Genomic DNA, 223227 nt, shown 5'->3' on the forward strand with positions numbered 1-223227 from the left:
GTTCAGATTTTCCACGAAGAGCTTTCCTTGCTGGCCGGGAAGCTGCGAAGGTAATGCTCTGCGCCTCGCGCGGCTCCGAGATAGCCGCCTCGGCGTGGCTGCTTTCGGGCTATCCTGGCGCCACACCCGGATGCCGTCATCCGTCATGGTGAGCGCTGCCGCCCCGGTCTCGTCGGTGCGGACGATCTCGTGACCGAGCGACCGCAGGAGGGCGAGGGTTTCTTCGCGTGGATGGCCGTAGGAGTTCTCCCCCACCCCGATCAGCGCAACGCGCGCGCCGAGTCGGCGGTACAGCGACGCGGCTTGGTCGGCGCTGCCGTGGTGCGACACCTTCACGACGTCGTATGTCGACCGCAGCGAGGCGCCGAGGGCCAGCTGGGGCGTCTCCGAGAGATCGCCGAGGAGCAGCACGGCGGGAATCCCGCCTCCGCGGACATCGATCACTACGCTTGAATCGTTGCCGGGCGCGAACCCGCTCGCGCGACTGCGCGGCCACAGGACCTCCCACTCGGCGGCGCCCAGCACCCCCGCCAGCCCGGCGGAAGCTGTGCGAACCTCTGCCCCGGCAGCGGCGAGCCGCGCGAGCAGCTGCTCCTCCTGCGGCTCCGCGACCGGACCGTGAAGAACCGCACCGACGCGCCCCATGACCGCATCGCTGCCGCCGACATGGTCGAGGTCGAAGTGGGTGAGTACGAGGAGATCGATACGGCTGACCTCGAACCGGTCCAGGCACGCCGCGAGGGCCTCGGGATCGGGACCGGTGTCGACGAGAGCGACGGCGTCATTCGAGCGCACGAGGACCGCGTCGCCCTGGCCCACGTCACACAGCGCGATCGCCCAGTCCTCGGGTGTTCGCGCCCGGTCGAGCGGCCCCGTTACGAGGCCCGCGCCGACCGCCCCGCCCACTGCGAGGGCGACGAGCCCCGTCGAAATGCGACGAACCCGGCGAGGGGTGCCGGGCAGCATAGCCAGCAGCAGCGCGGTGCAGAGGACCGTCGCCAGCATGACGCCCGGCGCACCCGGGATCCATGCGATCGAGTTACCCGGGACGGCGTCGACCGCTTCCGCCGTGGCGGCGATCCAGGCACAGGGCACCCAGGCGATCGCGGCGAGACCGCTCGCCAACAGCGGCACCCCGGCGCTCAGGCATGCCGCGAGGCCGGCGATGGTCGCCAGCGGTGCCGCGGGCGCGGTCAGCGCGTTGGCGAGCACGGCGTACACGGGCAGTCGCGGATCGATCATCACCAGGATCGGGGTGCACGCGAGCTGGGCAGCGGCCGGTACTGCGATAGCGAGCGCGAGCGGGCGCGGCATGAAGCGCCGAAGCGAGTCGCTCACAGGTCCGGCGAACAGGATCAGGGCTCCGGTCGCCGCCGACGACAGAGCGAACCCGATACTGCCGGCGAGCCAGGGGTCGGCGATCAGACACGCGACGATTGCCAGGCACAGAACGGATGTTCCCGCACCCGCGCGCCCGAGCAGCGCTGCGAGCATCGCGATCCCGGCCATGGCAGCCGCGCGCACGACGCTCGGCTCGGGTGAGACGAGGATCACGAAGCCCGAGAGCGCCGCGAGCCCGATCGTGACGCGCCACGGGCGGCGCAGCCCCAGCATCCCGGCGCCGACGAACGCGATGCCGACGACGAGCGCGCAGTTCGCCCCGGAGACCGCGGTGAGATGCGAGAGCGAAGCGGTCTTCATCTGCGCATCGAGCTCGACAGTGACCGCGGATGTGTCGCCGACTGCGAGCCCTGCGACCAGGCCTGCGCCCGGCTGCGGCAGCGAAGCGGCCTGCGCGAGCAGCGTCGTGCGGAGGCTTGAAGCCAGGGCGAGGGGACCCCGCGGCCGGGACACCACCTCGGGCGGGCCGGCCGCCGTGATGACGAGGACCGGCCGCTCCCCCGGCCGGGCGGGCGCGGCGGAGCCGGTGAGCGAGACGGTGGCACCGAGGTCGAGCCCGACGGGACGCTCGGCCGTACGGACGACGACAGGCACCCGGGTCGCGGTGACGTCGCCGCCGATCCGCACACGGGTGGCGACAGCGTCGAAACGCCAGCCCGTCGCAGAGCTCAGGATCTTTCCCGTGACATCGGCTTCGATCGCCACCACTCGCCCGCCGGAGAGGGGCAATGCGAGGACCCGATCGCGGTCCGGCGCGCTCATCGCGATGTGTGAGACGGCCGCGGCGGCGAAAGCGAGAGTGACGGCGAAGATCGTGATCGGCGAACGTCGCGGGCGTGCGGCGCCGCGCGACCTGCGAAGGGAGATCGCCACGGCCACCAGCAATGCCGTCGCGACCGTCCACAGGACCGCCGCCACGATGACCGCGACCTCGGGATGGTGCGTCGCCACGAGTGCGACGACCCAGACACCGATCGCGACGGGGAGCAAGCGGAGGTCGCGACGGCGGATGCGGGCGCTCACACGCGGACCCGTTCCCGCAGTGCCTCCAGCATCTTCTCGCCGATCCCGGACACCGCCAGCAGGTCTTCGACGCTCGTGAAACGCCCGTTCTCCTCGCGCCAGGCGATGATCCGCTCGGCCAGCGCAGGACCGACGCGCGGAAGCGTGTCGAGCGCAGCGGCATCCGCGGTGTTCAGATCGACGAGGCCGTCCGTACCCGCCCCGCCGGACGCTCCACCGCCTGCCGATTCGGGCGGCGCTTGACCGGGCTCGGGGACGAAGAGCTGCTCGCCGTCGGTGACGGTGCGCGCGAGGTTCACTCCCGCCGGATCGGCCGTGTCGCTGAACCCGCCGGCCGCGGCCACAGCGTCGACCACGCGCGCGTCGGCGTCGAGGCGATACAGGCCGGGACTCACGACGGCGCCGTGGACGTGGACGTACACGGCGGCGGCGCCGGTGTCGCTGTGGGCCGGGGCCGCCGGCGTCACGACGGGGGTCACCACCGCCACGGGCGCCGCGAGAGAGCGGATCATGCCGATCGCGACAGTCACCGCCGCTGCGGCGAGAACGAGGACGACCAGTGCCCCGACACCCAGGCGGCGCCGGGCCGGAGCGGGGTCGGGAGCAGTCACGCCGTCAGGCTAGGCGGGACGCTCCCGACCGTTCGGCCGCGGGTCGTCGCTTCGGGAGATCATGGGCACCACCCTGTCTGGGGAGGGCCCGACGCGGTATCCGGCCGTCGTCGAGTAGCCGGCGCTGATCCCGGATCCGCACCTGCGGGTGGATCCGCCTCATGGGTGACCGGGACGCTCTTGTCCTCTGCGGTGCGCATGTCCCACGACCGCTTGCGCACGGCGTAGAAGATCAGCGGCGGTGCACCGAGGACGATGATCACCAGCCCGACGATCCAGGGATACAAGGCGGGTGAGAACGCGGTGAACCCCGACCGCGGGATGAACGAGAACACGAACGCGGCAAGGCTCGCGAGGAACCCGACACCCGCGACCAGCCCCATGGCCGGGACGCGGTAGGTCCGGAAGAGCACACCCCAGGGCGCGCTCCGCGGTCAGACCTCCCGCAGCAGACGGCTGATCTCGGTCGCGAGCGCGGACCGATCCGGAAGACCACCGGTGCGCTGACGAACCCTCCCGGTACCGTCGAGCACGAGAACCGTGGGTGTCTGCATCACTTCGAACCGACGAGTCATGTCCGGGCGATGCGTGAGGTCCACGTCGACGTGGCGGACGCCGTCATGCTCCGCGGCGAGCGACGAGAGAACGCGTCGCGCCGCGGGGCACCGAGAGCACAGCTCGGTACTGAACTGCAGCAGGGTCGCGGACCGGCCGAATGCGGGCGTGCCGACCATCGCGGGAGTCAGTACGTCGCCGTCCGCGACGTCGCGCGTACGACCGCGGAAGTGCCGGGAGATCACGCCGATCGCCGCGACGAACGCGACGAGCACGACGGTGAGGATGACGGCGGGAAGCGGCTGCACGATCGCCACCGTAGACCGCCGGCGACAGCGGCGGGGAAGTGTGTCATCGCGTGACGACTCCCCCGCCGTCATCAGCGAGCGGTGGTGAAGCTGACCACCTTCGGCGCCCGCACCACGGCGCGGGCGATCTCACGACCGTTGAGCGCGCGGACGATCTTGTCGTCGCTGCGGGCGAGCGATTCGAGCTCGTCGGAGGAGATCTTCGCCGACACGCTGAGCGTGCCGCGGACCTTCCCGTCGATCTGGACGACCGCGGTGACGGACTCCTCGACGAGAAGGGTCGGGTCGGGCTGACGCCAGACGGTAAGGCCCACGAACGGCCGGTGGCCCAGCGTCTCCCACATCTCCTCGGCGGTGTGCGGGGCGAACAGGTCGAGGATGACGGCGATCGCTTCCGCTGCCTCGCGAACCGCCGGGTCGCCGGCGCCGGCGCCGCTGTCGATGACCTTGCGGGTGGCGTTCACGAGCTCCATGAGTCGAGCGACGACGACGTTGAACTTCGTCTGCTCGACGAGCCCCGGAGCGTCGGCCCAGAGGCGGTGGGTGACGCGACGGAGCGCGGCATCCCCCTCGGCCCAGACGACGTCGATCTCGCTGTCGACGTCCGCAGCCACGCGCAGCGCACGGGCGAGGAACTTCGCCGCTCCCGTCGTCGAGACGTCTGCCCAGTCCTTGTCGTCTTCGACGGGTCCGGCGAAGGCCAGTGCCACACGCAGGACGTCGGCGCCGTGCTGCTCGAGCTCCTCCTGGAAGAGCACGAGGTTGCCCTTGCTCTTCGACATCTTCGCGCCGTCGAGGATGACCATGCCCTGGTTGATGAGGCTCGAGAACGGCTCGGTGAACTCCACCTGCCCCATGTCGAAGAGAGCCTTGGTGATGAACCGTGCGTAGAGCAGGTGCAGGATCGCGTGCTCGACCCCGCCGATGTAGAAGTCGACCGGGCCCCACTTGTCGGCCTCGCGAGGCGCGAAGGGCTGGCCTGCGTCGTTCGGCGACAGGAAGCGCAGGAAGTACCACGAGCTGTCGACGAAGGTGTCCATCGTGTCGGGGTCGCGAAGGGCCGGCTCCCCCGTCTCGGGATCGGTCGTGGTGACCCAATCGGTCGCCGCCCCGAGCGGCGAGGAGCCCTTCGGCGTGAGGTCGAGCCCCTCCACGGACGGGAGGCGGACCGGAAGCTCCTCGGAGGGCACCGGGACGATACGGCCGTCGTCGGTGTGGATCATCGGGATCGGCGTTCCCCAGAAGCGCTGACGCGAGATCAGCCAGTCCCGCAAGCGGTAGGTCTTGGCTGCGCGCCCGTTTCCGCTCGCGGTCAGCTGCTCGATGGCACGGGCGATGGCGTTGCGCTTGCTGAGCCCGTCCAGCGCACCCGAGTTGATCATCCGGCCGTCGCCCGTGAGTGCAACACCCGTGCGGGCGGGGTCGATGTCGTCGATCGCGGGCGTCGGGTCGATCGGCACGCCCTCGTCGTCGAGCTCGATGACCGGCATCGCCCCGGTCACCGGCGCGGTGGTGTCGACGACGACGCGCACCGGCAGGTCGAATGCGCGTGCGAAGTCGAGGTCGCGCTGGTCATGCGCCGGAACAGCCATCACCGCACCGTGGCCGTAGTCGGCCAGGACGTAGTCCGCCGCCCAGATCGGCAGTCGCTCGCCATTGATGGGGTTGATCGCGAAACGGTCGAGGAAGACGCCGGTCTTCGGTCGATCGGCGGTCTGACGGTCGATCTCGCTCGTCTTCTGGACCGTCTGCAGGTACTCACGGAAACGCTGCTGCACCTCCTCGGACGACCCCGCCGCCAGCTCGGCGGCAAGGTCGGAGTCGGGCGCGACGACCATGAAAGTCGCACCGTGCAGCGTGTCCGGTCGGGTCGAGAAGACCGTGATCTTCTCGTCACGGCCCTCGATCTCGAAGTCGATGTCGGCGCCGACCGACCGGCCGATCCAGTTGCGCTGCATCTGGATGACCTTCTGCGGCCAGAAGCCCTCGAGCTGATTCAGATCGTCGAGCAGGCGGTCGGCGTACTCGGTGATCTTGAAGTACCACTGCGTGAGCTTCTTCTTGACCACCTCGGCGCCGCAGCGCTCGCAATGCCCGTCGACGACCTGCTCGTTGGCGAGCACCGTCTGGTCGTTCGGGCACCAGTTGACCGGACTCTCCTTGCGGTAAGCCAGCCCCTTCTCGTACAGCTTCTGGAACAGCCACTGGTTCCAGGTGTAGTACTCGGGGTCGCTCGTATGGAGCACGCGGCTCCAGTCGAACGAGACGCCGTACTCGTGCAGGCTCTGCTTCTGCTGGGCGATGTTGTCGTACGTCCATGCGCGGGGGTCGGCACCGCGCTTGATGGCGGCGTTCTCAGCGGGCAGGCCGAAGCTGTCCCAGCCGATCGGGTGCAGCACGTTGTAACCGCGGTGCCGCCAGAAGCGGGCCACGATGTCGGAGTAGAGGTAGTTCTCGGCGTGCCCCATGTGAAGGTCGCCCGAGGGGTACGGGAACATCGCGAGGACGTACTTGCGGGGACGCTTGTCGTCATCGCCGCCGGCCCGGAAGGGATCGGCGTCTGCCCAGGCGCGCTGCCACTTCGCCTGCACGGCGTGGGCGTCGTAAGCGGCGGAATCGGGCGTGTTGGCGCGATCAGTGGAGCTGTCGGTCACGGGTGAACCAATCTGGGAATGCGAAAAGGGCGCGAGAGCACCGCTCCCAGGCTACCGGACCCGTTCCCGCCACCGGGGCGGCAGGTCCGCTCCGAGCGCGGCCAGCGGCGCCCGCGCCTTCAACGCGACCTCGTCGACCTCGGCTTCCGGCTCGGATCCCCACGTGATGCCCCCGCCCGCGCCGACGTAGGCCTGCTCGCCGTTCACGACGATTGATCGGATGATCATCGCGAGATCGGCGTCGCCGTCGCGGCCGACCCAGCCGAAACAGCCCGCGTACGTCCCCCGCGGAGCGCCCTCGAGGTCGTGCAGGATCGTCATCGCCGAGAGCTTCGGTGCACCCGTCATGCTGCCGGCCGGAAACGCGGCGGCGAGCACTTCCGACAGCCGCGTACCGGGCCGGATCGATCCCGACACGCTGCTGACGAGCTGGTGCACCGCGGGGTAGGTCTCGACCTCCAGCAGACGCTCGACCACGACGGAACCCGGCGCACTGACGCGCTGGAGGTCGTTGCGCATGAGATCGACGATCATGACGTTCTCCGCGCGTTCCTTCGGGCTCGTCACGAGGTCCCGCACCAACTGATCATCGGATGCCGCGTCATCGCCGCGCCGCCGCGTGCCCTTGATCGGACTGGTCAGCACGGTTCCGCCGGTGAGCCCGAGGAAGCGCTCGGGGCTCGCGCTGATCAGCGCCCGCTCCCCCGATCGGATCAGCCCGCCGTGATGCGACGACGACGCGGCACGAAGCCTCCGAAACACCGCGAGCGCGTCGAACGGGTGATCATCGCGAACGGTGAAACGCGTCGTGAGGCACAGCTGGTACGCGTCACCCCGGCGGATCGCGTTCCGGCAGTCCCCGACGAGCGCGGCGTACTGGTCAGGGTCGACGCGGGCCTGAGCGACGAGATCACCGGTCGACGCGTCCACCCGCGCGCGGGCGGACGCGTCTGTGCGCCAGGTGTCGACCTGCGCCGCGAAGTCGTCGACGGCGTCGGCCGGCGCCGCCGCCCATACCCGCCGCGCGGCGTGGTCGAACGCGACGAACCTCTCCACTCGGAGCCAAAGAGCCTCGGGTTCCGCGGCATCCCGCTTCGCCGGCGCGCCTGCTCGGGATGCCGCCGCGTCGTACCCCGCCCAGCCGACCCAGCCGCCGACGAAGGGGCCCGTGCGTGCCTCGCGGCCGATCCTCTGCCGGGAGGATCCGTCGACGACCGGGTCCGGCGGATCGGTGGGCTCGCCCGAGCCGATCCAGCTCCAGCCCGAGGCGGCGTCGACGCCGGCGTCGAGCCAGAAGACATGCCCGCCGGGCACCTCGCCGATGAGGTTCGCGGGATCGGTCCAGCCGTCGAGGCAGCGGAAGCTCGTCGTCTCGGGCACGATCACAGGTTATGTCTTAGGTCACGCCCCTAGGCTCGGAGCGTGAACGAGATCCTCGACTGGATTCTGAACACCGTGCAGAGCATCGACCCGGTGTTGCGCACGGTCGTGGCGGGTATCGCGATCATGCTCGAGACCAGTGTGCTCATCGGGCTCGTGGTGCCGGGGGACACCGTGGTGATCGTGGCCGCGACCGCGGTCGGGAGCGTCGGCGAAGGCTTCATCCTGGGTGCTGCGGTCGTCGCCGGCTCGCTCGCGGGAGAGTCGATCGGGTTCGCGCTCGGGCGCTGGCTCGGCCCTCGCATCCGCTTCTCTCGTCTCGGGCGCCGCATCGGCGAGGACAACTGGGTGCGTTCGGAGCTCTATCTGAGACGCCGCGGCGGCCCCGCGATCTTCCTCTCGCGATTCCTGCCCGTCCTGCATTCGCTCGTGCCTTTGACGGTCGGCATGAGCGGCTTCTCGTATCGGCGCTTCATCGCGTGGACGGCGCCGGCCTGCGTGATCTGGACCTCTCTCTACGTCGGAGTGGTCGCGGCCGCGGCGAAGACCTATCGCGAGGTCTCCGACAACATCCAGTACGCGGGATACCTCTTCGTCGGCGTCATCGTGGTCTTCCTGCTCCTCGCCTACCTCGTGAAGCGACTGATCAGCCGCCGCGAGGCACGTCATCTGCGGCTCGAAGAGGAGAAGATCCGACGCGCGGACGGGGACGTGAAAGACTGAGGTGATGGCTTCCTCACCCGCACCACGGAAGAAGATCCTGTGGTTGGCGCGCCTCGAGCGCCGCTTCCACTCGTGGCGCGAACGACGCGCCCGCGCGCGCGGTCAACGACCGACCGTCGCCGCGTACCCCGGCTATGGCGGCGACGGCTGGGTCCGTGTCCTCGGACGCGTGCTGATCGCACCGAAGAAGCGCCCCGCGAAGGGTGGCGAGTACGCCTCGGTCCGTGGGTGGCGCAGCTTCGCGTCGGTCCCGGTGGCGTTCGCGCAGGTGAGGGTCACCGTCGCGGGCACGACGCATGAGATCGTGGCCGATCGCGGTGGCGTCATCGACGTCGAGCTGCCCGGAGCCCTCGAGCCGGGCTGGCAGACGATTTCGATGACCGTCGAAGGCAGCGAGGTCATCGAGACCCGCGTCTTCGTGATCTCCGGCGACACCGACTTCGGAATCATCTCCGACATCGACGACACGGTCATGGTGACCGCTCTGCCGCGTCCCTTCGTGGCGGCATGGAACTCGTTCGTCCTCGACGAGCACGCGCGCCAACCGGTGCCCGGGATGGCCGTCATGCTCGAGCGGCTGACGCGCGACCGTCCGGGCAGCCCGGTGATCTATCTGTCGACCGGCGCGTGGAACGTCGCGCCGACCGTCATCCGATTCCTGCGACGCCATGTCTTCCCCTCGGGACCGATGCTGCTCACCGACTGGGGGCCGACCCACGACCGCTGGTTCCGCAGCGGACGCGATCACAAGGCCGAGAACCTGCGCCGCCTCGCGAAGGAGTTCCCGAATGTCCGCTGGCTCCTGGTCGGCGACGACGGCCAGCACGACGACGCCCTCTACACGGCGTTCGCCAGTGAGTACCCCGATCGGGTGCGTGCTGTTGCGATCCGTCGACTGTCACCGGCGGAGGCGGTTCTCGCCGGTGGCCGCACCGCGGTGAACGATCACTCCGCGGCGCAGGTGCCGTGGGTCTCCGGCTCGGACGGAGCGGCGCTGCTCGATCGGCTCGCCGATGTCGGCGTGATCGCGCGCGACTGAGGTCGGCATCGCCCGGATGTCGCACGGGCGCCCTACGCTGAAGACATGTGCGGTCGTTTCGTCGTAGCCCGCGTCGGTTCCGAGCTCGCGAGCGTTCTGCACGCCGAAGTCGTCCCCGACGATCTGCCCTCTCCGTCGTTCAACATCGCGCCGACAGCGCAGGCGACGATCGTGCTCGACTCGGTCAAGACCGAGCCTCCGACGCGTCGCCTCGCCTCCGCCCGCTGGGGCCTCGTGCCCGGCTGGGCCAAAGATCCGTCGGTCGGATCGCGGGCGTTCAACGCCCGGTCCGAAGAAGCGGCGGAGAAGCCGACGTTCCGCGATGCGCTGGTCTCGCGCCGGGCCGTCATCCCGGCATCGGGCTATTACGAGTGGCGAGATCACGGCGGTGCGAAGACGCCTTACTTCGTCCGGCCCGAGAACGGTGAGCCGCTCTTCCTCGCTGGGCTCTACGAATGGTGGAAAGACCCGTCGCGCCCCGTCGACGACCCGGGCCGGTGGCTGCTGAGCTTCACCATCCTGACGCGCTCAGCGGTCGGCGGTCTGGCCGAGATTCACGACCGCATGCCGCTGATGATCGACGCCGAGTACGCCGATGTCTGGCTCGATCCCACCACCGAGTACCCAGCCGACCTGCTCGACGCGGTGTCCGAGGCGGCTCCGGCCGTCGTCGACACGCTCACCTGGTTCGCCGTCGGCTCCGCTGTGGGAAACGTGCGCAATGACGATCCATCGCTCATCGAGCCGGCGTGACGCGGTTTCCCAGCGCACCGGTGTCTATCCTCGAGAGGTGACGCTCCGCCTCTCCGCCCCCGTGCAGTTGGCGCCTGAGACATGGCATCAGCTCGCCGACGAGCACGCGGAGCGCGCTGATGCGCTCACGGAGGCGCACCGGCGGCGCGCTTCGCGCGCTGAGAAGCACCCGGTCGAGGACTTCCTGTTCACGTATTACTCCTACAAGCCGGCCATTCTCCGGCGCTGGCATCCAGGCCCCGGTGTCGTCCTGAACGGCGGCGCGGACCAGCGCGGCGGCTGGCGCTGGTATGAGATCGTCGGCGGCCGCAACGTGCGTGTCGCAGACGAGCAGTTCCGCCAGGAGCGCGCATCACTGTACCGCGGTGTGACGGGACTCCTCCGCGCAACGCGCGACCGCGCGGGGGTCTTCGGCTGCTTCGGCCTCCATGAGTGGGCGATGGTCTACCGGACCGATGCCACGCGCCACGAGATCCCGCTCCGGCTGGGCGCGGCGGGAACGGATGCCGTCGTCGAGGCCCACGACCTGCGCTGCACGCACTTCGACGCGTTCCGGTTCTTCACGCCCGAGGCCGTGCCGCTCAATCGCGAACCGCTCGACCGAGAAGGGGCCGTCGCACGCGAGCAGCCGGGTTGCCTGCACGCCGGCATGGACGTCTACAAATGGATGCTGAAGCTCGGGCCCCTCGTTCCCGGACATCTGCTCCTGGACGCCTTCGTTCTGGCTCGCGACATCCGCGAACTCGATATGCGCGCCTCGCCCTACGATCTGCGTGACTGGGGCTACTCCCCCGTTGCGATCGAGACCGCCGAGGGCAAGGCCGAATATGTGCGCCAGCAGCGGCTGCTGAGCGCCCGCGGTCAAGCGTTGCGCGCCGCGGTGCTCGACGTGGTCGACGCCGCAGCGGCCGTCTGAGCATTCGAGTCACGCCGGGCGTGTCACCCGAGCCGCAGCACTCCGCGACTCGGGCGACACCACCGCCGTAAAAACACGAAATCCCCGCCGAAGCGGGGACTTGGTGGACCTGAGGGGACTCGAACCCCTGACCCCCTGCATGCCATGCAGGTGCGCTACCAGCTGCGCCACAGGCCCGTGGTTTCCGCTCTCGCGGCAACTCATTTAGCTTACAACATCTCCAGGGGTGCTCGTGACCACGGCGGCCTCGATCGGGATGACCGGGCAGTCCTTCCACAGGCGCTCGAGCCCGTAGTAGACGCGCTCCTGCTCGTGGAACACGTGAACGACGAGGTCGCCGAAGTCGAGCAGCACCCAGCGCGACTCGGTGCGGCCCTCCCGGCGCAGACGCTTGTGGCCGGCCTCGAGCATGCTCTCCTCGACCGCATCGGCGATCGCGGCGACATTGCGCTCACTGTTCCCACTGACGAGCAGGAACGCATCGACGAGCGGGAGGGGCTGCGACACGTCGAGGGCGACGAGGTCTTCGCCGCCCTTCGACTCTGCGGCCGTCGCGGCGACGGCGACCATGTCGATGACTGCTTGTGAACTCATCCGAAGACTCCTGTGAAAAGCGAGACGAGCAGAACGCCCGCCAGGGCGAGGGCGAGGGCCCCCGCGGTGATGGCGAGGGCGACCGTCCAGCGGCTGCCCTTCTCCGGCGCCGGCGGACGAATGACGTCCTCGGCGCTCTTGATGGTCGAGATGGCCGCGCTCGCGGCGATGGGTGTTGGCGAGGACGACGCCGGCAGCTCGCCATCCACGAGAACCGCATCGACCTCCTTGCCGTCCGCAACGCCCGGGACGACACCGGTCGAACCGAAGTTCTCGGGCAGAGTGAACGTCCCGGTGATCAGAACCTCGCCGGTCGCGGTCACGGGTGCGACCAGCGGGCCGCCGTCGGGGTTCTCGGCGAGGATCAGTGCGTTCGGCGTCGTGAACGCGCCCGTCGCCGCGGCACTGCGCGACAGCAGCTGATCGAACGATGCGGGCACGTCGCTGGCGGCGGACTCCCCCGCGAGCAGATCGGCGCCGAGGTCGTTCGAGACGACGTGGCGCTCGGGCTCCGCTTCGCCCGCGGTCTCGTCGATCGCGCGCTCGTCGTCAGCGACAACATCTTCCTCGGCGATTTCGTGCGCGGCGATGTCGTGCTCGGCGCCGGTCTCTTCGGGGACGGCCTCCTCCGCCTCGACAGCCTCGGAACCCGCTGCCTCAGACTCAGACTCGGTCTCGACCACAGCGTCAGTGACGTCCGGGGAGGCGGCTTCCGTTTCGGCATCCGCACCATCGGCCGCCTCGGCCTCACCGTCAGCGCGGGGGGCGTCGAGCTCGGCGCCGTCCTGGGCATCCTCGTCGGCGGCATCCGATTCGACTGTCCGAGCCGCGTCATCGGCCGCGCGTGGACCGGACACGTCGGAGTCATCGGATTCGGCCGCCACGGTCGGGTGCTCGCCGGTCGCTGTCACGACAGGGATGGATGCCGTGCGGATCTTCTCCTGCAGGCGAGCCTGGCGGCGGGTCAGCGCGGGCGAGCCGAGATCGACAGACGTCTGCGGGACGGGTGCCGGGGGAACCTCGACCGGCTCCGCAGCACGCGGCAGCGGCGCTGGGGCGGGCGTCGGCTCCGCTCCGGTCGCCGACGCGTCGTCGGTGGCGTCAGGGTCGACGATGATCGGATTGGAAGCCGTGTTGCGCAGCTCACGCAGTTGTCGGCGCGTCAGCTGCGGAGTCGGTGGCTGTTGCTCGTTGTCGCTCATGCCTTGCTCCGATAGAGATGATGCTTCGCAATGTATTGGACGACCCCGTCTGGAACGAGGTACCACACCGGATGTCCGCGTCCGACTCGTGCCCGGCAGTCGGTCGACGAAATGGCCAGCGCGGGGATCTCGAGCAGGCTCACGTCATCGCTGGGCAGTCCGGCACTGGAAAGCGTGTGGCCGGGACGCGAGACGGCGACGAAATGCGCGAGCTCCCACAGTTCATCATGGTTCCTCCAGCTGAGAATCTGCGCGATGGCGTCAGCTCCGGTGATGAAGAAGAAGTCGGCGTCGGGACGTTGTGCCTTCAGATCGCGCAGTGTGTCGATCGTGTACGTCGGACCGTCGCGGTCGATGTCGACGCGACTCACCGTGAACATCGGGTTCGAGGCCGTCGCGATGACCGTCATGAGGTACCGATGCTCCCCCGGCGACACGAACGACTTCTGCCACGGCGTTCCCGTCGGCACGAAGATGACTTCGTCCAGATCGAACGACTGCGCGACCTCGCTCGCGGCCACCAGGTGCCCATGATGAATCGGGTCGAACGTGCCGCCCATCACGCCGATACGCGGCGCACGCGTTCCCGTCATCGGTGCGGCCTCAGTGGTGGCCGTTCTCCGACTGCGTCAGTTGCTTGCCGTGAGCGGCGGCGTAGGCCTCGGCCTTGCCGTCGTGGCGGTTGGCGACGTTGCGGTACGACAGCGTCACGAGACCGAGAGCGAGGAAGATGACCAGGGCGATGACGCCGAAGATCATCGTCTCCGCCTGCACATTGCCGTGGTGCTCGGTCTGCTCGGCGGCGAATGCGGTGATCGTGGCGAGGGTCATCGTGGCTCCGTTCGTTTCGCGCGGCGGCGCGTATCAAGTTTAGGTGGTCAGGCGCGCGTCTGCCCGGCGCCGCGCGCGAGCCACTTCGTGCTGGTCAGCTCAGGAAGTCCCATCGGGCCGCGGGCATGCAGCTTCTGAGTCGAGATGCCGACCTCGGCACCGAAGCCGAACTCGCCCCCGTCGGTGAACCGCGTCGACGCGTTCGCCATGACGACAGCGGCGTCCACTTCAGCGAGGAAGCGCTCGGCATTCGCATCGTCGGCGGTCACGATGGCCTCGGTGTGCATCGTCGAGTAGCGACGGATATGGTCGAGAGCCTCGTCGAGATCGTCGACCACGCGCATGGCGAGGTCGAGGCTCATGTGCTCGGTCGCCCAGTCGTCGTCCGTTGCGGGAACGGCGGCGGGCACGAGGCGGCGCACGTCATCGTCGCCGTGGATCGTGACTCCTGCGCCGATGAGCGCCGCGGACACGGGCGGAACCAGGCGGTCGGCCGCCGACCGCACGACGAGCACGGTCTCGACCGCATTGCAGACGCTCGGCCGCTGCGCTTTCGCGTTCACGACGATCTCGCGCGCCCACTCGAGCGGAGCGGACTCGTCGAGGACGATGTGGACGACCCCGGCTCCGGTCTCGATGACCGGCACCGTCGACTCGGTAACGACGGTCTCGATGAGCTGGGCACTGCCGCGAGGAACCAGGACGTCGACGAGGCCCCGGGCCCGCATGAGCGCCCGCGCGCCGTCGCGGCCGAAGTCATCGACGGTCTGGATGCTGTCGAGGTCGACCCCGGCTCGCTGCAGCGCACCCCGCATCGCCTCGATCAGCGCGGCGTTGGTCGACTGCGCTGCGGAGCCGCCGCGCAGGACGACGGCGTTTCCTGAGCGCAGCGCGAGCGCCGTGATGTCCACCGTGACGTTCGGCCGGGCTTCGTAGATCGAGGCGACGACGCCGAAGGGCACGGACACCTTCTGGAGTCGCACGCCGCCCGGCAGCTCGCGCTCATCGAGCACACGCCCGACAGGATCCGGGAGGCGTGCCACATCGCGCACAGCACGCGCGAGGGACGCGACGCGTGCCTCGTCGAGCATGAGGCGGTCGCGCAGACCGGCAGAGATCCCGTCCGCCTCGCCGCGCTCCAGGTCATCGCGGTTCGCCGTGACGATGCGGGCGGTGTCGGCGATCAACGCGTCGGCGATGCCGTCGAGGAGCAGGGTCTTGGCGGCATCGTCCAGAAGGCCGATCGAGCGGCTCGCCCGTTTCGCGGCGCCCAGGCGCCCGGCGACGTCGGATGCGACGGCTGTGGTCATCACGCCAGTCTAGCGACGGCGGCCTCAGCCCTGACCGACGCCGATCGCCCCGGTACCGGTGATCAGCGCGGGCGCGGGATTCGCCTCGAACCACGTGCCGACATCCGCACCCGCGAGGGCTTCGCTGGCGAGGTCGATGCTCGTCACGAGCGCCGCGACCCCGCCCTCGGCGGCCAGCCGCGCGGCCGAAGCCTTCGTTGCGGCACCGCCGGTGCCGACGCTGTTGACCACCGTCGCGCCGAATTCGTACCCGCTGAGGTCGTCATCGAAGGAGACGGTCTCGATGGGGCGCGCGCCCGGCTCGCTCGGCGGCCGGGTGTAGAGGCAGGCGATATCGCTGAGCAGCACGAGGGCGTCCGCCCCGACGAGGCGCGAGACGAGAGCCGCGAGCCGGTCGTTGTCACCGAAACGGATCTCGTGTGTCGCGACGGTGTCGTTCTCGTTGACGATGGGAAGGATGCGGAGCCCCAGCAACCGCTCCATCGCGCGGCGTGCGTTCGATCGGTGCGTCGGGTCGTCGAAGTCCCCCGCGGTCAGCAGCACCTGGCCCGCGACGATGCCGTACTGTCGCAGGGCGTCCAGGTAGCGATAGACCAGGACGTTCTGCCCGACGGCCGCTGCTGCCTGCTGGGTGGCGAGGTCGGTGGGGCGCTCGTCGAGACGAAGGTACGGCATGCCGGTCGCGATCGCGCCCGACGAGACGAGCACGACCTCGGTGCCGCGGGCGTGCGCCTCTGCCAGCGCGTCGACGAGGGAGTCGATCTTGCCCGCGTTGTCCCCGCTGATCGAGGAGGAGCCGACCTTCACGACCACGCGTCGGGCACCGTTGAGCTCCCGGCGCGCGAGCAGGCTCACGCGTCGTCCTCTGCGACACCTCGCGACTTCTCAGCGCGGCGCTCTGCCTCGAGTTCCGCCCGAGCCTCAGCCTTGGCATCCATCCGCTCGCGGTACCGCTCGCGACGCTCATTCGACGTCCGGCGCGGATTGAGGTCGAGACGCGGATCGGTGCCGCGCGGAGCGGTCATGAGCTCAGCGGCCGACGACAGCGACGGATGCCAGTCGAAGACGATGCCGTCGCCCTCGCCGATCACGACCGTCGAGCCCGGGGTCGCACCGAGCCGGAACAGCTCGTCCTCGATGCCGAGCTTGTCGAGACGATCGGCGAGGAAGCCCACCGCTTCCTCGTTCTGGAAGTCGGTCTGCTGCACCCAGCGCACCGGCTTGGCGCCGAGGATGCGGTAGACGTTGCCGTAGGTGCCGCCTTCGACGCGGATAGTGAAGTCGCGTTCGGCGCCCTTGGGGCGGATGACGATCCGTTCTGCGGGAACCTCGGCAGCGGCGGCGACACGGTGCTCGGCGACGAGCTCGGCCATGGCGAACGAGAGCTCGCGCAGACCCTGACGGCTCACGGTCGAGATCTCGAACACGCGGTAGCCGCGGGCTTCGAGGTCGGGACGCACGAGGTCAGCGAGATCGCGAGCCTCGGGGACGTCGGTCTTGTTGAGAGCGATGAGCTGCGGGCGCTCCAGCAGCGGCACCTGACCCTCGGGAACCGGATACGCGCCGAGCTCGGCGAGGATGACGTCGAGGTCGGTGAGGGGATCGCGTCCCGGCTCCAGCGTCGCGCAATCGAGCACGTGCACCAGGGCCGAGCAGCGCTCCACATGGCGCAGGAACTCGAGACCGAGTCCGCGTCCCTCGCTCGCGCCCTCGATGAGGCCCGGCACGTCTGCGATCGTGTAGCGGATGTCGCCGGCCTGGACGACGCCGAGGTTGGGATGCAGCGTCGTGAACGGGTAATCTGCGATTTTCGGGCGGGCGGCGGACATCGCCGCAATGAGGCTCGACTTGCCCGCGGAGGGGAACCCGACCAGTGCGATGTCGGCGACCGTCTTCAGCTCGAGCTGGACATCGCCTTCCCAGCCCGGGGTTCCCAGCAGCGCGAAGCCGGGAGCCTTTCGCTTGGGAGACGCCAGTGCCGCGTTGCCGAGGCCGCCCTGTCCACCCGGAGCCACGACGAAACGCATGCCCGGGGTCACCATGTCGACGAGTGTCTCGCCCTCGGGAGACTTGACGACCGTGCCGACAGGGACGGGGAGCTCGAGGTGCTCCCCCGCCGCGCCCGAGCGGTTGTCGCCCATGCCGAAGCCGCCGTTGCCGCCCGACCGGTGGGGCGAGTGGTGATACGACAGAAGCGTCGTCACCTGGGGATCAGCGACGAGGACGACGTCGCCGCCGTCACCGCCGTTGCCTCCATCGGGGCCGGCGAGCGGCTTGAACTTCTCGCGGCGCACCGACACGCAGCCGTTGCCGCCCTTGCCGGCACGCAGATGCAGCGTGACCCGGTCGACGAACGTCACCATGCGGTGCCTCCTGGAAAACAGGGCGAGGGGCGAGCCGAAGCCCGCCCCTCGCCGCGAAGTGGTCTGGTCCGAATTACTCGGCAGCCGCCACGATGTTGACGACCTTGCGGCCACCCTTCGTGCCGAACTCGACGGCACCGGCCGCGAGTGCGAACAGGGTGTCGTCGCCGCCACGGCCGACGTTGGCGCCGGGGTGGAAGTGGGTACCGCGCTGGCGAACGAGGATCTCGCCGGCGTTGACGGCCTGGCCGCCGAAGCGCTTCACGCCGAGGCGCTGTGCGTTGGAGTCACGACCGTTACGGGTGGAGCTTGCGCCCTTTTTGTGTGCCATCTCTGCGTCTCCCTGGCTTACTTGATGCCGGTGATCTTGACGCGCGTGAGGTCCTGACGGTGGCCCTGGCGCTTCTTGTAGCCGGTCTTGTTCTTGAACTTCTGGATCACGATCTTCGGGCCGCGCTCCTCACCGAGAACCTCGGCGGTGACCGTGACCTTCGCGAGCTTGTCAGCGTCGGTGGTCACGGCGTCGCCGTCGACGAGGAGAACGGCGGGAAGCTCGAGCTTGTCACCGATCTGAGCCGCCTGACGATCGAGGACGACGATCGTGCCGACCTCGACCTTCTCCTGACGGCCGCCGGCGCGCACAACTGCGTAAACCACTTCACACCTGTTTCTTCTGTGGAGCGCACGGCTCCGATTGTCTTTGCGAGACTGGAAAGTCTTGGTGCGCGTGCCCCAGAGGATCCTGTGGCTGAGCCGCAATCGTGACGGGACGTCGACGGACTCGCTGCACCAAGGGTCCACTTTACCGGATGCCGGGAGATCCGGCAAAAGGACGGCCGGGTGTGTCGCTTCGGAGCCGCCGAGCGAGGCGCTCCCTAGGATCGGAGGATGGTGATCCTCATCGACGATCCGCGCTGGCCGGCCCACGGCCGCCTGTGGTCGCACCTGGTCAGCGACACGGACCTCGATGAGCTCCATGCCTTCGCGCGACGCCATGATCTGCCCGCGCGGGCATTCGACCTCGACCACTACGACGTCCCCGATTCGGCATTCGAGCGCCTCATCGCCGGCGGCGCCCAGCACGTCTCTGGCCACGAGCTCGTACGCCGGCTCATCGCCTCCGGGCTGAGGGTCACAGCGCGCGAACGCCGCGGGATCTGAAGCGATCCCGCGGCGTTCGTCTCGACGATGGGCGTCAGTCGTCCGAAGCCGGCGCAGCCGACACCGGGGTGCCGCTGAGAGCGGCCGTGGTCACGCGACGACGTCCTCGTCCCTGACCGGGCGCCTTGGGCTCGGGAAGCGCGTTGAGGACCGAGTCGAGGAGAAGATCCTTCTCGGTCCGCGGCGCCTTGGGCTCGGCCTTCTTGCGACGGGGCTTCTTCGGGCGCTCGACGGGCGCAGGCTCGGCCTCGACGGGAGCCGCGATGATCTCGGCATCCTCATCGGCCGCGGTCGCCTGGATCGTCGAGGCAGCGATCTGCGCCAGGGCCGACTTCGCGCCCTCGGTGATGACGTGGGTGCCACCGTTCGCGGGAGCCGGTGCCGCGTTGCCGGAGCCGCGACCGCGCCGCGCCGAGCCGTTGCCGTTGCCGCCCTGAGCTCCGCCACCGCGGTGCTTGACGACCGGGTCGTGGTGAACGATGACCCCGCGGCCAGCACATACGTCGCACGCCTCGCTGAATGTCTCCAGCAACCCGAGGCCCAGCTTCTTGCGCGTCATCTGGACGAGACCGAGAGAGGTGACCTCCGCGACCTGATGCTTGGTGCGGTCGCGGCTCAGGCATTCGATGAGGCGCCGCAGGACGAGATCGCGGTTCGATTCGAGCACCATGTCGATGAAGTCGACGACGATGATGCCGCCGATGTCGCGCAGACGAAGCTGGCGGACGATCTCTTCCGCAGCCTCGAGGTTGTTCTTGGTGACGGTCTCTTCGAGGTTGCCCCCGGAACCGACGAACTTGCCGGTGTTGACATCGACCACGGTCATCGCTTCGGTGCGGTCGATCACGAGCGAACCTCCGGAAGGCAGCCACACCTTGCGGTCGAGGGCCTTCTCGATCTGTTCGGTCACGCGGAACGCGTCGAACGGGTCCTGCTCGTCCTCGTACTTCTCGACGCGCTCCAGGAGATCGGGAGCGACGCCGGTGAGGTAGGAGGTGATCGTCGAGTACGCCTCGTCACCCTGGATGAGCATTCGCGAGAAGTCCTCGTTGAAGACGTCGCGCACGATCTTCACCAGCAGATCGGGCTCGGAGTGCAGGAGGGCCGGCGCCTGGATCTTCTCGAGCTGCGAGCTGATGTGCTCCCACTGCGAGGTGAGGCGCTGAACGTCGCGCGTCAGCTGATCCTCGGTCGCGCCCTCGGCGGCGGTGCGCACGATCACACCCGAGGACTCCGGGAGCACCTCTTTGAGGATGCGCTTGAGACGCGCCCGCTCGGTGTCGGGCAGCTTGCGAGAGATGCCGTTCATCGCACCGCCGGGGACGTACACGAGGTAGCGGCCGGGCAACGAGATCTGGCTGGTGAGGCGCGCGCCCTTGTGGCCGACGGGGTCCTTCGTGACCTGCACGAGGACGCGGTCGCCCGACTTCAAGGCGAGCTCGATGCGACGGGGCTGGTTGCCCGTCTCGACGGCATCCCAGTCGACCTCGCCCGAGTACAGCACGGCGTTGCGGCCACGCCCGATGTCGACGAACGCGGCTTCCATGCTCGGCAGGACGTTCTGCACGCGGCCGAGGTAGACGTTGCCGATGAGGGAAGCGTCCTGGTTGCGCGCGACGTAGTGCTCGACGAGCACGTTGTCCTCGAGCACGGCGATCTGGATGCGGCCGCTCTTCGAGCGCACGACCATGACGCGGTCGACCGCTTCGCGTCGCGCGAGGAACTCCGCCTCGGTGACGACGGTGCGTCGACGACCGGCTTCCCGCCCGTCGCGGCGACGCTGCTTCTTCGCCTCCAGGCGAGTGGAGCCCTTGATGCGCTGGGGCTCGGTGATCAGCTCGACGGCGCGCTGGCGCGGAGCGGGCTCATTGCCCTCGTCGCCGTTCGACCCGCCGCGGCGACGGCCACGGCGGCGCGAGCTGCTCGAGCTCGACGAGGATCCGTTGTCGTCGTCATCGGTGTCGTCCGGCAGCGCGGGAAGAGGCGCGATCTCGGGCGCGTAGAAGTGCAGCGCGGTGGACACCGCCGATACGAACTCCGCCGGCAACAGGCCGAGCGAGACCGCGGTGGGCGGGCCGGAAGCGGCCGGCTCGTTCGTGGGCGCCGATTCCTCAGCGGTGGCCGGCTCCTCAGCTTCTTCGGCGGGCGCCGGCTCGCCGGTGGGGACGACGGGTTCCTCCGAGGGCGCGGCCTCCTCGACGGGCGGGGACTCGGGCGCGGGTGCGGCAGACGTCCCCTCGGTGCCGGTCTCCGCGGTCATTCCGGAACCGGGTTCCGGCACGGCATCCTCGGCGGCGCGCCCGCTGTCGATGTGCTCCTCGGTGGCGTCGATCGACGTCACCGCGTCAGCGAGCTCGGCTGCGGCGGGGTCTACCGCGTTCGCGGGCTCATCGGGGGTCGGGCTGTCGTTGCGATCATCGGCCATCACTGGCGTACTCCTCTTCGGGCGGCACCGCGCGCCACCCGGTACATCTCTGGCGGCGTCGCTCCCGGAAGGACGAGCCGCGAACTCACTCGGTGTGCAGCCGGCTCTCGGCGCGGCCTGCGTGGGCAGCCATTGCCCGAAGTCTCTCGTGATGTCCTGTCGCAGCGCGGCTGCAGACGAGCATCGGCATCCATTATCGCACTACGCGCGTCGCTTCGTGGGACACGGGGCCGATGCTCGCGGCGGGGTCATCGATGCCGATGGGATAATCGCGGTCATGTCCGCACCCCGTAGCCACGCCCGCCCTGTCGCACTCGCCGTCTGGCTGATGATCGCGGGCGTCATCGGGTGGATCGCAGCGTTCGCGCTGACGACAGAGCGGCTCCACCTGCTCGAGGACGCCACGGCCACGGCATCATGCGACTTCAACCTCGTCGTGCAGTGCGGGGCGAACCTGACCTCTGCCCAGGGTTCGGTCTTCGGCTTCCCCAACCCGCTGCTGGGGCTCACCGGCTGGGTCGCGCCGATCGTCGTGGGCGCCGCGATCCTCGCGGGCGCACGCTTCGCCCGGTGGTTCTGGCTGCTGTTCTGGGCGGGCATGGCGTTCGCGTTCGGCTTCGTGGTGTGGCTGATCTCGCAGAGCATCTTCGTTCTCGGAACGCTCTGCCCCTGGTGCATGGTCACCTGGTTCGTGACCATCCCGAGCTTCTACGCCGTCACCCTGCACCTGCTCAGGTCGGGTGTCGTGCCGCTGCCGCGTCGAGGCCGAGCGATCGCCGCCACCCTGACCGGCTGGGTGCCGCTCCTCGCCGTGCTCAGCTACGTCGCCATCGCCGTGATCGCACAGGTCCGGCTCGACTGGATCGGCTTCCTCTGAGACGACGACGCCCGCCGCTCGACGTCGTGACGTCGAGCGGCGGGCGTGATGTCGCGGATGCGGTCAGCCGAACCAGATCTCGAGCTCGCGCGCGGCGGACTCGGGGCTGTCGGAGCCGTGGACGAGGTTCTGCTGAACGGCCAGGCCCCAGTCGCGTCCGAAGTCGCCCCGGATCGTACCGGGTGCGGCCGTCGTGGGGTCGGTGGTTCCGGCGAGCGAGCGGAAGCCCTCGATGACGCGATTGCCGGCCAAGCGGATGGCGACCGAGGGGCCGCTCTGCATGAACTCGAGCAGCGGTTCGTAGAACGGCTTGCCGGCGTGCTCCTCGTAATGCTTCTCGAGCACCTCCCGGTCGGGTTCGACGAGCCGGATGTCGACGAGCGCGTAGCCCTTCGCCTCGATGCGGGCGAGGATCGCGCCGGTGAGGCCGCGGGCCACACCGTCGGGCTTGACGAGGACGAGGGTCTCTTCGGTGGGCATGTCAGTCTCCGTTCGATTCGTCGGCTGCGAGGGCGGCGTTCCGCCGGTCGAGAGCAGCCCCCTTGATGGTCGCATACGCGTACATGCCGCCGAAAACCAGCGCGACGATCCCGAGCGCCGGCACGAGGAACACCCCGAGCGCCAGGACCACCTGCAGCAGCCAGCCCAGGAGGATGCCCCATCGGTGCCGCAGCAGCCCTGAGGTGACGATCATCGTCACGGCGAGGACCGCCCCGGCGACCACTCCCCACCAGTCGGCGACGCCCTCCGGCAGCGCACCGAGTCCGTAGACGGTCAGTCCGCCGAGGAAGACCACGATGGATTCGAAACCGAGGACGACCGATCCGAGCGACTCCGCGGCACCGCGACGTCGGCGCTCGCGAGGCCGTCTCACGCCTGCCATCCCGACTTCCAGTCCTCTGCGGCGGCGAGGGCGATCGCTTCGCCCGCGAGTACGACCGAACCGGCGATGATCACCGCGCGCCGTTCCGCAGCCGCGGCCCACTCGCGCGCAGCCTCGGCCGCTTCGACGAGGTCGCGGTGCTCGGTGACCCCGAGTCCGCGCTCCTCGGCAAGATCGGCGACGAGGGTCGGCTCCGACGCGCGCTCCGAGTCCGGTGAGGTCGCGAACACGTGCGCGGCGACCGGTGCCAGGGCCTCGACGATCCCCGCGGCGTCCTTGTCTCCCAGAACACCGAGCACGACGCCCCACTCGTCGAAGTCGAACGACTCGCGCAGCGCCGCCGCGAGTGCCGCTGCCCCGTGGGGATTATGTGCACTGTCGACGAGCACGGTCGGGCTGATCCCGAGCAGCTGCAGACGACCCGGGGAGGTGACAGCGCCCAGTCCGTCCGCGACGACCTCCGCGTGGAGTGCCTGGTCCTCGGCGCCGATGAGAGCTTCGACCGCGGCGACCGCGAGGGCGGCGTTCTCGGCTTGGTGAGAGCCGTAAAGCGGCAGGTAGAGCTCGGGGTACTCCCCCGCGCGCCCCCGAACACTGATCTGCTGTCCGCCGACGGCGAGGCTGTGCGCGGTCAGACCGAACTCCTCGCCGGCGAACCCGACGGTGGCGGCCGCCTCCGCGGCGCGCGCTCGGATCTGCTCGGCCGCCTCGGGTGTTTGCACGGCCGAGACGACCGCCGCGCCGGGCTTGATGATGCCCGCTTTGACCGCGGCGATCTCGGCGATGGTCTCGCCGAGGCGGTCGGCGTGGTCGAGCGCGACGGGGCCGATGACGGCGACGTCCCCGTCGGCGGTGTTGGTCGAGTCCCACGATCCGCCCATGCCCACCTCGATGACCGCAACATCGACGGGCGCGTCGGAGAACGCGACGAAGGCGAGGACGGTGAGCAGCTCGAAGAACGTCAGAGGAGCGTCACCCGCCGCATCCAGCTCAGCGTCCACGAGGTCGACGAAGGGAGCGATCTCGTCCCATGCGTCGGCGACCGCGGCGTCGGCGATCGGCTCGCCGTCGATCAGGATGCGCTCGGTGAAGCGCTCGAGGTGCGGGCTGGTGAAGAGCCCGGTGCGCAGCCCGTGCGCGCGGACGAGGCTCTCGATCATCCGGCTCGTCGACGTCTTGCCGTTCGTTCCCGTCACGTGCACGACGCGGTAGGTGCGCTGCGGGTCGTCCAGCAGTTCGAGAACGCGTCGTGTCCGCTCGACGCGGGGCTGCACCCACTGCTCCCCCTGACGCTGCAGCAGCGCCGTGTATACGGCGTCGGCGCGGGCCTGATCGGTCATGCGGTCTCTCCTGTCAGCCGGGTGACGCTCACGGCGAGGTCTCCCCTGTTGGCGTAGGTCTTGGCGGCGACCACGGCCTCGAAGTCGGGCTCGGTCGCGGCGACGGACTCCGCAGACTCGGCAACGGTCGAGGTGCGTGAGCGCACCACCCATTCGCGCGCCAGCGTCTCGCCCGCCACATCGGCGGCGTCGAACGCCGATGCGACAGCAGCGGCGTCCTCGTCGGAATCGAACGTCAGCATCAGCCGGATGCGGTCGCTGACTTCGAACCCGGCAGCCTTCCGGGTGTCCTGCACCGCGCGGATCACGTCGCGCGCCAGGCCCTCGGCCTCGAGCTCCGGGGTCGTGGTGGTGTCGAGCAGGACGAACCCGCCGCCCGACAGCAGTGCGATCGCGGTGCCTTCCGCCACCCCTCCCGCTTCGAGGGTCAGGTCGTACTCGCCGGGCTCGAGCACGACACCGTCGACGGTCACGACACCGTCCTGCTCGCTCCACAGGCCCGCCCGGGCACCCGCGATGACGTGCTGCACCTGCTTGCCCAGTCGTGGACCGGCCGCGCGCGCATTGACCGAGAGACGCTGGCTGATGCCATACGAGGCCGCGAGGTCGTCCGAAAGCTCGGCCACAGCGACATCCTTCACGTTGAGCTCGTCGCGGAGGATGTCGGCGAACTGCTCCAGCGACGCCGCGTCACTCATCGCAACCGTGAGCTGAGGCAGCGGCAGGCGCACGCGCTTGCCCTCCTTCTTGCGCAGAGCGTTGGCCACCGATGAGACCTCGCGGACGGCGTCCATAGCCGAACGGATGTCGGCTGCGGGCGCGAACTCGTCCGCGTCCGGCCAGTCCTCCAGGTGAACGCTCCGTCCGCCGGTGAGGCCCTGCCAGACGCGCTCGCTCACGAGGGGCAGAAGCGGCGCCGCGACCCGGGTCAGCGTCTCGAGCACCGTGTAGAGGGTGTCGAACGCCTCCGTCGAGGAATCGTCGCCGGGCACGACGCCCACCCAGAAGCGATCACGGGAGCGGCGGATGTACCAGTTCGTGAGCGCTTCGGCGAAGTCGCGCAGCTTGGCGGCGGCCATCGTGGAGTCGAGGGCCTCCAGGTCGGCTGCGACATCGCGCACCAGGTCGCCGGTCAGCGCCAGGATGTAGCGGTCGAGCACGTTCGTGGAGTCGGTCCGCCGCCGCGCCTCGTACCCGGCCCCGCCCTCACCGCCGGCCGCGTTGGCATAGGTGGCGAAGAAGTACCAGGTGTTCCACAGCGGAAGCAGGAACTCCCGGACGCCCGCCCGGATGCCCTCTTCGGTGACGACGAGGTTGCCGCCGCGGAGCACCGACGAGCCCATCAGGAACCACCGCATCGCGTCGGAACCGTCGCGATCGAATACCTCGGACACGTCCGGGTAGTTCCGCAGCGACTTCGACATCTTCTGACCGTCGCTGCCCAGCACGATGCCGTGGCAGGCGACGCCCGAGAACGCCGGCCGGTCGAACAGCGCACCCGAGAGCACGTGCATGACGTAGAACCAGCCGCGGGTCTGTCCGATGTACTCCACGATGAAGTCGGCCGGCGCGTGCTCGTCGAACCACTCCCGGTTCTCGAAGGGGTAGTGCACCTGCGCGTACGGCATCGACCCGGAGTCGAACCATACGTCGAAGACGTCCTCGATGCGGCGCATCGTCGAGCGGCCCGTGGGGTCGTCGGGGTTCGGACGCGTGAGGTCATCGATGAACGGCCGGTGCAGGTCGACCTCGCCCGCCTCGTTGCGCGGTAGGCGACCGAAGTCGCGTTCGATGTCGGCGAGCGAGCCGTACACGTCGGTTCGCGGGTACTCGGGGTCGTCGCTCTTCCAGACCGGGATCGGCGAGCCCCAGAAGCGGTTGCGGCTGATGGACCAGTCGCGCGCGCCCTCGAGCCACTTGCCGAACTGCCCGTGCTTGACGTTCTCGGGTGCCCACGTGATCTGCTCGTTCAGTTCGAGCAGGCGGTCCTTGATCGCCGTGACCCGCACGAACCAGCTCGACACCGCCTTGTAGATGAGCGGATTGCGGCAGCGCCAGCAGTGCGGGTAGGAGTGCTCGTAGCTCGCCTCGCGAAGGAGACGGCCCTCGGCCTTCAGGAGGCGGATGAGCGGGCGGTTGGCGTCCATCCACAACTCCCCCGCGACGTCGCTGACCTGCGGGAGGAAGCGCCCGCCGTCGTCGAGGCTCATGATGAGCGGGATGCCGGCTGCGCCGGTCACGCGCTGGTCGTCCTCACCGTAGGCCGGGGCCTGGTGGACGATGCCGGTGCCGTCGGTGGTGGTGACGTAGTCGTCGACGAGCACCCGCCACGCGGAACTCGTTCCCCAGGTGTCGGTGTCCGCGTAGTAGTCGAAGAGCCGGTCGTACTGCACGTCCGAGAGCTCGCTGCCGAGAACGGTCCGCTCGATCGCGGCGCGCGCCTCGTCGACGTCGCCGTACCCGAGGTCCTTCGCGTAGCCCGCGAGGAGGTCTTCGGCGAGGAGGTAGCGGTGGGCGTCGGCCTCGACACGGTCCTCATGAACGTCGGCGGCGCCGGCCGGCCCGCCGGGCAGCACGACATAGCGGATGTCGGGGCCGACGGCGAGAGCGAGGTTCGTGGGCAGCGTCCACGGGGTCGTCGTCCACGCGAGAGCGCGCACACCGGTGAGGCCGAGGGACTCGGCCTTCGCCCCGACGAGCGGGAAGGTGACGGTCACCGACGGATCCTGACGCATCTTGTAGACGTCGTCGTCCATGCGCAGCTCGTGGTTCGACAGGGGCGTCTCGTCGCGCCAGCAGTAGGGCAGCACGCGATGCCCCTCGTAGGCGAGGTCCTTGTCCCACAGCTCCTTGAACGCCCAGAGCACCGACTCCATGAAGCCCGTGTCGAGCGTCTTGTACCCGCGTTCGAAGTCGACCCACCGCGCCTGCCGGGTGACGTAGTCCTCCCACTCGCGCGTGTACTCGAGGACGGATGAGCGCGCCTTGTCGTTGAAGGCGGCGATGCCCATCGCCTCGATCTCGCTCTTCTCGGTGATCCCGAGCTGCTTCATCGCTTCGAGCTCAGCCGGGAGGCCGTGGGTGTCCCAGCCGAAGACGCGGTCGACCTTCTTACCGCGCATGGTCTGGAAGCGAGGGAAGACATCCTTCGCGTACCCGGTGAGCAGATGGCCGTAATGCGGGAGCCCGTTCGCGAACGGAGGGCCGTCGTAGAAGACCCACTCGGGCGCCCCCTCGCGCCGCGCGATGGAGCTGCGGAAGGTGTCGTCGCGCTCCCAGAACGCCAGCACGTCGCGCTCGACGTCGGGGAAGCGGGGGCTCGGAACGACGCTGTCGGCGGCGGGGCCGAAAGCAGAGGACTTCGGATAGGTCATGGCTTCTCTCGCAGGGTCGGACTTCCTGCGAGGACGATCGTGCGACCGCGGTACCACCCCGCTTGCCCCGGAGGGCCACTCTCCCAGCGGCTGTGACGGGCCTGCCCCGCTCGGTTCTACTGGGCGGGTGACCGCCGTTCTTCCGAGAGCTCCCCGGTGATGGCCGGATCGGTGCTGATGAGCCCATCATACCGTCGGCATACGCTGAACGTATGGCCCGCCCTCGTACCCGTCCCACGCCCCCTCGGGTGAGCGAACCCGACCTGCCGCGTCACCTCGAGCCCGGTGTCCTCACTAGACACGGCGATCTCGTCGAGACGTCGATCGCACTCAACGGCGGCGCGGTCGACGGCGCCCACGCACGGCTGAGCGAGAGCGTCGTCGAGGCCGGGTCCCCCGACCGGCTCGATCTCACGGGCGCGGTGCTCGCCGACGTGGCCATCCGCGACCTCGCGACGGCCGAGTTCCGCTCGGGCGACGGCAGCTGGCGCACCGTGACCCTCAGCGGTGGGCGGATCGGCACCCTCGACGCCCAGCGTGCCCGCTGGGACGGCGTCATCCTCCGCGGCATCCGGATCGACTACCTCTCGGTGCCCGCCGCGACGTTGCGCGATGTGCTCATCGTCGACTGCCGCATCGGAACGCTCGATGCCCCGGGCGCGATGCTCGAGCGGGTCCGTTTCGTCGACACGACGGTCGACGAGTTCGACTCCCGTGCGCTCTCGAGCACGGATCTCGACCTCCGCGGCCTGGAAGCACTCGCCTTCACGGACATCCGGGCGCTGACCGGCGCCACTGCATCGCGTCGGCAGATCGAAGCGCATGCCCCCGCGTTCGCCGCTGCGCTCGGATGGGACGTGCGCGATGAGGCGTCCGCCGAGGAGCCGAGCCGATGATCGCCCGCACCGAACGTCTGGTCCTCCGGCTGATGACCGAGGACGATCTGGACCCGCTCCGCGAGATACTGACCGACCCCATCGCGATGACCGCCTACGAGGGGGCGTTCGACGACGACGAGAGCGCGCGGTGGCTCGCGCGCAATCTTCGTCGCTACGAGGAGGACGGGTTCGGCCTCTGGGCCGTCGACCTCCCTGGGGCCGGCATGATCGGGCAGTGCGGCATCACGCGGCAGTTCGTCGGCGACGAAGAGGTGCTCGAGGTCGGCTACCTCTTCCAGCGGGCGCACTGGCACCGCGGTTACGCGACCGAGGCCGCCGCCGCCGCGCGAGACTGGGGATTCCGCGAGCTCGGTGCTCCGGCCATCTGGGCCAAGGTCCGCGACACCAACATCGCATCCATGAACGTCGCCATCCGCCTCGGCATGACCGTTCGCCGCCGGTTCATGGTGCACTACCGAGGCGTGGACATGCCCCACCTCGGATTCGCCGTCGATCGCTGACGGCGCCTCGTCAGGACGCCGACCAGGCCTCGCCGCGTACCTCGGCGAGCGGCGATTCCCGCAACAGGCGCGAGATCGGGCAGCGATCGTGCGCTGCAGCGGCGAGTTCCGCCGCCTCGGAGGCATCCAGCCCCTCGCCGGAGATGAAAGCCGTAACGAGGAACTCGTACCCCGTGCGCCCCTCGGCGTCGCGCAGCTCGACCTCGACCCGCGCCTTCGTGCGGTGGCGGCCCGCCACGATCGCCTGCGCCGTCGCGTTCAGGCACGTCGACCAGGCCAGCGCGAGGAGCTGCTCGGGATTGCTCGCGGCGGTGTCATGGCCCGGCTGCAATGGATTCGACACGGCGACCTCCAGGCCGTCCGGAACGCGGCTGACCCCCGTGCCGCCGTCGTCGTTGAAAGCAGAGGTGCGGTACCGGGTGACCATGGTTCGACTATAGTTGAACGTCGTCCAACTATTAGGGGATGCCCTGTGCCACCGACCGACGCGCCGATCGCCCTCAGCGGCGTGAGCGTCACTTACCCCGGCGGAACCCGCGCTCTCACCGACGTCGATCTCGCTGTATCTCCGCGCGAGATCTTCGGAGTCATCGGCGAGAGCGGTGCCGGCAAGAGCACTCTCCTGGCTCTGCTCACCGGCGAGATCAGCGCGACCGCAGGAACCGTGAGGGTGCTCGATCAGGACCCGACCGGTCTCAGCCGGACAGCGCTGCGGGATCTGCGCCGGCGGATCGGCGTGGTCTTCCAGGGTGTGCACCTGCTGGCGAATCGCACCGTCCGTCAAAACGTCCTGCTCGCCCTCGAACTGCGCGACCGCCGGGACCGCCTGAGTGTGAATGAGCGACGCGCCGCGGCCGACGAGACGCTGCGTTTCGTCGGTCTCGGTGGTCGCGAGGATGCGTACCCGTCTGAGCTCAGCGGCGGTCAGCGTCAGCGCGTGGGGATCGCCCGCGCGCTCGTGGGCCGGCCCGAGGTCCTGCTCTGCGACGAGCCGACCTCCTCGCTCGACGCCACCACGACCGACGGCGTCCTCGCGCTCCTCCGCGAGGCCCGGGACCGGTTCGGAACGACAGTGGTCGTCGTGACGCACGATCTCGCCGTCGTGCGGCGCGTCTGCGACCGCGTCGCGCTGTTCGAGGACGGGCGTCTGCGCGACATCCTGCACGTCGAACCCGGATCGGATCTGGGCCCGGAGAGCTACCTCGACCGCGCCCGGCGGGAGCTGGGCGCATGACCGGCCTGGTCGAATCACTCGAGCGCCGCGGCGGAGACCTGCTCGAGGCGCTTGGCGAGACCGGATACATGCTCCTCGTCTCGCTGGCCGCAGCGGTGGTCCTCGGACTCCCCCTCGGGATGCTCGTGTACCTGACGCGGCGGGGCGGCGCTGCGCCGAACCGGTTCGTGTGGTGGATCGGAAACCTCTTCATCAACGTCGTGCGCTCCTTCCCGTTTCTCCTCCTGGTCGTGTTCCTCGTGCCGGTGACACGTCTCGTCTACGGGACGACATTCGGCACTCCTGCGGCGACGTTCTCGCTCTGCTTCGTCGCGGTCGCGATCTACGCACGACTCGTCGAGCAGATTCTGCGCGAGATCAGCCCGGGCATCCCCCGGGTCGCGCGCATGATGGGAGCGACCCTGCCTCAGACGATCCGGCGCTTCCTGCTTCCCGAGGCCGTTCCCGGCCTCGTCTACGCGCTGACCTCGGCGACGATCAGTCTGCTGTCGTATTCCACCGTGCTCGGTGTGGTCGGCGGTGGCGGCATCGGCGACTTCGCGCTGCGCTACGGCTACCAGGAGTACGACTATCCGCTGATGTACTTCACGATCGCCGTCATCCTCGTCGTCGTGCTGGTCATCCAGTCGGCCGGTCACCGCCTGTCGATCCGACTCGATCACCGTTGACCCTCGTCCACCCGCTCTCACAAGGAGAACCCATGCCCGTTCGCACCCTTCGCACCCGCATCGCCTCGGCGGCCGTCGCCACCTTCGCGGTCGCCGGACTCCTCGCCGGCTGCGCCGGCTCGCCCGGAGACACGGATTCCGGGGTCACGACGCTCCGCGTGGGCGCGATGACCGCCCCCGCGACGGACATCGTCGAGGCTGCCGGAGCCGCGATCGCCGACGGGTACGAGATCGAGCTCGTTCCGGTGTCGGACTACGTCACGATCAACAACATGCTCGCTGCCGGCGACATCGACGCGAACTTCTCGCAGCACGAGCCCTACATGACGGAGTTCAACGAGAAGAACGGGGCATCGCTCGAGGCGGTCCAACCCGTCTACAACTTCGTCATCGCCTTCTACTCGAAGACGCTGACCGACATCGGCCAGCTCCCCGACGGTGCCACGGTCGCCATCCCGAACGACTCGTCGAACACCGCGCGTGCGCTCAAGCTGCTGGCCGACGCCGACATCATCGACCTCGCCCCCGGCATCGACCCGTACACAGCGACCCTCGACGACGTCGCGGAGAACCCGAAGAACCTTCAGTTCCTGTCGCTGGAGATCAACCAGTTGAACACGGCGTACGACGAGGCCGACCTGGTCTTCCAGTGGCCGTCGCACATCGCCGCGCTCGGCCTCACGCCGCAGGACGACGGCCTGCTCACCGAACTCGACGACCGCTTCGCGCTTCAACTCGTGGTCCCCTCGGCTGAGGCGGATTCCCCTGCCACGAAGGCACTCATCGACGCGTTCACGAGCGACGAGGTGCGAAAGGTCATCGACGGCAACGAGACCATCGAAGCCGCCTTCTGACCCCCGGTAGACTCGGACGACGCACACTCAGGCACGCTCACACAGTGCCGCACATATCGTCGAGGAGTTCCCATGACAGCGCACATTCCCGAGAAGCCCGCTCTGGAAGGCCTCGAGCAGAAGTGGGGCGCCGCGTGGGCCGAGCAGGGCACCTACCTGTTCGACCGCGCGCGTGCCGCGAAGACCGGCCGCGGCGGCGTCTTCTCCGTCGACACGCCTCCCCCGACGGCATCCGGGTCGCTGCACATCGGCCACGTCTTCTCGTTCACCCACACCGACCTCAAGGTGCGATTCGAGCGCATGCGCGGGAAGAGCGTCTTCTACCCGATGGGCTGGGACGACAACGGCCTGCCCACCGAGCGCCGCGTCCAGAACTACTACGGCGTGCGCTGCGACCCGACTCTCCCCTACGACGAGTCGTTCGTCCCGCCGTTCGAGGGCGGCGACAACAAGTCGAGCCGTGCCGCCGACCAGGTGCCCATCAGCCGTCGCAACTTCATCGAGCTGTGCGAGAAGCTGACGATCGAGGACGAGAAGCAGTTCGAGTCGCTCTTCCGCCAGCTCGGGCTCTCCGTCGACTGGACCCAGACGTACCGGACGATCTCGGACGAGACCATCCGCACCAGCCAGCTCGCGTTCCTGCGCAACCTCGAGCGCGGCGAGGCCTACCAGGCGCTGGCCCCCACGCTGTGGGACATCGACTTCCGCTCCGCCATCGCGCAGGCCGAGCTCGAGGATCGCGAGCAGCAGGCGTCGTATCACCGCATCGCGTTCCACAAGACCGACGGCAGCGGCGACATCCACATCGAGACGACGCGGCCCGAACTGCTTCCGGCGTGTGTCGCCCTCGTGGCGAACCCCGATGACGAGCGCTACCAGCCCTACTTCGGCAAGACCGTCCGCACGCCGCTCTTCGACGTCGAGGTGCCGGTCCTCGCCCATCACCTCGCTCAGCCCGACAAGGGCTCGGGAATCGCGATGATCTGCACGTTCGGCGACGTCACCGACATCATCTGGTGGCGCGAGCTCGACCTGCCCAACCGCACGATCCTCGGCCACGACGGTCGCATCGTGGCCGAGGCGCCTGACGTCATCGTCACGGATGGCGCACGCGCGGCCTACGCCGAGCTGGCGGGCAAGACCGTCTTCAGCGCCAAGAAGCGCGTGGTGGAGTTGCTGCAGGAATCGGGCGAGCTGCTCGAGGTGTCGAAGCCCTTCAGCCACCCGGTGAAGTTCTTCGAGAAGGGCGATCGCCCGCTCGAGATCGTCTCGACCCGTCAGTGGTACCTGCGCAACGGTGCCCGCGACGAAGAGTTCCGGGCGCGCCTCATCTCGCTCGGTCAGGAGATGTCGTGGCACCCCGACTTCATGCGGGTGCGCTACGAGAACTGGACCAACGGTCTCACCGGCGACTGGCTCGTCTCCCGTCAGCGCTTCTTCGGCGTACCGATCCCGATCTGGTACGGCCTCGATAAGAACGGCGAACGCGATTACGAGCGCGTCATCACCCCCGATGCCGCCCAGCTCCCGATCGACCCGACCACCGATGTCCCTCCGGGATACACCGCCGAGCAGCGCGGCGTGCCCGGCGGATTCGACGCCGAGCGCGACATCTTCGACACTTGGGCGACGTCGTCGCTGACCCCGCAGCTCGCGGGCGGGTGGCAGCGCGACGAGGAGCTGTGGCAGCTCGTCGCGCCGTTCGATCTGCGGCCGCAGGGGCAGGACATCATCCGCACCTGGCTGTTCTCCACGATGCTCCGCAGCGCTCTCGAAGACGGCCGCGCACCGTGGTCGGATGCCGCGATCTCCGGCTTCATCGTCGACCCCGACCGCAAGAAGATGTCGAAGTCGAAGGGAAACGTCGTCACCCCCGCCGACATCCTCGCCCAGCACGGCACGGATGCGGTCCGCTACTGGGCCGCGTCGAGTCGCCTCGGTTCCGACGCCGCGTTCGATCCGCAGAACCCCACGCAGGTGAAGATCGGCCGCCGTCTCGCCATCAAGGTGCTGAACGCCGCGAAGTTCGTGCTGTCGTTCCCCGTGCCCGAGGGCGCGGCGGTGACCCACGACCTCGACGCCGCCATGCTCGCAACGCTCGACCGTGTGATCGTCGATGCCACGCGGGCGTTCGAGGCCTACGACCACGCTCGCGCGCTCGAGATCACGGAAGCGTTCTTCTGGACCTTCTGCGACGACTACCTCGAGCTCGTCAAGGAGCGCGCGTACGACCGCTCCGACGCGGGTCAGGCGTCGGCGGCGCTGGCACTGCGACTCGCGCTGTCGTCGCTGCTGCGTCTGCTCGCCCCGGTGCTCGCCTTCGCCGCAGAGGAGGCATGGTCGTGGTTCGAGGAGGGCTCCGTGCACACCGCGCCGTGGCCGGAAGCGAGCGGCATCGACGGCGACCCGGCCGTTCTCACCGCGGCCAGCGCCGCGCTCATCGGCATCCGCCGGGCGAAGACGGAAGCCAAGGCCTCGCAGAAGACCCCCGTCTCGGTACTGACGCTGCGCGCGGATGCCGCGACGATCGAGCGACTGCGCCGCGCGGAGGGCGACCTGAAGGCGGTCGGACGCATCGCCAAGCTCGAGCTCCTCGACGGTGACGGCGACCTGGTCGTGGAGCGCGTCGAGCTCGCGCCTCAGGAGGCGTGAGATGCGTTTGGGAACGCGGTGGACCAGTGGCGATGAGCCGCCCGTCTCGCTGCCGGCCGCTTTCCGCGACCGGGTTCGCGCGGTCGACGGCGGGCTCGACGCAGATCCGCGTCCGAAGTGGACTCTGACCTGGCTCGAGGGACGCCCCGTGGCCGAGCTCGAGACCGGTGTCGTGGTCTCGCTCGACGCCGCCGGTGAACCGGTCGTCGGTCAGATCGACGACGACGAGTTCTGACGCCCCGCTCTCCCGCCGCTCACTCCGACGCGGCGGGAGAGCTTTGCGCGGACGCGGAGCGGATGAGGCGCGTGCACGCGGCCGTCGCGGTGAGGCAGACAGCGCCCGCAGCGATGAACGGCAGCCGCAGGTCGATCGACGCGACCAGGCCGCCCAGGATCGTCGCCACGGGGAAGAGTCCCCAGGTGAGCGTCCGGATGATGCCCAGAGTGCGCCCGAACAGCGCCGGCGGGATGATCTGCTGCCGCAGCGCACCCCACGGGACATTCCACACCGACACCGCGAACGCCATGCCCGCGTAGGCGACGACCGCGACGACGATTCCGGGGGCGAACCCGACGGCGACCATGCACGCTGCGGCGGCGAGGTTCGCGCCCCACATGACGTTGCCTCGGCCCCAGCGGGCGACCATGCGCGCAGCGAGGAGTGAGCCCGCGAGCGCACCGACCCCGACACCCGCCGTGACGAACCCGATGGCGAACTCGGGTACCCCGTGGACATCGAGGAAGTAGAGCAGCGTCGGAGCCTGCGCGAAAGCGAAGGCGCAGCCGACGACCGACGTGAACACGACCAGGGCACGCAGGAACCGATGGCGCCAGAGGTAGCGCAACGCTTCCCCGGCGGGAACGGCGACGTCCGGTGCTGCCGGCAGGGGCTCGGGGACGGCGCCGGCGACGACGTCGCCCTGATCCGCGCCGATGACGTCCGAAGCCCGTGAACGCGCCGCGGCCAGCGGGAGAAGGAGCGCCAGCGCGATCGGCACCAGGTAACCCGCGGCGCCGAGCCACAGCGGTAGTGCGAGCGAGACGGCGAAGAGAACGCCGGCGACGGGCTGCGCTACGAAGCTGTCGATGGTGATCTGCGCGGCCTGGATGCGCCCGTTGGCCCGATCGAGCTGATCCCGCTCGACGACGCTCGGAATGATCGCGTTGGTCGCGTTGTCGAACAGGGTCTCGCCGAAGCCGAAGACGAGCGTGCCCACGAGCAGCCACACGATGTCGAGACTGCCCGTGACCGTGAGCACGGCCAGACCGACCGCGGCCGCGCCGCGCACGCTGTTCGCCAACGCCATGACACGGCGCCGGTCGAACCGATCGACGATGACGCCGGCAGGCACCCCGAAAACGAGCCACGGGAGGAAGGCGGCCGCGCCGAGCAACGAGATCAGCAGCGGGTCGCGCGTGAGTGTCGTGGCGATCAGGGGCACCGCCGTGCGGCCCAGGCCGTCCGCGAGGTTGCTGAACGCGGCGGCGGTCCACAGTCGCGAGAAATCGCGCCCGAGCGGACGGGGGCGCCCGGACTCGGGTGGGCGGATCCGGGAGACGGTCACGCTGGTCATCGTCAGTCGCTCTCTGTCGTGATCGGAAACGCCTCGGCGCGCAGCGAGACGATGCGGTGTTCGGAGGACGAATTCGGGCCGGGGTCCGGGTCAACGCGGTACTCGTCGACGACGTCGTCGATGACTCTTTGGATACGCGCGTTGACCTCGCGGAGCTGCTCGACCGTCAGCGAGACGGTGGCCGAGGTGATGAGCGCGTTCTCGGCCCATGGGTCGAGTTCCTCGCGCAACGTGCTCTCCACGAAGCGCATGAGCTGCTCGTGTCGACGATCGAGGAACTCGCCCATGACGACCTGGGTCGCGGCGCGGCCCGCCGGCGTCCGCATCGTGTCCGCACCCGGGAACGAGACGCCGCCGGTGGGCCGTTCCCACCATCGCTCGCGCGCCGTGCCCCGATCGGGGATCTCGCGAATGAGGTCGTGCTTCGCGAGAGCGCGCAGGTGATAGCTCGTCGAACCGGACGACTCCCCCGTCATCGCCGCGAGCGAGCTGGCCGTCTGAGGGCCTTGCTGACTCAGGATGTCGTAGAGACGCACGCGCACGGGGTGAGCGAGGGCACGGAGCGCGCCCGAGTCGAGCGTGCGGATGTCGCGAGGCGTCCGCTTCTCGGCGTTGTCTTCGGTCATGGGTCCAAAGATAGCTTTGCAAGCATCTCTTTGCAACATAGTCTTTGGAACACATCGTAGGCTTGTGCCATGTCGGCATCTTCGAATTCCCTTCTCACCGCCTCGTCACTCGCGTGGGGCCTCCCCGACTACCGCGAGATCGACGTCAATGACTACCTGCCCGCCTTGCGCGAGGCCTTCGCTCAGCAGCGGCGCGAGATCGACGCGATCGCCGGCAGCACCGAGCCTCCGACGTTCGAGAACACGGTCGTGGCATGGGAAGAGAGCGGCCGGCTTCTGGGCGACGTAGCGCGCGTCTTCTACACGGTCAGCTCTGCGGACGCCACTCCCGCGGTGCAGGCCGTCGACGAAGAGCTCGCCCCGCTGATGTCTGCGCACTCCGACGCGATCCTCCTCGATCCCCGCCTGTACGACCGGATCGAGCGCCTGCACGCGAGCCGCGATGATCTCGGACTCACGGCCGAGCAGCGCTACCTGCTGGAGCGGCGGTTCGTCCAGATGACCCACGCCGGCGCCGGGCTCGACAGCAGCGCTAAGGAGCGACTGACCGAGCTCAACAGCCGACTGTCCGTTCTCACGACGACCTTCGAGAAGAACCTCCTCGCGGATACGAACGATCTGGCCGTGGTGTTCGAGTCGCGGGAGGAGCTCGACGGGCTGAGCGAGGGTGAGATCTCCGCCGCCGCGCGCGCGGCTGCCGATCGCGGGCGACCGGAGGCCTACGTCATAACCCTGACACTGTTCACGGGCCACCCGGCGCTCGCCTCCCTCACGAACCCGCGGTCCCGCCGCCGCATCCTTGAGGCCTCGCGCGCTCGCGGCTCCCGGCCCGGCCGCCACGACAACCGCCCCGTGCTGCTCGAAATCGTCCGCCTCCGCGCCGAGCGCGCGGAACTGCTCGGCTTTCCCTCGCACGCGGCCTACGTCACCTCCGATCAGACGGCGGGCAACCCGGAAGCGGTGTCCGCGCTGCTGCGCCGGCTCGCCGGTCCTGCTGCACGCAACGCACAGCGTGAGAAGCTGGCCCTGCAGGAGGTCGTGGACGGCGCCGAGGTCGGGCCGGAGGATTGGGCATTCGCAACCGAGCGCGTGCGCGCGAGCACGCTCGACATCGACACGGCCGCGCTGCGCCCATGGTTCGAGGCCGAACGAGTGCTGCGCGACGGCGTCTTCTTCGCCGCGACACGTCTCTACGGGATCACGTTCCGTGAGCGCGATGACCTGCCTGCCTACCACGAGGACGCGCGTGTGTTCGAGGTCTCGAACGAGGACGGCTCCCACCTCGGACTGTTCGTGCTCGACCTCTACACGCGCGACACCAAGCGCGGTGGTGCATGGATGAACTCCATCGCCTCCCAGTCGGCGCTACGAGGGACGACTCCGATCGTCGTCAACAACCTGAATGTCCCGAAGCCCTCCCCCGGCACCCCGACGTTGCTGACGCTCGACGAGGTGACGACGCTCTTCCACGAGTTCGGGCACGCGCTGCACGGCTTGTTCGCCACGGTCACCTACCCGACCTTCGCCGGAACCAGCGTTTTCCGCGACTTCGTCGAGTTTCCCAGCCAGGTCAACGAGATGTGGATCTACCGACCCGAGGTGCTGGCGAACTACGCCCGACACGTCGACACCGGTGAGCCGCTCGCCTCGGACGTCGTCGAGCGCCTCGAAGCCTCGGGGACCTTCAACCAGGGATTCGCCACGAGCGAGTATCTCGCCGCCGCATGGCTGGACCTCGCATGGCACTCGCTCAGCGCGGAGGATGCAGCAGCTGTCACCGACGTGGCAGCCTTCGAAGCCGCGGCCCTCGCCGACATCGGACTCGATGACTCCGCTGTGCCGACACGCTACTCGTCCGCTTACTTCGCGCACATCTTCTCAGGTGGCTACAGCGCCGGGTACTACTCCTACATCTGGAGCGAGGTTCTCGACGCCGACACCGTTGAATGGTTCGAGGAGAACGGTGGGCTGACCCGCTCGAACGGGGATCGCTTCCGTCAGCGCCTCCTCGGCGTCGGCGGTTCGAAGGATCCGCTCGAGGCATACCGTGACTTCCGGGGCCGTGACGCCCGCATCGAGCCGTTGCTCGCACGCCGCGGGCTGAGCGCCTAGGTCGCGTCTGCGGCGAGGAGTCCGTCGGTGGGAGCGCTTCGCGCGTCGCGCCCACCGACGGGGATCACGTCGTAGACCAGGCGTGCGAACGCTCCCACCCGTTCTGCTGAGCGCAACGCGAGCCGGTCCGACTCGATGCGACGCGGAAGCAGGGGCGCTCCCCCACCCAACGTCACGGGCGCAATGGAGACCGCGATCTGGTCGAGCGCACCGGCGTCGAGGAACTGACCGGCCAGGTCGCCACCGCCGACGACCCACACATCGTGCCCCGCAGCGGCCTCTCGGATATGCGCAAGCGCATCGGACACGGGCCCGGACACGAATCTGACGTCTGCGCCCGCCGGACGCGGAAGCTCGCGTGTCGTAAACACGAAGGTCGGCCGATCGCCGTGGAACTCCTGCCATCGCTCAGGATGGGCGAGGAGGTCGGACTCGGCGAGTACCCACTCGTAGGTCGTGGACCCCTCGACGAGCACGCCCGCGTTCTCCGGGAGCAGACTCGCGTCGGGCTCGACGCCACCGTCGACCGCGAACAGCCAGGAGAGCGAGTCCGCGCCGTCGGCGATGAAGCCATCGAGCGAGCTCGCCGTGTCGAAGATGATGCGTCCCATACCGGCAGGTTAACCGGGACCTCGGACACCTCCGCAGGCGTCGCGGCTCGGTCGTCAGGCGCTCTTGCGCTTCTGCCGCAGGACGAGCGTGGGCGGAGCGCCGTCATCGACGGCGGCCCGCGTCACGATCACCTTGTCGACATCGTCGGCCGACGGGATCTCGAACATGATGGGGCCGAGAACGTCTTCGAGGATGGCGCGCAGGCCGCGGGCACCGGTCTTGCGCGCCACGGCAAGATCGGCGATCGCGCGCAGCGCCTCGTCTTCGAACTCGAGCTCTACGCCGTCGAGTTCGAACATGCGCTGGTACTGCTTGACGAAGGCGTTCTTCGGACCGGTGAGGATCTCGATGAGCGCCTTCTGGTCGAGCGGCGCGACAGACGTGACGACGGGGAGACGGCCGATGAACTCGGGGATGAGACCGAACTTGTGCAGGTCTTCCGGCTCGACCTCGCGGAAGAGGTCGAGTTCCTTGTCCTTCTCCTGCAACGGGGCGCCGAAGCCCACGCCGTGCTTGCCGACACGGGACGAGATGATCTCCTCGAGGCCGGCGAACGCGCCCGCGACGATGAACAGCACGTTGGTCGTGTCGATCTGGATAAACTCCTGGTGCGGGTGCTTGCGTCCACCCTGCGGCGGAACCGACGCCACCGTCCCCTCCAGGATCTTCAGCAGAGCCTGCTGCACGCCCTCGCCCGACACGTCGCGCGTGATCGAGGGGTTCTCCGCCTTGCGTGCGATCTTGTCGACCTCGTCGATGTAGATGATGCCGGTCTCCGCACGCTTGACGTCGAAGTCCGCCGCCTGCAGAAGCTTGAGCAGGATGTTCTCGACATCCTCACCGACGTAGCCCGCCTCGGTGAGCGCGGTCGCATCGGCGACGGCGAAAGGCACGTTGAGGCGTTTGGCGAGCGTCTGCGCCAGATACGTCTTGCCACAGCCGGTGGGACCGAGCAGCAGGATGTTGCTCTTGGCGATCTCGACGTCGTCGGCGCGCTGTTCGGCGGGCTGGAGGGTCGAGTGTGCCCGCACGCGCTTGTAGTGGTTGTAGACCGCGACCGAGAGCGCACGCTTCGCCGGGTCCTGCCCGACGACGTACTCCTCGAGGAAGGAGAAGATCTCGCGCGGCTTGGGGAGGTCGAACTCGGCGACCGACTCGTCGCCCGACTCGGCCATGCGCTCTTCGATGATCTCGTTGCACAGCTCGACGCACTCGTCGCAGATGTAGACGCCGGGTCCTGCGATCAGCTGCTGGACCTGCTTCTGACTCTTTCCGCAGAACGAGCACTTGAACAGGTCGGCACTCTCACCGATGCGAGCCATGTACCCCTCCTGGATGCCGGAAACCATCGCTCACCTGAGAACGTGGTGCTCCGAGCCTAACCTCTCCCGCAGACATCCCCGCGGATTTGCGAGCCCTTCGAGTCGAACCGCCCCCATGACGCGTATGGCCCCGGCTCGTCGCCGGGGCCATACGCTGCGAACTCGCCTCGCTCAGGACGTGATCGCGGCGGGGGTCCGCTTGCGCGACGTCAGCACCTGGTCGACGATGCCGTACTCCATCGCCTCGTGTGCCGAGAGGATCTTGTCGCGGTCGATGTCCTTATTGACCTGCTCCTGCGTGCGGTTGGTGTGGCGCGCCATGGTCTCCTCGAGCCACGTGCGCATGCGCAGGATCTCGGCCGCCTGGATCTCGATGTCCGACGCCTGACCGTGACCGGCCTCGCCGACGGCGGGCTGGTGGATGAGGATGCGGGCGTTCGGAAGCGCGAGCCGCTTGCCCGGGGCGCCGGCGGCGAGCAGGACGGACGCCGCCGAAGCCGCCTGACCGAGCACCACCGTCTGAATCTGGGGCGACACGTACTGCATGGTGTCGTAGATCGCGGTCATGGCGGTGAACGATCCACCGGGCGAGTTGATGTACATGATGATGTCGCGGTCCGGGTCCTGCGACTCGAGCACGAGCAGCTGGGCCATCACGTCATCAGCCGATGCGTCGTCGACCTGGACGCCGAGGAAGATGACGCGGTCCTCGAACAGCTTGTTGTACGGGTCCTGGCGCTTGTAGCCGTAGGCGGTACGCTCCTCGAACTGCGGCAGGATGTACCGGCTCGAGGGCATCGCCGCACCGTGGGGAAGGCCGAAGGCGGGTGTGTTCATCGTTGTCTTTCTCCTTCGGTCGATCAGTTCTCGGTGCCGCCGCCGCCGACGACGTCGGTGGCCGACTCGCGGATGTGGTCCACGAAGCCGTACTCGAGCGCCTCCTGAGCGGTGAACCACCGGTCGCGGTCGCCATCGGCGTTGATCTGCTCGACGGACTTGCCGGTCTGGGCCGCGGTGATCTCGGCGAGACGACGCTTCATGTCGAGGATCAGCTGGGCCTGCGTCTGGATGTCGCTGGCCGTGCCGCCGAACCCGCCGTGCGGCTGGTGCAGCAGAACCCGGGCGTTGGGCGTGATGTAACGCTTGCCCTTCGTGCCGGCGGTCAGGAGCAGCTGCCCCATGGACGCGGCCATGCCGATGCCGACGGTTACGATGTCGTTCGGAACGAACTGCATCGTGTCGTAGATCGCCATTCCGGCCGTGATCGAGCCGCCCGGCGAGTTGATGTAGAGGTAGATGTCCTTCTCGGAGTCCTCGGCGGCGAGCAGGAGGATCTTCGCGCAGATCTCGTTCGCGTTTTCGTCGCGCACCTCCGACCCGAGCCAGATGATGCGGTCCTTGAGCAGTCTGTCGAAGACGCTTGTTGCGATGAGGGGGTCAGCCATGTGTGCTCCTGATCCGAAGTTTCGTGACGTGTCGAATCTACCGACGCCGCCGCATGCGCCTGACCGTGTTCGCCGTGGGCATAGCCCGTGTCACCGCCGTCCCTGATACGGAGCATCTGTCGGGCAGAGCAGAAGGGGCGGATGCCGCAGCATCCGCCCCTTCTGCCGGTCGGGCGACCGTCGCGATCAGGAGATCACTCGGCGGCAGCCTCGTCGGCGGCCTTCGTCTTGGCGGGGGCCTTCTTGGCCGGCGCCTTCTTGGCAGGAGCCTTCTCGTCGGCGGCGGGAGCGTCGTCGGCGGCATCCGCCTTCTTCTTAGCGGGCGCCTTCTTGGCAGGCGTCTTCTTAGCGGGCTTCTCCTCCGCCTCGGCGGCGTCGGCATCGGCGTCGGCGGCCTCGTCGGCGATCTCCTGCGCCTCCTCGACGACCTCGTCGGCGGCGGACTCCTCGCCCTCGACGGTGATGAAGCCGGTCAGGTCGACCGACTTCCCGTCGGTGTCGACGACCGTGACCTTGCCCAGGGCGATCGCGAGGGCCTTGTTACGGGCGACCTCGCCGACCATCACCGGAAGCTGGCCGTTCTGCTGGAGCGCGTTGACGAAGTCCTGCGGGGCCATGCCGTACTGCGCAGAGGCCTGGATCAGGTACTGGGTCAGCTCGTCCTGCGAGACCTGGACCTCGTGCGTCTCGGCGATCTTGTCGAGCACCATCTGCGTGCGGAACTGCTTCTCGCTCGCCTCGGTGACCTCGGCACGGTGCGCGTCGTCCTCCAGACGACCCTCGCCCTCGAGGTGCGCGTGAACCTCGTCCTCGACCAGTCCGGCCGGAACCGGGATCTCGACCTTCTCGAGGAGCGCGTCGACGAGCTTCTCGCGCGCGGCAGCGCCCTGCGTGAACAGGCTCTGCTGCGAGACGCGCTCGACAAGGCTCTCGCGCAGCTCGGCGATGGTGTCGAACTCGCTCGCCATCTGCGCGAAGTCGTCGTCGGCCTCGGGGAGCTCGCGCTCCTTGACAGCCTTGACCGTGACGGCGACCTCGGCCTCTTCGCCGGCGTGGTCGCCGCCGACGAGCTTGGAACGGAACGTGGTGTCCTCACCAGCCGTGAGCGACTCGATGGCCTCGTCGATGCCCTCGAGGAGCTCGCCCGAGCCCACCTCGTACGACACGCCCTCGGCGCGGTCGATCTCGTTGCCGTCGATCGTCGCGACGAGGTCCAGCTCGACGAAGTCGCCCTTCGCGGCAGGACGGTCGACGGTGACGAGCGTGCCGAAACGGCCGCGCAGGCGGTCGAGCTCCTCGTCGATGGCGGCGTCGTCGGTGGCGACGGGCTCGACCTCGATGGTGATGTCCGCGTAGGCGGGAAGCTCGAACTCGGGACGCACGTCGACCTCGACCTCGACCTTCAGGTCGCCCGAGAAGTCCTTGTCGCTGGGCCAATCGACGACCTCGGCCGACGGACGCCCGAGGACGCGCAGCTCGTTCGCGGTGACGGCTTCGCGGTAGAAGCCGTCGAGGCCCTCGCTGACCGCGTGCTCGATGACCGCACCGCGGCCGACACGCTGGTCGATGATGGGAGCGGGCACCTTGCCCTTGCGGAAGCCGGGAATCTGCACGTCCTGAGCGATGTGCTCGTACGCGTGGGTGATGCTCGGCTTCAGCTCGTCCGGGCTGACCGTGATGTGGAGCTTCACCCGCGTGGGGCTGAGCGTCTCGACGGTGCTGGTGACCATGCCTGTCGTTCTCCTTTATCCGGCCGCGCACATGCGCGTCCGTTCGGTGGTCTGGGTTCGTGGGGCCGTTGTCGGGGCGACAGGATTTGAACCTGCGGCCTCCCGCTCCCAAAGCGGGCGCTCTACCAAGCTGAGCTACGCCCCGGGCGCGCAGCACACGTGCGTCGGAAAACGGCCGTGGTCAGTCTAGCCGACGGAGTCCGCTAGACTGTTCGAGTTGCCAGCGCTGGACATGGTTCTCAGCGTGAGGGCGATCCACATCCGATCCAGGTCGGATGCGGGGCTGTAGCTTAGTGGTAAAGCCTCTGTCTTCCAAACAGATGATGCGAGTTCGATTCTCGTCAGCCCCTCCGATGCTCCTCCTCGTCTTCGTATGCGGAGGAGCTTTTCATTCAGCGCAACGGGCGCCGTGATCGGTGGCCAGCTGCAGGTATGTCGCGGCGTTCCCGTGGAGCCCGCCCCGTTCGTCCTCCGTGAGCGCCCGGCGGACCTTCGCCGGCACCCCGGCGACGAGGGAACCGGCGGGGATCACGGTTCCCTCGAGCACGACCGCTCCCCCGGCGACGAGAGATCCGGCTCCGATCACCGCACCGCTGAGGATCGTGCTGTTCATCCCGATGAGGCAGCCGTCCTCCACCGTGCACCCGTGGACGACGGCGTTGTGGCCGATCGAGACGTCGTCGCCGATCTTCGCGGGCGACCCCGCGTCGACGTGGATCACGACGCCGTCCTGGACGTTGCTGCGATCTCCGATCACGATGCGCGACCGATCACCGCGGATCACCGCGTTGTACCAGACGCTCGACATCTCGCCGATGACCACGTCACCGACCAGTCGCGCCCCGTCCGCGACGAACACCGTCGGATGCAGGCGGGGCCGAGACTCTCCGAGAGACACGAGGGATGCGGACGAGGCGACGGGCATGGCCTCACGTTACCCCTGGTGAGCCCAGCCTTCTCTTGCTTGCGGAATGTTCCGGCGTGAGTAGCGTTTGGACAGATGCAGGCCACGACCTGCCAGAAGGAGCGCAGACATGACCGACACCAACATCACCACTCCCGCCCTCACCGCCGACCCCGAGGTCGCCGCCGCTGCCGCGCAGTTCCTCACCCCGGTCGTGCACAAGATGCAGGCGCTCGTCGTCAACGGCAAGCAGGCGCACTGGAACGTCCGCGGCTCGAATTTCATCGCGATCCACGAGTTGCTCGACACGGTGGTCGCCCACGCCCAGGACTACGCCGACACCGCCGCTGAGCGCATCGTCGCCCTCGGCCTGCCCGTCGACTCGCGCGTCTCGACCATGGCCGAGAAGACCAGCACCGCCGTGCCCGCCGGGTTCGCGCAGTGGCAGGACGAGATCAAGGCCATCGTCTCCGACATCGACGGGGTGCTCGTCGACCTTCAGAACGCCATCGACGGTCTCGACGAGGTCGACCTCACGAGCCAGGACGTCGCGATCGAGATCAAGCGCGGCGTCGACAAGGATCGCTGGTTCCTCCTCGCACACCTCGCCGAGTAATCCTCAGCGCCGAACGGGGCGGTGATCGGGACGAGGGCAGCTGGACGCTTCCCCACCGATCACCGTCCCGTTTCGCCTTCCCGGGACGCGTGCCCCGAAGAACGCGACTCAACCGATGTGCGTGATCCGGCCGCCGAGGAGGGTCGCCGTCACGCCGGTTCCGCGCAGAGCTCCGGGCGTGTCGGCGGCGAGAGGGTCACGGTCGACGATGGCCAGATCCGCGATGTCCCCCGGCGCGATCGCCGAGCCGGTCTGCGACCCACCCGCCGTTGAGGCTGCGAGGGCGACTGCAGCCGCGATTCGCTGATGCGGACGCCAGGGATCGCGCTCGTCACGCGTACGGAACACCGCGTCCGACATCGTGGTCCAGGGATCGAGACGGGCCACCGGCGCGTCCGAACCGAGCAGCAGGTTGGCTCCGGCCTCGACGAGCTCCCGCATCGGGTAGCCGACGGCCGTCTGCCCCGCCCAGAACTCCTCCGCCATGTCGCGATCATCGACGGCATGCGAGGGCTGCACACTCGCGCCGATGCCGAGTCGGGCGAACCGCGGGATGTCGGCGTGAGCGACGAGCTGAGCGTGCTCGATGGTCCCGGTGGCTCCCGTCATCGCGAAGGCGTCGAGGGCGTGCGAGTTCGCGACGTCGCCGATCGCGTGCACCGCGCAGGAGATGCCGGCCCCCGTTGCGCGCCGCATCAGCTCGACGAGCTCGGCAGGCGGCACGGTCATGACTCCGAAGTCGTGCTCGGCGTTCGGATAGTGGTGCGAGCACGCCGCCGTCCGGGTGCCGAGTGAGCCGTCGGTGATGACCTTGAATGGCCCCATCCGCACGAGCCCCGCCGGATCTATCGCGTCGCCGGTCTGCAGTCCCGCTGAAATCGCTCGATCCAGCATGCTGGCGTAGACGCCGAACGACACGCGCACCGCGTCGTATCCGCGAGCCAGCCTGCGATCCCAGGCCTCCGCGTTCCATGCCATGTCCAGGTCGACGATGCCGACCACGCCGCGGGCGGATGCCGCGGACATCGCCTCGATCACCGCGGCATCCGCGACCGCCGTGTCGAGGGCGTTCAGGCGGCGGGAGATCTCGAACGCGGGCTCCTCGCGCAGCACCCCGTCGGCCGCCGACATCCCCTCACGCCGGAGCGCGGCGCTGTTGAGCCAGACGCTGTGGACATCGGAGTTGATCAGATAGGTGGGCGCGTCGCCCGTGGTCGCGTCGAGCAGTGCGAGCGAGGGCCGATCAGGCCAGAGCGCGTCGCGGAAACCCGAGCCGACGCGGCGACCGTCGAGCTCCAGTCCCGCTCGACCCATGACCGCCGCCGCCTCGGCAGCGCTCACGATGCCCTCGAGGTCGACGCGGCGCGCCGCCAGGGCCCACTGCACGGTGTGAACGTGGTGGTCCCAGAGTCCGGGGATCAGCCAGCCCCCACCACCGTCGAGAACGACCCCGCGTCGCGGGAGGGCGCCCGCAGGCGCGATGTCGACCACGACATCACCCGCGACGTGCACGTCGACCAGATCGGCACCGAACGGATCCGTGCGCCCCGGGCCGGTCAGTCGGACGTCCGCGATGATGTCCACTGTCTCGCCCGGCGCTGCGAGGTTCACGACCGATCCTCGCGGGCGGCGCGCATCGCCTCGTGAGCCCGGCGCATCTCCGTCGCCAGCCGGGGGTCGGCATACGGTGTGGCGGCCTGCTCGAGCTCGGCGATGATGGTGTCGACCACGGCATCCGGCCGATTCTGGCTGAGCTTGCGTTTAGCCTCGACTCGGGCCGGTGAGAGACGGAATCCGACGGTCCCCCGCTCGAGACGCCGGACGAAGTCCTCATCGTTCGGCGCGGCCCACATGCCCCGTGGCGCACCCAGGCCCGACTCGAACCGGTCGACGAGGCGCTCGAGCACACGCAGGTTCTCTTCCGGCGCGAGGATCTCGGGCACGCCGGAGAGATGAACCGAGACGTAGTTCCAGGTGGGGACGGCAGGCACGTCGCCGTACCACTGAGGCGACACGTACCCGTGCGGCCCCTGCACCACGACGAGCAGCTCGCCGCCACCGAGGCCGTGGATCACGTCATCCGGGCGCCCGACGTGCCCCACGATCGTGAGGTCGTCGCGTTCGTCGTCGAGGAGCACGGCGTAGTGCGACGCGACGAGTCCGTCGGTGCCCGCACTGACGATCGTGACCCACGGGTTCTCGTCGATCACACGGCGCAGCTCGACGACATCCGTCATCGCGAAGCTGGGATTCTGTCTCATGCGCTCACCTCTGGCAGTTCGGGCACCAGTACAACTTGCGTGACGCCATCTCCTCGAGGACGATCGACGTTCCGCACACGCGGCAGGGCAGGCCCGCCCGGTGATACACCCAGTGCCGGTCGTCACGATGGGCCATCGCCCGGCGCCATGCCTCGGGATCGAGATCGTCCATCGTCATCATCTGCCCCGTCTCGACGCCGATCGCGAGGAGCCGTACCCAGTCGCGCCAGAGCTCTCGGACGGTCTCCGCCGGCACGTCGCGGCCCGGCGTGTGCGGGTTCAGGCGTGCGCGGAACAGCATCTCCGCGCGATAGACGTTGCCGATTCCGCTGACCACGCTCTGGTCCATGAGAAGCAGACCGATCGCCGTCGGCTTGCGGCGGACGGTCGCGGCGAATCGCTCCTCGCCCTCCGTCACGTCATCCACGAGCGGATCGGGCCCGAGCTTCGCGATCGTCGCCTGAACCTCTTCCGGTGTCTGCAGCTGACAGGCGGTCGGTCCGCGAAGGTCGGCACAGGTCACGTCGGTGAGCAGGCGCAGGCGCACCTGACCGACGACGGGCGGCGGCCATCCCCCGTCTTCGGCAGCACCGTCGTCACCGAGCCCCGTGGTCTGTTCGCTCATGCGGACTCGTCCGCGGGCTCGTCGCGGCGCACCGATCGAGCTGAGGGAGTTCTCTCCGGCGGCGTCGTAGATCGGCGCGATCTCTGTGCCGCGCTGATTCGTATGTCCCATCCGTCCGTTCGCGGACGCGATCGTGGGGTCGACGACGATCTCGCCGGCGAAATCCCACGCGCCATACATCCCCAGGTGGACGCGCAACCAGACGTCGTCCTCGAACGCGAGGAACATCTGCTTGCCGACCGCCCGCGCCTCGATCGCCTCGCGACCGTCGAGCACCGCCGCGCCCTCGACGAACCGCCCTTGCGGGCTCGACGCGGCGACGACGCGGCCGACGACGTTGCGCTCGAACTGGCGGGCGATCCGGTGGACGGAATGGCCCTCGGGCATCAGCCCGCTTCCGGATCGAACGAGTCGGTGGCGGGCAGCGGCGACGTGGTGCCGCCGTCGACCGCGCGCGGGTCGGGCAGCAGGCTGCCGTCGGCTTCGTAGGCGGCGAGCTGGGCGATACGTCGCGCGTGGCGCTCCTCCCCGCTGAAGGGCGTCGCGATGAAGCGGTCGATGAAGGTGACCGCCTCGTCGAACGTGTGCTGGCGCGCGCCGATGGCGATGACATTGGCGTCGTTGTGCTCCCGCGCGAGCTCGGCCGTCGGGATGTTCCAGACGAGTGCTGCGCGTGCACCATGCACCTTGTTCGCCGCCATCTGCTCGCCGTTGCCGGACCCGCCGAAGACGACGCCGAGCGCCTCGACGCCCGCCTGCTGATCCCGGACGACGGCCTCCGCCGCACGGATGCAGAAGGCGGGGTAGTCGTCTACCGGGTCGTACTCGATCGGGCCGTGGTCGACGACATCGTGACCCGCTTCGGCGAGGTGGTGCTGGAGCTGAGTGGAGAACTCGAGACCGGCGTGGTCGGTCGCGATATGGATGCGCATGGCACCATCCTATGAACGTGCGAGCCCCGAAAGCGTAGGCTGGCACGGTTGCCGTCGGCGCCAGCAGCGCGCGGCCCCGAATCCTCACCCCGACCCTGGGAGCAGAACGCACGTGCCTGGAGAGAACCTCACCCGCATCGAGGCGCAGGAGCGCCGCGCGATCGTCGACACGCAGAGCTACGACATCGCCCTCGATCTGACCGTCGGCGCGGAGATCTTCCGCTCGCGCACGGTCATCCGTTTCGCCGCCGCCGAGGGCGCCTCGACCTTCGTCGATCTGATCGCCCGCGATGTCCGGGAGATCACCCTCAACGGCCGGGCGATCGACCCCTCGGCATTCAGCGATTCCCGCATCGCACTCGACGGTCTCGCGGCGCAGAACGAGCTCATCGTCGATGCGGACTGCCTCTACACGAACACCGGCGAGGGCCTGCACCGCTTCGTCGACCCCGTCGACGGCGAGGTCTACCTGTACTCGCAGTTCGAGGTTCCCGATTCGCGTCGTGTCTTCGCGGTGTTCGAGCAGCCCGACCTCAAGGCAGAGTTCCGCTTCACGATCACGGCCCCCGCCGAGTGGAAGGTCGTCTCCAACTCCCCCACACCCGAGCCCGTGCCCGGCGACGGCGGGACGGCCACGTGGGCCTTCGAGCCGACTCCCCGGATCTCCTCGTACATCACCGCTCTCGTCGCGGGCCCGTATGAGCAGGTCTTCTCCGAGCTCACGAGCGCCGACGGGCGCGTGATCCCCCTCGGCGTCTACGCGCGCAAGAGCCTGTGGCAGTACCTCGACGCCGACTACGTCTTCGAGAAGACACGTCAGGGCTTCGCCTACTTCGAGGAGAAGTTCGGCGTCCCCTACCCCTTCGCGAAGTACGACCAGCTCTTCGTGCCGGAGTTCAACGCCGGCGCCATGGAGAACGCGGGCGCCGTGACCTTCACCGAGACCTACGTCTTCCGTTCCAAGGTCACCGATGCGGTGAAGGAACGCCGTGTCGTGACCATTCTTCACGAGCTCGCCCACATGTGGTTCGGCGACCTCGTCACGATGAAGTGGTGGAACGACCTCTGGCTCAACGAGTCGTTCGCCGAATGGGCGTCGACGATCGCGACGGCCGAGGCGACCGAGTGGACCGAGGCCTGGACGACCTTCAACGCAATGGAGAAGACCTGGGCCTACCGCCAGGATCAGCTTCCGTCGACGCACCCGGTCGTCGCCCGCATCAACGACCTCGAGGATGTCCAGGTCAACTTCGACGGCATCACGTACGCCAAGGGCGGCTCGGTTCTCAAGCAGCTCGCCGCGTGGGTCGGCGTCGAAGCCTTCTTCGCCGGTGTCTCGGCGTACTTCCAGAAGCACGCGTGGGGCAACACGGAGCTCTCCGATCTTCTCGTCGAACTCGAGGCCACGAGCGGTCGCGAGCTCGAGACCTGGTCGAAGAAGTGGCTCGAGACGGCCGGCGTGAACACGCTCGAACCGGAGATCGTCACGGATGCCGACGGGATCATCACCCGTTTCGCCATCGTGCAGACGGCACCCGCCGACTACCCGACGATCCGTCCGCACCGCCTCGGCGTCGGCTTCTACTCCCTCCAGGGCGGCACGCTCGTGCGCACGCACCACGTCGAGCTCGACGTGGACGGCGATCTGACCGAGGTGCCGGAGCTGAAGGGTCGCGCGCAGCCCGACCTGGTCCTCCTGAACGACGAGGACCTCGCGTACGCCAAGATTCGCCTCGACGAGCGCTCGCTCCGTACGGCGGTCGAGCACCTCGCGAAGATCAGCGACCCGCTCGCGCGCTCCCTCGTCTGGGGCGCCGCGTGGGACCAGACCCGCGACGCCGAGGCATCAGCGACCGATTACATCGACCTGGTGCTCCGCAACATCGGCACCGAGACCGAGTCCACCACGGTGCGCACGACGCTCGGACAGCTCCAGCTCGCAGCGAACTCGTACGTCGATCCGCAGACCCGGGATGCCGCGCGTGCCCGCGTCGCCGACGGGCTGTGGGAACTCGCTCAGCAGGCCGAGGCGGGCAGCGACAGCCAGCTGCAGTTCGTGACCGCCTTCGCGTCGGCCGCATCGACCGACGCCCACGCCGACGTCGTCCGCGCCCTGCGATCGGGCGACACCGTTCTCCCGGGGCTGGAGATCGACGCCGACCTCTCCTGGGCGCTCCTCGTCTCTCTCGCTGCGTCGGGCGCCGTCCCGGCGGCGGACATCGACGCCGCGCTTGCGGCCGACAACACCGCGAAGGGCGGTGAATTCGCGGCGCAGGCCCGGGCGGCGCTTCCGACGGCCGACGCGAAGAAGGACGCGTGGGCATCGCTCATCGAGAACGACGATCTGCCCAACACCGTTGTACGTTCGGCGGCTGCCGGCTTCACCCACCCGGCGGGCGTGGCGCACCTCGGCGCCTTCGTCGACGAGTACTTCCGGATGCTGCTGCCGATCTGGGAGTCGCGCACCTACCAGATCGCCCAGTACCTCATCGTCGGCCTGTACCCGGCTGCTCTCGCCAACGCCGAGCTGCGCGATGCGACCCGCGCGTGGCTCTCGGAGAACACAGAGGCTCCGGCTGCGCTCCGCCGACTTGTCGCCGAGAACCTCGCGGGCGTCGAGCGGGCGCTCGCTGTGCAGGAGCGCGACGCGCAGGACTGACGTCATCCGCAATGCTGATGGGCGTCGTACTCCGGTACGACGCCCATCAGCATTCTCGGCACTCCCGGCGGACGACAGCGGGATGCGCCCGTCGATAGCGTGGGGCGCATGATCGTTGCAGAAGGCCTCACGAAGAGGTACGGAGACAAGACGGCCGTCGACGGGGTGAGCTTCACCGTGCAGTCGGGCAAGGTGACCGGCTTCCTGGGGCCCAACGGCGCCGGCAAATCCACCACGATGCGGATGATCGTCGGCCTCGACCGGCCGTCGTCCGGGCGCGTCACCATCGACGGCCGCGACTACCGCTCGCTGCGGTCACCGCTCACCGAGGTCGGCATCCTCCTCGACGCGAAGGCCGTCCACACCGGCCGCAGCGCGCGCAACCACCTGCGCGCGATGGCGGCGACCCACGGCATCCCCCGCTCCCGCGTCGATGAGGTGATCGAGATCACCGGCCTCGGCTCGGTAGCGGGCAAGCGCGCCGGCAAGTTCTCGCTCGGCATGGGGCAGCGCCTGGGCATCGCAGCCGCGCTCCTCGGCGATCCGCAGACCCTGATCCTCGATGAGCCGGTGAACGGTCTCGACCCCGAGGGCGTTCGCTGGGTCCGGCAGTTCGTCCGCGGTCAGGCGGCGCAAGGGCGGACGGTACTGCTCTCGAGCCACCTCATGAGCGAGATGGCCCTCACCGCCGACCACGTGATCGTGCTCGGCCGAGGCCGCGTGCTGGCTGATGCCGGCATCGACGATCTGGTTCGCTCGTGGACGAGCAACACTGTCGTCGTCCGCACCCCGCGGGCCGACGAACTCACCCGCCTCATCGCCGGCCCCGACGTCGCGGTGACCACGGGCGAGCCGGGACTCCTGCAGGTCGCCGGCCTGAGCGCGGCCGCGATCGGCGACACCGCAGCCGCGCACGGCATCCCGCTTCACGAGCTCACACCGCGCGTGGGATCGCTCGAAGACGCCTACCTCGCCCTCACCGAGGGGTCGGTCGAATACCAGACGAAGGGAGCGGCGCGATGACCGCCACCACCACCGTGCAGACCCCCGCGCCGGCGCGCGCCACGCCGCCGAACGCGCGACTGTCGTTCGGTCGCCTTGTCCGCAGCGAGACCATCAAGCTGCTCTCGTTGCGCTCCACCTGGTGGTCGCTGGGAGTCACGGCCGTCCTCGCGATCGGCATCTCGCTGCTCATGGCGTGGGCTTCGCAGGATTTCGGTGGCGACTTCAACCCGGTCAGCGCGATCGTCGCTCCGATGCAGTTCACGATGCTGGTGGCGGGCATCCTCGGTGCCATGGCGATCACCGGCGAATACTCGACCGGCATGATCCGATCGACCCTGACCGCCGAGCCACGACGCGGTGCCGTGCTCGTCGCGAAGGCGGTCGTGGTCGCACTGCTGCTCGCCGCCACGACGGTCGTCACCACGATCGTGTCGGTCGTCGCCTCCGCGCCGATCTTCGGCGACCGTGCCATCGACTGGGCGGACGCGGAATCGTCGGTGCTCCCCCTCGTACTCGGTGTTCTGGCGATGGCCACGTTCGCCCTGCTCGGACTCGGATGGGGCTTCATCATTCGCAACGGCGCCGGCGCGATCGCCGCCACGGTCGGCATCCTGTTCGTCATGCCGATCGTCCTGAGCCTGTTCGCCTTCGGCGGGGAATCGTGGGCGTGGATCGTCGACCTGGGCAAGTACCTGCCCGCGAGCGCAGCGCAGACGGTGACCTCGCCCGGTTCCGACGACTTCGTCACGGGCCTCATCACACTGCTCGCGTGGCCGACCGCGACGCTGCTCGGCGGCTGGGCTATCCTCCGCTCGACCGACGCGTAGGGTACGAGGAGTGTCTCCCGGAAGCCGTGGCTCATCGTCGCCCGACGATGAGCTGCGGCTTCCGCGTCCGCCCGGATTACTCCGGCGGTTCTGGGGGCGGCACCCGGTCTTCGCCGACATCCTCACCGCGCTCATCTGCCTGGCCTTCTCGCTCGTCCCGGCGACGAGCTTCACGGATCGCATCGACGACGCGATCGGTGTCGGCCGGCTCTGGGCCACCACGGCTCCTATCGTCATGGTCGTGGTCGTGCTCGGGTGCGCCTCGCTCCTCGTGCGCAGGCGCTACCCGACGCTCGTGTTCGTCGGAGCCGTGGCGGTCGCGCTGGCTTACCTTCTTGCCCCTGCGCCGACCGGTGGGCCGATGCTCGGCATCGCGGCGTACACCCTCGCCGTCCATCGGAGTGCTCGGGCCTGCCTGATCGGTGTGGCCGTCGCGTTCGGCACCATCGCCGCGTTGGTGGCCGGCCTCGCGTTCACGGGAATGATCGGCCCGATGATCGCCTGGAACGCGCTGGTCGGCGAGGGCCTGAGCGCGCTCATCGGGGCCCTCATCGGCACGAATGTCGGCAACCGGCACCGTTACGTCGCCGCTCTCATCGACCGGTCGCGCCAGCTCGTCGTCGAACGCGATCAGCAGGCGCGCCTCGCCGCGGCATCGGAACGCGACCGGATCGCCCGGGAGCTGCACGACATCGTCGCTCACTCGCTGACGGTGATGGTGGCCCTGGCCGAGGGCGTCGCCGCATCGAGCGACATCGACCGCGCCCGTCCCGGCGCCACCGCCATCGCATCGACGGGGCGCGAAGCCCTCAGCGACATGCGCGCGACCCTCGGCATCCTCCGCGAGGACGACGCCGCTCCGCTCGCCCCGCTGGCACGCGACACGACCGCGGACACGGTCGATTCCGCGCGCGCCGCCGGGTTCGACGCGACTCTGACCATCTCGGGCGACAGACCGGACCTCAGCAGCGCGGTGCAACTCGCGATCTCGCGCATCGTGCAGGAAGGCGTCACGAACGCGATGCGCCACGCACGCGGTGCCGAACGGATCGACGTGCGGGTGGGTTACCGTCCTCACGCAGTCCAGGTCGATATCGTCGACGACGGCGAGCCGGTCGCTTCCTCGACGACGTCGTCATCGGGGTACGGCCTGCGTGGCCTCCGAGAGCGCGTGGTCCTGGCGGGCGGAGCGGTGACCGCGGGACCGGGATCGGGCCGTGGGTGGCGCGTGCACGCCGTCATCCCCCTCGAACAGGAGAATAATGACCGCTGATCCAGCTTCGCCGATCCGCGTGCTGATCGTCGACGACCAGCAGCTCATCCGCCTCGGCTTCCGGATGGTGCTCGACGCCGCTGACGGCATCGAAGTCGTCGGCGAGGCAGCCGATGGCGCGGCCGCCCTCCGCGCCGTCTCCGAGTCGTCGCCCGACGTCGTATTGATGGATGTGCGCATGCCGGTGGTCGACGGCATCGAAGCCACCGCTCGCATTCGGGGCGAGCATCCGACCGTCGCCGTGCTGGTGCTCACGACGTTCGACCTCGACGAGTATGCGTTCGGGGCGCTCCGCGCCGGCGCCGGCGGCTTTCTCCTGAAGGATGCGCGACGCGATGAGCTCGTCGCTGCCGTCCGCGCTGTCGCCGCAGGCGAGGCGACGCTCGCTCCGCGGATCACCCGTCGCATGATCGAGCTCGTGACCGCGACCGGGCTGCCCGCTCCGCAGCCCGTCACCCCGGCCGTTCTGACGGCGCGGGAGGCGGATGTGCTGGCTGCCATGGCGCGAGGACTGACGAATCTGGAGATCGCCGGTGAGCTCTTCCTCAGCGAGTCCACGGTCAAGACGCACGTCGGCCGCATCCTGACGAAGCTGCCCGCGCGAGATCGCGTGCACGCCGTGCTGATCGCGCACGGGCTCGCCGAGCCCGGCCTCGATGCCTGATGGCTCTCTCGGAAATGTCGTGGTGCCGCTCGGTAAAATCGGATCGATGACCACCGTGACCACTGCCGTCCCGCTCGCCTGGGAGTTCCCCGCCGAGGAGTTCTGGAAGTTCCTCACCGACGCGGGATGGAACATCGTCGCGGTCGCGGGCATCATCCTCGGCGCCTTCGCGCTCTCCTGGTTGATGCGCCGCCTGATCGCCCGCATCGTCGACCGCATCGTGCGCGGTGCGAAGACGCGGGCCGAGGCCGAGGACACGCGAGCGATCGACATGTCGCCGCTCGCACAGGTGCGTATCGTCCAGCGGACCCGCACACTCGGGTCGATCCTGACCAACATCGTCAACGTGACGATCGTCATCGTTGCCCTGCTGATGATCGTGGGCGTTCTCAGCCCCGACATCCTCGGGTCGTTCACCCTGCTGTCGGCCGCGATCGGCGCCGGTCTCGGTTTCGGTGCTCAGAACATCGTCAAAGACGTCCTGAACGGGATGTTCATCGTGGCCGAGGACCAGATCGGCATCGGCGACGTCGTCGACCTCGGACTCGCCACGGGCATCGTCGAGTACGTCAGCGTCCGTGTCACGCATGTCCGAGACGTCAACGGGACGCTGTGGTTCGTTCGCAACGGTGAGATCACTCGCATCGGGAACATGTCGCAGGGCTGGTCGCGCGTGATCATCGATCTCGGCGTGCCGACCGACGCCGACGTCGATGTCGTCGAGAAGACCGTGATCGACGCCGCGAAGGATCTCGCGCGCGAACCGAAGTGGCGCAGCCGCATCATCGAGAAGCCCGAACTGTGGGGGCTCGAATCGATCAGCGGCGACGCGTTGGTGATCCGTCTCGTCGTCAAGACGCGGCCCAACGCCAAGGACGATGTCGCGCGAGCCCTCCGCGCGCGACTCAAGGATGCCGTGGACGAGCTCGGCGTCGCGCTCCCCCAGCTCAACTCCACCGTCCTCACCGGTTTCGAGGGTGCCCAGAGCATCCGAGGCGCGAACCCGCCGCGGACCAAGCCCCAGCCGGTGGCACCGCCGCAGGTGAAGGCGCGCCCCCAGTGGCGGCCGAAGCGCAGCAAGGGGGCCTCGGCGTCGACGCAATCGCCCGACGCCCAGGAGGCGCCCGCCGGTGACGGCGACGCAACGGATCAGCAGAAAGACACCCCGTGAGCGACCAGGTCAGCTTCTACGACGAGGTCGGCGGTCACGAGACCTTCGTCCGCCTCGTCGATGTCTTCTACCGAGAGGTCGCCGCCGACGAGGTGCTGCGGCCGATGTATCCCGAGGCCGACCTGGGGCCGGCGGCGCACCGGCTCACGATGTTCCTCGAGCAGTACTGGGGTGGCCCGACCACCTACGGTGAGGAGCGCGGTCATCCTCGGCTGCGAATGCGCCACCGCCCGTTCCACGTGGATCCCGACGCTCGCGACCGGTGGCTGCGCCACATGCGCACGGCACTCGACGAGCTCGCGCTGCCCCCGCTCCATGACGCGACCTTGTGGGACTACCTCGAGCGCGCTGCGTACGCCATGGTCAACACGTTCGAGCCGGCCGGCATCGGTCCACAGGGCTCGGCACGGCGGCCGATGCTGGGCGTGCACCCCGCATCCGCCGCCGACGCCCCGGCGTCGGACTGAATCAGCGCGGCGTTCCCGTGGCGCGAACGGGAGTGAGACCCATCGCGACCGGCCCCCGTGTCAGGACGTGGCCCCGTGCGAACGACACCCGCGTCCAGACGTCGGTACGGCGGATGGTCGGGTGCTCGGCGCCCGCGATGAACCCCAGGCCGACCGCGGCGAACGCGACTCCCAGAGGAAGGCCGCCCAGATCCTCGTCGGGTGCTCCCCAGATCGACGAGCGGACGAGATGGACGACGTCATCGCCGGCGCCGGCGGGGAGTTGACGAGCGACCGCCGCGATCCCCCACTGCGCCCGGAGCGACACCTGAGCGGAGTCGAGGCTGCCGGCCTCGCGCCATCCCGAGCGCGGAGGCGACACGCCGGCCCAGGAAGCAGCGACCCCGCTGTCGGGAAGTCGCACGGCACGGTCGTCATCGCCATCGGGTGCGAGCGCAGCCGCGTCGATCGTCAGGTCGCATTCGAGCTCGGGATCGACGCGAGCCGTCCGGAGCGCAAGCACGAACGGAGTCGCGTCGGTCAGTGAACGCGGTGCCAGGGGCGCGCACGAGAGCGCTAGGACGCCGGCACGAGCGCGGAGCCGAAGGATGCCGTCGCCGTGGCGGGCTGCACGGCCCGCGAATGTCAGGACGTCACGGGCCACCTCGGGCTGCGGGAACAGGAGGCGCTCGGACATCCGTCCTAGACTACCGACCGATGCCCGCACACAGCTCAGAGCCCATGCCCGACAGCCTCACGGAAGAGACGGATCCCGTCGCCGCGATGCTCAGCGTGCTCGATCTCTCCTCCAGCGAGGCGCGGACCACGGAGGACATCTTCACCGGCAGGTCGCAGGTGATGCCCCAGGGTCGGGTCTTCGGCGGCCAGGTGCTCGCACAGGCGACGATGGCGGCGATGCGGACGGTGCCGCGCGAACGCGTGCCGCACTCGATGCACGGCTACTTCCTGCGCCCCGGCGACTCGTCGAGGAACATCACTTTCTCCGTCGATCGCATCCACGACGGGCGGTCGTTCTCGACACGGCGGACCCAGGCTTTCCAGAACGGGCTGCCGATCTTCTCGATGATCGCTTCGTTCGAGGATGAGGATCCCGGCGTCGAGCACGCGGAGCCCATGCCCGACGGTCTGCCGCAGCCCGAAGACCTCCCCGCTCTGGAGGAACAGCTGAGCGGTATGCACCCGCTCAGCCGGCGGATCTTCTCCGCCAGCCCCATCGAGCTGCGCCACGTCACGGCGCCGATCTACCTGCAGCCCGACGACGACGCGACGCCTCGGCAGGCGGTGTGGGCTCGCACCCGCTCAGCCCTGCCCGACGACCCCGCGGTGCACCGGGCAGCCCTCGCGTTCCTCAGCGACCTCACGATCCAGGAGCCTGTGCTGCGAGCGCATGGGCTGGCGTGGGCGACGCCCGGCCTCAAGGTGGCGAGCCTCGACCACGCCATGTGGTGGCACCGCTTCGCGCGGGTCGATGACTGGCTGCTTTACGTGCAGGAATCGCCCAGCGCACGCGGCGGGCGCGGGCTGTCGACCGGGCGGATCTACGATCGGGCGGGCACACTCGTCGCCAGCGTCGCCCAGGAGATCATGGTCCGCGTTCCCGCGACCACGGATGCTGGTGACCCTAACGCCGATGAGCGTAGGTGATCGGCTCCCCGAGGATGGGCGCCCATGCGCGGTGCATCTCATCCGTCAGGCGGACGGGCCGACCGGTCTCGGTCGACACCATCACCACGACGGCAGTCGAGCGGGCGTAACAGGTCTGCGGGTCGTCCTCATGGGGACTGTAGACCTCGTAGCAGACGTCGATGCTCGAACCGCCGATACGGCCGATCCAGAGCTGGACGTCGAGCGGGCGCTGGCCGTACGGCACCGGAGCGAGGTACTCGATCTCCTGCCGCGCGATCAGCGTCATCGTCTCCGCCGACAGGCTCAGCGCGTCGAGGATGGCCGTGGTCGGGCCCGACATCCCTGCCTCGGGCTTCCAGAAGGCGCGCAGGCGCGCTTCTTCCAGCAGCTTGAGCATCGAGGTGTTGTTGACGTGCCCCAGAGCGTCGAGGTCGCCCCAGCGGAGATGGATGGGGATACGGACACGGGTGGCCCCGGCAGTTGTCACCACCGAGGCCACCGTGTGCGGCGTGTGCTCAGTCACGCGTCAGCTTGCGGTAGGTCGACTTGGCGGGGTTCGCGGCATCCGCGCCCAACCGCTCGATCTTGTTCGCCTCGTACGCCTCGAAGTTGCCCTCGAACCAGTACCACTGCGACGGGTTCTCCTCGGTGCCCTCGTACGCGAGGATGTGCGTCGCGATGCGGTCGAGGAACCACCGGTCGTGGGTGATGACGACCGCGCAGCCGGGGAACTCCAGCAGCGCGTTCTCGAGCGAACTGAGGGTCTCGACGTCGAGGTCGTTGGTCGGCTCGTCGAGGAGGAGGAGGTTGCCGCCCTCCTTCAGGGTGAGGGCGAGGTTCAGACGGTTCCGCTCACCACCGGAGAGCACGCCCGCCTTCTTCTGCTGGTCGGGTCCCTTGAATCCGAACTTCGACACGTAGGCCCGCGAGGGGATCTCGGTCTTGCCCACCGTGATGATGTCCAGTCCGTCGGAGACGACCTCCCAGAGGGTCTTCTCCGGATCGATGTTGCCGCGTGACTGGTCGACGTAGCTGATCTTGACGGTCTCGCCGATCTTCAGCTCTCCGCCGTCGAGCGGCTCGAGACCCACGATGGTCTTGAACAGCGTGGTCTTTCCGACGCCGTTGGGGCCGATGACACCGACGATGCCGTTGGGCGGGAGGTTGAAGCTCAGGCCGTCGATCAGCACGCGATCGCCGAACGCCTTGTGAAGCTTCTTCGCGTCGATGACGACGCTGCCCAGACGCGGGCCCGCGGGGATCTGGATCTCTTCGAAGTCGAGCTTGCGCGTGCGCTCGGCCTCTGCCGCCATCTCCTCGTAGCGGGCCAGACGGGCCTTCGACTTGGTCTGACGCCCCTTGGCAGAGCTCCGCACCCACTCGAGCTCGTCCTTCAGACGCTTCGCGAGCTTCGCGTCCTTCTTGCCCTGGATGTCGAGGCGCTCGGCCTTCTTCTGGAGGTACGTCGAATAGTTGCCCTCATAGCCGATGAGGCGACCGCGGTCGACCTCAGCGATCCACTCGGCGACGTTGTCGAGGAAGTATCGATCGTGGGTGATGGCGATGACAGCACCCTTGTAAGCCTGAAGGTGCTGCTCGAGCCAGAGCACGCTCTCGGCGTCCAGGTGGTTCGTGGGCTCGTCGAGGAGGAGCAGGTCGGGCTTCTGCAGGAGCAGACGCGCGAGGGCCACGCGGCGGCGCTCCCCACCCGACAGCGGCGCCACCGAGGCGTCGGCCGGCGGCGTGCGAAGTGCTTCCATCGCCTGGTGGAGCTGAGAGTCGAGGTCCCACCCGTCGGCCGCGTCGATCTCTTCCTGCAGCGTGCCCATCTCGGCCAGGAGCGAGTCGAAGTCGGCGTCGGGGTCGGCCATGAGCGCGGAGATCTCATTGAAGCGGTCGAGCTTCGGCTTGATCGCGACCCCGGCCTCGATGTTCTCGAGCACGGTCTTCGTGTCGTCGAGCTCCGGTTCCTGCATCAGGATGCCCACCGAGAAGCCCGGCGCGAGCCTCGCCTCACCGTTGGACGGCTGATCGAGCCCCGCCATGATCTTCAGGATCGTCGACTTACCGGCACCGTTGGGGCCGACCATTCCGATCTTGGCACCGGGAAGGAATGCCATCGTGACGTCGTCGAGGATGAGCTTCTCGCCGACGGCCTTGCGGGCGCGGACCATGGAGTAGATGTATTCGGCCATAACGTCTCGAGTCTAGTCCGGGAGGGCGCCGCGTTCGCCCGCCCGGACCCCGCGATTCACCAGTCGATGGGGCGCGTCTGGCCGATCAGGCAGCCACCGCTCGGCAGTTCGGGCAACACCGTCGCCGTGGGGGCGGGAGTCGATGGACCCACCTGTCCGACCAGGCACTCCCCCGCCCACAGGACCGAGAACTGCAAGCTGTCGACCGGGTCGTCGACGGAGGTGCGGTCGGCCGTCACCTGCATCGTCGACTTGTCGAAACCGGCTGCCACGAGCGCATCGATGTACGCCCGCCCCGCGACGCTGTCGGGCGACGCCGCCACCTGGTTCATCACCTCGGAGAACAGCGGCAGGTTGTCAGTCGCGGTGCTCTCGGGCGACAGGGGCGCCGGACCTTCCGTGGTGGTCGGTGCCGGCGTGGGCGCTGTGGATGTCGCCGGGGGCTCCTCGGGGAAGAGCATCGAGCACCCGGCGAGGGATGCGGCGAGGACGAGAGCGCCGGCCGTTCCCACGAGCGAGCGAGTGAACCGGGGACGAGGCGAGCGCATGTCTGAATTCTAGGCGGCCCCGGTCCCCGACTCGCGGCGTCAGAACGGCGTCGGCTCGACGGGGTCCCTCTCGGGCACCGGAGCGACGGCCCACTCGCCGTCGGTGGTCACGGGGTGGGCCGCGTTCTCGCCGGCGGCCTCGGTGCCATCGGCCGCCCCGCCGGGACGTGCGGGACCGGCCGCATCCGTGCGGGGGGTCCGTTGGAACGACGCGGTCCCCCACTTGAGGTCGGGACCGATCGCGTCGGCGTCGATCTCGATCTCGATGCCGCGCTTCTCGCCGGCTTCCCACTCCTTCAGCCGCAGCCGCCCGTCGACGATGACCCGCTGCCCCTTCCGCAGGGACGCGAACGCATTCTCTCCGAGCCCACGGAACACGCTGATCCGGTACCAGTTGGTGGTGCCGTCGATCCACTCGCCGGACTGGGCGTCCCGGTAGCGCTGGCTGCTCGCGAGACGGAAGCTCGTGACCGGGATGCCGGTACCCGTCCGTCGCTGCTCGGGCTCGGTGGCGATGTTGCCGATGACGGTGATGCGATCTGACATGTCTGCTCCTCAGCAGGGCACGGAAGGTGGGACGCTCCGACACCCGAGTGCCCGTCGGGTGCCGGAGCGCTTCCAGCCTCGGCCCCGGCGCCGGAACACCGAGGGCGGTTCCGCACATCGGTGCAGAACCGCCCTCGAATCGCGCTGGGGAGGAGTCAGCTGCGGGCGTACTCCGCGAAGCGCGCGCGCACCTTGTTCACCTTGGGAACGGCCACCGCGAGGCAGTATCCCTGCCCCGGGTTCTTCGCGAAGAAGTCCTGGTGGTAGTCCTCGGCCGGGTAGAACGTGTCGGCGGGTTCCATCGTCGTCACGACCCCGCCACCCCACATCTCGTCGGCGCGGTCGCGGGCCGCCGCGAAGAGCTCGCGCTGGTCTTCGTCGAGCGGGAACATGGCCGAGCGGTACTGAGTGCCGACATCGGCACCCTGGCGATTGAGCTGACGCGGGTCGTGCATCGTGAAGAACGCATCGAGGATGACGTCGGCCGGGATGACATCGGGGTCGAACGTCACCGACACCGCCTCGGCATGACCGGTCGTGCCGGTGCACACCGCCTCGTAGCTCGGGTGCGGAACGTGCCCGCCGATGTAGCCCGACACGACCTCGGACACACCGTCGAGCGCACGATAAGCGGCATCGAGGCACCAGAAGCAGCCGCCGGCGAGGATGAAGGTGGTGGTCATGGAAAGCTCCGTTCTCCCGCTTGCGCGAGGTCTCACCCTAGCCAACCACGGGCGCCGTCCGCGTGTTCCCGCGGATGTCCGAGGCCCGTTCTAGCCTCGTTCGCGAGGAGGAGATCATGACGTTGGTGCAGGCCCACACCCCACAGGCCCGGGAACAGCGGCCGGGCGGCGAGCTCATCGCTATCGGGACCGACCGCTGGCGAGTCGTCGAGGGCGATGGACACGTCAGGGGCCTCGTCGCGCGCGTCCAGACGCCCACCGGAGACCGCTTCCGCGCGCTCCGGTTCCACCCGCCGTCACGTTCCTTCCGGGCGATCGGCGAATTCTGGCGCATCAATGAGGCGTCCGACACCCTCCGACTCTCTCGCTGACCTTCGCCCGCTCTGCCCGGCTCGCACAGCTCAGACCAGGGCGTCGAGAGGCGTGGGGCCGGCCGTCCGAGCTCCGCTCGCCAGGCGCGGCCACACCGAGGCCAGCACTTCGACGGCGCGCTCCAGTTCTGCAGGCGACGCGGTGAACGGAATCCGCAGACGGTTCTCGTGCCCGCCGTCGACCGCGAAGCGCTGTCCGCCGCTGAGATACACGTGCTCGGCACGGGCACCCAGAACGAGCGGTCCGCTGAGCGGCGCCGGAAGACCGACCCAGAGCGCCACGCCACCGCAGACCTCGGGGACGTCCCAGTCCGGCAGCCTGTCGCGCAGCGCGGCTCGGACCGCGCGGTATCCCGTGGCGAGCAACTCGGCGCGTTGCGGCAGGATCTCCGGCATCCGCGGAATCAGCCTCGCCGCCACCTCCTGCTCGAACTCGGGCGTGCCGAGGTCGCGCGCCGGCCGCGCCGCATGCAGTCGCCGGATGACCTCCGGCTGGGCGCGAACCCATCCGACGCGCAGGCCGCCCCACACCGTCTTGCCGAGCGAACCGATCCGCACGACGTCGTCGTCCGGAAGGGCTGCGGGTGCCGGTGCGTCGAACGACAGTTCGGCCGTCGTCTCGTCGACGACGAGCGTGCACCCCCGCTGAGCCACCTCGCGCAGTGCATTCTGCTCCGTCGCCGTCATGGAGCGACCGGTCGGGTTCTGCAGCGTGGGCATCAGGTAGGCGAGCGTCGGTCGCGTCCGTCGCGGGGCTTCGTCCAGGCGGTCGAGGTCCCAGCCGTGCGCGGTCGTCACGGGTACGGCTACGAGCCGCGCTCCCGCGGCCCGGAGAGCCTCCGCCGCATGCGGATAGGTCGGCGTCTCGACGAGCACGCGATCGCCCCGCGCCACGAGCACCTCGGCGATGAGGTGGATGGCGCTCTGCGCGCCCGCGGTCACGAGGATCTGATCGCGCGACGTGGGAATGCCACGCGCGGTGTAGCGTTCGGCGATGGCGTCGCGCAGGCCGGTCGACCCGAGGGTGTCGTATCCGGTCCGCGAGACGAGTCGGGCCGCATCCGACGCCATCTCCGCCATCACGCCGGCCAAGCCCGGCCAGGCGCTCGGGCTCGCCTGCTGCAGGTCGATCGACCCCGGTTCGGCGAACACCGTCCCACCCCCGCGCAACGGCTGAGCAGTGGTGACGCTGCCCGAGCCCCGCACGCTCTCGATGTGCCCGCTCGCGCGCAGGCTCGCATAGGCGCTCGCCACCGTCGTGCGGCTCAGCCCCAGCGTCTGCGCCAGGGCGCGCTCGGCAGGGAGTAGGGTGCGCGCCGCGATGCGGTTGTCCAGACACAGCAGTCGGATGCCGTCCGCGAGCGCTTCATAGGCCGGCTCGCGGGTACGCCATCCTCCGAGCGACGCTTCCAGCGACCTGGCGGAGATCCGGGAGTGCATACGGCCACCATACGGTAATTGGCATCTTTTGCTACGGCCAATCCTGCAGTGCAATAGACGAGTGATACTCCGCTTCTCGCAGCTCATCGTCGGCCTCATCCTGTTCGGAGCGGGGTGCGCGGTGATGGTCGACGCGGGAATCGGTCTCGACCCCTGGACCGTCCTGGCCGAAGGAATCAGCAAGAACACCGGCATCGGGATCGGCTGGGTCGTCAGCATCACCGGGTTCCTGGTCCTGCTCCTGTGGATCCCACTCCGTCAGAAGCCCGGTGTCGGCACCGTCGCGAACATCCTCGTGGTCGGCGCCGCGATGCAGTTCACCCTCCCGCTCGTGAGCACGCCCGATCACTGGATCGCGCGGGTGGCGATGTTCATCGCGGGCACGGCGCTCGTCGGTGTCGCCTCGGGCATCTACATCGGGGCGCGATTGGGTCCGGGCCCCCGCGACGGCTTGATGACCGGAATCCATCAGCGGTGGGGCTGGCCCATCTGGGCGGGGCGGCTCGGGGTCGAGGCGACGGTGCTCGTCACGGGCTGGCTCCTGGGCGGCACGGTGGGCCTGGGCACAGTGCTCTTCGCCGTGCTCATCGGGCCCATGGTGCACGTGAGCCTGCCGGTCTTCGACGGCCGGGCACGCCGCCGACGTCACACAACACCAGCCGCGACGGTGGGCGGCCTCAGTGCTCCCGGAACGTAGGCCAGTCCGCTCCCGGCGCCATGTGCGCGTGCAGCGCGTTCTTGGCGATCTCCATCGTGGGGTACGCGCCGAGTTCGGCGTCCGCACCCGCCATCGTCACGATGTACTCGTCGCCGCGGTGGCGGATCATTCCCGCGACTCCCCCGGCGCCGTACGCCACCCACAGTGCGGTCGATCCTGTCTGCGCGTTCATCATCGAACCCCTTCCGACACCCGCAGGGTACGCCCCCGACCGCCCCGGAACCAGTGTTCCGCGGCATCCGGCCCGAAACCGGCGTCTCCGCGCGATAGCGTAGAAGCATCCGCCTCCGTAGCTCAGTGGATAGAGCAGCGGCCTTCTAATCCGTTGGTCACAGGTTCGAATCCTGTCGGGGGCACTCCAGGCGCCGCTCAGGCCTGCGGCGTGAATCTCCGCGCGGTGTCCGCCAGCAGCGGTCGAGCCATGAGCGCGAGCAGACCCGCGAACGCCCACAGGAGGAGCAGCACGACGGTCTCGCTCACCACGATCACGAGAAACACCGTCACGATCAGCAGGGACAGCACCCCCAGCGAGAACCGCCACTGGGAAGCGAGCTGCGCCGCCGCGACACGCGCTGCATCGCGCGCGCGACAGTGGAACCCGGCCGTCAGGACCACCATGTGCCCGGCCCAGACGAGGATCAGCAGCCCGAGGACGCTGTAGAGCGGGCGCAGCGTCGCCCCGCCGTCGACGCCGTCGAGGTGGACGAGATTGAAGGCGAGCAGAGCGAGAGCCACCGCCGCCGGGGCCGCCCAGCGGAGGGTCGGCACGAGCTCGCGGCCATACGCACGGAAGAAGTGCCGACCCGGCGACAGGTCGGTGCGCGGAACCATCGCCGCCGCCACCCCCGCCACGAGGGCGGGGGCGACGGGCAGCAGCGCGAGGACGAAGAGGGGGACGTTCGACGGGTCCCGGTCCAGCAGCAGCACCGCTACGACGGAGGGCAGCGACGCGAGCAGCAGCTGCGCCTCCAGGACCATCTGCCGGTAGATGAAGGCGGCACCGCGTGAGAGGGGGCCGCGGCCGACCTCATCTGCCGGGTCGCCGCGACGAATCGTGGTGGTTTCCGCATCCATTTCCTCGGCTCCTTCACTCGACGAGACGAGGCGGCCCGCCCCGGTCAGAAAGCCGGCCGCTCTCGGTCATCCCTGATTCTGCGTGCGCTCGAGCGCCGTGTTGAACGTGTCGATGAGCTGGCGCGACCCCAAGCCCTCGAGCTCGGCCACGTAAGCGTCCCAGTCGTCCTCGATGGAGCGCTGGCCCGTGATGAACGACGCGGTCGCCGCGTGGACGGCATCCGTCAGCTGCGTCTGCAGCAGAGAGGTCTGCTCGAGCTCGATCTCGTTGAGCAACGGAGCCGGGGCGGTGGGCAGCTGTTCCTTCTTCTCGAGCTGCTCAGCGGTCCACTCGGCGATCTCGTCGGTCATCATCGAGAGCACCAGCTCCTGGGACGAGCCGTTCGCGAGAAGGAAGACCCCGTTGCTGTAGCCGTAGTCGGCGTTGAGAAGCTGTGGGGCGCCGGCGTTGATCGAACTCCACGCGATATCGTCCATCAGCTTGCGAGTACCGTCGGCCTCGCGGGTGAACGTCTCGCCCTCGACACCCCACTGAGCGAACTCGAGGCCCTCGTCTGAGTAGTACAGCCAGTCGACGAATTGCAGCAGTGCCTTGAAGTACGGCTTCTCGGCCGCATCGCTCGAGATGAGGATGCCCGAGGTGAAGCGGCCACTCGGAAGCTTGTCGCCCGCCGGCCCGCCCGGGAGCGAGATCAGGCGGATCGGGACGTCGCCCTGCCCCGAGTCGGCGAACTTCTGCCGGTATTCCGCGATCGTCTGGGTGTTCCCGGAGATCGCGGCCGACTTGCCCGAGATGAACTTCTGCACAGCCTGGTCATCGCTCTGGGTGATCTCCGGGTCCAGGACGCCTGCCTCGACGAGAGCAGCAGCATCGGACACGACCTGCTTGTATCCGTCCGATGCTCCCGTGAACACGTACTCGCCGGCATCCTGGTCGTACCACGTGTTCGCGTAGCCCCAGCCCGCGGCCGTGGGGTAGTTCGGCGCCATGATGCTGAGCAGGGAGCCGAGCGGTGTCGCATCCGTCCAGCGATCCGACATCGCGTAGTCCAGCTCGGGATTCACCTGCTTCACCCTCTCGAGCTGCTCGAGGTACTCGTCCCAGGTCGCCGGATCCTCGGTGATGCCGGCCTTCTTCCACAGATCCTCGCGGATGGCCACCGAGTACTGGACATCGGGCACCTCGCGCAAGCCGGGAAGGTGGTAGATCTTCCCGTCCTCCTGGCGACGATTCCGGAGATCGTCCTCGAGGTCCCAATCAGCGATCTTCTGCTGGAAGTTCGGCATGTAGTCGAAGTAGTCCGAGACCGGCAGAATCGCACCGCCCGAGACGAACTGCGTCTCGGATCCCGCGTACGTCGACGAGATGATGTCGGTGGCCTCGCCGCTGCCGATGAGAAGAGACTTCTTCTGATCGAAATCGGCCATCGGGATGTCCGTACGGGAGAACGTGACGTTGTGGTCCTTCTCGAGATGCTCGAAGAACGACCAGTCGTCCTTCACCGGATAGTTGGGGTGGTCCCGATACATGATCGAGAACTGGACCGGCTCGGTCGCGGCGAAGGAGACCCCGGCCTCGAAGTCCTCCATTGCGCCGACGGACTGGGCCTCTCCGATCGTGGCACCGCCGTCGCGGGCGGCATCCTCGGTCGCGGGCCCGGAGCAGGCGGACAGCGCGACCGCGACCGCAGCCAGGCCCGCGGCACCGGCGAGGGTGTGGCGAGTGATTCTCATGGTGTTTCTCCTCTGTGTGAACGTCGTCGTTCGACGTAGGGGATTCAGCCCTTCACCGACCCGAGCATCACGCCCGAGACGAAGTAGCGCTGGATGAAGGGGTACAGGCAGATGATGGGGAGCACGGTGAGCAGCATCGTGACGGCCTGGATGTTCGAAGCGACCTGAGCGGACTCGCCGCCGATCGCTTCCTGGACCCCCGTCGCCGCCGCGATGAGGTTCCGTAGGTAGACGGTCACCGGGAACAGTGACTTGTCGTCCAGGAACAGGAAGGCGTTGAACCACGAGTTCCAGATGCTCACGGCGTAGAACAGCGTCATCGTCGCGAGCACGGCCTTCGACAGCGGCAGCACGATCCGGAAGAAGATGCCGTAGGTCGTGAGCCCGTCGATCGCTGCGGCTTCTTCGAGTTCCTCCGGGAAGTTCTCGAAGAAGGACTTCATGACGAGCAGGTTGAAGACGCTCAGCGCTCCGGGTACCACGACGGCCCAGATGCTGTTGCGCCAGCCGAGGTAGTTGGCGATGAGGATGTAGTTGGGGATGAGCCCGCCGCCGAAGAACATCGTGAACACCGCGATGCCGACGAAGAAAGTCCGTCCCTTCAGATACGGCTTGCTGAGCGCGTAGGCGTACGTCGTGGTGATCGCCATCGCGATGACGGTTCCGACGATCGTGTACAGGAACGTGTTCCCGTAGTTCGTCCAGAACGTGCCGTCGTTCATGACAACGCGGAACGTGTCGATGTTGAAGCCGCGCGGGATCAGGTTCACTTCGCCGGCGGCGATGTACCCCTCCGACGAGAACGCCTTGGCGACGAGGTTGATGAACGGATAGAGCGTCACGACGCAGACGAGCACGAGCGCGACGGCGTTCACCACACGGAAGGTGCGGTAACCCGCTGACTCCTTGATGATGCCGGTCTCCCGGCGCACGCGGGCACTGTCTGGCTTCGGGGGAAGGGCTTCGGTCACCACAGCGAGGTACCAACCAATCGACGGGAGAGGGCGTTCGCGCCGAGGACGAGCACGAGGCCGATGACGGCCTCGAACAGACCGATGGCCGTTCCGTACGAGAACTGGGCCGACTGGATGCCGACGCGGTAGAGATACGTAGAGATGACGTCCGCCGTCGAGTAGATGAGTGGATTCTGCAACAGCAGGACCTTCTCGAACCCGACGGCCATGAAGGAGCCGATGTTCAGGATGAGGAGGACCATCATCGTCGGGCGGATCCCCGGCAGTGTGATGTGCCAGGTCTGCTGCCAGCGATTGGCCCCGTCGATGCGGGCGGCCTCGTAGAGCTGATCGTCGATGGTGGTGAGCGCGGCGAGGTACAGAATCGTTCCCCAGCCGACCGTCTGCCACACCTCGGACGACACGTAGATGGAGCGGAACCACTCGGGGCGCTGCATGAACGGCACGGGGTCGCCCCCCATCGCCTCGACGACCTGGTTGACCGTCCCGTTCAGAGCGGTCAGCTGCAGCACCAGGCCGGCGACGATGACGACCGACATGAAGTGCGGAAGATACGAGATCGTCTGCACGATGCGCTTGAAGCGACGCGAGCGCAGCTCGTTGAGCATCAGCGCCAGGATGATCGGCAGCGGGAACGTGATCAGCAGGGTGAGGCCTCCGAGCACCACCGTGTTCCAGAACACCGTCCAGAACTGCTGGTTCGAGATGAACGCCTGGAAGTAGTAGAAGCCCACCCACTCGTCGCCGAAGATCGATCCCCCGGGGCGAAACCGCCGGAAGGCGATGACGTTTCCGAGCATCGGGATGTACCGGAACACGAGCAGGAAGACGACCGGCACGAGAAGGAAGGTGTACAGCCGCCAGTCGCGGACGAGGGCACGACGCCAGGTCTGCTTGGCTCGCGGGGTGCGATCACGGCGGAACAGTCGCCGCTTCGCGGGCGCCGTGGTGATCGCGCGCGTGGCGGTGCCCGGCCTCGGGCCCTCCCCGAGCCGAACCGGCGCGTGAACGGATTGCGTCATTCGGAACTCCACATCCTCGTGGTCTTCGTGACCGGGTCCCCGTCAGGGTGTCAGGACGGGCGCCGGCGACGGAGAGCCGATCACCGTCGCGCCCATCTGCGCGTGCAGGCTGAGCTCCGCCGCCATCAAGGCGTGGTCCTGGCTCATCGCGGTTTCGGTGCCATCGATGCAGTCGCGGATGAGCTGCCCGAAATACGGGAACCCCGTCATGCCGTTCGCGTTGAACCGGTGCTGCGCCTCCTGATTCACGAGGAGCACCTGGCCACCACCGTTGTCGGTCGTGATGTCGATGTACTTGCGCAGCTCGATGTACCCGTCGGTGCCCAGCAGAAGCGTGCGCCCGTCACCGAACACTCCCAAGCCGTCGGGGGTGAACCAGTCGACGCGGACGTATCCCGTCGCGCCGTTGTCGAGGACCACGTGCGCGTCGCCGAAGTCCTGCAGGCCGGGAGTCTCCGGATGCGCGTAGTTCGCGATGGTCGAGGTCGACACCCGACCGGTCGTCGCACCCGTGTAATGGAGGATCTGGTCGAAGTTGTGGCTGCCGATGTCACAGAGGATGCCGCCGTACTGCGCCGGGTCGTAGAACCAATCGGGGCGTCCCCCGCCGATGCGATGCGGACCGAAGCACACGACCTGCACGACCCTGCCGATCGCGCCCCGCTGGACGAGCTGATCTGCGAGGATCGCCGCCTCCGAGTGCACGCGCTCGCCGTAGTACACCGCATAGAGCAGACCCGTCCGTGCGGTCGCCTCCCGGACGGCATCCAGTTGCGCGAAGGTCGTCAGGGGCGCCTTGTCGACGAAAGCGTGCTTCCCTGCGTCGATCGCCCGCAGTCCGATGGGCGCACGCTGCGACGGAATCGCGGCGGTCGCGACCAGCCGAACCGCGGGGTCGTTCAGGACCTCCTGCTCGCTCGAGGCGATGCGTGCCGTCGGATACTGCTTCGCGAACGCGGCGGCGCGTGCGTGATCCTCGTCGAACACCCAGGTCACCGTCGCCCCGGCGCCGATCAGTCCATCGGTCATGCCGAAGATGTGGCCGTGGTCGAGACCGACCGCCGCGAAAGCGAACTCGCCCGGAGCGACGACGGGGCGCGGGAGGGGGTCGAAAGTGTATGAATCGGTCATCGGGTGTTCTCCTGGTCTGTCAGGTCGTAGGCACGGATCCGTCCGCACATGCCGAAGGCGCGTTCCCCGGGGGGCGCGGGAGCGACACGGGCTCGGGCATCGCGCAGATGGGCGACGTCGCCGCGCGCGGTGGCCTCGGTGAGCGTCAGCGAGGTCTGCGCCTGAGCGAGCGCACCGGCGCGGACGAGCTCGCTCCAGGCGGCCGCCCGGTCGCGGACGAGCGCGCCGGCGCTTGCGTAGAAGTCGTCGAGCGGAGCCCGATCGCCGGCGGCGACCGCATCGCGCAAGGCCTGGAACCCCGTCACGGCCAGGTCCCGACGGCGAGCGGCGCGCGCGGCCCGCTCCTCCCCCTCGCCCAGTGCTGCCGCCTCGGCGTACGCCGCCGGGTCGCCGACGATATGCGGGGGGAAGGTCATGACGGCATCGCCGGCCTCCGGCAGTCCCGCGTTGCTCATCAGCACCAGCACCTTCAGCCCGCCGCGGTTGACCGCACGGTGGATCGTGCCCGGCGTGAACCAGACGACCGATCCGGCATTCAGCTCGGTCTCCCGGACCCCCTCGCCGTCGATCGTCTGAAGGGCGCCACGACCCTCGACGACGAGGTAAGCCTCCGTCGAGACGAGGTGGATGTGCGGACTGCCGCCGCAGATGCCATCGGGGGCGGCGTCGTGGTAGATGTCGAGGTGCGACAGCGAGGTGCCGCCGGGGAACGAGAGGCCGGTCACGATGCCGCCTCGATGAGTGAGTGCTGCTTCTCGTAGAAGCGGGGTGCGCGCTCGACGAGCTGGCCGGCGCGGTAGTAGGGGTCGTCGGCGGGGATCGGGAGGTCGACGAAGGTGCGCTCGATGCCCGCCTTGTAGATGGCCGAGACGACCTCGATCGCGTTGCGGCCGTCCCGCCCGTCCGCGACCGGAGCGCGCCCCTCCCGGATGGCGGCGAGCAGGTCTCCGATCTGCCCCGCGTGCCCGGTGTGCGCGAGAGGTTCCCGGGCAGTGACGACAGCCTCGATCGCTGCCACCAGCTCGGGATCACCGCCCTGCGCGGGGAATCCGCCACCATCGGCGCGCTCGGCGATCACCCGCCACGGCTGCGACACCCGGGCGTTCGCCCCCTGGATGACGATCTCCTGCTCTTCCCCGTGATGGACCACGGAGCTGGTGAGCTGGGCGAGCCCGCGTTCGTAGCGGAGGACCGCGACGGAGAGATCCTCGACCTCGCTGTTGTCGTGCTGCGCGTTGGCGAGCATCGCGGTCACCTCCATCGGGCGGCCGAGGAGCCACAGCAGCAGGTCGATGTGGTGAATCGCGTGGTTGAGGGTGCAACCGCCGCCCTCCTTCTCCCAGGTGCCACGCCACCAGAGGTCGTAGTAGGGCAGCCCGCGCCACCACGCCGAATCCACCCGCACGGAGGAGATCGGACCGAGAAGCCCCGAGTCGACGACGGTTTTGAGCGTCGCCAGGTCGTCGCGGAACCGGTTCTGTGCGACGACCGAGAGCACCTTGCCTGAGCGCTCCTGGGCGGCCAGCATCGCGTCGCACTCTTCGAGGGACGGCGCCATCGGCTTCTCGACCAGCACATTCACACCGCCGTCCAACGCCGCGATCGAGAGGGCCGCGTGCGTCGACGGCGGAGTCGCGATGCTGACGAGGTCCAGATCGGCCTCCGCGATCATCCGGAGCGGGTCGTCGTAGCCGGCGGCATCCCTCAGGCCGAACTCCTCGGCCTTCTGCGCCGCCTTTCCCGGCATGACGTCGGCAAGGGCGACGATCTCGCACTCCCCAGGGAACGCGAGGTACCCGCCGATGTGGGCACTCGCTATGCCGCCCGTGCCGATGATGCCGATTCTGAACATGCTTCCTCGCACTTCTACTACGTATTACTACGACGTAGTAGTCATGATGGTCGCATCTGCCGCGCGCGGTCAACAGTTTTCTAAAACGACCGTGTCGCGACCGGTCACTAGGATGGGCGACATGGTGGGAGCAGCCGAGAACGACCGTCTCGTATGGATCGATTGCGAGATGACGGGGCTGGATCTCAGCGTCGACGAGCTCGTCGAGGTGGCGGTCATCGTCACCGACTACGAGCTGCGGCAGCTCGACCCGGGCTTCCAGCTCGTCATCCGTCCGAGCGAGGCGGCGCGAGCGAACATGGGCGACTTCGTGACCGCGATGCACGAGACGTCGGGCCTGCTTTCCGAGCTCGACTCGGGCGTCCCCCTCGTCGACGCTGAAGCGGCGGTGCTCGAGTACATCCAGCGCTTCGTGCCCGAAGGCAAGGCAGCCCTCGCCGGCAACACGATCGGCACCGACCGGATGTTCCTCGCGAAGTACATGCCCCGGGTCGACTCCTGGCTGCATTACCGCAACGTCGACGTCTCGAGCATCAAGGAGCTCTCGCGGCGCTGGTTCCCCCGCGCCTACTTCCAGGCACCGGCCAAGGACGGCGGACACAGGGCGCTGGCCGACATCCGAGAGTCGATCCGCGAGCTCGCCTACTACCGTTCCGCCGTGTTCGTGCCGGCGCCCGGACCCACGAGCGACGAGGCTCGGGCAGCCGCTGAGGCCGCCGTGTCGTCGTATGCCCCATCCGTGTAATACAATCGTCTGGTTGCCCGGTTTCACCGGGAGACATGGTGGCTATAGCTCAGTTGGTAGAGCACCGCGTTGTGGTCGCGGGGGTCGCGGGTTCAAGTCCCGTTAGCCACCCCACGTAAACACCCCGGTCCGGGAGTGCAGATGATCGAGATGGATGTCGAGGAGTTCGAGCTCCTCGTCACCGACGAGCTGGATCGCCTCCCCGACGACATGGTCGACGGACTCGACAACGTCATCTTGGTCGTCGAAGACCGCCCGGAAGACGGCAGCCTCGACCTGCTCGGCCTCTACGACGGCTACGCCCTCACAGAGCGCGAGCGCTACGGGCAGGGTGAGCTCCCCGACCGCATCATCGTCTACCGCGAACCGCATCTTCACGCGTGCGCCGACGTCGCCGGCCTTCGCGACGAGGTCCACACCACGCTGGTCCACGAGATCGCCCACTTCTACGGCATCGACGACGACCGCTTGCACGAGCTCGGATGGGCCTGATGAGCACCGCTCTCCCCGACCTCGACATCGAGACCGACCTCCGTGCTGCGCCCGACGAACCATGGCAGACCGTCGTGTGGAACGACCCGGTGAACCTCATGTCGTATGTGGTCCACGTCTTCCGGACCTACTTCGGGTACTCGCGCGACCGCGCGACGCAGCTCATGCTCTCCGTCCATCACGAGGGGCACGCGATCGTCGCCGAGGGTCCGCGCGAAGCGATGGAGGCGCACACGCGCGCGATGCACGAATTCGGCCTCTGGGCGACGGTCAGACGGGCGAACGAATGACCACGACCATCGTTTTCGCGCTGCCCGCGGCCGAGGCGGACTATCTCCGCGAACTCGTCGATCAGTACCTCGAGCTCGTCGAAACCCCCGACGATCCTCGGGATCCGGCAGCCCGCCGGCTCTCCCCCGACGCATACCCGGACGACCCGGCTGCCGCGACGGAGTTCCGCGCCCTCACACGAGACGATGTCGCTGCGACACGCGCCGCGGATGCGCGCCTGGTGCTGGCCACCCTCGCGAGAGGCTCCCGCGATCGCTCCACCCATACGGCATCCGGCGAGGGACTCACGCTCGATCCGCACGAGCAGACGGCGTGGCTGAGGACGCTCGCTGGGCTCCGTCTGGTGCTTGCGGAGCGCATCGGCATCACCGACGAGAGCATCATGCCGGTGGGGGATCCCCGCTTCGACGTCTACGAGTGGCTCGGGTACCGGCAGGAGATGCTGCTGCAAGCACTCGACGGATGATCAGACCAGTTCGACGACGTGCGTCGCGAGGCGGCGGGGATCGTTCCGAGCGATGTGGTCCTGCTCCTGCGCCGCCCAGCGCTCCCAGTGCGGCCGATAGGTCTCACCGTCGCGGTCCAGGGCACGCCGCTTGCGCACATCACTCGGCGCGTCCAACCAGATCCGTACGGTCGCGAAGGCTGCGGCCGCAGCAGTCAGCGCACCGCTGCCCTCCAGGATGACCGACTCGTCGCCCTTCAGCGCGCGATCCTGGCCATAGCGGTCCGCCGCCCAATCCCACTGCTGCCAGCGCGCGGGCGCGCCTGTGCGACGCGGGGCGAGCACGCGCGCGACGGCGTACTCGGCACCCGCAGCGAGGCCGTCCCATCCGGGATACAGCTCATCGAGCGCGACCAACTGCGGCGGCTGCGCGCCGTCCCACTGTCGCTCGAGCTCGCGCGCCAGCGTGGACTTTCCCGCGCCGCTGCGCCCATCGATGATCACGACGTCGCCCGGCGAGACCTCGTCGAGGACGGTGCGGACGAGCGCCGCCGAGGTCAGGCGCGCGACGGCCCTACTTCTTGAGGGCGCGGATGACACGGCTGAGAGCGCGGCCCACGACCCAGACGAAGGGAATGCCGACGGCGACCAGCGACACGAGGTTCGGCTCGAAACGCAGATCATCGCCCTTGCGCACGTACGCCCCGACGGGGATGGCGTAGCCGCCGCCCCCGCCGCCGCTGTTTCCCTCATTGTCCTCGCCGGCCCCGAAGCCGCTCCACGTCAGCGCGACCGGAATGAGCGTGATGCCGTCGACATCCTGCTGTTCGCCGTAGACGCTGGTGACGCCGAGATTCGCGGTCTGCTTGCCGAGTTCGAGTGCGAGGTTGGGCATGGACCCACCGTACCCTCCCCCGGGTGCCGCGGTACAGGTGTCAATGTTCGTGGTCGGGGCGCGGGTTGGTCGGCATGGCGCCGACGTCGCGACGAGGTCCGAGCACGCTCGCCCGCGTGACCGCACCCCGGCCGAAGCGGGCGCGGGCCCCGTCGAGGGCGTCGTCGACGCGGCGCCATTCCTCATCGTCGTCCCAGAGCGTGAGGCCTCCCGTGCCGTCCGGACGCAGCTTCTCGGCTCGGACGCCGATGAGTCGCACCGGTTGCGAGAGCTCCACCGACGAAAGCAACTCGATCGCCGCTGACCCGATGCGCTGCCCGACGTTCGTCGCCAGGGGCAGAGTCTGCGAGCGGGAGTACGTCGAGAAGTCGCTCAGTCGCACCTTGATCGACACCGTCCCAGCCTCCCAGCCGCCAGCGCGCAGTCGCGCGCCCACCCGGTCGGCCAGACGCCTGAGCTCGGAACGGAGCACCGTGAGGTCGGTGACGTCGTGGGAGAACGTCTCCTCGTGCGAGATGCTCTTCTCGGCCCGTTCGGTCTGCACCTGACGAGCGTCGTGACCGCGCGAGAGATGCCACACGCGCTCGCCCATCGCCGGACCGAGCGCACGGTCGAGGACGGAGCGCGGGGTGTCCCACACGTCGGCCACCGTCCGGATGCCGCGCGCGAGGAGGGCCTCGGCGGCTTTGGGGCCCACGCCCCACAGGGCACCGACCGGGCGACCTGCGAGGAAGCGGAGCGTCTGGTGCTCGGCGACGACGAGGAGCCCGTCAGGCTTGGAGATCGTCGACGCCATCTTGGCGACGTGCTTCGTCGCCGCGACCCCCACGCTGCAGGTGAGGCCGGTCTCGCTCAGCACGCGCCGTCGAATGAGCTGCGCGATCTCGCGTGGGCTCCCCCAGAGCCGACGGGCCCCGCTCACGTCGAGGAACGCCTCGTCGATCGAGAGCGGCTCGACCAGTGGCGTGATCGACCGGAAGATCTCCATCACGCGTCGAGAGAGCTCCGTGTAGCGCTCGAACGTCGTCGGGACCACGATGGCCTGCGGGCACAGCTGCAGGGCGCGCGCGACCGGCATCGCCGACCGGACGCCGAAGCGCCGCGCTTCGTACGAGGCGCTCGAGACGACGCCGCGGCGCTCCACGCCGCCGACGATGATGGGCTTGCCCGCGAGGGACGGGTCGTCCAGCACCGCGACGGCCGCGTAGAAGGCGTCCATGTCGACGTGGAGGATGCGGGTGCCGGTGTCGTCCGCATCCGGCGGCGACACGATGCGTCCCGTGCCGTCGCCGCGTCCCATGCTTCTATTGTCGCGGGTACCGCCGACAACGGCCGCGCCGTCGGACGACGCGGCCGTGCGACGAAGCTGCGCCTACTGGGCCGCGCGCTCGAGGATCAGCTCGCGCACGCGCGCGGCGTCGGCCTGACCCTTCATAGCCTTCATGACCGCGCCGATCACCGCTCCCGCAGCCTGCACCTTGCCGTCCTTGATCTTCGCCAGGACGTCCGGCTGAGCGGCGAGGGCGTCGTCGATCGCGGCGATCAGAGCGCCGTCGTCCGACACCACAGCCAAGCCGCGCGAATCCACGACCTCCTGGGGCGAGCCTTCGCCGTCGATCACGCCCTCGAGCACCTGGCGCGCCAGCTTGTCGGTCAGGGTTCCGGCATCCACCAGCTTCTGCAGCGCCGCCACGTCAGCCGGCGAGACGAGCGCCTGCGGCTCGGCCCCACGCGCGTTCGCGACGCGCGTGATCTCGCCGGTCCACCACTTGCGGGCCGAAGCGGGCGACGCCCCCGCCGCGACCGTCGCGTCGACCTCGGCGAGCAGGCCGCCGTTGACGACGTCCTGGAACTCGAGGTCGGTGAAGCCCCATTCGCCCTGCAGCCGGCGGCGTCGGGCAGCCGGCGGCTCGGGAAGGGCCGCGCGGAGCTCGTCGATCAGCTGCGGCGACGGTGCGACCGGCAGCAGATCGGGCTCCGGGAAGTACCGGTAGTCGTCGGCATCCGACTTCGGGCGCCCCGGCGAGGTCGTGCCGGTGTCCTCATGCCAGTGCCGAGTCTCCTGCGTGATGGTGCCGCCCTCGGCGAGGATGGCGGCCTGACGCTGGATCTCGTAGCGCACCGCACGCTCGACGGAGCGCATCGAGTTGACGTTCTTCGTCTCGGTACGCGTGCCGAGCTTCTCCTGGCCCCGGGGACGCAGCGACACGTTCGCGTCGCACCGCAGGTTCCCCCGCTCGAGGCGCGCCTCCGAGATACCCAGGCCGATGACGATGTCGCGGATCGTGCGGACATAGGCCTTCGCGATCTCCGGCGCGCGGTGCTCGGCACCGAAGATCGGCTTGGTCACGATCTCGACGAGCGGCACTCCGGCTCGGTTGTAGTCGACGAGCGAGAACTCGGCGCCCTGGATACGACCCGCGGCGCCGCCCATGTGCGTGAGCTTGCCCGCATCCTCCTCCATGTGGGCCCGCTCGATGTCGACGGTGACGGTGGTGCCGTCGGACAGCTCCACCTCGACCGCGCCCTCGAACGCGATCGGCTCGTCGTACTGCGAGATCTGGTAGTTCTTGCCGAGGTCCGGGTAGAAGTAGTTCTTCCGCGCGAAGCGGCTCGAGGGTGCGATCGAGCAGCCGAGCGCGAGACCCAGGCTGATCGACGACCGGATCGCCGTCTCGTTCACGACAGGGAGCGCCCCGGGCAGACCCATGTCGACGGGCGCGACGAGGGTGTTCGGAGCTGCGCCGTGGTTGTCGGGGTGAGCCGGGTTCGCAGCCGGCGAGAACATCTTCGTGCGCGTGTTCAGCTCGACGTGCACCTCGAAGCCGAGCACGGGCTCGAACAGCTCCAGCGCCTTGTCGAAGTCCATCAGTGCGACCTTGGCAGCCATCAGCGTGCCCCTCCCAGGATCGGTGCGCGGTCGAGCAGCGGGCCGCCCCAGCTGTCGACGAGCAGAGACTCGAGCGCGGCGCCCACCCGATACAGCTGTGCGTCCTGGCGCGCCGGAGCGATGAACTGGATACCGACCGGCAGACCATCGTCATCCGACAGCCCCGACGGAATGGAGATCCCCGGAACGCCGGCGAGATTGACCGGGATGGTCGTCACGTCGTTCAGGTACATCTGCAGCGGATCGTCGATCTGCTCGCCGAGACGGAACGCGGTCGTGGGTGCGGACGGAGTCGCGATGACATCGACCTGCGCGAAAGCTTCGTCGAAATCGCGCTGGATGAGCGTCCGCACCTTCTGAGCGCTGCCGTAGTAGGCGTCGTAGTAGCCGGCCGACAGGGCGTAGGTGCCCAGGATGATGCGGCGCTTGACCTCGTCGCCGAAGCCGGCTTCGCGGGTCGCCGACATGACGTCCTCGACGGTGCCGCCGGGCACGTCGACGCGAAGTCCGAACCGCACCGAGTCGAACTTCGCGAGGTTGCTCGACGCCTCGGCCGGGAGGATCAGGTAGTACGCGGCGACCCCGTACTCGAAGTGGGGTGCACTGATTTCGACGATCTCCGCGCCCTGCGCCTCCACCGCCGCCAAAGATGCGCGGAACGACGCGCTGACGCCGGGCTGGAAGCCGACATCGGCGAGCTCGCGGATGACGCCGACCTTGAGTCCGCGCAGCACATCGCCCCGGGCACCCTCGCGCGCTGCCGCGGCGAAGGACGGCCACTGGTCCGCCAGCGACGTCGAGTCGTGCGGGTCGTGGCCGCCGATGACGTCGTGCAGCAGAGCCGAGTCGAGAACGGTGCGCGAGACGGGACCGACCTGGTCGAGACTCGAGGCGAGCGCGATGGAGCCGTAGCGGCTGACGCCACCGTACGTCGGCTTCACTCCGACCGTGCCCGTGACGTGCGCGGGCTGACGGATCGAGCCGCCGGTGTCGGATCCGAGGGCGAGCGGCGCCTCGAACGCGGCGACGGCGGCGGCGGAACCGCCCCCGGAGCCGCCGGGGATGCGGTCGAGGTCCCACGGATTGCGGGTCGGCCCGTACGCGGAGTGCTCCGTCGAGGAGCCCATCGCGAACTCGTCCATGTTCGTCTTGCCGAGCGGGACGAGTCCCGCAGCACGAGCGCGCGCCACGACCGTCGCGTCGTAGGGCGACATGAAGCCCTCGAGGATCTTCGACCCACTCGTCGACGGCATGTCCGTGGTGACGAGCACGTCCTTGATCGCGAGGGGCACACCCGCCAGCTCGCCGAGCTCCTCACCCGCGGCGCGGCGCGCGTCGATCTCGCCCGCCACCTCGAGGGCGTGCTCGGAGACGTGCAGGAACGCGTGCACGTCACCATCGACGGCGGCGATGCGGTCGAGGTGAGCCTGAGTCACCTCGACGCTGCTGATGCTGCGGTCGGCCAGACGGGCGGCGAGCTCGGCGGCGCTCGACCGGATGAAGTCGCTCACTGCTCCTCCCCCAGGATCGCGGTCACGCGGAAACGGTCGTCCGCTCGTTCGGGTGCGTTCTGGAGAACCTGGTCGAGCGTGAGCATGTCGCCGGGGACGTCCTCGCGGAAGACGTTCTCGAGGGCGATCGGGTGGCTCGTCGCCGGAACATCCGGCGTCGCCACCTCCGACACCTTCGCGATGTTGTCGACGATCGCGTCGAGCTGTCCCGTGAGACGCTCGACCTCCTCGTCGTTCAGCTGGATCCGGGCGAGCACGCCGAGGTGGCGCACGAGATCGGGGGTGATTTCAGACACCCGACGATTCTAGTTGGGGCCCGATCGCCCGCGAGACCCGTAGGGTGTCAGCGTGACGACCTACGACCCGCCACGTCCCTGGATCGCCAGCTACGCCGACGGGGTGCCGGAGGACCTCCCGCCCATGGAGGGCTCGCTCGTCGACATCGTGGCGACGTCCGCACGGGAGCATCCCGACGCCCCCGCCCTGGAGTTCTTCGGCCGCACCGTCTCGTACCAGCAGCTGCAGGACCGGATCGAACGAGCCGCCGCGTACCTGCGGGATGCCGGTGTGCGCCGCGGCGACCGGGTGGCTATCGTGCTGCCCAACTGCCCGCAGCACATCGTGGCCTTCTACGCCGTTCTGCGCCTGGGGGCCGTCGTCATCGAGCACAACCCGCTCTATACCCCGCGCGAGATGCGCAAGCAGTTCGAAGATCACGGCGCGAAGGTCGCCATCGTCTGGAGCAAGCTCGTCTCGGTGCTGCTCGACTTCCCCGACGATCTGGCCCTCAACGCCGTGATCGCCGTCGACATCACCACGGCCATGCCGTTCCACATGCGGGCGGCGCTCCGCCTGCCCATCGCCAAGGCGCGCGAGTCGCGTGAAGCACTCACCTCTCCCGTGGCCCGCAATCGCGTGCACGGATTCTGGTCGGATGCCGAACGCCACGATCCCCTGCCGGCGAGCCACGTGGGTCCGACCACGGGTGATCTCGCTCTCATCCAGTACACCAGCGGCACGACGGGCAACCCCAAGGGCGCGGCGCTCACCCATCGAAACCTCCTGGCGAACGCGGCCCAGGCGCAGGTGTGGACCCCGACGATCGAGCGCGGCGCGGGTTGCGTCGTCTACGCGGTGCTGCCGATGTTCCACGCGTACGGCCTGACCCTCTGCCTCACTTTCGCGATGTCGATGGGTGCGCGGCTCGTCCTCTTCCCGAAGTTCGATCCGGCCCTCGTGCTCGCGGTGCACAAGCGGCATCCGGCCACTCTCCTGCCCCTGGTTCCGCCGATCGCCGAGCGGTTGCTTGCGGCCGCCGATGCGGCGGGCGTGTCACTCGCGGGCACGCAGGTCGCGATCTCCGGCGCGATGGCGCTCCCCCACGAGCTCGTCGTGCCGTTCGAGGCATCGACGGGCGGATACCTCGTCGAGGGATACGGGCTGTCGGAATGCTCCCCCGTCCTGATGGCCAATCCCGTGGCAGGGAACCGTGTCCCCGGCACCGTCGGTCTACCGCTTCCCGGCACCGAGTGCCGCGTCGTGGACCCGGACGAACCGACACGGGACGTCGAGCCCGGCGGGCGGGGCGAGCTACTGGTCCGCGGCCCCCAGGTGTTCACCGGCTACTACGGCAAGCCCGAGGAGACCGAGAAGGTCTTCGTCGACGGCTGGTTCCGCACGGGCGACATCGTGACGATCGACGAGGCGGGATTCGTGCGGATCGTCGACCGGATCAAGGAACTCATCATCACCGGCGGCTTCAACGTCGCACCGACCGAGGTCGAGATCGCGCTGCGTCAGCACCCGCAGATCGCCGACGCCGCCGTCGTCGGGCTGCCCAGCGAGCATTCCGGCGAGGATGTCGTGGCCGCCGTGGTCGCCGCCCCCGGGGCGACAATCGACGAGGCCGACGTGCGGGACTTCTGCCGCGGCATCCTGACGCCCTACAAGGTGCCGCGTCGGGTGGTCGTCGTCGACGAGCTGCCGAAGTCGATGATCGGCAAGGTCTTGCGTCGCCAAGTCCGCGATCGGCTCCTCGCGGGCTGATCCCCGCCCTTCGCTCACGCGCGGAAGGCGCCCGGCTCCGGCTGCAGCCAGCGCGGCCTGCTGTACCCCTCATCCCAGGGGAAGCGACCCTCGATATCGTCGTAGATCAGCTGGAGGGCCGGGACCGAGGCGAACGGCGGCCGGTCGTAGTACGAGTTGGCCGAGAACAGCACCTCGCCGGGGTTCGGGACCTCCGCCACGCTCACGCGATGCGCCCAGCCGGGGAATGACAGCACCTCGCCGACCGTGAGATCCGACCCGGCCCGCACACGCGCCGCAACGTCGTTGATGAGAGCACCCGCGTTCGCGTCATTCAATCCGAAGACGAGGACCTCGGGATGACCGAGGCCGAACAAGCCGATCGAGTATGCGAAGCTCGGCTGGCGGCGCGGCGGGTCGCCGATGACATACTCGGCCGCCACACCGTAACGCCGTATGGTCTCGGTGACGCGGCGGTGCTCCTGATCGAGCCAGGCGATCTCCTGCGGGGTGAGCGGATCTGACATGCGGCCTCCTTGTGATCGTCGTCACTCTAGGTCGAGCCGCAGACACCGGTCTCGCGTCATCCCCTGTTCAGGAATCGAGGGCCGCTGGCCCCTGCTCGACGAGGAGGCGGAACTGCGCGGCATCGATGATCCGCACACCGAGCTGTTCTGCCTTGGCCAGCTTGGATCCTGCGCCCGGCCCCGCCGCGACGAAGTCGGTCTTCTTCGAGACGGACGAGCCGGCCTTTCCACCGGCGGCGAGGATCGCCTCCTGGGCGCCTTCGCGGGTGTAGCCCTCGAGCGATCCCGTCGCCACGACGGTGATGCCCTCGAGAACTCCGCCCTCGACCACGGCTGCGCCCGGTCCGGGGTGACCCGGTACCTCGAGCCGCGCCCCGGCGGCTTCCCATCGCTCGACGATCTCGCTGTGCCAGTCGACCTCGAACCAGTCGATCAGAGAATCCGCGATGATGCCGCCCACGCCCTCGACGGCCGCCAGTTCGTCCCGCGTCGCCGCACGGATCGCGGCGATCGAGCCGAACCACTGCGCGAGGGCACGCGCCGCGACCGGACCGACGTGGCGGATGCTGAGCGCGACGAGGAACCGCCACAGCTCCTTCGTCTTCGCCTTCTCGAGCTCGTCGAGCAGCTTCAGTGCCTGCGCCGACGGTTGCGGTCCGGTCAGCCCATCCTTCTTCTCCGCAGCCGAGGGGTTGCGCCGGAAGGGAGCACGCCGCACGGGTTCGCCCGTCTTCTCGTCCACACGGGGCTCGCCCGTCTCGGAGTCGCGGACGATGACCTCGATCGGCACGAGCTGATCGAGGGTGAGCTCGAAGAGAGCGGCCTCGGTCACCAGCGGCGGGGTGGCGTCGCCCAGCGGCTGCGTGAGGGCGGCTGCCGTGACCTCTCCGAGCGCCTCGATGTCGAGGGCGCCGCGGGACCCGACGTGCTCGACGCGACCACGCACCTGCGCCGGGCAGGAGCGCGCATTGGGGCAGCGGAGGTCGATGTCGCCCTCCTTGGCGGGGCGCAACGGCGACCCGCACTCGGGGCAGTTCGTGGGCATGACGAACGCGCGTTCCGTGCCGTCGCGCAACTCGACCACGGGTCCCAGTACTTCGGGGATGACGTCCCCCGCCTTCCGCAGCACCACGGTGTCGCCGATGAGGACGCCCTTGGCGCGGACGACGTCCTGGTTGTGCAGCGTCGCCTGCCGCACGACGCTGCCCGCGACGCGGGCGGGCGCCATCACGGCGAAGGGCGTGGCCCGGCCGGTGCGACCGACCGACACGACGATGTCGAGCAGCTTGGTATTGACCTGTTCCGGCGGGTACTTGTAGGCGATCGCCCAGCGAGGTGCGCGACTGGTCGCGCCCAGCTCGTCGTGCAGCGCCAGCTCGTCGATCTTCACGACCACACCGTCGAGCTCGTGCTCGACGCTGTGACGGTTCTCGCCGAAGTGCGCGACGTAGCCGAGCACGCCGTCGATGCTCTCGTGGGTCTGCGAGTGCGGGCTGATGGGCAGACCCCATTCAGCCAAGAGCGCATAGATCTCGCTCTGCGACGACACCGGCGGATTCTGCCAGGCTCCGATCCCGTGCACGTAGAGCCGGAGTGAGCGGACGCGGGCCTCGGAGGCTTCGAGCTCGAGACCCGACTTCTTGTCGAGCTGCTGGCGCAGCCCCCCGCTCGCGGCGTTGCGAGGGTTCGCGAAGGCCGGGAATCGGCGCTCGGCGCTGATGCGCGCGCGTTCCTCGTCGAACGCGCGGGAACGGGACCGCGCATCTTCGACCACACGATCGCGCATCTCGGCCTGGAGCGCGTTGAGCTGAGCGAACTCAGCGACGGGGATGAAGATCTCGCCGCGCACCTCGACGACCGCCGGGTGCCCGTCTCCCGCGAGGCGCTCGGGGATGCCGCTGACGCGCAGGGCGTTCACGGTGACGTCCTCACCGACGCGGCCGTCGCCGCGTGTCGCGGCAGATGTCAGGACGCCGTTCTCGTAGCGCAGGCTGATCGCGAGTCCGTCGATCTTGAGTTCGGAGAGCCAACGGACAGGACGGCCGGCGGACGCCGCTGCCTTGACGCACCAATCGGTCAGCTCTTCGGGCGAGAAGACGTTGTCGAGGCTCAGCATCCGTTCGGCGTGCGTGACCGGCGCGAACAGCGTCGACTCGGCGGCGCCGACCGTCTGCGTGGGCGAGTCCTGCGACTGCAGCTCGGGATGCACTCGCTCGAGCTCGTCGAGGCGACGCATCCACCCGTCGTACGTCGCATCGTCGACGACCTCGGCATCGCGACCGTAGTACGCGTCGCGCGCCGCGGTGATCCGGTCGATCAGGTCACGGGATTCTGCGCGCGCCTCGTCGAGGGTGATCTCGGGGAGTTCTCCGTCTGCCACCTCGTCAGTCTAGGCAGGGGGTACGACGCCGCGGACGGGGTTCCCGTCGGCCGGCTGGATGCGGTACGTGAACGAACCGTGATAGCGGAAGAGCTCCCCGATCAGCCACGCCCGCACGCTCACCTCGACGCGCTGCGCCACGGCATCCGCGTGGTCCGCAGTCTCGGTCACGGCCACTCCCGCCACCGGAGGAAGCGGCAGCCGCGCCGCACCCAATCGGACGGCGAGTCCCACGGACCGCATCCGCATCCCGCGGAGGTCGGCTTCGGCGCGAAGGCGCACTTCCAGCCCGCCCCGACGACCGAGACGGTCGACGATCTCGCCGGTTCGAGCGCAGCTCATCGCGTCGACCATGCGCCGCGGGGCACCGGCGAAGAGGAAGTCGCGCTCCGCGTGGAGAGAATCGTCCCGCCGGGGCGTGTTCACGACCACGAACGGTACGTCGGTACCCCGTTCGGGGAACATCACCCCGCGCCCAGCGAACAAGCGGACGATGGGCCGCAGCCAGCGGGGGCCGCAGTAGCCCGCCTCGTCGTAGATGCCCTCTCCGACCCCGACGCACCCCGCGGGTATCGAGCCGAAGTAGACGCGGAGCACGGGCGGCATGCGCGAGAGGTCCCCCCCCGAGCGCGCGTTCGTATATCGACCGATCGTGCGGACCGTTTCCTCCGGTACTGAACATGTTCAGAAACTACTACGATGACCGTATGAGCAACACCCGCCCCCGCGCCGTCGTGGCCGGCGCCTCCGGATTCATCGGCACCGCAATCGTCGACGCGCTCACGACCGACGGTTATACCGTCGACACGATCGGGCGCGCGTCCGGCAGGACGTGGGACGATGCGGCCGCCGTGGCCCGCCTCATCGACGGCGCGGATCTCCTCGTCAACCTGGCAGGCAAATCGGTGGACTGCCGCTACACCGATCGCAACCGCGACGAGATCCTGCGCTCGCGGGTGGCGACGACGCGCGACCTCTCCGCTGCCGTCCGCCGGGCCGCACAACCGCCGCGACTCTGGGTCAACGCGTCGACCGCCACGATCTACCGTCACGCGACCGACCGGCCGAACTCCGAATCAGACGGCGAGCTCGGGAGCGGCTTCTCCGTCGACGTGGCACGCGCATGGGAGGCGGCGTTCTTCAACGGCGAGCTTCCGCGGACGCGCCGCGTCGCCCTGCGGATGGCCATCGTCCTGGGCCCGGGGCCCGCCACCGCCATGCTGCTGACGCTGGCCCGCGTCGGCCTCGGCGGCCCGCAGATCGATGGTCCGATCATGCCGCACCGCCGCTATCGCGGCATCGGCGATCACCCGACCGGGAGCACCGCACCCTGGTATCGCACGCGCGGGCGGCAGCGGTTCAGCTGGGTGCACATCGACGACGTCGTGGGCACGCTGCGCTGGGTCGATGCGCACGAGGACATGGCGGGAATCGTCAACGTCGTGAGTCCGCACGCATCGGATAACCGCACCCTCATGCGAGAGCTGCGCTCCACCGTCGGGATGCCGTTCGGCGTTCCCTCCTGGCGGTGGATGCTCGAACCCGCGATGTGGCTCCTGCGCACCGAACCGGAACTCGTGCTGAAGAGCCGTTGGGTCGTCCCCGAGCGCCTCCTCGAAGCGGGGTACCGGTTCCGCTACACGGAGCTGGCCGACGCGCTGCGCGCCGCCGCCGGCTCGATCAGGCGTCGACCGGGACGGCCGAGACGGTCCGGTCGATCGTGAACTGTCCGAGAACGCGCGAGCCGTCGTAGATCACGGCCGTCTGACCCGGAGCCACGCCGTCGAAGGCAGTGTCAGGGGTCACGACGATCTCGTTCTCGGTGATCTCGGCTCGGGCCGGGACAGGATCGGCGTGCGCCCGGATCTGCGCTTCGCAGGCGAAGACGCGCTCGGACGGCGCCCGCCCGGCCCACGTGAAGCGGCCCCCCGCGATCTCAGCGGTCGCCAGCGCCTCCTTCGGACCCACCACGACACGGTTGTCCACCGGGCGCACCTCGAGCACGAAGCGAGGCTTGCCGTCCGGCGCTGGAACGCCCAGCTGGAGGCCTCGGCGCTGACCCACGGTGAACGCGTGCGCCCCCTCGTGACGTCCGACCACCGCTCCCGTGCGGTCGACGATCTCGCCCGCCTCGGCGCCGACCTTCTCGGCGAGCCACCCTCGGGTGTCGCCGTCGGGGATGAAGCAGATGTCGTGACTGTCGGGCTTCTGCGCGACCGTCAGACCACGCTCGGCCGCCTCCGCGCGCACCTCGCCCTTCGAGGGCGTCGACCCGAGCGGGAAGTAGGTGTGGGCGAGCTGCTCCGCCGTGAGCACGCCGAGGACGTACGACTGGTCCTTCGCGGCATCCGACGCGCGGTGCAGCTCGCGTCCCTCGGGGCCGTCGACCAGGAGGGCGTAGTGACCGGTGCACACAGCATCGAATCCGAGTTCGATGGCGCGCTCGAGGAGCGCCGCGAACTTGATCTTCTCGTTGCACCGCATGCACGGGTTCGGTGTCCGGCCGGCGCGGTACTCCGCGACGAAGTCGTCGATGACGTCATCGCGGAAGCGCTCGGAGAAGTCCCAGACGTAGAAGGGGATGCCGAGGAGGTCGGCGGCGCGGCGCGCGTCCATCGCATCCTCGATCGTGCAGCAGCCGCGGCTGCCGGCCCGCAGCGTGCCGCCCGCGCGGGAGAGCGCGAGGTGTACGCCGACGACGTCGTGCCCGGCGTCGACGGCTCGGGCCGCGGCGACCGCCGAGTCGACGCCGCCGCTCATCGCAGCCAGTACTCGCATCGCCCCAGTCTACGTGCGGGCTGCACGCCCGGCGCGGGCGGCGACCGCACGCCGGTGCACCTCGGGAAGGGCCGCGAGGAACGCGTCGACGTCGGCGTCGGTGCTCGTGCGCCCGAGGGTCAGACGCAGCACCGCACGGGCGTCGTCGGCGTCACGTCCCAGGGCGAGCACGACGTGCGAGGGCTCCGTGACCCCGGCCTGGCAAGCCGAACCGGTCGACACCGCGATCCCGACCGTGTCGAAGAGGAACAGGAGAGTCTCGCCGATCGTGCCCGGGAAGAGCACATGGACGTTGCCGGGCAGCCGGTCGCGAAGATCGCCCAGGATGACCGCCGACGGCACGAGCGATCGGATGCCCTCGATCAGGCGACCGCGAAGGCGCTCGACCCGGACCGCCTCGTGGGCGCGCTCGGCCTCGGCGATGTCGAGCGCCGCCGCGAACGCCGCCGCCCCGGCGACATCCTGGGTACCCGCGCGAAGCCCCCGCTGCTGGCCACCGCCGTGCGCGAGGGGTGTCAGCTGCGCGTGGCGCGACACGACGAGCGCGCCCGTGCCCACTGGGGCGCCGACCTTGTGGCCGGAGACGGACATGGCCACGAGGCCGTCGGGCGTCGCGCCCCCGTCCCGCCACGCCGCGAAGTCGAGGGCGACGGTGCCGAGCGCCGCGACCGCGTCGAGGTGCAGCGGCACCCCCGCGTCGCGCGCCGCCCGGGCGAGCGCCGCCGCATCGTTGCGCGTTCCGACCTCGTTGTTGGCGACGAGCGCGGTCGCGAGAGCAGCGCCGGGCAGCGCGTCGGCGAACAGAGCGGGATCGATCCGGCCGACGGAGTCGAGACCGACGGGGCGCACGGCGGCACCCCAGCGCGACGCGAGCCACGCGACCGCATCGATCGTGGCGTGGTGTTCGCCGTCAGGCAGCACGATCGGCCCGATCGCGGAGGACTCGGCGCCGGCGTCGGCGGCGAGCCAGAGCCCCTTGACGGCCAGGTTGATCGCCTCGGTCCCCCCGGACGTGAAGATCACCTCGATGGGCTCGCAGCCGAGCGCCGACGCGACCGCATCGCGCGCATCCTCGAGGAGCCGGCGCGCCGCCTGTCCCGCGCCGTGCACCGACGAGGCGTTGCCGAGCGTCTCGTGGGCCGACAGCCACGCATCGCGCGCTTCCGGGCGGAGCGCGGTCGTCGCAGCATGATCGAGATAGACGACCATCCGACCTCCCCGGGCGTTCACCGACGCTCATTACTGTAGATCGCATGCCCGACAGCACCAGCCCAGCCGGACTGCACGATCCCCGGTTCACCGACCTCGGCGTCACGCTCCGCGAGAACGGCGGCACCCTTCGGGTCTGGTCCGAGCGGGCGACATCGATCGACGTGGTGCTGTTCGATGACGACGACCTCGACTGGGCCGTCGACGAGCGACCGCTCGAGCCCGTCGGCGACGGGATCTGGGCAGCCGACATCGAGACGCTGCGGCCGGGAGTCCGGTACGCGCTGCGCGTGGATGGACCGCACGGGGCGGGCAACGTCTTCAACCCCCAGACCCTTCTGCTCGACCCGTACGCTCGCGGCGTCGTCTCGGGCGCCCCGGGCGATCACCGCTCGGTCGTGATCGACTCGGGCTTCGACTGGGGCGGCATCCGTAAACCGCGGGTCCCCCGGGACCGCACGGTCATCTACGAAGCGCACGTCAAAGGCCTCACCAAGCGGCATCCCGACATCCCCCCGGCGTTGCACGGCACATACGCCGGACTCGGTCACCCGGCGATGATCGACCATCTCCGCTCGCTCGGCGTCACGAGCGTCGAGCTTCTGCCGATCCACGCCTTCGAGAGCGAGCCGCGGCTGCTCGCTCTGGGGCTGGCCAACTACTGGGGCTACAACACGCTCGGGTTCTTCGCGCCCCACGCGGCCTACGCCACGCAGGACGCGCGCCGCAGCGGCCCCACCGCCGTCCTGAAAGAGCTCAAACGCACAGTGCGCGCTCTTCACGCCGCCGGCATCGAGGTCATCCTGGACGTCGTCTACAACCACACCGCCGAACTCGAGCTGGGCGGACCGCGGTCGAGCTTCCGAGGCATCGACAACCGCGGCTACTACCGCCAGCAGGACGACGGCGCCTACATCGACGTGACCGGCTGCGGCAACTCCGTCGACACGTCGACCCACGCCGCCGCACGACTGATCCTCGACTCTCTGCGCTATTGGAGCAAGGAGGTGCAGATCGACGGGTTCCGCTTCGACCTGGCTGTGACCCTCGGTCGTGACGCCGAGCACGTGTTCGATCCGGACCACCCGTTGCTGCGGGCGATCGCCGACGACCCCATCCTGCGCGACGACAAGATCATCGCGGAGCCGTGGGACGTCGGGCTGGGCGGCTGGCACACCGGCGGGTTCGGCGACGGATGGCAGGAGTGGAACGATCGCTACCGCGACGGGGTCCGCAACTTCTGGCTCAGCGACATCGACTACCTGCGCCGAGCCGGAACCTCACCGGCCGGCGTCGGCGGACTCGCCACGCACCTCGCGGGCTCTGCGCCGCTGTTCGGCGCGAAGCGCGGTCCGCTGGCGGGGGTGAACTTCATCACCGCGCACGACGGCTTCACCCTGCGCGACCTGGTCTCTTACGACGTCAAGCACAACGACGCCAACGGCGAGCAGGGCCGCGACGGCGCAGACACGAACCGGTCCTTCAACCACGGCGCCGAGGGCGACACGTCGCTCGAGCACATCCTGTCTGCGCGGCATCGCGCGATCCGAAACCTGGTCGGGACCCTCCTGCTGTCGGCCGGAGTGCCGATGCTGACCGCCGGAGACGAGATGGGCCGCACACAACTCGGTAACAACAACGCCTACTGTCACGACAGCGCCCTGACCTGGGTCGATTGGCAGCTCGCGGACTGGCAGGTCGACCTGCTCGCGCACGTGCGGGAACTCACGCGGCTGCGCGCCGAGAACCCGGCCCTGCGCCCCGTGCGGTACGCCGCCCCGGACGACGAGGTGCCCGAGGCATCCGTCATCCAGTGGTTCGACGCGCAGGGCCAGCCCATGACGCAGGCGACATGGACCGATCCGGAGCAGCGCACCCTCCAATACGTCGCGACGTCGACGCCGGCGCACGAACCCGCCAACTGCGTGCTCCTCATCATCCACGGCCGCGAGGACGACGCAGAGGTCGTGCTGCCACCCGTCGGCGCGGCGTCATCTCTGGTGTCCCTCTGGTCGAGCGCCGACGAGCGTCCCCGAGAGAACGGCGCGCGATTCGCCCCGGGCGACCGCCTCCCCCTCTCGGGGCCGACGTTGCATTTGCTCAGAGCGGAGTGAGGCGCAAGCCCGTTTTTCGAACTCGTCCACCGCGATAGGTTCGAGCCGTGGCATCAACGACGCGCACGACCTCACCCGCCCCGTTCCGCAGCACCGCCGAGATCCCCGGCCGCCCCGCCGCGCCGCTTCCGTCGGCCGGCGACACGGTCACGGGACGCATCCCGCTCCAGCGCCCCGCCCCCTCGGTTCCGGGTGGCCGGTTCCGTCCCTCCGCCTTCGCCGGCGAAGCCGTGCCGTTCCGAGTCACGGCGTTCCGCGAAGGGCACGACGCGATCGGTGTGCATCTGCGGCTGTTCTCGCCCGATGGACGTGAGTCGTTGCACCGGCTGACGCCCCTCAACGACGGATTCGACCGATGGTCCGTCCTCGTCGCCCCGCTCGCCGAGGGCGTGTGGCGCTTCCGCTACGAGGCTTTCGGTGACGACTTCGCCACCTGGCAGCACGCCGCCGCGATCAAGATCGCCGCCGGAGTCGACGTTCCTCTGATGCGCGAGGCTGGCGCCCTCCTGCTCGTGCGCGCTGCCGCAGAGAAGTCCCGCCCCGCTGCCGAGCGCAAGATCCTCGAGAAGGCCGCCGCGAGACTTCGGGATGCCGCGGTCGACGCGGTCGATGCGCTCGCGGTCGTCCGCGACGCCGATCTCGCGCGCGTCTTCGCCGATCGCCCGCTCCAGTCGCTCGTGACGGTCGGCGACGAGCACGAGCTGCTCGTCGAACGCGAGCGCGCGGGCGTCGGCGCCTGGTACGAGTTCTTCCCCCGCTCCGAGGGCGCCGAACGTCTCTCCGACGGCTCCGTCCGCAGCGGCACGTTCGTCACCGCGCGAGACCGCCTGCCCGCCGTCGCCGCCATGGGGTTCGACGTCCTCTACCTGCCACCCATCCACCCGATCGGGCGCACTCACCGCAAGGGGCCGAACAACACCCTGACCGCCGGCCCGGATGATCCGGGCTCGCCCTGGGCGATCGGCGGCCCCGAAGGCGGTCACGACGCGGTGCACCCCGACCTCGGGACGCTCGAGGACTTCCGCGGCTTTCTCGCCGCGGCCTCCGGCGCGGGCCTCGAGGTCGCGCTCGACCTCGCGCTGCAGGCATCCCCCGACCACCCCTGGGTCGCGGAGCATCCCGAGTGGTTCACCACGCTGCCCGACGGCTCGATCGCGTACGCCGAGAACCCGCCGAAGAAGTACCAGGACATCTACCCGGTCAATTTCGACAACGACCCCGCGGGCATCCGCGCCGAGGTGCTGCGGGTCGTGCGCCACTGGATCGCGCAGGGCGTGCGGATCTTCCGCGTCGACAACCCGCACACCAAGCCTCTGCAGTTCTGGGAGTGGCTGATCGCGACCGTTGCCGACGAGACGCCCGGCGTCGTCTTCCTGGCGGAGGCGTTCACCCGCCCCGCCCCGATGCAGGGCCTCGCGATGGCCGGGTTCCAGCAGAGCTACTCGTACTTCACGTGGCGGAACACCAAGGAGGAGCTCGAGGAGTTCCTGACCTCGGTCGCCTACGACACGGCCGACTTCATGCGTCCGAACCTCTTCGTGAACACCCCCGACATCCTCACCGAGTACCTGCAATACGGCGGCCGCCCCGCCTACAAGATCCGCGCCGGGATCGCCGCCACCGCCGGGGCGTCCTATGGCGTGTACGCGGGGTACGAGCTCATCGAGAACGTCGCGCGCCCGGGGTCGGAAGAGAACATCGACAACGAGAAGTACGAGTACAAGTTCCGCGATTGGGCGGGCGCCGAGGCACGCGGCGAGTCGCTCGCTCCCTACCTCACGCGCCTCAACGAGATCCGGCGCACCCACCCCGCGCTCCGTCAGCTCCGGAACCTCTCGTTTCACTGGTCCGACGACGAGGCGATCGTGGTCTTCTCCAAGCATCTTCCCGGCGCACTGACGGCCGACGGCAGGGACGACACGATCCTCGTCGTCGTCAACGTCGACCCGCATTCGGCACGCGAGACGACGGTCCACCTCGACACATCGGTCTGGGGCGTCGCCCCCGGCGACGAGTACGAGGTCGAGGATCTGCTCACCGGCGCCGTCTGGACCTGGAACGACCACAACTATGTGCGGCTCGACGCTTTCGCCGAGCCCATGCACATCCTGCACGTGAAGGAACGCCGATGAACGCCCCCGCTGACCACGTCCTCGACTCGGTCGCCACCGGCTCGTACCACGCTCCGCACGACGTGCTCGGCTCGCACCAGACCGAGGACGGCTGGGTGATCCGCGTGCGCCGCCCGCTGGCTCGCACGGTCACCGCCGTTTTCGCGAACCAGCCCGAGGCTTCGTTCCGCCACCTCCGCGCCGGCGTGTGGGAAGCGGCTCTCGACGAACGCCCTGAGGCCTACCGGGTCGTGGCCACATACGATGAAGCGCCAGCCTGGGTGTCCGATGACCCGTACCGTCACCTTCCGACGATCGGCGAGCTCGACCTGCACCTCATCCGCGAAGGTCGCCATGAAGAGCTCTGGCGCGTCCTCGGCGCTCATGTCCGCCTGCACAACGGCGTCCCGGGGGTGTCGTTCACCGTCTGGGCGCCCAACGCGCGCGCGGTCCGGGTGATCGGTGATTTCAACGGCTGGGACGGCCAGGGCCACGCGCTGCGTTCGATGGGCGAGTCCGGGGTCTGGGAGCTCTTCGTTCCGGGGCTGAACGCCGGCGCTGTCTACAAGTTCCAGATCCTCACGGCCGACGGTGCATGGATCGATAAGGCCGACCCGATGGCCCGCCAGTCGGAGGTGCCGCCCGCGACCGCGTCGATCGTCGCCGCGAGCTCCTACGAGTGGGAGGATGCCGCGTGGCTCGATCGGCGCAGCACGTCGACGCCCGTCTCCCAGCCGATGTCGGTCTATGAGGTGCACCTCGGGTCGTGGCGTTCCGGACTCGGTTACCGAGACGCCGCCGACCAGCTCATCGACTACGTTCGCGAACAGGGCTTCACCCATGTCGAGTTCCTGCCGCTGGCCGAGCACCCGTTCGGCGGCTCGTGGGGTTACCAGGTGTCGGGCTACTACTCCCCGACCAGCCGCTTCGGCTCACCCGATGATCTGCGCTACCTCATCGACCGGCTTCACCAGGCGGACATCGGCGTCATCATGGACTGGGTCCCCGGGCATTTCCCGAAGGACTCGTTCGCGCTGGCGCGATTCGACGGGCAGCCGCTGTACGAGCACCCGGACCCCCGCCGCGGCGAGCACCGCGACTGGGGAACGCTGATCTTCGACTACGGACGCAACGAGGTGCGCAACTTCCTCGTCGCGAACGCCCTGTACTGGTTCGAGGAGTTCCACGTCGACGGCCTCCGGGTCGATGCTGTCGCCTCCATGCTCTACCTCGACTACTCCCGCGAGGAGGGGCAGTGGGAGCCCAACGTGCACGGCGGGCGTGAGAACCTCGAGGCCGTCTCGTTCCTCCAGGAGGTCAACGCGACCTCGTACAAGCGCTACCCCGGCATCGCCATGATCGCGGAGGAATCCACGAGCTTCCCGGGCGTGACCGCACCGACGGAGTGGGGCGGCCTCGGCTTCGGGTTCAAGTGGAACATGGGGTGGATGAACGACTCGCTGCAGTACATCAAGCGAGACCCGATGTACCGGGGCCACCACGAGGGTGAGCTGTCGTTCTCATTCGTCTACGCGTTCAGCGAGAACTTCGTCCTGCCCATCAGCCACGACGAGGTCGTGCACGGCAAGGGAAGCCTGTTCACCCGGATGCCCGGCGACCACTGGCAGAAGCTCGCCAACATGCGCGCCTACCTCGCGTACATGTGGGGACATCCGGGCAAGCAGCTGCTGTTCATGGGGCAGGAGTTCGGGCAGATGTCGGAATGGTCCGAATCACGCGAGCTCGACTGGTGGATGCTCGACCAGCCGGCGCACCGTGGGCTGCACGCGTTCGTTGCGGACATGAATCGCACGTACCGAGACCAGTCCGCCCTCTGGTCCCGCGATTCGGACGGCGAGGCCTTCAGCCGTCTCGGCGCCCCCAACTGGAACCCGAACGTCATGGCGTTCGCGCGCCGCGACAACCACGGGAACACCGTCGCGGTGATCTGCAACTTCTCGGGAGTACCGCTGCACGACTACACGCTCGAACTGCCGGCGGATGGCGCGTGGCGCGAGGTCCTGAACAGCGACGCCGAGGCATACGGGGGTTCCGGTGTGGGAAACTTCGGCACCGTGCACGCGACCGACGGACGAGCGACCATGGTGATCCCTCCGCTCGGCGTGTTGTGGCTGCACCACGCTCCCGACGCCGCACCTGGGGTCTCGGAAGACTGAACGAACGCCGCGGGCCCGGGGTATGTCACCAACGTGACACCCCGGGCCCGCGGCGTTCGTCTCAGAACATCAGAGAGGTGAGCCGCCGGCGCGCGCTGACGACTCGCGGGTCGGCGTCTCCGACGAGGCCGAACAGCTCGAGGAGCCTGTCGCGTACCGTCGATCGAGCATCTCCGCCGACCGCGGCGAACAGATCCAGGAGTCGGCCGAACGCGTCGTCGACGTGACCACCGGCGACATCGAGGTCGGCGACGCGCAGCTGCGCATCGACATCGTGCGGCGCGGCTGCGGCTGCGGCGCGGGCCTCACCGAGGTCGACGCCCTGCACGCGGTCGAGAAGCTTGACCTGTCCGAGACCCGCCTGAGCGTCGGCGTCGCGCGGGTTCTCCGCGAGCGCCCGTTCGTAGGCGCTGATCGCAAGCGGGTAGTCGCCCGCTTCGATCGCAGCGAAGGCTTCGGCATGCAACGGGGGCAGCGGCGGCTCGGCGGCCTCTTCCGGTGCATCCGTCTCGGCTTCCAGGGGAACGGTGCCGGTGACACCGTGCTGAGACGCGAGTTGAAGCAGCTGCGCGAAGACCTCGCGCACCTGCTGCTCGGGCACCGCTCCGGTGAACAGCGGCACTGGCTGCCCTGCCACCAGCGCGACCACCATCGGGATCGACTGCGCTCGGAACCCTTGCGCGAGCTGCGGATTCGCGTCGACATCGACCTTGGCGAGGACGACGCGACCGGCCAGCTCGATGACGACCTTCTCGAGCACGGGGCTCAGCTGCTTGCACGGGCCGCACCATTCCGCCCAGAGATCCACGACGACCGGTACCGTTCGCGAGAGCTCGAGGACCTCGCCGAAAGTCTGATCGGTTACGTCGAAGATCAGGCGCGATGCGCTCTCGGACGGCTGCCCGGCGGGTGCCGACGCGGGCGCCGGAGCCGTGGGGCGGTTACGCAGCGACGACAGATCGAGCGCGCCACGGAGCACGGCGTTGGAGGAAGGATCACTCATTCATACGACCTTTGCTGAGAGGACATTGGAACGGTAGCCGAGGAACTGGATCGGCTCGGATGAACCGGCGCCGGGCACGAAGAAGAACAGCTGGTCCGCGTACGTGGTGGTGAAGCCGGTGGACGACTGCGACACTCCTGTCAGCGCGCTCGCGACCGGGTTGGTGTCGGGCACGTTGATCACGGCATCCGGATTGCTCGGCTTGAAGGTGTGGTCCTCTGTGATGGTCACCGCCACGACAGCGCCGCTCTCGAGCGTCTGGAGGGCGATCGGCGGCTGCGTCCCGGCCTGGGTCGTGAACGAGACCGTGCCCGTCTCCGCACCCGTCTGGTTGAAGTCGTTGACGATCTGCTCGCGGTTGGAGGTGACGCCCGCGCGGAAGGCGTCACCGTCCGCTTCGAACAAGCCCGCATACGGACTCGCGTCGCCGTTGGTCAGCAGGTCGGCGTATGCGGCCGCGAGGTCCTTCGGCGGCAGGACGAGGAACGGCGAGTCGGGCGCCACCTGCGCGGCACCCAGGTACGCCGGTGCGAGTTCCGGGAACGAATCGGTCGCCAGCTCGGCGATGTAGCCGAGCTTGTAGTTGGACCAGGGATCCTGCTGACTGACCGTCATGATCGTGTCAGCTGCGCCCTCGCCGCCTTCGACGACCGCGAGGAAGGTACGCGGCCACTTCTCGAACGTCTCCGGCAGGAGGATCTCGAGGGGTTCCGCCGGGATGGGCGGCAGCGGGGCACGATCGGTGATCTTGGAGCGGAGGGTGTAATTGGTCTCGCGCTCCGCGAGCGCCGGCCCCGCGAGCCGCGTGCCGGCGAGGGCGGCGTCAGCGCTCGCGTCGGCCGTCGAGACGTCTTCCGCGATACGCGTGAGGATGCGCTCGGCCTGCTGCTGAGTCACCGCCGGCGGCGCCTGATCGGGGTCGGCGACGACCGTCGTGGTCGGCGAGGGAGTCGGGCTCGGGGCCAACTGGGGCCAGGCGTCCGCCGAGCACCCCGTCAGCGCCACGAGGGAGACCAGCGGGATCGCGAGGAGAGCCTGACGCCCGCGTGTCAGGCGGCGTCGCGGCGGCGTGGACGAGATGACGCCCTTCGCTTCCGCGTCCGTCGCGAGATCGATGGGCTGAGTGGCGCTCATCGGAAGCCCCTTCCGTCGCGGACCGCGCGAGCGACGCAGATGGCGCCAGCCGAGCGCGTACATGACGATTCCGAACGCGAGGAGGATCCCACCGGCCACGATCAGCGGGCCGGCCCAGGGCGTGTTCGACTCGATCGGCCACGTCACCTGGATGTCGGCGGGCGCGGGCGCGGTGCCGTCCGATGCGATCAGGACGCTCATGTCCTGCGGCAGCTGCAGGGATGTGGTCAGCGCGTCATCGCGCTGGAACTCTTCGAGCCAGAGATCCGACCCGACCGGTGACGGCATCGCCGGGATGTTGCCGTCGGCATCCGGCGTCGGCGCGGACGAGGCCGCGACCTGGGAAGTCGTGATCGCCCCCTCGGCGTCGACGCCGAGGCGCGTGTAATCGGTGCGCGCGAGCCACGCGGTCACGTCGGACGTGCGGCCGTATGCGGCGAAGACGGTCCCGGTGCCCTGAACGCTCAATGCCTGCGCGCCGGGGCGCGAGGTGAGCACGGCGCCGTCGATGAGGGTGAAGGGGGCGTCTCCCGTCACCGTCACCGACTCGGTGACGGTCTCGGGCCCGCGCAGGATCGTGCGCTGCGCGATACCCGCCCCGATCATGACGGTGGCCAGGACGAAGGCGACGACAGCCCACACGAAACGCACGAAGAAACACCTCTCCACATTCGGAACGGGACCACCGAACGCTTGATCGACGTTCCAGAGTATCCAAAACGACCTGAAAGGGTCGTGAAAGGGGCGCCTCCCAACGAAAGTTCGCGCGGCTCGTAAAGTGAAGTGATTCGACCCCGGAGGCGTTCGTGAAGATCCAGAACCCGTTTCGCACTGCACTGATCGCCACGCTCGGCGTCGGCGTGGGCATCGTGATCATCGGGGGCATCCAGACCCTCTCGACCATCCTTCTCTACGTCGGCACCGCGCTCTTCCTCGCTCTCGGGCTCGACCCGGTGGTCTCGTGGCTCGAGCGGCGACGCCTGCCACGATGGGCAGCTCTCCTGATCACCTTCGCAGCGCTGCTCGCGGCCTTCGCCGGCATCATCCTCATGGTCGTGCCGATCATCGTCTCGCAGATCTCGCAGCTCGTGGCCGCCATCCAGGACCTCGTCACCAACGGCGACTGGGACCCGGTCAACGCCGTCAAGGACTGGCTGACCGTCACCTTCCCGCAGCTGAACGTCGACGAGCTGTTCCAGTACCTCTCCGACTGGTACAACTCGCTCGACATCGGGGCGATCGGCGGGTCGATCACGGGCTCGATCATCCTGATCGGCGGTGGCATCATCAGCGGGTTCACCGGCGCGGTCATCGTGCTCATCCTGACGATCTACTTCACGGCGTCGACCCCGAACCTGAAGGCTGCGGTCTATCAGCTCGTGCCGGCTTCGCGACGGCCGCGCTTCATCGACCTGGCCGAGCAGATCACGGCATCCGTCGGCTTCTACGTCATGGGCCAGGTGTCCCTGGGCGTCATCAACGGTGTGCTCAGTGCCATCTTCCTGAGCGTGATCGGAGCCCCCTTCCCCGCGGTGCTCGCGGTCATCGCCTTCTTCTTCTCGCTCATCCCCCTGGTGGGAACCCTCACCGGGTCGGCGATCATCGTGCTCACCTGCCTGATACCCGGACTCGCAGAACCCCAGACGGCACTGTGGGCGGCGATCTGGTACCTCGTGTACATGCAGGTCGAGGCCTACCTCATCTCGCCGCGCATCATGAACCGTGCCGTATCGATCCCCGGCGCGGTGGTGGTCATCGCAGCCCTCGCCGGAGCCGCGCTGGGGCAGCTCCTCGGAGCGCTCGTGGCGATCCCGGTGGCAGCCAGCATCCTGATCATCTACCGCCAGGTCGTGATCCCGCGGCAGAACGAGCGCTGACGCTCAGGAGGCGTCGTCCGCCGCGTGATCGTCGTCCCACTCTTCGGCGAGCGGCAGCGCGTCGGGGTTGACGGCCGCGACGATCTCGGTGAGCACCCGACGGGTCTGGTTCTCCCCCACCCACAGGTGTTTGCCGCCCTCGACGGCGATGAGCGTCGCATGCGGGATCGAGGCGAAGCGCTGACGCGCCTCGTCCGGGCGGAGGTAGTCGTCGAACTCGGGCACCACGATGACGACTCGTCGATCGTCGCCTGCCCAGGCAGCGACCTCGTCGGCTGTGGCCCGGTGCAACGGCGGCGAGAGGAGAACGACGCCCTCGATGTCGTGGTCGCGCCCGTATTTGAGGGCGAGCTCGGTTCCGAAGGACCAACCGACCAGCCAAGGACGCGGCAGGCCCCGATCGCGCACGAACGCCATCGCCGCCGCGACGTCGAACACCTCGCCGACACCGCCCTCGAACGTCCCCTCGCTGGTCCCCCGAGGCGATGTCGTTCCTCGGGTGTTGAAACGCAGCACGGCGAGGTCGGCGAGGGCGGGGAGGCGCCCGGCCGCCTTGCGCAGGATGTGCGAGTCCATGAATCCGCCCGCCGTCGGAAGCGGATGCAGGGTGACGAGCGTCGCGACCGGTTCGCGATCCTGTGGCAGCGCGAGCTCGCCGACCAGGGTCAGCTCGTCGAGCGTGCGGAGCTCGATGTCCTCACGACGTGCGGGGAGCTGAACGGGTCCGCGGATTTCGAAGCTCATGCGATCCTCCAACATGCCGAATGCCAATGCCGACGCGCGGCGAGGTCCGCGGCGTCGCCCAGGACACCGTCCGCCCGCCACGCGACCACATGCGCCGTGGCGGGCGCGATGTCACGCCCGCAGCCCGGGCAGGTATAGGTCTTCTGCGATTGCGCGGCCGACACCGGCTGCACGGTCCATTCGACGCCACGTCGCGTCTCGGAGCGCTTCCAGCCGCTCAGCAGCCGCTCGAGCGAGTCGTCGCGCGGTTCCGGCCGTCGCCTGTTGGAACGGGGCATGACGCGCGCAGTCACCACCAGTGGTTGCTGGACCAGAAGGCATACGCCTCGCTCCAGCTGCCGTAACGTCCGACGGCGTAGCCGTTCGCCCACGTGAGGTTGTCGACGGGGTCGTACCCACTGCCCGGCACCTTGCTGCAGGGATAGGCCTGAACGAGACCGCAGGCCCCCGACGAAGCGTTCGTCGCGTTCGGGTTCCAGCTGCTCTCGCGCGACACGATGTAGTCGACGTAGCCCCAGTCGCTCTCCGGGATGCCGGCGGCGCTCAGCCAGTCGGCGGAAGATCCCCCGCCGGAGTACAGGACCGGCGCTGCGCGCGACGTCCCGGTGCTCTCGCCTTCCACCGGGGTGGGGGTCGGGGTGGGGGTCGGCGTCGGCTTGGGAGCGACGTACACGGTGAAGCCGCTGCGATCGAGCTGAGCGGGCGTCGTCGCCGTTCCGTCACCGGACAGCGCCTGCGCGTCGCCGCGCGACTCGGCCCACAGCGAGACGACTTCGACGGGCTTCTCCTGGGCGACCGCGAGTGCGGTGCCGAGCGGTGCCAGAGCGCCGCCCGCCATACCGAGCGCAGCGACCGCGGCGAAGACGGAGGACACACCGCGACGTCGCGACCAGCGCGCGGAGACCGGCGTGCTCCGGCGACGAGCCGGGACGCGCGTCGTGCGCCGGGAGACAGTCGAGCGGGAAGTCACAATGCCCTCGAGTTTAGCGAGGCGTGCAGCTTCTCTCCATCAGACTCACCCGATGGCGAGAATCACCGACACCACGCCGTCGAGAACCGCATCGACCTGCGCTTCGCGGTAGCCTCCGCGCTGCATGCGGAACGCGACCGATCGCACCTGCTCGACGGTGAGCGGTTCACCCGATTCGAGGTAACGGGCGATGCGGTGCGCCACGAGGTCGACTTCGTCCATGCGATAGCCGTACGACAGCACACCCACACGATCGAATCTCCGCCGCTCGGGACGCGACAGCCGGTCGAGGATCTCCTGGGCGAGATTGCGTGAGCGGCCGACCCAGGCGCGGGCGCCCGCACGTGACAGGGCACGTTCCCGCTCGCGCGCCGCGAATGCGTCCTCGATCCGTCCGATCGCGGCGTCGACGGGGGCGACGGCATACCCGCCGCGCACGAGCGGGAAGGCGGTCGCGCGAATCGCGGCGGAGTCGAGGTCGTCCTCCTCGGACGCCTCGAACGCTTCGCGAGCGCGCCGCAGGAAGGCATCCACAGCGGCTCGGTCGTATCCCTTGGCTCGTCCCTGCACCTCGGGGAACGGGCTCGTGGAAAGGGAGGTATCGGTCGAGGTCATTACATCACCAGAGGGGACAGAGCGTGGAAGAGGACGAGCGCCACGACGGTGGACGGCAGGATCGAGTCGAGTCGGTCGAGCACTCCCCCGTGGCCCGGCAGCCACGAGCTCATGTCTTTGATGCCGAGATCACGCTTGATCATCGACTCAGCCAGATCGCCGACCGTGGCGGAACCGAGGATGACGATACCGATGATGACGCCGGTCCACGCCGGGAGTCCGAGAAGCAGCCAGGCGAACCCGACAGCGACGAGCATCGCCACCACGCCCGCGCCTGCGAAACCCTCCCAGGTCTTCTTCGGGCTGATTCGCGGGGCCATCGGATGCTTGCCGAAGGCGAGCCCAGCGGCATAGGCGCCGGTGTCCGCGCCCACCACGACGGCGATCATCGCGAGGACCCAGAACTCTCCGCCGTCCTCGCGCAGGAGGATGAGCAGCAGGCTTCCGAGGAACGGGACGTAGAGCTGAACGAACCCGCTGATGAGCACGTCGCTGAGCACCTGACCGTAGCGACGGCTCTCGCCGCTCACCATCTGCGCCATCAACCGCCAGACGATCACCGTGACCACGGCGGCGAAGACAACGACCCAGTGCGTGCCGGCATCGAGGAGGAAGCCCGCCGCCAGCACCGCGGCGCCGGCGACCAGCTGTGGTGCGACGTCCACGCGTCGTCCCGCGGCCTGCAGGGCTCGGACGAACTCGAAGACGCCGAGCAGCGCGACGGGGATCGCGAAGAGGACGAACACCCACTTCACGAAGATGAGCGACCCGATCACGACGACGCCGATGGCGACCCCGATCAGGATCGCGACGAAGAGATTGCGTCCGGTCCGCGCGTTGATGCGCTCGTTCGCCTGCTCGAAGTCGGCCCGAGCTCGGCCGATGTGCTGTTCGAACTCCGTTCGCGCGGCACGCACCTGATTCTGAAACGCCGAATCACCGTGCTCGCGCGAACGGGACCGCTCCCGCTCGGATCGAGACGGGGCGTCGTCGCCGGGTGCGCTCATCGGTCTCAGACCTCGAGAAGCTCGGCCTCTTTGCGCTTGAGCGCGTCGTCGATGAGGTCGACGTGTGCACGCGTGAGACCGTCGAGTTCCTTCTCCGCACGCACCAGCTCGTCCTCGCCGACCTCGCTCTTGAGACCATCGAGCTCGTCCTTGGACTTCCGCCGGATGCCGCGCAGGTGGACCTTGTGGTCCTCGCCCTTCGAACGGACGAGCTTGACGTACTCCTTGCGGCGCTCCTCCGTGAGCTCGGGCATGGTGACGCGCACGATGTTGCCGTCGTTCGTCGGGTTCACGCCGAGGTTGGGGGTGTCGCGGATCGCCTGCTCGATCGCCTTGAGCGCCGACTTGTCGTACGGCGTGACGATGATCGTGCGGGCCTCGGGGTTGTTGAGCGACGCGAGCTGCGCGAGCGGAGTCGGCGACCCGTAGTAGTCGACGAGGATCTTCTGGAACAGCGCCGTGTTGGCGCGCCCCGTGCGCACGGTGGAGAAGTCCTCCTTGGCCGCCTCGACGGCGCGTTCCATGCGGGCTTTCGTGTCAGCGAGGATCTCGGGGATCACGTCACTCCATTCGTCGGTACGTCCGGTCAAGTCTAGTCTGCAGGCGGGCGGGGCTCAGACGGTGACGAGCGTGCCGATGCGCTCGCCCAGCAGTGCGCGCGTGACGTTCCCCGCCGGCTCCATGCCGAAGACGCGCATGTCGATGCCATTGTCCATGCACAGGCTGAATGCGGTGGAGTCCACGACCTTGAGCCCCTGTTGCAGCGCCTCGCCGTAGGTGATCTGCTCGATCCTCTCCGCCGTGGGGTCCTTCTTCGGGTCGGCCGTGTAGACCGCGTCGACACCGTTCTTGGCCACCAGGACCTCATCGGCCTTGATCTCGAGGGCGCGCTGCGCCGCCACCGTGTCGGTGGAGAAGTAGGGCAGACCGGCGCCGGCGCCGAAGATGACGACGCGACCCTTCTCCATGTGGCGCTCCGCGCGACGGGGAATGTACGGCTCAGCGACCTGCGTCATCGAGATGGCCGACTGCACGCGCGTTGCGGCGCCGGCCTGCTCAAGGAAGTCCTGCAATGCGAGGGCGTTCATCACGGTGCCGAGCATGCCCATGTAGTCGGCGCGACCGCGGTCCATCCCGCGCTGGCTCAGCTCTGCGCCTCGGAAGAAGTTCCCGCCGCCGACGACGATGGCGACCTCCACCCGGTCGGCGGCCTCAGCGATCTCGCGGGCGATCTGCCCGACGACATCCGGGTTCACGCCCAGCTGGCCGCCACCGAATGCCTCGCCCGACAGCTTCAGCAGGACGCGACGGCGCCCGGTCTTCTCATCGTTCATCGTGTCCCTCTCATCGCTGTGTTGCAGAGTATCGCCCGGATGGGCATGGAAAAGGCCCGCATCCGAAGATGCGGGCCTTTCGGGCTGTTACGCGCCGACCTTGAACCGAGCGAAGTCGGTGATGGTGATGCCGGCGTCCTTCGCGACCTGCGCGACGGACAGCTTGTTGTCCTTCGCGTAGTCCTGGTCGAGGAGGGCGACCTGCTTGAAGAACGCACCCACGCGGCCCTCGACGATCTTGGGAAGGGCGGCCTCGGGCTTGCCCTCGTTGCGGGAGATCTCGGTGACGATCTCGCGCTCCTTCTCGACGTCGGCCTCGGGAACGTCCTCGCGCGACAGGTAGCTGGGGTTCGCGAACGAGATGTGCTGCGCGATCGAGCGGGCGGTCTCCGCGTCCGAGCCCGAGTACGCCACGACGACGCCGATCTGCGGGGGCAGGTCCTTGCTCGTCTTGTGCAGGTAGATCTCGAACGCGTCGCCGGTCAGCGTGCGCACGCGACGCAGCTCGACCTTCTCGCCGATGATGGCGGCCTCATCGTTGATGAGCTGCTCGATCGTCTGGCCCGACGCGTCTGCGGCGAGGGCGGCCTCGACCGAGTCGGCGGATGCCGCGGCGGCCGCGTCTGCGACCTTGTCGGCCAGAGCGATGAAACGGTCGTTCTTCGCGACGAAGTCGGTCTCGCATGCGAGCTCGACGAGGGTGACCTTCCCGTCCTGCTCACGCGCGACGACGAGGCCCTCGCTCGTGGAGCGGTCGGCACGCTTCGCGTTGCCCTTCGCCCCCTTGAGGCGGAGGATCTCGACGGCCTTCTCGACGTCGCCGTCGGCCTCTTCGAGGGCCTTCTTGGTGTCGACCATTCCGGTGCCGAGCTGCTCGCGCAGAGCCTTGATGTCGGCGATGGTGAAGTTTGCCATGAGTGGCGGCTCCTTCTGTCTGTGTGAAATCTCGTGGATGCCGATCGGCGCGGCCGGGCTCAGCCGCGGCCGCGCCGATCGTAGCGGGTCAGGAAGACGCGCTGATTACTTCTCGGTGGCCTCGGTGGCGACGGCCTCGGCCTGCGCCTCGGCACCGGCCTCGTCGGCGGGCGTCTCCGTCGCGGCGACCTCAGCGTCAGCGCCCTCGACCGGGGCGTTCTCGGCGGCAGCGGTCTCTGCAGGAGCGCTCTCGAGCAGCTCGCGCTCCCAGTCGGCGAGGGGCTCGGCCTCGGCCGACTCGTCGGACGGCTGGTGGCGCTGGATGAGGCCCTCGGCAGCAGCGTCGGCGACGATGCGCGTGAGCAGGCTCACCGAACGGATCGCGTCGTCGTTACCGGGGATCGGGTACTGGAACTCGTCGGGGTCGGCGTTCGTGTCGAGGATGCCGATCACGGGGATGCCGAGCTTCTTGGCCTCATCGATCGCGAGGTGCTCGCGCTTGGCGTCGACGACCCAGATGGCCGACGGGGTCTTCTGCAGGTTGCGGATACCGCCGAGCGACTTGTGCAGCTTGTCGAGCTCGCGTTTCTTGAGCAGCAGCTCCTTCTTCGTGAAGCCGCTGGCCGCGGGGTTCTCGAAGTCGAGCTCCTCGAGCTCCTTCATGCGGGCGAGGCGCTTCGAGACCGTCTGGAAGTTGGTCAGCAGACCACCGAGCCAGCGCTGGTTCACGTAGGGCTGACCCACGCGGGTCGCCTGCTCGGCGATGACCTCCTGCGCCTGCTTCTTGGTGCCGACGAAGAGGATGGTGCCACCGTGGGCGACCGTCTCCTTGACGTACTCGTAGGCGCGGTCGATGTACGACAGCGACTGCTGCAGGTCGATGATGTGGATGCCCGAGCGCTCGGTGAGGATGAAGCGCTTGACTTTCGGGTTCCAGCGGCGGGTCTGGTGCCCGAAGTGGACGCCGCTGTCGAGCAGCTGGCGAATGGTGACGACGGCCATGGCCGTTCTCCTTCTGTTTCGGTTGATTCGCCGGGCCGACGGCCCGGTACTCCTGGCGCCCGACACACTTCCGCTCGCCGCCGGAGCGGGAGACCTGGGGAAGATGCGCCACGATCGGGAACCGATCGCTCAGGGCACGCGTAGTCACCTCGACGAGCGAGGCGCGGTGATCAGTGTAGCAGTGAGCCGCTCCTCCCCGACGCTGCGTGCGAACGGTTTGCCCACGTGTCGCGGCCGACGTCGCTGCGGCGGACGAACGGGACTCGAGACTCGACTCGTGACCCGTTCCCCGGCCGCCCTGCTCGCAGCAGCGCTCCTCATCGTGAGCACGTTTCTTCCCGACGCCGTCGCGCCAGGTGGTGAGCCGCGTCCCTCACCCGGCTGGACCATGCCGCTGCGCGGAGCCGCGGTCGCGCGAGGCTTCGAAGCTCCGGCACATGAGTACGCTCCCGGGCATCGAGGGGTCGACCTCGCCAGCGGGGGCGAGGTCGAGGTCGTCGCGCCGGCGAACGGTGTCATCGCGTTCGCGGGGCCCGTCGCCGGCCGCCCCGTCGTGACGATCGACCACGGCGACGGGGTGGCGACCAGTCTCGAGCCGGTCGACACGGCCCTGCAGACCGGGACGGCGGTGGTTCAAGGGGAGCTGGTGGGAACCGTGGCGTCCGGCGGCCATACGGGCGACGGCACGATCCACTTCGGAGTCCGGCGTAACGGTGAGTACATCAACCCGCTCCTGATGATGGGCGGCCTCACCAGGCCGATCCTGTTGCCGTGCTGCTAAGGGTCAGTCGTTCCCGATCATGTTGCGGTCACCGCTCTGGGTGACCGCTCCCAGGCGATCCGCGTCGACGTGGTTGTCGTTGCCCGATACCGCTACGGTGCCGACCTCGTCGGCGTCGACGGAGTTGCGGTCTCCCGCGATGGTGAGGGCGCCGACCCTGGCGGCATCCACATCGGCGGATTGCCCCGTGATCTCGAGCGAGTCGACCGAGCCGAGGTCGATCTCGATGCGATCACCACTCGCGAGGACATTTGCGACGCGCGCTCGCTCGAGGTCGACGTCGAGCGAAGCACCCTCGATGCGGACCACGTCGCACTCGCCGGCGAAGGCGAGGTCGAGGTCGGTTCCGCGGATCGCGACGACGCCGTCGATGCACGCGGGGTCGTTCGGCCCCGGCATCGCAGGAACCGTCGCGTCGGATGATGCTTCCGGCGTCGCGGCGGGCGAGGCCGAGGGAGACGCCGAGGTCTGCGGCGCCGTAGGCCGGACGATCCGGTCGGGCTCGTTCGACGCCACCGGCGCGCACGAAGCGAGCATCCCGACGAGCACAGTCGCGCCGATCGCTGCAGCAGCTCTTCTCATGCGTGCCCCCTCTTCGTGCTCCTCCGTGCGCTCTCCCAACGCTACGACGGCGGAGGGCCAGCGCACCATCATGCGCGCGGATGCGCTTGTCGATAGGCGGCGGCGAGCCGTTCCCCCGAGACGTGCGTGTAGATCTGCGTCGTGCCGAGGCTCGCGTGCCCGAGGATCTCCTGAACGGCCCGCAGGTCGGCACCGCCATCCAGCAGATGGGTCGCGGCGGAATGCCGCAGAGTGTGCGGCCCGACGGCATCCACCCCGAGTGCGGGGCCGAGCTTCTCCGAGACCGTCGCGTATACGGCGCGCGCCGTCAGCCGACCACCGCGCGACCCGAGGAACACTGCACGCGCGGCTTCTGCTCGGCCTGCGGCGCGCGCCGCGAGCACCGGACGCCCGCGGACCAGGTAAGCCTGCACGGCGTCGAATGCCGGACCGCCTACGGGAACGACCCGGTCCTTATCGCCCTTGCCCATGACACGTGCCGTGCGGCGTTCGCTGTCGATGTCGTCGAGGTCCAGTCCGCATAGTTCGGACACGCGGATGCCGGTCGCGTACAGCGCTTCGAGGATCGCGTGGTCGCGGAGGAGAACCGGATCTCCGTCGGCCGCCCGCGCCCGCAGATCGTCGAGGACGGATGCCACCGTCTGAGCGGTCGCGACTTTGGGCAGGGTCCGCGCCCGCTTCGGTGACGCCAGGCGGAGGGCGGGGTCGCTGGCGATCGCGCCGCGCTCGGTCGCCCACGCGAAGAAGCCCCGGGCGGTCGCGGTACGGCGAGCGAGGGTGGACCGCGCCTCGCCCCGCTCACTCGCGCGCCAGACCCAATCGCGGAGCACCTCGATGTCCACCTCTTCGAGCTCGATGTCGCCCGACGCCGCAGCCAGATCGGCGAGGTCATTGCGGTAGGCGCGGACGGTGTTCTCAGAGAGCCTGCGGACGCGCAGCAGGTGGTCTGCGTACGCGTCCGCCGCCTCCGAGATGAGCATGCAGCCAGCATGACCGATCCGCAGGCACCGCCGGGCCAGGCTCGCGGGACGCCAGCCGTCAACTGCCCGCTCGACGCCACCCGCGTTCGTCGGACACGACTCGACCATCGAGCTCCAGGAGTCCCAGCCAGGCGCTCACTTCCTCGCCGGCCACGCCGGAGCGCCGAGCGATCTCTGCGACATCCCGGGGCGCTCGTGTGCTCAGCGCGTCGAGCACCCTCGTCGCATCGTCCGTACGGCCGTCGCTGTCGAGAGCCGCGGGAGGCCCGGGCTCCTTCGACCACCCGAGCAACTCCCGGACGTCGTCCGCGCTCGTGATGCACCGACCGTCGTACTCGCGGAGGATCCGGTGGCATCCTGCCGACGCCGCAGAGGTGACCGGCCCCGGTACCGCACCGAGGGCCCGCCCGAGCGCCGCTGCGTGGCCCGCGGTGTTCAACGAACCCGACCGCCACCCCGCCTCGACCACCACGGTGGCATCGGAGAGCGCGGCGATGACCCGATTGCGCTGCAGAAAACGCCACTTTGTCGGCGCCGTGCCGCACGGCACCTCGCTCACGACCACACCACGGCGCGACACCTCCGTCAGCAGGCCGGCATGGCCCGACGGGTACGCCTTATCGACGCCCCCCGCGAGCACGGCGATCGTGCTGCCGCCGACCGCGAGGCAGGCTCGATGCGCCGCAGCGTCGATCCCGACGGCGGCCCCGGACACGATCGTCACCCCCGCGACGCCCAGTTCTCCCGCGATCTCCCCCGCGACCTGCACACCGTACGCGGTCGCCGCGCGCGCTCCGACGAGCGCAACCGCCGCAGCTGGCGCCGCGAGAGCGTCTGCCCGTCCTCTGGCCCACAGCGCGACCGGGGCATGGATGCCGAGTTCCTCGACCCTCTCCGGCCAGGCGGGATCACCCGGCACGATGAGCCGTACCCCGACCCGCTTCGCCCGCTCGATCGCGTAGGAGTGGTCGTCCTGCCGCGGACGCCACCGGGCACAGGCGCGGCGCCAGTCCCGCACCTCGAGGCCGAGCTCCGCCGGGGGTGTGTCGTCTCGCAGCGCGCACTCGAGGGCGCGGAACGCCCCCAGCCGCTGTATTGCGAGCCCGGCGATGCCGTCTCCGGGCTCGGCCAGCACCGACCATCGGGCTCGCCCCCAGCGCTCGCGACCGCTCTCGGGATCCACGAGGCCGTCCGCGGGCACGAGCCCCGCCAACGCACTGCGCACCTCGTCGTCGCTCACTGCTGGAGCCCCTTCTTCAGGAACAGCGCGCGCCCGACGTCACCCGCGGTCAGCCGCTCGCGACCCGCGAGGTCGGCCACCGACCATGCCACCCGCAACACCCGGTCGTAGCCACGCAGGGTGAGCGCTCCGCGCTGGAGAGCCGCGTCGAGCGGAGCACGAACGCGCGGTTCGGGAGCGAGCGGTCCATCCCGCAGCCACGCGCCCGAGACAGCGGCGTTCGATCGCCACGGGGTCTCCGCCAATCGCAGAGCGGCACGCGACCGCGCGGCCGCGACCTGCTCGCGCGCGGTCGCCGTCGTCGTCTGCGCAGGACCGCGCGCCGTCAGGTCGGCGAGCGACACCCGCGAAAGCGAGAGCTCGATGTCGATGCGGTCCAGCAGCGGGCCCGAGAGCCGGCCGAGATAGCGGCGGATCGCGAGGGATGGGCACGAGCAATTGCCGCCACGGACGCCGTATTGTCCGCACGGGCAGGGGTTCGTGGCCAGCACCAGCTGGAACCTCGCCGGCAGAGTTGCCCGGAATCCCGCCCGGTGGATGTCGATCGACCCCGCCTCGAGTGGCTGACGAAGAGAGTCCAGCGCGTGCGCGCTGTACTCACCGGCCTCGTCGAGAAACAGGACGCCCCCGCTCGCCCGAGCGATCGCCCCCGGTCGCAGCGACCTGCTGCCACCGCCCACCAGCGCCGCGACGCTCACGCTGTGATGCGGCGCCTCGAACGGAGGAACTCTGCTCAGGCTGTCGACGACGGTGCCCGACAGCGAGCGAATCGATGCGACTTGCAGCGCGGTCTCGTCGTCGAGCGGGGGCAGGATCCCCGGCAGGCGACGTGCAAGCATGGTCTTCCCGGCACCGGGCGGACCGCTCATGAGCAGATGGTGGCCGCCGGCCGCCGCGACGACGAGCGCATCGATCGCCTCCTCCTGCCCTCGGATGTCCGAGAGATCGTCGACAGGCAGCCCGTCGCCGTCATGCTCCCCATCATCGGCGGGAACCGGCACCTCGGGTACCGCCTCGTCATCACTGTCGATCTCGAGCCCGTGCCAGCGCGCGACGCCCGCGAGGGTGCGGCATCCGACGACGCGGACCCCGTCGACGAGAGCGGCTTCTGCTCGGCAGGCCTCGGGGACGATGACCGTCCGCTTCCCCGCGCGCGCTGCGGCGATGACTGCGGGGAGAACTCCCGGTACCGGCCGCAGCCGCCCGTCGAGGCCCAGCTCGCCGATGTGGACGGTGTCGGCGAGCGACGTCGGGTCCATCGGGAGCTCCGTCGCGAGCGCCGCGACGGCGATGGCGACATCGAAGCCAGCTCCCTGCTTCGGAAGGCTCGCCGGTGAGAGATTGACCGTCACACGACGTCGTGACAGCGGCAGCCCGCTGTTCTGACAGGCGTTGTGCACCCGCTGCTGTGCCTCGGCGAGGGCTCGGTCGGCGAGTCCGACGATGCGGAACGCGGGCGTCTGGTTCGACAGGTCGGCCTCGACTTCCACGAGGTCACCGGCGAGCCCGGTGAGTGAGACCGCCCAGGTACGCCCGAGGCTCACCGCAGGTCCTCGACGTGCTCGAGCACCGCCGTATCGACGTCGTCGCCGGTGATACCGATGACGTCGAGACGGATCCGGCGACCGCGCACCTCCCCCGGGTGCGCGGCGATCCAGGCGCAGGCGAGCCGCCACAACCGGTCCTTCTTGCGTTCGTCCACCGCCTCGAACGGATGCCCGTACGCCGCGGTCCGCCGGGTCTTGACCTCGACGATGACGAGTTCGTCGCGCGATACGGCGACGATGTCGATCTCGCCCTGCCGATCGCGCCAGTTTCGATCCAGGATGTCGTACCCGAGGCGGGTCAGGTGCCGCGCGGCCCGCTCTTCACCGGCGCGGCCCCGGTCGTCTTTCGCTGCCATATGAGCACTCTCGCGCGGCGGCCGACGGCCCCGGGGTCACGGCTGCGCGGCCGTGCAGAACCGGCTCGACGACGGTCCTGGGGAGGAGCGTCAGCTGTCGAGCGAGAGCTCGTCGGGGAGCTCGAAGTCGCGGCGCTGGAGCTCCTCGACGTTGACGTCCTTGAACGTCAGTACACGCACGGACTTCACGAAACGGTCGGCGCGATAGATGTCCCAGACCCACACGTCGTTCATCGTCAGCTCGAAGTAGAAGTCGTGCTCGGTGTCGCGCCGAACGACGTTGACGTCGTTCGCGAGGTAGAAGCGACGCTCGGTCTCGATCACGTACTGGAACTGCGACACGACGTCGCGGTACTCCTTGTAGAGCGCCAACTCCAGCTCGCGGTCATAGTCTTCGAAGACTTCGTCATCCATGGTGCTTCCATCCTAGGCGGCGGCAGCACGGCGTTCTCGTCCCCGCGACCCCGCCCACCGAAGTCAGAACAGCGTCGGCGCGTCGGCGATCGCCCAGGACGCCCGGTGATGCCGTGACAGCCCGTGCTCCCGGATCGCGGCCCGGTGGAGCGCGCTGGCGTAACCCTTGTTCCGTGCCCACTCGTACATCGGCGTCTCGTCGTGCAGCTCGGTCATGTGGGCATCGCGCGCCACCTTCGCGATGACCGACGCCGCCGCGGCACTGGCGCAGTCACGGTCCGCCTTGATGATCGTCCGCACCGTCATGCCCGGTCCGGCCATCGGACTGACATAGTCGTGATTGCCGTCCAGGATGACGACGGTCTCAGCAGCGAAGGGATCCGCGACGCCGAGACCCTGGATCGCGCGAACAGCGGCCAGGCCGAGCGCCCGCATGATCCCCATCTCGTCGATCTCACCCGGCGTGGCCGACCCCACCGCCGAGGCCACGACCCAGTCGGCTGCTCGCAGCGCCAGCTCTGGTCGGCGAAGCTCGGTCACGAGCTTCGAGTCACGAAGCCCCTCGGGAACGCGACGACGCGCGCAGCGTGCGTCGAGCACGGCGGCACCGACCGACACCGGGCCCGCCAACGCGCCCCGCCCGACCTCGTCGAGAGCGATGACGAACTCGTACTCGCGCAGCAGCCGCCGTTCGACGGTCAGCCGGGGCGCGACGACGGTCATCGTCCTTCGGGCGCGGGGACCCCCGCGAAGACGTCGTGGTGGAAGTCGATGAGGCCGAAGCGGTCGAGGGGCCAGGTGATGAGGAAAGCTCGTCCCACGACGTTGTCGAGCGGGACGAAGCCCTGCGAGGGCTGGTCGCGGTTGTAGCGCGAGTCCCGCGAGTGATCACGGTTGTCGCCGAGCACCCAGAGCGAGTTCTCGGGCACCGTCACGTCGAACGGAACCTCTTGCGGGGCCGACTGGCCGTCCGCGAGCGAGACGTACGAGGATTCGTCGATGGGAACGTCGTTCACCGTGATCTGGCCGACGGCGTTGCAGCACACGACATGGTCACCCGGCATCCCGATGATCCGCTTGATGAGGTGGTCCTTGCTGTCGGGAGCCGACAGTCCGACGACGGAGAGCACCCAGTCCATGCCCTCGACGAGCGGCGGACGGGCCTGCTCGACGGTGGGAGGCAGCCACCCTCCGGGATCGCGGAAGACGACGACGTCACCCCGCGCGTAGCCGCCGAACCGGGGCGTGAGCTGGTCGACGAGGATCCGGTCGTCCTTCAGCAGCGTCCGTTCCATGGATCCGGATGGGATGTAGAACGAACGGACGAGGAAAGTCTTGACCAGAAACGACACCGCGAGAGCGATGGCGACGATCACGAGGATGTCGCGAAGAAGCAGGCCGAGGCGACGTGATCGTGAACGCGCGGGCTTCGGCGCCTGCGCGGCAAGGTCATCGGTGGTCATTCATCGCCTCTCATCCGACTCGCCCGCCGGGGAGCCCTACCCAGGGTCGCACATTCCGCGACCATCGCCGGTCACCGCGCAGCGGAGACGACGGATGCCCCGAGCCTGAGCCCGGGGCATCCAGAGAATGCGTCGCTGCGATCAGCGGTCGCGCTTCTCCTTGATCTTCGCCTTCTTGCCGCGCAGGTTGCGCAGGTAGTACAGCTTCGCGCGACGGACGTCACCGCGCGTGACGACCTCGATGTGGTCGATCACGGGGCTGTGGACGGGGAACGTACGCTCGACGCCGACCTGGAAGCTGATCTTCCGGACGGTGAAGGTCTCGCGCACGCCGTCGCCCGAGCGGCCGATGACGACGCCCTGGAAGACCTGGATACGCGAGCGGTTGCCCTCGGTGATGTTGACGTGCACCTTGACGGTGTCGCCGGGGGCGAATGCGGGGATGTCGCTGCGCAGCGATGCTGCGTCGACGGAGTCGAGGATCTGCATGATCTGTTCTTCCTGCGACCGCCTCAGGTCGACCACGAGAGAGTTGAATAAGGATGCGGTGCCCCGGGCGCCCGCCGGGCGCCGCTCCCCTGAGGCAGAGATCTATCAGGGCACAAGCGTTCATTCTGCCATGCCGGGCCCTGCTGACCAAAACGTCAGCCGTCGCTGCGCCGGACCTCTTCGATGATCACGACCTTCTCGTCGGCACGTCGTTCGGACGTCGGTCGCATCGCTTCACGCAGGTACGCCGGATCCGTGGCGACGGAGAACAGCGAGACGGGCCGCGCTTCCCGGAAGAGCTGCCAGAGCGACACCCAGAAGACCGCGAGGAACGCAGCGACCGCGGCGAAGAGCAGCGGCCAGAAGGCGCCCTCGGGGTAGAACCCGATGACGATGATGAGCGCGTGCCACACCGTGAACACGAGGACGTCCCACCACGACAGCATCCGCGAGTGCCGAACGGTGCCGCGTGCCCGCACCAGCAGTGTCGTCACGAGCTGACCGATCAGCACCGCCGGGACCGCGATGAACAGGACCCAGAGGAACACCCAGCCGCTCGCACCCGAGATCGCCCAGCCCACGACGAGCCACAGCGGCAGCGCCAGGGCCGCGGGAAGGAGCCAATGGAAGAGCGCGCGTCGCAGCCACATGCTCCCGATGCTACGCCGGTCCGGCAGGATAGAAGCTGAAGAGAGGATCACGATGATCGAGCTGCGCACCCCTGCCGAGATCGAAGCGATGCGTCCCGCGGGACGCTTCGTGGCCGAGACGCTGGCGACCCTTCGAGACGAGACGAAGGTCGGCACGAACCTCCTCGCGATCGATCGGCGCGCGCACGAGCTCATCCGCCGCGCCGGCGCTGAATCCTGCTACATCGACTACCACCCGTCGTTCGGAGCCAGCCCGTTCGGCAAAGTGATCTGCACGTCGATCAACGACGCGGTCCTGCACGGGCTCCCCCACGACTACGCCTTGCGCGACGGCGATCTCGTCACGCTCGACTTCGCGGTCTCGGTCGACGGCTGGGTGGCCGACTCGGCCGTGTCGTTCGTCGTGGGAACGCCGCGAGACGAAGATCTCGCCCTCATCGACACCACCGAGCGCGCTCTCGATGCAGCAATCGGAGCCGCCGTGGTCGGCAACAAGATCGGCGACATCTCGCACGCCGTCGCGACGGTCGCCCGCGCCGACGGGCTGTCGATCAACACCGACTTCGGCGGCCACGGCGTCGGCCGGGAGATGCACGGCGACCCGCACGTCCCCAACGACGGCAAGCCCGGCCGCGGCTACCCGCTGCGCGCCGGCCTCGTGGTCGCGCTCGAGCCCTGGTTCCTGCAGAGCACCGACAAGCTGGTCACGGATGCCGACGGATGGACCCTCCGCAGCGCCGACGGGTCCCGCGGTGCGCACTCCGAGCACACCGTGGCCATCACTGCGGACGGTCCGGTCATCCTCACCGACCGGTCGTTCCTCGGCGTCGACTGACGTGTGCCCTGGGCCGGTCCGTCGTCGCGGCGGCCGGCTCAGGCCTCGAGGTCTCGGGGCAACAGGTCCGGACGGCGCTCGCGCGTCCGCTCGACCCGCTGAGCGTGCCGCCACTCCGCGACGCGGCCGTGGTGCCCGCTGAGCAGGACGGCCGGCACTTCGTGGCCACGCCAGGATGCGGGCTTGGTGTAGGAGGGGTACTCGAGCAGCCCGTCTTCGTGCGACTCCTCGACGAGGCTCTCGGGGTTGCCGACCACACCGGGAATGAGGCGGCCGATCGCTTCGATCATCGCCATCGAGGCGACCTCTCCCCCGTTGAGGACGTAGTCGCCGAGGCTCATGAGCCGGACGTCGCCGAGCGTCGCCGCGTATGCGAAGACGCGCTCGTCGATCCCCTCGTAGCGGCCACAGCCGAAGACGAGGTGCGACGCTTCGCTCAGCTCGCGAGCGGTGCCCTGCGAGAACCGCTCGCCGGCAGGCGAAGGAAAGATGAACGTCGGCCGGTCGCCCGCGTCCGCGACGATCGCATCCAGCGCGAGCCCCCACGGCTCGGGCTTCATCACCATGCCGGCGCCGCCGCCGTACGGGGTGTCGTCGACGGTGCGGTGCCGATCGGTGGTGTAGTCCCGCAGATCGTGGACGCGGACATCGAGGAGGCCGGCGCCTCGCGCCTTGCCGAGAAGCGAGACCTCGAGGACGTCGAAGAACGCGGGGAAGATCGTGACGACGTCGACGCGCACGTCAGTCCTCGGAGGAGGCGCTGTCGCCGTCTTCCACGGAACCAGCTTCCGCGGGGTCGTCGGACTCATCAGCGGGCAGGTCTTCGAACAGTCCCGCCGGCGGAGTCACGATGACACGACCCCCTGCGACATCCACCTCGGGCACGATCGCCTTGACGAACGGTACGAGGATCTCGGTGTCGTCGCCGTCGCGCTGGACGATGAGGAGGTCCTGCGCGGGGAGATGATCGACTCGTGCGATGCGTCCGACCCGCTCGCCGTCACGCACGACGTCGAGGCCGACGAGCTGGTGATCGAACCAGGCGTCGTCCTCGGCCGTGGCGTCGCCGTCCTGGTCGACCCAGAGGATGGCCTTGACGAGGCTCTCGGCGGCATCGCGGTCGTTGACGTCTTCGAGGAAGAGGACGGGGTGCGAGTTCATCCACCGGAACTCTCGGACGGTCACGGACTTGCCGTGCCAGGGAGACGCCTCGGGGACCTGCAACGTGAACGTCGCGCCCGGCACGAAGCGGCCGTCGGGATCATCGGTGTACAGCTCGAGCTTGAGTGCGCCCTTGAGGCCGTGCGCCTTGACGAGGCGCCCGACGCGCAGCTGAGTGCGAGCGGGGTCGGCGGCCATGTCAGTCGTCCGCGACGTCGACGCGAACGCGCGTGCCGTCGGCAAGCGCGGAGATCAGCGCGCGCAGCGCCTTGGCGGTGCGTCCGCCGCGCCCGATCACCCGTCCCCGGTCGTCGGGGTGCACGCGCACCTCGAGGACCTCGCCGCGGGGCGACGAGGAGGAACGGATGACGACGTCGTCGGGGTGATCGACGATCCCCTTGACGACGTGCTCGAGCGCGGCGGACAGCAACGGATTACTCCGCGTCGGTCGCGTCGGCGGCGGGAGCCTCGTCGGCGGGAGCCTCAGCGGCGGGCTCCTCGGCCTTCTTGGCGGCCTGCGGCTTGATGACCGACTTCTTCGACGCGTCAGCGACGAACTCCCCCTTGGCCTCGGCCGTGCGAACGGTCGAGACGGCGTTCTTGTCGCCCTTGAACTTGCCCCAGTCGCCCGTGAGCTTGAGCAGAGCGGTGACCTGCTCGGTCGGCTGAGCGCCGACGGACAGCCAGTACTGGGCGCGGTCGGAGTCGACCTTGATGATCGAGGGCTCCTCGGTCGGGTGGTACTGACCGATCTCCTCGATCACGCGGCCGTCGCGCTTGGTGCGCGAGTCGGCGACGACGATGCGGTAGTAGGGCGCGCGGATCTTGCCGAGGCGCTTGAGACGGATCTTGACAGCCACAATTCTCCTGAGTGGTGTGATGTGAAGTGAACGTCGCCTGGAGCGTGGGGTGCACACCCGGCGGGAGCTCTGAGGGTGGACCTTCCCGCCGGATAGAGGGTCGAGCGAGCGGTCCAACCGTCTATTTTGCCAGATGATGACGGTCGTCGCGAACCGCACCGCACCGCGTGTCAGACTGAGCGCATGACGGTCCCCTTCGCCACGTCTGCCCGTTCCTCCGTGGGGCTCGAGTGGGAGTTGATGCTCGCCGACCGCGACACCGGGGATCTCGCGCCCCGAGCGCCGGAGGTGCTCGCCGAAGTCGAGGAATCCTCCGCGCTCGAGCGCTACACGATCACGGGCGAGCTGCTGACGAACACCATCGAGGTGACCAGCGGTGTCGGCGACACCGTCGCCGCGGCGGTCGACGACATCGACGACGCGATCCAGCGGGTGCGCGAGTTCGCGGCACCGCGCGGTCTTGAGATGCTCTGCGCCGGCAGCCACCCCTTCGCCCGGTGGTACGAGCAGCAGATCACCGACAAGACCCGCTATCACAAGCTCATCGAACGCACCCAGTGGTGGGGCCGGAACATGATGATCTGGGGCATCCACATCCATGTGGGTGTCGAGGACGTGAACAAGGTGTTCCCGCTCATCAACGCGCTGTCGCTCTACCTCCCCCACCTGCAAGCCCTGTCGGCGTCGAGCCCGTTCTGGGCCGGCGACCGCACCGGGTACGCATCCAATCGCGCCCTCGTCTTCCAGCAGCTGCCCACCGCCGGCCTGCCCTGGAGTTTCACGCAGTGGAGCGACTTCGAGAACTACCTCGACGGCATGGTCCGCACGGGCGTCATGGAGGACGCGTCGGAGGTGCGTTGGGACATCCGCCCCGCGCCGAAGTGGGGAACGATCGAGATCCGCGCCTGCGACGGGATGTCGACGCTTCCCGAGCTCGCGGCCGTGGCATCCCTCGTCCAGGTGCTCACCGAGCACCTCTCGCGACAGCTCGACGAGGGGCGCGAGCTCCCGACGATCCCGCCGTGGTTCGTGCGGGAGAACAAGTGGCGCGCCGCCCGGTACGGGCTGGACGCGCGTCTGATCGTCGACGCCGATGGCACGCAGCGACACGTCGCCGATCACCTCCGCGACACGATGGCCGAGCTCGAGCCGATCGCCGAGGAGCTGCACTGCGCACGCGAGTTCCGCGGGCTGAACACGATCCTCGATCAAGGGGCGAGCTACCTCCGGCAGACGCGCGTCGCGGAGGCGGCCGACGGCGACCTGCGCGAGGTCGTCCAGCACCTGATCCGCGAGTTCCGCGACGGCCCCACGCTGCGCCAGCACCTGGCGCAGCCGGACGTCGGCCGCTGATTCAGGGCGGCTGACCCAGGGCGGCTGACTCAGCCCTTGCCGAAGAGCTTCTGGATCTCGGCGAGGTCGGCCTCGCTCGGCTGAGCCTGACCGCCGGCTCCGAGACCGAAGCCCGAACCGGTCGGCGCCGTCGCGGTCGCGAGGCCGGCGTTCTCTGCGGCCCGCTTCGCCGGGTTGCCCGAACGCGAACCGCCCTTGTTCTTGGCCTGCTTGCCGCGCTTGCTCGAGGCGCCGGGCTTGCCGCCCATCGGCCCCATGCCGGGGATGTTGGGAACGCCACCGCGAGCGACCGTCTTCATCATCTTCGCCGCCTGCTCGAAGCGCTGCACGAGCTGGTTGACATCGGTCACCGTCATCCCCGAACCGCGGGCGATGCGCAGGCGGCGCGAGCCGTTGAGGACCTTCGGGTTGCGACGCTCGGCCGGCGTCATCGACCGGATGATCGCCTCGGTGCGGTCGATCTCGCGCTCGTCGAACTGCTCGAGCTGCTGCTTCATCTGCCCCATGCCCGGCAGCATGCCGAGCATCTTCTTCATCGAGCCCATCTTCTTCATCTGCTGAAGCTGGTCGAGGAAGTCCTCGAGCGTGAACTGCTCCTTCGCGAGCTTCTCGGCGACCGCGAGGGCCTCCTGCTCGTCGAACGCCTGCTGTGCCTGCTCGATCAGAGTGAGGATGTCGCCGAGGTCGAGGATGCGGCTGGCCATGCGGTCCGGGTGGAAGGGCTCGAGGTCGTCGAGGCCCTCACCCGTGGACGCGAAGATGATCGGCCGCTGGGTGACCGAGGCGACCGAGAGCGCAGCACCACCGCGTGCGTCGCCGTCGAGCTTGGAGAGGACGACACCGGTGAAGTCGACGCCTTCCTGGAACGCCTTCGCGGTGTTGACCGCGTCCTGACCGATCATCGCATCGATGACGAAGAGCACCTCGTCGGGATCGGTGGCCTTGCGGATCGAGGCGGCCTGCTTCATGAGCTCCGCATCGACGCCGAGGCGTCCCGCGGTGTCGATGATGACGACATCGTGCTGCTGGCGGCGTGCGTGCTCGACACCGTCACGCGCGACTCGCACGGGGTCGCCGACTCCGTTGCCGGGCTCGGGCGCGTAGATGGCGGCGCCGGCACGCTCGGCCACGACCTGGAGCTGGTTCACGGCGTTCGGCCGCTGGAGGTCGCACGCGACGAGAAGGGGGGTGTGGCCGTCCTTCTCGAGCTGCTTCGCGAGCTTGCCGGCGAACGTGGTCTTACCCGAGCCCTGGAGGCCCGCGAGCATGATGACGGTGGGCGGGTTCTTCGCGAACTGCAGTCGCCGCTGCTCGCCGCCGAGGATGCCCACGAGCTCCTCGTTGACGATCTGAACGACCTGCTGGGCAGGGTTCAGCGCACGGTTCACCTCATCGCCGAGCGCGCGCTCACGCACCTTGGCGGTGAACTCTTTGACCACCGCGAGGGCGACGTCGGCGTCGAGAAGCGCGCGGCGGATCTCACGGACGGTCTGGTCGACGTCAGCCGCCGAGAGCTTTCCCTTGGTGCGGAGATTCCGGAAGGTCTCGGTAAGACGGTCGGAGAGCGTGCCGAAAGTTGCCATGATCCCTCGATTCTATGCGAGCAGCCGACCCGGTCAGTGCCCCCGGACGATCGCGATCGCTCGGACCATCTCGTGCGCCAGATCCGTCCGACCCGCTCCCCCGCGCGCCCAGGAGCGGACGGCTCCGAGCACAGCACCGCCCCAGGCGGCACCGAGGATGTCGGCTTCGAGCCGTTCCGTCCCCGACCCGTGCAGGGCCGCGGCGACGGCTCTAGCGATGCGAGCGGCCCGCAGTGCGGCATCTCGCGCGAGCTCGTCGGACAGCCCCATCGCGACATCGTTCACGATCGCGAGCGCCAACGCATCGGGGGCGAAGCCGCGGGCGAGCTCCGCCACCGCGGACGCGACGTCGTCGACGCCGCCGGCGCGCCGCAGACCGAGCTCGAGCACGCTGATCCGCTCGTCGAGTCCGGCCCACAGGACGGCCGACTTCGACGAGAAGTAGTTGAAGAAGCTCGAACGGCTGACACCGGCGCGTCGGGTGATGTCGGCGACCGTCGTCGCCTCATAACCGCGCTCGAGGAAGAGCTCGCAGGCGGCCTCCGCGAGGGTCTCGCGGGACGATACGCGAGGCCGGCCGGCGCGGGTGGAAGACGTCACCAGGACAGCCTAGGCGTGTCGTATTGTTGGACGCGGTCCAGTATTCGAGGAGGAACCGTGCTCGATGTCCGCGTCGTGGGGCTCGCCCCCGCCGTCGTCCCCTACGCAGAAGGCTGGGAGCTGCAGCGCCGCGTCCACGATGCCGTCGTGGCCGGTGGTCCCGACACGCTGCTCCTGCTCGAGCACGAGCCGGTGTTCACCGCGGGCGCACGTACCGAGCCCGGCGAGCGACCGACAGACGGCACCGCCGTCGTCGACGTCGACCGCGGTGGCAAGATCACCTGGCACGGACCGGGCCAGCTGGTGGGGTATCCGATTCTGCGTCTGCCGGAGCCGGTGGACGTGGTCTCGCACGTGCGGCGGCTCGAGCGGATGCTCATCGACGTCGTCGCCGACCTGGGCGTCGCGGCCCGTCAAGTGACGGGCCGAAGCGGCGTCTGGGTGAGTCAGGACGGCCGAGACGCGAAGATCGCGGCCATCGGTGTGCGGGTTCAGCGCGGCGTGACGATGCACGGCTTCGCCCTCAATTGCGACAACGACCTCGCCCCGTTCCAGCAGATCATCCCGTGCGGCATCGCCGATGCCGGCGTCGCTTCCCTCTCGACAGTGCTGGGCAGAAGCGTCTCCCCCGCGGATGTGGTGGACACCGTCGCGTGTCGGTTCCGCGCCGAGTTCGAGACGGCGGCCGCAGCATGAGCGGCGGCTGCGCCGTGCCCGCCGCTCCCGCCGCGGGTGGTCCGGACGGGCGCAAGCTCCTGCGACTGGAAGTGCGCAACGCGCAGACCCCGATCGAACGCAAGCCGGAGTGGATCAAGACGAAGGCGCGGATGGGCGAGGAGTATCGCGCTCTGCATGACCTGGTCAAAGAAGAGGGACTCCACACGGTCTGCCAGGAAGCGGGATGCCCGAACATCTACGAATGCTGGGAGGACCGGGAGGCGACCTTCCTCATCGGCGGCTCGCAGTGCACACGTCGGTGCGACTTCTGCCAGATCGACACGGGCAAGCCGGCCGAATACGACACCGACGAGCCGCGCCGCGTCGCCGAGAGCGTCAGCCGGATGCAGCTGCGCTACGCGACGGTCACCGGGGTGGCGCGCGACGACCTCGCCGATGGCGGAGCCTGGCTCCACGCGGAGACGGTGCGACGGATCCACGCGGAGAACCCGGGCACGGGCGTGGAGATCCTCGCGACGGACTTCAACGGCGACGCGGCGCAGCTCGACGAGGTGTTCGCGTCACGACCCGAGGTCTTCGCACACAACGTCGAGACGGTCCCCCGCATCTTCAAGCGGATCCGGCCAGCCTTCCGTTACGAGCGCTCCCTGGGCGTGATCACGCGCGCCCGTGACGCCGGACTCATCACCAAGTCGAACCTCATCCTCGGGATGGGCGAGACGCCCGAGGAGGTCGTCCAGGCCCTCCAGGACCTCCACGACGCGGGCACCGACATCATCACGATCACGCAGTACCTCCGTCCCACGCCTCGTCACCTGCCGGTCGACCGCTGGGTCAAGCCGGAGGAGTTCGTCGGCTTCCGTGAGGAAGCGGAACGCATCGGCTTCCTCGGCGTGCTCGCCGGACCGCTCGTGCGGTCGTCCTATCGGGCCGGGCGCCTGTGGGCGCAGTCCATGACTGCCAAGGGCCGGGAGATCCCGCCCCATCTCGCGCACCTCGCCGACTCGGCCCAGTCCGGATTCGCGCAGGCCGTCTGACGGCGTGCCGGCCCGGCCGCGAGGTCTCAGGACGCGGTCGGGTCCGGCGGCCAGACATACGGCAGGTCGTCGGGAACGTCACCGAAGCGCGGCCGGTAGAACGCGGCATCCTTGCGCACGAGGTTCGAGCGGTGAGACAGGTGGAACGCCTCATCGCCCAGCCACGGCGGCATCTCGAGTTCGCTCTCGGGCATCCCGTCGACATCGGGCGCGAACTGCAACAGCTGCGGCCGGACCGTGTCCGGGCGACCGGCGGCGATCCACGCGTCCGTCATCGCGAGGCCGTACGCCGTGAGAGCGGGCAGATAGCCGCGCCACATCTTGGCGGCCGGATGGTTCCGCCATCCGTATCCCGGGACCGTGTTGGCCCGGAGCAGCTGCAGCGTCTCCACGCGCTGCTTGCCGAGCCGCGCCGTGTCGAGGGCCGCCGCCGACTGGGCGAACGAGGGATACGGCAGAAAGGTCTGCACGTCAGTCGGCGCTGGTGACCGACTGGATGCTGCCGTCGCTCGTGAGATTCACCAGGAGCACCTCTTCGGTGGAATCGGGGTCGAGCGCGTACTCGAGCACCGCGAATGGGTCCGATCCCCCGTGCTCATCGGCCAGGATCGTCATGCTGATCAGCTGCAGCGACCGGATGACGTCCATGTGGACGTCGCCCGAGATGTCCACGAGGTACGACTCGATGTCCTCTCCGAGCTCCTCCTGCTGCTGGAGGATGAACTCCGTCACCTCGCTGGTGCGGTCGTTCAGCTCGGAGACCATCGCGTTGCGAGCGGAGAGATCGATCGATTCGATCGCCGAGATCATGGCGGCGGCGACATCCAGCGCGGCAGCCGAGACGTCGTCCTGATCCGGAGCCGTCAGATCGACGGTGACCGTCTGATCGCCGATCTCGACGTGATCCGACCAGAAGATCGATCCGTCCGGCCCCGACTCGAGGAGTCCGAAGTAGTCGTGCTCGATCGCCATGTGTTTATGAAACCAGCCGTGAGGGTGCGGGGGAAGTGGTGATGCGGCGCGGCGCGCGACTCAGTCGACGAGCGCCGACGCGAAGACGTGCGGGGTGAAGCCCGTGAGGTCGTTGATTCCCTCGCCCTGGCCGAGAAGTTTCACGGGGATGCCGGTGCGCTCCTGCACGGCGAGGACGAATCCGCCACGTGCGGAGCCGTCGAGCTTCGTCAGGACCAGGCCGGTCACTCCCGCGTGCTCGAGGAACGCCTCGGCCTGCATCACGCCGTTCTGCCCGGTCGTCGCGTCGAGAACGAGCAGCACCTCGCTGATCGGCGCCTGCTTCTCTATGACGCGCCGGATCTTGGTGAGCTCGTCCATCAGCCCGCCCTTGGTGTGCAGGCGGCCGGCTGTGTCGACGAGCACGATCTCCGTGCCTGTCCGCTTGGCGTAGTCGATCGTCTGGAACGCAACCGAGGCCGGGTCCTGGCCTTCCTGTTGCGGACGGACGATCTGCGCGCCTCCGCGCTCGGCCCACGTCGCGAGCTGGTCGACCGCGGCCGCACGGAAGGTGTCGGCGGCTCCGACGACGACCGACCGACCGTAACGCTGGAGGAACTTCGCGAACTTGCCGATCGTCGTGGTCTTCCCCACGCCGTTCACCCCGACGACCAGGACGACGGCGGGACGCTCCGTCAGACGCAGGGTCGAGTCGAACGCGGCGAACCGCTCCTCCAGGGTCTCCTTGAGCATGCGCTGGAGGTCGCGGGGGTCGGTCGTGCGGTACCGCTCCACCTTGTCGCGCAGGTCATCGACGAGACGCTCCGTGATGTCGGGCCCGAAGTCGGCGGTCAGCAGCGCCGTCTCGAGATCGTCCCACGTGTTCTCGTCGATGGTCGGCTTGACGAAGAGCCCGCGCAGCGCGCGCGAGAGCGACCAGGGATTGTCGGCCATACCCTCAGCCTACGGCGCCCGCGCGCTCCCGAACGCGCTGACCGACGACCGCCGACACTCCGTCCTGGCGCATCGAGACGCCGTAGAGCGCGTCCGCGATCTCCATCGTGCGCTTCTGGTGCGTGATGACGATGAGCTGGCTCGATTCGCGGAGCTGTTCGAACACGCCGAGCAGGCGTCCGAGATTCGCGTCGTCGAGCGCTGCCTCCACCTCGTCGAGGATGTAGAACGGGCTCGGCCGCGCCTTGAAGATGGCCGTCAGAAGAGCGACAGCGGCGAGGGAACGCTCGCCGCCCGAGAGGAGCGACAACCTCTCGATCTTCTTGCCCACAGGTCGCACCGCGACCTCGATGCCGGTCGTGAGCGGGTTGTCGGGATCGGTCAGCGAGATGCTGCCGGTGCCCCCGGGGAACAGGATCGGGAATACCTCGCCGAATGCGACCTTCGTGTCCTCGAAGGCGGACAGGAAGATCGTCTGCATCCGCTCGTCCAGCTCGCCGATGATCGTCAGCAGGTCCGAGCGGGTCTGCGTCAAATCCGCGAGCTGTTCCGTGAGGAACGCGTGCCGCTGCTCGAGCGCGGCGTACTCTTCCAGCGCCAGAGGGTTCACGCGCCCGAGCTGCGCGAGCTTCCGCTCCGCCTCCGCGAGGCGACGGCGCTGAGCGGCGCGATCGAAGGGCACCGGCTCGCCGGAATCGTCGAGGGCGGGGTGGTCCGGCCCATATTCCGAAACGAGAATGTCCTCGTCGAAGCCCAGTTCCGACCCGACGCGTTCGAGCAGACTCGTCACGTGCAGCTTCTTCTCGTGCATCTGCATCTCGAGTCCGTGCACCGACTCGGTGAGGGCCGAGAGCCGGCTGCGCGCCGACTGATCCTGGCGGCGCAGCTCGGCGAGCTCGCTCGTGATCTCGCTCCGCGCCTGCTCAGCCCTCCCCAGTTCCACGCGGGCGGCGGCGACGGACCTGTCGATCGATTCGAGCAGCGGCGGCAGTTGTGCGGCGACGGCATCCGCGATCGCACGCTGCTGCCGCCGGATGACGGCGCGTCGGGCGGCCTCGGCGGCGGCGGCGCGCTCTCGCTCGCGCTGGCGTTCGAGCTGAACCACGCGGGCCTCGCCGGCTCGCACACGCTCTCGCAGGGTCTCGACGTCGAGGCGTGCGCGCATCTCGCGTTCACGAGCCTTTTCGAGGGCTTCGAGGAGACCGTCACGCGCCGATGCGTCGAGGATCGGGCGCGGCGCCGCAGCCGCCGCCGCGAGCGCTTCCTCGGCATCGCGGGCCGCTGACTCGGCCTCGGTCGCGGCCGAGACGGCCGGCGCGATGCCTGCCTCGAGCCGGTCGCATTCTGCGATGGCCGCTTCGTACCGCACTGTGGCTCGGTTGAGCTTTTCCGCGTCGGCCGCAAGCGCCGCATCGTGGGCACGCAGCGTCTCGAGCGCTGTCCTCGTCCGGGCGCGAGCCTCGGTCCAGGCTGCCTGTGCATCGGTCAGCGACTCCCGGAGCGCGTCGGCGACGACGGTCATCTCGCTCAGCCGGTCAGCCGCCGCGTCTCGCTCCGCGGCGAGTTCGAGACGTGACCGGCCCTCGCCGGATCCGGCTCGGACCGTGCGCCACGAGACCAGCTCGCCCTGCTTGGTCACGACGACGGCGCGTCCGCGTTCGCTCGCCGACCATGCATCGCGGATACGGACTGCTGTCTCGAGGTCATCAGCGACGAGCACGTGCTCGAGCTGGCCGACGACGCCGTCGGGCCCGCTGACGACGTCGATCGCACGCACAGCGCCCGGCACGGCGTTGACAGCCTCTCCCCGGTCGGCATGCGCGAGGACGATGTCGACGACACCGAGGTCGTCCTCGGCAGCGGTGGCTGCCGCCCGCAGCGCTGCGGGCACATCGGCGGCGAGCACGCCCTCGGCCAGCGCCCCCAGCGCCGCAGCGACAGGCGCTTCGTATCCCGGTTCCACCTTCAGGGCGTCGGCGACGAGTGACCGCAGCCCATCGTCGCCGCGCGACAGCAGATCGGCGGCCGCGTTGCGGACCTCGAGCGCCCGCCCGAGCGCAGCCGTCTGCGCCGTCAGCGACTCGACCTCGCGCTCGGCCGCGTGCAGCCGCTCACGGATGCCCGCGAGCGTCGTCTCCGCCTCCGTCGCCTCGCGCTGAGCGCGCTCGTACGCAGCCGTGTGCTCGGCGGAGCTCGCCTCGGGAGCCGCTTCGGACTGGACCTGCTCGAGGGCCGCCTCAGCCTCCGCGCGCCGCGTCCGTGCGGCGTCCAGCCCCCGCTGCTGCCGTTCGACCGTCGCGCGCAGAGCTTCCAAGCGCGACGCGGCGGCGTCTGCTCGGCCGCGGAGCTTGGTCAGCCGCATGTCGTGCTCGGAGACGAGAGCGCTCTGCGCGGCGATGTCGGAGTCGAGAGCATCCAACTCGGCACGCGCTCGAATCACATCCCGGGATGCCGCGGCGGCGGCATCCTGCGCGTCGCCGACGCCCGAGGCGATCTCGTCGACCTCCTGGCGGGCCTCGTCGATCGCCCCCTGTCCTACCGTGGCGACCTCGATCGAGAGCTGGCCGTCGTCCTCGAGAAGAGCGCGGCGCTGCGCCGCGAGCGTGTGCAGTCCGCGCACCCGCTCCTGGACCTGCTCGAGCGCGAACGCGGTGGCGCGTGCCCTGTCGACGGCCTCGGATCGCTGCTCGGCCTCGAGCTCGTCGATGCGTCGTTTGACGCCGTCGAGCCGGTCCTGCAGCACGAGGCGTTCGGCGTGCCGCTCGTGCTCGTCGCGTGCATGGTCGGCGAGCTGGGAGCGCAGCGCGACGAGGTCGTCGGCGTACAGCCTCGCCTTCGCGTCGCGGACGACGGCGGCGATCGTCGCGGCTTCACGTGCGATCTCGGCCTGCTTGCCGAGGGGCTTCAGCTGCCGCCGCAGTTCGCCCGCCAGGTCGCTCAACCGCGTGAGATTGGCCTCCATCGCCTCGAGCTTGCGAACCGTCTTCTCTTTGCGGCGGCGGTGCTTCAGAATGCCCGCCGCTTCCTCGATGAAACCGCGCCGGTCCTCCGCGCTCGCCTGCAGCACGGTGTCGAGCCGGCCCTGCCCGACGATCACGTGCATTTCGCGACCGAGACCGGAGTCGCTCAGGAGCTCCTGCACGTCGAGCAGTCGGCACGTCTCGCCGTTGATCGCGTACTCGCTCGATCCGTTGCGGAACAGCGTGCGGCTGATCGTCACCTCGGCGTACTCGATCGGAAGCACGCCGTCGTGGTTGTCGATCGTCAGCTGGACCTCGGCGCGACCGAGCGGACCGCGCGTCGCAGTGCCGGCGAAGATGACGTCTTCCATCTTCCCGCCGCGGAGGGTCTTGGCTCCCTGCTCGCCCATGACCCAGGCGAGCGCGTCGACGACGTTCGACTTGCCCGAGCCGTTGGGCCCGACGATGCAGGTGACGCCCGGCTCGAGCACGAAAGTGGTCGGTTGGGCGAACGACTTGAAGCCCTTGAGCGTGACGCTCTTCAGGTGCATGTCGGGCCCTCCCGGCGCTCGGTGGATGCCCACACGCTACCGGAGGATGACGAGCCGGACTTGACGCCGCACCGGGCGGACCGCTAGCGTCACTTCCCGCATCCCTGACGAAAGGAGGTTCCCCGATGTTGATTTCTGTCACCGCGTTTAACGCTGTTGCTGTTCGTTCCGAGCACCGCGACCGTTTCTCCTGCGTGATCGGTGGAGCCGCCGTCATGGGTGCTCCGCTGAACGTCTGAGTCCGCGAGTCCCTCGCCCCGTTCCGCCTCTCCGCCCGCGCGACACCTCGCGCCGGGCCGCAGCCGACGGCTGCACCTGCGACGCACATCGTCGCCATCGCACGTCCGCCCTCTTCGAACGAGGACACCATGAACACCGTCGTACAACGACGTCCCGAGGTCGCGCCTGCGCGGCCCGCCATTTCCGAGCAGACGGCTCTCGGCCGTCCGACCCTCGCCCAGCGCCTTGCGCTGCGCATCGCACTGCGCCTCATCGTGTGGAGCGCGAACCGCGGCGCCAGCTCTGCGCCCGAGGTCGCGTACCGCCGCGAACAGCTCGCCGCCCGCGAGGCGCGCGAGCGGCACTGGGAACGCGCGTACCTGCTCACTCCCTACCGTTGATCCGCGTGGGGTCTCGGTGACGAGACCCCACGCCGCCGAAAGAGAATCATGAACGACATCACTGCGCGGCTCGAGCTGCGCCCCCTCCGCATCCCCGAGAGGATCGATGCACCGGACGCCGCGGATTTCTGCGAGATGGTGCGCGTGCGCAATCTCGTGTATCGCGAGATCACCGGCGGCGATGACGATACCGCCCGCCCCGACGAGCTGCTCCCCCACTATCGCCCGAGCCCGGACGAGACGAGATTCAGCTGGCTCGCGGTATGGGACGGCAGAGTCGTCGGGCGCGTGGGGCTCGACATCCCCCACGAAGCCGGATCCGACAGCGCGTACTGGCTCATCGAACTCCTGCGCGAGGTGCGCGGACTCGGCATCGGTTCGCAGGCCCACGCGCTCGTCGAGCGGACCGCCCGCGACCATGGCCGCCACGTTCTGCAGACGTACGCCGAGCATCCCGATGAGCCGGGCGACAGGCTGGCCGCACCGACGGGGTACGGCGACATTCCGCGCGACCATGCCGCGCGCTTCCTGCTGCGTCACGGCTACACGCTCGAGCAGATCAATCGGAAGAGCGTGCTCGATCTGACCGACTCCGCCACCGTCGTCGATGATCACCTGGCGAAAGCCACGGTGGCGGCCGCCGGCTACCGCGTGGTGCGATGGACCGCGCCGACGCCGCCGGAGTTCGTCGAAGGGTACGCCTGGCTCAAGTCGCGCATGTCGACCGACGCCCCCGCCGCCGGCCTCGAGGTGGACGAGGAAGAGTGGGATGCCGCGCGCCTGGCCCGCCACGATGCGCGCTACGTCGAAGCGGACCAGACACTGCTCGTGACCGCGGCGCAGCACATCGAGACCGGCGAGCTCGCGGCCTTCAACGAACTCATGATCGGCTCCGACCGCACCGGCGCGACCCATCAGCACGACACGCTCGTGTCGGCGAGCCACCGGGGCCACCGGCTGGGAATGCTCGTGAAGTGCGCGGGCCTCGTCGCGTGGCGCGACATCGCCCCCGAATCACCCCGCGTCATCACCTACAACGCCGAAGAGAATCGCCCGATGCTCGACATCAACGAGGCCCTCGGGTTCCGCCCGCTGTCATACGAGGGCGCTTGGAAGAAGCGGCTCAGTGGCGACGACGCTGGCAGCGCGGGCAGTAGTGCGATGAGCGATTCGTGAACGCGACCCGGACGATGGCCGAGCCGCACCGCGAGCACTCCGCTCCGGTGCGGCCATAGGCCTCGAGCGAGTGCGCGAAGTAGCCGGCCTGGCCGTTGACGTTGACGTACTGGGCGTCGAAGCTCGTGCCGCCTTCGGCGAGAGCCTTCGTCATCACCGCGACGACGGCCTCGAGGAGGCGCTCACGCGCGGGCCGCGAGAGGAGGGATGCAACGGTCTCCGGATGGACGCGGGCAGCCCACAGCGCCTCATCGGCGTAAATGTTGCCAATGCCGCTGACCACGCCCTGGTCGAGGAGGACGCGCTTGATGCCGGACGACCGCCGGGCGAGTTCCCGATGGAACCGCGGAGCGTCGAACGCGGGGTCGAGGGGGTCGCGGGCGATGTGCCGCACCTGCCCCGGGATCAGTGCCGCATCCGTTCCGCGCCCGGCTGGTGCGCCGTCCACCGTGGGTTCGAGGTCGTCCACCGCGAGAGAGCCGAAGGTCCGCTGGTCGACGAACAGAACGGAGAGCTCGCCGTGCTCCGGGTGCACGATGTCCCAGCGGATGCGTTCGTGGCGCTCGGTCGGCGCACCGGGCTCGCGCAGCAGCATCTGCCCGCTCATTCCGAGGTGGGCGATGACCGCACGCTGAGTGCCCTCTACGGGAAACCAGAGGAATTTGCCGCGTCGCGCGGCGGCGGTGAGGGAGCGGCCGGTCAACTCCTGCTCGAACGACGCCGGCGTTCCGACGTGGCGCGTGAGCGCGCGAGCGTCGAGCACCGTGCACGCCTCGATCCGTGCGCCGACGACGGCCGGCTCGAGACCGGCGCGCACGACCTCGACTTCGGGCAGCTCAGGCACGGGCAGACAGCACATGCCACACAGCGAGGGCGGCCGCCATCTCGGCCTGCTTCTTGCTGCTTCCCACGCCCTCGCGTGACACGTCCCCGACGGTGACGGTCGCGGTGAAGACCCGGTGGTGGTCGGGTCCCGAGGCCTCGATGCCGTAGACCGGCGGCGCAACGCCCAGGTGAGCGGCGAGCTCTTGCAGGGAGGTCTTCGGGTCCATCGCCGCGCCGTAACGCGCGGGGTCCGCCAGAAGTGGCGCGACGAGACGGAGGACGAGTTCCTGCGCCCGCTCGGGACCGGCCGAGAGGAAGGCCGCTCCGATCACGGCCTCCATGGCGTCGGCGAGGATCGAGTCTTTATCGCGCCCGCCGGTCTGCGTCTCGCCGCGGCCCAGCTTGATGTGGTCGCCGAGCCCGATCGTCCGAGCGACCTCGGCCAGGGCGATCGTCGACACGACGCTCGCGCGACGCTTGGCCAGCGCACCCTCGTCGAGATCGGGATGCGTGCGGAAAAGATGCACGGTCACGGCTTGGCCCAGGATCGAGTCGCCGAGGAACTCGAGACGCTCGTTGTGAGGCGTCCCGCCGTTCTCGTACGCGTACGAACGGTGGGTGAGGGCAAGCGACAGAAGCTCGGGGTCGATGTCGACCCCGAGCTTGTCGGTGAGCGCGGAGCGCTCGGTGGTGTTCTCAGTCACGCCGCGCGTCGTCAGACGTCAGCGACCTTGCGACCCTTGTACTCGAGGAACAGCTCGGTGCCCTGCGAGTCGGTGACGACCTTCGCCTGGTGGGGGCGGCTGTAGACGACCTTGCCGTTCTCGATGGTCTTGACGAGCGTCGGAGCCTCGGCCTTCCACTGCGCGCGACGCGAACGCGTGTTGGAGCGGGAGACCTTCCGCTTCGGGGGGTTACCTGCCATGGCTAGCTCTTCTCTGTGTCGGGCGCGACGCGGTGGTCTGCGTCGTCGTGGTCTGGGGTGTAGGCCGTCAGCGCGGCCCAGCGCGGGTCGATCTGCACCTGCTCCGCAGGTTCCGCTCCCGGCGTCAGCTTCTCACCCGTGACCGGGTCGAGCCCGGGGCAATCCGGCTGACACACCGGTTGGAACGGAAGCGCCAGGACGATCGAATCCCTGACCGGAGTTTCAAGATCCACGTGGTCGTCTTGAACCTCGAAGTCGGACGCTTCGTCCCCAGAATACCCGAAGAGCTCCTGAAACTCGATTCGGAGGGGGCGTGTCAGTTCCGTCAGGCACCGACCGCAGACGCCGTCATACACGGTGTCGGCCTCAGCGGTGGCCAGGATGCCCTCGTGCACCGACTCGAGGCGCACCTCGAGATCGATCGGCCGGCCCGCGGCGACCGAGACGAGACCCTCGCCCCACTTGTCGGGCGCGGGCACGCTGAACGCGAACTCCCGCATCTCCCCCGGCTGGCGCACGATGTCGCGCACGGGGATGACGAATGGTCCGGTGACGTGCTTTCTACCCACGATCGACCATGGTAGTCGCCGTGGCGTCGAGCGGACTCAGATGCCGCGGGATCCCGTGTCGAGGAACCGCGCGACGGGGCCCGGCACGAAGGGCGACACGTCGCCGCCGAGCGAGGCGACCTGCCGCACGAGCGAGCTCGACACCAGCGCGTGCGCGGGGTCGGGAAGCAGGAACACGGTCTCGATCTGAGCGAGGTGCCGGTTGACGATCGCCATCGGCGTCTCGTAGGCGACGTCGACCTGCGACCGGATCCCCTTGACGAGGATCCCGGCGCCGACGTCGGTCGCGTAGTCGACGAGCAGTCCCATGCTCCACGCCGCAACGACGATCTCACCCTCGATCCCGGCCTCGTCGATCGACTGCTCGAGAAGCGCCTGACGCTGCGCGATGGGGAGCATCGCCTCTTTGCCGGGGTTGTGGACGACCAGGACGTGGAGCTGGTCGTACAAGGCAGCGGCCCGACGGATGACGTCGAGATGGCCGAGGGTCGGCGGATCGAAGGAGCCGGGCACGACCGCGATCCGGTTGCTCATGGTCTGAGCCTAGTTCCTGTGGAGCGCGCCGCGCTCGTCCTCGCCCAGGCGCCGCGCGATGGCTGCGGCGAGCCCGGGATGCTCCGACAGATCGGGGTCGTTCTGCAGCACGGATGCGGCTTCGTCGCGCGCCTGCGCGATCAGGTCGGCATCCGCGACGACTCGCAGCAGACGAAGCGATGACCGCGCACCTGACTGAGCATCGCCGAGGACGTCTCCCTCGCCCCGCAGCTCGAGGTCGACCTCTGCGAGGGAGAAGCCGTCGGTCGTGGCCGCGACGGCCTCGACCCGTGACCGCGCCGCCGTATCGGGGTCTGCCTCGGTGACCAGCAGGCACAGCCCGGGCACGCTGCCCCGGCCGACGCGGCCGCGCAGCTGGTGAAGCTGCGACACTCCGAATCGCTCAGCCTCGAGGATCACCATGGTCGAGGCGTTCGGCACATCGACGCCGACCTCGACGACTGTCGTGGCCACGAGCACGTCGATCTCACCGCGGGCGAACGCCTGCATGACGGCATCCTTCTCGTCTGCGGGCATCTTGCCGTGCAGCGTCGCGACGGTGAGGTCGGCGAACGACGGATGCTGTGCGAGCATCGCGGTGGCCTGAACGACTCCCCAGCGAGTCCGCGTCCGCGTGCCGTCTTCGAGCATGCCCGCGTCGTCGGTGTCGTCGACCACGGCCTTCTCGGCGTCGATCGCCGCACACACGACGAAGGCCTGTCGGCCCTGAGCGACCTCTTCGGCCACGCGCTCCCACACCCGGCCGAACCAGCCCGGCTTCTCGGCCAGAGGCGCGACGAAGGTGGAGATGCCCGCGCGCCCGGTCGGCATCGTGCGGATCGTCGACACGTCGAGGTCTCCGAAAACGGTCATCGCCACGGTGCGCGGGATCGGCGTCGCCGTCAGCACGAGCACGTGGGGCGAGGTGCCCTTCGCGCGGAGCGCCTCGCGCTGCTCGACGCCGAATCGGTGCTGCTCGTCGACGACGACCAGGCCGAGGTCGGCGAACGTCGTCGACGCACTCAGCAGCGCGTGGGTGCCCACCACGATCCGTGCCTGGCCGGATGCTGCCCGCAGAGCGGCCTTGCGCCGTTCAGCGGCCGGCTGCGCCCCCGTGAGCAGAGTGGGCATCAGCTCGGGGGCGAGCCGCGGCCCCAGCATCTTCGCGATGGATCGCACGTGCTGCGCCGCGAGGACCTCCGTCGGAGCGATGAGTGCCGCCTGCCCGCCGGACTGCGCAACCTGCAGCATGGCGCGAAGAGCCACGAGCGTCTTACCCGAACCCACCTCGCCCTGCACCAGCCGGTTCATCGGCCACTCGTTCACGAGATCGTCGGCGATCACGTCGCCGACGGCGATCTGATCGGGGGTGCGCTCGAAGGGCAGGGCGGCGTCGAACTGCTCGAGAAGGTGTCCCGCCGGTCGGGCAGTGGCGGCGAGTCGCCGCACCTGGATGCGGTGCTGCAGGAGCGCTGCCTGAAGGACGAAGGCCTCGTGCATGCGGAGGGTCTCGAACCCCGGACGCACGTGCTCGGGGACGGTCGGGGTGTGCACCTGAACGAGCGCCGTCCGGGCATCGAGGAGCTGACGCCGTTCACGCAGCTCGTCGGGCAGCGGATCGGCCACGTCACCGAGCCGCGCGATGACGTCGGCGATGATCTTGCGCAGCTGCCAGCTCGTGATGGTGCTGGTGGCCGAGTAGATGGGGATCGGTTCGAGGCTTCGCGCGACCGCCGTCACGCGCGCCTCGACCTCGTCGTCGAAGAGCTCGTAGTCGGGGTGGGCGAACTGCTGCTTTCCCTTGAACACCCCGACCTTGCCCGAGAAGATGCCCTGTCGCCCGACCCGGAGCTCTTGGAGACGCCACTTCTGTCCGAAGAACGTCAGCGTCGCTTCGCCGACGCCATCGCTGATCACGACCTCGATGAGCGACCCTCGGCGCTGACGCATCGGACGCTCCGAAACCGATTTCACCTCGGCGACGATCGTCGCCATCTCCCCCACGGGCAGCGACGAGATCGGGGTCAGCTCGCCGCGGCGGGCGTAGCGACGCGGGTAGTGCGCGAGGAGGTCACCGACCGTCGACATCGCGAACGCACGCGAGAGCGTCGCGGCGACCTTCTCGCCCACGGCCTGCGGCAGCGGGGTATCCAGGTCGACCTGCGGCATGGAGTCGAGTCTAGGCAGGAGGTCGGACACGCTGCCGCCAGGCTTTACGGTAAGAGCATGCTCCGACGCGCGATCGCCCGCATCTTCTGGACGTTCAGCCGCTGGCGCCTCGTCAGCACGCCCGCACCCACACGACCCACCATCCTCATCGGTGCGCCGCACACCTCCAACTGGGATTTTGTGCTCATGCTCGCGATCGCGTGGCGTCTGCAGATCCCGGTCCGGTGGCTGGGCAAGAAGAGTCTCTTCCGCGGCTGGCGGAGCGGTCCGATGCGTCGCCTCGGCGGCATCCCCGTCGACCGGGACGACCCCTCGCGCGTCGTCGACGATGTCCTCACGCAGATCGCGGCGGGCGAGGTGTTCGGTCTGGTCATCACCCCGGACGGGACCCGCACCTCCCGTACCGGCTGGAAGTCGGGGTTCTACCGCATCGCCCGCGCCTCGGGCCTGCCGGTGACGCTCGGGTACGTCGACCGCACCACCATGACCACCGGCCTCGGGCCGACCATCGAGCTCACGGGCGACGTCGCCGCCGACATGGCCGTCATCCGCGAGTTCTACGCCGACAAGGCGGGGTTCCGCCCCGAGCTGCGTAGCGAGCCGCGCCTCCGCGACGAGAACGGCGGCCACGCCGGCGACGAGGCCGCGGAACATACGGCGGGCCCGTCATGACACGCATCATCGCCGGCGCCGCCGGATCGCTCGTGCTGCGGGTTCCCGATCGCGGCACCCGACCGACGAGCGACCGGGTCCGCGAGTCGCTCTTCGGGGGGCTCGATGCCTCGGGCGTCCTCGACGGCGCGCGCGTGCTCGACCTCTACGCCGGTTCGGGTGCCCTCGGTCTCGAGGCCGTCAGTCGGGGCGCGGCGTCCGTCGACCTCGTCGAGAAGTCGGCGTCGGCGGCCGCGGTGACCGACCGCAACGCGCGAACCGTCGCTCGGGCCGTCGGCTCGTCGGCGGTCCGGGTCCATCGCAGCAGCGCCGACGCGTTTCTGCAGTCGGCATCCGGGCCCTTCGACCTCGTGTTCATCGACCCGCCTTACGACCTCGACGACGACGCGCTCGCGATCACTCTCGCACTGCTGGCCGACGTCACCGCGCCAGGGGCGGTCGTCATCGTGGAACGCGCGAGCCGCTCCCCCGAGCCGCGCGTTCCGGCGCAGCTCGAACCGCTGCGCAGCAAGCGTTACGGCGATACCGCACTGTGGTGGTACGAACGCGCGGACAACGGTGGTCAGCCGCCCGCGCCGTCCCAGTCGCGGTAAGGGTCCCATCCGCCGGCCGAACGTTCCGGCCTACCGTCCACGGTGAGCGGGTCGAGGCCGGCCTGCTTCACCGAGCCGATGCGACGGAAGCCCGCGGGAAGCACCGTCCCGGCGGCGAAGGTCGCGAGGAGCGCATGATCCTCGCCGCCGCGAAGCGCGCGATCGCTGTCCGGGCCGAGCCTGCTCCGCTCGAGATCGATCGTCACGCTCGAGGCCTGGCCGAGACGACGAGCATCACGCACCAGGCCGTCGGACACGTCCATCATCGCGGTCGCGCCTGCTCGCGCCGCAGCTGTGCCGGACCCGATCGGTGGACGCGGGCGGAGCTGCCCCCGCACCGCGACGCGCTCGGACGGGCTCAGCGCAGCGTCATCGACGGCGATTGCCGCACCCCGCTCATCTCGGAACCGATCGAACAGGATGTCGAGACCCGCGGCAGCGAGACCGACATCGCCGCAGATCGCCACGATGTCACCGGGGCGTGCCCCGGAGCGCAGCACCGGAGCCCGGCCCGGGTCGAGCTCGCCGACCGCGGTGACGGCGATCGTGAGCGTATCGGAGCTCGTGAGATCGCCTCCCTCGACCCGGCATCCCGGGGCGAGCTCGTCGCACGCCTCTCGAAGCCCGGAGGCGAGTTCGCCGACGAACCCGATGCTCGTCTCGGGCGGCATGGCGAGAGCGACGAACAGGGCGACGGGTCGGGCACCCATCGCGGCGACGTCCGCGAGGTTGACGGCCGCAGCCTTCGCGCCGAGGTCTCGCCCCGACGACCAGGCCAGCCGGAAATCCGGACCGTGGATCAACGTGTCGGTGGTCACCACGACGCGTGCATCGGCGAGCCGCAGCACCGCGGCATCGTCGCCCGGCCCGACGAGCGCCTGGCCCGGGCCTAAGCGCTGGAGGATGTGCGCGAGCACAGCCTCTTCCGACAGGGAGCCGACGGGGGTGGCGGGATCGACGTCGGGCATGGTCCCACGCTACCCCGGCGGTCGTGGCCCCTCACGGCCCAGTACCCTGGAGGGATGCCGCTCCGCCGTACGATTCCCGCACTCGTCCTGGCCTCGGTGACTCTCGCCCTCGCCGGCTGCGCCGGGACCGTCAACGTCCCCGCGGCCCCGGAGGCGAATGCTCCCGAATGCGCAGACCTGATGGTTCGGCTTCCGCAGCAGGTCGCCGGCGCAGAGCGCCGCTGGACGGACAGCCAGGCAACGGCCGCGTGGGGCGATCCGGCGACCATCATCTTCTCGTGCGGTGTCGCCTCTCCCGGGCCCACGACGCTTCGCTGCGAATCGGTCGCCGGCGTCGACTGGGTCATCGACGAATCGGAAGCGCCGCGCTTCCGTGTCGTCACGTACGGGCGAAAGCCTGCGGTCGAGCTCTACTTCAACACCGAGACCTCGGCCGAGGTGCAGGGCGTATCGAGTCGAGAGGTCCTCGACGAACTGTCACGGGTCGTGTCGCGGCTGCCCAGCGACGGGGGTGCATGCGTCGACCGCGCGGAGGCGACCCCCGTCCCCTCGCCCGTCAGTCCCTGACGGCGCGCCCGACGGGCCGGGAGAGCGCGACCTCGATCAGCTCGGCGATGAGGTCGCTGTAGCTGAGGCCGGAGGCGATCCAGCACTTCGGGAACATCGAGATGGGCGTGAAGCCCGGCATCGTGTTGAGCTCGTTGACATACAGGCCATCGGCCGTCTGGAAGAAGTCGACGCGCGCGAGCCCGCGGCCGTCGACGGCGGTGAATGCGGCGACCGCCATGTTCTGGAGCGCCTCGATCTCGTCAGCCGTCACATCGGCCGGACAGACGACCTCCGCGCCGTCACCGCCGAGGTACTTGCCCTCGAAGTCGTAGAACTCGCGCGTTGTGAGCACGATCTCCCCCGGCAGTGACGCTCGGGCGGAGTCTTCGCCGCGCCCCTCCAGAACCGCGACCTCGACCTCGCGGCCGACGATCGCCGGCTCGATCAGCACCTTGCCGTCTTCCGCGAACGCCAGCTCGAGGGCCGCGTCGAGCTCGGCGGCCTCGTGGACCTTCGACACCCCGACGCTCGATCCGGCGCGCGCCGGCTTGACGAAGCTCGGAAAGCCGAGGCCTGCGGCATCCACACGAACACCGTCGGGGTCTCGACGCCACCGAGTCTCTTCGACGGTGACCCAGGGAGCGACGGGGATGCCGGCAGCCTGCAGCACGATCTTCATGAAGTGCTTGTCCATGCACAGGGCGGAGTCGAAGACCCCGCCGCCGGCGTAGGGCAGCTGCAGCGTGTCGAAGAACCCCTGGATCGTGCCGTCCTCGCCGTGCGGACCATGCAGGATCGGCAGCACGACGTCGATCTCGCCGAGCGCCTCGACGGAGCCGTCGTCGCGGCGCACCCGGAGCTCTCGCCGGCCGCCGGGCTCGGGCCACAGGATGCGCGTGCCGTTGTCGACGACCTCCGGCATCCGTTCCGGGTTCAGCGCGAACTTGTCGGCGTCGTCGTCCTCCAGGACGAACGCACCCTCGCGCGTGATCCCGACGGGGATCACGCGGTAGCGCTCACGATCGATCGCGCGCAGGACCCCGGCCGCCGTTGCGGAACTGATCGAGTGCTCGCTGGAACGCCCGCCGAAGAGCACCGCTACTGTTGTCGTCGCCATGGGGGGTCCTCTCGCCGGTCGGCTTGTCGTCGTCGGTGGTCAGGTGGGGCGCGATGTCGCGCGGGTTCATGGTGCCGTCGAGGACCATCTTGACCTGCTCGACGATCGGCATCTGCACTCCCGCCGCGCGCGCCAGTGTCAGGACGGGCGCGACCGAGGCCAGGCCTTCGGCGGTCTGGTCCATCTGCTTCACGACGTCCTGGAACGAGTAGCCCTGCCCCAGCAGGCGCCCCGCCGTGTTGTTGCGGCTCAAGGGCGACTGGCACGTCGCGATGAGGTCGCCGAGGCCCGCGAGTCCCTGGAGGGTTTCGGGGTGAGCCCCCTGCGCCACGGCGAAGTCCGTCATCTCGACGAGACCGCGCGTGATGATGGACGCCTTCGTGTTCTCGCCGTACCCGACGCCGTCGACGATGCCGATCGCGACGGCGATCAGGTTCTTCAGCACACCGCCGAACTCGGTGCCGATCACGTCGGTGTTCACGAACGTGCGGAAGTAGGAATTGCGTGCGCGCAGCGCGACCGCCTCAGCCGTCTCCTGGCTCGCAGACGCGATCACGGCGGCCGTCGGCTGTTCGCGTGCGATCTCGAGGGCGAGATTCGGTCCGGATGCGACCGCGATGCGGTTCGGGTCGCAGTCGAGCCCCTGCTCGATCACCTGACTCATTCGCAGGCCTGTGCGCTTCTCGACGCCCTTCATGAGGGAGACGACGGGCATCGTCCCGCCGGCGATGAGGGGCCGGATGGCCGTGAGGTTCTCACGCAGCGCCTGACTCGACACGGCGAGGTACACCTGCTCAGCGCCCTGCAGCGCCTCCGAGAGATGGTGGGTGGCCGTCATCGAACGCGGGAGGTTGATGCCCGGCAGATACCGGCTGTTGCGCTTGCCTTCGCGAATCTCATGCGCGAGCTCGGCACGGCGCGCCCACATCGTGACCTGGGCGCCGCCGTCGGCGAGTACCTTGCCGAACGTGGTTCCCCAGCTACCCGAACCGATGACGGTGACCCGGGGTCCGGAGGTCTCGGTCTTACGGCTCAAGGCGACCCGTCTCCTTCTGGCCGTGCTGTCCCGGGTTCCAGCGCTCGGCGGGCGGGGTCTCGCCGCGAAGCTCGCCGAGCAGCCCCGAGATGCGGGCCATCACGGCGTCCGTTCCCGCCACCAGCTGCGTCGGCGACGGAGTCACGCCCGGTTCGAAAGGAAGCTCGACGCGCGGACCGAAGCGCACGCGGATGCGCTTGCGCAGCGGCCAGGCGCTGAACTTCCCGTAACGCGGGAGGATCGACTGAACGCCCCACGTGGCGACCGGGATGATCGGGATGTCGCCGGCCGCCGCGACCCGGACGGCACCCGACTTCCCTCGCATCGGCCACAGGTCGGGCTCGCGCGTCAGCGAACCCTCGGGATACACGATCACGCCGCGACCGTCGGCCACGAGCTCGGCGGCCTGCGAGATCGCCTGGCCCGCCGCCGAGGCCGACGTCGTCCGCGAGACGGGGATCATGCCGAGGCCCTTCAGCACCGCACCCACGACGGGCACGCGGAAGAGGCTCTCCTTCGCCATGAATCGCGGCGCCCGGCCCAGGCGCCAGGTCGCCACGGCGATGACGATCGGGTCGAACTCGCTGTAGTGATTGGGCGCGAGGACGTACGGGCCCTCCTCCGGGAGATGCTCCCCGCCCTCGATCTCGATCCGGGCCAGCAGACCGACCGCGGGCACGACGAGGGCCGCGGCCAACCAGAACGGGGTCGGCTTCGTCTTCTCCGCGGACGCGCGACGGCGGTTGTGCGACACGCGTCAGCCGATGATGTCGAAGTCGGCGCCGAGCGCCTCGAGCTTGTCGAAGAACTTCTCGTAGCCCCGGCGGATGATCCCGACGTTGCGGACGACCGACGTTCCCTCGGCCGCGAGAGCCGCGATGACGTAGCTGTATCCGCCGCGCAGGTCGGGCACGACGACATCCGCACCGTGCAGCGGCGTCGGGCCCGTGATGACCGCGGCCTGCTCGAGGGCGCGACGCGGGACGCGACGGTCCGGGCTCGCGATGCCCTCGGGGTGCACCACGATCTGCGCGCCCATCTTGTTCAGCGCCTGAGTGAAGCCGAGACGGTTCTCGTAGACCGTCTCATGCACGGTCGAGACGCCTTCGGCCTGCGTCAGGGCGACGATGAGCGGCTGCTGCCAGTCGGTCATGAATCCGGGGTGGACATCGGTCTCGACCGAGACGGGACGCAGCGCGCCGTCGCGACGGAAGCGGATGCCGTCCTCCTGGATGTCGAAGTCGCCTCCGGCCTTGCGGAAGACGTTGAGGAAGGTGAGCATCTCCTGCTGCTTCGCACCGCCGACGAAGATGTCGCCGTCGGTCGCCAGGGCGGCGCACGCCCATGAGGCTGCTTCGTTGCGATCGAAGATCGACCGGTGGTCGTACCCGCGGAGCTTGTCGACGCCCTCGATGAAGATCACGCGATTCGGCTCGTAGGAGATGATCGCGCCCATCTTCTGCAGCACGGCGATCAGGTCCATGATCTCGGGTTCGATGGCGGCGTTACGCAGCTCCGTCGTGCCCTTGGCTCGCACCGCAGTCAGCAGCACCTGCTCGGTGGCGCCGACGCTCGGGTAGGGCAGCTCGATGTCCGCACCGTGAAGTCCCTCGGGCGCCGAAAGACGGATGCCGTTGGGCTGCTTGTCGACGATCGCGCCGAACTTGCGGAGCGCGTCGAGATGGAAGTCGATGGGGCGGTCCCCGATTCGGCATCCGCCGAGGTCGGGGATGAACGCCTGGCCGAGCAGGTGCAGGAGCGGCCCACAGAAGAGGATCGGGATGCGCGAGGCGCCGGCGTGCGCGTCGATCTCCTCGAAGCCTGCCGATTCGGCGCCGCTCGGGTCGAGCCGGTACGTGCCCTCGCCGTCATCGGCGACCGTCACGCCGTGCACCTCGAGAAGGGACCGGACCACTGCCACATCGCTGATGTCGGGAACGTCGCGCAGGACGCTCTCGGTCTCGCCGAGCAGCGAGGCGACCATGGCCTTCGTCGCGAAGTTCTTGGCTCCCTTGACGTCGACACGTCCGACGAGGGGCCGCCCGCCCCGGATCTCGAGGATCTCGCCGTCTTCGCGACGGTTGCCGTTCTCCGATGCGGACGGCTCACTCGGCGGAGTGCTCATGCAGGACTTCCTCACTTGGTGATCGAGGGCGGGGCGGATCTTCGCCCCACGGTTCAGGGCGTGACCCGGGGCTACGCGACGGGGAGTGTCCGGGGTCGCCACGCCTCACGGCGCGCCTCGAACTGCGCGATCGCCTCTTCATTGCGCAGCGTGAGCCCGATGTCGTCGAGTCCTTCGAGGAGCCTCCAACGAGTGTAATCGTCGATCTCGAACGGGACTCGGAGGTCGCCGAGAGCAGCGACGCGTGCCTCGAGATCGACCGTCATCCGCACCCCCGGCTGCGCATCCACGGCAGCCCAGATCGCCTCGCGATCCGACTCCGAGATGACACCGGCGAGGAGGCCCTGCTTGCCCGCGTTGCCGCGGAAGATGTCGGCGAACTTGGGTGCCAGCACGACGCGGAATCCGAAGTCGCGCAGCGCCCACACGGCATGCTCACGGCTTGATCCGGTACCGAAGTCGGGCCCGGCGACGAGGATCGACGCCCCCGCGTAAGCGGGCTGGTTCAGCACAAACTCGGGGTCCTGACGCCAGTTGGCGAAGAGCGCGTCCTCGAAGCCGGTCTTGGTGACGCGCTTCAGGTAGACGGCCGGGATGATCTGGTCGGTATCGACGGCGGAGCGCTTGAGCGGTGCGACGACACCGGTGTGGGTCTCGAACTTCTCCATTTTCAGGCCTCGACCTTCTCGCGTGCGGGCAGATCGCTCGGCGATGCGAGGCGCCCGAGCACAGCGGTGGCGGCGGCCACGAGCGGCGACACCAGGTGCGTACGGCCGCCCTTGCCCTGGCGTCCCTCGAAGTTGCGGTTGCTGGTCGACGCGCAGCGCTCGCCCGGAGCGAGCTGGTCGGGATTCATGCCCAAGCACATCGAGCAGCCGGCGAAGCGCCACTCGGCGCCGAACTCCGTGAAGACCCTGTCGAGCCCCTCGGCCTCCGCCTCGAGCCGAACCCGGGCGGAGCCCGGAACGACCATCACGCGGACTCCGTCAGCCTTCGTGCGCCCCTCGATGATCGACGCGAACGCGCGCAAGTCTTCGATGCGGCTGTTGGTGCACGAACCCATGAAGACGGCGTCGACCGGGATCTCCTTGAGCGGAGTACCCGGCTGCAGGTCCATGTACTCGAGCGCGCGTTCGGCCGCCGCCTTCTCGTTCGGGTCGCTGAAGTCGTCGGGCGAGGGAACCGTCGCACTGAGCGAGACGCCCTGGCCGGGGTTGGTTCCCCACGTGACGAACGGCTCGAGCTCGGCCGCATCGATGAAGATCTCGGCGTCGTAGACGGCGCCCTCGTCGCTGGGAAGCGTGCGCCAGTAAGCGACGGCGTCATCCCAGTCCTGCCCGGTCGGCGCGTGCGGGCGGCCCTTCACGTATTCGAAGGTGATCTCGTCGGGGGCCACCATGCCTGCGCGGGCACCCGCCTCGATCGACATGTTGCACATGGTCATGCGCCCCTCCATGGAGAGGGCGCGGATGGCGCTGCCGCGGTACTCGAGCACGTAGCCCTGGCCGCCGTTGGTGCCGATCTTCGCGATCACGGCGAGGATGATGTCCTTCGCCGTCACGCCTTCCTTCAGCTCGCCCTCGACGGTGATCGCCATCGTCTTGAACGGCTTCAGCGGGAGGGTCTGCGTCGCCATGACGTGCTCGACCTCGCTCGTGCCGATGCCGAACGCCATCGCGCCGAACGCACCGTGCGTCGAGGTGTGGCTGTCGCCGCACACGACCGTGATGCCCGGCATCGTGAGGCCGAGCTGGGGTCCGACGACATGGACGATGCCCTGCTCCGCGTCGCCGAGCGAGTGGAGGCGGACGCCGAACTCCTCGGCGTTGCGCCGAAGGGTCTCGATCTGCGTTCGGCTCGTGAGGTCCGCGATCGGCTTGTCGATGTCGAGCGTCGGGGTGTTGTGATCCTCGGTCGCGATCGTCAGGTCGAGGCGCCGCAGCGGACGCCCCTCGGCACGCAGACCGTCGAAGGCCTGCGGGCTCGTGACCTCGTGCACGAGGTGCAGGTCGATGTAGATCAGGTCGGGCTGACCGTCTTCACCCTTGACGACGAGGTGGTCGTCCCAGACCTTTTCGGCGAGGGTGCGCGGGCGCTCGGGAGGGGTGGGAATGCTCATGGGTTTCGTTCTCCTTGCGAACCGGGATCAAGCCCACGACGGACTCCGCGGCGAGGAGGGGCTCAGAACGAGACCTCGCCGCGGCCGCTAAGGAGAAGGCGAGCGATCCGCATGCGGTCAGAATACCACCGGGCGCCGCGGCGGCGTCCGGTCACGAGCGCTCGTCGTCGCGAGGGTGCGGCTGCTCGACCGTGGGGGGCGTGCCCTGCTCGTCGGCGACGGCGGCCGCAGCCTGGGTCGGGCCGGCCGCGTCCCGGTCATGCCGCGCGGCGATCAGACTGGCGACGGTCGCAACGAGCATGGCGCCGATGATGACGCCGAGCGACACCCACGTCGAGATCTCCGGCGCCCAGGCGATCCCGTCGCCGCCGTTGATGAACGCGAGCTCGTTCTCGTGCATCGCGTGGAGAATCAGCTTCACGCCGATGAACGCGAGGATGAACGCGATGCCGTAGTGCAGGTACTTGAGCCGGTCGAGCAGATCGCCCAGCAGGAAGTAGAGCTGGCGCAGCCCCATCAGCGCGAAGATGTTCGCGGTGAACACCAGGAACGGGTCCTGCGTGATGCCGAAGATCGCTGGGATCGAGTCGAGGGCGAACAGCAGATCGGTGACGCCGATCGCCACGAAGACGATGATCATCGGGGTGAACATCCGCTTGCCGTTCACGACGGTCCGGACCTTGGGGCCGTCGTACTCGTCGGAGATGTCCACCGTGCGACGGATGATGCGGACGAGGAAGTTCTCCTTCTTCACGTCGTCGTCGTGGTCGCCCTCGGGCAGCGCCTGCTTGATCGCCGTGTAGATGAGGAAGGCACCGAAGATGTAGAACACCCAGCTGAACTGCTCGATGATCGCCGCCCCCGCGAGGATGAAGAGACCTCGAAGCACCAGCGCGATGATGATGCCCACCATCAGCACCTTCTGCTGATACCGGCGCGGAACCGAGAACTGGCTCATGATCAGGACGAACACGAAGAGGTTGTCGATGGAGAGGCTGTATTCGGTCAGCCATCCGGCGACGAACTGCCCGGCGTGCTCGACGTCTGCGACGGCCCAGAGAATGCCGGCGAACACCAGCGCCAGGGAGACGTAGAACAGCACCCACAGCGTCGACTCCTTCGGCGACGGGATGTGGGGCCGCTTGACGATGATGAGCAGATCGGCGACGAGCACGAGCACCAGGACGACGAGCGCGACGATCTGGAACGGCACGGGGAGGTCCATGCGAGCCTTTCGGGGAGGAAGCCTCCCGAGACTACACCCCGGCTCCCCCGCGGCCCGGGTGTGAGACGGTTCGCGACGACGCGACACTGATGGGATGAGGGAAGGAACTCAGACGCATGGTCGACACGATCACACGCGGTGATGCCGAGCTCGTCGAAGCGGCGGCATCCGGAAGTGAGCACGCCTTCCGTACGCTCTATCGCGCCTACGTGCGGCCGGTGTACTGGCTCGCGCATGGCCTGCTGGGCGATCGCCTCGAAGCCGAGGACGTCACGCAGGAGACGTTCCTGGTGGCCTGGCGCAAACTCCCCGACCTCGAGCTGGCGGGCGAGTCGCTGCTGCCGTGGCTCGTCACCATCTGCCGGTTCCAGAGCGCGAACCGCATCCGCCGACGGCAACGGGAACGACGCCACACGACGGATGAGGACGCCGCCGAGGTCGCCGACACGGTGGACGTCGAGCGGCAGGTCGTGCGGAGCGATCTCGTCGAACGCATCCTCGCGGCCGTCGGCTCGCTGAGCCCCCTCGACCAGGACATCTTCCGGCTCTGCGCCGCGGAGGGGTTCGCGTATCAAGCAGCAGCCGACCAGCTCGGCGTCAGCCACGGGACGGTCCGGAACCGGCTCTCCCGCATCCGCACATTCGTCCGCTCGAGCGTTGAACCGGAGCAGTCATGAACGATCTACCCGCCCTGGATGACAGCCGTATCGATGCGATCGAAGAGGCTCTGTTCGCGGACATCTCGCGCGAGCGGGCCGAACGCCGCGCCTCGGCTGACCGGGCCGCCGCGCAGCGGACGCGACGGCGGCGGGCCTGGTGGGGCGCGTCCGGCGCCGCGGCAGCCGTGATCGTCGTGGCCGCGGCCATCGCGCCGCAGCTGACGAGCAGCAGCGGCGGGGCATCCTCCGTCGCGCCCGCCACCGCCCCGGAGGGGTTCTTCGGCACGACGGAGAACGGCGAAGTGTCGCGAGACGCCGGCGACTCGGCGGCGCAGCCCGAGCCGTTCGCGTTGGACGGGTCGACCGATGAGGGGTCGGCCTCCGGCGCCGTGTCCGACTCCCCCGCCGGGCGCGACGTCATCGCCACGGCATCCGCGACAGTGATCGCCGACGATCCCCGTGACGCGGCGGAATCGATCGCCGCGGCCGCCGTCGCCGCGGGCGGCTATGTCGAGTCGATGAGTCTCGGGGGCACGGCGGCGGGCGCGTTGCCGTACGCGGATGACCGCGCGGTCTGGCCTGCCTCAGTCGGCTCGGCCTGGGTGTCCGTCCGGGTTCCCGCAGCGAGCCTCGAGGAGGCCATCGCTGCGCTCGCGGACGTCGGCGAGGTCGAGAGCTCGCAGGTCTCACGCGACGACGTGACAACGCAGACGACCGACCTGCGCGCCCGGGTGGCCGCCGGGCAGGCATCGGTCGAACGGCTGACGGAGCTCATGGGCGAAGCCGGGTCGGTCGCCGACCTCATCGCGGCGGAGTCCGCTCTCGCCGACCGGCAGGCCGAGCTCGACTCGCTGCAGCAGCAGCTCACCGCGCTCGAGTCGCAGGTCACCCTGTCGTCGCTCACGGTGCACCTGCAGGCGCCGGCCGAGAAGGTGGACGCCGATCCGGCAGGCTTCGGCGACGGACTGGCGACGGGGTGGAACGGGCTCATCGCCACGTTCAACGGGATCGTCGTGGCGCTCGGGTTCCTGCTGCCCTGGCTCGTCGTGATCGGCCTCACCGCTGCGCTGGTCTGGCTCGTCGTCTCGACGACGCGCCGGCGCCGAGCGCGACGGACCTCTACCGGCGACTGACCTCGCGGGGCCGGTGACCGGTGGCCGGTTCCCGAGAAACGCGAAACGCCCATCCGATCGGATGGGCGTTTCGCAGTGGTGACCCCAGCGGGATTCGAACCCGCGTTACCGCCGTGAGAGGGCGGCGTACTAGGCCGCTATACGATGGGGCCGTACTTTTTTGTCTTCCCCGGGGCTCCGGAGGCAACCGTTAAAGTATGCCACGGGCTCGCGCATCCGGCAAAATCGAGGCCCCCATTGCCCTCTCGGGCGTGTCGGGCGTTGACTGAGGGCATGCATGTCACCAAGCACGAACACGCCTGCCTGCGCCTCGAGCGCGACGGCAAGACCCTGATCATCGACCCCGGCACCTTCACCTCGCCGCTCGAAGATCTGCATGACGTCGTGGCTGTCGTCGTCACGCACGAGCACCCCGACCACTGGACGTCGCAGCACCTCTCGACGATCCTCGAGCAGTTCCCGAACATCCCCGTCTACGGCCCCGAGGGCGTCGTGCGCGCGGCCGCGGGGTTCGACATCCGCGAGGTCTCCCCCGGCGACAAGCTCGAAGCGGGCCCGTTCAGCCTCGAGTTCTTCGGCGGACGCCACGCGGTCATCCACGAGTCGATCCCCGTGATCGACAACGTCGGCGTCCTCGTCGACGACGCGTTCTACTACCCCGGCGACTCGTACGCCGTGCCCAAGGGAGCGAAAGTGGAGCTTCTGGCGGCGCCCGTCGGCGCCCCCTGGCTGAAGATCGGCGACGCGATGGACTTCGTGCTCGAGGTCAAGCCGCAGCGGGTCTTCGCGACCCACGACATGACTCTCTCACCGGCGGGCCTCGCGATGGGGCGCGAGCGGCTGACGTGGGCGGCCCAGCAGAACGGCGGCGACTTCGTCGCCCTGGACCCGGGCGACTCCACCGACATCTGAGCCGCGCGGAAACGACGGATGCCGTGGACCCGAAGGTCCACGGCATCCGTCGTTTCCGCGCGGATCAGGCCGCGTCGTGGTCGATCTCGAGGAAGGCGACGAGTTCGTCGAGAGCCTTCTCGGCACCCTCACCCTCGGCCTTGAGCGTCACGACCGACCCCTGCGAGGCGCCCAGGCCCATGATGCTCAGGATGCTGCCGGCGTTCAGGTCGGGGCCGCCCTCGACGGCGATCGTGACGGGAACGCCCTTCGACTGCACCTCCTGCACGAAGAGCTTCGCGGGGCGGGCGTGCAGTCCGGAGCTGCTCGCGATGGTGGCGGTGCGTTCTGCCATGGTGGTGTCTCCTCAGACGGTCGCGGTCGCCGCGGCCGGGGCCGGGGCGGTGGAGCTCTTGCGGACGTACTTCTTGAGCACGACGAGCAATAGCGCAGAAACGACGGTACCTGCCAGAAGCGCGACGAAGAAACCCCACACCGGCGAGATGGCGAACAGCACGAACACGCCGCCGTGCGGAGCGAAGCTCTGGACGCCGAACCACATGCTCAGCGCACCGGTGATCGCCCCGCCGACGAGCGAGGCCGGGATGACACGCAGCGGGTCGGCCGCGGCGAACGGGATCGCGCCTTCACTGATGAACGAGGCGCCCAGCAGCCATGCCGCCTTGCCGTTCTCACGCTCGACCGGCGTGAAGAGCGGTCGAGCGAGCACCGTCGACGCGAGGGCAAGAGCCAGCGGCGGCACCATGCCCGCCGTCATGACAGCGGCCATGATGAGGTACGGGGCTGTGTTCTCCGTCGAGGCCGCCGCGAGGCCGGTGGTGGCGAAGACGTAGGCGACCTTGTTGATCGGGCCGCCGAGGTCGAAGCACATCATGAGGCCCAGGATCACGCCCACGACGATAAGGCCCGCACCGCTCTGGGTGAGGTTCGTGAGTCCATCGGTGAGGAGCGCCATGAGCGCGGCGATGGGGCGGCCCAGGAACAGGATCATGAGGCCCGAGGCGACGATCGAACCGAGCAGCGGGATGATGACGACGGGCATCAGACCACGCAGCCAGCGCGGCGCGGGGAGGCGTCCGAGCCACCAGGCCACAAAGCCGGCGAGGAAACCGCCGATGATGCCGCCGATGAAGCCGGCGCTCATCGTGACGGCGATCGCACCGGCGACGAATCCGGGAGCGATGCCCGGACGGTCGGCGATCGCGTAGGCGATGTAGCCCGCGAGAGCGGCCACCAGGAAGCCCATGGATGTCGAGCCGATCATGAACGCCACCGACCCGAGGTACTGGCCGAGCGGCCCGAACGGCGAGGTGATGTCGGTCGTGGGCAGGTTCCACAGCGCGTTGTCGATGATGACCTTCGACGCGTTGGCCGTGACCTCGTAGCCGCCGAGTGCGAAACCGAGGGCGATCAGCAGACCACCGCCGGCGACGAAGGGGATCATGTAGCTCACGCCCGTGAGCAGGATGCGCTGGATCTTCGCCCCCCATGACAGATTCTGCGACGCGGCGCCCGCACCGGAACCCGCATCCGCTGCCGCACCGCTGACACGGGCGGCGTTCGGGTTCGATGCCGCGGCGACGGCCTCGCGGATCATCTGCGCGGGCTGCTCGATGCCGCGCTTGACGCCCGAGCGGATGACCGGCTTGCCGGCGAATCGCGAGATCTCGCGGACGTCGACGTCGGTGGCGAAGATCACGGCGTCGGCGTTGTCGATGACGGATGCCGGCAGCGCCTGGTATCCGCTGGAGCCCTGGGGCTCGACGACGAGGTCGATCCCGGCTTCCTTCCCTGCGGCGGTCAGCGCGTCGGCAGCCATGAAGGTGTGGGCGATGCCCGTCGCGCAGGAGGTCACAGCGACGATGCGGGCGGGACGGCCGTCGATCGTCAGGTCGCCGGCGGTGGCCTCAGCCGGCGCGGCCGAGGTGGCCGTCGGCGCGGCGGCAGCGGGTGCTGGGGCGGCATCGCCCTCGCCGATCGCCGCGCGAACCGTACGCACGACGTCGTCGGCGGATGCCGCGGCGCGGAGGTCGCTCGTGAACGAGTCCTGCATCAGGCTGCGGGCGAGACGCGACAGCACCGCGAGGTGCTCTTCAGCGGCGTTCTCGGGCGCGGCGATGAGGAAGACGAGGTCGGCCGGACCGTCGGGTGCCCCGAAGGCCACGCCCGGCTTCAGCCGTGCGAACGCGAGGGAGGCCTGCGTCACCGCAGCGCTCTTCGCGTGAGGGATCGCGATGCCACCGGGAAGCCCGGTCTCATCCTTCTCCTCGCGAGCGATCGCGTCATTCGCGAGGGCGTCGGCGTCCGTGGCGCGGCCCTGCGCTGCGACGAGGCGAGCGAGAGCGCGGATGACGTCTTTCTTGTCGGTCCCGAGGGGCGCGTCGAGGCTGACGAGCTCCGGGGTGATGGTGTCGGACACGGTGTCCTCCTGGTTCGAGTGTTGCGGGTCGTTCGGATCAGTGATGGAGCGCGCGGACGGGGACGTCCGCGGTGGGGAGATCGGTCGGTGTCGGGGCTTGCGTTCCCTCGAGCGCCGCGGCCGCCGAGCCGTACCGGATGGCGGAGACGAGCGCGGCTGCCGGGTCCGCGCCACGCGAGTCGGCGAGGAGGAAGCCCGCGAGCGAGCTGTCACCGGCACCGACCGTGCTGCGGACGCGGGTGGGGGGCGGAGTCGCCGCCCACGCGCCGCGGTCGGAGACGAAGACCGCACCGTCGCCACCGAGGGTGACCAGCGCCGCGCCGACCGCCGCGGGGACCAGCTCGCGAGACGCGAGGTGGACGGCGTCGGCGAGGGTGTCGGCCGCCGGCAGCGGCGCGCCCAAGAGATCGGCGAGCTCCTCGTCGTTGGGCTTGATGAGGTCGGGACGTCCGTCCGCGACGACGGCGCGCAGCGCGGCTCCCGACGTGTCGACAGCGATCCGTGGGGCTTCCTCCCCCAACCGGTCGCGAACCGCGCGGATGACGCGGACGTAGGCGTCATCCGGCAGGCCGGGCGCGAGCGAGCCGGCGAGCACGAGCCACTGGGCACCGCGCGCGCACTGCGCGACGACGTCGATCACGTCGTCGAGGTCGGCCGCGCTCAGAGACACACCGGGGAGATTGATCTTCGTCGTCTCGCCGGTCGGGTCTGTGACCGCGATGTTCGCGCGAGTGCGGCCGTGCACCGCGACCGTGCGCACGTCGACATCCCCGTCCGCCAGCACCGCAGCGAACGGGTCGGCGGGGTCCAGGGGAAGCACGGCGAGACTGTCGACGCCCGACGCGTGCAGCACGCGCGCGACGTTGATGCCCTTGCCGCCGGCATCCTCGCGGACGGCGGACGCCGTCTGCACCTCGCCGACGCGCAACGACGCATCGATCGAGATGGTCCGGTCGAGCGACGGGTGCACCGTCAGGGTCACGATCATGCGATCCATACCTCCACGTCGGCCTCGCGCAGGGCGCGGGCGAGCTCCGAATCCGGCTCCCGGTCGGTCACGACGACGTCGAGGTCCGAGAGGTCGGCGAACGACACGAGCAGTTCGGCGTCGAACTTGTCGGCATCGACGAGGAGGATCACGCGCCGGGCTCCGGCGACGATGGCGCGCTTCACGGCGGCCTCGTCGGGGTCGGGCGTCGTGAGTCCGGCATCTCGGGCGAGGCCGTTCGTGCCGAGGAAGGCGACGTCGGGCCGCAGCCGCGTGATGGCGCCGACGGTATCCGATCCGACGGCCGCCGCGGTGAGGCCCCGGACGCGTCCGCCGATCGCAGTCAGGCCGATACCGGCCGCTCCGGCGAGCGAGTGAGCGATCGTCATCGAATGGGTGACGACCTCGAGCCCGTTCGGCGCGCTGCGCTCGATCAGTGCTTCCGCGAAGGCGCCGGTGGTCGTGCCGGCATCGACGTAGATCGATCCGGTCCCGGCCGGGAGCGCTGTCAGAGCGCGCCGGGCGATCCGTTCCTTGGCCGCCGAGTGGCGCTGGGAGCGTTCGGCGACGGATGGCTCTGCGGTGCTGACGCGCTCCGCCGACACCGCGCCGCCGTGAACGCGGCGCAGAACGCCGGTCTCCTCCAGGGCCGCGAGGTCGCGCCGGACCGTCTCGGTCGTGACATCGAAACGCGAAGCGAGGTCGACGACGGCCACGCGACCGTGGGCGGCGAGCATTCGTTCGATGAGCTGCTGGCGCTCCATTGCGTACACGACATCCTCCTTCGGATGCCCACACGTTACAACGCATTCACACGCAAAGCAACAGAAAGCAACACGGTATTTGGTCCCACCGCGAAGGACGAAGAAGGGAGGCGCCGGCCGCAGCCGACACCTCCCCTCAGGCGAGTCCGAGGCTCAGGCCTCGCTCATCGCGATGACCTCCTGCTGACCGCGTGCTGCGAGCGCGGCGGCACGAGCGGCGATGCGGCGCTCCTGCTCGATCTGGCCGGCGTCGAGGATCTCCTGGTCGACCGGGTAGCTCTCCACCTTGTTCACGCCGTTGTACTTGGCGATGTAGGCGTCGAGCTCGGGGCCCGACTCCCACGAGGTGATGAGGCAGTAGCGCGGCTCGTCACCGTAGTGAGCTGCCGCGTGCCACAGGCGCTGGGTGTCGACGATGAGCTGCGCACCGGCGGGCAGCGCGATGCGGGTTTCCTCGCTGGGGTCGGTGCGGTTCTCACGGAGCACGAAGTAGCTCGTCTTGTCATCCGTCAGGTTGAAGAAGCCGCGAACGACCCAGCCCGTGCCGTCGGGGTTGAGGCGGTTGTTGTCGTCCTGGTGCAGGTTGTAGAGGCAGTCGGCGTACGTGTTCGGCTGCAGCTCGATGATGCGGCAGCGGCCGACGTTGGCGCCGGGCTCCTGCGCACGCGCGGTCAGCGTCGGAGCGATCGCGGTCTGCGAGTCGATCCACACGCCGTCCTTGTCGGTGCGCGGCGGCTTGTGGTTCCAGAAACCGTTGCACTCGATCTCGCCCTTGGCCGAGGCCAGCGGAGCGAAACGGGTGTCGCCGGAGGACTTCCAGTCGACGTACTCGACGTCGAGCCACTCCTTCGGATCGATCTCCTTGTTGTAGCGGTCGAGGACGACGTAGCCGGTCTCCTCGAGGGCAGCGGACTTGATGTAACCCATGACGGATCATGACCTTTCTGTCGGACAAGCGAAGTTTTTACAGGCCCGACTTAGGTCAGCCTACCTAGGGCTCCTGAGCGCGCCGGTAGACTCGTCCGGGGTTTTCGAGGAGCGATTTCGGAGAACATGAGCACTGCCACGAATGTCGAAGCGACCGCTGTCAACACGATCGGCTGGCTCTCGGCATCCGAGACCACCATCGTCGTCCCGGTCTATCAGCGGCAGTACCGCTGGGACATCGGCGGCTGCGAGCAGCTGCTCGGCGACATCCGGTCGGTGTCGGCCTCCGACGATACTCATACCCACTTCATCGGATCGATCCTCTCCACCGCGAGCACCTCGTCCGACGACGACGCGCAGCTCGTGCTCATCGATGGTCAGCAGCGGATCACGACCCTGATGCTGCTCGTCGCGGCACTCCACCACACGCTGCGCGACGACGATCCCGACCTCGCGCGGGAGCTGGAGGCGGTGCTCGTCCGCGCCGACGACCCGACGCGCACCAAGCTCCGTCCCCACCGGGCCTGGGCCGACGTCTTCGAGAGCGTCGTCCTCGACCGGCGCTCCCCCGAAGACGAGCAGCGCGCCTCGCGCTTCGACGACAACTACGCGTTCTTCCGCAGCCAGATCCGGCCCGGCGAGGCCGCTGCGCTGTGGCGCGGCCTGCAGAAGCTCGAGCACGTCGCCATCACTCTGGGGGCGCAGGCCAACGCTCAGCAGATCTTCGAGAGCCTGAACTCCACGGGCGAGCCGCTGCGCGATCACGAGCTCATCCACAACTACGTCCTCATGGGCCTCACGCACGCCGAGCAGAACGAGATCGAGCAGGAGTACTGGCTCCCGATCGAGCAGAACACCGGCGACGCGATCGGATCGTTCTGGAACCACTACCTCGTCATGCTCACGGGACGCGAGGTGCTCATCACCGGCGGGCGCGGTGTCTACGACGTCTTCCGCCAGCAGTTCCCGCGGCTCGACATCGACAGCCTGCGCGAGCATGCGACGAGCTGGCGGACGTTCTCGGAGATCTACCGCGAGCTCCTCGACCCGGCCACGAGCGACGACCCGGAGGTGGGACGGCAGCTCGGCTACCTCGCGGTGCTGGGACGTCAGATGTTCCCGCTCGCGATGCGGCTCGTTCATGACCAGCGCGCCGGCATCCTGCCCCGCGACGAGCTGATCGCCCGTCTCGAAGACATCCAGTCGCTCCTCCTGCGCCGCGTCGTCGTCGGCATCGCGACCGAGCGACTCGTCGCACGGCTGTGCCGTGCGTACGCCGAGGGGCCGGACGCGCTGACCCGCGCCATCGCGCGAATCACTCCCTCCGACGAGCGCGTGCGCGTCGGACTCAAGTACAGCGACCTCCCCCACCCGCGCTACGTTCTCGGCCGCCTCGCCGACGTGGATCCCGCAGACCTCCTCGACGTTTCGCCGGTCTTCCCTGCCGGTGCCGGCGACGACTGGTCGGGAGACGGCACGCGACGCTTCGCCGATTACAGCGAAGACGAGCAGAACAGCCACCGCGCCCTGGCGCACACGATCGGCAACCTCACGCTGCTCGAGCAGGACCGCGCAGAGCGCGCGCTAGACGCGACCTTCCCGCAGCTGCGTCCGCTCCTGGCGGGCAGCTCGGTGCAGATGTCGCGCGACGTGGCCGAGCGCCCGAGCTGGGACACCGCAGCCATCGGGGCGCGTACCGAGGAGCTCGCGGCGCGCTTCGTCGAGGTCTGGCGCCGTCCCGCGCTGACAGGGATCGACGACGACAACCTCACGCCGATCCTGGATGCCAAGCTGCGACGGGGCTGGCCGCGCGGCTGGCAGCGCGAGTTCGACTACGTCGAGTTCCGCGGTGAGCACTGGGAGGTGCCCGACGTCCGGTACCTGTTCAACCGGGTCTTCAAGCGCCTCTGGGTGGACTCCCGTCAGAGCGTCATCGACTTCAGCGCCCGTCGCGGCGGCCCGGTGTACCCGGCGATGGCATGGAACGGCCAGTGGGACGAGCTCGGTGAGGGCAGCTACCTCTACATGGGTTGGGACTCCCGTTACATGCTCACGGCGGTCCAGGGCGTTCTCGAAGAGGCCGGCTGGGCGTCGGAGGTCTTCCTGAAGTACTCGTACATCGGCGAGGCGATGCGCTGATCGCCTAGCAGAGTCGGAAGCGCGGCGTCAACGACCCCGACGCCCCGCCTGCGACCGCGTAGCTTCACTGTTGTACGTGAGCGGCTCGGTAGAGACGGTGTTCGGGTCACTTTCTCCCAGGGCTCACTGACGGCCCCGCCGTGAGATCTCATCTCCGGCGGGGTCGTCCCCTTCTCCGGAGTCGTTCAGACCGGGTGTCGTAGAATTCCGTGTGCTTCCCGACACGATCTCCCCCGCTTCGGTCGCGCCCAGCGGCATCGATCCGGCCGACCTCGCCGCGACGCTCCGCGTTCTGGAGCAGCTCGCCGATATCGACCACGCCCACCCGGACTACGTCACGGTGCGTCGCGCGACAGCGGCGATGTTCAAGGCGGCGAAGAAGGTGCGGCGCCGTGAGATCCGGGATGCCGTTGCCTCCGCCGACCGCGCCGTGGTGCACGCCACCGCGACCGGCGCCCCCGACCGCATCGACGACGAGACCCGCGGCATCCCGATCTCGTCGTCCACGACCGCTCCGATCGCCGGGACCCTCATCAAGGCGCGCGCCTGCTACATCTGCAAGCAGCCGTACACGATCGTGGATGCCTTCTACCACCAGCTCTGCCCGGACTGCGCGGCGTTGAGCCACGCCAAGCGCGACGCCCGCACCGATCTGACGGGTCGTCGGGCGCTGCTCACCGGCGGGCGGGCCAAGATCGGGATGTACATCGCCCTGCGGCTGCTGCGCGACGGCGCACACACCACCATCACCACGCGTTTCCCCCGCGACGCGGTGCGCCGGTTCACGAGCCTTCCCGACTCCGCGGAATGGATCGACCGGCTCAAGGTCGTCGGCATCGACCTGCGCGATCCCGCCCAGGTCGTCGGACTCGCGGATGACGTCGCCGCGGCCGGTCCGCTCGACATCCTCATCAACAACGCGACGCAGACGGTGCGGCGCTCCCCCGGCGCCTACCAGCCCCTCGTCGACGCCGAACTCTCGCCGCTGCCGGACGGGCCGCGGCCCGAGCTCGTCACCTTCGGCCACACCAACGACATGCACCCCCAAGCGCTCGAGCGCTCGGTGAACGCTCACCCGATCCTCGCCGCCGCAGCCTCGCGCGCAGACGAGCTCACCGAGCAGGCGATGGCCGCAGGCTCGAGCTCGCTCGAACGGCTCGCCGCCGGTACGGCGATCGACGCCGGCGGACTCATTCCCGACCTCGACAGCGTCAACTCATGGACGCAGCGTGTCGGCGACGTCGACCCGCTCGAGATGCTCGAGGTCCAGCTCGCCAACACCACGGCCCCCTTCCTCCTCGTCTCGAAGCTGCGCGCCTCGCTCGCCGCGAGCCCGGCCCGCCGCACCTACGTCGTCAACGTCAGCGCGATGGAGGGCGTCTTCAACCGCGGTTACAAGGGCCCCGGCCACCCGCACACGAACATGGCCAAGGCCGCCGTGAACATGCTCACACGCACGAGCGCGCGCGAGATGTTCGAGACCGACGGCATCCTGATGACGAGCGTCGACACCGGATGGATCACCGACGAGCGCCCCCACCCGACCAAGGTCCGTCTGGCCGAGGAAGGCTTCCACGCCCCGCTCGACCTCGTCGACGGCGCCGCCCGCGTCTACGACCCGATCGTCCGTGGCGAGGCCGGCGAAGATCTGTTCGGAGTCTTCCTCAAGGACTACTCCCCCGGCGCATGGTGAGGCTCCCCGCCCCCGGCAACCGTGTCGTCGTCCGCTACCTGCTGCCGACGGGACAGGCGACGGATGCGCTCGGCGAGCTGCTGAGCGCCGACGACGAGCTGGTCGTGGTGGACGGCAAGCGCGGGGTCGAACGTATCCGTCGCTCGGACATCGTCGCGGCCAAACCCGTCCCGCCGCCGCCGGCGCCGAGGCCGCGCCGCACCTGACCTCCGCTCCTGCTCAGCAAGAACACGAAAGCCCGCGAACCGATGACTCGGACTCGCGGGCTTTCGCTTCGAGGCGTCAGGCGTCAGGCGTCGGAACGCACGAGGATCTTCGCCCCGGCCCCACCACGGAGCTTCTCGATGGCGCCGACGACACCGTCGATCGGGACCTCCTCGACCCATCCCGTCGTGTCGTAGACGCCGCGCGACATCGCGTCGATGACGGCGTCGAAGTCGGCCGGCAGGTACGCCAGCGCCCCGGCGATCTCGGTCTCGGCCATCACGAGCTGCGTCGGCGAGAACTCCATCGCGCGCTCGTGGATCGCCACGACGACGAGGCGGCCGCCGGGCACCAGGCTCGCGAGTCCCGACGTGATGGCGGGGCCGGCGCCTGCGGCGTCGAACGCGACGTCGGCACCGCGTCCGTCGGTCAGCTCGGCCACCGCGGCGGCGAGGTCGCCCGAGACGGGGTCGACGACCGTGGCACCGAGCGCGGCGATCGTCTCACGCCGCGAGGCGCTCGGCTCCGAGACGAGCACCTTCTCGACACCATGAGCCTTGAGAGCGAACCAGACTCCGATGCCGATGGGACCGGCACCCGCGACGATCGCGGTCTGCCCCGCCTTCACAAAGGAGCGCTCGACCGCGTGCCACGCGACGGCCATGGGCTCGACGAGGGCACCCATCCGCAGATCGACGTTCTCGGGGAGCTTGTGCAGCATCGACGCCGGAACCGTCGTGTATTCCGCCATGCCACCGCCGTGCGAGCTGAGGCCGTGGAAGCCGATCTTCTGGCACGCGTTGAACATGCCCTTCTGGCACGCGGGGCACTCGCCGCAGTAGTAGACGGGCCAGACCGCGGCGCGGTCGCCGACCGAGACCCCCTCGACGCCCTCGCCGACCTCGACGACGGTTCCCGCGAACTCGTGACCGAGGATCTGCGGAAGCTGCGCGCCCGTCACGGGGTGCGGCTCGTCGAGCGTGAGGCCCGCGGCTTCCGGGGCGTAGTAGACGTGCAGATCCGACCCGCAGATGCCCGCGAAGGCGTTCTTCAGCTTCACCTGGCCTGCGCTCACCGTGGGTTCGTCGACGTTCTCCACGCGGAGGTCTTCCTTCGCGTGGAACACTGCTGCCTTCATCGTGATCTCCTCTCGTTCGGCTGCGTCACCGCAGCCACCATTCCGGTGATGCGGCGAGAATCGCCCTCGTCGCCCACGCAACGTCGTCCGCGCCGGAGCGCAGCCAGGACTCGATGGCGGCGACCGTCCCGCCCGCCGCGTACGCGACGGCGATCTCTCGCGACGGCACATCGTCGATCGCGGGTGGTTCGATCTCCGGATGTCGTTCGAGCCATTCCACGAGGCCGCCGGCGACGACCCGCTCGAGCACGTCGCGGATCGGCGCGGCGAGCGAAGGATGCAGCGCCCCGCGGTACACGTCGGCTCGTTCCTTGACGTGCGTGAGCAGCAGGGTCTCGGCGGTCGAGAGCGAGTCGAGCTCGCCGATGTCGGAGAGCACCTCCGCCAGCTCGACGCTCAGCGCGTCGGCGACGAGCGAGACCGGGGCATCGGCATGACGGTAGAAGGTGTCGCGCGTCACGCCCGCCGTGCGGCAGATCTCCGACACCGAAAGGTCGGAGAGCGGGCGCGTCGCGGCCAGATCGAGCGCGGCCCGGCGCAGTGCCTCTCGGCTGCGCATCGACCGCGGGTCCATGTGATCAGCCTATCCGACACCTGTCAGACAGTGGGCGGCTCGCTGCGCGATTCCGGCTCGCCGTCGGCGTCGGCGTCGGCGTTTTCAGCCTCCCTCGCGGTCGGAACCGCCAGCGGAATCGAGATCGACGCGATACCGCCCCCGCCGAGCAGGTCGCCCGCAGGGTCGGCGGCCGGCGGCTCGTCGGGCAGCATCTCGGCGTTCGACTTCCGACGAACGGGCTCGGAGGGCAGACCCGCCCATTCGCTCGGTTCCTCGGGTCGCTGCGTGAAGAGTCCCATACGCCCATTGTCACTCGGCGGCACGCCGTTCGCGGCCGCATGGCCGTCGTCTTGCGATGATCGTTTCGGTGCGTTGCACGACCCACCCCCTCCGCGGGCCCCGACGCGGTCCGCCGACGCCATCCGAAGCCCGAGAGAGACCGACGTGCCCGAACCATCTCCCGGTGCCGCAGCACCGCGCGCCGCGCGCACCCCGGTGCTGCTGGCAACGCAGTTCCTCTTCAACACGGGCTTCTACGCCGTTGTGCCCTTCCTCGCGCTCGTCCTCACCGAGGACTTCGGCGTCGCGGCCACCACAGTCGGACTGATTCTCGGGGTCCGCACGTTCGCCCAGCAGGGAATGTTCCTCGTCGGCGGGGTGCTCGCCGACAGAATCGGCGCGCGCCGCGTCATTCTCCTCGGATGCGGCGTTCGCGTAGCCGGATTCACGACGCTCGCGGCATCCCTACTGCTGGCACCGCCGCAGCTCGCTCTCTTCGTCGCCGGGACCGTCCTCACGGGCCTCGGCGGAGCGTTGTTCTCGCCGGGGCTCAACGTGCTCCTCGCGGACGCCGAGGGCCGGCGACCGGCCGCGGGAACCGGAACACGTGCCTCGCTTTTCGCCTGGCTCAGCATCACCGGCGAGCTGGGAGCTGTGACCGGCCCCGTCATCGGTGCCGCTCTCCTCGGCTGGGGCTTCGAAACGGTCGCCCTCTGCGGGGCCGGCTTCTTCGTTCTGATCGGACTGTTCCTCGCATTCTCGCTGCCCGCCGCGCGCCGCGAACACACGTCGGAGGTCGCGGCGGGCCCGACAAGACGCTGGTGGTCGTTGCGTGACCGGCGCTTCGTCGGCTTCTCGGCCGCGCACGCCGCCGACCTGCTGGCGTACAACCAGCTCTACCTCGCGCTGCCGTTGCAGCTCGCCACCACGGACCACCCGGCCACCGCGACCGCCGGGATGTTCGCGTGGGTGTCGGTCCTGACGCTGACGCTGCAGATCCCCGTCGCCCGCTGGTCGGCGCGCGTCGGCGCTCCGGTCGCCCTTCGCACCGGCTACGTGCTGTCCGCCGCCGGCTTCGCCGTCGTCGCGGTCGGCGCGCTGACGCCGGTGGCGGATGCCGCACGCGTCACGCTCGTCGTCGTCGCGGCATCCCTCGTCGTGGCGGGCCACATGACGACCAACCCGACAGCCCTGTCGCTGGTCCCCCGCTTCGCGGAGGATCGTCCGACAGGGTCGTTCTTCGGCCTGCTCGCCACCTGCGGGGGCATCGCGGTGCTCATCGGCAACCTCATCGTCGGCGTCCTGCTCGCGATGGCGGGGGCCTCGGCTGCGGCCTGGCTCTTCCTAGCCACACCGCTGATCGTGGCGGCGGTCGTGGCACCGCGGTTGGCACCGTCTCCCCGGCCTCGCTGACCGCGGCCACGTCGCACACGAAACGTAAAAGGCCCCGCCGAAGCGGGGCCTTTCTCGAAGCTGGGGTACCTGGACTCGAACCAAGAACAACTGAACCAGAATCAGCCGTGTTGCCAATTACACCATACCCCATGGTCGGTTTGACCTCAGTCGCACCGAGGATCAACTATACCCGACGGATGCGGTGGGGCCTAACCGAGCGCCGCCCGGGCGCGTCAGCCGACGCGCTGGACGAGGGCGTCGAGCCGGCGGATGGTCTCGGCCTTGCCGAGCAGCTCCATCGACTCGAACAGCGGCGGCGACACGCGACGTCCGCTGAGGGCGACGCGCAGCGGGCCGTAGGCGACACGCGGCTTGAGCCCGAGCCCCTCGATGAGGGCGGGCGCGAGGGCATCCTGCACCGCGGCCGCGGTGAAGCCCTGCTCGGGAACGAGCTCGAGGGCGCCGACCGACGCGACGAGCACCTCCCCCGCGTTCGCCGGAAGACCCGAGAGCGCATCGTCGTCGTAGGCGACCTCGGAGCGGAACAGGAAGCCGAGCAGACCCGGTGCATCGCCGAGCAGCTGCATTCGCTCCTGGACGAGGGGCGCCGCGGCCTCGAGGGTCTCGCGCTGCGCCGCCGTGGGAGGGTTCTCGATCAGCCCGGCGCCGGCGAGGTAGGGCACGAGGCGCTCGGCGAAGTCGTCGGGCGCGAGCATCCGCACGTGGTCGCCGTTGATCGACTCGGCCTTCTTCTGGTCGAAGCGGGCCGGGTTCGGGTTCACGTCGGCGATGTCGAACGCGGCGATCAGCTCGTCGCGCGTGAAGACGTCGCGATCGGGCGCGATCGACCAGCCGAGGAGCGACAGGTAGTTCAGTAGCCCCTCGTGAATGAAACCCTTCTCGCGCTGCAGGAAGAGGTCGGCCTTCGGGTCGCGCTTCGACAGCTTCTTGTTGCCGGTCTCGCCGAGGACAAGCGGCATGTGACCGAACCGCGGGACGAAATCGGTGACCCCGGCCTCGATGAGCGCCGCGTACAGCGCGAGCTGACGCGCCGTCGACGGCATGAGGTCCTCGCCGCGCAGAACGTGGGTGATACCCATGAGCGCGTCGTCGACGGGGTTCACGAACGTGTAGAGCGGAACGCCGCCCGCGCGAACGATGACGAAGTCGGGGAACGACCCGGCGGGGAAGGTCACCTCGCCGCGGATGAGATCGACGAAGGTGAGGTCATGGTCGGGCACGCGCAGGCGCCACGCGGGCTCGCGACCCTCGGCACGGAAGGCGGCCTTCTGCTCGTCGGTGAGGTCACGGTCGAAGTTGTCGTAGCCGAGCTGCTTCGCGCGGCCGTTCGCCTCGTTGCGGGCGTCGATCTCCTCGGCGGTCGAGTACGACTCGTAGACGACCCCGGCGGCGATGAGCTTGTCGAGCACCTCGCGGTAGATCTCGTGGCGCTGCGACTGGCGGTACGGTGCGTGAGGGCCGCCCTTCTCGACGCCCTCGTCCCAGTCGATCTCGAGCCACCGCAGCGCTTCGAGCAGCTGCTGGTAGCTCTCCTCGCTGTCGCGCGCGGCGTCGGTGTCTTCGATGCGGAAGACCATCTTGCCGCCGTTGTGGCGCGCGTAGGCCCAGTTGAACAGGGCCGTGCGGATGAGGCCGACGTGCGGCAGACCGGTCGGCGACGGGCAGAACCGCACGCGGACATCGGTTCCGGCGGCGGTCGTGGTGGCGGGGTGCGGTGCGGTGGACATCCCCTCCAGCTTAGTTCTCGTGAGCGTCGCCGCCGGTGAGCTCCGCGACGACGGCCCGCAGGTGGCCGAGGACCGATGCCACCGCGGGAACCCGGCCCGCTCCGCCCGCCGAGACCGCGTGGATGGCGCGGCGTTCGCTCGCGGGAAGCGGTCGCGTCACCACACCGGGGAGGAGAGGGAACGACGCGACCGCGAGCCCGGGAAGAGTGGCGACACCGATTCCCTGAGCCACGAGCTGCTCGACCGCGACGAAATTGTCGGTCTCGAAGCGGATCGCGGGGTCGAACCCGGCTCGGCCGCACACCTCGAGCAGATGACCACGGCAGCGGGGGCATCCGGCGATCCACGCCTCGTGCGCAAGTGGCGCGATCTCGATGGCCCCCGACCCGCGGGCGGCCGGGTGGTCGGCCGGCAGCACCGCCAGCAGGTCGTCGTACCCGATGACCTCGGTGTCGAGTCCTCGGACGTTCTCACCGTGCGGGTCGCTCCTATCACCCGGGTAACCGAACGTCAGAGCGATGTCGGCCCGGTCTGCGCGCACATCGGCGATCGCCTCGGGCGGCTCTGCCTCGACGTACGTCAGAGTCAGTCCCGGCTCCGCGTGGGCCAGCCGGTCCATCAGCCGCGGCAGCACCGTCGGCGAAGCGGAGGGGAAGCCGACCATGCGCACGGTCCCCGACCGCAATCCGGCGAGCTCGGCCAGTTCACCGGAGGCCGCCTCGATGACCGTCGCGACCGCCGCCGCGTGCCGGGCGATCACGCGGCCTGCTTCGGTGAGCCGCATACGTCGCCCGACCCGCTCGACGACCGGCACGCCGAGGCGCTGTTCCAGCCGCTTGATCTGCTGGCTCACGGCCGGCTGACTGTAGCCCAGCGCCGACGCCGCCGCCGTGATCGACCCGCCGTCGGCGATGGCCCGCACGACGCGCAATTCGGTGACATCGAGACGATAGTCCGGGGTGTCCATCCAGATAGATAACTAGGCGTGATGCTTTGTATGCAAATCCTGCCGTAGACCAATAGATTACGATCGCGCAGCCTGGATGCATGCAGACGAGGACTCTCACACCGGAGGAGCTTCACGCCGCGTTCCCGGGGGCTCAGGGCTATCTCGCCGCCTGCAGCACGGGCCTGCCGACGGTCGCGACGCGGGCGGCGGTCGTCGCCGACCTCGATGCCCGACCCGATCTCGTTCATTACGCGGACGTGGCCGAGCGTTGCCGCTCCCACTTCGCCCGATTGGTGTCGACCGACCCCGAGCACGTGGCCATCGGGTCGCAGACGTCGGTCCTGGTCGGCATGATCGCGGCTTCCCTCCCCGATGGCGCGACCGTGCTGTGCCCCGAGGGCGAGTTCTCCTCGCTCGTTCTCCCGTTCGCGCACGCCGGGCGCGGCATCCGAGTCCGCGCCGTCCCGCTCGCCGACCTCGCCGACGCGATCACTCCGGAGGTCGACCTCGTCGCGTTCTCGATCGTGCAGTCGGCCACGGGAGAGGTCGCCGACGCGGCCGCGATCTCCGAGGCCGCGCAGCGGGCCCGAGCCCGCACCCTCTGCGACGCGACGCAGGCGGCGGGCTGGCTCCCCCTCGACGCCGGGCAGTTCGACGCCCTCGTCTGCCACACGTACAAGTGGCTGTGCGCGCCTCGCGGCGTGGCGTTCCTCGTGCTCGCCGACGACTTCGCAGCGACGCTCACACCCCTCCACGCCGGATGGTACGCCGGCGAGGACCCGTGGGCCGCGTGCTACGGCGTCGACGCGTCACTCGCGCGCTCGGCGCGGCGCTTCGATGTGTCGCCAGCGTGGCAGGCGATGGTGGGCGCCGAACCAGCACTGGCGATGTTCGCGGATGCCGACCCTGCGGCCCTGCACGCGCGGGTGACCGGTCTCGCCTCAGCCTTTCGCGAGCGGCTCGGACTTCCCGAGCCTCTGCGGGCGACCCCGATCGTCACGTGGCCCGACCCCGCCGGTACGGATCTCGCACGGCTGACGTCCGCCGGGGTGGCGGCATCCGGCCGTCGCGGCAATGCGCGCATCGCGTTCCACGTCTTCAACGACGAGGCCGACGTCGAGCTGGCCGCGACCGCCCTCCTCGGCTGATCAGCGGAGCACGGCGGTGGTCGGCGTCACGCCGTCAGTGCCCACCCGGTCGACGCGAGCGCATCGGCGATGTGGGAATCACCCGCGAAGTCGATGCCATCGGTGAAGAAGCTGATGATCACCAGCGCGAACATCAGCGCGATCGAGAGGAAGAGGATCGCGCTCGAGACGAGGGCGATGATCAACTGTGCGCGGTGGCTCATGACTCCACGGTGCCAGCCTTCCGCCCCGGAGCAAAATGCTTGCCGCTGAGCGGCCCAGGGTCTAGGTGCCGACGGGGTGGTTCGAACGGTCGGGCGAACGCATAGACCGGCCAGCCAGAAGTCCGCCGATCACGACGACAGCGACGACAGCGAGAGCGCACACCGCTAGACCCGCGTAGCCGAGGACGCCCAACACTCCCCCGGCCGCGGCGGCGCCCGCGGCCCCGACGACGTTCATGATGGCGTCGCTGCGTCCCTGACGCGCGGTCCGGCGCTCCGGCGACGACGCCTCGGTGAGCAGCGCCGATCCCGCCACGGTGGCTCCGCTCCAGCCGAGCCCGAGCAGAATCAGTGAGGCAGTGACAGCGAGGGCCGAGTCGGCGCCCATCGCGGCGACGACGAGCGAGGCGGCGAGCAGAGCCTGACCGAGCAGGACCGTCGCCACGCGCCCGAGACGGTCGGCGAGGATGCCGAAGAGAGGTGACAGCGCATACATGCCGGCGATGTGCAGGCTGATGGTGAGCCCGACGACCGAGAGTTCCGCACCGTGGTGGACGAGATGCAGAGGCGTCATCGCCATGACCGACACCATGACCCCGTGCGATCCGGCGATCGCGAGCACGGCGTATCGGGCGGCACCGGGTCGGTCGGCCTGCGCCCGGCGCGTCGCCGGCGCCTGGGGTGCCTCGGCGCTCGCCGTGCGCGCGAGCAACAGCGGGTCGGGCCGCAGAGCGACGAGGTATAAGGCGATGGCCAGCAGCTGCGCGACCGCCGTGAAGAGGTACGGCCCGGTCAGGGGAGGCATCCCCACCACGTCGCCGAGCGCCTCACCGGCGCCGATCAGGTTCGGACCGAGCACAGCGCCGATGGTGGTCGCCCACACGACGATCGAGAGGTCGCGCCCGCGCGTGCGATCGGTCGCGAGATCGGTCGCGGCGAACCGGGACTGCAGATTCGCGGCCTGGCCGGCGCCGATCAACGCGAAGGCGACGAGCAGAACCGGGAACAGCGCTGCCGCCGTCCCCACGACCACGAGCGCGACGCCGACGAGCGCCAGCAGCATCCCGAGGGCGAGCGCCGGGCGTCGCCCCGACCGCGACGCGAACGAGGCCAACGGCACCGCCAGCAGAGCAGCCCCCAGCGTCACCGCAGCAGTCGGGAGACCCGCCAGAGCCTCGTCGCCCGTGAGCCGCTCGGTGATGACCGCTCCGAGCGAGATGGTCGACCCGAAACCGATGCCGCCGAGCACCTGGCCGAGCGAGAGCACGACCAGCGCGCGGCGCCGCACGACCTCCCGTGGGACGCCGGCGGACGCCGCGCTCGGAGCAGGAGTTCCGATCGTGTCAGGCATCCCGGACGATGTTGCGCAGGATGCCGAGACCATCGATCTCGACCTCCACGACATCGCCCGCGACGAGCGGACCGACGCCGGCAGGCGTTCCCGTCAGGATGACGTCGCCCGGCAGCAGCGTGAACGCCGCCGAGGCGTAGGCGATGAGGTCGGCGATGCCATGGACCATGTCGGTCAGCGGTGCACGCTGCTTCTCGTCGCCGTTCACCCGGGCGACGAGCTCGGCCTGTGACGGGTCGAACTCGGTCTCGATGGCCGGCCCGAGCGGGCAGAACGTGTCGAAGCCCTTCGCCCGCGTCCACTGGCCGTCGCTGCGCTGCAGGTCGCGTGCCGTGACATCGTTCGCGATCGAGTAGCCGAACACATGGCTTAGCGCGTCGTCGGCGGAGACGTTGCGGGTGACCTTGCCGATGACGACGGCGAGCTCGCCCTCGAAGTCCACCTGCTGCGACTGGGTCGGGCGGATGATGGCGTCGCCGGGACCGATCACCGAGGTGTTCGGCTTGAAGAACAGCAAGGGTTCCGCGGGCACCTCATTGCCGAACTCCGCGGCGTGCTCGCGGTAGTTCCGGCCGACGGCGATGATCTTGGATCGCGGGATGACGGGAGCCAGCAGCACGGCGTCGCTGAGCGCAACGCGCTCGCCCGTCGTGTCGTAGCCCGCGTACATCGGGTCGCCTGCCAGGGTCACCAGGTCGGTGCCGTCGAGGATGCCGTAGCGGATGGCCTCGTTGTGGGAGAACCGTACGATCTTCATCTCAGCCGTCCAATCGCACGAGCCAGCCGTGCTTGTCTTCGCGTCGTCCGTACTGGATGTCGGTGAGCTCTTCGCGCAGCGACAGGGCGAGCTCGCCGACCGGCTGCTCGTCGAAGAAGTCGTGGCCCTTGAGAATCCCGATCGGCGTCACGACGGCAGCGGTACCGCAGGCGAAGACCTCGACGATGTCACCGGATGCCACGCCCTGGCGCCATTCGTCGAGCGAGACGGCGCGTCCCTCGACCTTGTGCCCGCGGTCGCGCGCGAGCTGCAGGATCGAGTCGCGGGTGATCCCTTCGAGGATCGAGTCGGACTGCGGCGTGACGATCGTGCCGTCCTTGTAGACGAACACGACGTTCATGCCGCCGAGCTCCTCCACGTTGCGGTCCTGATCGAGGAAGACGACCTGGTCGCATTCGTTCTCGTACGCCTCGGCCTGCGGGAGCAGGCTCGACGCGTAGTTGCCGCCGGTCTTGGCGGCGCCCGTGCCGCCCTTGCCTGCGCGGGCGTAGTCCTCGCTGAGCCAGATCGAGACGGGCTTCACTCCCCCGGTGAAGTAAGCACCCGCCGGGCTCGCGATCAGGTAGTACGCGACCTTGTTCGCGGGGCGCACGCCGAGGAACGCCTCCTTCGCGAACATGAACGGCCGCAGATAGAGCGACTGATCAGCGCCGGAGGGCACCCAATCCCCATCGACGGCGATGAGCTCGCGGAGCGACTGGATGAACCATTCGACCGGCAGCTCGGGCAGCGCGAGGCGGCGCGCGGAGCGCTGGAGCCGCCGACCGTTCTGGTCGGGTCGGAAGGTATGGACCGAGCCGTCGGCGTGACGATAGGCCTTGATGCCCTCGAAGATCTCCTGGCCGTAGTGCAGCACCGCCGCAGCCGGATCGAGGGTGATCGGACCGTACGGCTGGACGCGCGGGCGGTGCCAGCCGCCCCGGACCGACCAGCAGATGTCCACCATGTGGTCGGTGAAGTGGGTGCCGAACCCGGGATTCGCGAGGATCTCCTCGCGACGGGCAGCCGAGGCTGCGGTGAGGTTTCGCGTGACGGCGAACTCGAGGGCTTCGAGTCCGGCGTCGGGGTCGTTTTCGAGGAGCGTCATCTGTCTTCCCAGAGAATGTCGGGCGGCGGGCGGCTTCCAGGCTACGCCTGGAGTCGAGCCGTGATCGCGTCGCCGATCTGTGTCGTGGTGCGCGGGTCCGAGCTGCGGTCCGCGATGTCAGCCTCGACCGCGCGTGTCACGCGTCGAGCGGCCTCCGTGAGCCCGAGGTGATCGAGCAGCAACGAGACGGAGAGGATCGCGGCCGTGGGATCGGCCTTCTGCTGGCCCGCGATGTCGGGCGCCGATCCGTGAACGGGCTCGAACATCGAGGGGAACGCGCCGTCGGGGTTGATGTTCCCCGAAGCGGCGAGGCCGATGCCTCCGGTGACGGCGCCGGCCAAGTCGGTCAGGATGTCGCCGAAGAGGTTGTCGGTGACGATCACATCGAAGCGGCCCGGGTTCGTGACCAGGAAGATCGTCGCCGCGTCGACGTGGAGATAGTCTACGGCGACGTCGGGGTGCTCAGCGGCCACCTCGTCCACGATGCGCTTCCAGATCCCGCCCGCGTGCACGAGAACGTTCGTCTTGTGCACCAGCGTCAGCTTCTGCCGCCGGCGCTCGGCCAGATCGAACGCGTAGCGCACGACACGCTCGACACCGAAAGCGGTGTTCACCGAGGTCTCGTTCGCGACCTCGTGCGGGGTGCCGCGGCGGATGCTGCCGCCGTTGCCGACGTACGGCCCCTCGGTGCCCTCGCGGACCACGACGAAGTCGATCTCCCCGGGGTCGGCGAGCGGACCCGGAACGCTCGGATACAGCTTCGACGGTCGGAGGTTGACGTAGTGGTCGAGCTCGAAGCGAAGCTTGAGCAGGAGTCCCCGCTCGATGTTCGCGTCGCGCAGCCGCGGGTCGCCGGGCACTCCCCCGACCGCGCCGAGGAGGATCGCATCGTGCCCCGCGATCGCCGCGAGGTCGTCGTCCGTGAGCGTGTCACCGGTCTCGAGGTAGCGCGCCGCACCGAGCGCGAACCGCGTCCTGTCGATGACCACATCCGTCCCCGCCACGGCCGCGTCGAGCACCTTCTCGGCCTCGGCGACGACCTCGGGACCGATTCCGTCGCCCGGAATCACGGCCAGCTTCACGACGCGCGACATCGCTCTCCTCGTTCTCGGCGAAGCGGCGCGCCGAGCGCTCAGTGCTCGGCGGGCCGCGAGTGGGATCCCTTCAGCGTAGTGGCCGCGATGATGCCCGCGCAGACGACGAGCACAGCGCCGATGGCCGCGGTCACGCCGACGCCGGAGTCGAACGCGTGCGCGGCCGCATCCATCAGCTGACGTCCGATCGGCTCGGGCAGACCCTGCGCGACGTTGACGGCTCCCGCGAGAGTCTCGCGCGCTGCATCAGCGGCCTCGGCTGGCACCCCTTCGGGGACCGCCATGCCGACGCGATACATCGCGGTGAGGATGCCGCCGAGCACCGCTGTTCCCAGCACGGCGCCCACCTCGTACGCAGTCTCGGACACTGCGCTGGCCGCTCCGGCCTTCGCCGGCGGGGCGCTCGCGAGCACGAGTTCGTTCGACACCGTCTCCGCCGCGCCGATGCCCATACCCAGCAGGGCGAACGCGAGCACGAGCTCGATCATGCTCTCGGCGTCGGTCAGGAGCGCGATCATGACGTACCCGGCGGCCGACAGCGTCAGTGCCGCGGGCACGACGATGCGAGGCGACACCCGGCGTGAGATGGGCACGACTCCCAGGCCCGCGACGATCATCATGGCCAGACCGGGCACGAGCGCGAGCCCGGCCTGCAGCGGCGAGAGACCGACGATCAGCTGCAGATGCTGCGTCACGAAGTACAGGAACCCGACGAGGGCCACGACGCTCAGGAGGTTGACCAGCAGCGCACCACTGAAGGTGCCCCGGGAGAACAGTCGCATGTCGAGCATCGGTTCGTTCACGCGAAGCTGGCGCCGCACGAAGAGCCAGCCGAACACCAGTCCGAGCGCGAACAGCAGCGGCGGGGTGATGCCCCACCCCTTCACCGCGAAGTCCTTGATGGCGTAGACGATCGGCACCATCGTCAGCATCGACAGGGCGATGCTGATCGGATCGATGCGCCCCGGCCGCGGATCGCGGCTCTCGGGAACGAGGAAGGGCGCGAGCACGAGCAGCGGCACGAGTACCGGCACCGCCATGAGGAATACCGACCCCCAGCTGAAATGCTCGAGCAGCACGCCGCCGACGATCGGACCGAGCGCGGCGCCCGCCGAGAACATCGAGGCCCAGACCGCGATGGCGAGCCGGCGCTGGTCCCGGTCGGTGAAGATGCTTCGCAGCAGCGACAGCGTCGACGGCATCAGCATGGCGCCGAACACGCCCATCGCCGCCCTCGCCGCGATGAGCATCTCGGCGTTGGGCGCGAAAGCCGCCAGGGCGGAGACCGTTGCGAACCCGGTCGCGCCGACCAGCAGCATCCGGCGCCGACCGAAGCGATCGCCGAGCGACCCCATCGTCACGAGGAGTCCCGCGAGGATGAGCGGATACACGTCGATGATCCAGAGCTGTTGCGCGCTGGTGGGACTCAGGGCTCGTGCGATCTCGGGCAGCGCGAAGCTCAGCACCGTGTTGTCCACCGATACGAGCAGCACCGGCAGCATCAGCACGCCGAGCGCGGCCCACCCCCGCCAGCCGACCCGTCGGCCCTGGCCGTCTGCGATTGCGATCTCTTCTGTCAACGTCATTAGTTCACCGTCCAGCCGGTATAGTAACAGGGTCGAACGCCGAGACGCGAGAGGATTGCGGACATGAGTCGTCCCCCACGCGCACGCGAGAGCGTGCTCGACGCGTACGAGAATCTCCTGATCTCCGACGGAGCCCGCGGCGCCACGATGGACGCCGTCGCCGCCGCAGCCGGGGTCTCGAAGGGAGGACTGCTGTACCACTACGCCTCGAAGGAGGCGCTCGAGACGGCCCTCCTGGAGCGGATGATGGAGCTCGCGCGTCTCGACGTCGACGACATGGCGCAGCATCCCGAGGGGATCGTCGCGGCCTATCTCCGCACGTCGGTGATGGAGGACAGCGCCCTCGATCGCGCTCTCTTGGCCGGTTCCCGTCTGGCTCAGAGCGGTCACCCCGCCGCGAGCGCCGCGCTGCGCGACGTCCGCACCCTGTGGGAAGAGGCGCTCCGCGAGCACACGCGCGACGAGACGGCGCTGCAGCTCGTGCTTCTGGTCGGCGACGGCCTCTACTTCAACAACGCGCTGGGGGCGGGCGCTGTCGTGGGTCCACTGCCCCAGGGCGAAGACTTCGACGCACTCATCCGGCTGGTGCTCAGCGTCGCCCGATCATGACCGATGCCCGGGACGAATCCGCCCCGGGCATCGAATCGAGCACTCAGACCTCGGTCAGCTCGATCTGGCGGAACAGGTCTGCGGCCACGGCCTCGCGCATCTCGTCGAGAAGGTGGTCGGGCACCGGCGAATCGACCGTGAGCACCGAGAGCGCGCGGCCCGAGGCGTCCGGCCGCGCGACCTGCAGACCGGCGATGTTGATGCCCGCCTCCCCCAGCTTCTGGCCGTAGATCGCGACGATGCCGGGCCGGTCGGCGTAGCGCATGACGACGTGGTGACGCTCGATCGGCACCTCGACCTCGTAACCGTTGATACCGACCACCTTCGGAACCATCCGCGTTCCGGCGAGAGTGCCCTCGACCGTCAGGACCGACCCGTCGGAGAGGGTGCCCCGGAGAATGGTGATGTTGCGGTAGAGCGGGCTGTCGGCCTCGACGATGAGACGAGTCTCGATGCCGCGCTGCTCGGCGAAGAGCGGTGCGTTCACGTACGAGACGTTCTCGCTGACGATATTGGTGAAGATGCCCTTCAGCGCGGCGAGACGGTACACGCTCACGTCGTAGGCGGCCAGCTCGCCGCGGACCTCGATGTCGAGGCTCGTCAGTGCGCTGGGCGCAAGACCCGTGAAGATCTGGCCGAGCTGCTCGACGAGCGCGATGCCGGGGCGGACGAAGGGGTCGATGACACCCCCGGCGACGTTGACGGCATCGGGCACGAGGTCGCCCTCGAGAGCGAGCTTGACCGACTTCGCGACCGAGACGCCCGCCTTCTCCTGAGCCTCATCGGTCGACGCGCCGAGGTGCGGCGTGACGACGACGTTCGGCAGAGAGAGCAGCGGGTACGCCGTGCCGTCCTCCTTCGGCGGCTCGCTCGTGAACACGTCGAGCCCCGCCCCGGCGATCTCGCCGGTCGTGAGAGCGGCGTAGAGGGCCTCCTCGTCGATCAGGCCGCCGCGAGCGACGTTGACGACGTAGGCGGACTTCTTCATGCGCGCGAACTGCTCGGCGCCGATCATGCCGGTCGTCTCAGGCGTCTTGGGCATGTGGATCGTGACGAAATCGCTCTGCGCGAGCAGGTCGTCGAGGCTCAACAGCGTCACGCCGAGCTGCTGTGCACGGGTGGGAGTGACGTAGGGGTCGTATGCCACGACGTTGACGCCGAATGCCTGCAGTCGCGCAGCGATCAGCGCACCGATACGGCCGAGGCCGATGATGCCCACGGTCTTCTCGAACAGCTCGGTTCCGGTGAAGGACGAGCGCTTCCACGCACCGGTCGCGAGCGACGCGTGAGCCGCGGGAATGTGGCGCGCAAGGCTGAGGATGTGGCCGACGGTGAGCTCGGCCGCGGAGATGATGTTGGATGTCGGAGCGTTGACCACCATCACACCGGCAGCAGTTGCGGCCTTGATGTCGACGTTGTCGAGTCCGACGCCCGCGCGAGCGATGACCTTCAGCGAGGGCGCGGCAGCGATCGCCTCGGCATCCATCTTGGTCGCCGATCGGATCAGCACAGCATGCGCGTCGGCGAGAGCCGGCAGCAGCGCGGCACGGTCGGCGCCGTCGACGGATCGGATCTCGAAATCAGGACCGAGGGCATCGATCGTGGCGGGCGAGAGTTCTTCGGCGATGAGCACGACGGGCTGGGGCACGGACGATCCTCTGGAGCATGCGCAGAAGCGCGGAACGGGTGGTCGCCACGACAGCCGACGGCGGTGCGGCGGGTCGTCTCAGCCTAGCGCGGCGTCGGCGACACCCATGACCGTGTGACGTTCCGCCGCGTCAGACCGCACCGGAGGTGAGCGCGAACGAGATGACGTTGAGGAAGAACACGGACGCAAGCCCGAGGCCGCCCAGCAGAATGAGCGCGAACGCCCCGGACGGCCGGCGCCAACCGAGCGCGAAAGCCCCGGCGAAGATCACGATCGGCATCACGACCGCGGCGACGACGGCCACCCACCCGACAGCGGTGCGTGCCGGAGAGGGCGCGAAGAGGAGCGGGACCGCCGCCCAGACCGCATACGCGTAGAACAGACCGAACGCGCCCGCGACAGTCGCCACCCGCCATACCGGGGGCGCCTTCCGTGACGGCTGCGCTTCGTTCGACACCATCAGCTCACCGCCCCGAGCGTCGCGAAGGGCCACGGAACGAGAAGCAGCGCTCCCGCGACGAGCCAGGCGAATCGTATCCACACGCGCGAACTCCGGGTGAGGATGTAGGCGGCCGTGAACCAGATCGCCGGCGCGGCGACGGCGAGCACGAGCACCGGGATGGTGACGGCGGTCTCGATCCCGAGCAGTCCGCTCAGGTTGTGGACGCGCATGCCGCCGACGAACCAGCCGACCGAGTACAGCAGATAGATTCCGCCGAGGACACCGAGCGAGATGAGAGCAGCGCTGCTCAGGCCCTCGGACGAGGGGTGCTCCGCCGACTCGGCAGGCAGGTCGGACGCCGTCTCCGTGGAATCGTTCTCCCTAGGGCCGGACGCCGCCGGCGTGGGCTGACCCGTGGCCGCGGACACGAGTGTCGGATCGTCGTCCCCCGCCCAGCTCAGGGCGTCGTCATCGCGGCTCGTCACCTGCTCAGAGTACCGCGCGACCACGGCCGGCTCGGGCGCGGCGCCGGGCCGCGCCGATCAGCGACCGATCTGACGACCGCCGCGCAGCACCAGAATCGCGACACCGGCGCCGGCCAGAGCGAGCGCTCCGGCCCATGGCGCCCAGACGACAGGGCGCGTGAGTTCCTCGCCCGACCCGTCGTGCAACGATCCGACCCGGACCGCGTCGGTCCGCCCCGTCGGGTCTTCAGCGGGGACGGAAGCGCCGAGCTGCGCCGACCCGCCCACGTCAGGACCGCCGTCGATGTGGACCGCGTCGCTCGGTTCGGGGGTGGGCGTTGCCATGTCGGTGCCACGCGGCGCGAGCCGCAGGAAGGCGCCGAGTCGGAGAGCAGTAGAAGCGCGCAGCTCGACCTGGGCGTCGGTCTCGATGCGCGGCGGCGTCGGCGCGGGCGGCTGCTCGACGGGTACCGTCGGCGAGGGGTCCACCGGAGAGGACGGGCTCGGTGCCGGACTCGTGGTCGGCGCCGGGGTCGGCTCGCCATCCGTCGGCGACGGTTCGCTCGTCGGCGCCGGGGTCGGCGCCGGCGTCTCGGTCTCACCCGGTGCGGGCGTCGGGACGCCCTCGTCCGATTCCTCATCCGGGATCACGGGCGCAACCGGGGCGTCCGATCGCGGGACGACCTCGATCTCATCGGCGGTGACCGACCAGGCGGACGGTGCGGTGATCGCCCCCGCGATCACAGAAGCTGCGACGCACACCGCCCCCAGGCGCGCGCGAGCGAACTGCTTCTTACGGACGGGCATGCATCCATCGTAAAAGGTCACGACTGTGGGGGCACGCCGAAAGCCCGGCCCCTGATGGGGACCGGGCTTCCGTGGCACGAGGCCGGGCTCGACGGGGTGCCGCCGAGGGTCGCGGAGCGGACGGTGCCGCTCGTGACGGGTCAGCGCGCGGCGCTGCCCTCGATGTAGTCGCTGTCCTGCTGCTTCCAGGCGAAGAGGCCGCGCAGCTCCTTGCCGGTCGCCTCGATGGGGTGACCCTGCTCCTTCTCGCGGAGGCCGAGGAACTCGGTGGCGCCGTTGTCCTGGTCGGCGATGAAGCGCTGCGCGAACGCGCCCGACTGGATGTCGGCGAGCACGGCCTTCATGTTCTCCTTGACCTCCGGCGAGATCACGCGCGGGCCGGAGACGTAGTCGCCGTACTCGGCGGTGTCGGAGATCGACCAGCGCTGCTTGGCGATGCCGCCCTCCCACATGAGGTCGACGATCAGCTTGAGCTCGTGCAGCACCTCGAAGTACGCGATCTGGGGCTGGTAGCCGGCCTCGATCAGCGTCTCGAAGCCGTACTGGACGAGGTGGCTCATGCCACCGCAGAGCACGGCCTGCTCGCCGAAGAGATCGGTCTCGGTCTCTTCGGTGAACGTGGTCTTGATGACACCCGCGCGGGTGCCGCCGATGGCCTTCGCGTACGAAAGCGCGGTGTCCCAGGCCGAGCCGGACGCGTCGCGCTCGACGGCGATGATGTCGGGGATGCCGCGACCCGCGACGAACTCGCGGCGCACCGTGTGGCCCGGGGCCTTCGGGGCGACGAGGATGACGTCGACGCCCTCGGGAGCGTCGATGTAGCCGAAGCGGATGTTGAAGCCGTGCGCGAACGCGAGGGTCTTGCCCGCCGTGAGCTTGTCCTTGATGGAGTCGGCGTAGATCGAGCGCTGGTGCTGATCGGGAGCCAGGATCATGATGAGGTCGGCCCACTCTGCGGCATCCGCGACGTTCTTGACCTCGAAGCCCTCGTCCTGCGCCTTCGCGGCCGACTTCGAGCCGTCCTTGAGCGCGATGACGACCTCGACACCGGAGTCGCGGAGGTTCTGGGCGTGGGCGTGTCCCTGCGAGCCGTAGCCGACGATCGCGACCTTCTTGCCCTGGATGATGGACAGGTCGGCGTGGTCGTCGTAGAAGATCTCGGCCATGTTCGTGTGTTTCTCCTTGATTCGTGGTTCGGAAGGTCAGCCGCGCAGAACGCGCTCGGTGATGCTCTTGCCGCCGCGCCCGATGGCGAGCAGGCCGGACTGGGCCAGCTCCTTGATGCCGAAGGGCTCGAAGGCGCGGAGGATCGCGTCGATCTTGCCGCGGTCTCCGGTCACCTCGACCACCAGCGCGTCGGGGGCGTAGTCGACGATCGCGGCGCGGAACAGGTTCGCGACCTCGATCACGTTCGAGCGGGTCTGGTTGTCGGCCCGCACCTTGATGAGGATGTGCTCGCGCTGCACCGACGACGAGAAGTCGAGCTCGACGATCTTGATGACGTTCACGAGCTTGTTCAGCTGCTTGGTCACCTGCTCGAGCGGCAACTCCTCGACATCGACGACGACCGTGATGCGCGAGAGCCCCGGCACCTCGGTGACGCCGACGGCGAGCGACTCGATGTTGAAGCCGCGTCGGGCGAACAGCCCGGCGACACGGGTCAGCAGACCCGGCTTGTCCTCTACCAGGAGGCTCAGCACGTGGCGCGACATCTCAGGCCTCCTCGTCGAATGCGGGCGCGTGCTCGCGGGCGTACTGGATGTAGCTGTTGCTCACACCCTGCGGGACCATCGGCCACACCATCGCGTCGGCGCTCACGACGAAATCGATCACGACGGGGCGATCGTTCGTCTCGAGGGCGAGCTTGATGGCGTCGTCGATCTGGTCCTCGGTCTCGACCCGGATGGCGAGGCAGCCGTACGCTTCGCCGAGCTTGACGAAATCGGGGACGCGCGCCGTTCCGTGGCCGGTGTTCAGGTCGGTGTTCGAGTGACGGCCGTCGAAGAACAGCGTCTGCCACTGCCGCACCATGCCCAGCGACGAGTTGTTGATGATCGCGACCTTGATCGGGATCTGGTTGATGACGCAGGTCGCGAGCTCCTGGTTCGTCATCTGGAAGCAGCCGTCGCCGTCGATCGCCCAGACGACGCGCTCCGGCTGAGCGACCTTCGCACCCATGGCAGCGGGCACCGCGTAGCCCATCGTGCCGGCGCCGCCGGAGTTGAGCCATGAGTTGGGGCGCTCGTACTTGATGAACTGTGCGGCCCACATCTGGTGCTGGCCGACGCCCGAGGCGTAGACGCCCTCGGGGCCCGTGAGCTCGCCGATCCGCTGGATCACGTGCTGCGGCGACAGCAGCCCGTCGGTCGTCGGGGCGTAGCCGAGCGGGAACTCCTCGCGCAGCCCGTCGAGGTAGGCCCACCACTCGGTCGTGTCGGGCTTGCCGTCACCGATGACGCCGCGGAAGGCCGACTCGAGGTCGACCAGCACGTCGCGCACATCGCCCACGATCGGGACGTCGGCGAAGCGGATCTTCGAGATCTCGGCCGGATCGATGTCGACGTGCACGACCTTGGCGTGCGGCGCGAACAACGACGCCTTGCCCGTGACACGGTCGTCGAAGCGCGCACCGAGGGCGACGATCAGATCGGACTCCTGCAGCGCGAGCACCGCGGGCACCGTGCCGTGCATGCCCGGCATGCCGAGGTGCTGCGGGTGCGAGTCGGGAAAGGCGCCGCGCGCCATGAGCGTCGTGACCACGGGTGCGCCGGTCGCCTCCGCGAGCGTCAGCAGCTCGTCGGATGCGCCGCCGCGGATGACACCGCCGCCCACGTACAGCACGGGCTTGTGCGACTCGGCGAGAAGCTGCGCAGCCGCTTGGATCTGCTTGCCGTGCGCCTTGGTCACCGGACGATATCCCGGCAGGTCGATCTTCGGCGGCCAGACGAACGGCGCGCTGTTCTGCTGAGCGTCCTTCGTGATGTCCACGAGAACCGGGCCGGGGCGGCCGGTGCCGGCGATCTCGAAAGCCGCGGCGATCGCGCCGGGGATCTCCTCGGCGGTCTTCACGAGGAACGAGTGCTTCGTGATCGGCATCGTGATGCCGACGATGTCGGCTTCCTGGAAGGCATCCGTGCCCATGAGGGTCGAGAACACCTGCCCGGTGATGCAGACGAGCGGGACGGAGTCCATGTACGCGTCGGCGATCGCCGTCACGAGGTTGGTCGCGCCCGGGCCCGAGGTGGCGATCGCGACGCCGACCCGGCCGGATGCCGCGGCGTAGCCCTCGGCCGCGTGCCCTGCACCCTGCTCGTGACGGACGAGGATGTGGCGCACCGCCTCGTCGTCCATGAGCGGGTCGTAGACGGGCATGATCGCGCCGCCCGGGAGCCCGAAGACCTCGGTGACGCCGAGGTTGTCGAGCGATCGGACAACGGCCTCTGCTCCCGTGATCACGGGTGCCGAGGGTGTACGGGACGGCGGCCGGGGAATGGCCGCGGAGATGTCGGTGGACATGGTGATGAACCTCGCTGGAGAAGAGGAGACGATGTCGGAGCCGAAGTCAGCCGGTGGTCGCGCCCTCCGCGGCGGAGCGCACGAGCTTGGAGTACTTGGCCAGAACGCCACGGGTATAGCGCGGGGGAAGAGGGGCCCAGCCGTCACGGCGGGCGTTCAGCTCAGCCTCGTCGACGAGTAGGTCGAGGGAGCGAGCCGCGATATCGACCCGTATCAGATCACCATCGCGCACGAATGCGATGGGACCTGCGTCCACCGCTTCGGGTGCTATGTGGCCGATGCACAGGCCGGTTGTGCCGCCTGAGAATCGTCCGTCCGTCAAGAGTAGTACATCTTTTCCGAGCCCGGCGCCCTTGATGGCGGCGGTGATGGCGAGCATCTCGCGCATGCCCGGTCCACCCTTCGGGCCTTCGTAGCGGATCACGATGACGGAGCCCGGCTCGATCTCACCGTTCGCCACGGCATCCATCGCCGCGCGCTCGCGCTCGAACACACGCGCGGGCCCCTCGAACACCGCGGCGTCGAAGCCTGCGGTCTTGACGACGGCGCCCTCGGGGGCGAGCGAACCGTGCAGGATCGTGATGCCGCCGCTGGCGTGGATCGGGTTGTCGAACGTGTGGATGACCTTGCCGTCGATCGGCTCCGGGTCGAGGTCGCGGAGGTTCTCGGCGAGAGTCTTTCCGGTCACGGTCAGAGCGTCGCCGTGCAGCAGCCCCTCGTCGAGCATGGCCTTCATGACGACGGGGATGCCGCCGTGCCGGTCGACGTCGTTCATGACGTACTGGCCGAAGGGCTTCATGTCCGCGACGTGCGGCGTCTTGTCGCCGATGCGGTTGAAGTCGTGCAGGCTCAGGTCGACCTCCGCCTCGCGGGCGATCGCGAGGAGGTGGAGGACGGCGTTCGTCGAGCCGCCGAGGGCCATGACGAGGGCGATCGCGTTCTCGAACGCCTCCTTGGTCAGGATGTCCTTCGTCGTGATGCCCTGACGCAGGAGGTTGACGACGGCCTCGCCCGAGCGGTGGGCGTAGTAGTCGCGACGGCGGTCGGCCGACGGCGGCGCGGCGGAGCCCGGCAGGCTGAGGCCGAGGGCTTCGCCGACGGAGGCCATCGTGTTGGCGGTGTACATCCCGCCGCAGGCGCCCTCCCCCGGGACGATCGCGCACTCGATGCGCTTGAGGTCCGCCTCGCTCATCTTTCCGGCACGGCACGCGCCGACACCCTCGAACGAGTCGATGATCGTGACGTCCTTCTCGGTGCCGTCGCTCAGCTTGACCCAGCCCGGCATCGTCGAGCCGGCGTACAGGAAGACGCTCGACAGGCCGAGGCGCGCGCTCGCCATCATCATGCCGGGGATCGACTTGTCGCAGCCGGCGAGCAGGACCGTGCCGTCGAGGCGTTCGGCCATGATGACGGCCTCGACCGAGTCGGCGATGACCTCGCGCGACACGAGGGAGAAGTGCATGCCCTCGTGGCCCATCGAGATGCCGTCCGAGACGGAGATGGTGCCGAACTGCAGCGGGTAGCCGCCGCCCGAGTGGACGCCTTCCTTGGCACCCTGCGCGAGCCGGTCGAGGCTCAGGTTGCAGGGGGTGATCTCGTTCCAGCTCGAGGCGATGCCGATCTGGGGCTTGTCCCAGTCCTCGTCGCCCATTCCGACGGCGCGGAGCATGCCTCGGGAGGTCGTGGCTTCGATGCCGTCGGTGACGGCACGACTGCGGGGCTTGATGTCGATGGTCTCGGAGCTGTCGGACATTCTCGAATTCTATGCCCGTGCGGCGGGGCTCATTCTCCCGCCCGGGCCTCGGCGAGCCGTCCCAGCAGGACCGCGAGGGCGGCGGCATCCGCCACCCGGTATTGAGCGACCGTCTCTCCCCCACCCACGCGGATCCCCACGTCGCCCGGCTCGAGCGAGGCGAGCGCGTCCTCGTCGGTCACGTCGTCGCCGGCGAAGAGGACGACGTCGGCCCCGACCCGGTCACGGAGGCTGCGGACGGCCGAGTCCTTGCCCTCGTGCCGCGAGGCGAACTCGAGGATGTCCTGGCCGGTGCGGCGGCGCCACGCGGGCGCCTCGGTCCGGACGAGATCATCGATCCGGGTGGCTGCCTCGGCGGCCTGCTCCCGATCGGCCAACCGCGTGTGGAGGGCGAACCCGAACCGCTTGTGCTCGATCCACGCGCCGTCGAGGCCCCCGATGATCTGCTCCGCGCGCGCCGTGAGCTCGTCGCGGAGTGAGACGTCGCTGTCGCTGTCCTGGGCGGAGTCCGCGCCCGGATGCCAGAACTCGGCGCCGTGCGAGCCGGCGAGATGTATCCGCGAATCCGGCTCGCGCTCGGAGATCTCGGCCAGGTGTTCGAGCGTTCGACCCGACACGAGCGCGACCGTCGTCGCGGGTGCGTGAGCGAGCCGCGCGAGCGCGTCGCGGGCGGCGGGCAGCATTCTGGCCGACATCGGCTCATCGACGAGCGGGGCGAGCGTGCCGTCGAAGTCGAGCGCGATGAGGAGGTGCCGTGCGCTCGCTGCGCGCGCGACGGCTTCTGCGAGACCGTCGGGCGATGTGTACGCGACGGCGCTCATGCGCGGTGCTCCGCTTCGGTGGCGGCGGTCGAGACGGCGCGCGCGGTGGCAGCCGACTCCGCCGGGCTATTGGACTGAGCGGCGGTCGCGAGCGCGTCCAGGAACGATCGCGACCAGTCGTCGACGTCGTGTTCGCGGACGCGCTTGCGGAGAGCCCGCATGCGCCTCCCCTGCTCGGCTGCGGGCATCTCGATCGCCCGCACGATGGCATCCTTCATTCCGTCGATGTCGTGCGGGTTGATGCGCACGGCGCTCGCGAGTTCGTCGGCAGCACCGGCGAACTCGCTCAGGACGAGTACCCCGCGGTTGTCGATGCGACTGGCGACGTACTCCTTCGCGACGAGGTTCATGCCGTCACGGAGCGCGGTGACGAGCATGATGTCGGCGGCGAGGAAGAGGGCCACCATCTCTTCGCGCGGGAACGCCTGGTGCATGTAGCGGATCGCGCTGTGACCCCAGGTGTCGTGGTCGCCGTTGATGCGCGCGACGGTCAGCTCGATCTCGTCGCGCAGCTGCACGTACGACTCGACGCGCTCCCGGCTGGGGCTGGCGACCTGCACGAGAGTGGCGTCCTCGACGGAGACTCGTCCGTCCTCGATGAGCTCGCCGAAGGCCTTGAGGCGGTGCCGGATGCCCTTCGTGTAGTCCAGCCGGTCGACGCCGAGCAGGACCGTCTTGGGGTTGCCGAGATCCTCGCGGATCTCCGCGGCCCGCGCCTGGATGTCAGGACGCTGTGCGAGCTGGATGTAGTCGTCGGTCGAGATCGAGATCGGGAACGCCTTGGCGAGTGCCGTGCGGTGCCCTCCGCCCGGGGCGGGGACGCGGATGCCGCTGGCCTTGGTTTCGTACCGCAGTTGACGCCGCACAGCGCGCGCGAAATTACCGGCGTCGGCCACGCGCTGGAAACCGATCACGTCAGCGCCCAGGAGGCCCTCCAGCACCTGCTTCCGCCACGGGAGCTGCGAGTACAGCCCGTAAGCGGGGAACGGGATGTGGTGGAAGTACCCGATCGTGAGGTCGGGACGCATGTCGCGCAGCATCTTCGGCACGAGCTGCAGCTGGTAGTCCTGCACCCACACGGTTCCGCCGTCCGCTGCCACCGCAGCCGCAGCCTCGGCGAAGCGCCGGTTCACGCGCTGGTATGCCTCCCACCAGTTGCGCCGGTATCGCGGGGCGGCGATGACGTCGTGGTAGAGGGGCCAGATCGTGTCGTTGGAGAAGCCCTCGTAGTAGTCCTCGACGTCGGCGGCGCTGAGGGCGACGGGAACGAGGTGCATGCCGTCGAAGTCGAACGGATCGAACTCGAGGTCGGGCTTTCCGGGCCAGCCGACCCACGCGCCCTCGGTGCGGCGCATGACGGGCTCGAGGGCGGTGACGAGCCCTCCCGGTGAACGGCGCCATTCTCCGTCCCCACCACCGTCCGTGTTCCGGTCAACCGGAAGCCGGTTGGCGACGACGACGAAATCAGCGGTGCTCATGCATGCCTCCAGGCTGCGATCGGCGGTGATCCCAGCCTACCCGCGCGCCCAGCGCCCCCTGCGGGCGGCTACGTTTGTGGTATGCGCAAGTACCTTTTCGGCACCGGCCTCCTCTCCGCGATCACCGGTGGCGTGACGCTCCTCCGCTCGGCCCGCAGCGACGAGCCGTTCACGTGGCGCACCGCCCTGGCATGGCTCAGCTGGGGCATCACGATGGCGCTGGCGATCGGCGCCGTCGTCGACAGCTACCGCGGTGCCCGTGGGCGGCTCGTGGCGGACGACTCGAACGTCGACCGCGACAAGCTCTTCGCGGAGCGGGTCAAGCGCGGCCGGCGCTGACCCCGGGTCGAGGCGGACTCAGCGCGTCAGGATGAGCGCTTCGCCCTGACCGCCGCCGCCGCACAGACCCGCGGCCGCTGCGCCGGCTCCGCGGCGCGCGAGCTCATGGGCGAGATGGACGACGAGCCGTGCTCCGGAAGCGCCGATGGGGTGCCCGAGCGCGATGCCGCCGCCGTCGATGTTGACGATGTCAGCAGAGACGCCGAGCCGGCGCACCGAGGCTGCCACGACGGCGCCGAACGCCTCGTTGATCTCGACGAGATCGAGCTCCGAGACCGTCATACCCTGCTTCGCCAGCGCCCGCTCGATCGCCGCGGCCGGCTGCTCGTGAAGCGAGTTGTCGGGACCGGCGACCTGGCCGTTGGCGCCGACGATGGCCATCACCGACCATCCCTCCCGCTCGGCGCGCTCGCGCGTCGTCAACACGACCGCCGCTGCGCCATCTGAGATCTGAGAGGCATTGCCGGCGGTGATCGAGCCGTCCTTCGCGAAGGCGGGACGCAGCCCGGCGAGGGTGTCGACGGTCGTATCGGCACGGATGCCCTCGTCGGTATCGACGATGAGAGGCTCGCCCCGACGCTGCGGCACCGCCACCGGGGCGATCTCAGCCGCGAAGCGGCCTGCGTCGCGGGCTGCCGCAGCACGCTGATGAGAGCGCGCGGCAGCGGCATCCTGGTCCTGCCTGGACACAGCGAACCGAGGGTTGAGGCGCTCGGTCGACGCGCCCATGCTCTCGCGGTCGTACGCATCGGTGAGCCCGTCGAAGGCGGTGTGGTCGAGCACCTCGATCGATCCATAGGACCAGCCCGAACGCGAGCCCGGGAGGAGGTGGGGCGCCCGGCTCATCGATTCCATGCCGCCGGCTACCACGACCTCGGCGTCGCCGAGCGCGATCATGCGCGCGGCGTCGATGATCGCCGTGAGGCCGGAGAGGCAGACCTTGTTGACGCTCGAGGCCGGGACGTCCCAGCCGATGCCGCCCGCGAGCGCGGCCTGCCGAGCCGGATTCTGTCCATTGCCCGCGGGGAGGACCTGCCCCATGATGACGGCGTCGACCGCAGTGGCGGCGACGCCTGATGCCGCGAGAGCACCGGCGATGGCGGCGCCACCGAGCTCGGGGGCCGGAACGGACGACAGACTCCCCTGCAAGCGCCCCTGCGGCGTGCGGGCGGCGGCGACGATGACGATCTCGGGCGTGGTCATGTCCTCAAGCCTACGAGCGTCCCCGACGTCGATGGCCCGTGCGGGTCCCCGCCGCGGGGACGAGATTCCGGCCCCTGTGGAGAGTGGCGGGCCGATGTCGGGGGTTCGTGACAGTATTCGAACATGTATTCGAATGACGAACTCGGCCGTCGGCCTGGCAGCGGGATGGGCAGCGACGGTGACGTCGATGCCCTGGCGGTGCTGGTCGCGGATGCCGAGGGCGCGGCGGATGCTGCGCGGGCGGCGCAGATTTGTGAGGTTCGGGTGCTCGCTGCGGCGGGGGTTCTCGCGGAGAAGCAGGCCGTGGGCGCGTCGGAGAAGGTCAAAGCGCGCGAGGTGGCGTTGCGCGGGATCGCCGCGGAGCTGGCCGGGGTGTTCGTCGCGACCGACCGGACACTGCAGCGCCGGATCGACGAGGCGCGCGATCTGGTCGACAACTACCCGCTGACACTGGCCGCGTGGGAGGACGGACGCATCGTCCGCGGGCACGTGCGGATCATCCAGGAGATCGGATGCCTCGTGCCCATGGAGAATCGGGCGGAGTTCGAACGCGCCGCGATCGAGCGGTGCGAGGGCGAGACGCCGAACCGGGTGCGGGACGCGTTGCGGATGCTGGCGGAGCGGATGCACCCGCGGGCGTTCACCGAGCGGCATGAGTAGGCAGCGGCGGGGCGGTGCGTGTGGGTGCAGGCCGGGGCGGATGGGATGTCCGATCTGATCGCGACGCTGCCGACGGTGATCGCGGACGGGATCGTGGACCGGCTGACGCGACAGGCCCGGGAGATCATCAATGCGCGCGCCCAGGCTGACGCGGCGGGTGGCGGCACTGACGCCGACGCTGACGCGCCTGACGCTCAAGCCGAGGCGCCTGGCGTTCGAGCCGACGCGAACGGCGGCGCGCCCGGCGCCGACACGACGATTCGCGACGGGTCGTCGTTCGTCGACGATGCCCGCACCATCGACCAGGTCCGCGCCGACGTGTTCTCCGACCTCTTGCTCGCCGGGACACCGGCCCTCGATCCCAACGGCACCGGTGACGGCGACGGAACGCTCGGGGCGATCCGGGCACACGTGCAGGTCGCCGTCTCCGCGCTCACACTCATGGGGCAAGACGAGGGGCCTGCCGATCTGGCGGGACGCTCCCCCATCGATGCCGCGACCGCCCGCGAGCTCGCCGGCAACGCGACCTCGTGGGACCGGCTGCTGACCCACCCGGTCACCGGAACCGTCCTCGAGTGCGACAGCTACCGCCCCACCGCGGCGATGGTGCGACTTCTGCGGGCACGTGATCGGCACTGCCGGTTCCCCGGATGCCGGCAACCCGCCATCCGATGCGAACTCGACCACACCATCGCCGCATCCGACGGAGGGGTCACGCACGTGTGCAACCTCGCCAACCTCTGCAAGAGACACCACGACGTCAAACACCACACCCGATGGCGAGTCCGACAACTCGCGGGCGGAAGACTGATCTGGACATCCCCGACCGGACGGATCTACCGCGAAGACGCACCACCACCCCTCGTCGCCTTCACCATCACGGAACCGCCCGGCGGTGACGGACGGCACTCCGTCCTGCACGCAGCACCGACCGGGTCGGTCGCTGTCGCGCGGCCCGCTCACAGCGCTCCGCCGTTCTGAGGCGCTCGACCGCGCCCTGACGGCAACACACGAAGGCCCCGCAACTGGCGAGAGTTGCGGGGCCTTCGTGCTGGTGCACCCCCTGGGACTCGAACCCAGAACCCACTGATTAAGAGTCAGTTGCTCTGCCGATTGAGCTAGAGGTGCAGGCTGTTCGCAGTGAAGCGAACCGAGGAGAAACGTTACCCCACTTCGCGTCGTCGCGCCAATCGAGGCCCCCGGCGCGTCGTATCCTGGAGCCGTGACCCCCACCACACCGGATCTGACAGCGCCTTCTGCAGACGCCCTGGCCGACGACCTGGCATTCGCACTCCGGTTGGCAGACGCCGCCGACGCGGTGAGCATGGCCCGCTTCGACGCGGCCGACCTCGACGTGCGCCTGAAAGCGGACGCGTCGCACGTCACCGAGGCAGACCTCGCCACAGAACGCGCCATCCGCGACATGCTGGCCGCCGAGCGCCCGGACGACGGCGTGCTGGGCGAGGAGTACGGCGCCACCGGCGACGCACGACGCCAGTGGATCATCGACCCGATCGACGGCACCGCGAACTACCTCAAGGGCATCCCGATGTGGGCGACCCTGATCGCGCTGTCCGTGGACGGCACGCCTCGCGTCGGCGTCGTCAGTCAGCCGGCCATCGGTCGTCGCTGGTGGGCCGCGACAGGGCACGGGGCGTGGACGAACGTCCCGGGCGAGACGACGCCGCGGTCACTCTCGGTCTCGTCGATCGACGACCTCGCGCAGGCGAGCATCAGCTTCCAGAGCATCCACCAGTGGGATGAAGTCGGCCGGGGCGAACAGCTCCTCGCACTCTCGCGCCGAGTCTGGCGCGATCGTGGCTACGGCGACGCGTGGCCCTACATGCTCCTCGCCGAAGGACGGCTCGAGTTCGTCGCCGAGTTCGGTGTCAAGGAGTACGACCTGGCCGCCCACGTGCCCATCGTCACCGAGGCAGGGGGACGCTTCACCGACATCGACGGCGCTGAGACCCTGTCGACGCGCTCATCGCTCGCGACCAACGGCATCCTGCACGACACCTTCCTCGAGATGCTCGCTCACGAGGGCGGTCGCGCATGACCCGGCGGCATGCATCCCTCGTCCTCGCGACCGGCTCGGCCCTGGCTCTGACGTTCCTGACCGGCTGCTCCGCACCCGAACCGACGGAGACCGCGCCGCCGGAAGCCGTCCCCTCCTCTCCCGTCGCGACGCCGGAGGCCACCGCCTCGGAGCCGGCGCTCCCGGACCCGACCTGCGAGAACATCATCCGAGAGGCCAGCCTCGAAGAGCTGCAGTCGCAGGGCTGGGAGTACCAGCAGGGCCCGTTCATGATCGGCGAGATGCAGATCGACGCGGGCGTCTCCTGCACCTGGACGAACGCGGCCGAACCCGGAGGGAACATCCTCCAGTTCGGCTGGGCACCGCTGACAGCCGCCGAGACCTCAGACGCCGAGCGCGCCCTCGTTTCGGAAGGCTGGATCCGCGAAGAGGGCGACGGCGGGGTCTACATCACCGAAGATCCGGCGTTCGCGCTGAACATCGACGGCGACGGATACGGCGTCACATACTTCTTCGGCGAAGGCTATGCCCAGGTCGCCGATGTGAAGCAGGGCCTCGTCGTCATCGAGCGACGTTGATGGGAGAGCTTCACGCCGTCGGTGTCGCCGACGATCTGGCGGGCCGTATCCGCGACGCCGAACGCGACCTGCTCACCAGTGCCGTCCGGCAGGACGCGCGCCGCCTCCGCGAGCTCATCCACCCGGACTTCACCGAGATCGGCCGGTCCGGCCGCCTATGGACGCGCTCCGACCTTCTCGTCGAGCTCCTGGAGGAGGCGACCCGCGACACTCCGCATACGGACGAGTGGGTCGTCCAGCGCCTCGACGTGGACACGGTGCTCGTGACATACCGGCTCATCGCCGGTACCCGGATCAGCCGGCATTCGTCGGTCTGGGCCACCTCGGGTGACGCCCTCGCGCTGCGCTTCCACCAGGGCACCGAACAGTCGGCTGCCGACGCACGTCCGTAGCCTCGCGCATAGAGTCTGCGGCCCGCGAGGTCAAGCGCCTGCATTGAGGGGGCACCCACGTGCACAATCGAGGTATGCCTGCACTTGCGATCATCCTCATCATCATCGGCATCGCGTTGCTGTTCACGGGAATCTTCGTCGAAGCGGTGAAGTTCCTGCTCTTCATCGGCATCGCGCTGATCATCATCGCGGTCATCGCCTGGCTCATGCGTTCGATTCGCAACAAGACCTGAGACCGCACGTATCAGCGAAAGCCCCTGCGCCTCAACCGAGGTCGGGGGCTTTCACTTGCGCCGACAGCATCACTCGGGACCGTCGTCGTGTGCGGCAGCGCCGTCACGACGTGCCATGACGACGCCGATCAGTGTCGCGACCCAGAACACGAGCAGCACGCCGAACAGCACCGCGAGCACCATCGTGAATGCGCCGCCGTCACCGCGCGCGACGGACCAGACGTTCATGGCGAGCAGGCCGGCGGCCACCACGATCTGGACGATCAACAGCCACAGCCGCGATCCCGACCACGTCCTCACGTTGTCCCGCCAGTACGCCATGCCCCGAACGTAGCGCACGACGGTGTCGGCTCGACATAGCAGAAGCCCCCGATCCCCTGTTTCCAGGGGGATCGGGGGCTTCACAGTGTGACAGCGGCAGTGGTGGAGATGGGGGGAATCGAACCCCCGTCCATCGCTGAGATACGGCGTCTTCTCCGGGCGCAGTCTGTAGAGGCGTTCTGCTCGGCCCCGACTTTCAGTACAGACGCATAAGTCGACGGGCCCAGTCCGGGAAGAGTCCCGCGTGACGTCCGGACGCCGTCACGCAGCAAGATCCCTAGATGACGCCAGGGTCCGTGGCGGGATCACACACGGTCTGACGGACTATCGGGCTCGCTTACGCAGCGAGGGCGAAGTCAGTGCGCTTGGATTCGGCACTTATAGTTTTGCAGAGATCGTTAACGAGATAACCCTGCATCCTCGGCCCGCTTCTCGCCGACACACAGGCGATGTCGAAACCGATCATCCCCATGAGCCTTCGGTCGAAGGGCCGCTGTCACACTGTGGACTTACCAAACCGGATGCCGCAGCACCCGAGCACTACAGACTACAACCGATCGGCGCCCCACGCCATTCCCACCCTTCGCGCCTAGAGTCGGAGCATGGCAGACATCCTCATCTCCGTCCGCGGCGAGGCCGAGCGACGCGTCTCGCCCGAGGTCGCGATCGTCTCCGCCGCCGCCTCCGCCGATGGTCCTGAACGGACCGCCGTCGTCTCCCGGGCGACCGCGACGATCGCACCCCTGCGCACGCGCCTCGAGGAGCTCACACGAGCGGGCGTCGTCTCGAGCTGGTCGAGCGGGTCCGTCTCGACCTGGTCCGACCGGCCGTGGAACCCCGAGGGGAACCAGCTCGCGCCCGTGCATCACGCGACGATCGACCTCGTGGCCACATTCGACGACTTCGTCGCGCTCGCGGAATGGGTCTCTCTGCTCTCCGACGACGAAGGGATGCGCGTCTCGAACGTCGAGTGGCAGCTCTCCCCCGCGACACGGGCGACGATCGAACGCGAGGTCGCGACCTCCGCCGTCGGCGTCGCTGTGGCACGCGCCTCGGCGTACGCGACCGCGCTCGGTCACGGCACGGTCGAGCCTGTCGAGATCGCCGATGTCGGGCTCCTCAGCGGCGCCGAGGCTCCGCCTGCCGCGCCGATGTTCGCGCGAGCGGCGACGATGTCAGCCGACGCGTCGTCCGGGGGCATGGAGCTCCGGCCCGCTGAGATCGTCGTGACCGCCGCGGTCGAGGCGCGCTTCCGCGCCCGTTGACGACCGGACGGCGAAGCGGGATACCGCTATTCGCCGAGTCGGTTGCGGGTGCGCATCGCCCGCTCCGCCTCGCGCTTGTCCTCGCGCTCGCGGATGGTCTGTCGCTTCTCGAACTCGCGCTTACCCTTCGCGACCGCGATCTCGACCTTCGCCCGGCCGTCCGAGAAGTACAGCCGTAGCGGTACGAGGGTGTACCCCCCGGCGCTGACCGCGTACGAGAGCTTGATGATCTCCTCCTTGTGGAGCAGCAGCTTTCGCGTGCGCTTGGTCGCGTGATTCGTCCAGTGACCCTGCGAGTACTCCGGAATGTGCACGGCATCGAGGTAGGCCTGACCGTTGTCGATGTAGGCGTAGCCGTCGGTGAGGTTCGCGCGGCCCTGCCGCAGCGACTTCACCTCGGTGCCGGTGAGCACGAGACCCGCCTCGTACGTCTTCTCGATCGCGTAGTCGTGTCGGGCGCGCTTATTGCTCGCCACGAGCTTCTCGCCCTGTTCCTTCGGCATGACGCGCCTCCTTCCTGGTGCACTGGCGCAGCCCTACAGTCTAGGGGTACGGCGACGCGCGGGCGACGCGGCGGGGTTCGGCCTCAGGCGCGCAGCCACCGTCTGATCGCGAACCCGGCCGAGACGGCGGCCAGCACGACGCCGATCACGATGACAGCCGGAACCACCAGCGCGACGTCGCCCAGGTTCACCCAGGTCGTCACGAAGTCGATCTGCGACGACAGGTAGTCGCCGACTCCGACCTGCACCATCGCGATGATCGCGACGCTCGCGAGAGCCGATCCGATCAGCGCCGCGAACACCCCCTCGAGGATGAAGGGCGTCTGGATGAACCGGTTGGAGGCTCCCACGAGCCGCATGATGCCGAGCTCCCGCCGCCGCGCATAAGCCGACAGCCGGATGGTCGTCGCGATGAGGAGCACCGCAGCGATCAGCATCAGACCGGCGATGCCGACCGCGATGTATGTGGCGACGGTGAGCGCCGAGAACAAGGGGTCGAGATACTGCAGCTGGTTCGCGACCTCCTCGACTCCGTCGAAGTCTTTGAACGCCTCGCTGATGACGTCGCTCTGCGACGGGTCGGCGAGGTTGACCCAGTAGGTGTTGTTCAGCTGCTCGGGGCTGACGAACTCGGCGTAGTCCTCCCCCATGAGCGAGAGGACGTTGTCGTACGCCTCCTGACTCGTCTCGAACCGCACATCGCGCACGACGCTCTGCAACGCGGGCGAGGCCAGCCTCTCGGCGACCGCCGCGATCTGCTCCTCGGTCGCGGGACCGTCGGCGCAGTTCTGCACCGTCGCTTCCTCACGGCACATGTAGACGGCGACCTGCGCACGCTCGGACCAGTAGTCCTTCGTCTTGCTGATCTGCATCTGCATGAGCATCGCCGCACCCACGAAAGTGAGCGAGACGAAGGTCACGAGGACGACGGAGATCACCATCGACGCGTTGCGGCGCAGGCCCGTCAGAGCCTCGCCGAGGATCAGGCCGACTCTCATGACGTGGGCCCCACTTCGTCGCTGCGATCGTCGCGATCGCCGAGTCCGAGCTTCTTCGCGACGTCGGGCAGTCCGAGGCCGGCAAGATCGATGTCGGGGGCGACGATCGGGATGGCCCGCGTCTCCCCGACCGGCGGCGGCGGCTCCGCCGGCGCCTCGGGCTCGTCGGGCACCGGGACGTGCGCGGTCGGCGGGGTCTCGGCGATCTCACGCTGCAGCTCCAGAACCGCCGTGAGAGCAGCGACCGCGGCAGCGCCGCGCACCGGCTCGGGGGCCAGGCTCGGGAGTGCCGAGGTGTCGCCGTACCCGCCGCCGACCTCATCGCGGACCATGACGCCACCGCTCAGCTCGATCACGCGGCGCTGCATCTGGTCGACGAAGCCGGCCTCGTGCGTGGCCATCACGACCGTCGTGCCGTTGGCGTTGATCCGGGCGAGCAGCTGCATGATGTCGACGGATGTCGCGGGGTCGAGGTTTCCGGTGGGCTCGTCGGCCAGGAGCACCTGCGGCCGGTTGACGATCGCGCGCGCGATGGCGACGCGCTGCTGCTCTCCGCCCGAGAGCTCGTGCGGCAGCCGCTTCTCCTTGCCCGCGAGGCCGACGAGCGCGAGCGCCTCCGGAACGGCCTGCGAGATGAAAGCGCGAGACGAGCCGATCACCTGGAGGGTGAAGGCCACGTTCTGGAAGACGGTCTTGTTGGGCAGCAGCCGGAAGTCTTGGAAGACCGCGCCGATGTGGCGACGGAAGTAGGGCACCTTGCGCGTCGACAGGCCGCGCAGGTCGCGGCCGAGCACGACCACGCGCCCCTCGGAGGCGACATCCTCGCGCAGGATCATCCGCAGACACGACGACTTGCCGGATCCGGAAGCGCCGACGAGGAAGACGAACTCGCCGCGCTGGATCTCGAAGTCGACGTCGCTGAGCGCGGGCTTCGAGGTGCCGCGATACCGCTTGCTGACGTGTTCGAACCGGATCATGACTCGATGAGCCTAAGCGGCTCCCCCGCACAACCACGCCGCGACACCCGCGCGCCGCGGCATCCGCGCCTCAGCACTCGATCAGGCGTCGTCGTCCTTGCGCTTGCGCCACCGGATGCCCGCGGCGATGAACCCGTCGAGGTCGCCATCGAAGACGGTCGACGGGTTGCCGACCTCGTGGCCGGTGCGCAGGTCCTTCACGAGCTGCTGGCCGTAGAGGAAGTAGGAGCGCATCTGGTCGCCCCAGCTCGCGGTGATGGTGCCCGCGAGCTCCTTCTTCTTCGCCGCCTCTTCTTCGCGCTGCAGCAGCATGAGTCGGGTCTGCAGAACACGCATGGCCGCTGCGCGGTTCTGGATCTGCGACTTCTCGTTCTGCATCGACACGACGATGCCGGTGGGGATGTGGGTGATGCGCACGGCCGAGTCGGTGGTGTTGACCGACTGCCCACCGGGGCCGGACGAGCGGAAGACGTCGACGCGGATGTCGTTCTCGGGGACGTCGACCTCGACGGCCTCCTCCATCACCGGGATGACCTCGACGGCGGCGAAGCTCGTCTGGCGCTTGTCCGCCGACCCGAACGGGCTGATGCGCGCGAGACGGTGCGTACCGGCTTCGACAGACAGCGTGCCGTACGCGTAGGGCGCGTCGACCTCGAACGTGGCCGACTTGATCCCCGCACCCTCGGCGTACGAGGTGTCCATGACCTTCACGGGGTACTTGTGGCGCTCGGCCCAGCGCAGGTACATGCGCAGCAGCATGTCGGCGAAATCAGTGGCGTCGTCGCCTCCCGCGCCCGAACGGATCGTCACGACCGCCGCACGGTCGTCGTACTCGCCGTCGAGCAGGGTCTGCACCTCGAGCTGGCCGATGACCTCTTCGAGCTGCTTGAGCTCCTTGCGCGCCTCCTCAGCCGATTCCTCATCGTCCATCTCGATCGCGAGCTCGACGAGGACATCGAGGTCGTCGAGTCGGCGCTCGACCTCGGTGACGCGCTTGAGCTCGGCCTGGCGGTGGCTGAGGGCGCTGGTGACCTTCTGAGCCTTCTCGACGTCATCCCAGAGATCGGGCGCGCCGGCCTCCTCGGAGAGGCGGGCGATCTCGGCCCGGAGAGCCTCGACGTCGACCACCGCCTGGATGTCGGCGAACGTGGAGCGCAGGGCCTGGATGTCGGCGGAGATATCGAATTCGAGCATGGCACTCCAGAGTATCGTGGAAGCAATGGGAGCCAGCGACGAGAACGAACCGATCCGCCGCGTTCTCTGGCGCCTCGCCCCGATGATCTACGGCCCGACGACCCTGTTCGGTCTCGGCGAGGGCGCCGTCATACCCCTCATCCCGGTCATCGCCGCCGAGCTGGGCGCCGACGTCGCCACCTCGGCGCTCGTCGCCGCCGCACTCGTGGTGGGACAGCTGTGCGGCAATCTGCCCGCTGGGTGGGCCGTCGCCCGCATCGGCGAGCGGGCCACCATGATCATCGCCGGGCTGCTCGCCCTCGTCGGTGTCGGGGCTATGGCCTTCGCCCCGGTGCTGGGGGTGTTCGCGGCATCCGTCTTCCTCATCGGCATCTGCGCGGCCGCCTTCGGAGTCGCCCGTCACGCGTTCATGACCACCCGCGTGCCGCTCACATTCCGCGCTCGGGCCCTGTCGCTGCTCGGCGGCAGCTTCCGCCTCGGCATGTTCGTCGGACCCTTCATCGCCGCTGCGCTGCTGTGGGCGTTCGGCGACGAGCACGCCACGATCTGGTTCTTCGGTGTCTGCCTCGTCGCGATGATCGCGCTGGTCGCCTTCGGGCCCGAACCCGAGAAGCGGCTGGGACCGCCGCCCGCCATCGCACGGACCGTCGAGGGCGAAGCGATCACGACGGCGCCCGTCCGGACGCGCCGCGTCCCCGGCACCGGTGTCGTCCGCACCGCTTGGCGCAATCGCGACGTGCTCGCGCGGCTCGGCGTCGCCGCCGCGTCGCTGTCGGCGTTGCGATCCACGCGCCAGGTGCTGCTGCCGCTGTGGGGCGTCGCGATCGGACTGGACGGCTCGACGATCGCACTCGTCGTGGGCGTCTCGGGAGCCATCGACTTCGCGCTCTTCTACGCCAGCGGTCAGGTCATGGACCGCTTCGGCCGCCTGTGGGCGGCCCTCCCCGCCATGCTGCTCATGAGCGCGGGCCTCATCGCGCTGGCAATCACGTCGGCCAGCGCGCAGCCCGAGCTCTGGTTCGCGCTCTTCGCCGCCGTGCTCGGTGTCGGCAACGGACTTTCGAGCGGCATCCTCCTCACGCTCGGAGCGGATGTCGCGCCGACGGCGAACCCGGCCCCGTTCCTCGGCTCCTGGCGCACGCTCACCGACGCGGGCGGTGCCGCCGCCCCGCTGCTGGTCTCCGGGATCACGGCTGTCGCCTCGCTGCCGGTGGCAGCCGGTGTCATGGGCGTATTCGGTCTCGTCGGCGCGTTGGGGTTCATCCGGTGGGTCCCCCGCTTCGTCCCGCGCACCCGGATCAGCCGTGATCCCGAGGGCCCGGACGGCGGCCCCGACGACCGTGACGACCCCGCGTAGCATGCTCGTCGTGCGCAGATTCGCGGAGGCCGGCTCGGCCATCCTGATCGCCGCCCTTCTCTCCGGCTGCACTGTCGGCATCCCCGGGCACGGGGATGCGAAGAGGGATGTCGCCGAGTCAGCTCACGCCGTGGACGTCACGCTGCCGCCGGCCGGCGGAAAGCCGGACTACCAGCTGGGCGGAGCGTACCCGCCCGGCGAGGCCGTGGAGATCGTCGGCCGCGACCGCACAGCAGAGCCCGCGCCGGACCGTTACTCGATCTGCTACGTGAACGGGTTCCAGACGCAGCCGGCAGAACGCGACCTGTGGGATGACGATCTGCTCGTGACGGTCGACGGCGAGCCCCTCATCGATCCGGACTGGCCCGACGAGGTGCTGATCGATTCATCGACGGCCGACAAACGCGAGCGCATCCTCGCCCTGGTCGCCCCCTGGATCCGCGGCTGTGCCGAGTCCGGGTTCGACGCGGTCGAGTTCGACAACCTCGATTCGTTCACGCGCTCCGAGGGCATGCTCGACATCGACGGCAATCTCGCTCTCGCCGCCGCCTACGTCGACATCGCTCACGATGCGGGTCTCGCCGCAGGCCAGAAGAACGCCGCGGACTTCGCTCACCAGCTCCGCGACGAGGCAGGCTTCGACTTCGCCGTCGTCGAGGAATGCGCCGCGTATCTCGAGTGCTCCCGCTACACCGAGGTCTATGGCGAGGCCGTCGTCGACATCGAGTACACCGACAATCTTCCGCGCACCTGGGACGAGATGTGCGCCGATCCGGAGACCCCGCTTTCCGTCGTGCTGCGCGATCGGGGCCTGACGGTGGAAGGCTACCCTGAGCATGTAGCGACGCATTGCTGAGGCGAATCTTGGTCTGAACGTCGTTCCTGGCGCAACCCGTTTCAGGTTGCGACCGGGGGCTGACAGCGTTGCTCTCGACCGAGGGAGATCGATGGTCTTCGAGACGACGTTGGGCCGCGAGGGGACGCGGCGGGATGCGGCGCGCCAGTCGAAGAAGTCGTCGAGACGTCTCGCACTGATCCGCCTGGTGGTTCTGCTCGCAGCGATCTCCGGTGTGAACTACATCGTCTGGCGCTGGCTCGCCTCGGTGAACTGGGAGGCGTGGTGGATCGCCGTGCCCCTCGTGCTCGCCGAGACGTACAGCCTGATCGATTCGCTCATCTTCGCCGTCGGCGCCTGGCGGCTGCGCGAACGCCACGATGCGCCGCCGCTGACACGCGAGGTCACGGTCGACGTCCTCGTCACCACGTACAACGAGCCGCTCGACCTCGTCATGCGCACGGCGCGCGCCGCGCAGGCGATCAGCTACCCGCACGAGACCTGGATCCTCGACGACGGCGACCGGCCCGAGCTTCGCCGTCTCGCCGAGGCGGAGGGCATCGGCGTCGTCACCCGGTCGCAGGCATGGCGTGACCGGCCGCGCCACGCGAAGGCCGGGAACATCAACAACGCCCTCATGGTCACGGAGGGCGAGTTCCTGCTCATCCTCGACGCCGACCAGGTGCCCTCGCCGAAGATCCTCGATCGCACGCTCGGCTGGTTCATGGACGACAAAGTCGCCCTCGTCCAGACGCCGCAGTGGTTCGTCAACGTTCCACCCAGTGACCCGCTCGGCAGCCAGGCGCCGTTGTTCTACGGCCCGATCCAGCAGTCGAAGGACGGGTGGAACGCGGCGTTCTTCTGCGGATCGAACGCGATCCTCCGCCGCGAGGCACTGATGCAGCTCGGGGTCTCACGCTACGTCGACGAAGTCACGCTCGCCGTCAACCGCGGCGTGCGATCCTCCCGTCGCGTTCTCGCACGCGCCCGCCGGGATCACGGATCGGACCCGCGCATCGCGGCCGCCCTCGACACCGTCGCGGACGCCCTCGATCAGGTGAAGGTCGAGATCGCGCGCGGCGATGCCCTCGCGGATGTGACCTACGCGTTCCAGAGCCGCATCGACCGGGTGCGTCGCGAGCTGAGCGATCAGGACGTCTCCGACGTCCGCGAGGAGTTGCGCGCTCTCGCCGAGCTCACCGCCGACACCGAGGCCCTCGCCGTCATCGATGAGGTCACTCTCGACGCTCTGGGCGATCGGAGCCTCTCTCCGCTGGCTGCGCTCGAGTCGATCAGCATGCTCGTCTCGGCGTTCGATGTCGGGCGCGACGAAGAGGCCCAGGCGATCATGCCCCTCGCGACCATCTCGGTCACGGAGGACATGGCGACCTCGATGCGGCTGCACGGCCTGGGCTGGAAGTCGGTGTACCACGACGAGGTGCTCGCCGAGGGTCTCGCCCCCGAGGATCTGCCGACGATGCTGACGCAGCGGCTGCGATGGGCTCAGGGCACCATGCAGGTGATGTTCCGCGAGAACCCCCTCGTGCAGCGCAGCCTCAGCTGGGGCCAGCGGATCATGTACTTCGGCACGATGTGGAGCTACTTGGCCGGCTTCGCCGGCATCGTCTACATCGCCGCGCCGGTGCTGTATCTGACGTTCGGCGTCATGCCCGTGCAGGCGTGGAGCGTCGACTTCTTCGCGCGCTTCATCCCCTTCTTCCTCCTGAATCAGCTGCTCTTCCTCGTCGTCGCCAACGGGCGCCCGACCTGGCGCGGTGCGCAGTATTCGCTCGCGCTCTTCCCCGTCTGGATCCGCTCCGTGACGACGGCGTTCGCGAACGTCTACCGCGGTCGAGCCTTGGGGTTCGCCGTCACCCCGAAGACGCGCGCCGCCGAGGACAGCCCGCGATGGGACCTCGTGAAACCGCAGCTGATCGCGATGGCTGCGCTCGTCCTGTCGCTCGTCGCCGTCGCCATCCGGTACGCCGTCGGGCAGGCGCAGGGCATCGCGCCCCTCATCAACATCGTCTGGGTGCTGTACGACCTCATGGTCTTCAGCATCATCATCCGCGCCGTGCTGTACCGACCACCGGCACACCTGGAACTGAAGGAGACCTGACCCATGCTGGACCTCGATATCGACGTACGCGAGAACGGTCGGGTCGTCCGCCCCCACGGGCGGCTCACCATGGTCTCGGCCCGTCCTTTCCGCGAGCGGGTGACCGAAGAGATCGCCGCAGCGGGCGAATCGCCCGTGATCGTGGATCTGTCGGATGTCGCCTTCATCGACTCGTCGGGCCTCGGCGCCCTCGTCGCGTGCCTCAAGACCGCACGTCAAGGCGGCGGCGACCTGCGGCTCGCCGCGCCGAGCGAACAGGTGACGATGGTGCTCGGTCTGACGAACCTCGACCGCGTGCTCCGGCCGCGCGCCACCGTGCAGGACGCCCTCGATGGCTGAGGTCGTCCACCGGTCGCTCGTCGCCGATGTCTCGCTCGAGAGCGTCGAGGCCGTCCATGATCTGCTCGCATCGTGGTGGGAGGAAGCCGGCGACGTCGAGCCCCGTACGCGCTTCGCATTCGAGATCGCCGTCGTCGAGATCGCGGGCAACATCGTCGAGCACTCCGTAGCCGCGCACGGCGCCGAAGGACGGCACTTCACCCTCGACCTGCAGGCCACACCCGAGGCATTGACGGCGACCTTCGAGGACGACGCTCAGCCCGCCGAACTCGACCTCAGTGCTGTGACCATGGCCGACGCCGACTCCGAGGACGGCCGCGGCCTCGCCCTCGCCCTCGCGAGCGTCGACTCCGTCGAGCACCGCTACGAGAACGGGCGCAACGTCTGGACTCTCGAGTGCCGCCGCGAGTGACGCGGCACCTGCGGCGGGCGCTGGCGGCCCTGGCTTTAGCGACGGCCACCGCTCTTCTGACGGCGCCCGCGGCGATCGCTGATACCGGCGAGCCTGCCCCCGTCGCGCAGGACGGACTCTGGTTCGGCCCGGAGCTCGACTGGGGCTCGGACGGCCCCGACGGATACGCCGACCGGCTCGGCGAGACGCCCGCGACCTACGCCATCCGCTTGTCGTACCCACTCGATGACAGAGCCCGCCAGGACTGGTCTCGCGCAGCCACGGCGGCCTCCGCCCAGGGCGCCGTCCTCGTCCTGAGCATGGAACCGCGGGTTCCTCTCGCGGACCTGACGCGCGACGATGCCGCGGCGTTCAACGCGATGCTCGAGAAGATGCAGGGCGACTACGACACGCACCATCTCGTGCGTTTCGCCCCCGAGATGAACGGTTCGTGGACCTCGTGGGGGCAGCAGCCGCGCGAGTTCGTGCGCGCGTTCGAGGCCGTGTCCAACGTCGTCCACGACGGCGGATCGGGAGCCGAGATGGTCTGGGCCCCGTCATACGGCGCGGGGTACCCCTTCGAGCGCGCCGACGGGCGCCTCGACGACCTCTCCCCCGCGGACCTTCGAGCTCTCGACACCGACGCGGACGGACTGCTGACCGAGGCCGACGACCCGTACGGCCCCTACTTCCCCGACGCGGATGCCGTCGACCGGGTAGGCCTGACGATGTTCTACTTCGGCAAGGGCGAGTCGGGAGCTGCCGCGGGTCGCGACGTGCCGCTCGTGTCGAACAGCGCTCCTGACGAGGGTGAGGTGGCCGCGCGCCTCGACGAGCAGTGGGGCTACACCGTGCCGCAGGCGGAGACCTTCTACGACAGGTTCGCGGCGGGCGAGAGCCGGGACCTTCTGCTCGACACCGGCGCGCTCTACGACTTCTCACTCGACGGAGACACCGAGATCGCCGTCAAGCAGGGCTGGTGGCGCCAGGTGCTCGCCGAGCTGCCCGACCACCCGCGGATCACCGCGGTCACCTGGCTCGAGGCCGTGCGCGAGGAAGCCGAGGCCGGCGCCCAGGAAGTCGACTGGCGTCTGACCGCCTCGGGTGAGCTGGCGAGCGCGTTCCGCGCCGACCTCGCGGCATCCGGGCATGTGCAGTGGAGTCCGATCACCGACGTGATCACCCCCGAGCAGGCCTCGGCCAGCACCGTGCAGGTGCGCGAGGGCAACGACGAGATGAACTGGATCACCGGCGCCGCCGCCGTGCTCGCCATCGCGTTCCTCGTCTCGGGGATCGTGGGACGGACGCTGCCGTCGTGGCGCTACCCCGACGATTCCGCGACTCGCGACCTGCGCATCGACATGATGCGGGGCTTCGTCATCATCGTGGTCGTCGTGACGCACATCGAGGTGCTGAGCCCCTACTCGTTCGCGTCTCTGAACATCATCGGCGCCATCACGGGCGCCGAGCTCTTCGTCCTGCTGAGCGGCGTCGTCCTCGGCATGGTCTTCCCCGCCGCAGTGAAACGCGGCGGGGAATGGGGCGCAGCTCTCGCTGCGTGGGCGCGAGCGCGGAAGCAGTACCTGGTCGCTCTCGCCGTCATCCTGCTGATCTTCATCGTCAGCTTCGTGCCGTTCATCGACGCGTCGGCGATCATGACGTTCACCGACCGCGGCACCGGCGAGGACGGTCAGGCAACCTCCGGCCGCGTCTACGACCTCTATCCGAACGCCGACCGGCTGCTCGACTACCCGCCGCCCTGGTACGCGGTGAGACAGTTCCTCCTGCTCGAGATGGGGCCGTGGCCCTTCAACATCATGGGGCTGTTCGTCGTGCTGAGCCTGGCCTACCCCGCGCTCATGTGGCTCATCCGCCGGCGCCTGTGGTGGCTCGTGCTGGCGGGCAGCTGGGGCCTGTACGCCCTCCACATCACGATGCCGGAGCTGTCGCCCCTGCCGTCGCAGTTCAATGCGGTCTTCCCGCTGCTGGCCTGGCAGGTGCTCTTCACGCACGGACTCGTCATCGGGTACTACCGGCGCCAGATCATCCGGGTGCTCACGTCGAGGCCGGGGAAAGTCCTCGTCGGGCTCTTCGTCGTCGGGTACGCCGGGTTCCTCGTCTATCTGTGGGCGGGCGACGCCTTCGGGTTCGACCCGGCCCCGTTCCCGGCCGACCTCTACGCGATGCTGTACGACTCCGGCTACCCGCGGATCAACCTGCATTGGGGGCGCCTGCTCGACCTCGTGCTCGTGATCACGTGCAGCTACGCCGTGCTCACGGTGGCCTGGAAACCGATCAACGCGGTCATGGGGTGGCTGTGGATCCCGCTGGGCCAGGCGAGCCTCTACGTCTTCATCGTGCACGTGTTCTTCGTGCTCGCCGTCGCGAACATCCCCGGCCTCGACCGGCAGAGCTTCTGGCAGGGCACGCTGATCCATACCGCGGTCATCGCGCTCATCTACCTGATGGTGCGGCGGCGGTTCCTCTTCTCGGTGATCCCCCGCTGACGCGCGGTCAGAGCGCGCCCGCGCCGTGCGTCAGCGCACCGAGATGACCACCGCCGTCACGTCATCGTCGACGACGTGCTCGGAGACGCGGATGGACAGCTCGTCGAAGAAGGCATCCGGTTCGCTGGCGCGGCGGAGGTCTTCGCCGATGAGACGCAGGCTGTCGAGCGTGGAGTCATAGGCGTCGAGGGCCCCGTCCGAGACGGAGACGATCAGGTCGCCGTGACCGACCACGGTCTCGCCCGCCTCCCACTCGGCGTCGGAGGGGCGCAGGCCGAGCGGGAGGTTGCGGGAGCTCAGGCGCTCGCTCGTGCCGTCGGCGCGGAGAAGCAATGTGAGCCCGTGCCCCGCATCGACGTAGGCCACCCGGCCGCTCCGGGTCTCGATAACCGCGTGGAACAGGGTGGCGAAGGTCTCGCGATAGCGCTTGTCGTGCCGGGCATAGTCCTCGACCGAGAGCATCGCCTCGACGGGGTCGAGGTGGGCGCGCTGCTGGAGTGCGCCGATCAGCTCCTCGGCGAACCCGCCGGCCTCTTCACCCTTGCCCATGACGTCGGCGAGAGTGACGATGATGCGGTCTCCGACCTGTTGCCAGCTGCTCCGGTCACCGCTGACCTGCCCATACGGGATCGCCAGGGCGGCCAGGCGAACCTCCCCCGCCGCCAGACGGTCATCACGCACGGCCGGGGCGACCGACGCGGCGGGCACGGGCCCGGCACCGGAGACACCGGGATCGTCCATGCGCATCTCGGCCTGCGCCCATAAGCCGAAGCGCTCGAACGCGTCGCGGTCGGCGTCGCTGAGATCACGAGGCGAGGTGTCGAGCAGGCAGAGTGTGCCGACGGTCTCTCCCGCATCGGTGTGGATCGGAAAGCCCGCGTAGAAGCGGATGCCGTGCTCGGCGACGATCGCGCGGTCGGCGAACCGCGGGTCGGCGCGGCCGTCGGGAACCTCGAGGACGGCGGGCTGCTTGACGGCCTCGCCGCAGAACGAGTCCTCGATCGGGGTGTGCCGGAAGTCCGACTCCGCCGGCTGCGACTTCGTGAACACCGTCTCGGAGTTCACGACGTTGACGACGGCGTAATCGACGTCGAACATCTCGCGTGCGAGCCGCGTGATGCGGTCGAAGCGCTCCTCCGGGGCGGTGTCCATCAGACCGAGTCGCGTCACCGCGTCGTCGTTGACATCGAGTTGCTGGGTCATGAGTGGGCTCCCATCCACGCATTGCCGGTCCTCCGACCCTAGTCAGCGCGAATTCCTCGGGTAAGGAGGTTGCATTATCGCTGCGCGTCCGGGACTCAACGCAGCACGGTCCGGCTCGTCGCGGTCGCCTCGACCCTCACGCCGTCGGGCACGAACACCGATGACACCGGAGGGTGCCACACCGTCGCCACGGTGACTCGCGCGGACACCCCATCGGGCGTGCCGGCTTCGACCAGCGTCACGTCACCGGTTGCCGCGATGACCTCGGCGGCCAGGTCACGGACGTCGGCCGGGTCGAGCACAGTGCGCGGTGAGCCTTCGTCGACGACCAGCGCAAACCCGTCGGATGCCGCCAGGGCCGCGGCATCCGCGACGGCGTCCGCCCGCTTGTGGGCGAGATACAGGCTCATCGCGTCCGCGCCGACGAGGACGAGCACGATGGCGAGCAGGGCGTATCCGAGTGTGAGGGGCAGCACGCTCCCCTCGTCCCCCAGCCGGTGGTGACGCCTCATGGCGCGCCCCACAGGCGCGGCATCCGTTGCACCGCGGTCGCCTCGATCGGAACACGGGCGAGCCGGTCGAGGCCGAGCACGGGAGGCACGAGCGGAAGCGTCGCCTCGGTCTCCGCGGTGACGCGGAACATCTCGCCCGGTCGCGGGCACGGACCAGCCCCGTCGCACGAGACGGCGAGCGCGAGATCGTCCGCCGCCATGCCGTACTCGGCGGCGATAGCGCGCGTGATCGCTTCAGCGCGCGTGTCGGCCTGGGCTACATCAGTGGCTGTCGCAACCGCGCGGGCGATGTGTCGTGCTGCCGCCTGAGCCGCGAACGTGTGCGACTGAACGATGCCGAGGGAGACGATCAGGTATACGACGGGGACGAGCAGGATGAGTCCTGCAGTCAGGAACTCGAGCGACGCCGACCCGTCGTCAGCACGGTGCCGCTTACTCCCCGTCGTCCGCAGGCGCATGCGCGGTCACCTCCCACGCTGCCGGGATGCCCATCAATCCGACGAGCGGCAGGGTCAGCCGCATCGTCACCTGCACCATGGTCGCGTCGTCGACCGCAGTGCGCTGTGCCCGAACGCCCTGCACGAACCCCGCCCCGAGCGTCCGGTCGACGATCTCCCGGGCGCGCGCGGCTCCCTCTCCGTCGGTCACGTCGGCGAGCGCGGCGTCGTAAGCGCCTTCGACAGCCGCGTCGTGAGCGACCCCCCGAACGTAGACGGCGAGAGCGAGCTGCATGACCCCCAGGGTCAGCAGGGTCAGCAGCGCTCCGACCATCACGAACTCCGCCGGACTCGACCCGCGGTCGTCGAGAGCGAACGCCATGTCAGAGTCCGGACACTCGCGCGATGGCCTGTTCGAACAGATTCGACAGCGCGGGCCCGGCGAGCGCCCAGATGACGACGACCAGCCCGGCCGTCATCAGGGTGACGAGCACCCAGCCGGGAACATCGCCTCGCTCGTCATCCCGGAGATCTCGTGCAGCGCCTCGGACCATCGTGACCGTTCGTCTCATCGCGTTTCCTTTCTTCGTTCTGAATGTGGTTCACAGCCCCAGGCGCAGCATCACGATGCCGGGGAACACCGCGAACAGGACCGAGAGAGGCAGCACGAGGAACACCAGCGGAAGCAGCATGAGGATCTCCTTGCGCCCGGCCTGCTCGATCAGAACCCGCTTCGCGTCCTCGCGCGCATCGGCAGCCTGGGTCTGCAGGACCTGCGCCAACGGGGCGCCACGTTCGATGGCTCCCACGAGCTGGTCGACCGCGCGATCGATACTGGCCACGTCGAGGGAGCGCGCCATGTCGCGCAGGGCATCGATCAGGGTCGACCCGGTCCCGGCGGCCAAGACGGCGGCGCGCAGATGTGCGGTCAGTTCGCCGGCGCCCACCTCGCTGACGCGGCGCAACGCATCGTTGAGGCTCTCGCCCGCAGAGAGGCAGAGCGCGAGGAACTCCAGCACCGTGGGCACCTCTTCTCGCACCTGCCGCATCCGCTTCTCCGCGGCCTGGGCCAGCACCATGTGGAGACCGAGCATTCCGGCGGCAGCGAGAACGACCGGAAGCAGCAGCGTGGCGCCGTTCGCATCGCCGCGCATCACGACGGCGACGGTCAGCGCGGTGCCGAGCGTGAGTCCCCCGACCCCCGCGAGCAGCTGCCGGAGACGGAACCTCTCGGGCGTCAGCGCCCAGCCGGCCCGCAGGAGCCGTCGCCGGAGGGCTACCGGGCCGCCCAGCTTCGCGCCCATCCGCGTGGCGCGTTCCCGCCAGCCTGCGAGCCACGACGAGCCCGCATGGAGCGGGGTCAGGCCGATCGGATCGGCGATGTCGCGCAGATAGGGCGCAATCCTGCGCTCAAGAGGTGGCGCGACCCATCGCGGCATTCCGGAGATCGTGAGAAGCACACCGGCAGCAAGCGCTGTGCCCAGCACGACGGCAATGGCGAGCTCCGACACCCCGGTCACCGCACCCACCGCCGCGGTTCGGGAAGCCGGCCGATCCGCAGCATGACCCGGTATGCGAGGAACGACACCGCCGCGCCCACGATGATGAGGATCGCTCCCTCCGCCGAGGCATACGCGCGGGCCCCTTCCGGTCGAAGTGCCAGGAGCGTGAGCACCACCCAGGGAGCGATCAATCCGAGCACGGCTGCGCCTCGGATCCACGACTGGCGCGCCTCCACCTCGGCGCGGAGAGCCGCATCGGCGCGGACGGACGTCGACAGCGCCCTGAGAACCGGGACCAGCTCAGTCCCTCCGACCTGCCGGGCCATCCGGAGGGTCTCGACGATGCGGTCGGCCACCGGGTCTGCGAGAACCGCCTGCAGACGCGCGGCACTGGTGTCGAAATGACCGGACGCGGCGAGATCTCGCGCGAAGCCCCGGAAGGCGAGTCGCAGGGCGGGCGGCCCGGTCTCGGCGATCGACGAGACCGCGTCACCGAGCGGCATCCCGGCCCGAACCGATGCGACGAGCAGATCGCAGACGTCGGGCCAGAGCCCCCGGCGCACTTTCCGAAGTCGGCGGGCGCGCGAGCGCAGCCAGGCCGTCGGCAGCAGCGCTCCTGCCCCGGCAGCGACGGCGGCGACGACGGGGAGGGAGGTCACCAGCCAGGCAGCCGCGGCGGCGAGCGCTGCTGACCCGACCGATATGGCGCCGAGCCCGCTCACCGGCGCATGTGCGAACCCGGCGGATTCGAGGAGGCCGCGGCCGAATCCGCGAGCGCGACCGGATGTGGCTGGTGTCATCGCCTCACGAGGCGACAGCCACGGCGCGACGATGAGCACGAGCCCGGCGCCGAGGGTCGCGCCCCAGAAAAGGGTCACCCGTGGCTCCGATACACCGACCGGGTCGCGATCACACCGTCGGTCACGGCGCCGGTGGGCGACACGATCTCGGCGACGCGTCGGCGCCCCGAGTCCAGGAGCTCGCAGTGCACCACGATGTCGACGGATGCCGCGAGGGCATCACGCACGAACTCGACGTCGATGTTCCGCCCGGCCAGAAGCGGGAGGGCCGAGAGCTTCCGCAGCGCGTCCGCGGCGGAGTTCGCGTGCACCGTTGCGGCGGCGGGCACGCCGGTGTTGAGAGCAAGGAGCAGGTCGAGAGCTTCGGCATCGCGCACCTCCCCCACGACGAGGCGGTCGGGTCGCATACGGAGCGCCTCCTTCACGAGGCGCCGCAGCGTCACCTCTCCCCCGCCCTCAAGGCTTGGCTGCCGGGCCTGCAGGGCGACGACGTCGGGCAGATCGACGAATAGCTCGAACGTCTCCTCCACCGTGACGACGCGCTGCTCGGCGGGGCTTGCTGCAACCAACGCGCTGAGCATGGTCGTCTTACCCGCGTGGGTGGCCCCGGACACGATGATGTTCCGTCCGCTCGCGATCGCGGTGCGCAGGATGTCCGCCGCCTCCACGGTCACCGACCCGACCGCCACCAGGTCGTCGAGCGTGCGGAACGTGCGGAGGAACTTGCGGACGTTGACGGCCCAGTGCCGCGTGATGTCGGGGATGACGACGTGGAGCCGGGAACCGTCGGGAAGCGACGCGTCGGCGAAGGGTTGACTCAAGTCGACGCGGCGACCGCTGGCGTGCAGCATCCGCTCGACCAGGTCGCGCACCTGCTCCTCGGTCAGGGCCAAAGCGACCCTCTCGCTCCGTCCGCCTCGCGCGACGAAGACGCGGTCGGGAGCGTTGATCCACAGCTCCTCGACACTCGGATCATCGAGCAGCGCCTGCAAGGGGCCGTAACCGGCCACGGATGCCAGCACGCGGCGCACCGCAGCGGACTCGTCGTCGACCGCTTCGAGCCCGCGTGCCAGAGCGAAATCGTTGTGTCGCTGCACCTCCGCGACCGCGACGCGCTCGACCTCGTCCGGGCGCTCGGCAGGATCGATGCCCTCCGACCGCAGCCGATCGCGCAGACGGCACGCGATCCGCGTCTCGGGAGGCAGATCAGGCGGCTCGGACCCGGATGCGGAAGAGAGGGAGATGCTCACCCGCAGCATCGTGGTCGTTACCTCGTCAGCCCGTGGCGACTTTCCACAGGGCTAGCTCCAGCGCTCAGGCCGGCGCCGGCGATCGAGGCGCTACCCTGCCTGATCCCGGGCCTCGTGAAGCGTTCGCGCGAGCGACAGCACTGCCGTCTTGTACAGCTCGGGTCTCACATTCTCCGGGTCGAAAAGGGCCAGCGCAGACAATCCCAAGTCGAGGGCCGTCAGGATGCGGAACTGATCGGCGGGAGGCATTTGCGCGAACCTGCTGTCGGCCGGGATCGGGGACGCGTCGGCCGGGATGTCGTCGGGCGGCGATATGAACCCGAGGAACTCAGCCGTTAGTCGGTCATCCCGCAGCGCGTAAGGAATGAAGTCGAAGACCAACCGCGCGTAGCTGGCGCGATCGCCGCTTCTCGCAGTGCGGATCCAGATGTCGCACCACGCTTCGAGTCGTTCATCGTCATTCGTCGCCCTCTCGAGGGTGGCACGAAAGTCCTGTGCCTCCGGCGAGAGCGCCTGACGGTATCGGATGACCTCCAGGATCAGTTGACCTTTGTCGCGGAAGTTGGAGTAGACCGCCCCCTTCGTCAGTCCGGCTTCCAGCGCCACGTCGTCGAGAGAGGCGCCTGCAACGCCGTGCGCGGCGAAGATCCGCTCTGCCGCTTCGAGCAACAGCGTCCTGTTCCGCTGCCGCTGTTCATCGCGGGTCGTCCGTGTCATGGGTCGAATCCTAGAACAGCGCGACCAGCCGCCTTCGACACCGTCGAGGCGTTGATCCGGGTTTCGAATACTGTCAGTATCTGGATATGGAACGCGTGGCAGCTGGCACCGACGCCCTATCGCTGGAGCAGATCACCAAGATCTACAAGCGAGGGGGTACTGCGGCGAATCGGGCGGTCAGCCTGACCTTCCGCCCGGGTGAGCTCGTCGCGTTGGTCGGCCACAACGGGGCGGGGAAGACCACACTCCTCAATCAGATCATCGGAGTGGTGAAACCCACCTCCGGGGACATCCGTTACGGAGCAGCCTCGCTCGTTTCGTCACCGGATCTCGCGCGCCGGGTCGCGTCGATGATGCCGCAGATGCACGCTCCGCTGACGGGCGTGACGCCGTGGCAGGCGATAACGTCGATCGCCCGATTGAGGGGCCTCTCTGGATCAGATGCCAAGACCGCCGCGCTCGGCTTGATCGACTCGCTCGACATCGAGCCCTGGAAGAACACGGTCGGCGAGAAGCTCTCGGGCGGCCTGCGTCGACTGACGTCGTTCGCGATGGCTGTGATCGCGCCCCCACCGGTGCTGTTGATTGATGAGCCCACCAACGACGTCGACCCGATCCGGCGGCCCCTGATCTGGCGACATCTGCGCCGGCTCGCCGATGACGGACATACCGTCGTGGTGGTCACGCACAACCTGGTCGAAGTCCAGCGCGCCGCCGACCGGTACGTGTTGCTCCAGAACGGCACGGTCCTCGTCGACAGCACGCCGAGCCAACTGCGTCAACAGGCGCGCACCGCCACCCTCACCGTTTCTCTCCATCCCGGTTGCGAGGTCACGACAACTCCCCCGGTCGCAGCGCACATGGTCGACGACGACGGGCAGCTCACACTCGACCTGGAACCGGCGCAGATCCCCGCCGCGATCGAATGGGTGCTCCACCTGGTCGATACCGGCACCGCTGACACCTATGCGCTCGCGCCGGCATCGCTCGAAACCCTGTACGAAGGGATCACCCATGGCCGTTGACGTTCTCACGACCCCGACGATCAGCGTGCCACGCCGGCGCGCGTGGCTCGGCAGCTGGTGGGGTCTTGTCCGGTGGAGCCTGACTCGGCACAAATACCTCTTGCCGGCGTTCACCGTCGTGCAAGCCCTGTTCGCCATCGCGATCGTCTACGGCCTCGCGCTGATGATCCCGAACATCGGTACCGAGGCAGCCCGCTATCTCTCCTCAGGCGCCTGGACGCTGGGAATCATTGCCGTCGGGTGCGTGCTCGCCCCGCAGATCATGAGCACCTCGAAGCAGGAGGGCCTGCTCGACTATCAGAGAACCCTTCCGGTTCCGCGCTCCGCGATCCTCCTCGCTGACGCCGTCGTCTGGAGCTTCGCCGCGTTGCCCGGGATCGCGGTCGGAATGCTCGCCGCGTTCCTGCGCTTCGGGCTCGACATCCACATCGACCTGCTCACCGTGGCCGCGATCCTCGCTGCGCAATTCACCGCGGTGAGCATCGGCTACGCGATCGCGCTCTGGCTGCCGATGGGTGCCACGTCTCTCGTGACGCAGGTCATCATGATCGGGGGCTTGCTGTTTTCACCGATCACCTACCCCGCCGAGCGCCTCCCCGAATGGGCCGTCACACTCCACCAGTTCCTTCCGTTCGCGCCGATGGCAGACATCATCCGCGAAGCGGCTTTTCGGACCGGCGAGAGCCCGGTGGTGAACATCATCGTCGTGGCCGCGTGGGCGACGGCGGCATACTCGACGGCCTATCTCGCGCTTCGCAAGAGGCGATGATCTCGCCATCAGCCGTTCCGTGCGCGTCTACCGCGCAGGCGAGCCCCTGTCATACGCCATGCCCGCGGCATTTATGACGGAGATGTCTGCTTCCAGTTTGGGCGGACTTTCCATGCGACGAAGGCGCTTGCTGCGAAGATCGCTCCGAGCACGGCAGGGATCCAACTCTGCACGGTGGCGTCATCGCCGAGCGCCGCTGGTAGCAACCAGATCAGGCTCGCTCCCGCCGCCGCTGCGATGATGAAGAAGAGCAGAAAGTGGCCTCTCGAACGCTTCATAACTCACCTCCGGTGAAGCAGCCCATGACGGCTCCGATAGACGCGCCGCCAACGGCCGCGATGCCGCCGATGCATGCTGCACAGATGGTAGCAGTGGGGGCGTAACGGGCACCCGGCATCGTGGCCGCTACCCCGTGAAGCGGTGGCGACCTTCCACAGGGCCGGTCGGCTCACCACCTCGCCACCCCAGCCTCACCCGAGCAATTCGATGCCGAACCCCGCGACGACGGCCCGCACCTCGTCGAGATACCGCTGCGCCTGCTCCGTGAGCGGAACAGCCGTGCGGCCGATCCAGCCGATCTCGATGCGCTCGTCGACGTCGAGGGGCACGGCGACGATCTCGGGGTCGAGGTCGTCGCTGATGATGCCCGTCGAGATCGTGTAGCCGTCGAGGCCGATCATGAGGTTGAAGATCGTCGCACGGTCCGACACCCGGATCTCCTGCTTGCTCGAGAGCGTCGAGAGGATCTCCTCGGCGAAGTAGAACGAGTTGTTCGCACCCTGGTCGAACGTCAGGCGGGGCAGGTCGGCGAGGTCGTCGAGCGTCGCGCGGGCCCGCGAGGCGAGCGGGTTCCGGCGCGCGACGAAGATGTGCGGCTGGGCGACGAACAGCGGGTGGAACGCGAGCCCGGAATCGCGCAGCAGCTTGTCGATGACATTCCGGTTGAAGTCGTTGCGGAACAGGATGCCGAGCTCGCTGCGCAGCGTCCGGACGTCTTCGATGATGTCCCACGTCCGGGTCTCGCGCAGCGAGAACTCGTACTCCGGCGCCCCGGTGCTCCTGACCATCCGAACGAACGCGTCGACGGCGAACGAGTAGTGCTGCGTCGAGACGCCGAGCAGCCGGCGCGACGGCGGCCGCCCGAGGTAGCGCTGCTCGAGCAGCTCGGCCTGCTCGACGACCTGGCGGGCGTACCCGAGGAACTCGACGCCGTCGGTGGTGAGAGTCACGCCTCGGGCCGACCGCACCAGCAGATCGCGGCCGACCCGCGCCTCGAGGTCTTTCATCGCCGCAGACATCGTGGGCTGGGCGACGTAGAGCAGATCGGATGCCGCCGAGATCGAGCCCTCGGCGGCGACCTCGATGAAGTACTGCAGCTGCTGCAGGGTGATCCCGCTTCGACGACCGGACATAGAGCCAGCCTATGGCAAAGGATAGTGACAGCGGATTACCCGATGGCTCCCCTCTGCCCACACCATGGAGCCATCATCTTCCGCACGGCTCCCCCGGAGCTCCGCTCGATTGGCTGCTCATGGCGAACGACTTCGCGTTCCGCATCTCGACGACGCGCTTCGACGAGGACTACACCCCCTCTGACTCGTCGCGCATCACCACGAACTTCGCCAATCTCGCCCGCGGCGAGCGCCGCCGGGAGAACCTCCGCGGCGCGCTCGCGATGATCGACGCCCGTCTCAACGACCTCGCCCGCACCGGCAACCCGGACGGTGACCGGTACACCGCCGAGCTCGACATCGTCTCGGCCAACCTGCGGTTCGACACCGGCACCGACGAGACGGCGACGGATGCCGCCGATGACCGCGAGTTCCCGCTCCTCGAGGTGCTCGACATCCACATCCTCGACCGGCAGACCGGCGAGCGCCACCACGGCATCGTCGGCAACAACTTCTCGTCGTACCTGCGCGACTACGACTTCAGCATCCTGTTGCCGTCCGCGCAGCAGACGCCCGGTGCGTTCACGGTGCCGGATGGGTTCGGCGACCTCCACGGGAAGCTCTTCCAGCACTTCCTCGAGTCCGAGGCCTACCGCGAGCGGTTCCCGCAGTCGCCCGTCGTCTGCATCAGCGTGTCGACGAGCCGCACCTACCGGCGTAACGGCAACCGGCATCCGGTTCTCGGTGTCGAGTACGAGCAGGACTCCTTCTCGCTCACGGACGAGTACTTCGCCAAGATGGGGCTGCAGGTGCGGTACTTCATGCCGCGCGGCAGCGTCGCCCCGCTGGCGTTCTACCACCGCGGCGACCTGCTCGCTGATTACACCGACCTGCAGCTGGCCGGCACCATCGGCACCATGGAGACGTTCCAGAAGATCTACCGGCCCGAGATCTACAACGCGACCGAGCCGGCGGGCGAGGTCTACCGGCCCACCCTCGAGAGCGACGACTTCGTGCGAACGGACATCACCTACGACCGGGTCGAGCGCAGCCAGCTCGCCGCGACGCAGGGCAAATACGCCGAGGAGCACTTCGTGACCCCACACCGGCAGGTGCTCAGCCGCTGGGCCGCCGACTACGCCGCCCCGACCGCCGAGGCCGTGCCGGCCGCGCTGACCCGCTGACCCGAAGGACGATCCGTGTCGCATTCCCTCCTTCCCACCTCGACCGTCGGCAGCCTGCCCAAGCCGTCCTGGCTCGCCAAACCCGAAGTTCTGTGGTCGCCGTGGGAGCTGACCGGCGATGTGCTCGTCGAGGGAAAGCGCGATGCTCTCCGCGCTGCCGTTCACGAGCAGGAGCGCCGCGGACTCGACATCATCAGTGACGGCGAGCAGACGCGCCAGCACTTCGTCACGACCTTCATCGAGCACCTCGACGGTGTCGACTTCGAACGGCGCGAGACCGTCCGCATCCGCGACCGCTACGACGCGAGCGTCCCCACCGTCGTCGGCGCCGTCAGCCGCCGGCGGCCCGTCTTCGTCGATGACGCGGCCTTCCTCCGGCAGCAGACCGACCGCCCCATCAAGTGGGCGCTCCCGGGCCCCATGACCATGATCGACACGCTGGCCGATCGTCACTATCGGAGCCGCGAGAAGCTCGCGTGGGAGTTCGCGACGATCCTCAACCAGGAGGCCCGAGAGCTCGAGGCCGCCGGCGTCGACATCATCCAGTTCGACGAGCCCGCGTTCAACGTGTTCTTCGACGAGATGAAGGACTGGGGTATCGCCGCACTCGAACGAGCCGCCGAGGGCCTGCGCGCCGAGACGGTGGTGCACATCTGCTACGGCTACGGCATCGCGGCGAACAACGAGTGGAAGGCGACGCTCGGTCCGGAGTGGCGGCAGTACGAGGAGTCGTTCCCGCTTCTCGAGCGCTCGAGCATCGACGTCATCTCGCTCGAGAGCCACCACTCGCACGTTCCGGTGGAGCTGATCGAGCTCATCCGAGGCAAGAAGGTGATGCTCGGCGCCATCGACGTCGCCAGCCACGAGGTCGAGACGCCGGACGAGGTCGCCGAGACCCTCCGCCGTGCCCTCGAGTTCGTCGACGCCGACAAGCTGATCCCGAGCACCAACTGCGGCATGGCACCGCTGCCCCGCGCCGTGGCGAACGACAAGATCAGCGCCCTGGTGGCCGGGGCCGCCATTGTCCGAGCCGAGGTCTCCGAGCCGAGCGCGCTCGCCGTGCGCTGATCGGGGTTATCCCCGGCCCGCGGCCCCCTTTCGGCCCGCGCATCAAGCGCACACTGGCGGCGGAAGGACGGTGATCCCGTGCTCACGATCCCCGAGGCGCTCGCCGCACAAGCCGAGAACGGCCGCCACAAGACGGACGGGCTGCGCTCGCCCGCTCGCTTCACGGTGTCGGGCATGCTCGCCGGCGCTTACATCGGCGTCGGGGTCGTGCTCATGGTCACGGCAGCCGGGCCCCTCTTCGCGGCGGGCTCGGGCTGGGGCAAGCTCGCGTCGGGACTGGTGTTCGGGGTCGCCCTGACGATCGTCGTCATCGCGGGCGGCGAGCTCGTGACCTCCTCGATGATGACGGTCCCCCAGGCGACGCTCATGGGGGCCGTGCCGGCGGGGCGCGCCGCCGGGGCGGTCCTGTGGACGTTCGGCGCCAACCTCGTCGGATCGGCCGTGTTCGGAGCGCTGATCGTCGCGTCGGGGGTGCTGCACAGCAACGCCGCGGCCGGCACGATGATCTCCGACATGCTCGCCGCGAAGGCACACGAGTCGCCGGTCGAGCTGTTCGTCCGCGGCATCCTGTGCAATGTGCTCGTCTGCATCGCGATCTGGATGACGGTGCGGCTGCGCAGCGAGACCGCCCGCATCCTGGTCGTCTTTGCGGCGATCCTCGCGTTCATCACATCCGGCTTCGAGCACGTCGTGGCGAACATGACCACGTTCACGATCGGTCTGCTCTCCGGCGACCCGTCGGCGACCGTGGGCGGCTTCGCCCTCAACCTGCTGCTCGTCGGCGCCGGGAACCTCGTCGGCGGCGGGCTCGTCGTCGGCGCCGGATACTGGTTCGTCGGCGGCTCCCCGCGACTCGCTGACGCCCCGGCGAACGTCCCGAACTCCGGACTCAGGAGCTCCATCGCGCGATAGGTGGGCCCGAGCGGCCATGCGCGCCGCGACCGCCCCATCGTCTCGGCGAATTCGGGGGTTATCCGGACGGATTCGCTTATCGCTGACGCCTAGACTGAACCCGTCCGCGGGAGTGGTGGAATTGGCAGACACGCAGGATTTAGGTTCCTGTGCCTCACGGCGTGTGGGTTCAAGTCCCACCTTCCGCACGGATCGGGCGTTCGCCCGCCCTCGCGTCATCCTCTCCCGACGGGAAACTCGTGCATCAGATCGCCCTCATCCCCTGGCTCGACCCCGCCACCATCATCAGCGCGGCGGGTCCGTGGGCTCTGCTCGTGGTGTGCTTCATCATCTTCGCCGAGACGGGACTGCTCGTCGGCTTCCTGCTCCCCGGCGACACGCTGCTGATCATGGCCGGCCTGCTGTCGAACCCGGTCACGCACGCCCCCCACGGAGTCTTCGGGATCAACGTCTGGATCGTCGGTCTCCTGATCGGATTCTCGGCATTCCTCGGCGGTGAGGTGGGCTACGTGATCGGTCGCAAGGGCGGTCCCGCCGTCTTCGAGCGCAAGGAATCGGGCCTGTTCAGTCGCCGCAACGTCGAGCGCACGAACGCGTTCTTCGAGCGATACGGCGGCGTCACCGTCATCCTCGCCCGATTCGTGCCCATCGTCCGCACGTTCGCGCCCGTCGCCGCCGGTGTCGGCAAGATGCCGTGGCATCGGTACTCGCTCTACAACCTCATCGGGGCCGTCATCTGGGGCTTCGGCCTGACCGTGATCGGCTACCTCGTGAGCCTCATTCCCGGCGTCGGCGAGTTCGTCGCGAAGTACATCGACGTCATCCTGCTCGCGGCCGTCGTCGGCACCGTCTTCTTCATCGTGTGGCACTACTTCGCCGAGAAGCGCAAGGCGAAGAAGGAGATGGCTGCGGGGCCCGACGAATACACCGACGCCGACGAGGCGCGCGAGCTCGTGCTCGACCCGGAGGTCTTCCGCGAGCACGGCCACAGCGCTCCGCACGCGCACCGCCCCGACGCGTCCACGACCGACACCGACCGGCGCACCGACCCGCGGAGCTGATCAGGAGGCTTTCGCGCTCTTCTTCGCCGGAGCCTTCTTCTCGGCCGGCTTCTTCGCGGGAGCCTTCTTCGCGGGAGCCTTCTCGTCCGTGTCCTTCTTCGCGGCGCTCTTCGCGGTGCTCTTCTTCGCGTCCGTCTTCGTGCCGGAGCGCCCCGCGTCGCCGCCGTCCGACGTCTTCGAGCCCCCGCCACGCGCCGCACGGCTGCGCTCGACACTCGCCCGCAGCGCCTCCATCAGATCGATGACCTCGCCGCCCTCCTTCTCGGCCTTCTCACCGAAGGTCTCCGAGGTGTCGAGGGCGTCGCCCTTCTCGAGCTTGGCGTCGATGAGCGTCCGCAGCTCCTCCTGGTACTCGTCCGTGAACGCCTCGGGATCGAAGTCGCTCGAGAAGCTCTCGACGAGGGATGCCGACATCTCGAGCTCCTTCGCCGAAATGCGCACCGACTCGTCGAGGGCGGGGAACGCCGCCTCCCGAACCTCGTCCGCCCACAGCAGCGTCTGCAGCACGAGCACATCACCCCGCACGCGAAGCGCGGCGAGCCGCGTCTTCTGCCGCAGGGAGAACCGCACGATCGCGGTCCGGTCGGTCTGCTCGAGCGTCTTGCGGAGCAGGACGTACGACTTCGGCGAGGAGGAGTCGGGCTCGAGGTAATACGCCTTGTCGAGCGTGAGCAGGTCGATCTGATCGCTCGGCACGAACTCGACGACGTCGATCTCGCGGCTCCGCTCGGAGGGCAACGACGCCAGGTCCTCCTTCGTCAGGACCACGGTCTGCTCGCCGTCGTCGTAGGCGCGATCGATGTCGGCGTAGGGCACGACCTCACCGTCGATCTCGCAGATGCGCTGGTAGCGGATGCGCCCGCCGTCGGCGTTGTGCACCTGGTGCAGCGGCACGTCGTGGTCCTCGGTCGCCGAGTAGACCTTCACCGGCACATTGACGAGCCCGAAGGTGAGGGCGCCTTTCCAGATCGATCTCATGCACGAAGTACACACCGCAACCCCTCACCGACGCCAGCGGGTGGCGCAATAGCCTGTCGGCATGGCAGGAGAGCAGACGGTCCAGGTCGACGGCCGCCGGCTGCGCCTGTCGAACCTCGACAAGGTGCTGTACCCGAGAACGGGCACCACGAAGGGCGAGGTGATCGACTACTTCTCGCGCATCGCGCCGCTGATGCTGCCGCATCTCGACCGGCGCCCGGTGACACGCAAACGCTGGCCCGAGGGCGTCGAGCAGCCGGACTTCTTCGCCAAGGCCCTCGAGCCCGGAGCCCCGTCATGGCTCCCCCGCCTGCCGATCGACCACTCCAGCGGGTCGAAGGACTACCCCCTCGTCGAAGAGGTCGCCTCGCTCGTCTACCTCGCACAGGTCGCGAGCCTCGAGCTGCACGTCCCGCAGTGGCGCTTCACCGACGCCGGCGAGCGCGGCGCCGCCGACCGGCTCGTCCTCGACCTCGATCCCGGCCCCGGCGTCGGCCTGGCCGAGTGCGCCGAGGTGGCGCGGTGGGTGCGCAGCATCCTGTCGGACATGGGCATGGAGCTGTTCCCCGTCACGAGCGGAAGCAAGGGCATCCATCTGTACGCTCCGCTCACCGGCACGCAGACGAGCGATCAGGCCTCGGCGTTCGCCAAGGAGCTCGCCCGGGCGCTCGAGGCCGACCACCCCGACCTCGTCATCAGCCAGATGACCCGCAGCGCCCGGGCGGGCAAGATCTTCCTCGACTGGAGCCAGAACAACGGCTCTAAGACCACCATCGCTCCCTACTCACTGCGTGGCCGCGACGAGCCGACAGTGGCCGCGCCACGGACGTGGGACGAGCTGGACGACCCCGACCTGCGCCATCTGCGCTTCGACGAGATGCTCGAGCGCGCCCGTGACCTCGGCGACCTGCTGGCGCCCCTCGCGCCCCGGCGGACGGCACCGCTCGCGCCCTACCTCGCCAAGCGCTCCGCGGACCGGACTCCCGAGCCGATGCCCGAGGCGGTGTCGGTGAGTGCGTCGGGGGTTCCGGGTACCGGCTCCGCCGGCAAACCCCGGTTCGTCATCCAGGAGCATCATGCTCGCCGCCTCCACTACGACCTGCGACTGGAGCGGGATGGCGTACTCGTCAGCTGGGCCGTGCCGCGCGGCATCCCCGAGACATCGGACCGCAACCATCTCGCCGTGATGACCGAGCCGCACCCGATGGAGTACCTGACCTTCCACGGCGAGATCCCGGCCGGTGAGTACGGCGCGGGAACGATGACCATCTGGGACACCGGTCTCTACGACCTCGAGAAGTGGCGACACGACGAGATCATCTTCACGCTCCGAAGCACGAACGGCGGAGGGGCAGCCGATGCGCGCCTCGTGCTCATCCGCACCGGCGGGTCGGGTGAGAAGTCGCAGTGGTTACTGCACCGGATGAGAAGCGACGTCACGGATGCGGCAGGCGCGGCGAGCCCCGGTTCTTCAGCATCCGAGACAGCCGCGTCGTCGCTGGGCGCGGCGGGTCCGGTGCCGCCCATGCTGGCCGTCCCCTCGTCGCCCGGGCCCGCCCGCGCGGCCGCGGAACGGTGGGGTCCCTGGGTCGAGTTCAAGTGGGACGGAGTCCGGGCGATCGCCTTCTGGGACGGCAAGCGGATGCGGTTGTACGCGCGAAGCGGTACCGACATCACCGCACGCTACCCCGAGCTCACCGACGCAGATGCCGATCTCGGCCTGGGCGACATTCCCCTCGTGCTCGACGGTGAGATCGTCGCGCTCGACGAGGCGGGCCGGCCGAGCTTCCCGCTCCTGCAGAACCGGATGCACCTCACCAAGGCCCGCGAGATCACCCGAGAACGGGCTCGGACTCCGGCCGACTTCTTCGTCTTCGACCTGCTGCGGCACGGTGACCGTGATGTCACTGATCTCCCGCTGCGGGAACGTCGTCGCCTGCTCGAGTCCGCGTCGGCGCGAGCACGGCCTCCGCTGGCCGTGCCGCCGGTGACGGATGACCTCGACGCTGCGCTCACCGCGGCCCGCCAGCTCGATCTCGAGGGCGCGGTCGTCAAAGACCCCTCGTCCCGCTATCGCATCGGCGTCCGTTCCGAAGAGTGGCTCAAGGTCAAGCTGACGCGAACGCAGGACGTCGTCGTCGGTGCCATCCGGCCGGGCAAGGGCGCCCGACGGGGCGGCATCGGGTCGCTGCTGCTGGGCATCCCCGACGACGACGGGGCGCTCCGGTACGCCGGTCGCGTGGGGTCGGGGTTCTCGGATGCCGAGCTGACACGGCTCACCGCGGCCCTCGACCCCCTCCGCACCGATCGGAATCCGTTCGTGGGTGTCCCGGCGGCCGACGCATCCGATGCGCTGTGGGTGCGACCCGAGCTCGTCGGCGAGGTCGAGTTCGCCGAGTTCACCCCCGGCGGCATCCTGCGCCATGCCCGGTGGCGCGGCCTGCGGCCGGATCGAGCGCCCGGCGACGTCCGCCGCGACGACGGCTAGAGCGAGCGCAGCACCTCGGTGAGCGCTACGAAGGCTCGCGCCCGGTGCGACGCGGCGTTCTTCTCCGCGGCGGACCACTCCGCGACGGTGCGAGCGGGCCCGGACTGCCCGTCGGGAACGAAGACGGGGTCGTATCCGAAACCGCCCTCGCCAGCCGCCTCGGTCGCCAGCCGGCCCGGCCAGACGCCTTCGACGACGTGCTCGGTGTCACCGTCGACGAGGGCGATGACCGACACGAACTGTGCGGTGCGGCGCGGGTCGGCGATGTCCGAGAGCTGATCGAGCAGCAGAGCCGTGTTGGCGGCGGCATCCTTCTTGTGGCCGGCCCAGTAGGCCGAGAAGGCACCCGGGGCTCCCCCGAGGGCGTCGACGCAGATCCCCGAGTCGTCGGCGAGCGCCGGCAATCCCGTGTGCGCCGCTGCGGCCCGGGCCTTGATCAGCGCGTTCTCCGTGAAGGTGACGCCGTCCTCGACCGGCTCCGGACCGTCGTAGCCGATGACTTCCAGATCGGGGCGGACCGCCGCGACGATCGCGTGGAACTCCTCGACCTTGTGCGGGTTGTGGGTCGCCAGGACGATGCGGCCGGTCATGCCAGCGTCGCCGCCTGGATGTCACGCAGCTGCGCGCATCCGTTCACACCGAGCTCGAGCAGCGCGTCGAGCTCGCGCTTGTCGAAGGGCGCGCCTTCGGCGGTGCCCTGCACCTCGACGAAGAGTCCGCGGCCGGTGACGACCACGTTCATGTCGGTCTCGGCCCGCACGTCCTCGACGTAGGCGAGGTCGAGCATCGGCGTTCCGTCGATGATCCCGACCGACACCGCCGACACCGAGTCGACCAGCGGCGCGGAGCGCTGTGCGATGAACTTCTGCGACCGGCCCCACTCGATCGCGTCGGCCAGGGCCACGTAGGCTCCGGTGATCGCGGCGGTGCGGGTGCCGCCGTCGGCCTGCAGCACGTCGCAGTCGATGACGATCGTGTTCTCGCCCAGCGCCTTCGTGTCGACGACGGCGCGCAGGGCACGACCGATGAGACGCGAGATCTCGTGCGTCCGCCCGCCGACCTTGCCCTTGATCGACTCGCGGTCGTTCCGGCTGTTCGTCGCGCGCGGCAGCATGGCGTACTCGGCCGTGACCCAGCCCTTGCCCTTGCCCGTCAGCCAGCGCGGGACGCCGTTGGTGAACGACGCCGTGCAGAGCACCTTCGTACCGCCGAAGCTCACGAGAGCCGATCCTTCGGCATGGGCGCTCCAGCCGCGCTCGATCGTCACGGTGCGGAGCTGGTCGGCGGTGCGCCCGTCGGCGCGCAGGGAATCGGTCATGAGGGGTCTCCGATCGGACGGCGGATGAGGGTCAGGATGCGGGTGGGGCGAGCTTCGGCAGCACGATCGCTCCGGTCTGGACCATGCGGACCGACGGCACGCCACGACCCATGAGCCGGTCGGCCAGGTTCAGGAAGTCGTCGCCGGAGTCGCCCGTGGCCTCGTAGACGTGACGGGGAACCGCGTCATCGTTCGCGAGCAGGCCGCGGGAGACCAGCTGTCGGTACACGTCCTTCGCCGTCTCGGAGTCGCTCGACACGAGCGCGACGTCGGGGCCCATGACGTAGCTGATCGCGCCTTCGAGGAAGGGATAGTGGGTGCAGCCCAGGACGAGCGTGTCGACCCCGGCGTCCCGGAGCGGCGCCAGGTACTCCTCGGCCACGGCGAGCACTTCGGGAGACTGCGTGATGCCCGCCTCGACGAACTCGACGAACCGCGGGCAGGATGCCGCGAACACCTCGAGGCGCTCGTTGACCTCGAGCATGTCCTGATACGCACGAGATGCGATCGTGCCGATCGTGCCGATGACGCCGATGCGGCCGTTCCGGGTGGTGGAGATCGCCGCGCGCACGGCAGGGTTGATGACCTCGACGACCGGGACGTCGTAGCGCTCCCGCGCGTCGCGCAACAGGGCCGATGAGGCGGTGTTGCACGCGATCACGAGCATCTTCACGCCCTCGTCGACCAGAGTGTCGAGGACCTCGAGCCCGTAGCGCCGGACGTCCGCGATGGGCTTCGGGCCGTAGGGCGAATGAGCCGTGTCGCCGATATAGAGCAACGACTCTCGTGGCAGCAGCTGCGAGATCGCCCGTGCCACCGTGAGCCCACCCACACCCGAGTCGAAGATTCCGATGGGCGCGTCATTCACGATCATCGAGCCTACCTGGCGTCGCGCCCTCACATCCCGAGGCGCTGCAGCGGGATGCGGCGTCGCTACAGTGGCACACATGGCCTCCAGCGCTCTGCTCACCGACCGTTACGAGATCACGATGCTGCAGGCTGCGCTGCGCGACGGCACCGCCGATCGGCACTGCGTGTTCGAGGTCTTCGCGCGTCGGCTCCCGGGCGGGCGGCGATTCGGCGTCGTCGCAGGCACCGGGCGACTGCTCGAGGAGGTCGAGAACTTCCGCTTCGGCGACGAGGAGCTGGAGTTCCTGCGCGAGCACGGGGCGCTCGACGAGCAGACTCTCGCGTGGCTCGCCGACTACCGCTTCACGGGCACGATCACCGGGTACCGCGAGGGCGAGCTCTACTTCCCCGGCTCGCCGGTCCTGACTGTCGAGGGCACCTTCGCCGAGGCGGTCGTGCTCGAGACCCTCGTGCTCAGCATCCTCAACTACGACTCCGCCGTCGCCACGGCGGCGGCGCGTATGGCGATCGCCGCCGGTGACCGCCCGCTCGCCGAGATGGGCTCGCGTCGTGCGCACGAGCGCAGCGCAGTGGCTGCGGCCCGGGCCGCGCACATCGCGGGCTTCGGCGCGACCAGCAACCTCGAGGCGGGCCGCACGTGGGGCATCCCGACCATGGGCACCGCCGCACACGCCTGGACGCTGCTCCACGACACCGAGGAAGCGGCCTTCCGCAGCCAGATCGACGCTCTCGGCGTCGACACCACGCTGCTGATCGACACCTACGACATCACCGAGGGCGTCGCGACGGCGATCCGAGTCGCCGGTACCGGCCTCGGCGGCGTTCGGATCGACTCGGGCGACCTCCCGACCGTCGCAGCCGACGTCCGCGCGCAGCTCGATGCACTCGGCGCGCGCGACACACGCATCACGGTCACGAGCGATCTCGACGAGTACGCGATCGCGGCCCTGGCGGCATCCCCCGTCGACGCATACGGCGTGGGGACGTCACTCGTCACCGGCTCGGGCACCCCTACAGCGGGCATGGTGTACAAGCTCGTCGCGCGGCAGAACGACGACGGATCGTGGCTCTCGGTCGCGAAGGCGTCAGCGGACAAGGCCTCCCACGGGGGTCGCAAGACGGCGTTCCGTGCGCTCGACGGCGGTACGGCCAAAGAGGAGGTCGTCGTCGTCTCCGACGGCTTCGAGCCGCTCGACACCCCTGCCGAGCACCCCGACGCGCGCGCACTGCAGACGACGCTCTTCTCGGATGGGCGTGCTGTGACCGAATGGATCGGGGCCGCGGGGGTTCGCGCCGCCCGCGCCCACCACGCCAGCGTGATCGAGGAGATGCCGGTGCGCGCTCTGGCGCTCAGCCGATCCGAGCCCGCGATCCCCACGGTTTACCGCGACGCCGATTGAGGTCGCCGCGTCGACTGGGCCCACAACGCCGAAAACGCCGGGTCCAGCGACGACGCGTCAGCGCGTCATCGACTCGTAGATCTCCTTGCATGTCGGGCAGACGGGGAACTTCTCCGGATCACGACCCGGCGTCCACTTCTTGCCGCACAATGCGCGCACCGGCTTGCCGGTGATCGCCGACTCGAGGATCTTGTCCTTCTTGACGTAGTGCGAGAACCGCTCATGGTCGCCCGGCTCGATCGTCTCCTCGCGGATCAGCTCTTCGAGCTCGCGGTCGAGGGTCGCGAGACCGCCCTGGTCGGGAGAATCGAGAGGAGTGCTCATGCGGGAATTCTATCGGCGAACGATCAGGTCGTCTCGGCGAATGCCATCAGCCGGTCCCCGCGGCGGTCGAACAGCAGACCCCCGATGAGGATGCCGACTGCGAGCACAAGCAGCCCGACCCCGAGTCCGGTTCCGAGAGCCCACCACTGCGCGTGCGCCTCCCCCTGCAGGAACCGCCAGGACCACCACAACGCCGGCGATGCGGCGAGAAGCGCGCCGACCAGCACCGCGCCCTGAGCGACCCCGCCGCCCGTGCGCTGGGGCTGCTGGAACGGACTGTCTCCGTGCCGGGCGACGGCGTAGGGAGCGAGGACGGACGACACCGACGAGAGGCCGAGGCCACCGAAGAGCAGCGCGGAGCACACCCCGACCATCACCGGCAGAACGTTCCAGTCACCGTGGATGCCGATTCCCACCGGGATCGCGATTGCGAGCAGCGGCAGTGCGACCAGGAGCAGCGGCACGAGTCGCCCGATGCGGTCAGACGCACCGCGCACAGCGCTCGAGATGTGCAGCCACACCGCCGAACCGTCGTACGCGAGGTCATTGTGGACGACCCAACCGAGCAGGAGGGCGATGAGCGGAGCGGGGATCAGCGCCGCGATCTCATGCGGCACGCCGACGATGATGAGAGGCACGACCGCGACGACGGCCGCGACCGGGATGATCGCGATGTCGACGAGGTACCGCGGATCACGCAGCCAATACACGAGAGAGCGCGCCGCCACCGCGCCTCCGGGCGTGCCCGGGGTGACGGTGAACCAGCCGAGTCCCCGGCGCTCACGGACGGATACGGGTCGCTCGGTGTGGGTGAGCATCCGTCGCACGATCAGGATCCATGCTGCGGCCAACGCCGCGACGGACAGAACCGCGACGATCACGACGGCCGGACGCGGATCGAGCGGCAGAACCCATGCCGCCCCGACGGGGGTGACCGCGAGGGTCCTCACCGCAGCGAGTAGGGGGCCCGGAACGCCGTCGTCCCAGTTCAGCGATGCGAGGAAGACCGCGACCGGGATCGCGACCACCGCGATGCCGAGCAGCAGCAGCGTCGTCAGCTCGCGCGACCGGCGGTCGGCGAGCACGAGAGCGGCGACCCCGAGGGCTACTCGCGCGAGCAGGAGCTGGGTGACGACGATCAGCGCGGCGCCGAAACCCGCCGCTACCGGGTCGACGCCATGGGCGATCCAGGTCAGGGCGACGGCCACCGCGACCACGATCACGGCCGCCGAAGGCAGACTCAGCGGACTGGCCGCGGCGGTCGCGGCCGCGACGAGCCGCCAGTCACGGCCGGTCACGATGAAGGCGCGCGGATCGAGAGGGTCGCGAACGGGAGTGACCAACGGCACCACCGCGAAGCAGGCCGACACGGCC

The 223227-nt window shown here is 69.1% G+C and carries 227 protein-coding genes, 9 tRNA genes and 1 other RNA gene (2 of these 237 only partly in view); 80 read left to right on the forward strand and 157 right to left on the reverse strand.

The window, feature by feature from the left end; all coding sequences use genetic code 11:
• The 5 genes from ABIC53_RS05020 to ABIC53_RS05040 all read right to left on the reverse strand — a co-directional run.
• Positions 1–2424 carry the 5' portion of a ComEC/Rec2 family competence protein gene (locus tag ABIC53_RS05020; protein ID WP_354450624.1) on the reverse strand. Its footprint begins 396 nt before the window's first position, so 2424 of the gene's 2820 nt are visible here — the first part of the coding sequence; its start codon is at positions 2422–2424; its stop codon lies off the left edge, out of view.
• Positions 2421–3035: a ComEA family DNA-binding protein gene (locus ABIC53_RS05025; RefSeq protein WP_354450626.1), complete on the reverse strand. Its 615-nt coding sequence runs from the start codon at positions 3033–3035 to the stop codon at positions 2421–2423. Before ABIC53_RS05025 ends, ABIC53_RS05020 begins: the two co-directional genes overlap by 4 nt.
• A 434-nt stretch (positions 3036–3469) precedes the next feature.
• Positions 3470–3898: a TlpA family protein disulfide reductase gene (locus ABIC53_RS05030; protein WP_274177874.1), complete on the reverse strand. Its 429-nt coding sequence runs from the start codon at positions 3896–3898 to the stop codon at positions 3470–3472.
• Between the two features lie 71 nt (positions 3899–3969).
• Positions 3970–6552, reverse strand: a complete 2583-nt coding sequence (leuS, locus tag ABIC53_RS05035; protein ID WP_354450628.1) for a leucine--tRNA ligase — start codon at positions 6550–6552, stop codon at positions 3970–3972.
• A 51-nt stretch (positions 6553–6603) separates the two neighbouring features.
• Positions 6604–7932, reverse strand: a complete 1329-nt coding sequence (locus ABIC53_RS05040) for an anthranilate synthase component I family protein (RefSeq protein WP_354450630.1) — start codon at positions 7930–7932, stop codon at positions 6604–6606.
• Positions 7933–7974: 42 nt separating this feature from the next.
• On the opposite strand from ABIC53_RS05040, the gene ABIC53_RS05045 reads away from it, so the two are divergent.
• The 4 genes from ABIC53_RS05045 to ABIC53_RS05060 are packed head-to-tail and all read left to right on the forward strand — an operon-like array spanning position 7975 to position 11363.
• Positions 7975–8655 (forward strand): DedA family protein, encoded by a 681-nt coding sequence (locus tag ABIC53_RS05045; RefSeq protein ID WP_274177872.1) that lies wholly within the window; start codon positions 7975–7977, stop codon positions 8653–8655.
• A 4-nt stretch (positions 8656–8659) separates the two neighbouring features.
• Entirely contained in the window at positions 8660–9694 is a 1035-nt protein-coding gene (locus tag ABIC53_RS05050; RefSeq protein WP_354450631.1) for an App1 family protein phosphatidate phosphatase, read from the forward strand.
• A 45-nt stretch (positions 9695–9739) separates the two neighbouring features.
• Positions 9740–10447, forward strand: a complete 708-nt coding sequence (locus tag ABIC53_RS05055; protein ID WP_354450632.1) for an SOS response-associated peptidase — start codon at positions 9740–9742, stop codon at positions 10445–10447.
• Between the two features lie 37 nt (positions 10448–10484).
• Positions 10485–11363, forward strand: a complete 879-nt coding sequence (locus tag ABIC53_RS05060; RefSeq protein ID WP_502915512.1) for a 3-methyladenine DNA glycosylase — start codon at positions 10485–10487, stop codon at positions 11361–11363.
• 101 nt (positions 11364–11464) lie between these two features.
• On the opposite strand, the gene ABIC53_RS05065 is transcribed toward ABIC53_RS05060, so the two are convergent.
• From ABIC53_RS05065 to rplU, 10 genes are all read right to left on the reverse strand, one after another.
• Positions 11465–11540, reverse strand: a tRNA-Ala gene (locus ABIC53_RS05065).
• 27 nt (positions 11541–11567) lie between these two features.
• On the reverse strand, positions 11568–11957 hold the full coding sequence (rsfS, locus tag ABIC53_RS05070; protein WP_112614722.1) for a ribosome silencing factor: 390 nt from the start codon (positions 11955–11957) through the stop codon (positions 11568–11570).
• On the reverse strand, positions 11954–13159 hold the full coding sequence (locus tag ABIC53_RS05075; protein WP_354450634.1) for a hypothetical protein: 1206 nt from the start codon (positions 13157–13159) through the stop codon (positions 11954–11956). Before ABIC53_RS05075 ends, rsfS begins: the two co-directional genes overlap by 4 nt.
• Positions 13156–13752 carry a nicotinate-nucleotide adenylyltransferase gene (nadD, locus tag ABIC53_RS05080; protein ID WP_094261568.1) on the reverse strand — a complete coding sequence of 199 codons (597 nt, stop codon included), beginning with the start codon at positions 13750–13752 and terminating at the stop codon, positions 13156–13158. The genes ABIC53_RS05075 and nadD overlap by 4 nt, the downstream gene beginning before the upstream one ends.
• 10 nt (positions 13753–13762) lie before the next feature.
• A complete protein-coding gene (locus ABIC53_RS05085; protein ID WP_112614718.1) occupies positions 13763–13990 on the reverse strand; it encodes a hypothetical protein in 228 nt (75 codons plus the stop codon).
• Positions 13991–14037: 47 nt separating this feature from the next.
• Positions 14038–15300 (reverse strand): glutamate-5-semialdehyde dehydrogenase, encoded by a 1263-nt coding sequence (locus ABIC53_RS05090; protein ID WP_282500962.1) that lies wholly within the window; start codon positions 15298–15300, stop codon positions 14038–14040.
• A gap of 24 nt (positions 15301–15324) precedes the next feature.
• A complete protein-coding gene (proB, locus tag ABIC53_RS05095; RefSeq protein ID WP_112614714.1) occupies positions 15325–16155 on the reverse strand; it encodes a glutamate 5-kinase in 831 nt (276 codons plus the stop codon).
• Positions 16152–17663 carry a GTPase ObgE gene (obgE, locus tag ABIC53_RS05100; RefSeq protein ID WP_274177868.1) on the reverse strand — a complete coding sequence of 504 codons (1512 nt, stop codon included), beginning with the start codon at positions 17661–17663 and terminating at the stop codon, positions 16152–16154. The genes proB and obgE overlap by 4 nt, the downstream gene beginning before the upstream one ends.
• A gap of 73 nt (positions 17664–17736) precedes the next feature.
• Entirely contained in the window at positions 17737–17994 is a 258-nt protein-coding gene (gene rpmA, locus ABIC53_RS05105) for a 50S ribosomal protein L27 (protein WP_023950785.1), read from the reverse strand.
• 17 nt (positions 17995–18011) lie between these two features.
• Positions 18012–18320: a 50S ribosomal protein L21 gene (rplU, locus tag ABIC53_RS05110; protein WP_023950787.1), complete on the reverse strand. Its 309-nt coding sequence runs from the start codon at positions 18318–18320 to the stop codon at positions 18012–18014.
• 231 nt (positions 18321–18551) lie between these two features.
• Between rplU and ABIC53_RS05115 the strand changes: the two genes are divergently transcribed.
• The gene (locus tag ABIC53_RS05115; RefSeq protein WP_323987667.1) at positions 18552–18824 is read left to right on the forward strand and encodes a DUF4031 domain-containing protein; all 273 of its coding nucleotides are present in this window, start codon (positions 18552–18554) and stop codon (positions 18822–18824) included.
• Between the two features lie 34 nt (positions 18825–18858).
• Here the strand turns inward: ABIC53_RS05115 and ABIC53_RS05120 are convergent, their stop codons facing one another.
• The gene (locus ABIC53_RS05120; protein ID WP_354452171.1) at positions 18859–21249 is read right to left on the reverse strand and encodes an Rne/Rng family ribonuclease; all 2391 of its coding nucleotides are present in this window, start codon (positions 21247–21249) and stop codon (positions 18859–18861) included.
• A gap of 277 nt (positions 21250–21526) precedes the next feature.
• Here ABIC53_RS05120 and ABIC53_RS05125 point away from each other — a divergent pair, with 277 nt between their 5' ends.
• Complete coding sequence (locus ABIC53_RS05125) at positions 21527–22126, forward strand: vitamin K epoxide reductase family protein (RefSeq protein ID WP_274177867.1); 600 nt, start codon at positions 21527–21529, stop codon at positions 22124–22126.
• 63 nt (positions 22127–22189) lie between these two features.
• On the opposite strand, the gene ndk is transcribed toward ABIC53_RS05125, so the two are convergent.
• The 4 genes from ndk to ileS are packed head-to-tail and all read right to left on the reverse strand — an operon-like array spanning position 22190 to position 27723.
• Positions 22190–22606 (reverse strand): nucleoside-diphosphate kinase, encoded by a 417-nt coding sequence (ndk, locus tag ABIC53_RS05130; RefSeq protein WP_114589474.1) that lies wholly within the window; start codon positions 22604–22606, stop codon positions 22190–22192.
• 1 nt (position 22607) lies between these two features.
• A complete protein-coding gene (locus ABIC53_RS05135; protein WP_274177866.1) occupies positions 22608–23009 on the reverse strand; it encodes a DUF4233 domain-containing protein in 402 nt (133 codons plus the stop codon).
• Positions 22997–24349, reverse strand: coding sequence for a bifunctional folylpolyglutamate synthase/dihydrofolate synthase (locus tag ABIC53_RS05140; protein ID WP_274177865.1), 1353 nt, complete (start codon positions 24347–24349; stop codon positions 22997–22999). Before ABIC53_RS05140 ends, ABIC53_RS05135 begins: the two co-directional genes overlap by 13 nt.
• Positions 24346–27723, reverse strand: a complete 3378-nt coding sequence (gene ileS, locus ABIC53_RS05145; RefSeq protein ID WP_354450640.1) for an isoleucine--tRNA ligase — start codon at positions 27721–27723, stop codon at positions 24346–24348. The genes ABIC53_RS05140 and ileS overlap by 4 nt, the downstream gene beginning before the upstream one ends.
• 248 nt (positions 27724–27971) lie before the next feature.
• Between ileS and ABIC53_RS05150 the strand changes: the two genes are divergently transcribed.
• Both ABIC53_RS05150 and ABIC53_RS05155 read left to right on the forward strand, forming a co-directional pair.
• Positions 27972–28619, forward strand: a complete 648-nt coding sequence (locus ABIC53_RS05150; RefSeq protein ID WP_274177863.1) for a hypothetical protein — start codon at positions 27972–27974, stop codon at positions 28617–28619.
• Positions 28616–29122 carry a GNAT family N-acetyltransferase gene (locus ABIC53_RS05155; protein ID WP_269266241.1) on the forward strand — a complete coding sequence of 169 codons (507 nt, stop codon included), beginning with the start codon at positions 28616–28618 and terminating at the stop codon, positions 29120–29122. The genes ABIC53_RS05150 and ABIC53_RS05155 overlap by 4 nt, the downstream gene beginning before the upstream one ends.
• Positions 29123–29132: 10 nt before the next feature.
• On the opposite strand, the gene ABIC53_RS05160 is transcribed toward ABIC53_RS05155, so the two are convergent.
• On the reverse strand, positions 29133–29549 hold the full coding sequence (locus ABIC53_RS05160; protein WP_274177861.1) for an OsmC family protein: 417 nt from the start codon (positions 29547–29549) through the stop codon (positions 29133–29135).
• 45 nt (positions 29550–29594) lie between these two features.
• On the opposite strand from ABIC53_RS05160, the gene ABIC53_RS05165 reads away from it, so the two are divergent.
• The 5 genes from ABIC53_RS05165 to ABIC53_RS05185 all read left to right on the forward strand — a co-directional run bounded on the left by ABIC53_RS05165 (position 29595) and on the right by ABIC53_RS05185 (position 34765).
• Positions 29595–30356 carry a methionine ABC transporter ATP-binding protein gene (locus ABIC53_RS05165; protein WP_354450643.1) on the forward strand — a complete coding sequence of 254 codons (762 nt, stop codon included), beginning with the start codon at positions 29595–29597 and terminating at the stop codon, positions 30354–30356.
• Entirely contained in the window at positions 30353–31024 is a 672-nt protein-coding gene (locus ABIC53_RS05170; protein WP_354450645.1) for a methionine ABC transporter permease, read from the forward strand. Before ABIC53_RS05165 ends, ABIC53_RS05170 begins: the two co-directional genes overlap by 4 nt.
• Positions 31025–31056: 32 nt before the next feature.
• Entirely contained in the window at positions 31057–31878 is an 822-nt protein-coding gene (locus ABIC53_RS05175) for a MetQ/NlpA family ABC transporter substrate-binding protein (RefSeq protein WP_354450647.1), read from the forward strand.
• 72 nt (positions 31879–31950) lie between these two features.
• Positions 31951–34530 carry a valine--tRNA ligase gene (gene valS / locus ABIC53_RS05180; protein WP_354450649.1) on the forward strand — a complete coding sequence of 860 codons (2580 nt, stop codon included), beginning with the start codon at positions 31951–31953 and terminating at the stop codon, positions 34528–34530.
• A gap of 1 nt (position 34531) precedes the next feature.
• Entirely contained in the window at positions 34532–34765 is a 234-nt protein-coding gene (locus ABIC53_RS05185) for a hypothetical protein (RefSeq protein ID WP_112614684.1), read from the forward strand.
• 19 nt (positions 34766–34784) lie between these two features.
• Here the strand turns inward: ABIC53_RS05185 and ABIC53_RS05190 are convergent, their stop codons facing one another.
• Both ABIC53_RS05190 and ABIC53_RS05195 read right to left on the reverse strand, forming a co-directional pair.
• Positions 34785–36104, reverse strand: coding sequence for an MFS transporter (locus tag ABIC53_RS05190; protein WP_439117173.1), 1320 nt, complete (start codon positions 36102–36104; stop codon positions 34785–34787).
• Between the two features lie 2 nt (positions 36105–36106).
• Positions 36107–36730: a helix-turn-helix domain-containing protein gene (locus tag ABIC53_RS05195; protein ID WP_274177854.1), complete on the reverse strand. Its 624-nt coding sequence runs from the start codon at positions 36728–36730 to the stop codon at positions 36107–36109.
• Between the two features lie 69 nt (positions 36731–36799).
• Between ABIC53_RS05195 and ABIC53_RS05200 the strand changes: the two genes are divergently transcribed.
• On the forward strand, positions 36800–38842 hold the full coding sequence (locus ABIC53_RS05200) for a M3 family metallopeptidase (protein ID WP_354450652.1): 2043 nt from the start codon (positions 36800–36802) through the stop codon (positions 38840–38842).
• On the opposite strand, the gene ABIC53_RS05205 is transcribed toward ABIC53_RS05200, so the two are convergent.
• The 6 genes from ABIC53_RS05205 to ABIC53_RS05230 all read right to left on the reverse strand — a co-directional run bounded on the left by ABIC53_RS05205 (position 38839) and on the right by ABIC53_RS05230 (position 44096).
• A complete protein-coding gene (locus tag ABIC53_RS05205) occupies positions 38839–39453 on the reverse strand; it encodes a dihydrofolate reductase family protein (protein WP_354450654.1) in 615 nt (204 codons plus the stop codon). The genes ABIC53_RS05200 and ABIC53_RS05205 overlap by 4 nt on opposite strands.
• Positions 39454–39507: 54 nt before the next feature.
• The gene (gene clpX / locus ABIC53_RS05210) at positions 39508–40776 is read right to left on the reverse strand and encodes an ATP-dependent Clp protease ATP-binding subunit ClpX (protein WP_269266251.1); all 1269 of its coding nucleotides are present in this window, start codon (positions 40774–40776) and stop codon (positions 39508–39510) included.
• A gap of 171 nt (positions 40777–40947) precedes the next feature.
• Entirely contained in the window at positions 40948–41613 is a 666-nt protein-coding gene (locus tag ABIC53_RS05215) for an ATP-dependent Clp protease proteolytic subunit (protein WP_023950830.1), read from the reverse strand.
• Between the two features lie 23 nt (positions 41614–41636).
• Positions 41637–42221, reverse strand: coding sequence for an ATP-dependent Clp protease proteolytic subunit (locus ABIC53_RS05220; RefSeq protein WP_023950833.1), 585 nt, complete (start codon positions 42219–42221; stop codon positions 41637–41639).
• 194 nt (positions 42222–42415) lie between these two features.
• A complete protein-coding gene (tig, locus tag ABIC53_RS05225; protein ID WP_354450656.1) occupies positions 42416–43951 on the reverse strand; it encodes a trigger factor in 1536 nt (511 codons plus the stop codon).
• Between the two features lie 71 nt (positions 43952–44022).
• A tRNA-Pro gene (locus ABIC53_RS05230) sits at positions 44023–44096 on the reverse strand.
• 134 nt (positions 44097–44230) lie between these two features.
• Here ABIC53_RS05230 and ABIC53_RS05235 point away from each other — a divergent pair.
• Positions 44231–44301 (forward strand) — tRNA-Gly (locus ABIC53_RS05235).
• A gap of 38 nt (positions 44302–44339) precedes the next feature.
• Here ABIC53_RS05235 and ABIC53_RS05240 read toward each other — a convergent pair.
• A complete protein-coding gene (locus ABIC53_RS05240) occupies positions 44340–44876 on the reverse strand; it encodes a gamma carbonic anhydrase family protein (protein ID WP_269266253.1) in 537 nt (178 codons plus the stop codon).
• Positions 44877–44985: 109 nt separating this feature from the next.
• On the opposite strand from ABIC53_RS05240, the gene ABIC53_RS05245 reads away from it, so the two are divergent.
• Positions 44986–45471 carry a Dps family protein gene (locus tag ABIC53_RS05245; RefSeq protein ID WP_269266254.1) on the forward strand — a complete coding sequence of 162 codons (486 nt, stop codon included), beginning with the start codon at positions 44986–44988 and terminating at the stop codon, positions 45469–45471.
• Between the two features lie 108 nt (positions 45472–45579).
• On the opposite strand, the gene ABIC53_RS05250 is transcribed toward ABIC53_RS05245, so the two are convergent.
• Genes ABIC53_RS05250 through ABIC53_RS05265 form a run of 4 tightly spaced genes read right to left on the reverse strand, consistent with a single transcriptional unit; the run spans position 45580 to position 49289 of the window.
• Positions 45580–47082, reverse strand: coding sequence for an amidohydrolase (locus ABIC53_RS05250; protein WP_354450658.1), 1503 nt, complete (start codon positions 47080–47082; stop codon positions 45580–45582).
• On the reverse strand, positions 47079–47732 hold the full coding sequence (locus tag ABIC53_RS05255) for an FMN-binding negative transcriptional regulator (RefSeq protein WP_114589456.1): 654 nt from the start codon (positions 47730–47732) through the stop codon (positions 47079–47081). Before ABIC53_RS05255 ends, ABIC53_RS05250 begins: the two co-directional genes overlap by 4 nt.
• 4 nt (positions 47733–47736) lie before the next feature.
• On the reverse strand, positions 47737–48744 hold the full coding sequence (locus ABIC53_RS05260; protein WP_274177849.1) for an Fpg/Nei family DNA glycosylase: 1008 nt from the start codon (positions 48742–48744) through the stop codon (positions 47737–47739).
• Positions 48744–49289, reverse strand: coding sequence for a ribose-5-phosphate isomerase (locus tag ABIC53_RS05265; protein ID WP_112614660.1), 546 nt, complete (start codon positions 49287–49289; stop codon positions 48744–48746). The genes ABIC53_RS05260 and ABIC53_RS05265 overlap by 1 nt, the downstream gene beginning before the upstream one ends.
• Positions 49290–49401: 112 nt before the next feature.
• Between ABIC53_RS05265 and pepN the strand changes: the two genes are divergently transcribed.
• The 7 genes from pepN to ABIC53_RS05300 all read left to right on the forward strand — a co-directional run bounded on the left by pepN (position 49402) and on the right by ABIC53_RS05300 (position 57355).
• Entirely contained in the window at positions 49402–51948 is a 2547-nt protein-coding gene (gene pepN / locus ABIC53_RS05270; RefSeq protein ID WP_354450660.1) for an aminopeptidase N, read from the forward strand.
• Between the two features lie 108 nt (positions 51949–52056).
• Positions 52057–52971, forward strand: a complete 915-nt coding sequence (locus ABIC53_RS05275) for an ABC transporter ATP-binding protein (RefSeq protein WP_274177847.1) — start codon at positions 52057–52059, stop codon at positions 52969–52971.
• Complete coding sequence (locus ABIC53_RS05280) at positions 52968–53780, forward strand: ABC transporter permease (protein ID WP_274177846.1); 813 nt, start codon at positions 52968–52970, stop codon at positions 53778–53780. The genes ABIC53_RS05275 and ABIC53_RS05280 overlap by 4 nt, the downstream gene beginning before the upstream one ends.
• Before the next feature lie 10 nt (positions 53781–53790).
• Positions 53791–55053: a sensor histidine kinase gene (locus ABIC53_RS05285; RefSeq protein ID WP_354450663.1), complete on the forward strand. Its 1263-nt coding sequence runs from the start codon at positions 53791–53793 to the stop codon at positions 55051–55053.
• Entirely contained in the window at positions 55043–55717 is a 675-nt protein-coding gene (locus tag ABIC53_RS05290) for a response regulator transcription factor (RefSeq protein WP_205289308.1), read from the forward strand. Before ABIC53_RS05285 ends, ABIC53_RS05290 begins: the two co-directional genes overlap by 11 nt.
• Positions 55718–55763: 46 nt before the next feature.
• A complete protein-coding gene (locus ABIC53_RS05295; protein ID WP_269266261.1) occupies positions 55764–56888 on the forward strand; it encodes a mechanosensitive ion channel family protein in 1125 nt (374 codons plus the stop codon).
• On the forward strand, positions 56885–57355 hold the full coding sequence (locus tag ABIC53_RS05300) for a globin (RefSeq protein WP_114589451.1): 471 nt from the start codon (positions 56885–56887) through the stop codon (positions 57353–57355). Before ABIC53_RS05295 ends, ABIC53_RS05300 begins: the two co-directional genes overlap by 4 nt.
• 1 nt (position 57356) lies before the next feature.
• Here the strand turns inward: ABIC53_RS05300 and ABIC53_RS05305 are convergent, their stop codons facing one another.
• The gene (locus ABIC53_RS05305; protein WP_274177844.1) at positions 57357–58031 is read right to left on the reverse strand and encodes a DUF8185 domain-containing protein; all 675 of its coding nucleotides are present in this window, start codon (positions 58029–58031) and stop codon (positions 57357–57359) included.
• A gap of 44 nt (positions 58032–58075) precedes the next feature.
• Here ABIC53_RS05305 and ABIC53_RS05310 point away from each other — a divergent pair, with 44 nt between their 5' ends.
• Positions 58076–58999 carry an acyl-CoA thioesterase gene (locus ABIC53_RS05310; protein ID WP_354452173.1) on the forward strand — a complete coding sequence of 308 codons (924 nt, stop codon included), beginning with the start codon at positions 58076–58078 and terminating at the stop codon, positions 58997–58999.
• Here ABIC53_RS05310 and ABIC53_RS05315 read toward each other — a convergent pair.
• The 5 genes from ABIC53_RS05315 to msrA all read right to left on the reverse strand — a co-directional run bounded on the left by ABIC53_RS05315 (position 58977) and on the right by msrA (position 62953).
• The gene (locus tag ABIC53_RS05315; protein ID WP_323987648.1) at positions 58977–59504 is read right to left on the reverse strand and encodes an acyl-CoA thioesterase; all 528 of its coding nucleotides are present in this window, start codon (positions 59502–59504) and stop codon (positions 58977–58979) included. The two genes, ABIC53_RS05310 and ABIC53_RS05315, sit on opposite strands and share 23 nt — an antisense overlap.
• Positions 59497–61176: an energy-dependent translational throttle protein EttA gene (ettA, locus tag ABIC53_RS05320; protein ID WP_114589449.1), complete on the reverse strand. Its 1680-nt coding sequence runs from the start codon at positions 61174–61176 to the stop codon at positions 59497–59499. Before ettA ends, ABIC53_RS05315 begins: the two co-directional genes overlap by 8 nt.
• Before the next feature lie 56 nt (positions 61177–61232).
• The gene (locus tag ABIC53_RS05325; RefSeq protein WP_282502535.1) at positions 61233–61724 is read right to left on the reverse strand and encodes a DUF6993 domain-containing protein; all 492 of its coding nucleotides are present in this window, start codon (positions 61722–61724) and stop codon (positions 61233–61235) included.
• A gap of 39 nt (positions 61725–61763) precedes the next feature.
• Positions 61764–62270: a single-stranded DNA-binding protein gene (ssb, locus tag ABIC53_RS05330; protein WP_354450667.1), complete on the reverse strand. Its 507-nt coding sequence runs from the start codon at positions 62268–62270 to the stop codon at positions 61764–61766.
• A 155-nt stretch (positions 62271–62425) separates the two neighbouring features.
• Positions 62426–62953 (reverse strand): peptide-methionine (S)-S-oxide reductase MsrA, encoded by a 528-nt coding sequence (gene msrA, locus ABIC53_RS05335; protein WP_112614640.1) that lies wholly within the window; start codon positions 62951–62953, stop codon positions 62426–62428.
• A gap of 116 nt (positions 62954–63069) precedes the next feature.
• On the opposite strand from msrA, the gene ABIC53_RS05340 reads away from it, so the two are divergent.
• The gene (locus ABIC53_RS05340; protein ID WP_282502533.1) at positions 63070–63324 is read left to right on the forward strand and encodes a hypothetical protein; all 255 of its coding nucleotides are present in this window, start codon (positions 63070–63072) and stop codon (positions 63322–63324) included.
• 30 nt (positions 63325–63354) lie between these two features.
• Here the strand turns inward: ABIC53_RS05340 and yczR are convergent, their stop codons facing one another.
• On the reverse strand, positions 63355–64764 hold the full coding sequence (gene yczR / locus ABIC53_RS05345; protein WP_354450670.1) for a MocR-like transcription factor YczR: 1410 nt from the start codon (positions 64762–64764) through the stop codon (positions 63355–63357).
• Between the two features lie 61 nt (positions 64765–64825).
• Between yczR and yczE the strand changes: the two genes are divergently transcribed.
• On the forward strand, positions 64826–65461 hold the full coding sequence (gene yczE / locus ABIC53_RS05350; RefSeq protein ID WP_282502531.1) for a membrane protein YczE: 636 nt from the start codon (positions 64826–64828) through the stop codon (positions 65459–65461).
• Here yczE and ABIC53_RS05355 read toward each other — a convergent pair.
• The gene (locus ABIC53_RS05355; protein ID WP_354450672.1) at positions 65442–65654 is read right to left on the reverse strand and encodes a methyltransferase; all 213 of its coding nucleotides are present in this window, start codon (positions 65652–65654) and stop codon (positions 65442–65444) included. The two genes, yczE and ABIC53_RS05355, sit on opposite strands and share 20 nt — an antisense overlap.
• Before the next feature lie 111 nt (positions 65655–65765).
• Between ABIC53_RS05355 and ABIC53_RS05360 the strand changes: the two genes are divergently transcribed.
• Positions 65766–65838: transfer RNA gene (locus ABIC53_RS05360), tRNA-Arg, on the forward strand.
• Positions 65839–65851: 13 nt separating this feature from the next.
• Here ABIC53_RS05360 and ABIC53_RS05365 read toward each other — a convergent pair.
• From ABIC53_RS05365 to ABIC53_RS05395, 7 genes are all read right to left on the reverse strand, one after another.
• Positions 65852–66556, reverse strand: a complete 705-nt coding sequence (locus tag ABIC53_RS05365) for a hypothetical protein (RefSeq protein WP_282502529.1) — start codon at positions 66554–66556, stop codon at positions 65852–65854.
• Positions 66557–66622: 66 nt separating this feature from the next.
• Positions 66623–68290, reverse strand: a complete 1668-nt coding sequence (locus ABIC53_RS05370; RefSeq protein ID WP_354450674.1) for an ABC transporter substrate-binding protein — start codon at positions 68288–68290, stop codon at positions 66623–66625.
• Positions 68291–68334: 44 nt separating this feature from the next.
• The gene (locus tag ABIC53_RS05375; protein ID WP_269266274.1) at positions 68335–69222 is read right to left on the reverse strand and encodes a carbohydrate ABC transporter permease; all 888 of its coding nucleotides are present in this window, start codon (positions 69220–69222) and stop codon (positions 68335–68337) included.
• Positions 69223–69257: 35 nt separating this feature from the next.
• Positions 69258–70286 (reverse strand): ABC transporter permease, encoded by a 1029-nt coding sequence (locus ABIC53_RS05380; protein WP_354450676.1) that lies wholly within the window; start codon positions 70284–70286, stop codon positions 69258–69260.
• Positions 70287–70328: 42 nt separating this feature from the next.
• The gene (locus ABIC53_RS05385) at positions 70329–71417 is read right to left on the reverse strand and encodes a Gfo/Idh/MocA family protein (protein WP_323987646.1); all 1089 of its coding nucleotides are present in this window, start codon (positions 71415–71417) and stop codon (positions 70329–70331) included.
• Positions 71414–72142 carry a cupin domain-containing protein gene (locus tag ABIC53_RS05390; RefSeq protein WP_274177835.1) on the reverse strand — a complete coding sequence of 243 codons (729 nt, stop codon included), beginning with the start codon at positions 72140–72142 and terminating at the stop codon, positions 71414–71416. Before ABIC53_RS05390 ends, ABIC53_RS05385 begins: the two co-directional genes overlap by 4 nt.
• Positions 72139–73269: a Gfo/Idh/MocA family protein gene (locus tag ABIC53_RS05395; RefSeq protein WP_274177834.1), complete on the reverse strand. Its 1131-nt coding sequence runs from the start codon at positions 73267–73269 to the stop codon at positions 72139–72141. The genes ABIC53_RS05390 and ABIC53_RS05395 overlap by 4 nt, the downstream gene beginning before the upstream one ends.
• Positions 73270–73390: 121 nt before the next feature.
• Between ABIC53_RS05395 and orn the strand changes: the two genes are divergently transcribed.
• From orn to ABIC53_RS05420, 5 genes are all read left to right on the forward strand, one after another.
• Positions 73391–74014 (forward strand): oligoribonuclease, encoded by a 624-nt coding sequence (gene orn / locus ABIC53_RS05400; RefSeq protein ID WP_354450679.1) that lies wholly within the window; start codon positions 73391–73393, stop codon positions 74012–74014.
• A 38-nt stretch (positions 74015–74052) separates the two neighbouring features.
• Positions 74053–74128, forward strand: a tRNA-His gene (locus ABIC53_RS05405).
• Positions 74129–74155: 27 nt separating this feature from the next.
• The gene (locus ABIC53_RS05410; protein ID WP_354450681.1) at positions 74156–74506 is read left to right on the forward strand and encodes a metallopeptidase family protein; all 351 of its coding nucleotides are present in this window, start codon (positions 74156–74158) and stop codon (positions 74504–74506) included.
• Positions 74497–74796: an ATP-dependent Clp protease adapter ClpS gene (gene clpS / locus ABIC53_RS05415; protein ID WP_112614614.1), complete on the forward strand. Its 300-nt coding sequence runs from the start codon at positions 74497–74499 to the stop codon at positions 74794–74796. The genes ABIC53_RS05410 and clpS overlap by 10 nt, the downstream gene beginning before the upstream one ends.
• Positions 74793–75263, forward strand: coding sequence for a DUF2017 family protein (locus tag ABIC53_RS05420; protein WP_269266384.1), 471 nt, complete (start codon positions 74793–74795; stop codon positions 75261–75263). The genes clpS and ABIC53_RS05420 overlap by 4 nt, the downstream gene beginning before the upstream one ends.
• On the opposite strand, the gene ABIC53_RS05425 is transcribed toward ABIC53_RS05420, so the two are convergent.
• The 6 genes from ABIC53_RS05425 to gatC form a co-directional block, all read right to left on the reverse strand.
• On the reverse strand, positions 75264–75842 hold the full coding sequence (locus tag ABIC53_RS05425; RefSeq protein WP_354450683.1) for a nucleoside/nucleotide kinase family protein: 579 nt from the start codon (positions 75840–75842) through the stop codon (positions 75264–75266).
• On the reverse strand, positions 75817–76137 hold the full coding sequence (locus ABIC53_RS05430) for a hypothetical protein (RefSeq protein WP_112614608.1): 321 nt from the start codon (positions 76135–76137) through the stop codon (positions 75817–75819). Before ABIC53_RS05430 ends, ABIC53_RS05425 begins: the two co-directional genes overlap by 26 nt.
• 40 nt (positions 76138–76177) lie before the next feature.
• A complete protein-coding gene (dinB, locus tag ABIC53_RS05435; protein WP_114589364.1) occupies positions 76178–77437 on the reverse strand; it encodes a DNA polymerase IV in 1260 nt (419 codons plus the stop codon).
• A gap of 72 nt (positions 77438–77509) precedes the next feature.
• Positions 77510–79027 carry an Asp-tRNA(Asn)/Glu-tRNA(Gln) amidotransferase subunit GatB gene (gene gatB, locus ABIC53_RS05440; protein ID WP_269266387.1) on the reverse strand — a complete coding sequence of 506 codons (1518 nt, stop codon included), beginning with the start codon at positions 79025–79027 and terminating at the stop codon, positions 77510–77512.
• Complete coding sequence (gene gatA / locus ABIC53_RS05445) at positions 79027–80538, reverse strand: Asp-tRNA(Asn)/Glu-tRNA(Gln) amidotransferase subunit GatA (protein WP_354450686.1); 1512 nt, start codon at positions 80536–80538, stop codon at positions 79027–79029. Before gatA ends, gatB begins: the two co-directional genes overlap by 1 nt.
• Positions 80535–80834 (reverse strand): Asp-tRNA(Asn)/Glu-tRNA(Gln) amidotransferase subunit GatC, encoded by a 300-nt coding sequence (gene gatC / locus ABIC53_RS05450; protein WP_112614600.1) that lies wholly within the window; start codon positions 80832–80834, stop codon positions 80535–80537. Before gatC ends, gatA begins: the two co-directional genes overlap by 4 nt.
• A 52-nt stretch (positions 80835–80886) precedes the next feature.
• Between gatC and ABIC53_RS05455 the strand changes: the two genes are divergently transcribed.
• On the forward strand, positions 80887–82584 hold the full coding sequence (locus tag ABIC53_RS05455) for a long-chain-fatty-acid--CoA ligase (protein WP_354450688.1): 1698 nt from the start codon (positions 80887–80889) through the stop codon (positions 82582–82584).
• A gap of 14 nt (positions 82585–82598) precedes the next feature.
• Here the strand turns inward: ABIC53_RS05455 and ABIC53_RS05460 are convergent, their stop codons facing one another.
• From ABIC53_RS05460 to ABIC53_RS05470, 3 genes are all read right to left on the reverse strand, one after another.
• On the reverse strand, positions 82599–83090 hold the full coding sequence (locus ABIC53_RS05460; protein ID WP_269266391.1) for a DUF4262 domain-containing protein: 492 nt from the start codon (positions 83088–83090) through the stop codon (positions 82599–82601).
• Positions 83091–83157: 67 nt separating this feature from the next.
• Positions 83158–85470, reverse strand: coding sequence for an NAD-dependent DNA ligase LigA (gene ligA / locus ABIC53_RS05465; protein WP_354450690.1), 2313 nt, complete (start codon positions 85468–85470; stop codon positions 83158–83160).
• Positions 85471–85479: 9 nt separating this feature from the next.
• Positions 85480–86076 (reverse strand): DUF4166 domain-containing protein, encoded by a 597-nt coding sequence (locus tag ABIC53_RS05470; protein WP_274177825.1) that lies wholly within the window; start codon positions 86074–86076, stop codon positions 85480–85482.
• A gap of 101 nt (positions 86077–86177) precedes the next feature.
• Between ABIC53_RS05470 and ABIC53_RS05475 the strand changes: the two genes are divergently transcribed.
• Complete coding sequence (locus ABIC53_RS05475) at positions 86178–87194, forward strand: epimerase (RefSeq protein WP_354450692.1); 1017 nt, start codon at positions 86178–86180, stop codon at positions 87192–87194.
• Here the strand turns inward: ABIC53_RS05475 and mnmA are convergent.
• Positions 87151–88248, reverse strand: coding sequence for a tRNA 2-thiouridine(34) synthase MnmA (gene mnmA / locus ABIC53_RS05480; protein WP_323987634.1), 1098 nt, complete (start codon positions 88246–88248; stop codon positions 87151–87153). The two genes, ABIC53_RS05475 and mnmA, sit on opposite strands and share 44 nt — an antisense overlap.
• A 9-nt stretch (positions 88249–88257) precedes the next feature.
• Positions 88258–89457 carry a cysteine desulfurase family protein gene (locus ABIC53_RS05485; protein WP_323987737.1) on the reverse strand — a complete coding sequence of 400 codons (1200 nt, stop codon included), beginning with the start codon at positions 89455–89457 and terminating at the stop codon, positions 88258–88260.
• A 44-nt stretch (positions 89458–89501) separates the two neighbouring features.
• Here ABIC53_RS05485 and glgX point away from each other — a divergent pair, with 44 nt between their 5' ends.
• From glgX to glgB, 3 genes are read left to right on the forward strand one after another with little or no spacing between them, the layout of a single operon-like run.
• Positions 89502–91571 (forward strand): glycogen debranching protein GlgX, encoded by a 2070-nt coding sequence (gene glgX / locus ABIC53_RS05490; RefSeq protein ID WP_354450695.1) that lies wholly within the window; start codon positions 89502–89504, stop codon positions 91569–91571.
• A gap of 47 nt (positions 91572–91618) precedes the next feature.
• Complete coding sequence (locus ABIC53_RS05495; protein WP_354450696.1) at positions 91619–93703, forward strand: alpha-1,4-glucan--maltose-1-phosphate maltosyltransferase; 2085 nt, start codon at positions 91619–91621, stop codon at positions 93701–93703.
• Positions 93700–95859: a 1,4-alpha-glucan branching protein GlgB gene (gene glgB / locus ABIC53_RS05500; protein ID WP_354450697.1), complete on the forward strand. Its 2160-nt coding sequence runs from the start codon at positions 93700–93702 to the stop codon at positions 95857–95859. The genes ABIC53_RS05495 and glgB overlap by 4 nt, the downstream gene beginning before the upstream one ends.
• A gap of 61 nt (positions 95860–95920) precedes the next feature.
• Here glgB and ABIC53_RS05505 read toward each other — a convergent pair whose 3' ends face one another.
• Positions 95921–96862, reverse strand: a complete 942-nt coding sequence (locus tag ABIC53_RS05505; protein WP_354450698.1) for a tetratricopeptide repeat protein — start codon at positions 96860–96862, stop codon at positions 95921–95923.
• Positions 96863–98647, reverse strand: a complete 1785-nt coding sequence (locus ABIC53_RS05510; protein WP_274177819.1) for a DUF8094 domain-containing protein — start codon at positions 98645–98647, stop codon at positions 96863–96865. It abuts the gene before it with no gap.
• A 155-nt stretch (positions 98648–98802) separates the two neighbouring features.
• On the opposite strand from ABIC53_RS05510, the gene ABIC53_RS05515 reads away from it, so the two are divergent.
• Entirely contained in the window at positions 98803–99873 is a 1071-nt protein-coding gene (locus ABIC53_RS05515; protein ID WP_114589351.1) for an AI-2E family transporter, read from the forward strand.
• 3 nt (positions 99874–99876) lie between these two features.
• Here ABIC53_RS05515 and ABIC53_RS05520 read toward each other — a convergent pair whose 3' ends face one another.
• From ABIC53_RS05520 to rpsB, 9 genes are all read right to left on the reverse strand, one after another.
• The gene (locus ABIC53_RS05520) at positions 99877–100617 is read right to left on the reverse strand and encodes an alpha/beta hydrolase (protein ID WP_274177818.1); all 741 of its coding nucleotides are present in this window, start codon (positions 100615–100617) and stop codon (positions 99877–99879) included.
• Positions 100614–100895 carry an Rv1322 family protein gene (locus ABIC53_RS05525; protein WP_274177817.1) on the reverse strand — a complete coding sequence of 94 codons (282 nt, stop codon included), beginning with the start codon at positions 100893–100895 and terminating at the stop codon, positions 100614–100616. The genes ABIC53_RS05520 and ABIC53_RS05525 overlap by 4 nt, the downstream gene beginning before the upstream one ends.
• An 11-nt stretch (positions 100896–100906) precedes the next feature.
• Entirely contained in the window at positions 100907–101491 is a 585-nt protein-coding gene (locus ABIC53_RS05530) for an aggregation-promoting factor C-terminal-like domain-containing protein (protein WP_240309840.1), read from the reverse strand.
• 141 nt (positions 101492–101632) lie between these two features.
• Positions 101633–102202 (reverse strand): DivIVA domain-containing protein, encoded by a 570-nt coding sequence (locus ABIC53_RS05535; RefSeq protein ID WP_274177816.1) that lies wholly within the window; start codon positions 102200–102202, stop codon positions 101633–101635.
• Entirely contained in the window at positions 102202–103119 is a 918-nt protein-coding gene (locus tag ABIC53_RS05540) for a phosphatidate cytidylyltransferase (RefSeq protein ID WP_274177815.1), read from the reverse strand. The genes ABIC53_RS05535 and ABIC53_RS05540 overlap by 1 nt, the downstream gene beginning before the upstream one ends.
• Before the next feature lie 95 nt (positions 103120–103214).
• Positions 103215–103769 carry a ribosome recycling factor gene (gene frr / locus ABIC53_RS05545; RefSeq protein ID WP_112614568.1) on the reverse strand — a complete coding sequence of 185 codons (555 nt, stop codon included), beginning with the start codon at positions 103767–103769 and terminating at the stop codon, positions 103215–103217.
• A gap of 54 nt (positions 103770–103823) precedes the next feature.
• The gene (gene pyrH, locus ABIC53_RS05550) at positions 103824–104543 is read right to left on the reverse strand and encodes a UMP kinase (RefSeq protein ID WP_114589348.1); all 720 of its coding nucleotides are present in this window, start codon (positions 104541–104543) and stop codon (positions 103824–103826) included.
• A gap of 87 nt (positions 104544–104630) precedes the next feature.
• Entirely contained in the window at positions 104631–105458 is an 828-nt protein-coding gene (tsf, locus tag ABIC53_RS05555) for a translation elongation factor Ts (RefSeq protein ID WP_023950948.1), read from the reverse strand.
• A gap of 105 nt (positions 105459–105563) precedes the next feature.
• Complete coding sequence (rpsB, locus tag ABIC53_RS05560) at positions 105564–106460, reverse strand: 30S ribosomal protein S2 (RefSeq protein ID WP_274177814.1); 897 nt, start codon at positions 106458–106460, stop codon at positions 105564–105566.
• Between the two features lie 277 nt (positions 106461–106737).
• Between rpsB and ABIC53_RS05565 the strand changes: the two genes are divergently transcribed.
• Positions 106738–107241 (forward strand): murein hydrolase activator EnvC family protein, encoded by a 504-nt coding sequence (locus tag ABIC53_RS05565; protein ID WP_354450702.1) that lies wholly within the window; start codon positions 106738–106740, stop codon positions 107239–107241.
• A 3-nt stretch (positions 107242–107244) separates the two neighbouring features.
• Here ABIC53_RS05565 and ABIC53_RS05570 read toward each other — a convergent pair whose 3' ends face one another.
• The 10 genes from ABIC53_RS05570 to ABIC53_RS05615 all read right to left on the reverse strand — a co-directional run bounded on the left by ABIC53_RS05570 (position 107245) and on the right by ABIC53_RS05615 (position 114962).
• Positions 107245–107823, reverse strand: coding sequence for a hypothetical protein (locus ABIC53_RS05570; RefSeq protein WP_274177812.1), 579 nt, complete (start codon positions 107821–107823; stop codon positions 107245–107247).
• A 68-nt stretch (positions 107824–107891) separates the two neighbouring features.
• Complete coding sequence (locus ABIC53_RS05575; protein ID WP_274177811.1) at positions 107892–108803, reverse strand: tyrosine recombinase XerC; 912 nt, start codon at positions 108801–108803, stop codon at positions 107892–107894.
• Between the two features lie 58 nt (positions 108804–108861).
• Positions 108862–110043 (reverse strand): DNA-processing protein DprA, encoded by a 1182-nt coding sequence (dprA, locus tag ABIC53_RS05580; protein ID WP_274177810.1) that lies wholly within the window; start codon positions 110041–110043, stop codon positions 108862–108864.
• Complete coding sequence (locus ABIC53_RS05585; protein WP_274177809.1) at positions 110040–111587, reverse strand: YifB family Mg chelatase-like AAA ATPase; 1548 nt, start codon at positions 111585–111587, stop codon at positions 110040–110042. Before ABIC53_RS05585 ends, dprA begins: the two co-directional genes overlap by 4 nt.
• The gene (locus ABIC53_RS05590) at positions 111584–111946 is read right to left on the reverse strand and encodes a YraN family protein (RefSeq protein WP_269266407.1); all 363 of its coding nucleotides are present in this window, start codon (positions 111944–111946) and stop codon (positions 111584–111586) included. Before ABIC53_RS05590 ends, ABIC53_RS05585 begins: the two co-directional genes overlap by 4 nt.
• A gap of 90 nt (positions 111947–112036) precedes the next feature.
• Positions 112037–112360: a DUF2469 family protein gene (locus ABIC53_RS05595; protein ID WP_023950963.1), complete on the reverse strand. Its 324-nt coding sequence runs from the start codon at positions 112358–112360 to the stop codon at positions 112037–112039.
• A gap of 63 nt (positions 112361–112423) precedes the next feature.
• Positions 112424–113083: a ribonuclease HII gene (gene rnhB / locus ABIC53_RS05600; protein ID WP_112614496.1), complete on the reverse strand. Its 660-nt coding sequence runs from the start codon at positions 113081–113083 to the stop codon at positions 112424–112426.
• Complete coding sequence (gene lepB, locus ABIC53_RS05605; RefSeq protein ID WP_114589341.1) at positions 113080–113823, reverse strand: signal peptidase I; 744 nt, start codon at positions 113821–113823, stop codon at positions 113080–113082. The genes rnhB and lepB overlap by 4 nt, the downstream gene beginning before the upstream one ends.
• Positions 113824–113964: 141 nt before the next feature.
• Complete coding sequence (rplS, locus tag ABIC53_RS05610) at positions 113965–114312, reverse strand: 50S ribosomal protein L19 (RefSeq protein WP_023950969.1); 348 nt, start codon at positions 114310–114312, stop codon at positions 113965–113967.
• A 155-nt stretch (positions 114313–114467) separates the two neighbouring features.
• Positions 114468–114962: an MFS transporter permease gene (locus ABIC53_RS05615; RefSeq protein ID WP_114589340.1), complete on the reverse strand. Its 495-nt coding sequence runs from the start codon at positions 114960–114962 to the stop codon at positions 114468–114470.
• A gap of 52 nt (positions 114963–115014) precedes the next feature.
• Between ABIC53_RS05615 and map the strand changes: the two genes are divergently transcribed.
• Positions 115015–115797 (forward strand): type I methionyl aminopeptidase, encoded by a 783-nt coding sequence (gene map, locus ABIC53_RS05620; RefSeq protein ID WP_112614490.1) that lies wholly within the window; start codon positions 115015–115017, stop codon positions 115795–115797.
• Between the two features lie 38 nt (positions 115798–115835).
• On the opposite strand, the gene trmD is transcribed toward map, so the two are convergent.
• From trmD to rpsP, 4 genes are read right to left on the reverse strand one after another with little or no spacing between them, the layout of a single operon-like run.
• Entirely contained in the window at positions 115836–116537 is a 702-nt protein-coding gene (trmD, locus tag ABIC53_RS05625) for a tRNA (guanosine(37)-N1)-methyltransferase TrmD (protein WP_274177808.1), read from the reverse strand.
• 1 nt (position 116538) lies between these two features.
• Positions 116539–117156: a ribosome maturation factor RimM gene (gene rimM, locus ABIC53_RS05630; protein WP_274177807.1), complete on the reverse strand. Its 618-nt coding sequence runs from the start codon at positions 117154–117156 to the stop codon at positions 116539–116541.
• A 1-nt stretch (position 117157) separates the two neighbouring features.
• On the reverse strand, positions 117158–117388 hold the full coding sequence (locus ABIC53_RS05635; RefSeq protein ID WP_023950977.1) for an RNA-binding protein: 231 nt from the start codon (positions 117386–117388) through the stop codon (positions 117158–117160).
• 4 nt (positions 117389–117392) lie between these two features.
• On the reverse strand, positions 117393–117818 hold the full coding sequence (gene rpsP / locus ABIC53_RS05640) for a 30S ribosomal protein S16 (protein WP_023950978.1): 426 nt from the start codon (positions 117816–117818) through the stop codon (positions 117393–117395).
• Between the two features lie 183 nt (positions 117819–118001).
• On the opposite strand from rpsP, the gene ABIC53_RS05645 reads away from it, so the two are divergent.
• The gene (locus ABIC53_RS05645; RefSeq protein WP_274177806.1) at positions 118002–119171 is read left to right on the forward strand and encodes a glutamate--cysteine ligase; all 1170 of its coding nucleotides are present in this window, start codon (positions 118002–118004) and stop codon (positions 119169–119171) included.
• 29 nt (positions 119172–119200) lie between these two features.
• On the opposite strand, the gene ffh is transcribed toward ABIC53_RS05645, so the two are convergent.
• Positions 119201–120754, reverse strand: a complete 1554-nt coding sequence (ffh, locus tag ABIC53_RS05650; protein WP_094261654.1) for a signal recognition particle protein — start codon at positions 120752–120754, stop codon at positions 119201–119203.
• 33 nt (positions 120755–120787) lie between these two features.
• A complete protein-coding gene (locus ABIC53_RS05655) occupies positions 120788–121354 on the reverse strand; it encodes a TetR/AcrR family transcriptional regulator (protein WP_274177805.1) in 567 nt (188 codons plus the stop codon).
• Between the two features lie 57 nt (positions 121355–121411).
• Between ABIC53_RS05655 and lipB the strand changes: the two genes are divergently transcribed.
• Positions 121412–122050, forward strand: a complete 639-nt coding sequence (lipB, locus tag ABIC53_RS05660; protein ID WP_274177804.1) for a lipoyl(octanoyl) transferase LipB — start codon at positions 121412–121414, stop codon at positions 122048–122050.
• Complete coding sequence (lipA, locus tag ABIC53_RS05665) at positions 122047–123069, forward strand: lipoyl synthase (RefSeq protein WP_407667133.1); 1023 nt, start codon at positions 122047–122049, stop codon at positions 123067–123069. The genes lipB and lipA overlap by 4 nt, the downstream gene beginning before the upstream one ends.
• A 26-nt stretch (positions 123070–123095) precedes the next feature.
• On the opposite strand, the gene ABIC53_RS05670 is transcribed toward lipA, so the two are convergent.
• From ABIC53_RS05670 to smc, 4 genes are read right to left on the reverse strand one after another with little or no spacing between them, the layout of a single operon-like run.
• Positions 123096–123539, reverse strand: coding sequence for an MSMEG_6728 family protein (locus tag ABIC53_RS05670; RefSeq protein WP_112614476.1), 444 nt, complete (start codon positions 123537–123539; stop codon positions 123096–123098).
• A 1-nt stretch (position 123540) separates the two neighbouring features.
• A complete protein-coding gene (locus tag ABIC53_RS05675; protein WP_023950989.1) occupies positions 123541–124041 on the reverse strand; it encodes a DUF2004 domain-containing protein in 501 nt (166 codons plus the stop codon).
• 60 nt (positions 124042–124101) lie between these two features.
• On the reverse strand, positions 124102–124974 hold the full coding sequence (gene ftsY / locus ABIC53_RS05680; protein WP_103840597.1) for a signal recognition particle-docking protein FtsY: 873 nt from the start codon (positions 124972–124974) through the stop codon (positions 124102–124104).
• A gap of 4 nt (positions 124975–124978) precedes the next feature.
• The gene (gene smc / locus ABIC53_RS05685; protein ID WP_274177802.1) at positions 124979–128485 is read right to left on the reverse strand and encodes a chromosome segregation protein SMC; all 3507 of its coding nucleotides are present in this window, start codon (positions 128483–128485) and stop codon (positions 124979–124981) included.
• A 368-nt stretch (positions 128486–128853) separates the two neighbouring features.
• Here smc and ABIC53_RS05690 point away from each other — a divergent pair, with 368 nt between their 5' ends.
• Together ABIC53_RS05690 and ABIC53_RS05695 are read left to right on the forward strand one after the other, a co-directional pair.
• Positions 128854–129105 carry a hypothetical protein gene (locus ABIC53_RS05690; RefSeq protein ID WP_112614470.1) on the forward strand — a complete coding sequence of 84 codons (252 nt, stop codon included), beginning with the start codon at positions 128854–128856 and terminating at the stop codon, positions 129103–129105.
• A gap of 48 nt (positions 129106–129153) precedes the next feature.
• Complete coding sequence (locus ABIC53_RS05695; protein WP_274177801.1) at positions 129154–130281, forward strand: GNAT family N-acetyltransferase; 1128 nt, start codon at positions 129154–129156, stop codon at positions 130279–130281.
• Here the strand turns inward: ABIC53_RS05695 and mutM are convergent.
• The 6 genes from mutM to ABIC53_RS05725 form a co-directional block, all read right to left on the reverse strand.
• Positions 130229–131125 carry a bifunctional DNA-formamidopyrimidine glycosylase/DNA-(apurinic or apyrimidinic site) lyase gene (mutM, locus tag ABIC53_RS05700; protein WP_274177800.1) on the reverse strand — a complete coding sequence of 299 codons (897 nt, stop codon included), beginning with the start codon at positions 131123–131125 and terminating at the stop codon, positions 130229–130231. The two genes, ABIC53_RS05695 and mutM, sit on opposite strands and share 53 nt — an antisense overlap.
• Positions 131118–131810, reverse strand: coding sequence for a ribonuclease III (gene rnc / locus ABIC53_RS05705; RefSeq protein ID WP_112614464.1), 693 nt, complete (start codon positions 131808–131810; stop codon positions 131118–131120). The genes mutM and rnc overlap by 8 nt, the downstream gene beginning before the upstream one ends.
• Positions 131811–131821: 11 nt before the next feature.
• Complete coding sequence (gene rpmF / locus ABIC53_RS05710; RefSeq protein ID WP_019179169.1) at positions 131822–132031, reverse strand: 50S ribosomal protein L32; 210 nt, start codon at positions 132029–132031, stop codon at positions 131822–131824.
• Positions 132032–132033: 2 nt separating this feature from the next.
• The gene (locus ABIC53_RS05715; protein WP_112615121.1) at positions 132034–132531 is read right to left on the reverse strand and encodes a YceD family protein; all 498 of its coding nucleotides are present in this window, start codon (positions 132529–132531) and stop codon (positions 132034–132036) included.
• 105 nt (positions 132532–132636) lie between these two features.
• Positions 132637–133134: a pantetheine-phosphate adenylyltransferase gene (coaD, locus tag ABIC53_RS05720; RefSeq protein ID WP_112614462.1), complete on the reverse strand. Its 498-nt coding sequence runs from the start codon at positions 133132–133134 to the stop codon at positions 132637–132639.
• Between the two features lie 9 nt (positions 133135–133143).
• Positions 133144–135303, reverse strand: a complete 2160-nt coding sequence (locus ABIC53_RS05725; protein ID WP_274177799.1) for an ATP-dependent DNA helicase RecG — start codon at positions 135301–135303, stop codon at positions 133144–133146.
• Between the two features lie 57 nt (positions 135304–135360).
• On the opposite strand from ABIC53_RS05725, the gene ABIC53_RS05730 reads away from it, so the two are divergent.
• Together ABIC53_RS05730 and rsmD are read left to right on the forward strand one after the other, a co-directional pair.
• On the forward strand, positions 135361–135975 hold the full coding sequence (locus ABIC53_RS05730) for a 1-acyl-sn-glycerol-3-phosphate acyltransferase (protein WP_274177798.1): 615 nt from the start codon (positions 135361–135363) through the stop codon (positions 135973–135975).
• Complete coding sequence (rsmD, locus tag ABIC53_RS05735; RefSeq protein ID WP_274177797.1) at positions 135972–136568, forward strand: 16S rRNA (guanine(966)-N(2))-methyltransferase RsmD; 597 nt, start codon at positions 135972–135974, stop codon at positions 136566–136568. The genes ABIC53_RS05730 and rsmD overlap by 4 nt, the downstream gene beginning before the upstream one ends.
• Here rsmD and thiL read toward each other — a convergent pair.
• Positions 136538–137536: a thiamine-phosphate kinase gene (gene thiL / locus ABIC53_RS05740; RefSeq protein WP_274177796.1), complete on the reverse strand. Its 999-nt coding sequence runs from the start codon at positions 137534–137536 to the stop codon at positions 136538–136540. The genes rsmD and thiL overlap by 31 nt on opposite strands.
• Before the next feature lie 54 nt (positions 137537–137590).
• On the opposite strand from thiL, the gene ABIC53_RS05745 reads away from it, so the two are divergent.
• Positions 137591–138103 (forward strand): DUF3515 family protein, encoded by a 513-nt coding sequence (locus ABIC53_RS05745; protein ID WP_112614452.1) that lies wholly within the window; start codon positions 137591–137593, stop codon positions 138101–138103.
• On the opposite strand, the gene ABIC53_RS05750 is transcribed toward ABIC53_RS05745, so the two are convergent.
• From ABIC53_RS05750 to ABIC53_RS05780, 7 genes are all read right to left on the reverse strand, one after another.
• Positions 138093–139202, reverse strand: a complete 1110-nt coding sequence (locus ABIC53_RS05750; protein WP_269266427.1) for a D-alanine--D-alanine ligase family protein — start codon at positions 139200–139202, stop codon at positions 138093–138095. The two genes, ABIC53_RS05745 and ABIC53_RS05750, sit on opposite strands and share 11 nt — an antisense overlap.
• Complete coding sequence (locus tag ABIC53_RS05755; protein WP_114589590.1) at positions 139102–140238, reverse strand: NAD(P)H-dependent glycerol-3-phosphate dehydrogenase; 1137 nt, start codon at positions 140236–140238, stop codon at positions 139102–139104. The genes ABIC53_RS05750 and ABIC53_RS05755 overlap by 101 nt, the downstream gene beginning before the upstream one ends.
• Positions 140228–140992: a lysophospholipid acyltransferase family protein gene (locus ABIC53_RS05760; RefSeq protein ID WP_112614448.1), complete on the reverse strand. Its 765-nt coding sequence runs from the start codon at positions 140990–140992 to the stop codon at positions 140228–140230. The genes ABIC53_RS05755 and ABIC53_RS05760 overlap by 11 nt, the downstream gene beginning before the upstream one ends.
• A gap of 3 nt (positions 140993–140995) precedes the next feature.
• Entirely contained in the window at positions 140996–142363 is a 1368-nt protein-coding gene (gene murA / locus ABIC53_RS05765) for a UDP-N-acetylglucosamine 1-carboxyvinyltransferase (RefSeq protein ID WP_112614446.1), read from the reverse strand.
• A gap of 71 nt (positions 142364–142434) precedes the next feature.
• Positions 142435–143031 (reverse strand): 3-isopropylmalate dehydratase small subunit, encoded by a 597-nt coding sequence (gene leuD / locus ABIC53_RS05770; RefSeq protein ID WP_354450717.1) that lies wholly within the window; start codon positions 143029–143031, stop codon positions 142435–142437.
• Between the two features lie 2 nt (positions 143032–143033).
• Complete coding sequence (gene leuC / locus ABIC53_RS05775) at positions 143034–144482, reverse strand: 3-isopropylmalate dehydratase large subunit (RefSeq protein ID WP_114589322.1); 1449 nt, start codon at positions 144480–144482, stop codon at positions 143034–143036.
• A 151-nt stretch (positions 144483–144633) separates the two neighbouring features.
• On the reverse strand, positions 144634–145707 hold the full coding sequence (locus ABIC53_RS05780) for a TerC family protein (protein WP_112614442.1): 1074 nt from the start codon (positions 145705–145707) through the stop codon (positions 144634–144636).
• Positions 145708–145823: 116 nt separating this feature from the next.
• Between ABIC53_RS05780 and ABIC53_RS05785 the strand changes: the two genes are divergently transcribed.
• Together ABIC53_RS05785 and ABIC53_RS05790 are read left to right on the forward strand one after the other, a co-directional pair.
• Positions 145824–146384: an RNA polymerase sigma factor gene (locus tag ABIC53_RS05785; RefSeq protein ID WP_354450720.1), complete on the forward strand. Its 561-nt coding sequence runs from the start codon at positions 145824–145826 to the stop codon at positions 146382–146384.
• Positions 146381–147499 (forward strand): DUF4349 domain-containing protein, encoded by a 1119-nt coding sequence (locus ABIC53_RS05790; RefSeq protein WP_354450722.1) that lies wholly within the window; start codon positions 146381–146383, stop codon positions 147497–147499. Before ABIC53_RS05785 ends, ABIC53_RS05790 begins: the two co-directional genes overlap by 4 nt.
• Before the next feature lie 76 nt (positions 147500–147575).
• Here ABIC53_RS05790 and ABIC53_RS05795 read toward each other — a convergent pair.
• A tRNA-Glu gene (locus tag ABIC53_RS05795) sits at positions 147576–147651 on the reverse strand.
• Positions 147652–147772: 121 nt separating this feature from the next.
• Between ABIC53_RS05795 and ABIC53_RS05800 the strand changes: the two genes are divergently transcribed.
• A complete protein-coding gene (locus tag ABIC53_RS05800) occupies positions 147773–148411 on the forward strand; it encodes an MBL fold metallo-hydrolase (RefSeq protein WP_112614436.1) in 639 nt (212 codons plus the stop codon).
• A gap of 64 nt (positions 148412–148475) precedes the next feature.
• Here ABIC53_RS05800 and ABIC53_RS05805 read toward each other — a convergent pair whose 3' ends face one another.
• The 5 genes from ABIC53_RS05805 to ABIC53_RS05825 form a co-directional block, all read right to left on the reverse strand.
• Complete coding sequence (locus ABIC53_RS05805; RefSeq protein WP_023951028.1) at positions 148476–148745, reverse strand: HPr family phosphocarrier protein; 270 nt, start codon at positions 148743–148745, stop codon at positions 148476–148478.
• A 12-nt stretch (positions 148746–148757) separates the two neighbouring features.
• Entirely contained in the window at positions 148758–150830 is a 2073-nt protein-coding gene (locus tag ABIC53_RS05810; protein ID WP_354450725.1) for a PTS fructose transporter subunit IIABC, read from the reverse strand.
• A 37-nt stretch (positions 150831–150867) separates the two neighbouring features.
• Positions 150868–151818 carry a 1-phosphofructokinase family hexose kinase gene (locus ABIC53_RS05815; protein ID WP_354452176.1) on the reverse strand — a complete coding sequence of 317 codons (951 nt, stop codon included), beginning with the start codon at positions 151816–151818 and terminating at the stop codon, positions 150868–150870.
• Positions 151815–152591 carry a DeoR/GlpR family DNA-binding transcription regulator gene (locus tag ABIC53_RS05820; RefSeq protein ID WP_354450727.1) on the reverse strand — a complete coding sequence of 259 codons (777 nt, stop codon included), beginning with the start codon at positions 152589–152591 and terminating at the stop codon, positions 151815–151817. The genes ABIC53_RS05815 and ABIC53_RS05820 overlap by 4 nt, the downstream gene beginning before the upstream one ends.
• A gap of 144 nt (positions 152592–152735) precedes the next feature.
• A complete protein-coding gene (locus ABIC53_RS05825) occupies positions 152736–153509 on the reverse strand; it encodes a hypothetical protein (RefSeq protein WP_120262742.1) in 774 nt (257 codons plus the stop codon).
• Between the two features lie 126 nt (positions 153510–153635).
• Between ABIC53_RS05825 and ABIC53_RS05830 the strand changes: the two genes are divergently transcribed.
• The 3 genes from ABIC53_RS05830 (at position 153636) to ABIC53_RS05840 (ending at position 157547) form a co-directional block, all read left to right on the forward strand.
• Positions 153636–155648, forward strand: a complete 2013-nt coding sequence (locus ABIC53_RS05830) for a DUF262 domain-containing protein (protein WP_354450729.1) — start codon at positions 153636–153638, stop codon at positions 155646–155648.
• 211 nt (positions 155649–155859) lie between these two features.
• The gene (locus tag ABIC53_RS05835) at positions 155860–157341 is read left to right on the forward strand and encodes an SDR family NAD(P)-dependent oxidoreductase (RefSeq protein ID WP_354450731.1); all 1482 of its coding nucleotides are present in this window, start codon (positions 155860–155862) and stop codon (positions 157339–157341) included.
• Positions 157335–157547 carry a putative acetyltransferase gene (locus ABIC53_RS05840; RefSeq protein WP_112614426.1) on the forward strand — a complete coding sequence of 71 codons (213 nt, stop codon included), beginning with the start codon at positions 157335–157337 and terminating at the stop codon, positions 157545–157547. The genes ABIC53_RS05835 and ABIC53_RS05840 overlap by 7 nt, the downstream gene beginning before the upstream one ends.
• 83 nt (positions 157548–157630) lie before the next feature.
• On the opposite strand, the gene ABIC53_RS05845 is transcribed toward ABIC53_RS05840, so the two are convergent.
• Genes ABIC53_RS05845 through ABIC53_RS05855 form a run of 3 tightly spaced genes read right to left on the reverse strand, consistent with a single transcriptional unit; the run spans position 157631 to position 159538 of the window.
• Positions 157631–158683: a 2,3-butanediol dehydrogenase gene (locus tag ABIC53_RS05845; protein ID WP_354450733.1), complete on the reverse strand. Its 1053-nt coding sequence runs from the start codon at positions 158681–158683 to the stop codon at positions 157631–157633.
• A gap of 25 nt (positions 158684–158708) precedes the next feature.
• Positions 158709–159257, reverse strand: a complete 549-nt coding sequence (locus ABIC53_RS05850; RefSeq protein WP_354450734.1) for a TetR/AcrR family transcriptional regulator — start codon at positions 159255–159257, stop codon at positions 158709–158711.
• A 23-nt stretch (positions 159258–159280) separates the two neighbouring features.
• Positions 159281–159538, reverse strand: a complete 258-nt coding sequence (locus ABIC53_RS05855) for a hypothetical protein (protein WP_354450736.1) — start codon at positions 159536–159538, stop codon at positions 159281–159283.
• Between the two features lie 145 nt (positions 159539–159683).
• Between ABIC53_RS05855 and ABIC53_RS05860 the strand changes: the two genes are divergently transcribed.
• Positions 159684–160931: an MFS transporter gene (locus ABIC53_RS05860; protein ID WP_354450738.1), complete on the forward strand. Its 1248-nt coding sequence runs from the start codon at positions 159684–159686 to the stop codon at positions 160929–160931.
• Between the two features lie 60 nt (positions 160932–160991).
• Here ABIC53_RS05860 and ABIC53_RS05865 read toward each other — a convergent pair.
• The 3 genes from ABIC53_RS05865 to ABIC53_RS05875 all read right to left on the reverse strand — a co-directional run bounded on the left by ABIC53_RS05865 (position 160992) and on the right by ABIC53_RS05875 (position 163628).
• Positions 160992–161063: transfer RNA gene (locus ABIC53_RS05865), tRNA-Gln, on the reverse strand.
• An 83-nt stretch (positions 161064–161146) separates the two neighbouring features.
• On the reverse strand, positions 161147–162661 hold the full coding sequence (gltX, locus tag ABIC53_RS05870; RefSeq protein WP_354450740.1) for a glutamate--tRNA ligase: 1515 nt from the start codon (positions 162659–162661) through the stop codon (positions 161147–161149).
• A gap of 10 nt (positions 162662–162671) precedes the next feature.
• A complete protein-coding gene (locus tag ABIC53_RS05875) occupies positions 162672–163628 on the reverse strand; it encodes a LysR family transcriptional regulator (RefSeq protein WP_354450742.1) in 957 nt (318 codons plus the stop codon).
• An 80-nt stretch (positions 163629–163708) separates the two neighbouring features.
• On the opposite strand from ABIC53_RS05875, the gene ABIC53_RS05880 reads away from it, so the two are divergent.
• Positions 163709–164758, forward strand: a complete 1050-nt coding sequence (locus ABIC53_RS05880) for an aminotransferase class V-fold PLP-dependent enzyme (protein ID WP_354450743.1) — start codon at positions 163709–163711, stop codon at positions 164756–164758.
• 26 nt (positions 164759–164784) lie between these two features.
• On the opposite strand, the gene ABIC53_RS05885 is transcribed toward ABIC53_RS05880, so the two are convergent.
• The 6 genes from ABIC53_RS05885 to ABIC53_RS05910 form a co-directional block, all read right to left on the reverse strand.
• The gene (locus tag ABIC53_RS05885) at positions 164785–164961 is read right to left on the reverse strand and encodes a hypothetical protein (RefSeq protein ID WP_269266446.1); all 177 of its coding nucleotides are present in this window, start codon (positions 164959–164961) and stop codon (positions 164785–164787) included.
• Between the two features lie 61 nt (positions 164962–165022).
• Positions 165023–166312: an MFS transporter gene (locus ABIC53_RS05890; RefSeq protein ID WP_282502486.1), complete on the reverse strand. Its 1290-nt coding sequence runs from the start codon at positions 166310–166312 to the stop codon at positions 165023–165025.
• Positions 166305–167069, reverse strand: a complete 765-nt coding sequence (locus ABIC53_RS05895; RefSeq protein WP_282502484.1) for a fumarylacetoacetate hydrolase family protein — start codon at positions 167067–167069, stop codon at positions 166305–166307. Before ABIC53_RS05895 ends, ABIC53_RS05890 begins: the two co-directional genes overlap by 8 nt.
• Position 167070: 1 nt before the next feature.
• Positions 167071–168177, reverse strand: a complete 1107-nt coding sequence (locus tag ABIC53_RS05900; protein ID WP_112614406.1) for a branched-chain amino acid aminotransferase — start codon at positions 168175–168177, stop codon at positions 167071–167073.
• 41 nt (positions 168178–168218) lie between these two features.
• A complete protein-coding gene (locus ABIC53_RS05905) occupies positions 168219–169271 on the reverse strand; it encodes a 3-isopropylmalate dehydrogenase (protein WP_274177778.1) in 1053 nt (350 codons plus the stop codon).
• A 38-nt stretch (positions 169272–169309) separates the two neighbouring features.
• Positions 169310–170857, reverse strand: a complete 1548-nt coding sequence (locus ABIC53_RS05910) for an MFS transporter (RefSeq protein ID WP_282502481.1) — start codon at positions 170855–170857, stop codon at positions 169310–169312.
• A 63-nt stretch (positions 170858–170920) separates the two neighbouring features.
• Between ABIC53_RS05910 and ABIC53_RS05915 the strand changes: the two genes are divergently transcribed.
• Positions 170921–171466 carry a TetR/AcrR family transcriptional regulator gene (locus tag ABIC53_RS05915; protein ID WP_274177776.1) on the forward strand — a complete coding sequence of 182 codons (546 nt, stop codon included), beginning with the start codon at positions 170921–170923 and terminating at the stop codon, positions 171464–171466.
• A gap of 43 nt (positions 171467–171509) precedes the next feature.
• On the opposite strand, the gene serA is transcribed toward ABIC53_RS05915, so the two are convergent.
• From serA to ABIC53_RS05965, 10 genes are all read right to left on the reverse strand, one after another.
• The gene (gene serA, locus ABIC53_RS05920; protein ID WP_269266450.1) at positions 171510–173114 is read right to left on the reverse strand and encodes a phosphoglycerate dehydrogenase; all 1605 of its coding nucleotides are present in this window, start codon (positions 173112–173114) and stop codon (positions 171510–171512) included.
• Between the two features lie 130 nt (positions 173115–173244).
• The gene (locus ABIC53_RS05925) at positions 173245–173574 is read right to left on the reverse strand and encodes a hypothetical protein (RefSeq protein ID WP_354450746.1); all 330 of its coding nucleotides are present in this window, start codon (positions 173572–173574) and stop codon (positions 173245–173247) included.
• A complete protein-coding gene (locus ABIC53_RS05930; protein ID WP_354450748.1) occupies positions 173574–174041 on the reverse strand; it encodes a hypothetical protein in 468 nt (155 codons plus the stop codon). The genes ABIC53_RS05925 and ABIC53_RS05930 overlap by 1 nt, the downstream gene beginning before the upstream one ends.
• Positions 174042–174098: 57 nt before the next feature.
• On the reverse strand, positions 174099–174827 hold the full coding sequence (locus tag ABIC53_RS05935; RefSeq protein WP_354450750.1) for a hypothetical protein: 729 nt from the start codon (positions 174825–174827) through the stop codon (positions 174099–174101).
• Between the two features lie 140 nt (positions 174828–174967).
• Complete coding sequence (gene ilvC, locus ABIC53_RS05940; protein WP_023951072.1) at positions 174968–175993, reverse strand: ketol-acid reductoisomerase; 1026 nt, start codon at positions 175991–175993, stop codon at positions 174968–174970.
• Positions 175994–176029: 36 nt separating this feature from the next.
• On the reverse strand, positions 176030–176539 hold the full coding sequence (ilvN, locus tag ABIC53_RS05945) for an acetolactate synthase small subunit (RefSeq protein ID WP_071918201.1): 510 nt from the start codon (positions 176537–176539) through the stop codon (positions 176030–176032).
• A gap of 1 nt (position 176540) precedes the next feature.
• A complete protein-coding gene (locus ABIC53_RS05950) occupies positions 176541–178343 on the reverse strand; it encodes an acetolactate synthase large subunit (protein WP_112614396.1) in 1803 nt (600 codons plus the stop codon).
• A gap of 46 nt (positions 178344–178389) precedes the next feature.
• A complete protein-coding gene (ilvD, locus tag ABIC53_RS05955) occupies positions 178390–180096 on the reverse strand; it encodes a dihydroxy-acid dehydratase (RefSeq protein WP_112614394.1) in 1707 nt (568 codons plus the stop codon).
• Positions 180097–180125: 29 nt separating this feature from the next.
• Complete coding sequence (gene otsB / locus ABIC53_RS05960) at positions 180126–180917, reverse strand: trehalose-phosphatase (protein WP_354450752.1); 792 nt, start codon at positions 180915–180917, stop codon at positions 180126–180128.
• The gene (locus ABIC53_RS05965) at positions 180914–182395 is read right to left on the reverse strand and encodes an alpha,alpha-trehalose-phosphate synthase (UDP-forming) (protein WP_354450754.1); all 1482 of its coding nucleotides are present in this window, start codon (positions 182393–182395) and stop codon (positions 180914–180916) included. The genes otsB and ABIC53_RS05965 overlap by 4 nt, the downstream gene beginning before the upstream one ends.
• Positions 182396–182476: 81 nt before the next feature.
• Between ABIC53_RS05965 and ABIC53_RS05970 the strand changes: the two genes are divergently transcribed.
• Positions 182477–182734: a hypothetical protein gene (locus ABIC53_RS05970; RefSeq protein WP_112614388.1), complete on the forward strand. Its 258-nt coding sequence runs from the start codon at positions 182477–182479 to the stop codon at positions 182732–182734.
• A gap of 18 nt (positions 182735–182752) precedes the next feature.
• On the opposite strand, the gene ABIC53_RS05975 is transcribed toward ABIC53_RS05970, so the two are convergent.
• Positions 182753–183937, reverse strand: a complete 1185-nt coding sequence (locus ABIC53_RS05975; protein WP_354450756.1) for an acetyl-CoA C-acyltransferase — start codon at positions 183935–183937, stop codon at positions 182753–182755.
• A gap of 123 nt (positions 183938–184060) precedes the next feature.
• Between ABIC53_RS05975 and ABIC53_RS15095 the strand changes: the two genes are divergently transcribed.
• Complete coding sequence (locus ABIC53_RS15095) at positions 184061–184597, forward strand: 13E12 repeat family protein (RefSeq protein WP_502915513.1); 537 nt, start codon at positions 184061–184063, stop codon at positions 184595–184597.
• A gap of 45 nt (positions 184598–184642) precedes the next feature.
• The gene (locus ABIC53_RS15100; RefSeq protein ID WP_502915514.1) at positions 184643–185578 is read left to right on the forward strand and encodes an HNH endonuclease signature motif containing protein; all 936 of its coding nucleotides are present in this window, start codon (positions 184643–184645) and stop codon (positions 185576–185578) included.
• 71 nt (positions 185579–185649) lie between these two features.
• On the opposite strand, the gene ABIC53_RS05985 is transcribed toward ABIC53_RS15100, so the two are convergent.
• Positions 185650–185725, reverse strand: a tRNA-Lys gene (locus tag ABIC53_RS05985).
• 94 nt (positions 185726–185819) lie between these two features.
• Between ABIC53_RS05985 and ABIC53_RS05990 the strand changes: the two genes are divergently transcribed.
• The 4 genes from ABIC53_RS05990 to ABIC53_RS06005 all read left to right on the forward strand — a co-directional run bounded on the left by ABIC53_RS05990 (position 185820) and on the right by ABIC53_RS06005 (position 187838).
• Positions 185820–186656, forward strand: a complete 837-nt coding sequence (locus ABIC53_RS05990; RefSeq protein WP_112614382.1) for an inositol monophosphatase family protein — start codon at positions 185820–185822, stop codon at positions 186654–186656.
• Entirely contained in the window at positions 186653–187213 is a 561-nt protein-coding gene (locus ABIC53_RS05995; RefSeq protein WP_112614380.1) for a hypothetical protein, read from the forward strand. Before ABIC53_RS05990 ends, ABIC53_RS05995 begins: the two co-directional genes overlap by 4 nt.
• On the forward strand, positions 187213–187605 hold the full coding sequence (locus ABIC53_RS06000; protein WP_274177765.1) for a nuclear transport factor 2 family protein: 393 nt from the start codon (positions 187213–187215) through the stop codon (positions 187603–187605). The genes ABIC53_RS05995 and ABIC53_RS06000 overlap by 1 nt, the downstream gene beginning before the upstream one ends.
• Positions 187606–187679: 74 nt before the next feature.
• The gene (locus tag ABIC53_RS06005; protein ID WP_269266462.1) at positions 187680–187838 is read left to right on the forward strand and encodes a hypothetical protein; all 159 of its coding nucleotides are present in this window, start codon (positions 187680–187682) and stop codon (positions 187836–187838) included.
• A gap of 69 nt (positions 187839–187907) precedes the next feature.
• Here the strand turns inward: ABIC53_RS06005 and ABIC53_RS06010 are convergent, their stop codons facing one another.
• Both ABIC53_RS06010 and ssrA read right to left on the reverse strand, forming a co-directional pair.
• Entirely contained in the window at positions 187908–188159 is a 252-nt protein-coding gene (locus ABIC53_RS06010; protein WP_274177764.1) for a hypothetical protein, read from the reverse strand.
• Between the two features lie 100 nt (positions 188160–188259).
• Positions 188260–188629: a transfer-messenger RNA gene (ssrA, locus tag ABIC53_RS06015) on the reverse strand.
• Between the two features lie 132 nt (positions 188630–188761).
• Here ssrA and ABIC53_RS06020 point away from each other — a divergent pair.
• Positions 188762–189424 carry an SIMPL domain-containing protein gene (locus ABIC53_RS06020; RefSeq protein ID WP_274177763.1) on the forward strand — a complete coding sequence of 221 codons (663 nt, stop codon included), beginning with the start codon at positions 188762–188764 and terminating at the stop codon, positions 189422–189424.
• A 26-nt stretch (positions 189425–189450) separates the two neighbouring features.
• Here ABIC53_RS06020 and smpB read toward each other — a convergent pair whose 3' ends face one another.
• From smpB to prfB, 4 genes are all read right to left on the reverse strand, one after another.
• Positions 189451–189927, reverse strand: coding sequence for an SsrA-binding protein SmpB (gene smpB / locus ABIC53_RS06025; RefSeq protein WP_274177762.1), 477 nt, complete (start codon positions 189925–189927; stop codon positions 189451–189453).
• 83 nt (positions 189928–190010) lie between these two features.
• Complete coding sequence (gene ftsX, locus ABIC53_RS06030) at positions 190011–190925, reverse strand: permease-like cell division protein FtsX (RefSeq protein ID WP_274177761.1); 915 nt, start codon at positions 190923–190925, stop codon at positions 190011–190013.
• Positions 190922–191902 carry a cell division ATP-binding protein FtsE gene (gene ftsE / locus ABIC53_RS06035; RefSeq protein WP_023951105.1) on the reverse strand — a complete coding sequence of 327 codons (981 nt, stop codon included), beginning with the start codon at positions 191900–191902 and terminating at the stop codon, positions 190922–190924. Before ftsE ends, ftsX begins: the two co-directional genes overlap by 4 nt.
• 81 nt (positions 191903–191983) lie before the next feature.
• Positions 191984–193096, reverse strand: coding sequence for a peptide chain release factor 2 (gene prfB / locus ABIC53_RS06040; protein ID WP_023951108.1), 1113 nt, complete (start codon positions 193094–193096; stop codon positions 191984–191986).
• 25 nt (positions 193097–193121) lie between these two features.
• On the opposite strand from prfB, the gene ABIC53_RS06045 reads away from it, so the two are divergent.
• The 6 genes from ABIC53_RS06045 to opgC all read left to right on the forward strand — a co-directional run bounded on the left by ABIC53_RS06045 (position 193122) and on the right by opgC (position 200644).
• Entirely contained in the window at positions 193122–194453 is a 1332-nt protein-coding gene (locus ABIC53_RS06045; RefSeq protein WP_274178029.1) for an MFS transporter, read from the forward strand.
• Position 194454: 1 nt separating this feature from the next.
• Positions 194455–195309, forward strand: a complete 855-nt coding sequence (locus ABIC53_RS06050; protein ID WP_447659688.1) for an endo alpha-1,4 polygalactosaminidase — start codon at positions 194455–194457, stop codon at positions 195307–195309.
• Positions 195310–195400: 91 nt separating this feature from the next.
• Positions 195401–197407: a glycosyltransferase family 2 protein gene (locus tag ABIC53_RS06055; protein WP_274177759.1), complete on the forward strand. Its 2007-nt coding sequence runs from the start codon at positions 195401–195403 to the stop codon at positions 197405–197407.
• Between the two features lie 3 nt (positions 197408–197410).
• A complete protein-coding gene (locus tag ABIC53_RS06060; protein ID WP_064956687.1) occupies positions 197411–197746 on the forward strand; it encodes an STAS domain-containing protein in 336 nt (111 codons plus the stop codon).
• Positions 197739–198158 carry an ATP-binding protein gene (locus ABIC53_RS06065; protein ID WP_323987585.1) on the forward strand — a complete coding sequence of 140 codons (420 nt, stop codon included), beginning with the start codon at positions 197739–197741 and terminating at the stop codon, positions 198156–198158. Before ABIC53_RS06060 ends, ABIC53_RS06065 begins: the two co-directional genes overlap by 8 nt.
• Positions 198155–200644: an OpgC domain-containing protein gene (opgC, locus tag ABIC53_RS06070; protein ID WP_354450764.1), complete on the forward strand. Its 2490-nt coding sequence runs from the start codon at positions 198155–198157 to the stop codon at positions 200642–200644. Before ABIC53_RS06065 ends, opgC begins: the two co-directional genes overlap by 4 nt.
• 30 nt (positions 200645–200674) lie before the next feature.
• Here the strand turns inward: opgC and ABIC53_RS06075 are convergent, their stop codons facing one another.
• The 9 genes from ABIC53_RS06075 to ABIC53_RS06115 form a co-directional block, all read right to left on the reverse strand.
• Positions 200675–201847 (reverse strand): SpoIIE family protein phosphatase, encoded by a 1173-nt coding sequence (locus ABIC53_RS06075; RefSeq protein ID WP_282502464.1) that lies wholly within the window; start codon positions 201845–201847, stop codon positions 200675–200677.
• A 95-nt stretch (positions 201848–201942) separates the two neighbouring features.
• Entirely contained in the window at positions 201943–202359 is a 417-nt protein-coding gene (locus ABIC53_RS06080; protein ID WP_282502463.1) for a pilus assembly protein TadG-related protein, read from the reverse strand.
• On the reverse strand, positions 202356–202817 hold the full coding sequence (locus ABIC53_RS06085; RefSeq protein WP_282502462.1) for a TadE family protein: 462 nt from the start codon (positions 202815–202817) through the stop codon (positions 202356–202358). Before ABIC53_RS06085 ends, ABIC53_RS06080 begins: the two co-directional genes overlap by 4 nt.
• Entirely contained in the window at positions 202792–203178 is a 387-nt protein-coding gene (locus ABIC53_RS06090; protein ID WP_282502461.1) for a TadE/TadG family type IV pilus assembly protein, read from the reverse strand. The genes ABIC53_RS06085 and ABIC53_RS06090 overlap by 26 nt, the downstream gene beginning before the upstream one ends.
• A gap of 1 nt (position 203179) precedes the next feature.
• Positions 203180–203368 (reverse strand): hypothetical protein, encoded by a 189-nt coding sequence (locus ABIC53_RS06095; RefSeq protein WP_274177752.1) that lies wholly within the window; start codon positions 203366–203368, stop codon positions 203180–203182.
• A 30-nt stretch (positions 203369–203398) separates the two neighbouring features.
• A complete protein-coding gene (locus ABIC53_RS06100) occupies positions 203399–204316 on the reverse strand; it encodes a type II secretion system F family protein (RefSeq protein WP_274177751.1) in 918 nt (305 codons plus the stop codon).
• Positions 204313–205176 (reverse strand): type II secretion system F family protein, encoded by an 864-nt coding sequence (locus ABIC53_RS06105; protein WP_274177750.1) that lies wholly within the window; start codon positions 205174–205176, stop codon positions 204313–204315. Before ABIC53_RS06105 ends, ABIC53_RS06100 begins: the two co-directional genes overlap by 4 nt.
• Positions 205173–206348, reverse strand: a complete 1176-nt coding sequence (locus ABIC53_RS06110) for a TadA family conjugal transfer-associated ATPase (protein ID WP_404568002.1) — start codon at positions 206346–206348, stop codon at positions 205173–205175. Before ABIC53_RS06110 ends, ABIC53_RS06105 begins: the two co-directional genes overlap by 4 nt.
• A gap of 90 nt (positions 206349–206438) precedes the next feature.
• Positions 206439–207065: a TetR family transcriptional regulator gene (locus ABIC53_RS06115; RefSeq protein WP_323987574.1), complete on the reverse strand. Its 627-nt coding sequence runs from the start codon at positions 207063–207065 to the stop codon at positions 206439–206441.
• An 86-nt stretch (positions 207066–207151) separates the two neighbouring features.
• Between ABIC53_RS06115 and ABIC53_RS06120 the strand changes: the two genes are divergently transcribed.
• Together ABIC53_RS06120 and ABIC53_RS06125 are read left to right on the forward strand one after the other, a co-directional pair.
• Positions 207152–208090, forward strand: coding sequence for an ABC transporter ATP-binding protein (locus ABIC53_RS06120; protein WP_354450769.1), 939 nt, complete (start codon positions 207152–207154; stop codon positions 208088–208090).
• Positions 208080–208859, forward strand: coding sequence for an ABC transporter permease (locus ABIC53_RS06125; protein ID WP_323987572.1), 780 nt, complete (start codon positions 208080–208082; stop codon positions 208857–208859). The genes ABIC53_RS06120 and ABIC53_RS06125 overlap by 11 nt, the downstream gene beginning before the upstream one ends.
• A gap of 470 nt (positions 208860–209329) precedes the next feature.
• On the opposite strand, the gene ABIC53_RS06130 is transcribed toward ABIC53_RS06125, so the two are convergent.
• Positions 209330–210271, reverse strand: coding sequence for a LysR family transcriptional regulator (locus tag ABIC53_RS06130; RefSeq protein ID WP_354450771.1), 942 nt, complete (start codon positions 210269–210271; stop codon positions 209330–209332).
• A 119-nt stretch (positions 210272–210390) separates the two neighbouring features.
• On the opposite strand from ABIC53_RS06130, the gene ABIC53_RS06135 reads away from it, so the two are divergent.
• The 5 genes from ABIC53_RS06135 to ABIC53_RS06155 all read left to right on the forward strand — a co-directional run bounded on the left by ABIC53_RS06135 (position 210391) and on the right by ABIC53_RS06155 (position 214475).
• Positions 210391–211434 carry a putative oxygenase MesX gene (locus ABIC53_RS06135; protein WP_354450773.1) on the forward strand — a complete coding sequence of 348 codons (1044 nt, stop codon included), beginning with the start codon at positions 210391–210393 and terminating at the stop codon, positions 211432–211434.
• A 15-nt stretch (positions 211435–211449) separates the two neighbouring features.
• On the forward strand, positions 211450–212502 hold the full coding sequence (locus ABIC53_RS06140) for a methionine synthase (protein WP_354450775.1): 1053 nt from the start codon (positions 211450–211452) through the stop codon (positions 212500–212502).
• A gap of 78 nt (positions 212503–212580) precedes the next feature.
• A complete protein-coding gene (locus ABIC53_RS06145; protein ID WP_354450777.1) occupies positions 212581–213414 on the forward strand; it encodes a formate/nitrite transporter family protein in 834 nt (277 codons plus the stop codon).
• A 106-nt stretch (positions 213415–213520) separates the two neighbouring features.
• Positions 213521–213602: transfer RNA gene (locus ABIC53_RS06150), tRNA-Leu, on the forward strand.
• A 51-nt stretch (positions 213603–213653) separates the two neighbouring features.
• The gene (locus tag ABIC53_RS06155; protein ID WP_323987569.1) at positions 213654–214475 is read left to right on the forward strand and encodes a DedA family protein; all 822 of its coding nucleotides are present in this window, start codon (positions 213654–213656) and stop codon (positions 214473–214475) included.
• Here the strand turns inward: ABIC53_RS06155 and ku are convergent, their stop codons facing one another.
• Positions 214476–215453, reverse strand: a complete 978-nt coding sequence (gene ku, locus ABIC53_RS06160; protein WP_323987567.1) for a non-homologous end joining protein Ku — start codon at positions 215451–215453, stop codon at positions 214476–214478.
• Between the two features lie 61 nt (positions 215454–215514).
• Here ku and ABIC53_RS06165 point away from each other — a divergent pair, with 61 nt between their 5' ends.
• Positions 215515–217941 carry an ATP-dependent DNA ligase gene (locus tag ABIC53_RS06165; protein WP_323987565.1) on the forward strand — a complete coding sequence of 809 codons (2427 nt, stop codon included), beginning with the start codon at positions 215515–215517 and terminating at the stop codon, positions 217939–217941.
• Here ABIC53_RS06165 and rdgB read toward each other — a convergent pair.
• Genes rdgB through murI form a run of 3 tightly spaced genes read right to left on the reverse strand, consistent with a single transcriptional unit; the run spans position 217938 to position 220127 of the window.
• Positions 217938–218531, reverse strand: coding sequence for an RdgB/HAM1 family non-canonical purine NTP pyrophosphatase (gene rdgB / locus ABIC53_RS06170; protein WP_323987564.1), 594 nt, complete (start codon positions 218529–218531; stop codon positions 217938–217940). The two genes, ABIC53_RS06165 and rdgB, sit on opposite strands and share 4 nt — an antisense overlap.
• The gene (rph, locus tag ABIC53_RS06175) at positions 218528–219259 is read right to left on the reverse strand and encodes a ribonuclease PH (protein WP_112614334.1); all 732 of its coding nucleotides are present in this window, start codon (positions 219257–219259) and stop codon (positions 218528–218530) included. The genes rdgB and rph overlap by 4 nt, the downstream gene beginning before the upstream one ends.
• A 31-nt stretch (positions 219260–219290) precedes the next feature.
• A complete protein-coding gene (murI, locus tag ABIC53_RS06180) occupies positions 219291–220127 on the reverse strand; it encodes a glutamate racemase (RefSeq protein WP_114587995.1) in 837 nt (278 codons plus the stop codon).
• A 79-nt stretch (positions 220128–220206) separates the two neighbouring features.
• Here murI and ABIC53_RS06185 point away from each other — a divergent pair, with 79 nt between their 5' ends.
• Complete coding sequence (locus ABIC53_RS06185; RefSeq protein WP_274177733.1) at positions 220207–221529, forward strand: nicotinate phosphoribosyltransferase; 1323 nt, start codon at positions 220207–220209, stop codon at positions 221527–221529.
• A 57-nt stretch (positions 221530–221586) separates the two neighbouring features.
• On the opposite strand, the gene ABIC53_RS06190 is transcribed toward ABIC53_RS06185, so the two are convergent.
• Positions 221587–221853: a DUF3039 domain-containing protein gene (locus ABIC53_RS06190; RefSeq protein ID WP_023951164.1), complete on the reverse strand. Its 267-nt coding sequence runs from the start codon at positions 221851–221853 to the stop codon at positions 221587–221589.
• A 23-nt stretch (positions 221854–221876) separates the two neighbouring features.
• On the reverse strand, positions 221877–223227 hold the 3' portion of the coding sequence (locus tag ABIC53_RS06195; protein WP_274177732.1) for a hypothetical protein. Its footprint extends 185 nt past the window's final position; only the last 1351 of its 1536 coding nucleotides appear in the window; its start codon lies off the right edge, out of view — the gene reads right to left on this strand; the stop codon is at positions 221877–221879.

Origin of the sequence: Microbacterium sp. 1262, assembly GCF_040544895.1 — a bacterium.
Classification (GTDB): Bacteria; Actinomycetota; Actinomycetes; order Actinomycetales; family Microbacteriaceae; genus Microbacterium; species Microbacterium plantarum.

Coding starts and splice junctions, on each gene's coding strand:
- ABIC53_RS05050 (WP_354450631.1), top strand. CDS start 8,660: ATGGCTTCCTCACCCGCACCACGGAAGAAGATCCTGTGGTTGGCGCGC.
- ABIC53_RS05055 (WP_354450632.1), top strand. CDS start 9,740: ATGTGCGGTCGTTTCGTCGTAGCCCGCGTCGGTTCCGAGCTCGCGAGC.
- rsfS (WP_112614722.1), bottom strand. CDS start 11,957: ATGAGTTCACAAGCAGTCATCGACATGGTCGCCGTCGCCGCGACGGCC.
- ABIC53_RS05075 (WP_354450634.1), bottom strand. CDS start 13,159: ATGAGCGACAACGAGCAACAGCCACCGACTCCGCAGCTGACGCGCCGA.
- nadD (WP_094261568.1), bottom strand. CDS start 13,752: ATGACGGGAACGCGTGCGCCGCGTATCGGCGTGATGGGCGGCACGTTC.
- ABIC53_RS05085 (WP_112614718.1), bottom strand. CDS start 13,990: ATGACCCTCGCCACGATCACCGCATTCGCCGCCGAGCAGACCGAGCAC.
- ABIC53_RS05090 (WP_282500962.1), bottom strand. CDS start 15,300: ATGACCACAGCCGTCGCATCCGACGTCGCCGGGCGCCTGGGCGCCGCG.
- obgE (WP_274177868.1), bottom strand. CDS start 17,663: ATGGTGACGTTCGTCGACCGGGTCACGCTGCATCTGCGTGCCGGCAAG.
- rpmA (WP_023950785.1), bottom strand. CDS start 17,994: ATGGCACACAAAAAGGGCGCAAGCTCCACCCGTAACGGTCGTGACTCC.
- ABIC53_RS05115 (WP_323987667.1), top strand. CDS start 18,552: ATGGTGATCCTCATCGACGATCCGCGCTGGCCGGCCCACGGCCGCCTG.
- ABIC53_RS05120 (WP_354452171.1), bottom strand. CDS start 21,249: ATGGCCGATGATCGCAACGACAGCCCGACCCCCGATGAGCCCGCGAAC.
- ABIC53_RS05125 (WP_274177867.1), top strand. CDS start 21,527: ATGTCCGCACCCCGTAGCCACGCCCGCCCTGTCGCACTCGCCGTCTGG.
- ndk (WP_114589474.1), bottom strand. CDS start 22,606: ATGCCCACCGAAGAGACCCTCGTCCTCGTCAAGCCCGACGGTGTGGCC.
- ABIC53_RS05135 (WP_274177866.1), bottom strand. CDS start 23,009: ATGGCAGGCGTGAGACGGCCTCGCGAGCGCCGACGTCGCGGTGCCGCG.
- ABIC53_RS05140 (WP_274177865.1), bottom strand. CDS start 24,349: ATGACCGATCAGGCCCGCGCCGACGCCGTATACACGGCGCTGCTGCAG.
- ileS (WP_354450640.1), bottom strand. CDS start 27,723: ATGACCTATCCGAAGTCCTCTGCTTTCGGCCCCGCCGCCGACAGCGTC.
- ABIC53_RS05155 (WP_269266241.1), top strand. CDS start 28,616: ATGATCGCCCGCACCGAACGTCTGGTCCTCCGGCTGATGACCGAGGAC.
- ABIC53_RS05160 (WP_274177861.1), bottom strand. CDS start 29,549: ATGGTCACCCGGTACCGCACCTCTGCTTTCAACGACGACGGCGGCACG.
- ABIC53_RS05170 (WP_354450645.1), top strand. CDS start 30,353: ATGACCGGCCTGGTCGAATCACTCGAGCGCCGCGGCGGAGACCTGCTC.
- ABIC53_RS05175 (WP_354450647.1), top strand. CDS start 31,057: ATGCCCGTTCGCACCCTTCGCACCCGCATCGCCTCGGCGGCCGTCGCC.
- valS (WP_354450649.1), top strand. CDS start 31,951: ATGACAGCGCACATTCCCGAGAAGCCCGCTCTGGAAGGCCTCGAGCAG.
- ABIC53_RS05185 (WP_112614684.1), top strand. CDS start 34,532: ATGCGTTTGGGAACGCGGTGGACCAGTGGCGATGAGCCGCCCGTCTCG.
- ABIC53_RS05190 (WP_439117173.1), bottom strand. CDS start 36,104: ATGACCAGCGTGACCGTCTCCCGGATCCGCCCACCCGAGTCCGGGCGC.
- ABIC53_RS05195 (WP_274177854.1), bottom strand. CDS start 36,730: ATGACCGAAGACAACGCCGAGAAGCGGACGCCTCGCGACATCCGCACG.
- ABIC53_RS05200 (WP_354450652.1), top strand. CDS start 36,800: ATGTCGGCATCTTCGAATTCCCTTCTCACCGCCTCGTCACTCGCGTGG.
- ABIC53_RS05205 (WP_354450654.1), bottom strand. CDS start 39,453: ATGGGACGCATCATCTTCGACACGGCGAGCTCGCTCGATGGCTTCATC.
- clpX (WP_269266251.1), bottom strand. CDS start 40,776: ATGGCTCGCATCGGTGAGAGTGCCGACCTGTTCAAGTGCTCGTTCTGC.
- ABIC53_RS05215 (WP_023950830.1), bottom strand. CDS start 41,613: ATGAACACACCCGCCTTCGGCCTTCCCCACGGTGCGGCGATGCCCTCG.
- ABIC53_RS05220 (WP_023950833.1), bottom strand. CDS start 42,221: ATGGCTGACCCCCTCATCGCAACAAGCGTCTTCGACAGACTGCTCAAG.
- tig (WP_354450656.1), bottom strand. CDS start 43,951: ATGGTCACCAGCACCGTCGAGACGCTCAGCCCCACGCGGGTGAAGCTC.
- ABIC53_RS05240 (WP_269266253.1), bottom strand. CDS start 44,876: ATGCCCGTCGCCTCGTCCGCATCCCTCGTGTCTCTCGGAGAGTCTCGG.
- ABIC53_RS05245 (WP_269266254.1), top strand. CDS start 44,986: ATGACCGACACCAACATCACCACTCCCGCCCTCACCGCCGACCCCGAG.
- ABIC53_RS05255 (WP_114589456.1), bottom strand. CDS start 47,732: ATGAGACAGAATCCCAGCTTCGCGATGACGGATGTCGTCGAGCTGCGC.
- ABIC53_RS05260 (WP_274177849.1), bottom strand. CDS start 48,744: ATGCCCGAGGGCCATTCCGTCCACCGGATCGCCCGCCAGTTCGAGCGC.
- ABIC53_RS05265 (WP_112614660.1), bottom strand. CDS start 49,289: ATGCGCATCCATATCGCGACCGACCACGCCGGTCTCGAGTTCTCCACT.
- ABIC53_RS05275 (WP_274177847.1), top strand. CDS start 52,057: ATGATCGTTGCAGAAGGCCTCACGAAGAGGTACGGAGACAAGACGGCC.
- ABIC53_RS05280 (WP_274177846.1), top strand. CDS start 52,968: ATGACCGCCACCACCACCGTGCAGACCCCCGCGCCGGCGCGCGCCACG.
- ABIC53_RS05290 (WP_205289308.1), top strand. CDS start 55,043: ATGACCGCTGATCCAGCTTCGCCGATCCGCGTGCTGATCGTCGACGAC.
- ABIC53_RS05295 (WP_269266261.1), top strand. CDS start 55,764: ATGACCACCGTGACCACTGCCGTCCCGCTCGCCTGGGAGTTCCCCGCC.
- ABIC53_RS05305 (WP_274177844.1), bottom strand. CDS start 58,031: ATGTCCGAGCGCCTCCTGTTCCCGCAGCCCGAGGTGGCCCGTGACGTC.
- ABIC53_RS05310 (WP_354452173.1), top strand. CDS start 58,076: ATGCCCGACAGCCTCACGGAAGAGACGGATCCCGTCGCCGCGATGCTC.
- ettA (WP_114589449.1), bottom strand. CDS start 61,176: ATGGCCGAATACATCTACTCCATGGTCCGCGCCCGCAAGGCCGTCGGC.
- ABIC53_RS05325 (WP_282502535.1), bottom strand. CDS start 61,724: ATGCGCTCGCCTCGTCCCCGGTTCACTCGCTCGCTCGTGGGAACGGCC.
- ssb (WP_354450667.1), bottom strand. CDS start 62,270: ATGTCAGATCGCATCACCGTCATCGGCAACATCGCCACCGAGCCCGAG.
- msrA (WP_112614640.1), bottom strand. CDS start 62,953: ATGACCACCACCTTCATCCTCGCCGGCGGCTGCTTCTGGTGCCTCGAT.
- ABIC53_RS05340 (WP_282502533.1), top strand. CDS start 63,070: ATGACGTTGGTGCAGGCCCACACCCCACAGGCCCGGGAACAGCGGCCG.
- yczR (WP_354450670.1), bottom strand. CDS start 64,764: ATGCACTCCCGGATCTCCGCCAGGTCGCTGGAAGCGTCGCTCGGAGGA.
- ABIC53_RS05355 (WP_354450672.1), bottom strand. CDS start 65,654: ATGAACGCGCAGACAGGATCGACCGCACTGTGGGTGGCGTACGGCGCC.
- ABIC53_RS05365 (WP_282502529.1), bottom strand. CDS start 66,556: ATGGATGCGGAAACCACCACGATTCGTCGCGGCGACCCGGCAGATGAG.
- ABIC53_RS05370 (WP_354450674.1), bottom strand. CDS start 68,290: ATGAGAATCACTCGCCACACCCTCGCCGGTGCCGCGGGCCTGGCTGCG.
- ABIC53_RS05380 (WP_354450676.1), bottom strand. CDS start 70,286: ATGACGCAATCCGTTCACGCGCCGGTTCGGCTCGGGGAGGGCCCGAGG.
- ABIC53_RS05385 (WP_323987646.1), bottom strand. CDS start 71,417: ATGACCGATTCATACACTTTCGACCCCCTCCCGCGCCCCGTCGTCGCT.
- ABIC53_RS05395 (WP_274177834.1), bottom strand. CDS start 73,269: ATGTTCAGAATCGGCATCATCGGCACGGGCGGCATAGCGAGTGCCCAC.
- orn (WP_354450679.1), top strand. CDS start 73,391: ATGGTGGGAGCAGCCGAGAACGACCGTCTCGTATGGATCGATTGCGAG.
- ABIC53_RS05410 (WP_354450681.1), top strand. CDS start 74,156: ATGATCGAGATGGATGTCGAGGAGTTCGAGCTCCTCGTCACCGACGAG.
- clpS (WP_112614614.1), top strand. CDS start 74,497: ATGGGCCTGATGAGCACCGCTCTCCCCGACCTCGACATCGAGACCGAC.
- ABIC53_RS05420 (WP_269266384.1), top strand. CDS start 74,793: ATGACCACGACCATCGTTTTCGCGCTGCCCGCGGCCGAGGCGGACTAT.
- ABIC53_RS05430 (WP_112614608.1), bottom strand. CDS start 76,137: ATGCCCAACCTCGCACTCGAACTCGGCAAGCAGACCGCGAATCTCGGC.
- dinB (WP_114589364.1), bottom strand. CDS start 77,437: ATGGGACGCGGCGACGGCACGGGACGCATCGTGTCGCCGCCGGATGCG.
- gatB (WP_269266387.1), bottom strand. CDS start 79,027: ATGGCTGCCAAGGTCGCACTGATGGACTTCGACAAGGCGCTGGAGCTG.
- ABIC53_RS05460 (WP_269266391.1), bottom strand. CDS start 83,090: ATGTCAGATCCGCTCACCCCGCAGGAGATCGCCTGGCTCGATCAGGAG.
- ABIC53_RS05470 (WP_274177825.1), bottom strand. CDS start 86,076: ATGCCGCCCGTGCTCCGCGTCTACTTCGGCTCGATACCCGCGGGGTGC.
- ABIC53_RS05475 (WP_354450692.1), top strand. CDS start 86,178: ATGAGCAACACCCGCCCCCGCGCCGTCGTGGCCGGCGCCTCCGGATTC.
- mnmA (WP_323987634.1), bottom strand. CDS start 88,248: ATGCGAGTACTGGCTGCGATGAGCGGCGGCGTCGACTCGGCGGTCGCC.
- ABIC53_RS05485 (WP_323987737.1), bottom strand. CDS start 89,457: ATGGTCGTCTATCTCGATCATGCTGCGACGACCGCGCTCCGCCCGGAA.
- glgX (WP_354450695.1), top strand. CDS start 89,502: ATGCCCGACAGCACCAGCCCAGCCGGACTGCACGATCCCCGGTTCACC.
- glgB (WP_354450697.1), top strand. CDS start 93,700: ATGAACGCCCCCGCTGACCACGTCCTCGACTCGGTCGCCACCGGCTCG.
- ABIC53_RS05505 (WP_354450698.1), bottom strand. CDS start 96,862: ATGAGTGATCCTTCCTCCAACGCCGTGCTCCGTGGCGCGCTCGATCTG.
- ABIC53_RS05520 (WP_274177818.1), bottom strand. CDS start 100,617: ATGAGCTTCGAAATCCGCGGACCCGTTCAGCTCCCCGCACGTCGTGAG.
- ABIC53_RS05525 (WP_274177817.1), bottom strand. CDS start 100,895: ATGCCCCGTTCCAACAGGCGACGGCCGGAACCGCGCGACGACTCGCTC.
- ABIC53_RS05535 (WP_274177816.1), bottom strand. CDS start 102,202: ATGACCTCGACCGATACCTCCCTTTCCACGAGCCCGTTCCCCGAGGTG.
- pyrH (WP_114589348.1), bottom strand. CDS start 104,543: ATGAACGATGAGAAGACCGGGCGCCGTCGCGTCCTGCTGAAGCTGTCG.
- tsf (WP_023950948.1), bottom strand. CDS start 105,458: ATGGCAAACTTCACCATCGCCGACATCAAGGCTCTGCGCGAGCAGCTC.
- rpsB (WP_274177814.1), bottom strand. CDS start 106,460: ATGGCCGTCGTCACCATTCGCCAGCTGCTCGACAGCGGCGTCCACTTC.
- ABIC53_RS05570 (WP_274177812.1), bottom strand. CDS start 107,823: ATGAGAAGAGCTGCTGCAGCGATCGGCGCGACTGTGCTCGTCGGGATG.
- ABIC53_RS05575 (WP_274177811.1), bottom strand. CDS start 108,803: ATGCTCATCTCGGAGGCGGCGGACGCGTACGCAGACCACCTGCTGCGC.
- ABIC53_RS05590 (WP_269266407.1), bottom strand. CDS start 111,946: ATGGCAGCGAAAGACGACCGGGGCCGCGCCGGTGAAGAGCGGGCCGCG.
- ABIC53_RS05595 (WP_023950963.1), bottom strand. CDS start 112,360: ATGGATGACGAAGTCTTCGAAGACTATGACCGCGAGCTGGAGTTGGCG.
- rnhB (WP_112614496.1), bottom strand. CDS start 113,083: ATGACCGTCGTCGCGCCCCGGCTGACCGTCGAACGGCGGCTGCTGCGC.
- lepB (WP_114589341.1), bottom strand. CDS start 113,823: ATGACCACCGATGACCTTGCCGCGCAGGCGCCGAAGCCCGCGCGTTCA.
- rplS (WP_023950969.1), bottom strand. CDS start 114,312: ATGCAGATCCTCGACTCCGTCGACGCAGCATCGCTGCGCAGCGACATC.
- ABIC53_RS05615 (WP_114589340.1), bottom strand. CDS start 114,962: ATGTGGCTGCGACGCGCGCTCTTCCATTGGCTCCTTCCCGCGGCCCTG.
- map (WP_112614490.1), top strand. CDS start 115,015: ATGATCGAGCTGCGCACCCCTGCCGAGATCGAAGCGATGCGTCCCGCG.
- rimM (WP_274177807.1), bottom strand. CDS start 117,156: ATGGCCGCCGACCCCGCTCGCACTCAGCTGCGCGTCGGGCGCCTCGTC.
- ABIC53_RS05645 (WP_274177806.1), top strand. CDS start 118,002: ATGACGGTCCCCTTCGCCACGTCTGCCCGTTCCTCCGTGGGGCTCGAG.
- ffh (WP_094261654.1), bottom strand. CDS start 120,754: ATGGCAACTTTCGGCACGCTCTCCGACCGTCTTACCGAGACCTTCCGG.
- lipA (WP_407667133.1), top strand. CDS start 122,047: ATGAGCGGCGGCTGCGCCGTGCCCGCCGCTCCCGCCGCGGGTGGTCCG.
- ABIC53_RS05675 (WP_023950989.1), bottom strand. CDS start 124,041: ATGGCGATCGAGCACGACTACTTCGGACTCCTCGAGTCGGGGCCGGAC.
- ftsY (WP_103840597.1), bottom strand. CDS start 124,974: ATGGCCGACAATCCCTGGTCGCTCTCGCGCGCGCTGCGCGGGCTCTTC.
- smc (WP_274177802.1), bottom strand. CDS start 128,485: ATGCACCTGAAGAGCGTCACGCTCAAGGGCTTCAAGTCGTTCGCCCAA.
- ABIC53_RS05690 (WP_112614470.1), top strand. CDS start 128,854: ATGAACACCGTCGTACAACGACGTCCCGAGGTCGCGCCTGCGCGGCCC.
- ABIC53_RS05695 (WP_274177801.1), top strand. CDS start 129,154: ATGAACGACATCACTGCGCGGCTCGAGCTGCGCCCCCTCCGCATCCCC.
- rpmF (WP_019179169.1), bottom strand. CDS start 132,031: ATGGCAGGTAACCCCCCGAAGCGGAAGGTCTCCCGCTCCAACACGCGT.
- ABIC53_RS05715 (WP_112615121.1), bottom strand. CDS start 132,531: ATGCGGGAGTTCGCGTTCAGCGTGCCCGCGCCCGACAAGTGGGGCGAG.
- coaD (WP_112614462.1), bottom strand. CDS start 133,134: ATGAGCAACCGGATCGCGGTCGTGCCCGGCTCCTTCGATCCGCCGACC.
- ABIC53_RS05725 (WP_274177799.1), bottom strand. CDS start 135,303: ATGCCGCAGGTCGACCTGGATACCCCGCTGCCGCAGGCCGTGGGCGAG.
- ABIC53_RS05730 (WP_274177798.1), top strand. CDS start 135,361: ATGCTCCGACGCGCGATCGCCCGCATCTTCTGGACGTTCAGCCGCTGG.
- rsmD (WP_274177797.1), top strand. CDS start 135,972: ATGACACGCATCATCGCCGGCGCCGCCGGATCGCTCGTGCTGCGGGTT.
- thiL (WP_274177796.1), bottom strand. CDS start 137,536: ATGCCCGACGTCGATCCCGCCACCCCCGTCGGCTCCCTGTCGGAAGAG.
- ABIC53_RS05745 (WP_112614452.1), top strand. CDS start 137,591: ATGCCGCTCCGCCGTACGATTCCCGCACTCGTCCTGGCCTCGGTGACT.
- ABIC53_RS05750 (WP_269266427.1), bottom strand. CDS start 139,202: ATGGCGACGACAACAGTAGCGGTGCTCTTCGGCGGGCGTTCCAGCGAG.
- murA (WP_112614446.1), bottom strand. CDS start 142,363: ATGAGCACTCCGCCGAGTGAGCCGTCCGCATCGGAGAACGGCAACCGT.
- leuD (WP_354450717.1), bottom strand. CDS start 143,031: ATGGAGAAGTTCGAGACCCACACCGGTGTCGTCGCACCGCTCAAGCGC.
- leuC (WP_114589322.1), bottom strand. CDS start 144,482: ATGAGCATTCCCACCCCTCCCGAGCGCCCGCGCACCCTCGCCGAAAAG.
- ABIC53_RS05780 (WP_112614442.1), bottom strand. CDS start 145,707: ATGGACCTCCCCGTGCCGTTCCAGATCGTCGCGCTCGTCGTCCTGGTG.
- ABIC53_RS05785 (WP_354450720.1), top strand. CDS start 145,824: ATGGTCGACACGATCACACGCGGTGATGCCGAGCTCGTCGAAGCGGCG.
- ABIC53_RS05790 (WP_354450722.1), top strand. CDS start 146,381: ATGAACGATCTACCCGCCCTGGATGACAGCCGTATCGATGCGATCGAA.
- ABIC53_RS05800 (WP_112614436.1), top strand. CDS start 147,773: ATGCATGTCACCAAGCACGAACACGCCTGCCTGCGCCTCGAGCGCGAC.
- ABIC53_RS05805 (WP_023951028.1), bottom strand. CDS start 148,745: ATGGCAGAACGCACCGCCACCATCGCGAGCAGCTCCGGACTGCACGCC.
- ABIC53_RS05815 (WP_354452176.1), bottom strand. CDS start 151,818: ATGATCGTGACCCTGACGGTGCACCCGTCGCTCGACCGGACCATCTCG.
- ABIC53_RS05825 (WP_120262742.1), bottom strand. CDS start 153,509: ATGGGTTACATCAAGTCCGCTGCCCTCGAGGAGACCGGCTACGTCGTC.
- ABIC53_RS05830 (WP_354450729.1), top strand. CDS start 153,636: ATGAGCACTGCCACGAATGTCGAAGCGACCGCTGTCAACACGATCGGC.
- ABIC53_RS05840 (WP_112614426.1), top strand. CDS start 157,335: ATGGTGAGGCTCCCCGCCCCCGGCAACCGTGTCGTCGTCCGCTACCTG.
- ABIC53_RS05845 (WP_354450733.1), bottom strand. CDS start 158,683: ATGAAGGCAGCAGTGTTCCACGCGAAGGAAGACCTCCGCGTGGAGAAC.
- ABIC53_RS05850 (WP_354450734.1), bottom strand. CDS start 159,257: ATGGACCCGCGGTCGATGCGCAGCCGAGAGGCACTGCGCCGGGCCGCG.
- ABIC53_RS05855 (WP_354450736.1), bottom strand. CDS start 159,538: ATGGGACTCTTCACGCAGCGACCCGAGGAACCGAGCGAATGGGCGGGT.
- gltX (WP_354450740.1), bottom strand. CDS start 162,661: ATGTCCACCGCACCGCACCCCGCCACCACGACCGCCGCCGGAACCGAT.
- ABIC53_RS05875 (WP_354450742.1), bottom strand. CDS start 163,628: ATGGACACCCCGGACTATCGTCTCGATGTCACCGAATTGCGCGTCGTG.
- ABIC53_RS05880 (WP_354450743.1), top strand. CDS start 163,709: ATGCAGACGAGGACTCTCACACCGGAGGAGCTTCACGCCGCGTTCCCG.
- ABIC53_RS05885 (WP_269266446.1), bottom strand. CDS start 164,961: ATGAGCCACCGCGCACAGTTGATCATCGCCCTCGTCTCGAGCGCGATC.
- ABIC53_RS05890 (WP_282502486.1), bottom strand. CDS start 166,312: ATGCCTGACACGATCGGAACTCCTGCTCCGAGCGCGGCGTCCGCCGGC.
- ABIC53_RS05895 (WP_282502484.1), bottom strand. CDS start 167,069: ATGAAGATCGTACGGTTCTCCCACAACGAGGCCATCCGCTACGGCATC.
- ABIC53_RS05900 (WP_112614406.1), bottom strand. CDS start 168,177: ATGACGCTCCTCGAAAACGACCCCGACGCCGGACTCGAAGCCCTCGAG.
- ABIC53_RS05905 (WP_274177778.1), bottom strand. CDS start 169,271: ATGTCGCGCGTCGTGAAGCTGGCCGTGATTCCGGGCGACGGAATCGGT.
- ABIC53_RS05910 (WP_282502481.1), bottom strand. CDS start 170,857: ATGACGTTGACAGAAGAGATCGCAATCGCAGACGGCCAGGGCCGACGG.
- ABIC53_RS05915 (WP_274177776.1), top strand. CDS start 170,921: ATGAGTCGTCCCCCACGCGCACGCGAGAGCGTGCTCGACGCGTACGAG.
- ABIC53_RS05925 (WP_354450746.1), bottom strand. CDS start 173,574: ATGGTGTCGAACGAAGCGCAGCCGTCACGGAAGGCGCCCCCGGTATGG.
- ABIC53_RS05935 (WP_354450750.1), bottom strand. CDS start 174,827: ATGCCCGTCCGTAAGAAGCAGTTCGCTCGCGCGCGCCTGGGGGCGGTG.
- ilvC (WP_023951072.1), bottom strand. CDS start 175,993: ATGGCCGAGATCTTCTACGACGACCACGCCGACCTGTCCATCATCCAG.
- ilvN (WP_071918201.1), bottom strand. CDS start 176,539: ATGTCGCGCCACGTGCTGAGCCTCCTGGTAGAGGACAAGCCGGGTCTG.
- ABIC53_RS05950 (WP_112614396.1), bottom strand. CDS start 178,343: ATGTCCACCGACATCTCCGCGGCCATTCCCCGGCCGCCGTCCCGTACA.
- ilvD (WP_112614394.1), bottom strand. CDS start 180,096: ATGTCCGACAGCTCCGAGACCATCGACATCAAGCCCCGCAGTCGTGCC.
- otsB (WP_354450752.1), bottom strand. CDS start 180,917: ATGAGCGCCGTCGCGTACACATCGCCCGACGGTCTCGCAGAAGCCGTC.
- ABIC53_RS05965 (WP_354450754.1), bottom strand. CDS start 182,395: ATGAGCACCGCTGATTTCGTCGTCGTCGCCAACCGGCTTCCGGTTGAC.
- ABIC53_RS05970 (WP_112614388.1), top strand. CDS start 182,477: ATGCGCAAGTACCTTTTCGGCACCGGCCTCCTCTCCGCGATCACCGGT.
- ABIC53_RS05975 (WP_354450756.1), bottom strand. CDS start 183,937: ATGACCACGCCCGAGATCGTCATCGTCGCCGCCGCCCGCACGCCGCAG.
- ABIC53_RS15095 (WP_502915513.1), top strand. CDS start 184,061: ATGTATTCGAATGACGAACTCGGCCGTCGGCCTGGCAGCGGGATGGGC.
- ABIC53_RS15100 (WP_502915514.1), top strand. CDS start 184,643: ATGTCCGATCTGATCGCGACGCTGCCGACGGTGATCGCGGACGGGATC.
- ABIC53_RS05995 (WP_112614380.1), top strand. CDS start 186,653: ATGACCCGGCGGCATGCATCCCTCGTCCTCGCGACCGGCTCGGCCCTG.
- ABIC53_RS06000 (WP_274177765.1), top strand. CDS start 187,213: ATGGGAGAGCTTCACGCCGTCGGTGTCGCCGACGATCTGGCGGGCCGT.
- ABIC53_RS06005 (WP_269266462.1), top strand. CDS start 187,680: ATGCCTGCACTTGCGATCATCCTCATCATCATCGGCATCGCGTTGCTG.
- ABIC53_RS06010 (WP_274177764.1), bottom strand. CDS start 188,159: ATGGCGTACTGGCGGGACAACGTGAGGACGTGGTCGGGATCGCGGCTG.
- ABIC53_RS06020 (WP_274177763.1), top strand. CDS start 188,762: ATGGCAGACATCCTCATCTCCGTCCGCGGCGAGGCCGAGCGACGCGTC.
- smpB (WP_274177762.1), bottom strand. CDS start 189,927: ATGCCGAAGGAACAGGGCGAGAAGCTCGTGGCGAGCAATAAGCGCGCC.
- ftsX (WP_274177761.1), bottom strand. CDS start 190,925: ATGAGAGTCGGCCTGATCCTCGGCGAGGCTCTGACGGGCCTGCGCCGC.
- ftsE (WP_023951105.1), bottom strand. CDS start 191,902: ATGATCCGGTTCGAACACGTCAGCAAGCGGTATCGCGGCACCTCGAAG.
- prfB (WP_023951108.1), bottom strand. CDS start 193,096: ATGCTCGAATTCGATATCTCCGCCGACATCCAGGCCCTGCGCTCCACG.
- ABIC53_RS06045 (WP_274178029.1), top strand. CDS start 193,122: ATGGGAGCCAGCGACGAGAACGAACCGATCCGCCGCGTTCTCTGGCGC.
- ABIC53_RS06050 (WP_447659688.1), top strand. CDS start 194,455: ATGCTCGTCGTGCGCAGATTCGCGGAGGCCGGCTCGGCCATCCTGATC.
- ABIC53_RS06055 (WP_274177759.1), top strand. CDS start 195,401: ATGGTCTTCGAGACGACGTTGGGCCGCGAGGGGACGCGGCGGGATGCG.
- ABIC53_RS06060 (WP_064956687.1), top strand. CDS start 197,411: ATGCTGGACCTCGATATCGACGTACGCGAGAACGGTCGGGTCGTCCGC.
- ABIC53_RS06065 (WP_323987585.1), top strand. CDS start 197,739: ATGGCTGAGGTCGTCCACCGGTCGCTCGTCGCCGATGTCTCGCTCGAG.
- ABIC53_RS06075 (WP_282502464.1), bottom strand. CDS start 201,847: ATGACCCAGCAACTCGATGTCAACGACGACGCGGTGACGCGACTCGGT.
- ABIC53_RS06080 (WP_282502463.1), bottom strand. CDS start 202,359: ATGAGGCGTCACCACCGGCTGGGGGACGAGGGGAGCGTGCTGCCCCTC.
- ABIC53_RS06085 (WP_282502462.1), bottom strand. CDS start 202,817: ATGCGCCTGCGGACGACGGGGAGTAAGCGGCACCGTGCTGACGACGGG.
- ABIC53_RS06090 (WP_282502461.1), bottom strand. CDS start 203,178: ATGGCGTTCGCTCTCGACGACCGCGGGTCGAGTCCGGCGGAGTTCGTG.
- ABIC53_RS06095 (WP_274177752.1), bottom strand. CDS start 203,368: ATGAGACGAACGGTCACGATGGTCCGAGGCGCTGCACGAGATCTCCGG.
- ABIC53_RS06115 (WP_323987574.1), bottom strand. CDS start 207,065: ATGACACGGACGACCCGCGATGAACAGCGGCAGCGGAACAGGACGCTG.
- ABIC53_RS06120 (WP_354450769.1), top strand. CDS start 207,152: ATGGAACGCGTGGCAGCTGGCACCGACGCCCTATCGCTGGAGCAGATC.
- ABIC53_RS06125 (WP_323987572.1), top strand. CDS start 208,080: ATGGCCGTTGACGTTCTCACGACCCCGACGATCAGCGTGCCACGCCGG.
- ABIC53_RS06130 (WP_354450771.1), bottom strand. CDS start 210,271: ATGTCCGGTCGTCGAAGCGGGATCACCCTGCAGCAGCTGCAGTACTTC.
- ABIC53_RS06135 (WP_354450773.1), top strand. CDS start 210,391: ATGGCGAACGACTTCGCGTTCCGCATCTCGACGACGCGCTTCGACGAG.
- ku (WP_323987567.1), bottom strand. CDS start 215,453: ATGAGATCGATCTGGAAAGGCGCCCTCACCTTCGGGCTCGTCAATGTG.
- ABIC53_RS06165 (WP_323987565.1), top strand. CDS start 215,515: ATGGCAGGAGAGCAGACGGTCCAGGTCGACGGCCGCCGGCTGCGCCTG.
- rdgB (WP_323987564.1), bottom strand. CDS start 218,531: ATGACCGGCCGCATCGTCCTGGCGACCCACAACCCGCACAAGGTCGAG.
- rph (WP_112614334.1), bottom strand. CDS start 219,259: ATGACCGATTCCCTGCGCGCCGACGGGCGCACCGCCGACCAGCTCCGC.
- ABIC53_RS06185 (WP_274177733.1), top strand. CDS start 220,207: ATGGCCTCCAGCGCTCTGCTCACCGACCGTTACGAGATCACGATGCTG.
- ABIC53_RS06190 (WP_023951164.1), bottom strand. CDS start 221,853: ATGAGCACTCCTCTCGATTCTCCCGACCAGGGCGGTCTCGCGACCCTC.